This is a genomic window from Streptomyces sp. RGM 3693 (assembly GCF_050471125.1).
Taxonomy (GTDB): Bacteria; Actinomycetota; Actinomycetes; order Streptomycetales; family Streptomycetaceae; genus Streptomyces.
Genome location: NZ_JBMPPQ010000001.1, coordinates 224,126 through 451,502, shown reverse-complemented (window position 1 = coordinate 451,502; position 227,377 = coordinate 224,126). Strand labels below are relative to the sequence as shown.

Here is a 227,377-nt window from a genome sequence, read left to right as displayed (position 1 = left end):
CCGCGCCCCAGGACCCGGGCGAGCGCCTCGACCACCCGCGGCTCGTGGTCCCGGGCGGTGGCCAGCCGCAGCCGTTCCAGGGCGCGCAGCCGCCCCGCGGGCCCGGCGGCGCCCGCCACAAGGTCGTCGTAGGCGTTGACGGTGCGGACGATACGGGCGGTGACCGGCTGCTCCCGGTACGGATCGGCCTGCCGCTCGACGATCACCGCGACCTCCGGCGGGGCCCCGGTCTGCCGGGCCACGGCGCCGCCCAGCAGGGCGATCCGGCGCTGCTCGGCGGGCGGCAGCGGGGCGGTGGCGCCGTCCGGCACCGGGTCGACGAGCGACAGCTGGCCGATGTCGTGCATCAGGGCGGCGTGTTCGAGGACGTCCAAGTCCGGCCCTCCGAGGCCGAGTTCCCGCCCCACCGCGCGGCTGAGTCCGGCCACCCGGCGGGCGTGGCCGGGCGGGGTGCAGCCGGCGATCTCGGTGGCACGGGCCAGCGAGGCGATGGTCTGACGATAGGTGGCGCGGACCCCCGCGTACCGGCGGAAGGCGATCTGGGTCAGCAGCAGCGGCAGACAGAACACCGGCAGCGCCCACAGCCCGGCGACCGCGACGGCCAGCGCGATGACCACGCCGGTGGCGCAGATGGCGGTGCCGATGCCGGGCAGCGCCCGCAACTCGTCGCGCAGCAGCGGCCCGTACGGCCAGCCGGTCCGAGCCCGGGCCAGTGCGGCCGCCAGCACCGCGTCGCAGAGGGCGGTCAGCGCCAGCAGCACGGCCAGGAAGAGCGGGCGGACCGGACCGGCCGCGACCCAGGCGGGCAACGCCCCGGCGCCGTAGAGGGGTTGGCAGCAGGTGGCGGCGAACCCGACGGTCAGCACCCGGCGGGCGAACGGGTCCAGCACCGGCCCCCCGCCGCGCACCAGATAGGGGACGAGCCCCACCAGCCCGGCCGCCACCACCACCGCCACGGTCTGCGGCACCCCGTGCGCGGCCGGCCGGCCGCCCGCCTCGCCGAGCAGCGCGTAGCCGAGCGCGCCGGCCGCCCCGAGCGGGGCACCCTCCCGCAGGCCCGGCAACGCCGATGACGCCCGCGGGGACCCGCCGGACGGCGTCGGGGGACGGCGCATCGACGGGACGCGGGCCGCCCCGGAGTTGAGCGCGTGGGGAAGGCCGGACGCGGGGCCGACCGGGTGGGCGGGGACCCGGCGCACCGCCTCGCCCGCCGCGATCAGCACCCCGAAGGCCAGCGCGGTGCGCGGCGCGGTGATGCCGTGCCACAGGGTGTAGCCCAGGCCCCAGCAGGCCAGCGCGGCGGCCGGCCCGTGCACCCAGACGGCCGTGCGGCGGCTCATCGGGCGGCGCCGCGGCCAGCGCCCGGCCGGTGGGCCCGGACCGGAGGGGCCGCGCCGCGCCCCGCCGGGGCCGGGTCGGGCGCCCGCTCCTCCCCCGCGGTCACCTGCTCCGGCCGCCAGCCGTGCTTGTCGAGGGCGGCGGCCAGCGCCCGTACCATCCGCGGGTCGAACTGCGTCCCGGCGCACCGGCGGAGTTCGGCGACCGCTGCGGGGACCGGGCGGGCCCGGCGGTAGGAACGGGTGGAGGTCATCGCGTCGAAGGCGTCGGCGACCGCCACCACCCGCGCACACTCCGGAATCTGATGTTCCGTCAGCCCGTAGGGGTAGCCACTGCCGTCCACCCGCTCGTGGTGGTGCAGGATCGCCGCCCGCGCCTCGCCCAGGAAGCCGATGCCGCGGACGATCTCGTGCCCGTACTCGGGGTGTAGCTCGATGATCCGCCGCTCCTCCGGGGTCAGCGGCCCGTCCTTGCGCAACAGTCGGGTGGGGACGCCGAGTTTGCCGACGTCGTGCAGGATCCCGGCGAACCGCAGCACCTCCAACCGGTCCTCGGCCATGCCCAGCTCCCGGGCGATCAGCACCGACGCCCGCCCGACCCGCTCACTGTGCCCGCGGGTGTAGCGGTCCTTGATGTCGACGGCCTGGACCAGGGCCCGGACGGTGGCCTGGTGGGCGGCGCGTTCCCGCTGGTACTGCGCGAACGCCCAGCAGGAGAGGTGCACCGGCAGCAGCACCAGCAGCGCCGCGGGCGGCCCGTAGGCGCTGTGCCAGAGCACCGCCATCATCAGCCCGGTCAGCCCGTGGACGAGGTGCGGGACCGGCAACCGGGCCGCCGGGCCGCGCCAGGCGGTCCGCAGCGGGTGCCGCTCGGCGAGGACCAGCACCCCGCCGCCGAGCACGATGAGCACGGCGCAGAAGGTGCCGGCGGCGGCCAGCGCGGGCAGCAGCAGCTCGGGGAGGGGGGCCGCGGCCGGGGCGACGGGGCCGGCGGCCCGGAAGACGTGGGCGGCCGCCCAGGCGGCCAGGGCGAGTTCGGCGGTGTGCCAGAGGCGGCGGGCGGCCGGCCAGGGGTGCGCGGCCGGGGCGAGCAGGCCGCCGGGGACGGCGACCAGGACGGCCAGCGGCGGCGGCAGCAGGAAGGATCCGGCGAGGACGACGGGGGTGGCCCAGCCCGGAGGAAACGTTCCGGGCGAAGCGTCGGGACCGGTGGCGTGCCGCGCCGGGCCGTCGGTCAGCGGGCAGCGGCGGATCCGTTCGCACAGGCCGTATAGGGCACCGAGGGCCAGCGCGCCGGTCCATGGGGCGGCGGCGCCGAGCCGTACCGCGGGGGCCGCGCAGAGCGCCGCAGCCAGGGCGGCGCAGCCGATGTACACCCGCGCGGCCGTCGGAAGTTCCCGCATCGCGCCCTCCTCACCGTGCCCGACGCACCCCCGCCACAGCGGATGGCCATGCACCGCAGGGGTCCGGCGAGAATAGAGGGGCCGCGGCGCCCGAGGGGGCGCATCGACGGATCGGGTGGGACGGATCGTCCTGCCCCTCACTCCCAGGGGTGAAGGGGGCGCGCGCCTGTTCGGCGCGCGGGCGGGTCGGCCGGGCAGGGCGAACCGGTGCGGGACCGGGCCCGCACAGGGCGGCCTTACTCGGCGTGCGCGCCGTTACCGGCCGCGTCGGCCTTCGAGGGCGCTCCGGCGGCGCCCCGGGCGTCCGCCGCGCGCTCCCGCTCGGCCTGTTCGTGCCGGGCCTGGTCCAGGACGCTCACCTCGGGCACCGTCTCCCCGGCCCGGATCAGGTCGATCCGGCCCATGACCTTGGACCGCAGGTCCGTGGGGACGTCGTCATGCCCGCAGCAGCGCTTGACGAGCTTCTTGACGGCCTGCTCCAGACCGTACTTCTCCAGGCACGGCGAGCACTCGTCGAGATGGACCTGGAAGTCGGCGCACTCCCCGGCCGGCATCTCTCGGTCGAGATACTCGTAAAGGTGGTCAAGGACCTCTGAGCAGTCCTTCTCGTGCGGCTCTCCGCAGCTCATGATCCTGAGCCTTTCCGGTCGTGCGACTCCGGCGCCTGCGCGGACTCCGACTGGGCAGACGCGCCCGCCGGAACCAGCCCGCGCTCACGGGCGTAATCCTCCAGCATGCCGCGGAGTTGGCGCCGGCCGCGGTGGAGACGGGACATCACCGTGCCGATGGGTGTCCCCATGATGTCCGCGATCTCCTTGTACGCAAAGCCCTCGACATCCGCGAGATAGACGGCGATCCGGAATTCCTCGGGGATCGCCTGGAGCGCGGCCTTCACGTCCGAGTCGGGAAGGTGGTCGAGCGCCTGCGACTCGGCGGAGCGCAGACCCGTCGACATGTGGGACTCGGCGCGCGCGAGCTGCCAGTCCTCGATCTCGTCGGCGGCGCTGCGCTGCGGCTCACGCTGCTTCTTGCGGTAGGAGTTGATGAAGGTGTTGGTGAGGATGCGGTACAGCCACGCCTTGAGGTTGGTGCCCTCCCGGAACTGGTGGAAGGACGCGTACGCCTTGGCGTACGTCTCCTGCACCAGGTCCTCCGCGTCGGCCGGGTTGCGCGTCATGCGCAGGGCGGCGGAGTACATCTGGTCGAGGAAGACGAGGGCGTCCCGCTCGAAGCGCGCATTGCGCTCGGCGTCGCTCTCCGTCCGGCCCACGGTCTGCTCCGCAGCCGGGCCGTCGGTCCCTTCGTCGGTTCCGGTGACCGGACCCACCTCCTCCAACACCGTGGCCCTTCCCGCGGCTGCCTGCGCCACGGGCCCTCTCGATTCGGAGAATAGACGACGATCCGGTGCCGCCGCCGCTCCAGCCAGGGCTGACTGCGTCACCTGCATCTGCGGCCACTGCAGGTCGGCGGCCGGTCGAGCCGGGCAAGCGATTCCCATGCGGCGGACTCCCATTCCTCGTGTGCGCTGGCTGTGCTCCATGTCTACGCATGGCACAACAGCGGCACCGGCCCAGATCATTCCCGGCCGGACCGGCCGGTTGTTCACGCGTTCCGGCAGGTCGGGCCGGCGCCCCCCCGCGCCCGGGCCCGTCAGCCGAACATTCCGTCCAGCCACGCCACCACCGCGTCGGTGAGCGCCGCCATCGACTCCGCCTCGGTCACCCCCGCCGACTTCGGCACCGCGAAGCCGTGGTCGCCGTGGGCCACCTCGGTGAGCTCGGTGCCCGCCGGGAACTCCTCGGGGCGCCCGAACGGGTCCCGGCCCCCCTGGACCACCAGGGTCGGCACCCCGGCGCCGGTCAGCTCGTCGACCCGGGACTTCTCCGGCTTCCCCGGCGGGTGCAGGGGGAAACTCAGCGCCAGCACGGCGTGGGCGCCCAGCTCGCGCGCCGTCCGGCAGGCCACCCGGGCGCCGGCGCTCCGGCCGCCCGCGACCACCGGTAGGCCGGGCTTCTCCAACGCCGGCCAGAGCGCGGTCCATCCGACGTCCAGGGTCTTCGGCGCGGGCGCCACCTTCTTACCGGCCACCCGCCACGGCTGCTCGACCAGCGCCACGGTGTAGCCGCGGGCCGGCAGCACCGCCGCCAGGGCCGCCAGGTCGCGGGCCTCGATGCCGCCGCCCGCGCCGTGGCTCACGGCGACCACGGCCCGGGCCGGCTCGGCGTCGCGGTACCAGGAGATCCGGGCGTCGCCCGCCGGCGTCGCGACCGTCTCGCTCTCGTTCGCCCTCGTACTCATACGCCCATCCTGCCCGTGGTGTGCCGGGGAGGGCGGCGCGGCCCGCCCGGCCGGTCAGAACAGCGTGCCGACCTCGGGCCCGTCGAGTTCGGTGACCAGCTCCGGCCCGTTGTTGCGGACGTTGCTGACGTCGGTCGGGACCGGGTGGGCCCGCATCAGTCCGGACGGCGGCGGGACCAGCAGCGCGCGGAGGTCGTCGGGGTCGGTGCGGGCCGGGTCGAGCCAGGCGTCCCAACGGTCCGGCGGCAGCAGCAGCGGCATCCGCGGATGGATCTCGGCGAGCGACTGCGGGCCCTCGCCGCCACCGGCCCCGGCCAGCGGGGTGGTCTCGGCCTCGGTGGTGACGACGGTGCAGGTCACCCACCAGGCCAGCGGGTGGTCGCCGGGCAGGGTGCGGTCCCGCCAGAACTCGTAGAGCCCGGCCATCGCCATCACCGAACCGTCCGCGGGCGTCACGAAGTAGGGCTGCTTGCGGGGGCGCTTCTTCCGGCCCTGCTCCTCCAGCTGCCGCTCGGCGGAGCCGGTGACCCACTCGAAGTAGCCGTCCCCGGGGAGCAGGCAGCGGCGGGCGGCGAACGCCTGCCGGAACGACGGCTTCTCGTGCACCGTCTCGGACCGCGCGTTGATCATCCGCGCGGCGCCCTCGGGTGATTTCGCCCACGCCGGGACCAGGCCCCACTTGAGCGTCCGCAGCTGGCGGACCGGGCCGGGCGGGAAGGCTGCAGCGGCCTCGCCCTTGAGGGGACGTTCCAGTACCACCTGCACGTTGTCCGTCGGAGCGACGTTCCAGCTGGGCGCCAACGACTCCGTGGGCTCCCACTGCTGGACGCCGAAGATCCCCACCAGGTCCTCGGGCTGCCGGCTCGCTGCATACCTACCGCACATGCATGCCACACTGCCATGCCACACGAAGGGGAGACATGGACACCCACCACATCACCGACGTCTGGGACCGGGTCTTTTCGGCCCAGCCCGGCCCCTCGCTCTGGCTGGTGATAGTCACCGGCGTGCTGGCCCTGGGCGCCATCGTCCCGCGCACCGCCTGGCACCTGTCGCGGAACGCCGTCACCATCGCCCACGAGGGCGGCCACGGGCTGATCGCGCTGCTCACCGGCCGCCGCCTGGACGGGATCCGGCTGCACTCGGACACCTCGGGACTGACCGTCTCACGCGGCAAACCGCACGGTGTGGGCATGATCCTGACCGCCGCGGCCGGCTACCTCGCACCGTCGCTGCTGGGCCTTGCCGGCGCCGCGCTGCTGGCCGCCGGGCACACCACGGCCCTGTTGTGGGGGGCCACCGCACTGCTGCTGGTGATGCTGGTGATGATCCGCAACGCGTACGGCGTGCTCACCGTCGTACTGGCGGGCGGCACCTTCCTCCTGGTGTCCTGGCTGACCGCGCCCGAGGTGCAGGCGGCGTTCGCGTACGCGGTGGTGTGGTTCCTGCTGCTGGGCGGAGTGCGGCCGCCGTTCGAGCTCCAGGGGAAGCGGCGGCGCGGTGGGGCCGTGGACTCCGACCCCGACCAGTTGGCGCGGCTCACCCACGTCCCGGCCGCCGTGTGGCTCGGATTCTTCCACGTGGTGACGGTGTGCTCCCTGCTCGGCGGCGGGCGCTGGCTGCTCGGCATATGAAGGAGGAGCGGATGTCCCTACCGATGGCATCCGGTAACCCATATTCCGTATGTCGGTGTCGCCCCTGTTGCCCCGGAGAGGCCCGCTGCCTGCGGTTGCACCACGAGAGCCGTGTTTCGCACAGGTTGCGACGCTTTTGATCAAGATCGGAACCCTTGTCCAGCCATTAAAGTAAGGGCATGACCGAGAGCCCCGCCCTTCCTGCCCTGTGGCCTGCCCCCGTCGCCCCCGGGGCGGTCGATGCGACCGTCACCGTGCCCGGCTCCAAATCGGTCACGAACCGCGGCCTGGTCCTGGCCGCCCTCTCCTCCGAGCCCGGCTGGCTGCGCCGCCCGCTGCGCTCCCGCGACACCCTGCTGATGGCCGAGGCGCTGCGCGCCCTGGGCGTCGGCATCGAGGAGACCGCCTCGTCCAGCTCCGCGGGCACCTCCGGTGGCGAGGCATGGCGGATCATCCCCGCCGGCCTGCACGGCCCGGCCACCGTCGACGTCGGCAACGCCGGCACGGTGATGCGCTTCCTGCCGCCGGTCGCCGCGCTCGCCGACGGCCCCATCCGCTTCGACGGCGACCCGCGCTCCTACGAGCGCCCGCTGGGCGGCGTCATCGACGCACTGCGCGCCCTCGGCGCCCGGATCGACGACGACAACCGCGGCGCCCTCCCGATGACGGTGTTCGGCGGCGGTGCCCTGGAGGGCGGCGCGGTCGAGATCGACGCGTCCTCGTCCTCCCAGTTCGTCAGCGCCCTGCTGCTGTCCGCGCCGCGCTTCAACCAGGGCGTCGAGGTCCGGCACGTCGGCGCGGCGCTGCCCTCGATGCCGCACATCCGGATGACCGTCGACATGCTGCGCAGCGTCGGCGCCCAGGTGGACACGCCGGAGGCGGGCGGCGAGCCGAACGTCTGGCGGGTCACCCCCGGCGCCCTGCTCGGCCGCGACCTGGTCGTCGAGCCGGACCTCTCCAACGCCCAGCCGTTCCTGGCCGCGGCGCTGGTCACCGGCGGCCGGGTCACCGTCCCGGACTGGCCCGAGCACACCACCCAGCCCGGCGACGCGCTGCGCGAGATCTTCACCGCCATGGGCGGCTCCTGCGAGCTGACCGACCACGGCCTGACCTTCACCGGCAGCGGCCGGATCCACGGCATCGACGTCGATCTCAGCGAGGTCGGCGAGCTGACGCCGGGCATCGCCGCGGTCGCCGCGCTCGCCGACTCGCCCTCCACGCTGCGCGGTGTGGCGCACCTCCGGCTGCACGAGACCGACCGGCTCGCCGCGCTGACCAAGGAGCTCAACGAACTCGGCGGCGACGTCACCGAGACCGCGGACGGACTGCACATCCGCCCCCAGCCGCTGCACGGCGGGATCTTCCACACCTACGAGGACCACCGGCTGGCCACCGCCGCCGCGATCATCGGCCTGGCCGTCGAGGGCGTGGAGGTGGAGAACGTCGCCACCACCGCCAAGACCCTGCCCGACTTCCCCGGCCTGTGGACGGACATGCTCGATCCGGCGTCCACCCCCGCCCGGCGAGCTTGAGGGTCGCCACACCATGCGCCGCTACGGGAAGAACCCCGATGAGGACGACGTCCGCGTCCGCCCCAACCGCAAGGGCAACCGCCCGCGGACGAACATCCGCCCCAAGCACGAGGACGCCCGCGAGGGCTTGGTCCTGACCGTCGACCGGGGCCGACTGACCTGCCTGATCGACGACCGCAAGGTCACCGCCATGAAGGCCCGCGAACTGGGCCGCAAGAGCGCGGTGGTCGGCGACCGGGTCGCCGTGGTCGGCGATCTGAGCGGCGACAAGGACACCCTGGCCCGGATAGTGCGGGTCGAGCCGCGCAGCTCCACGCTGCGCCGCACGGCCGATGACGACGACCCGTTCGAGCGGGTGGTGGTCGCCAACGCCGACCAGCTCGCGATCGTCACCGCGCTCGCCGACCCCGAGCCCCGCCCCCGGCTGATCGACCGCTGCCTGGTCGCCGCCTACGACGCCGGGCTGGACCCGCTGCTGGTGCTGACCAAGTCCGACCTCGCCGCGCCGGACGCACTGCTGGAGTCCTACGGCGCGCTCGGCGTCCCGTACGTCGTCACCAACCGCGACGAGCTGACCGACGGCAGTGCCGCCGAGCGGATCCGGGAGCAGCTGACCGGCCGGATGACGGCCTTCGTGGGGCACTCCGGGGTGGGCAAGACGACCCTGGTCAACGCCCTGGTGCCGGCGCGCCGCCGGGCCACCGGGCACGTCAACGCGGTCACCGGCCGCGGCCGGCACACCACCACCTCGGCGCTGGCGCTGCCGCTGCCCGGCGACACCGGCTGGGTCATCGACACCCCGGGCGTCCGCTCCTTCGGGCTGGCCCACATCGACCCGTCCCGGGTCATCCACGCCTTCCCGGACCTGAAACCCGGCACCGACGGCTGCCCCCGGGCGTGCAGCCACGACGAACCGGACTGCGCGCTGGACGCGTGGGTGGCCGGGGGGCACGCCGAACCGGCCCGCCTGTATTCCCTGCGCCGGTTGCTCTCCACCCGTGAACGACGCGAGGGCGACTGATCACCGCAAACCCCTGCCACCCGTCAGCGGCACGGGCATAATCGCCCCCGTGGCAGAACCGGTCCGGTCTGGTCCCGTCCGGTCGGAAGTGGTCACCTGGCTGAAGCGGTCACCGAGCTGACGGAGGCAATGGGATATGGCGTGGCTGCTGGTCGTGGTGGCGGGGCTACTGGAGACCGGCTTCGCGGTCTGCCTCAAGCTCTCGCACGGCTTCACCCGCCTCTACCCGACCATCGCCTTCGCGGTCTTCGCACTGGGCAGCTTCGGCCTGCTGACGCTGGCACTGCGCAAACTCGACGTCGGCCCGGCGTACGCGGTCTGGACCGGCATCGGCGCGGCCGGCACCGCGATCTACGGCATGGTCTTCCTCGGCGACCTGGTCTCCACGCTGAAGATCATCTCCATCACCCTGGTCATCGCCGGGGTGATCGGCCTCCAACTGTCCGGCTCGGCGCACTGATGTCCGTAGCGGCGCCCGGATCAGCCCGCGAGCCCGGCGAACGCGCCCCGCACGAGCCGGGAAACCGCCTCGGTCTCGCCCTCGGACTCCCGCCACGTCCGCTGCCGCGGCACCGTTACGCGCACGTCCGCCGGTAACCGGACCGGGTCCGGGGCCCGTTCCGGGCCGGCCGGCGCGACCACGCAGGACAGGGTCAGCCGGGCCGCGGCCTCACAGGCGACGTCCAGGGCCGGCAGCTCCTCCCGGGGTCGGCCGGGCGCCAGCGCCGCCACCGCCCGCTCATGGAACCGGCCGACGAGCTCGGCGGGCCCGGCCTGACCGGCCGGCAGCCGGTCGCCCCAGCAACCCGTCAGTGCCGCCCTGACCAGCGGGTTCGCCCGGGCGATCCGCAGCGTCCAGGTGGCCGCCGCGGTCATCCGGGCGGCCGCGTCGTCCTCCGACCCGGCCGGGCCGGCGTCGCCCGGAGCCAGCGCCCGCTCCACGCCGGCCAGATAGGTCTCGGTCTCCCGGCGGACGAGGGCCCGGGCCAGCCCGTCCTTGCTGCCGAACTCGTTGTAGAGCGTCTGCCGGGACACCCCGGCCGCGGCCGCCACCTCCACCATCCGGACGTCCGCCCAGGCCCGGGTCAGCAGCGCCGTGTAGGCGGCGTCCAGTAGGGCTTCGCGCGCCGAGGGCATCCGCCACCTCCCTGGCTCCGCCCGAACCATGGGCCGCTCACAGAATTGACGCACCGTCAGGGACTGTCAAGACCGCCGCGGGCGCTCCCGGGGCGGGTCCGGCGGCATCCGCGGACAGACCACCCGGAGGGCCCGGCATGGCCGTGTGGCTCCCGCGTATACCAGTGGATACTGTTCGCACATGCCCGACTATCACGATGATCTTCGCCTGGCACACGTCCTGGCGGACGCCGCGGACGCCGCGACCATGGAGCGGTTCAAGGCCCTCGACCTCAAGGTGGAGACCAAACCGGATATGACTCCGGTCAGCGAGGCGGACAAATCCGCCGAGGAGCTGATCCGCGGTCAGCTCCAGCGCGCCAGGCCGCGAGACGCGGTGCTCGGTGAGGAGTTCGGCAGCGAGGGCTCGGGGCCGCGCCGCTGGATCATCGACCCGATCGACGGCACCAAGAACTACATCCGCGGGGTGCCCGTCTGGGCCACCCTGATCGCCCTGATGGAGCGCGGCGAGGGCGGCGACCGCCCGGTGGTCGGGCTCGTCTCGGCCCCGGCACTGAACCGCCGCTGGTGGGCCGCGGAGGGCCTGGGCGCCTTCACCGGCCGCAGCCTGACCTCCGCGAACCGCCTCCACGCCTCCGAGGTCGGCCGCATCCAGGACGCGTCCTTCGCGTACTCGTCACTGACCGGCTGGGAGGAGCACGACAAGCTCTCCAGCTTCCTCGACCTGACCCGGGACTGCTGGCGCACCCGGGCCTACGGCGACTTCTGGCCCTACATGATGGTCGCCGAGGGGACCGTGGACATCTGCGCGGAGCCCGAGCTGTCGCTGTGGGACATGGCGGCCTGTGCGGTGATCGTCCAGGAGGCCGGCGGGCGCTTCACCGGGCTGGACGGCCGGCCGGGTCCGCACAGCGGCAATGCGGCGGCCTCCAACGGCCTGCTCCACGAGGACCTGCTGTCGTACCTCGGCGACAGCCGGAGCTGATCCACCACCGAGCGGACTGGGCCGGATCACCCACCGGAAACCCCCGCCGACCTGCACAGGGGCAGATGTTCGGACTGACGTCCAACATCTGCCCCTTGTTGTGCGCCCGAGAGCATGTGAACATGAGAACCCCCCACTTTGTGCACTTGTGAATCGTTTCGCATATTCACATGCACCCAAGGAGGTGGCTCTTCTCCATGTCCATGCTCGTCAAAGACGCCATGAGCACGGTGGTCCTCACCATCGGGCCGGCTCACACCCTCCGCCAGGCGGCGCGACTGATGGCGGCCCGCCGCATCGGCGCGGCCGTCGTCTTCGACAAGGACACCTACGGCGTCGGCATCCTCACCGAGCGCGACATCCTCAACTCCCTCGGCGCGGGCGAGAATCCCGACCGGGAGACCGCACAGAGCCACACCACGTCCGACGTGGTCTTCGCGACTCCGGACTGGACCCTGGACGATGCAGCGGGCGCCATGGTGCGCGGCGGCTTCCGCCACCTCGTCGTCCTCGACGACCTCGAACCGGTCGGCATCGTCTCGGTCCGCGACATCATCCGCTGCTGGTCCGACGCCCCCGACCGGGCGGCCGCGGCGGCCTGAGGGGCGCCCCGCACCCCGGCGCGACACCCGTCTCCCGAGGGCGCGCGAGCGGGCGTATGCAGGCACGCATACGCACGAAGAGGCCGGAGCCCCATGGCATCCGGCCTCTTCGGCATGTACGGCAAGCGACGATCGGTCGCCCGGGCGGCCGGCCGACGCCACGGGGGCGGCCGGCCGGACCGTGCGGGACCGCTAGCCGCGCAGGGCCTGGACCGCGGCCTCCAGCCGCTTGCCGTAGTCCGCGTCCGCCTGGCGGAAGTTCTCGATCGCGCGCTGCACTATGTCATCGCGGGAAACCTTGGCGATGAAGCCCGCCAGGTTGTTGATCAGGCGCTCCTTCTCCGCCTCCGACAGCAGGCGGTAGAGGTTGCCGGCCTGGACGAAGTCGTTGTCTTCGGCGTGCGAGGGCGCCGCGGTCTCGCCGGTCCCACCCGACACCGGGAACGGCTGCCACAGTGCCCGGCCGGTCTCGGTCGGACCGCCGAAGCTGTTCGGCTCGTAGTTCTTCTGGCGGCCGTGACGGCCGTCGTAGAGCGCGCCGTCGCGGCCGTGGGTGCGCGCCTCGGTGGCGTGCGGGCGGTTCACCGGCAGGTGGTCGGCGTTGATGCCGACGCGGTAGCGGTGCGCGTCGCCGTACGCGAAGAGGCGGCCCTGGAGCATCTTGTCGGGGGACGGGCCGATGCCCGGCACGAAGTGGTGCGGGGAGAAGATCGACTGCTCGACCTCGGCGAAGATGTTCTCCGGGTTGCGGTTGAGCTCCAGCTTGCCGATCTCGATCGGCGGGTAGTCCTCGTGCGGCCAGACCTTGGTCAGGTCGAACGGGTTGAAGCGGTAGTTGGCCGCCTCTGCCGCCGGCATGATCTGCACCTGGACGGTCCAGGTCGGGAACTCACCGCGCTCGATGGACTCGCGCAGGTCGCGCTGGTGGCTGTCCGGGTCCTCGCCGGCGAGCTTGTTGGCCTCGTCCTGGGTGAGGTTCTTGATGCCCTGGTCGGTCTTGAAGTGGTACTTGACCCAGAAGACCTCGCCCGCTTCGTTGTTCCACTGGAAGGTGTGCGAGCCGTAGCCGTTGAGGTGGCGGTACGACGCGGGGATGCCGCGGTCGCCGAACAGCCAGGTCACCTGGTGGGTCGCCTCGGGCGACAGGCCCCAGAAGTCCCAGACGTTGTCCGCCTCCTGGGAGCCGGAGTACGGGTCGCGCTTCTGGGTGTGGATGAAGTCGGGGAACTTGAGGGCGTCCTTGATGAAGAACACCGGGGTGTTGTTGCCGACGAGGTCGTAGTTGCCCTCTTCGGTGTAGAACTTCAGCGCGAAGCCGCGCGGGTCACGCACGGCGTCGGCCGCGCCGAGGTTGCCGGCGACCGTCGAGAAGCGCAAGAACGTCTCGGTCTGCTTGCCGACCTCGGAGAGGAACTTCGCGCGGGTGTACTTGGTCACATCCGCGGTCACCGTGAACGTGCCGTACGCACCGGCGCCACGGGCGTGCACGATGCGCTCCGGGATCCGCTCGCGGTTGAAGTGCGCGAGCTTCTCGATCAGGAGCTGGTCCTGGATGAGACCGGGGCCGCCGACGCCCGCCGTCTCGCTGTTCTGGTTGTCCCCGACGGGAGCGCCGGACTCCGTGGTCAGCGGTCCGGTGATGGTCTCTTCCGACACGTGCGCCTCCTGATGTCTTCGTACACCTGCCCTTGGCTTGCGCCGAACCCGATCCTACATTGGACTTTGTCTAAGTCAAGAAGTACCCGAACTTCGTACCTGATCCGGTGATGGACGACCGCTGCTACCCTGGTGTCTATCTGACTGATAGGTGATTGGCATGAGTGACCTGCTGGAACGGCTCCGGGGACGCGGCTGGCGGCTGACCGCACAGCGTCGCGTCGTCGCCGAGGTCCTGGACGGGGACCACGTCCACTACACCGCCGACGAAGTGCACGCCAAGGCGTCCGAGCGCCTCCCCGAGATCTCCCGCGCCACGGTCTACAACACCCTCGGCGAGCTGGTCTCGCTCGGTGAGGTGCTCGAGGTGAGCACCGACGGCCGCGCCAAGCGCTACGACCCCAACGCCCATCACGACCACCAGCACCTCGTCTGCTCACGCTGCGGCACGATCCGCGACGTGCACCTCCACGGCGACCCGCTCTCCGCACTGCCCGAGCCGGAGCGCTACGGCTTCGAGGTCTCCGAGGTCACCGTGACCTACCGGGGCATCTGCCCCACCTGCAGCACCCAGCCCTGACCCGGGACGGCCCCTTCCGGGACGGCCCCCTCGCCGGGCCGTACCCCTGGGCCGTGCCTTCCGGGCCCCGCCTCTGGGCCACAACCCCACGGCTGCACCCGAGGCCCCCACTCCCGGGGTGCACCCGCGCGGCGACCACCTCATGGGCCGCGCCCGCCGAGCCAACCGCCGCCCGGGCCGCGCCCCCACTACGGACCGCCGCCCGGGCCGTGCGCGGCCACCCGATGCGCCGCACCCCCGCGTACCGGCCGCTCCGCCACCTCGGCGGTGTGGTGCTCGTAGCGGCCGCCCCGCGGGCCTCCGGCATCCCACGGATCCCCCACGCCGTACGGCTCACCGGCACCCCAGGGACCTCCCGCTCCCCCGCCCCTCCGGCGGTGAACGGGCCTCCAGCACCACGCCGCATACACGGCGAGGCCGGTAGGCAACGCCCGTACGCACGGCAACGCGTGCACCACCCGAGGCTTCCCCCGCCCCCTCCCCCCTCTCCCCCTTCGGGGGAGGGGGCGGGGGTGGGTTCGGGGGTGGGGGGGTGCAGCAGCACGCCACACCAACCCCCACCCCGCAAGCCCCTTGCCCGCATCTGACGGTCCGTCATATCGTCGGCGCGCCACGCTTTTCGGCCATCGGGACCGACCGCGCCCCGGCCCTCCCGGGAACGCCCGGCCGGCGCCCCGGCGCACGTTGTCCCCCTCCGCAAGGAGCACCCCGTGGGAGAGCCGTACCCGTCCCCCGCCCCGACACCCCCGCCGACCACCCCCGACGAGTCGACCCCACCGCCCGGGCCGAGCGCGCCACCGGGACCGAGCCCCCTTCCCGAGCCCACCGCGTCGAGCGCCCCCCGAACACCCTCCGCACCACACACACCGCCCGAGCCACCCATACCACCCGTACCGCCCGCACCCTCCAGATCAGCCAGACCACCCACACCCCCATCCACCCCGCCCACCCCAGCAACCCGCACTGCATCCGCCCTCCCCACCACCACCAGCCCCACCACCCCAAACCCCCACCCCCCAGCCCTCCAAGCCCGGGCGCTGGCAAGGTCATTCGGGCGGGGCGACAGGGCGTTGGCCGCGCTCGGACCGGTGGACGTGGCGATCGCGCCCGGCGAGTTCGTCTGTGTCGTGGGGCCGTCCGGGTGCGGGAAATCGACCCTGCTGCGGATCGCCGCGGGGCTACTGCGGCCCAGCGCGGGCGAGTTGGAGCTCCGGACGAGCCCCGACCGCCCGGCCGCGATGATCTTCCAGGACTACGGCATCTACGACTGGAAGACCGTCCTGGCCAACGTCCGCTTCGGGCTCGACATCCAGCGCGTGCCCCGTAAGGAGGCCGACCGGCGGGCCCGGTCCTGGCTCGCCCGGATGGGGCTCGCCGACTTCGCGGCCGCCTACCCGGCCGCCCTCTCCGGCGGCATGCGCCAGCGCGTCGCCATCGCCCGCGCGCTCGCCGTCGAGCCCGGGATCCTGCTGATGGACGAGCCGTTCGCGGCCCTGGACGCCCAGTTGCGGACCATCCTCCAGGACGAGTTGCTCGCCCTCACCCAGACCACCCGCACCACCACCCTCTTCATCACCCACAGCCTCGAAGAGGCCCTGGTCCTGGGCGACCGGGTCCTGGTGATGTCCGCCCGACCCGGCCGGATCATCGCCGAACGCCGCCCGCCGTTCGCCCGCCCGCGCACCGGAGAGGTCCGCGCCGCTCCCGAATTCGCCGCTCTGAAGGCGGAGTTGTGGGAGCTGCTGCGCGGTGAGGTCACCGGCCGGGCCACCACCGACCCCGAGGGGGCCGTACCCGCATGACCACCGCCCTCGACAACGACAGACCCGGCCCCGACCGCCTCCTGGTCCGGCGCCCTGGCCCTCAAGAGCTCCAACCGGAACGCGCCCACCGCCGCCGGCGCACCCTCGAAGTCTCCCTGGCGGTCGCCGTCCCGCTGCTGCTGGTCCTCTTGTGGCAGTTGGCCGCCACGCGGTCCTGGATAGACGCCCGGGTCTATCCCGCGCCCTCCACGATCCTGGCCGACGGCTGGCACCGCGCCCTAGCCGGCGAGCTCTGGCCGGACGTCCGGGCGACGCTCCAGCGCGTCCTGGCCGGCTACGCCGCCGGGACCGTCAGCGGCTATCTGCTGGGCCTGCTGATGGGCTCCCTGTCGCTGGTGCGGGCCGCCCTGGAGCCGCTCCTGGATGCCCTCTACGTCGTCCCCAAGCTGGCCCTGCTGCCAATCTTCCTCAACATGTTCGGGCTCGGCGAGGGCCCGCAGATCGCCCTGGTGGCGGCCACCGTCTTCTTCTTCGTCTGGATCTCCACGATGGCGGCGGTGCTCGCCGTGCCGGCAGGCCACCGGGACGCCGGCCGGGTCTTCGGCGCCAGCCGCTGGCAGATGTTCCGGCACGTCCTGTTGCCCGCGTCACTGCCCGCCGTCCTCGTAGGCGCCCGGATCGCCGCGGGTGTCGCCGTCCTGGTGATCGTCGCCTCGGAACAGATCGCCGCGGCCGACGGGCTCGGCCACCTGATCTTCGATTCCCGGGCGCTGTTCCAGAACGACGTGATGTTCGTCGGCATCGTCTGCGTGGCGGTCCTCGGCGTGCTCTTCTCCGAACTGGTGCGGCTGGCCGGGCGGTTCCTCACCCCCTGGGCACCCCGCGACCGCGGCCGCGCGCAGAACTGAACCCGGTCCGCACACCGTCCCCGCACCCACCGCCCCAGGGCACCCCCAGGCCCCCGAACCCCCGGAACACCGGCCCGTACGGAGGTCCCATGCACACCCGCCCCCGCCCCCGCGTCACCGTCGCCGTCGCCGCCCTGACCGCCGCACTCGCCCTCAGTGCGGGCTGCGCCGCCGGTCCCGACCCCGCCGCCCCCGCCAAGCCACGCACCATCAAGGCCGTACGGGGCTGCGGCGCCCACTCCTGGACCGACCCCGCCGACCTCTCCCCCGGCCGCGCCCCGGCCCGCTGCGCCAAGGGGACCCCGGCCCCCGCCCCCCTCAGCAAGCACCGCACCCTCACCGTCGCCACCGGCACACTGAGCGCCGAGTACGTCGCCCCCCTACGGGTCGCCCTGGCCAAGGGCGAGTTCCGCAAGGAGGGCCTGGACGTCCGACTGAAGGTGCTGCCGACCCCGGACGCCCTGCCGCTGCTGGCCAAGGGCGACCTGGACGCCCTCTGGGCGGCGCCGGAAGCCGCCGTGGTCAACGGCGTCAACGGCGGCTTCGACATCCGTTGGGTGGCGGGCAACTTCTTCCCCGGCCCGAAGTCCCGGAGCGGCCTGTGGGTGCGGCTCAAGAACGGGCAGAACGCCCCGTCGGTCTCCCTCAAGGGCGCGACGCTGGGCACCATGATCGGCAAGGGCTCGGTGATCATGTACTCGATGGACCGGGCGTTCGCCGCCCACGGCGCCGGCCTGGACTCCGTCACCTTCCAGCAGCTCGGCTCGGCCGACGTCCTCACCGCCCTGACCGGCGGCGGCGTGGACTCCGCCTGGCTACTGGACCCGGTGTGGCGCCAGCTGGACGGCAACCCGCAGTACGCCTTCCTCGGCGGCCAGCCACAGGGCGAGCCGCTCGGTGGCGCCCTGTACGGCCCCAACCTCCTCCAGAAGGACCCGGACGCCGGCGTCGCCTTCCTCCGCGCCTACATCCGCACCGTCAACACCTACTTCACCGGCGACTACAAGGCGGACCGGGCATTCGTCACGGAACTGGCCGGGTTGCTGAAGGTCGATCCGAAGATCCTGGAGTCGGTGCCCCCGCTGCGGATGGACTGGGAAATCAGGAAGGGCACCACCGACCGGCTCCAGCGGTCCTACCGCGACGCCGGCGTCACCAAGGGAGCGCCGCTGCCGGAGAACAAGCTCGTGGACCGCGGCCTGTACGCGGAGGCGGTCGGGCACCGCCCGTAGCCGGTGGCCTGGATACGCCGAAGGCCCGGATCCTTGAGGATCCGGGCCTTCGACTTGAGTAGCGGGGACAGGATTTGAACCTGCGACCTCTGGGTTATGAGCCCAGCGAGCTACCGAGCTGCTCCACCCCGCGCCGTTGTGGGTTTACTGTAACCCACCCCCGACGACCAGCGCAAATTCCCTCCGCCCCGCCCGGGAACAGGGCTCAGGACCCGGTCCGGCCGACCGCGCCCTGGGCACCGGAGCCACCAGCCTCGCCCGCCGGCGTCAGGCGCTCAGCTCCTCCTGGAGTGCCGTCCGCAGCCGGGCCGCCCGCTCCGCCACCTCCGGCGGCCCGAGCTCCACGGCCCGCGCGCACCAGCGCTGGGCCTCCGCGAGCGCCCCACGACGGGCGGCGATCAGCGCCAGCCGCAGCGCCGCCCGGCCGTGCCCGCTCTCGGCTGCGCGCTGCCACCACAGGGCGGCCTCGGGGAGGCTGCCCTCGCGGGCCAGCAGCAGCCCGAGGTTGAAGGCGCCGTTACGGCTGCCGGCCTCGGCCGCCTCGCGGTACCAGGCCGCCGCCTCGACGGCGTCCCCGCGAGCCGCCGCGAACATGCCAACCCGGACCTGGGCACGGCGGTGGCCCTGCCGCGCGGCCCGCTCGTACCACTGCCGGCTCTCGTCGTCCCCGGACCGCTCGTCGTCTGCCTCCGCGGACCGGCGGTCGAGGAGGTCGGCGAGCCGGAAGGCCGCCTCGGCGCTGCCGCCGCCGGCCGCGCAGCGCAGGTTCCGCTCCGCGTCCCGGAGGTCGCCGTCGCGCAGCTGCGCTATGGCGACCTGGAGCGCCGCCTCGGTGTGCCCGGCGGCCGCCGCCCGCTGATACCAGGAGCGCGCCAGCCGTTCCTCGCCGCGCCCGGCGAACAGGATGCCGAGGTTGAACGCGGCGTCCACGCTGCCGGCTTCGGCCGCCTTGGAGAACCACGGCTCGGCCCCGGAGGCGTCGCCGCGCTGGAGCAGCAGGATGGCCAGCGCGTTGGCGGCCTCGCGGTGGCCCGCGTAGGCGGCGCGGCGGTACCACTGTTCGCCCTGGCCGGGTCGACCCTGCTCGGCGCAGAGCAGGCCGAGGTTGTAGGCGCCGTTGACGTCCCCGGCGTCCAGCGCGGCGCGGTACCAGCGCTCGGCGGTCTGGAGCTCACCACGGTCGGCATGGAGGGCGCCCAGCGCGTTGGCGGCGTTGCCGTCGCCGTCCTGGGCCGCCCGCCGCCACCACTCCGCGGCACTCTCCTCGTCCCCGGCGTCGCGCAGCAGGAAGCCCAGCGCGCAGGCGGCGCGAGCCTCACCGTCCTTGGCCGCGGAGAGGTACCAGCGGCCGGCCTCCTGGATGTCGCCGCGCTCCTCCAGCAGCGCGCCGAGTTGCAGCGCGGCCCGCCGGTGGCCGCGGGCGGCGGCCTGCCGGTACCACTGCTCGGCCTCGGCCTGCTGGGTCAACTCCCCGTAGGCGGGCACCGTCCGGCGGTCGGCGTCGCGGCCGTCCTCGATGACTCGGGCGAGCCGGTAGGCGGCCTCGCGGTGGCCGCGCTCGGCGGCGGCTCGGAACCAGCGCTCGGCGCCGATGTCCCCGCGGTGCTCCAGGAGGTCGGCGAGGGCGTACGCGCCCAGGTAGTGGCCGGACTCGGCGGACTGGCGCAGCCAGTACTCGGCGGCCGGTTCGTCACCGCGCTCGCGGTAGTGGCGCCCCAGGGCGTGCGCCGCGGCAGCGGATCCGGCGACGGCGGCGATCCGCCACCAGCCGGCGGCCTCGTCGGCGTAGCCCCGCTGGTGGAGGAGGACGCCGAGGTTGTTGGCCGCGGCCCGGTCTCCGGCGGCGGCCGTGGAGCGGAGGTACGGCTCGGCTCCGTCGAGGTCGGCGCGGCGCAGCAGCATCGCACCCAGTGCGCTCATGGCGGCGGTGTCGCCCGCCTCGGCGGCGCGGCGGTACCCGGACTCGGTCACCGCGTCGGACGCCTCGGCCGTGCCGTCGGCCTCCATCGCGTCCATCGCCATCTCGGATTCGCGCCCCTCATCGGGCGCCTGCACAAACCGGTCCGTCTCCAACAACCTTGCCTTGTCCCCCATAAGAACCATCGTCGCATCACCTGTAACCCGCGTACACCTGGTATACCGCAGCCGGTGAGGTCACTTCAGCGGTTTGTCGACTTCCCGACACGGCGACATCCCAAACTCAAGCACACGACTTTCCCCCATGGGTTGTCCGACCCGCCCCGGACGAGCTTTGACCCGAACGCATGACAAAGGCCCGGATTCTCAAGGAATCCGGGCCTTGGTCTTTCAGTAGCGGGGACAGGATTTGAACCTGCGACCTCTGGGTTATGAGCCCAGCGAGCTACCGAGCTGCTCCACCCCGCGCCGTTGTGACTTCAACCTATCACGTCACGGGGGCCACCATTGACACACAGGTCCCGGTGGCCGCCGGTGCGAACCGGCGGCCACCGGACCTCGGTCCGGGGCAGCTGCTCAACTGCCGGACTTGCCGCCCTTCTCGGACGCCTTGGCCGCCCGGTCCAGCGCGGCCTTCAGCTTCTTCTGGGCCTCGCCGTACGCGCCCCAGTCGCCGGCCACCCGCGCCTTCTCGCCGTCGTCGTACGCCTTCTCGGCGTCCGTCAGGGCCTGCTGCACGGTCTGGCCGGACGGCGGTTGCTGGCCGGTCTGGCCGCCGCCGGGCGGGGTCTCCGAGCCCGTGCTCGGCGCCTTCTTGCCGAAGACGACGTCGAGCGCGTCCTTGAGGCTGTTCTCCAGGACGGGCTTGCTGTCGCCATAGCTCACCAACACCTTCTTCAGGAGCGGGTAGTTGGTGTTGGCGCCGCGCAGGTAGACCGGTTCGACGTAGAGCAGCCCGCCGTCCAGGGGGACGGTCAGCAGGTTGCCGTACTCGATCTCCGAGTCGCCGAACTTCTTGAGGATGTTCAGCTCATTGGCGATCGTCGGGTCGGAGTTGAACTTCGACTGGGCCAGCTGTGGGCCCGGCACCGGTGTCTGCGCGGGCAGTTTCAACAGTCTGATCTTGCCGTAGTCGGAGCTCGTCGCATCGGCGTCGACCGCCATGAAGGCGCCCAGGTTGTCCTTCTTGTTGGGCGTGAAGGTCGTCGTCAGCGAGAACGCCTGTTCCTTCTGGTCGGGCATCTTCATGCTGAGGTAGTACGGCGGCACCGCGTTGCCCGACTTGGTGGTCGGGTCGCTGGGGATCTGCCAGCGCTCCGAACCGGTGTAGAAGGTGCCCGGGTCGGTGACGTGGTACGCGGTCAGCAGCTGGCGCTGCACCTTGAAGAGGTCCTGCGGGTACCGCAGGTGGGCCTGCAGATCCGGGCTGATGGCGCTCTTCTTCTCGACCGTGCCGGGGAACGCCTTCATCCAGGTCTTGAGGACCGGGTCCTTGGTGTCCCACTGGTAGAGCTTGACCGTGCCGTCGTACGCGTCGACCGTCGCCTTGACGGAGTTGCGGATGTAGTTGACCTGGTTCTGCTGGGCCACCACCGCCCGCTGGCCGTCGGTGAGCGAGTCGGCGGTGCTGTCCCCGAGGGTGGTGCGCGAGGCGTACGGGTAGCCGTTGCTGGTGGTGTACGCGTCGACGATCCACTGGATCCGGCCGTCGATCACCGCCGGGTAGGCGTCGCCGTCGATGGTCAGCCAGGGGGCGACGGACTCGACGCGCTCCTTGGGCGTGCGGTTGTACAGGATCCGCGATGTGTCGCCGATGGCGCCGGAGTACAGGATCTGCGGCTCCCCGAACGCCACCGCGTACGCGGCGCGGTTGATCGGGTTGGAGAGGCTGACCCCGCTCTTGCCCTGGTAGCGGTAGCTCTTCTCACCGCTGTCGTCGGAGTAGTCCAGCTCCTGCTGCGGCCCGCCCACGATGGAGTACTGGGTGGTCTTCTCGCCGTAGTAGACGCGCTGTTCGTGCGGCGGGAGCTGGCCCGTGGACGGCAGGTCCGACTCGGTGTACTGCGGGCCGCCGCCGTCGGCGGTCTCGGTCCCCTTGGCGGTGACCGCGCCGTAGCCGTGGGTGTACTTGAAGTGGTCGTTGATCCAGTTGCGCTCGGGGATGCCGGCGATGTTCAGCTCGCGCAGGCCGATGACGGTGTCCTGCTCCTTGCCGTCCTTGTCCTTGTACCGGTCGACGTCCAGGGTGGACGGGAACTGGTAGTAGGACCGCACCTGCTGCTGTTGCTGGAAGGCCGGCGAGACCACGTTCGGGTCGAGCAGGCGCATGCTGGCGGTGGTGTCCGCCTCGTCCCGGAGCCGCTGGCTGTCCTCCTGGGTGGCCGGCTTGTTGGTGCCCTTGTAGGGCGTCTCCTTGGAGTCCTGGATGTCGTACGCGTCCCGGGTCGCCTTGATGTTCTGCTTGATGTACGGCGCTTCCTTGGCCTGCTCGTTCGGCTGGACCTGGAACTTCTGGACGATCGCCGGGTATAGCCCGCCGATCAGGACGGCGGAGAGCACCATCAGGCCAAACCCGATCACCGGCAGTTGCCAGGTGCGCCGCCAGAGGGTGGCGAAGAACAGGACCGCACAGATCGCCGCGATGAAGAACAGGATGGTCTTCGCCGGCAGATAGGCGTTGGCGTCGACGTAGCGCAGGCCGGTCCAGTTGTCGGCCGACTTCAGGCCGCTGGACTTCACCGCCAGGCCGTACCGGTCGAGCCAGTAGGCGATCGCCTTCAGGGAGACGAAGATGCCCAGCAGCACCGAGAGATGGCCGGTGGCGGCGGCGGTCGCACGCGAACCGGGGCTGGTCAGCCGCAGCCCGCCGTAGAGGTAGTGGGTGAGCGCGGCGGCCACCAAGGACAGCACCGCACAGGCGAAGCCGAAGCTCAACAGGAAGCGGTACCAGGGCAGATCGAAGGCGTAGAACGAGACGTCCTTGTGGAACTGCGGGTCCGTCGTGCCGAACGGGACGCCGTTGACCCACTGGAGCCACGTGCGCCACTCACCGGAGGCGGAGGCCCCGGCGATCAGCCCGATCACCGCGGTGACCGCGACCAGCGCCCACTTCTTGAACGGGGCGACGCCCATGCGGTAGCGGTCCAGGCTCTGCTGCTCCATGGACATCGCGCTGAGCGGCGGCCGCAGCCGGTGTGCCAGCCAGATGTTGACGCCGACGGCGACCGCCATCACGACGCCGAAGGCGAAGAACAGACCGATCTTGGTCCACAGGGTGGTGGTGAAGACCGAGGAGAAGTGGACCGACCGGTACCAGAGCCAGTCGGTCCAGAATCCCGAGAACATCACGAAGAGCATGGCCAATACGGCCAGTACGCCCAACGTCATGAGCAGGGTCCGCAGCCGTCGCGACGGTCGGCCGACTCTGATCCGTGGCCCGGTGGGGCCTCCGCCGCGGTCCGGCATCTGGAAAGCCAAGGTGCGCACCTCGAAGTTCGCTGTCGTGTGGGGCAGGCCCGGCGATAGTAGGACCCAGTGATGCAACTTACGACGGCTTTACTCGGTTCCCGATTTCCGGGGTTCACAAGGCACGATGTTGGGCATGACCAACCTCCCCGTTGACGGCACCCCCCTGGCCGCCGACCCGCTGACCCGCGCGGTACTCGAAATCGACGAGTACACCGCCGGGCTCGGCTGGGATCAGCCCGCCCGTTTGTTCGCCCTCGTCGACACCGCCAAGCTCCGTACGCAGGAGCCCTCGCTCGCCGCCCAACTGGGCATCGACGAGTCCGCCGACGCCTCCCTGACCCCCATCGAGCAGGACGAGATCCCGGCCGGCACGCCGCTGGACGAGTTCCTCGCCACCATCGCCTGGCCGGACGCCGTCGTCGGCTGTGCCTTGACCGTGGAGCGCCTGATGCTCCCGCCGTCCGCCGAGAAGGCCGAGCCGGCGGGCATGACCGAGAAGCAACTCGCCAAGTGGGTCGCCGAGCACCCCGAGCGCCAGGAGGTGCGGATGACGGTGGCCGTCCTCCGGGACGGCGCCCGCGAATCGGCGCTGCGGCTGCGCGAGAAGGACTCCACCTCCGAGGTGCTGACCGGCAAGGCACTGGTCCCCGGCCTCGCGGACGCACTGGCCGCGACCTTCGAGGAATAGCCGCACGGCGGGCCGGACGGCCCGCCGGTCAACCCCCGCTACCGGCCTGCTGGGCTACAGCTCGGCAGGCCGGCGGTGTCGTTCTTGCGGATCTTCTCCAGCGCCTGCACCGCGTCTCCTATGGTGCCGACCTTGACCAGGCGGAGCCCGCTGGGGGTGTCCTTCGCGGCGGCCGAGCAGTTCTCCTTGGGCGTCAGGAAGAACTCCGCGCCCTTGTCCCGCGCACCGATCGTCTTCATCGAGATGCCGCCGATCGGACCGACCTTGCCCTGGTCGTCGATGGTGCCCGTGCCGGCGACGAACTTGCCGCCGGTCAGATTCCCACCGGGGGTGAGCTTGTCGACGATGCCGAGCGCGAACATCAGGCCGGCGCTCGGGCCACCGACGTCAGCGAGCTTCACGTCGATGGGGAACGGGAAGATGTGGTCCACCTGGGCCTGGATGCCCACCACCGCACGGCCGCTGTCCGCCGCGGTGGTGATCGTGATCTGCTTGCCGGGGCCCTCGGGCCGCTTGCCCTGCTTCTCCGCCGCGGCCGCCTCCTTGGCGGGGATGACGGTGAAGACCACCTTCTCGCCCGGCTTGTGCTGGGTGACGAACTTGGCGACGTCGCCGGTCTGCTGGACGTTCTTGCCGTCCACCGCCTTGATCACGTCGCCGGCGTGCAGCAGCCCGTCGGCCGGCTTGTCCTTGACGACGGCGCCCACGACGGTCTGACTGGCGACCGGGATGTGCAGCTGCTGGAGCGCGGCTACCTTGGCGCTCTCCTGGGACTGGGTGAACTCCTCGGCGTTCTGCTGATCGGCCTGCTCGGCCGTCTGGCCCTCCGGGTAGAGCGTCTTGTGCGGCACCACCGCACTGCTCGGGTCCAGCCAGCCGTAGACCGCCTCGAAGAGGTTCATGTTGTAGTCCGGCCCGGTGACCCGGACCGTGGTCATGTTGAGGTTGCCGGTCGTCGGATACGTCTTCCGGCCGGTGATCTGGAGCACCGGCTCACCGTTGTGATCACCGAGGGTGTTGACCGTCGGCCCCGGCGACATCTCGGAATACGGAACGGGAATCAGCACCCCGGCACAGAGCAGCGCGATCAGCATCAGGGTCGAGGCGAGCAGCGTCGCGGTGCGGCGTGGCATGGAACGACAGTACGGGACGGGTATGACAACCGGCCCGCGGGGCCGTCCGGACGGGGCACCGGAGGCGTCAGGCCGGTTCCGAGGCGTGCTCGGGGGCGGTCGTGGCGGAGGCGGGGGCGGCGTGCTCCTTCTCCATCGCGGCGCGGAACCGGGCGTAGCCCGCCAGCTCGGCGATGTCCCCGGTCCGGCGGTTGCGCATGGCCCAGCTGCTCCAGAGTGCAGCGATCAGCCCGGCCAGCACCGGAATCAGCAGCCAGAGCAGCGCTCCCATGGCAACCTCCCTACCCCTTGCGCGCCCGCGATCGACAAATAAGCAGATTAACCATCTGCCAGGTCAACGCTGGTGCCGGGGAGCCGGTTACGCAACCGGAACCCGGGATTCCGGTTCGGCTTCGGAAGGCCCGCCCGTCGCCCGACCTCCACCCCCAGAAGACGGCGCTACGCGCCGACCCATTCCTCTGTCCCGTCCGAGAACGTCTGGTGCTTCCAGATGGGGACCTCGTGCTTGAGGTCGTCGATCAGCTTGCGGCAGGCGGCGAACGCCTCGGCGCGGTGGGGGCAGGAGACCGCGACGACCACGGCCAGATCGCCGATGGCCAGATCGCCCACCCGGTGGACGGCGGCCAGCGCGCGGACCGGATAGTCGGCGACGACCTTCTCGGCCACCCGGCGCAGCTCCTCCCCGGCGGTCGGGTGCGCGGAGTAGCCCAGTCCGTCGACGTCCGAGCCGCCGTCGTGCGAGCGGACGGTGCCGACGAAGAGTGCGGTGCCGCCCGCCGCCTGGTCCCCGACGGCCGCGAAGACCTCGTCCACGGACAGCGCGCCGGCGCGGATCTCCAGGAGCCGGATGGGGTCTGCGGCGCCCTGCTCACCAGGGTGGTCGCGGCCGGTGGACGGGCGGGTGTGCGTACCAGACATGGTCCCATCGTGCCGTACCGGGTGCGCCCCGGGGAATGGCCGTTTCCACTGGGCGGCCGGGGCCCCGTATGGAGGCTCGTACAGTCCACGGCCCTGGTGCGCCGACCCCACCCGGCCTACGGGACGGTCTGCGGGCGGCGGCCCCGGTGGCGTCAGATGCGGCGGCGGGCCTTGCGGGCGCGGCGGACCAGGGCCGCGGTACCCAGGAGGGCGACGGTGGCACCGGCCGCGCCGGCGGCGGTGGCGTCCTTGCGGCCGAGCCGGCGGCCGGCGACCGTGTGCCGTCCGGCGACCTCCTCCAGCAGCTCGGCGAGGACCTCCTCGTTGGTCCACCGGGGCCGCCAGCCCGCGTCGTGCAGTCGACTGCCGCTGACCACCCAGGGGTGCATGGTGTAGGCGAGGTCCCCGGCGGGCGACGGCGTCAGGCCGATCCGGTGCAGCCGGGCGGCGGCGCCCAGCGCCACTGAGGACGGCAGCTCCATGCGCCGGATACCGGAGAGCTCCTCGACCTCCTCCTGTTCCAGCCAGCCGTCGCAGCCCACCGCCAGCTCGCCCTCGACCTTCTCCAGGGCGGCGTGCTCCAGGGCGCTGACCAGGTCCTCCACGTGGCAGAACTGCCAGGCCGGGCGGGACCCGGCGACGACCAGGAGGCGCGGCGACTCGAAGTAGCGGGTCAGCGCGGTGTCGGTGCCGCCGACCAGGATGGCGGGGCGCAGCACGGTGACGTTGAGGCCCGGGTGGGCGCGCGGGGCGCGGCGCGCCAGGTGCTCGATCTCCAGGAGGTCGCCGACCCCGGTGGCGTCCGCCGTGGCGCGCAGTTCGGCGTCCTCGGCGAGCGGGACGTCGTTGTCGGGCAGCGCCCCGTAGACCATCGCGGAGGTGCACAGCACCACCCGGTGGACGCCGGCGGCCGCGGCGGCGGTCAGCACCGTCTGGGTGCCGCGCACGTTGTAGGCGGTGCGGGCCGTGGCGTCGGTCTCCAGGTCGAGATCGAGGGCGAGATGGACGACGACGTCCGTTCCGCGAAGTTTGTCGGCGATGGCGGGGTCGCGGACGTCCAGCACGTGCCACTGCGCCTCGGGGACGTCGCCGGGCCGTTCGTCGATGGCCACCACCTGCTTGACCTCGTCGGAGGCGACCAGGGCACGGGTGAGCAGCGCGCCGACCCCGGAGGCGGCTCCGGTGACGGCGACGACGGGGCGGCGCAGCGGCCGGTCGGCGTCGACCGGGGTGCGGTCTGCCTGTTCGGCTGTGGCGGCAGCGTTTCGCGCTGCGCGAACGGTCGGATCTGGGGAACTCACCGGGCGTCTCCAGCGGTTGTCTTCAGTACGGGCGCGTCGGACGCGTCCGTACCAGGTGGCATCCATCCTGCCGCAGCCACCGGGACAGCGAAGCACCGAGCCCCAGGGCGGGGCGAGTGTCTACGCTGGAGGTGATGTCGGGCAGCCGCCGTCGGCGTAGGGCCGGCGGCCCTACGAGCCGAGGAAACCCGTGAGTGACACCCCATTTGGATTCGGCCTTCCGCCGGAGGAGCCGGAGGACGGCGACAACGGCAAGCAGAAGGGCGGCCAGGGAGGTAGCCAGGGCCCCGCGAACCCCTTCGGGTTCGGCGGCGGGAGCGGCGACGCGGACAATCCGTTCGCGGCGCTCTTCGGCGGCATGGGGGGACCCGGCGGCCAGATGAACCCTGGTGACCTCGGCGCCGCCTTCCAGCGACTCGGCCAGATGCTCTCCTACGAGGGCGGCCCGGTGAACTGGGAGATGGCCAAGGACATTGCGCGGCAGACCGTCGCGCAGGGCGCCGAGGACGGCAGCAAGGACGCCAGCGTCTCCCCCGGTGAGCGGAGCGCGGTCCAGGACGCCGTGCGGCTCGCGGACCTGTGGCTGGACGGGGTGACGTCGCTCCCGTCGGGCGCCAGCACCGTGGTGGCCTGGAGCCGCGCCGAGTGGGTCGAGGAGACCCTGCCGGTATGGAAGGACCTGGTCGACCCGCTCGCCGAGCGGGTCGGGGCGGCGATGGGTGATGTGCTGCCCGAGGAGATGCAGGCCATGGCGGGCCCGCTGCTCGGGATGATGCGCTCCATGGGCGGCGCGATGTTCGGCACCCAGATCGGGCAGGCGCTGGGCGTGCTGGCCTCCGAGGTCGTCGGTTCGACCGACGTCGGACTGCCGCTGGGCCCGGCCGGGAAGGCCGCGCTGCTGCCGGCGAACGTCAAGGCGTTCGGCGACGGACTGGGCGTCCCGGAGGAGGAGGTGCGGCTCTATCTGGCCCTGCGCGAGGCCGCCCACCAGCGGCTCTTCGCCCATGTGCCGTGGCTGCGCTCGCATCTGTTCGGTGCCGTCGAGGGCTACGCCCGTGGCATCAAGGTCGATACCTCCAAGCTGGAGGACGTGGTCGGCCAGATCGACCCGCAGCACCCCGAGGAGCTACAGAACGCCCTGCAAGGGGGCATGTTCCAGCCCGAGGACACACCGGAGCAGAAGGCCGCGCTGGCCCGTCTGGAGACCGCGCTGGCGCTCGTCGAGGGCTGGGTGGACGCGGTGGTGCACGCCGCCGCCAAACCGCATCTGCCGTCCGCCGACAAGCTCCGCGAGACGCTGCGGCGACGCCGGGCCACCGGCGGCCCGGCCGAGCAGACGTTCTCCACGCTGATCGGTCTCCAACTGCGTCCGCGGCGCCTGCGGGACGCCTCGCGGCTGTGGGCCTCCCTGACGGACGCGCGGGGCCTGGACGGCCGTGACGGCCTGTGGGAACACCCGGACATGCTGCCGACGGCGGCCGACCTGGACGACCCGGACGGCTTCGTGCACCACGAGCACGCGGACTTCTCCGAGCTCGACAAGATGCTGGGCGAGGCGGCGAGCGGCAGCGGCCCGGACCTGACCAAGCGGGCCAAGGACGGCGCCGCCGAGGACTCCGGGGACGGCCCGGCCGAGGGCGACCCGCGCGGCCCCGAGGACGAGGGCAAGGGCGACGACACCAAGTGAGTCTGCATGCGGAAGCGGCGCGGGTGCTCAAGGAATGGCCCGCGCCGTCGGCTGATCAGGAGCGGTTGCGGCTGGCCTATCTGGACCACCTCGTGGCCCATCAGGACGGCATGTGGAAGCCGTGCAAGGACGGGCACATCACGGCCAGTGCGCTGGTGATCGACCCGGCCGGCGGGCGGGTGCTGCTCACCCTGCACCGCAAGCTGGAGATGTGGCTCCAGATGGGTGGCCACTGCGAGCCCGAGGACGCCTCGTTGGCCGATGCGGCGCTGCGCGAGGCGCGTGAGGAGTCCGGGATCGCGCACGGGCTGACGCTGCTGGGCTCCGCGCCGGTGCGGCTGGACCGGCACCAGACGCCCTGCGCGGTGCATCTGGACGTGCAGTACGCCGCGCTGGCGCCCGCGAACGCGGTGGCGGCGATCAGTGACGAGTCGCTGGACCTGCGGTGGTTCCGCTACGACGAGGTGCCCGCGGTCGCCGACGCGTCGGTGGTGCGCCTGGTGGCGGACACCCGCGCGCTGCTGTCCACGAATTCCTGACGCATCATCACGCCCGGCGCCCGTCCCTCCTCGGGGCGGGCGCCGGACGCATGTGTACAGCGGGGTGACGCGGCGGTCGGCCGCGGCCGCACCCGTCAGCGGCCTCGGTGCGGGTCGCCCTGTGGTCCGCCGGGGGCTCCCGGGTCCTCGGGGCGGTGCCACGGGCCCGTACCGCCGTCCTCGGGGAGGGGCGCGCCCTGCCCCGGATACGGGGCGTACGGGGCTCCCGGGTGCTGCTGACCCGGCTGACCGTATGCGCCGGGCGGCGGGGGCGGCGCGGGCTGGCCTTGGGGCGCGCCGTATCCACCGGGCGGCGGGGGCTGTTGGCCGTACTGCGGCAGCGGCGGGGGCTGCTGACCGTAGGGGGGCGGCGGAGGCGGCTGCTGCCCGTACTGCGGAGGCGGCTGCTGCCCGTACTGCGGGGGCGGGGGCGGCTGCTGCCCGTATTGCGGGGGCGGGGGCGGTTGCTGGCCTGCCGGGTAGCCGCCGGGCGCCTGGCCGTACGGGGGCGGGGGCGGCGGAGGCGGTGGTCCCTGCGGGCCCAGGGACGGCGGCGGGGGCGGGGGCGGCGGCCCCTGCATTCCCGGGAGCGGGGGTGGCGGCGGGGGCGGCCCCTGGGCACCCGGGGGTGACACCGGGCCACCGGGCGGGAACATCGGCGCAATGACCGTCGGCGCACTGTGGATCTGCGCGGCGGCGGGCTGCGGGGGCTGCGCAACGGCCGGCAGCGGGGGCGGGGCCGACTGCGGGTGCGGCGCGGGCTCGCGCGGATCCGGGGCGAAGGGCACCGGCGGGGCCGGGACGGGCGCGGCGGAGGCGGGCGGCACCGAGGCCGCGGCGGGCCCGGGAGCCGGCGGCGGCAGCGTGAAATCGGGCACGCCCTGCGCGGTGGCCGGCGGAGCCGGTGCCTCCCCGGCGGCGTCCTCCTCCAGGACCTCGCCGCCGAAGTTCGTCAGCAGCGCCTCCAGCCCGCCGTCGAAACCCTGGCCGACCGCGGCGAACCGCCAGACGTCCTTGACGTAGAGGTCACCGAGCATCACGGCGCGCTCGGTGCTGAACTCGCCGCCGGTGAAGGGGTACCGGGCCACCTCCTGGCCGCCGGCCACGATGCGGAGGCACCCGGGGCCGATCTGCGCCATCTGCCCCTCGCCGTCGAGGGCGGCGGTGAAGGTCAGCTTCCGGATGGACGGCGGAAGGCGGTCGAGGGCGACGCGGAAGGACTCGGTGTCGCCGGCCTGCGGGCCGAGCAGTCGGACCGCTCCCTCGGGGGCCTCGGGCTGGTTGAAGAAGACGAAGTACCGGTCGTCGGAGAGCCGCTCGTCGGCGTCCAGACCGAAGCAGCTGATGTCGAAGGTCAAGCCGGGACCGGCGATCTGCACCCCGACATACAGGTCCCGTTCCGCCGTCAGATCGACCAGCCTGGCCTTGTGGCCTCGCTGGAATTCCCTGGCCATGGGCAACGCCCCTCCCCCGCTCTCGCCTTGAATCCCTACCCACGCCAGGCTAACGGCTGGCGCTGACGGTCCGCGGCGGCGGGGCGCGTCGGGGGACAGCCGGCGCGGTCAGCGGCGGCGGGCCGCGGGCAGATGCGGCAGCCGGTCGGCGGCCACCACGCCTTCGAGGTAGCCGCGGGCCCGCTCCGTGCGCGGATAGGGCTCCAGCAGCCGCCAGAACTCCGGTCCGTGGCCGGGGACGAGGAGGTGCGCCAGTTCGTGCAGCAGGACGTAGTCGATGACGTACTCCGGCATGCCCTGGAGGCGGTGCGACAGCCGGATGCTGCCCTCGGCGGGGGTGCACGATCCCCAGCGGGTGTTCTGGTTGGTGACCCAACGGACCGATGCCGGCCGGGCCCGTCCGTCGAGGTACTGCTCGGAGAGCCGCTCGGCGCGTTCGGCCAGGTCGCCGTCGCCGAGCATCCGCTTGCTCTCCTGGGCGGCGAGCTTGTCCAGCATGACCGACACCCAGCGCTGCTCCTCGGCCTGCGACATCCGGGCCGGGATCAGGACGATCGTGCGGTCGCCCTCGCGGTACGCGGAGACCGTCCGGCGCCGCCGGGCACTGCGGCGCACCTCGACCGGGCGGGCCGGCGGGCTCGGTTCGGCCCGCCGCGGGCCGTCGGCGGCACGGCGCAGGGGCGTCTCCCCGGAACCGCGCGGGGAAGGGTCGGCGGGCACGCGCCCGACGTTACCCGCTGGCACTGGGGGAAGTCCCGACCCACGGACAGTTCGCCACCTGAACGCCCCCGGCGTGCACCGCTTGTACGACTCTCGGCCGGTGCCTGTGGATAACTTCCGGGTCCGACGCCCGGCCGGCGCATGCTGGAGGCCGGACGAGACGGAACGGGGGGCGGATGACATGCATCCGATGCTCAAGCCCGCGCTGCGGCGCGGCTGGCGGGACCGGGAGACGGTGCGGTTCGGCGTGGCACCGGCCCATGCCCGGGTGGTCGGCCCGGTCGACCTCGCGACCGGCTGCTTCATCGAGCTGATCGACGGCACCCGCTCACTGCCGCAACTGGTCGACGCGGCCGCGACGCTGGACGTCGCGCCGGAGCGGGCACGCGGGGTGGTGGAGCGGCTCGGCGCGGCCGGCCTGTTGGAGGCAGCGGCGACGGACGGGCCGGCGGACGGCGCCGTGCAGGCGGACGGACCGGCCGTCGAGCGGCTGCGGGCGGATCTGGCCGCGCTGTCCGTGCGGCAGCACCCGGCAGCGGCGGGACCGCTCGCGCAGTTGGGGGCGCGCCGCTCGGTCCGGGTGAAGGTGAAGGGGGCAGGGCGGGTGGGCGCCCAGATCGCGGCGCTCCTGGCGGCCTCGGGGATCGGCCGGGTGGATGTGGTGGACGGCGGCACGGTCGCGCCGTGGGACGTGGTTCCGGGCGGGCCCACGGCCGGTCAGATCGGCGAACGGCGGGGCGAGGCCGCGCGCCGACTGGTCCGGGAGTCCTCCCCGTGGAGCCGCCGGCCCCGGTCCGGCGGCCCGGTCACCGAGGCCGGCGAACCCGGCATCTCCCTCCTGGTGCTCGCCCCGCGCGACGGCCTCGGTGCCTACGCCCCCGACCCGGTGCTCGCCGCTCCCCTGCTCACCGCCGGCATCCCGCACCTCTACGCGGGTGTGCTGGAGGGCACGGGAGTGGTGGGCCCACTGGTGGTGCCCGGCGTCTCGGCCTGTGCCGGCTGCGACGAACTCCGCCGTACGGACGCGGAGCCGGCCTGGCCGCGGCTGCTCGCACAGTGGCGTTCGGGGCGCGGTACGCCGGCGGTGCCGGCCTGCGACGCCGCACTGGCGACAGCGGTCGCGGGGCTTGCCGCAGCCCAGGCACTGACGTTCCTCGACGGCGAGCCGCCGCCGTGCACCGGGGCGCGGATGGAGCTCCCGCTGCCGTGTGCGAGCGTTCGGACGGTGCGGATCGCCCCGCATCCCGACTGCGGCTGCGGTGCCGCTGCGATACGGGACGCGGCGGACACCTCGGATCCTCGGCCGCGACACGCAACAATGGCGGGATAACCCCGGTAGGGGACGGTGTGAGTTGGAGGGGCGCATGTCTGATCTTCCCCGCAAGGCGGTCACCCGCACCGCCAAGCTGGCCGCGCTGCCACTGGGGTTCGCCGGCCGCGCCACCTGGGGCCTGGGCAAACGGCTCGGCGGCAGGTCCGCCGAGATCGTCGGTCGGGAGCTCCAACAGCGCACCGCGGAGCAGCTCTTCAAGGTGCTCGGCGAGCTGAAGGGCGGTGCGATGAAGTTCGGGCAGGCACTGTCCGTCTTCGAGTCGGCGCTGCCCGAGGAGGTCGCCGGTCCCTACCGCGCGGCCCTGACGAAGCTTCAGGAAGCGGCCCCGCCACTGCCGACCAGCACCGTGCACGCCGTGCTGACCGAGCGGCTCGGCGCGGACTGGCGGGAATTGTTCGAGGAGTTCGAGGACAAGCCGGCCGCCGCAGCGTCGATCGGGCAGGTGCACCGGGCGGTGTGGCACGACGGCCGCGAGGTGGCCGTCAAGGTGCAGTATCCGGGGGCGGGCCCGGCACTGCTGTCGGATCTGACGCAGCTCAGCCGGTTCGCGCGGCTGCTCGGGCCGCTGATCCCGGGCATGGACATCAAGCCACTCATCACCGAGCTGCGCGACCGGGTCTCGGAGGAGTTGGACTACGCCCTGGAGGCCGAGGCCCAGCGGGCGCACGCCGCGGAGTTCGCCGGCGACTCGGACGTGGTGGTGCCGGCCGTGGTGCACCAGAGCGACCAGGTGCTGGTGACGGAGTGGCTGGAGGGGGTGCCGCTGTCCGAGGTGATCGCCCACGGCACCGAGGAGGAGCGCGACCGCGCCGGGCAGTTGCTGGCGCACTTCCTCTTCTCCGGTCCGGCGCGTACGGGCCTGCTGCACGCCGACCCGCATCCGGGCAACTTCCGGCTGCTGCCCGGCCGGTCGCCGGACGGGCCGGTGGCCGAGTGGCGGCTGGGCGTGCTGGACTTCGGCACGGTCGACCGGCTGCCCGACGGGCTGCCGCCGACGATCGGCACCTCGCTGCGGATGGCGCTGGACGGCGAGGCGGACGCGGTCTACCGCATGCTGTGCGAGGAGGGCTTCGTCAAGGAGTCCATCGAGCTGGATCCGGACGCGATGCTGGATTACCTGCTGCCGATCATCGAGCCCGCACAGGTGGACGCGTTCACCTTCACTCGGGGCTGGATGCGGCGGCAGGCGGCCCGGATCGGCGATCCGCGCTCCCCCGCGCACCAGTTGGGCAAGCAGCTCAATCTGCCGCCCGCCTACCTCCTGATACACCGTGTGACGTTGAGCACCATCGGGGTGCTGTGTCAGCTGGGGGCCACGGTGCGGCTGCGCGACGAGCTGGAGGCGTGGATGCCGGGGTTCCTGCCCGCCGAAGCCGACGAGGCCACAGCAGAAGAGGACGCGGTAGAAGAGGGGGTAACCGACACGGCCGGGGAGGAGACGGGCACGGGGAGCTCCGCCGGCAGCCCGGCGGAGAGCCCGGCCTGACACTCACCACCAGCTGGAGTCCAGTCGGCCCTCGATGGCACGGATGTTGTCCCGGGCGCAGCGGTCGCAGAAGTACCGGCGCTCGCCGTTCTCGACCGAGCAGATCCACGTCGGCGGGGCGCCCTCGGCCACCGCGCCGCAGCGCGCGCACACCGTGGCGTCGGAGGCCAACTCCGCCTGTTGATGCGTCTTCTGGTCCACCATCCGACGATATCCCCACGGGAACTGCGAAACGGGACGCAACGCACCACGGGGCCCGTCCTGTGGGACGGACCCCGTGGTGACGATGGATCAGTGTGCGGTGCGGGGGTACCCGGTCACTGCATCACGGCCATGGCCAACGCCCGGCGGGCACGCAGCGACGCGCGCTCGGCGCGCCGCTGCATCCGCCGCGCGGCGGCGAGCCGATGTCCTCTGCGTTCGGACTCGGCTTCTGACAGGCGTTGTTCCACATGGGCCCTGGCCAGGGCTTCTGGCATGAGTTGCATGGCGAGGTTCCTGTTCTGACGCGACTCGATCGCGCCGAAGTTCGCGGGGGCGGTGGTCTCGGTGAAAGTCGGGTTCATCGTGGGGTCCTGCTTCTGGGGATCCCGTGTGACGGGACGGTCGATCGTTCCTGTGCGCGCGGTGTTCATGCCATGACCGGGTTCTTGCGCGGACGGCCCCGCGGACGCTTCCGCGGCACAACGACGCCCTGGACGAAGAGCTCACCGCCCCAGACACCCCACGGCTCGCGGCGGTCCTTGGCGCCGGCCAGGCAGGCCTCGCGCACCGGACAGGTCTGGCACAGCGTCTTGGCGTACTCGACGTCGGCCGGGGACTCCGCGAAGAAGACCTCGGGGTCGTAGGTACGGCAGGGGACGGCGGTGCCGAGGCGGTCGATCTCGTCGTCGAGCTCGGTGAGGGGCAGCAAGGGGTTCTCCTGGGGGTCAGGCGGAGGGATCAGGTCGGTGGCGGACGGGGTGTGCGTCTGGAGTTGCACTGTGGTGTGTTCCTCGTCTGTTCCGGCCCGGCTGGTGGCGGGCACATTGGGCAAAACAAAAGGACCGCGGATCCCGGTGTGGGTTCCGCGGCCCTGGAAGGTGCCGACCTGATTCGCCGATCAGGCTGGATCTCTCCAGGATTCGAGGCCGCGGTAGGCCCACATGTCATGCTGCGACTGGTACTTCCGGGATTCGGCACCGTTGGCCGGCGTCGCGAAGACGGAGGCATTCGCCGTTGCCTTCACTGCCGCTGCCGCGGGTGCCTCGGTCGGTCGCACGATGCGCTCGCTCACCGTCAGGACGGCGAGGGCGTCGGGACGCGCGACCTCGGTACCGGAAGGACGGCCGGAGCCGGACAGACCGGTGCCCAGGAGCGAGAAGCCGAGTGCGCAGGGGGCGACGACCGAGAGATCGGTCATTTTGTTGGTCTCCATGAAGCTGATCACTGGGCTCGCCTCCTCTCGGCGTCTAGGGGATCGGGAAAACCCGATCCGGGGTGTTCAAGTACAGCACGGAATCATCGGATCCCGGAAGTTCCGTTGTTTCCGCTGCTCCCGAAGGCTATGGGGATGCGCTCCGCGCACGCAAACTATTTTTCCGACGAGTTTTCCGCGGCGTCCCCGGACCCGTCCGCGACGTCCCCGCCGGGCTCCGCACCAGGCTCCTCACCGGCACAGATCGCGAGCACGTCGGTGCCGAAGCGGTCGAGCTTGCGGCGACCCACGCCGGGGATGACGGCCAACTCCTCGGCGGCCGCCGGGACGACCTCGGCGATGGCCATCAGGGTCTTGTCGGTGAAGACGCAGTAGGCCGGCTGGCGGGTCTGCGCGGCCTGCTCGGCGCGCCAGTCCCGCAGCCGCTCGTAGAGCGCCTCGTCGAGCTCCGAGGGGCAGCCCTCGCAGCGCATCAGCTTCATCTCGCCGGGGTCGGTCAGCGTGCGGTTGCAGACCCGGCAGCGGGCCGGGCTACGGTGCGTGTGGCGTGGTCGGCCGGGGGCCGCCGGGGCACTGCCGCCGCGCTCGACGCCGCCGGTGAGCAGGCCCGACGTGCGGCGGCGGGCCGCCCCGCCGGAGCCCGGCCGGAGGCCGTCGAGGAAACGGCTGGCGCTGCGCACGGGCCGTCCGCCGGGCGAGCGGGCCAGCGACCAGGACATCGCCAGGTGGCGCCGGGCGCGGGTGATGCCGACGTAGAGCAGCCGGCGCTCCTCCTCGACCTGCTCGTCGGTGCGGGCGTGGTGGATCGGCAGCATGCCCTCGGTGAGGCCGACCAGGAACACCGCGTCCCACTCCAGGCCCTTGGCGGCGTGCAGCGAGGCGAGGGTGACGCCCTCGACGGTGGGGGCGTGCTGGGCGGCGGCCCGCTCGTCCAGCTCGGCGACGAGGTCGGCGAGGGTGGCGGTGGGGCGGGCCCGGACGAAGTCCTCGGCGAGCCGGACCAGGGCGGCGAGCGACTCCCAACGGTCGCGCGCCGCGCCGGAGCCGGCCGGCGGCCGGTCGGTCCAGCCCATGTCGCTGAGCACCGCGCGCACCTCGGACGGCAGGCCGGCCGCGCCGGCGAGCAGGGTGTCGTTGCCGCCGAAGCGGGCCGCGCCGCGCAGTTTGACGCCGGCCTCGCGCACCTCGGGCCGCTCGAAGAACCGCTCGGCGCCGCGCAGCTGGTACGGCACGTCGACGTCGGCGAGGGCCTGCTCGTAGACCTCGGACTGGGCGTTGATGCGGAAGAGGACCGCGATCTCGCTGGCCGGGACGCCGGCGGCGATCAGGTCGCGGATCCGGCGGGCGGTGCCCTCGGCCTCGGCGGGCTCGTCGGCGTACTCGGTGAAGACCGGCTCGGTGTCCGGCTCGCGCTGCGAGACCAGCTCCAGGCGGTGCTCGGCGGCGCGGCCCCGGGCCCGGGAGAGCAGGCCGTTGGCGAGGTGGACGACCTGGGGGGTGGAGCGGTAGTCGCGGACGAGCTTGACGACCGTGGCGTGCGGATGGCGGCTGCGGAAGTCAAGGAGGTGGTCGGGGGTGGCGCCGGTGAAGCTGTAGATCGTCTGGCTGGCGTCGCCGACCACGCACAGGGTGTCGCGGTCACCCAGCCACAGCTCCAGCAGCCGCTGCTGGAGCGGGCTGACGTCCTGGTACTCGTCGACGACGAAGTGCTGGTACTGGGTCCGGACCTGCTCGGCGATGTCGTGCCGGTCCTGCAGCACGCCGACCGTGAGCAACAGCACGTCCTCGAAGTCGATGGTGCCGCGGTCCCGCTTGAGCTGCTCATACGTGGCGTATATCTGACCGATCTCGGCGGGGTCGCGGGGCGCCTCGCGGCCGGCCTTGGCGACCGCGGCCGGATAGTCGGCGGGCACCGTCTGGGTGACCTTGGACCACTCGACCTCGCCGGTGACGTCGCGCAGCTCGTTGCGGTCGAGGCGGAGGCGGCAGCGGGCGGCGGCCTCGGCGACCAGCGGGCCCTTGCGGTCCAGCAGCCTCGGCAGCTCGCCGCCGACCGCCCGGGGCCAGAAGAACTGGAGCTGGCGCAGGGCCGCGGAGTGGAACGTGCGGGCCTGGACGCCGGCCGCGCCGAGCTGCCGGAGCCGGCCGCGCATCTCGCCGGCGGCGCGGGCGGTAAAGGTGACCGCGAGCACACTGGCGGGCTGCAGGATCCCGGCCTGGACGCCGTAGGCGATGCGGTGGGTGATCGCGCGGGTCTTGCCGGTGCCGGCGCCGGCCAGGACGCACACCGGCCCGTGCAGGGCCGTGGCGACCTCGCGCTGCTCGGGGTCGAGCCCTTCGAGCACCGCATCGGCCCCGCTCGGCGGAATCGCGTGGGGAGAGCCGCCCGGAACCTGCGGGAAGAGAGTGGCGTCCGTTGCTGCTGTCACCCCGCCATGCTGCCAGGTCCGCCGGGGCACCCGGGAAAACCGTCCACACCGCAGGGGGCCGGTCGTACTGGTGGGCCCCGGCTGGGGACGGTGGCGGGGTGCCGGCGAGTGGCCGGGAACACGTCTGGGGTGGCCGGGAATGGTCCGGGCCCGGTGGACGTTGTTCAGGTCGGTGCCACGGCGTCGGAGCGACGCGCGTGGCACATGATCACGATCAAGACCGAGCTAAGGAGCGCGGGACGCATGGCGGGCACTGTGACGATGTACAGCACGACCTGGTGCGGTTACTGCCGTCGGCTGAAGGGCCAGATGGACCGCGAGGGCATTGCCTACACCGAGATCAACATCGAGCAGGACCCGGAGTCCGCGGCGTTCGTGGAGAAGGCCAACGGCGGCAACCAGACGGTGCCGACCGTGCTCTTCGCCGACGGCACGACGCTGACCAACCCGTCCCTGGCGCAGGTCAAGGAGAAGGTGGCCGCGGCCTGAGGGCCGGGCGCACCGCCGAAGCGGGGCCGTCGACCGGTCCGTGAGGGAGCCGGTCGACGGCCCGTGCTGTGCGCGGCCCGGGCCACGGTGTCGTCCGTGGTCCGGGCCTCAGTGCTGTCCGCGGCGCCGGCCTCAACGCATCCCCGCAGCGCCGGCCGCGGGGATATGCGGCCCGGGCCGAGGCGGTCACGGCCCGGGCCGTTGACATCACGGCTTGGGCAGCGGCTTGCCGTACCAGCGCTCGATGAGCCGCGCCGCGATGGAGATGCCGTAGGGCGGGAGGACCTCGCCGGAGGCGAAGGCGGCGCAGAGGTCGTCCCGGGAGAACCACCGGGCCTCCTCGATCTCCTCGCCGTCCACCTGGATCTCGGAGGAGGTGGCGCGGGCCATGAAGCCCAGCATCAGGCTGGAGGGGAAGGGCCAGGGCTGGCTGGCGACGTACTCCACGTCACCGACGACGACCCCGGCCTCCTCGTAGACCTCCCGGGCGACCGACTGCTCGATGGACTCGCCCGGCTCGACGAACCCGGCGAGGGTGGAGAAGCGTCCCTCGGGCCAGTGGACCTGGCGGCCGAGGAGGGCGCGGTCCTGGTCGTCGGTGACGAGCATGATCACGGCCGGGTCGGTGCGCGGGTAGTGCTCGGCACCGCAGGCCGGGCAGCGGCGGATGTGGCCGGCCGCCGCGATGACCGTCCGCTCGCCGCAGCGGGAGCAGAAGCGGTGCATCCGCTGCCAGTTCTCCAGGGCCACGGCGTGGACGAGGAGGCCGGCGTCCCGGGGGGAGAGCAGCAGGCCGGCCTCGCGGAGTCCGGCGGCGCGGGCGGACTGGTCCAGCCGGCCGGGCAGCGCGTCCTTCTGGAGGGCGAAGTAGCTGACGCCGTCCTCGTCGGTGCCGAGGTAGTAGCGGTGGGCCTCGGTCAGCGGCGCCTCGAAGGAAGGCGTCATGATCAGTTCGGTGCGGCCGTCGGGGGTGTCGTCGATCAGCGCCTGGCCCCCGGACACGACGAAGACGCGCGTCGTCGGGTGGCTCCAGGCCGCCGCCAGCCATGCCTCGTCCTGACGGTGGTGGGCGGAGCGGTCAATTCCGCTCGGCGCGCTGAAGGTGATCGGCCGGTCGGCCGTGCGGTCGGTCCAGATGGTCACTACTGTTTCCAACTCCCCCTGTGGCGTGGGTGATTGCTGCGTGCGGGCGCGGAGCGGTACGGCGGTGGACGCGGATCAGGCCGGGCGCCAGGCGTCCGCCAGGTCGCCCCAGAGGTAGGCGGCGGTCTCGACGCCCTTCATCAGCAGGTCGAGTTCGACCTTCTCGTTCGGCGCGTGCCAGCCGTCGGAGGGCACCGAGATGCCCAGGAAGAGGACCGGGACGCCGAGGACGTCCTGGAGGTCGGCCGCCGGACCCGAACCACCCTCGCGGGTGAAGCGGATCTCCGTCTCGAAGGCCCGGCTCATGGCGCGGGCTACGGACTGGAGCGCGGGGTGGTCGAGCGGGGTGAGGCAGGGGCGGGTGGCGCCCCACCAGGTGATCTCGTGGCGGATACCGGCCGGGAGCTGGGCGGCGACCCAGGCCCGGACCGCCTGCTGGACGGCCTCGGCGTCCTGGCCGGCGACCAGCCGGAAGGAGAGCTTCAGCTGGGCGGCGGCCGGGACGATGGTCTTGCCGCCAGGGCCTTGGTAGCCGCCGCCGATGCCGTTGACCTCGGCGGTGGGGCGGGCCCAGATGCGCTCCAGGGTGGTGGCGTCCCGCTCGCCGAGGGTGGCGTGCGAGTGCGCGGTGCGCAGCCAGCGCTCCTCGTCGAAGGGCAGCTGGGCGAAGAGCTCCCGCTCGCGGTCGGTGAGTTCGACCACGCCGTCGTAGAAACCGGGGATCGCGACCCGGCGGTCGGCGTCGTGTAGCGCGGCGGCGAGTCGGGCCGCCTCGGTGGCCGGGTTGGGCACCGCGCCGCCGAACGAGCCGGAGTGGATGTCCTGGTCGGGACCGTACAGATCGATCTGACAGTCCGTCAGCCCACGCATGCCGGTGCAGACGGTGGGAGTGTCCTCGGCCCACATGCCGGTGTCGGAGACGACCACCGCATCGCAGGCCAGGCGGTCCGCACGCGCCGTGATCAGGGCCGGGAAGTTCGGGGAGCCGGACTCCTCCTCGCCCTCGATGAGCAGCTTGAGGTTGACGGCGGGGGCGGTGCGGCCGGTCGCGGCGAGGTGGGCGCGGACGCCCAGGGTGTGGAAGAAGACCTGGCCCTTGTCGTCGGCAGCGCCGCGCGCATAGAGCCGGCCGTCGACGGTCACCGGCTCGAACGGGTCGGTGTGCCAGCCGTCCTCGCGGGCGGCGGGCTGGACGTCGTGGTGGCCGTAGACGAGCACCGTCGGGGCGGTCGGGTCCCCGGAGGGCCACTCGGCGAACACCGCGGGCAGCCCCTCGGTCTCCCACACCTCGGTCACCGGGAAGCCGGTCTCCGCGAGCTTGGCGGCGAGCCAGTCGGCGCTGCGGCGCACGTCGGCGGCGCGGCCGGGATCGGCCGAGACGGAGGGGATGCGCAGCCACTCGGCGAGGTCGTCGAGGAAGGCGTCGCGGTGGCCGGTGAGATACGCGCGGACGGCGTTGTCCGGGGTGGTGCTCATACGCCCGAGCCTATCGGCCTTCTGGGGGATACCGGCCGGGGGTCTCGCCCAGCAGGATCCGTTCGAGTCCGGCCCGGCCCGGCAGGCGGGCGGGTCTGACCACTTCTCCGGTGCGGACGAAGAGGAACGCGGCGCCGACCTCGGAGGGCGCCAGGCCGTACCGCTCGGCCCAGGCCAGGCGGTAGACGGCCAACTGGAGGGGGTCCGCGCCGCCGGCACCAAAGGGGAGGTTCCGGCCGGTCTTCCAGTCGACGATCTCGAAGCGGTCTCCGTCCGGGCCGGGCTCCTTGTAGACCGCGTCGATGCGGCCACGGACCACCCGCCCGGCGAGCGTCATCCGGAACGGGACCTCCACCCGGAACGGGGTCCGGTGCGCGTACGGGGTCCGGGCGAACGCCTCCTTCAGGGCCGCCAGGTCCTGCTCGTCGGCGATCTCCGCGGCCTCGCCGGGCTCGGCGCCGGGCAGCTCCTCCGGGCCGAGCAGCGGCAGCGGCAGCTCCTCGAAACGGGACTGGACCCAGGCGTGGAAGCGGGTGCCGCGGCGGGCCGCGGGCTGCGGCGGACGCGGCATCGGACGGGCCAGCTCGCGGGCGAAGCCGTCCGGGTCGGCGGCGACCTGGAGCAGCTGGGTGGCGGTCAGCGAAGCCGGCAGCGGGACGTCGCGGACCCGGGCGCGGGAGCTGCGCAGCTCGGTGGCGAGCGCCTCCAGATCGCGGTCCCAGGACGCCACGGTGCGGCGCTCCTCGGGGATCAGCGCCGGGGACTGCCGGCCCGCGGGGCCTTCGGGGCCGGGGCCGCCGGTGAGGGTGGCCGGGTCGGGCTCGGCGGAGCGCTGCGCGATGAGACGGGGGCGCGGGGCCGGGGCGCCGGCGTCGGCTCCGGATCCAGCTCCGGCCCCGGCCTGGGATGCGGTGGCGTCCCCGGCCGCGGGCTCGTGGAACAGGGCATGATCGTCAAACGGGACGTGATCATCGGGCGCCTCGTCATACACGTCGCGGTACGCGTCGTCGTACGGGGCGTCCTCGTACGGGGCATCGCCATACGGGGCGTCGCCATACGGGGCGTCCTCGTACGGCGGGTACGCCGCGTCCTCGTAGGTCGCCGCCCATTCCTCGTCGTCCGGTGGGGGCGGCCACTCCGGGTCGTACGCGGGGGCCTGGGCCGGCGCCGCGGAGTCCGGGGCGGTGTCCGGCGCGTAGCGGGTGAGGTGGTCGAGGACGGTGGTGGCGGCCGCGCGGCGGCGGGCCGTGGCCGTCGGGTCCAGCGGCAGCGGCCAGGGCCGGTCGGCGGCGGCCTCGGCGAGGGCCGGGTTCTCGGCGTCCTCCTCCGGCGGGTCGGCCCAGACCTCGATCTCGCCGTGGCCGGCCTCGCAGTGCTCGCGCAGCGCCGTGAGGAAGGCGGACGGACCACGGGGACGCTTCTGGCTGGGGCCCCACCAGTGGCCGGAGCCGAGGAGGAGGGAGCGGGGGCGGGTGAAGGTGACGTAGCCCAGGCGGAGCTCCTCGGTCTCCTGGTGGTGCCGCATCGCCTCCTTGAAGTCCTTGACGCCGCGGGCGGTCCACTCCGCCACGTCGGGCAGGGTCGCGGCGTCGCCGCGGAGGGCGTGCGGCAGGACCTTGGCGCGGCTGATCCAGGACTCGCGGGCCTGCTCGCTGGGGAACTGCTTGGTCACCAGGCCGGGCACCGCGACCACGTCCCACTCCAGGCCCTTGGACTTGTGGGCGGTGAGCACCTTGACGGTGTTCTCGCCGCCGGGGAGCGAGCTGTCCAGGCCCTTCTCGTACTGGACGGCGGTGCGCAGGAAGCCGAGGAAGGCCAGCAGGGTCGCCTCGCCGTCGAGGGCGGCGCCGCCCTCCTTGGCGGCGAAACCGGCGGCGATGTCGAGGAAGGTGCCCAGGGTCTCCCGGCGGCGGGCGGCGAGGGCGTGCGGCGAGGCGGACAGCTCGACCTCCAGGCCGGTGACGGCGAGGATCCGGTGGAGCACATCCATCAACGGGTCGGCGAGCGAGCGCCGCAGATCGCGGAGTTCGGCGGCCAGGCGGGCGAAGCGGACCGTGGCCTCCGGGGAGAACGGCAGGCCGTCGTCGAGCCCGCCGGACTCCAGGAAGGTGTCCAGCGCGTCCGCGAGCGAGACCGTCTCGGCCGGGTCGACGCCCTCGACGGCCGCGGCGAGACGCTGCTCGGGGTCGTCGGCGGGGGAACCGTGGGAGGAGGGGTGGGCCAGGACGCGGGCCCGGCGGCCCAGCAGGGCCAGGTCGCGGGGGCCGATCCGCCAACGGGGGCCGATCAGCAGGCGGACCAGGGAGGCGTTGGCCGTCGGGTCCTGGAGGACCTCGCAGACCGCGACCAGGTCGGCGATCTCGGGGAGGTGGAGCAGCCCGGAGAGGCCGACGACCTCCACCGGGACGTCCCGGGCGACCAACTCGCCCTGGATACCGGCGAAGTCGGCGGCGGTGCGGCACAGCACCGCGATCCCGCCGGGCGGGGTGCCGGTGCGGACCAGGTGGGCGAGGGAGTCGGCGAGCCAGGTCAGCTCTTCGCCGTGGGTGGGCAGCAGGGCGCAGCGGACCACGCCGTCCTGTTCGGCGCCGGGGGCCGGACGCAGCGCTTCCACGCCGGCGTGCATCGCGCGCAGCGGGGCGGCGAGGCGGTTGGCGAGGTCCAGGAGGCGGCCGCCGCTGCGGCGGTTCTCGCTGAGGGCGAAGCGGCGGGCCGGGGTGCCGTCGGCGAACGGGAAGTGGGCGGGGAAGTCGTCGAGGTTGGCGACGGAGGCGCCGCGCCAGCCGTAGATCGCCTGGCAGGGGTCGCCGACGGCGGTGACCGCATGCCCGGTGGCGGTCCCCGGGCCCGTCCCGGTGGCGGTCCCATTGGCGGTCCCGTTGGCGGTCCCGTTGGCGGTCCCGGTGCCGGCGCCGAAGAGGCCGGAGAGCAGCAGCCGCTGGGCGACGGAGGTGTCCTGGTACTCGTCGAGGAGGACGACCCGGAACTCGTCGCGGAGCAGCGCGCCGACCTCCGGGCGGGTGGTGGCCAGGGTGGCCGCGAGGGCGATCTGGTCGCCGAAGTCCAGCAGATCGCGGCGGCGCTTCTCGCGGCGGTAGGCGCCGACCAGGTCGAGGAGCTCCAGCCGGCCGCGGGCGGCCTCGGGGACCTTGCGCAGATCGGCGTTGCTGAGCTTGGCGCCCTCCAGGACGGCGAGCAGGGCGGTGTCGTGGGCGAGCAGGGCGGCCGGCTCCACCAGGTGCTCGGCCAGCTCGCCGTCGAGGGCGAGGAGGTCCTCCACCAGGGTGGGCAACGAGGTGGTGAGCGACGGGTACGGACCGGGGGCGGCGCGCAGGGTGCGGGCGGCGAGCTGGAAGCGGGTGGCGTCGGCGAGCAGCCGGGCGCTGGGCTCCAGGCCGATGCGCAGGCCGTGGTCCTTGAGGAGCTGGCCGGCGAAGGCGTGGTAGGTGGAGATCCGCGGCTCCCCGGAGGGCGTCTCGGCGCCCGGGGCGCCCTCGGCGGGGCCGTGCGCAGCGCTTCCGGCCGGGGCGGTGGCCGGGTGAGGGGCGGGCGCTTCGGGGTCGGTGACGCCGGCCGCCAGGAGGGCCGCGCGGACGCGCTCGGCCAGCTCCCCCGCCGCCTTGTTGGTGAACGTCAGCCCGAGGACCTGCTCGGGGGCGACCTGGCCGGTGCCGACCAGCCACACCACCCGCGCGGCCATCACCGTGGTCTTGCCCGAACCGGCTCCGGCCACGATGACCTGCGGCGCGGGCGGGGCCGTGATGCACGCCGTCTGCTCCGGGGTGAACGGGATGCCGAGCAGCTCCTTGAGCTGCTCGGGGTCGGTGAGGCGGGCTGACACGGTTGACACATCGGACACCGTAACGGCCGCCACCGACAATCCCGCCCCGACCGGTGTCCGTGCAGGTCAGCGCGGTGCACGGAGTGCCGGTCGGCTTACTCCACGATCTGCCGGCCCTCCGGCAGCGCGCTGCACGAGGCCCGGAAGGCACAGTGCGTGCAGTGCGCGCCGGTGGTGGGCGTGAAGCGCTCCTCCAGGACGCGGCCGGCGGCGGTGGCGAGCAGATCGCCGACCCAGTCGCCCTCCAGCGGTGGCTGCGCCTGGACGGCGGGCAGCGCGTCGCCGCCCTCCTTGCGGGGTGCGCCCAGCCGGAGGTGGACGAGTTCGGCGCCGCCCGGTTCCGGCCGGCTCCCGTCGAAGGCGTCGTCGAGGGCGCCCTCGCGGACCGCGAGCTGGTAGACGGCTAGCTGCGGGTGGCGGGCGACCTCGGGGCCGGTCGGCTTCTGCTTGCCGGTCTTGAAGTCGACGACGTAGGCGCGGCCCTGGGCGTCCCGCGCGACGTGGTCCATGCTGCCGCGGATGCGGACCTCGTAGGCGCCGGCGTCGAGGGTGACGTCGAAGCCGTGCTCGGTGGCGACGGTGTCCCGGCCGAGGGTCTCGCGCTCCATGACGTGCCAGCGCAGGAAGCGCTCCAGGGCGGCGCGGGCGCTGTCCTTCTCCTGGCGGGACTTCCAGGGGGCGTCGAAGGCGAGCGCGTCCCATACCGAGTCCAGCCGCGCCATCAGGACGGACAGGTCGGCTGGGGTGCGGCCGGAGGCGACCTCGTCGGCGAGCACGTGGACGACGTTGCCGAAGCCCTGGGCGGCGGTGGCCGGGGCGTCGGCCTTCACCTCGCGCCCCAGGAACCACTGGAGGGCGCAGGTGTTCGCCAGTTGGTCGAGGGCGCTGCCGGAGAGCACCACGGGCCGGTCGCGGTCGCGCAACGGGACGGTGTTGTGGGTGGGCTCGTACAGGCCCCACCAGCTGTCCGGGTGCGCGGACGGCACCAGCGGGTACCCGTCGTCGTCGCGCAGCGCGGCCAGCCTGGCCAGCCGCTGGGCGGCGGCCTCGCGCAGCGCCGGCCCGGCCTCCGGGTCGACGGTGGTGGCGCGCAGCTCGGCGACGAGGGCGGCCACCGTCAACGGGCGACGGGGGCGCCCGGGGACGTCCTGGGGGGTGACGCCCAACTCGCTCAGGAACCGGGACGGTTGGTCGCCGTCCTCGGCCGCGGCCTTCACGGCGGTGACCACCAGGCGCTCCCGGGCCCGGGTCGCGGCCACGTAGAACAGCCGGCGCTCCTCGGCCAGCAAGGCACCCGGTGTGAGCGGTTCGGCCAGACCGTCCCGGCCGATCCGGTCCGCCTCCAGGAGCGAGCCGCGCCGGCGCAGGTCGGGCCAGAGGCCCTCCTGGACCCCGGCGACCACCACGAACCGCCATTCCAGGCCCTTGGCGCGGTGCGCGGTCATCAGGCGTACGGCGTCGGGGCGGACCGTACGGCGGGTGAGGGTGTCCGCGGCGATGTCCTGGGCGTCCAGCTCCTCCAGGAAGTTCCGGGCGCCGCGGCCGCCGGTGCGTTCCTCGGCGCGGGCCGCGGTCTCGAACAGGGCGACCACCGCGTCCAGGTCCCGGTCGGCGTTGCGGCCGGCGGCCCCGCCGCGCCGGGCGGCCCGCTCCAGCCGCCCCGGCCACGGGGTGCCGTCCCACAGCTCCCACAGCGCTTCCTCGGCCGTTCCGCCGCCGGCGAGGAGTTCCCGGGCCTTGCGCAGCAGCAGGCCGAGCCGCTGGGCGCCGCGGGCGTAGCCGGGGTCGTGCGCCACCAGGCGCTCGGGCTCGGCCAGCGCGCGGGCGATCAGCTCGTCGGACGGGGGCGGCAGCGGCTGGCCGGCCGCCCGCTCCTCCTCGCGGAGCGCCCGGCCCAGCCGCCGCAGATCGGCGGCGTCCATGCCGCCCAGGGGGGAGGTCAGCAGGTCGATGGCGGTCTCGGGGTCGATCCAGAGGACGGTCGTACGGTCCGGCGCGTCGTCGAGGGGTGCCGGTGCAGGAGCGTCGTCATGGGACGCGGAGGCATCGTCATGGGACGCGGAGGCATCGTCATGGGACGCGGAGGCATCGTCATGGGCTACGGAAGCGTCGTCCTGGGCTACGAACGCGGCCGTTCCGTCCGGAGCTGCGTCGGGGGCATCGGGGGTCTCGGGCGCATCGGGGGAATCGGGGGAATCGGCGGTCTCGGGGAAATCAGTGTTCTCACCAGCCTCGGCGACCTCGGCGACCTCTCCGACCTCTCCGACCTCTCCGACCTCTCCGACCTCTCCGACCTCTCCAGACTCAGTGACCTCGGTGACCTCGGTGACGGCAACCGCACCGCTGCGGCCGTCGGTGGCGGGCCCGGCCGGTGCCGGTGCCCCCGCGGCCACCCGCAGGGCGGTCAGCAGCGGGCCGACCGCCGGTTCGTGGCGGAGCGGCAGGTCGTCGCCGTCGATGTCGAGCGGGACCCCGGCGGCGGTGAGCGCACGGCGCACGGCGGGGATCGAACGCCCCCCGGCGCGTACCAGTACGGCCATCTCACGCCAGGGCACCCCCTCCTCCAGGTGGGCACGGCGCAGCAGGTCGGCGATGTTGTCCAGCTCGGCGCCGGAGGTCGGGTACGTGTACGCCTCGGCCCGGCCGCCGTCCCGTACGGGCGCCGGTTCGCGGTGGGCGCGGACGGCGTCGGCCGGGAGGCGGGTGAGCGGCATCCGGCGGGTGATCAGGCGGGTGGCGGCCAGCAGGGCGGCGCCGGAGCGGCGCGAGGTGCGCAGGACGGCCACCGGGGCGGGGGTGCCGTCGGCACGCCGGAAGGTCTCGGGGAAGTCGAGGATGCCGTTGACGTCGGCGCCCCGGAAGGCGTAGATCGACTGGTCGGGGTCGCCGAAGGCGAGCAGCGTGCGGCCCGGGGAGCCGGCTGCGGCCGGCGCGCCCTGATGGCCGGCGAGCGCCTGCAGCAGCCTTACCTGGGCAGCGTCGGTGTCCTGGTACTCGTCGACGTAGACCGCGTCGTAGGCGCCGGCCAGTTGGGCGGCGCCCTCCGGGCCCTCGGCCAGCAGCACCGCGCGGTGCACCAGCTCGGCGTAGTCCAGCACCCCTTGGGCGTCTAGGACGTCGAGGTACTCGGCGAGGAAGGCGGCCGCGGCCCGCCAGTCGGGGCGCCCGGTGCGGCGGGCGAAGGCGCCCAGCGCGTCCGGGCCCAGGCCCAGCTCGCGGCTGCGGGCCAGCACCGCACGGACCTCGTCGGCGAACCCACGGGTGGTCAGGCAGGCCCGCAGCTCGTCCGGCCAGCTCACCCGGGCCCGGCCGGCGCCGGCCAGCTCCGCCTGGCCTTCCAGCAGCTCGCGGACGACCAGGTCCTGTTCGGGGCCGGACAGCAGCCGCAGCGGGTCGGCGAAGAGGTCGGCGTCCTGGTGGGCGCGGACCAGGGCGTAGCAGAAGGAGTGGAAGGTGGTGGCCTGGGGGACGCCCGGCCGGTGCCCTCCTGGATGCCCCGCCGGCGGTCCGTCCGGGTCGGCCAGGCGGGCGGCCAGCCGGTCGCGCAGGGCGACCGCGGCCTTCCGGCTGAAGGTCAGGACGAGGATCCGCTCGGGGTCTCCCCCCTCCCTGATGCGGCGCACCACGGATTCCACCAGGGTCGTGGTCTTGCCCGTCCCCGGGCCGGCGAGGACCAGCAGCGGCCCGTTCCGGTGCGCCACCACCGTGCGCTGGGCGGCGTCCAGGACGGGTGGCGCGGTCCGCTCCGGCGGGGTGCGCACCAGCCGGTACGCGCCGGGGGCGCTCCGCCGCGCCGCCTCGCGGGGCTGCGCCGGCGGAACGGCCGGAAGGGAGGAACTCACGTGGATCGCCGGTCCTGGGAGGGAGGTGCTGGTCGTGGTGCGGAGGGTGCCGGACGGTGCCGGCAGTGCCACCGGCCGTCCGGGCCGTCGTCGGTGCCCGCGGCGGGCCGCGTCCGGAACGGCAGTCTTCGACCGTACCGGGTCGAGCGGCCAACCCTAGGTCCTGTCCGGCCCTGTCCGGCCCTGATCGGCCGGGCGGGCCCTTGGGGCCGGTCCGGTGGATCACGCCGCGGACCCGGCCCTGATCGGCCGGACCGGCCCTAGGCCCCGCCGCCGCCGTCCCACCGCGCCCGGCGCATATCGATCCGCGGTATGTGGCCCTCGGACGCCGCCGAGGCTCCCTTCAGGGGCGTGCCCTCGTCCCGGTAGTGGGCCAGGGCGCGCAGTTCGTTCCCGGGGAGCAGGGCGCCGTCCGCGCGCACCACCCGCCACCAGGGCACCGCGCCGCCGTAGAGGGCCATCACCCGCCCCACCTGCCGGGGGCCACCCGGCGCCGGCCCGTGCGGGTGCTCCTCGTCCTTGAGCCACTCGGCGACGTCGCCGTACGTCATGACCTTGCCGGGTGGGATCAGCTCGGCGACGCCGAGGACCCGCTCCGCGTAGTCGGGCAGCTCGACGACGGCGTCCGGTGCGTCGTCCGGCGCGGCCCGGTCACCGGTGGCGTCGGCGCCGTCCGAGCTGTCCGTGCTGTCCGTGCTGTCCGTGGGTCCGGTCCCCTTCATTCAGCCCATCCTGCCGCACAGCACCGACAATGGGCTTGGACGTCCGGTCCCCCGCCGGCCGGGAAAGGCCCGGAACGCGGCGGAGACCTTGTGCGGTGGCTGTGGTTCCACTTCCTGTGGCCCCCAAATGCACCCTGATGCCTCCCCGGATCGGACGGCCGTGCCACCATCTTCCGGACGGTGACTGGTGATACGAGATCAAGAAGAGACGGCCGAGCAGCAGGGTGCGGCGCCTCCCCGGGAGGCGGGCGCCCCTGACGTGCTGGTCACCGGCACCACCCCGGAACCGACCGCAGGGACCGCGCAGCCGCGGGCGGCCGAAGAGGGGAAGCATCAACGGGAGCCGACCACGGCCCCCGCTACCGAAAAGGCGAGCACGATCGAGAAGGCCGAACGACCCCAGGCGTCCGCGAGGCCGGGACGGCCCGCGGCGCCCGAGCCACCCGAGCGGCACCAGCCCGTCCGGCGGACGAAGGAGAGCGACCAGGGCGAGGGGCAGCCGGACGAACGGCTGGAGCACCACAAGACCGCCGACGACGCGCCCCGCACGGGCACGCACCGCCCCGAGGACGGCTCCCTGGGCAGCGGCGAGTTCCACGTCGACCGGCTCGCGGTCGACGAGCCGCTGCTGCCCGCGCGGGTGCACCGCCCCGCCGACCTGCTGCGGCTGCTGCTCGGCATCGCCGGGATCGCGCTGGTGCTGGCGCTGGCGACCTTCGCGCACGGCACCACCCAGGGCCTGAAGAACGACATCGGGCAGGGCGCCGGGGCGGCCCCGCCGCTGCTGATCAACCTGGCGGGGCTGGCGTCCAGCGTCCTGGTGCTGATCGTGCCGGTGGCGTTCGCCGTGGAACGCCTGGTCAAGCGGGACGGGTTGCGGATCGCGGACGGCGTGCTGGCCGCCGTACTGGCGCACGGGGTGTCACTCGCCACCGACCTGTGGGTGGCCGAGGCCGCCCCCGCCTCGATCCGCAGCGCGCTCACCCAGCCGCTGGCCAACGGGGCACTCTCCGCGCCGGTGCACAGCTACCTGGCCCCGGTGATCGCCTACATGACGGCGGTGGGGATGTCCCGGCGCCCCCGCTGGCGGGTGGCGATGTGGTGCGTCCTGCTGCTGGACGCCTTCGCGGTGCTGATCGGGCGGTACACCACCCCGTTCGCGATCGTGGTGACCGTGCTGATCGGCTGGACCGTCGCCTTCGGCACCCTCTACGCCGTCGGCTCGCCCAACGTCCGCCCCACCGGCCAGAACCTCCTCGCGGGGCTGCGCCGGGTCGGCTTCCGGCCGGTCAGCGCGATGCGCGCGGAGGACGTCGCCAACCCGGACCACCCCGAGCACGCCGACCGGGGCCGCCGCTACCTCGTCAGCCTGGAGGACGGCCCGCCGATCGACGTCACCGTCGTCGACCGCGAGCAGCAGGCGCAGGGTTTCTTCTACCGGGTGTGGCGACGGCTGTCGCTGCGCGGGATCAACCAGCGCCGCAGCCTCCAGTCCCTGCGCCAGGCCCTGGAGCAGGAGGCGCTGCTGGCGTACGCGGCGATCGCGGCCGGGGCCAATGCGCCCAAGCTGATCGCCACCTCCGAACTGGGCCCGGACGCCGTGATGCTGGTCTACGAGCACATCGGCGGCCGCAGCTTCGACGCACTGGCCGACGAGGAGATCACCGACGAGCTGATGCACAGCGCCTGGCGGCAGGTGGCCGCGCTGCAATCGCGGCGGATCGCGCACCGGCGGCTGGTCGGGGACGCCCTGCTGGTGGATCGTTCCGGCAACATCGTGCTGACCGATCTGCGGGGCGGCGAGATCGCCGCCGGCGACGTGGTGCTGCGGATGGACATCGCCCAGCTGCTGGCCACCTGCGGACTGCGGGTCGGCGCCGAACGGGCGGTCGCCGCGGCCGTCGAGGTGCTCGGCCCGGACGCGGTCGCCGACAGCCTGCCGCTGCTCCAGCCGATCGCGCTCAGCCGCACCACCCGGGCCACCCTGCGCCAGCTGGCCCGGGAGCGGTCCAAGCGGGAGCGGGAGGCGGTACTGGCCGCCTCGCAGGCCGCGAAGGAGGCGCGGGAGGCCCGGGACTCCCACGGCCCCCAGGACCGCAAGGCGCAACGGGCGCTGCGGAACGCGGAGAAGACCGCCGAGAAGCGGGCCCTGGAAGAGGCGTCGGAGGAGGCCCTGGAGGAGGATCTGCTCGCCCAGATCCGCCGGCAGGTCCTGCTGATCCGGCCGACCGCGGTGATCGAGCCGGCGAAGCTGGAGCGGCTGAGCCCGCGCATCCTGATCAGCTGGATCGCCGGTGCGTTCGCGGCGTACGTGCTGCTGTCACAGCTCACCAACTTCAACCTCGGCGATGTGATCAACCAGGCCCGGTGGGTGTGGGTGCTGGTGGCGGCGTTCTTCTCGGCGCTGACGTACGTCGCGGCGGCGATGAGCCTGCTGGGGTTCGTCACCGAGAAGGTCTCGTTCGTACGGACGCTGCTCGCGCAGGTCGCGGGCGACTTCGTGAAGCTGGTGGCGCCCACGGCGATCGGTGGGGTGGCGCTGAACACCCGCTTCCTCCAGCGGGCCGGGGTGCGGCCCGGCCTGGCGGTGGCGAGCGTCGGCGCGTCCCAGCTGTTCGGGCTGGGCAGCCACATCGTGCTGCTGCTGGCGTTCGGCTATCTGACCGGCACCGAGCACGCGCCGCAGATCTCGCCGTCCCGGACGGTCATCGCCGGTCTGCTGACGGTGGCGGTGCTGGTCCTGGTCGTCACGGCGGTCCCGGTGCTGCGCAAGTTCGTGGCGACCCGGCTGCGGTCGCTGTTCGCCGGGGTGGTGCCGCGGATGCTGGACATCCTCCAGCGGCCGCGGAAGCTGGTCACCGGCATCGGCGGGATGCTGCTGCTGACGGTGGCGAACGTGATGTGCCTGGACGCCTCGATCCGGGCGTTCGGCGGCGCCGACCAGATCAGCTACGCCGGTATCGCGGTGGCCTTCCTGGCGGGTAACGCGCTGGGCTCGGCGGCACCGACACCGGGCGGGGTGGGCGCCGTGGAAGCCGCGCTGATCGGTGCGCTGACCTTCGGCGGGCTGCCGGCCGAGACGGCACTCCCGGCGGTGCTGCTCTTCCGGCTGATGGTCTTCTGGCTGCCGGTGCTGCCGGGCTGGCTGGCCTTCACCTTCCTCAGCCGCAAGGGCGAGATCTGAGGCGACCCGCACCGGCATGCGCCAAGACACCCACGCCGGTACGCACGAAGACACGCACGCGCCGGCACGCACGAAGGCACACGCGCCGACACGCACGAAGGCGCCGGTCCGTATCGCACGGACCGGCGCCTTTACGCGTCACGGGGCGGAGCAGCCGCCCCGTGGAGGGGTCAGTAGACGGGCTTCTCCGGCTCGACGGTGTTGACCCAGCCGATGACGCCGCCGCCGACGTGCACCGCGTCGGCGAAGCCCGCGGACTTCAGGACCGCGAGGACCTCGGCGGAGCGGACGCCGGTCTTGCAGTGCAGGACGATCTTCTTGTCCTGGGGGAGGTCCTGGAGGGCGGTGCCCATCAGGAACTCGTTCTTCGGGATCAGTCGGGCGCCGGGGATCGAGACGATCTCGTACTCGTTGGGCTCCCGGACGTCGATGATGTCGATCTTCTCGTCGGCGTCGATCCACTCCTTGAGCTGCCGCGGAGTGATCGTCGAACCGGCCGCCGCCTCCTGGGCCTCCTCGGAGACCACACCGCAGAACGCCTCGTAGTCGATCAGCTCGGTGACGGTCGGGTTCTCGCCGCAGACCGCGCAGTTGGGGTCCTTGCGGACCTTGACCTGACGGTACGTCATCTCCAGCGCGTCGTAGATCATCAGGCGGCCGACCAGTGGGTCACCGATGCCGGCGAGCAGCTTGATGGCCTCGTTGACCTGGATCGAGCCGATGGAGGCGCAGAGCACGCCGAGCACGCCGCCCTCGGCGCAGGACGGCACCATGCCGGGCGGCGGGGGCTCCGGGTACAGGCAGCGGTAGCAGGGGCCGTGCTCGCTCCAGAACACCGACGCCTGGCCGTCGAAGCGGTAGATGGAACCCCAGACGTACGGCTTGTTCAGCAGCACGCAGGCGTCGTTGACCAGATAGCGGGTGGCGAAGTTGTCCGTGCCGTCGACGATCAGGTCGTACTGGGCGAAGAGCTCCATGACATTGGTGGAGTCCAGGCGCTCTTCGTGGAGGTTGACCGTGACGTACGGGTTGATGCCGACCACCGTGTCCTTGGCGGAGGCGGCCTTGGAACGGCCGATGTCCGCCTGGCTGTGGATGATCTGGCGCTGCAAGTTCGACTCGTCGACCTCGTCGAACTCGACGATGCCCAGGGTGCCGACGCCGGCCGCGGCCAGGTACATCAGCGCGGGCGAACCCAGGCCGCCGGCGCCGACACACAGCACCTTGGCGTTCTTCAGCCGCTTCTGCCCGTCCATCCCGACATCGGGGATGATCAGGTGGCGGGAGTACCTGCGGACCTCGTCGACGGTGAGCTCAGGAGCGGGCTCGACCAGGGGTGGCAGCGACACGGGGACTCCGTTGGTCGGTCTCGATGGGCTTCCCCCGCCCCGGCCGGAGCCGGGAACGGTGGAGGTGGTTCTTCCCGTAACACTGCCACGCCCTTCTTCATTCCGAGACACCTGGTCCGATGCGCGAGACGAATCCGTCCCAGTAGCCGGGCAGCGACTCCCGGGCGTCACCGCCGGCCGCGGTCGTCCTGTCGGCTCGGCGCGCGATGACGTCCGCCCCATGGGCCGGCGGTCCAGCCAGAAGCCGTCGACCTCCTACCGTTCCGGCCCGTGGTGGGCGGCGGAGCCCTGCCCGACTAAGAGGCCGTCGAGGGGGCGGGCACCCCGCCCCCTGTCCAGGTGTCCCAACAGGCGGACATCCATCTCACAGATCCGTGCGGCGACCGGGAGGCCGGGACGGGTCGGGCCGGGCCCCGCTGTCCGGAGGAGTGCTCAGATACGACATGCGGCCTCCATCCAGATGTCGGCGAGGGACTCCTCCAGGACGATCCGCGGGCGCCAACCGAGCCGGTCGCGGGCGGTGCGCACATCGGCCTGCTGCCAGGTGCCGCAGCCGTCCGGATACGGGTAGGCGGTGAGCGGCGCGCCGGCCGCGTGCCCCTCGGCGGCCGGGGCCGGGATCACCAACCGGGCCGGCGGCGAGTCGAGTTCGTGCAGCGAGCCGCCGAACCCGGCGACCCGGGCGAGCACCGCGGCGGCCTCCCGCAGCCGCACCGCGCGCCCGGTCCCGATGTTGACCACGCCCTGCGCGGCGGAGAGCGAGGCGGCGTGCACCGCCCGGGCCACGTCCCGGACGTCGACGAAGTCCCGCTGCACGCCCAGGCCGCCCAGCTTGAGCTCACTGTCCCCGGACTGCATGGCGCGCCGCATCGCCTCGGCGAGCCGACCCAGCGGCGACCCGGCCGGGGTACCCGGGCCGACCGGCGAGAAGACCCGCAGCACCACGGCGTCGAGCCCGGAGCCCAGCACCAGTTCGGTGGCGGCCAGCTTGCTGACCCCGTACGGGCCGCCGGGGCGCGGCACCGCGTCCTCGGCGGTGGACGAGCCGGGCTGCGAGGGCCCGTACTCGGAGGCGCATCCCAGGTGGACCAGGCGGGCGCCGCAGCCGCTGCGGCGCAGCGACTCGCAGATGGTGGCGACCGCGACGGTGTTGTGCCGGGTCAGCTCCCGGGCGCCACCACGCGTGGTGCCGGCGCAGTTCACGACCACGCCGGGGTGCACCGCGTCGAGGAAACGGGTGAGCGCCCCGGGGCTGCCGGTGGCGAGGTCGAAGCGGACGTCGGCGTCGTCTCCCCGGCCGAGGGCGGTGAGCTGGACGGCGGGGTCGGCGAGCAGGCGGTCGGCGACATAGCGGCCGAGGTACCCGTTGGCGCCGATGAGCAGCACCCTCATCGTGCGGCCCCCCTGCGCGCGTGCCGTGTGGTCGGGTGGACGTTCATGTGTCGGCTCCTCATGCGGATCGAGGGAAGCGGGCCAATGCCTCCGGCTCCGGCCGCGGATTCGGCGTCCGCCCCTGAGGGCGGGGGCCCGGTGGGGAATGGGGTCCTCGGCGCGGTGGCCGGGGCGGGCGGGGCGACGGCATCAGGGCGCCGCGCCGCGGGGAATGCGGGGTTCGGGGGCCCGTACGGGCCGGTGGGGCAGCTCATGACCGGCGGGCCTCCACCAGGTCGGTGGTGGGGGTACCCCCGTGCCGGTCCGGCGTGGCGGCGGGCGGGTGCGCGCAGGCGCCGGTGAGCGCCCGCAGGCCGTGGACGAAGAGGCCCAGCGCGGCGAGGGTGCCGGCGACGGCGGGGACCGCGGCCGGCCCGGCGGCGCGGACCAGGGCCTCCACCGGGGCGCCGAGCGGCGCCAGACGGGGGAGCCGGGCGGCCAGGACGAGGGCCAGGGCCGTCGCTTCCAGGGCGGCGGCGGTGCCGAGGCCGGCCGCGGCGGCCGTCGGGAAGCCGTGCACCGCGAGCAGTCGGGCGAGGAAGAGCAGCACCGTCAGCGCGCAGACCGCCGGGACGGCCGACCGGCCGCCGGGGCTCCCCGCACCGGCGAGGAGCAGGTGGGCGCCGAGCGTCAGCGCCACCGTGGCGACGAGGAAGAGCAGGGTGGCGCCGGCCAGCAACGGGCGTACACGGGAGGCGAGTTCGGCCAGCGCGCGACTGGTGGCCAGTCCGCGTCGGGCGCGGACCGCGAACCAGTGGGCGCACCCGGCGGCCGGGGCGAGCGCGCAGGCCAGCGCCACGGCGGCGGCGACGGCCGCCCGGGGGTGCGGGCCGGGCACGTCGGGTCCGCCGGAGCGCAGCTGCGCCAGCAGCCAGTCGCCGTAGACCGCGTATCCGACCGTCCAGGCGGCCCACAGCACCGCCGCCCGGGATCCGGGGCCGCGCCGCAGCCGTAGCGGTCCGTGCCGCAGCGCCAGCCGCAGTGCGAGGACGGTGAACAGCAGACCGGCCGCGTCAACTGCCGGCAGAAGAGGCACGGATGAGGGTTTGACGGAGGCGTGGGCGGCGACCGTGGCGAGGCCGATCGCGCCGGGCAGCAGTTGCACCGCGGCGCGGGCGACCCGGGAGGGGGGAGCGGGTGCGGGGACCGGCGGGGCCGGGTCCGGGTCCGACTCGTCCTCCGGCTCCCCCACGGCCCCCTGTTCCGGTTCGTCGGCGCGCGGGACGCGGGCGTAGAGCTCCTCGGCCAGCGAGAAGACGTCGCGGTGCCGGAAGCGGGCGGCGGCGCGGTCGGTGACCCCGTGCGCCTCCAGGCCGGCGGCGATCTCCAACGGGTCAACGGCCCGTGCACACAAGGTGCGGTGACGGTGCATCAGGATCTTGACGGGGTCGGCGGGGCCGTGTCGCGGGGCCGGCCGGGGGGCGGGCGGCGCCGCGGTGCCGCTCTCCGGGACGGTCATGCGCCGTCTCCTCTCCCCCGGTCCCGGTCCCGGGAACAGGGGTCGTCGGTGTGGACACCGCGGGCGGGCAGCCAGAGCCCGGCGCGCCGGCCACGCCCGGCGGGCGGCCGACCCCGCCTCCGGACGCCGACCCGACTCCCCTCGTGCGCCACGTCCGCCATCCCCGTCACCAGGGCCGTGCCCACCACGCCCACCGCGCAGAGCACGTCCAGTACGACTGTCACCACTGCCGTCTCCCTCACCCTCACCACCGCTGCCCGGCGGCCGGTTCGCCGGCCGCCCCGTACCGCGTGCGCCGGGCCCGTCCGCCCGCCCGGTCGGCCCGTGCCCAGGTCGGCGTGCGGGCGGCGCCGGTCGGCAACGACCCGCCGGGCACCCGGGACTCCGCGGGACGGGCGAAGGGTCGCGGGACGCCGTCCCCGGCCGTGGTGTCGCACCCGGCCGAACCGCCCGGGGCGTGCGCGATCAGCTCCAGATAGATGCCACGAAATGCCGCGATGTTCTGCTCGAAGGTGAAGAGTTCGAGGGCCCGGGCGCGGGCCGCGGCGCCCAGCCGGGCGCGCCGCTCCGGGTCGACGAGCAGTGCCCGGCAGGCGTCGGCCAGCGCGCGGGGGTTGCGCGGCGGGACCACCAGACCGGTGCCGCCGATCACCTCGCAGACCGCGCCGGTGTCGGTGGACACCGTGGCGCGGCCGCAGAACATCGCCTCCACCAGGGAGCGCGGGAACCCCTCGACGGCGCTGGAGAGCACCACCACCGTCGCCGAGGCGTAGGCGTCCGCCGGGGTGGGTGCGGTGGGACCGCCGAACTCCTCGAAGCTGACCGGGTTCTCCCCGGCGGACCGGGCGTCGGCGGCCTCGTCGGGGAAGAGTTGGGCGGCCAGCGCCCGGCACTGGGCGCGGTATCCGGCGGCCTCCGGGTCGGCGCCGAGGCCGCCGATGATCCTCAGGGTGGCGGCAGGGACGGCCTTACGGAGTTCGGCGAAGGCGTGCAGCAGTCCGATCAGGTCCTTGTCCGGGGCGATGGCGCCGGTCCACACCAGGGTCGCGGAATCGTCCGCTGCGGCGTCCGGGACCGCCGCGAAGGGGCCGGCGTCCCTGCCCGGGTAGACCGTGCGCAGCCGGGCCGGGTCCGCCCCGCAGCGCTCCTGCCAGCGGCGGGCCCGGGTGCCACCGGGGGTGATCAGCGCGGCCTGGGCGTAGGTCTCGGTGGCGAGGGCGCGCCGGAAGGCGGCGAGCAGCGCGCGGACCGGTGCGGTGCGCGGTGCGGCGGGGTGCGCGAGGTAGTGCTCGCGCAGCCGCACGCCGTGCTCGGTGACCAGGAGCGGGGTCTCGAAGAAGCGTTTGGCCAGCAGTCCCGGGAGCGCGGCGGCACCGGCCGAGGTGGCGTGGCAGAGGTCGACCCCGGCGAGTCCGGCGTCGCCGTACCAGTCCAGGGCGAGCGGGCGGAGCGCCGATTCCAGCTCAGCGGCGACCGCCAACAGGTCGGTGACCTGGGCACTTTGGAGGACGGGCGACGCACCGGGCCCGTGGCAGATGGCCTCCAGGACGCGGACGGCGCCCTCGGAGCGGAGCAGGGCGGGCAGCGCGGCACCGGCGCGGGCGAGGTCGGCGAGCCCGTAGAGGCCACTGGCGAAACGGTCCGCCTGGCGGTCCGCGGCACCGTCCGCGCCGGTGGCCCGCTCCCCCGCCGTCAGCACCGCGCAGGCCGCCACCAGGTCGCCGAAGTGCTCCGCGAAGCGGCGCCGGGCGCGGCGGCCGGCGGTCCGGCGGCGCGCCGGGACGTCGCCCCACAGCGGCGCCTGCCCCGTCAGCCGGGCGTTGGCCGGCAGTTCGACGGGGCCCTGGGCCTCCTGTCGAGGGTGCGTGGTCAGCGCGTAGAGCGCGAAGTCATGGCCGGCGAGCCCGCGGACGAGCCGCTCGCACCATCCGTGCGCCTCACCGGACGCATAGGGATAGCCACCCTCGGTGAGCAGTCCAATGCGCACGACGGCACCCCCGTCCTCCCATATCGGCGTCCTGGCGCGGCACGACCCCCGCCACCTGCAGGAAGAAGCTACGCAAAGGGGCCGGTGGCGCGATGGACGGTTGTCCATCGCGCCACCGGAAGGGGTGAACACGCGTGACTTTCCACCCCTCGGGGCGTTTCGCCGCGCTATGGGGGCGTTGGGTGGGGAGGACCGGCCCTAGGCGACCGCCCGCACCGTCCGCTTCCCGGCCGCGACCTGCGGAACCAGTACCGGGACGGCCGCCAGCAGCCCCTGGGTGCAGGGGTGTTGCGGGCTGCCGTACACCTGGCCGACTGGCCCCTCCTCGACGATCCGGCCGGCCCGCATCACCGCCACCCGGTCACCGGCCGCCCGGACCACCGCCAGGTCGCGGGCGATGAAGACCAGCGCGAGGCCCAACTCCCGTCGGAGTTCGGCGAGTAGGGCCATGATCTGCGCCTGGGTGGTGACGTCGAGCGCGGAGACCGGTGCGTCGCAGACCGGCAGCCGGGGCGTGGGTGCCAGGGCCCGGGCGATGCCTGACGACGAAGTGCCACACGCCTGACCGACGAGGCGCCTCACGCCTGGCCGACGAAGCGCTCCACGCCCGCCGGGTGCGGCTCACTGTCCGGTCGGGTACGGCCAGGAGTTGGGCCGGCAGGTCGCCCCGTCCGTGGTCAGGAACTTGGTCTGCTGCATCATCACCGGGGCGAGCGCGCCCGGCCGCGAGCAGACCTCGTGGTTGTGCCCGAGCCGGTGCCCGACCTCGTGATTGATCAGCATCTGCCGGTAGGCCAGCATCTTGTCCGGGCCGTAGGTCTTGGCGCCCTGCGCCCATCGGTAGGCGTTGATCATCACGCGCTGGGTGGCCGCCGAGTCGCAGGAAACGTTGTCCTCGGTGGTGTCCAGACCGGACTTGGCGCACCACTTCCCGGTCGTCCCGGGGCTCGCCAACGAGATCACGAAGTCCGCGTCGCCGGACCCCACCCGCTGGAAGGTCCGCTGTCCGCCGTGCGCCCAACTCCGGTCGTCGTTGAGGGTCTTGTGCACCGCCTCGGCGAACAGCTCGCCGTCCAGCGGCAGTCCCTCCTCGACGTCCACGCGGTAACGCAGCACCTTGCCGTGGCCGGGCGCCCTGGCGTCGCCGCCGACCGGCCGGAACCGGCCGCTGGCGGTCAACTTCGGGTCCAGCGGGAAGACCTGCGCCATCTGGGTGGCGTAGTCGGCGGGCTTGGCGTCCTGGCCGGCCCGCACCTCGGAGGGCGGCGCCTGGTCGGTGCCGCCGTCGGTCCGGTCGTCACCGCTGCGGGCCTGCGCCCCACCGTCGTCCCGGTGTTGGTCGGCGACCTGGCCCGCGATGACGACGGCGAGTGCGGTGGTCACCGCCGCGGCCGCCGCACCGGTGAACGTCCGCGCCTTGGTGCCCTTCCGGGCCACCCGCACCGCGTCCCCGGGGCCGGCGTCGCCCCCGGCCGCTTCCTCGCCCTCGACCGTGACCGCGTCGCCACCACCCCGACCAGCCGCCGGAACGGCGAACACCGCGCCGGACGTGCCGCCGGAAGCCCCGTCCAGGAAGGCCACGGCCCCCTCGCGAGGGAAGCCCGCCGGGAAGTCGGCGGGCTCGGGGCCCCGCGCGACCGGCCGGCCCGACCCGCCGAACGCCTCCAGATACTCCCGCCGCGGCCCCGGCCCACCACCCGGCGACACCACCGGCGCACCGCACCCGGGCGTACCGGCCGCGGGCGTGCCGAAGGGCGGCGTACCGGAACGGGGCCCGTCGGGCTCGGCGGCCCGCGGCCGGGGGATCCTGGGCGCGGGCGCAGCACCCGGTGCGTACGCGGTGGCGCCGTGGATGGTCGGCTCAGGGACCGCGCCCCAGCCTCCGCCCGGCTCGCGCTGCTCGGGATGGCCACCGCGGACCGTCCCGCAGCCCTCCGGCGGCCCGGTCACCCGGCGGCGGCGCCCCGTCCCCGGGGCGGGCGGCGTACCGCCGGCGGTCTCGGCTGCGTCACCGGACGGGCGTTGCCGCCCGCCCCGGCGGCTGTGTCGTCCCATGGGGCCCGTCAACTCCCGCCCACAGCAGGCTGCGCGGCATCGGACACGCGGGCGGAGCCGGTGTCCGCACCGGGGGCTCCGGACCGGTCCGCGGCGGAGTCGACCAGGTCGCGGACGGCCCGCGCCACCGCCTCGGGGTACTCCATCATCGCCACGTGTCCCGCCTCCGGAAGTGTCAGCAGCCGTGAGCCGCGGAACGCCGCGGCCGCCCGCCGCGCCATCCGGATGGAGACCAGGCGGTCGCGTCCACCGTAGACGAGGAGGGTGGGCGCCAGGACCCGTTCGGCCTGACGCCACAGACCGTGCTGGCCGCCGAGCGTGTAGGCGTTGACCACACCGCGCGCCGAACGCTCCATCACCTCCCAGAAATACGGGAGTTCGAGCCGTCGGGCGTACTCCTCGACCGCCGAGCCGAAGCCCTCGGGGGTGATCCGGGCCGGATCGCCGTAGCAGAGCGCCAGCACCTCGCGGGTGCGCTGCTCCGGCGTCCAGGCGCGGGTGAGCCGGCCGAACAGCCGGGCCACGCCGGGGACCGCGAGCAGCGCGGTGGGCACCGCCGTCCGCTGCGGCCGGAGTTCGGGCAGCGCGGGCGAGATCAGGGTGAGGGTGCGCACCAGATCGGGGCGCATCGCCGCGACCCGGGTCGTCGCCGCGCCGCCCATGGAGTTGCCGATGAGGTGGACGGGGCCGCGCTCGGCCGCGTCGAGGTGGCGGATGACCGCGCGGGCCTGTGCGGAGACCGAGTAGTTGCCGTCGTCCGGCGGCGGTGACTCGCCGAAGCCGGGGAGGTCGATCGCCTCGCCGGCCAGCCGGTCGGCGAGCAGCGGCATCAGGGCCGACCAGTTCCGGGACGAGCCGCCCAGGCCGTGGACGTAGAGGGCGGGTTCGCGGTCCCGGCCGGCGGTGTCGGCCGGCTCGCCCGGGGTCCGGACGGCCATCGTCAGCCGTGGCGGCGACGCCAGCGACACCCACTCGACCGCCTCGTCCGCGGCGCCGGGTCCGGCCGGCGGCACCGGGAAGGCGGCCGCTGTCGCGGTGTCCGGCGACTCGGTCGAAGACATGCTGTCGATGTTACGAGACGATCACGCCCCCGATTGTGTGTTCGCGGTCACACACCGCATCGCGCTGGCGCAACCGCTCTCCTAGGCTCGTAGCTAGGGCGGCCACCCGCGGACCAAGGCGCCCGCACGCACCGGACAAGGGAGCCACCATGCACGTCGACCCGACAGACCCTGACACCTTCGAGGACGCGGCGAACGGCCCGGCCCCCACCCAGATCGACGTGGAGGCGCCGGAGGCCGACGCCGCCGAGCAGCACGCCGAACTCGCACCGCAGCGCGACGAGACCGTGACCGGCAGCGAATTCTCCGCGAACGAGGCGGACCGCGCCGAACAGGCTCGGGTCGTCGAGCTCAACGAAGACGAATACCGATGACCTGGGGCGTTATGTCGGCTTCGGGGAGTGGAGCCGGGCAGAATTTCTCCCCCCGGACCGCACACAGCCCCGTTACCCAAAAGTACGATGACGGCCGCGGTGCACCACCTTGTACGGACCGCAATCGCAACGATTTCTGGGAGGCAGCGTGAGCGCCATCGAGCAGACCGAGGCGGCGCGCCCGCGGGGCACACGCCTGCCACGCCGAGCACGGCGGAACCAGCTCCTGGGCGCGGCCCAGGAAGTGTTCGTCGCGCAGGGCTACCACGCGGCCGCGATGGACGACATCGCCGAGCGGGCCGGCGTCAGCAAGCCGGTGCTCTACCAACACTTCCCCGGCAAGCTGGAGCTCTACCTGGCGCTGCTGGACCAGCACTGCGAGGCACTGCTGCACTCGGTGCGCACGGCCCTGGCGTCGACCAACGACAACAAGCAGCGCGTGGCCGCCACGATGGACGCCTACTTCGCGTACGTGGAGGACCCGGGCGGCGCGTTCCGGCTGGTCTTCGAGTCGGACCTGACCAACGAGCCGGCCGTGCGCGAGCGGGTGGACAAGGTGTCCCTGGAGTGCGCCGAGGCGATCAGCGCGGTGATCGCCGAGGACACCGGGCTGTCGCGGGACGAGTCGATGCTGCTGGCCGTGGGCCTGGGCGGGGTCTCCCAGGTCGTAGCGCGGTACTGGCTGTCCTCGGAGAGCCAGGTGCCGCGGGAAACCGCGGTGCAGCTGCTGACCTCGCTCGCCTGGAAGGGCATCGCAGGATTCCCGCTGCACGGCAGCGACACACACTGACCGTGTTCGCTGCTGGCGTGGCCGGCGACGTCCTGTCCGTCCCCGTACCGGGCTAATGTGTGCTGCGTACCGCGCGGCTGGCCGCGCACCCTCCCCCGGCTGACGCTCGGGGGACCCCCAGACCGTCGGAGGGACAGTAGCCGTGGAGGTCAAGATCGGCGTGCAGCACGCGCCGCGCGAGATCGTTCTGGAGAGCGGGCAGTCTGCCGAGGAGGTCGAGCGCGCGGTGAGCGACGCCCTGACCGGCAAGGCGGAGCTGCTGAGCCTGGTGGACGATCACGGTCGCCGGGTCTTCGTCGCGGCGGACCGGGTGGCCTACGTGGAGCTTGGCGAGCCGACCGCCCGCAAGGTCGGCTTCGGCGCGCCCTGAGCGGCGGCAGCACACCGGCGCTGAGGCGCCGTCACTGACACAGGGCGGCGGCCCGGAGAGCCTGAACTCTCCGGGCCGCCGCCCTGTGTCGTCCCCCTGTCCGGCGCGGCCCCGGAAACCGCCTGCCGAAATCCCTTGCCCGATGGCCGGACGGAGGCGCACGCTGACCGGACAAGCGGGCCCCCGCCGGAGGGTTGTTGCCGGCGGCCCCTGGGTACGACCGCCTACGACCGATTTGTTCGTCCGATCGGCCTCGTCACGCGGGAGGGAACAGCATGATCTGGGAAGCGCTCGGCGCCGTGATCGTCGGATTCGCCATCGCCCTGTCCGCGCGGCGCTGGCTTCCCGAGCGGTTCCCCGCCCCCGCCCTGACGCTGGCCACCGGCCCGGTCGCGGCGCTGCTCGGCGCGCTGCTGACCCGGTCGATCCTGGGGCCCGGCCACCCGGTCCAGGTGATGGTCGCCGCGCTCGCCGTGGGCTCCGCGCTGCTGTCGGTCCTGGTGCGCCCGCCGCGCCGCCGGACCCGCCGCCCGGCCGCCCCGCTGAAGGGCCACCGGACGGCCTGCTGACCGTCCGGTGCCCCGTTCGAGGCCAGTGCGGAATGCCGCGCCGGCCCCGTCAGGCCGCGAGGCCCAGCGCGGCCATCCGCTTGGTGTGCGCCTCGGTGATCCGGGAGAACATCCGGCCGACCTCGGCCAGGTCGAAGCCGTCGGCCAGCCCGCCGACCAGCATGGTGGAGAGCGCGTCGCGGTCCGCGACCACCCGCTGGGCCTGCGAGAGCGCCTCGCCCATCAGCCGGCGGGCCCACAGCGCCAGCCGGCCGCCGACCCGCGGCTCGACCTCGATGGCGGCCCGGACCTTCTCCACCGCGAAGGTGGCGTGCCCGGTGTCGTCCAGCACCGCGAGCACCAGGTCGCGGGTGTCGGAGTCCAGCCGGACCGCGACCTCGCGGTAGAAGTCACTGGCGATCGAGTCGCCGACGTACGCCTTGACCAGGCCCTCCAGCCAGTCCGACGGCGCGGTCTGGCGGTGGAACTCGTCCAGGGCCGCGGCGAACGGTTCCATCGCCTCGTTCGGCTCCGCCTCGATCTCGGCGAGCCGGTCGCGGAGCCGCTCGAAGTGGTGGAATTCCGCCGAGGCCATCTTGGCCAGTTCGGCCTTGTCGTCCATCGTCGGGGCGAGTTTGGCGTCCTCCGCCAGGCGCTCGAAGGCGGACAGTTCGCCGTACGCGAGGGCGCCGAGCAGATCGATCACAGCGGCCCGGTACTGCGGGTCAGCGGATGCCTGGGCCCAGTCCTGGGCGGCGATTCCGGTGTGTTCTTGCGCGTCAGCAGCGGCGTTGTCAGGCGTCTCCATGACCGGCACAATAGCCCGCCCGAAGGGCTACGGAAGGCCCTGGTCAGCCACGGCTCGACCACCCGTTCGCGTGATCGCCGCGACCGGTACGGCGCGCCGTGATGAATTCCTCAGTCATACACGCCTTCGGATTCACACGCGATATCCGGGGTACAGTGCTAAAGGACCCGCCGAGTATCGGTGGGTCGTTCCACGAAAGCGGATGCCCGGTCGGTGGCCCGATCGGCTCCACCCGACCGCCCTCCCCCGCGGCGCGTACGAGACGTGCGCACAGCAGGAGGGATACCGCTCGCGGCAGGAGTGCCTGAGCGATGGCAGTGGTCCCGCGCCGTCCGGCCTGTCAGGCCGGCGCCGTACGAACCCGTACGACGGTGCGGTACGACCCCCTTCGCCGCCTCTCGCCGCGTCTCACAGAAGAGGCAAGACTCTGTCTACGACGTTCCGTGATCTCGGGATTTTCCCCGAGACCGCCGAGGCCCTGGAAGCCGTCGGCATCGTTTCCCCCTTTCCCATCCAGGAGCTGACGCTCCCCGTCGCCCTCTCCGGCAACGACGTCATCGGCCAGGCCAAGACCGGCACCGGCAAGACGCTCGGCTTCGGCCTGCCGCTGCTGGAGCGGGTCACCGTCCCCGTCGACGTCGAGGTCGGCCGGGCCACGCCCGAGCAGCTGACCGAGGAGCCGCAGGCCCTCGTGGTCGTGCCCACTCGCGAGCTGTGTCAGCAGGTCACCAATGACCTGCTGACCGCCGGCAAGGTGCGTAACGTCCGGGTCCTGGCGATCTACGGCGGCCGGGCGTACGAGCCGCAGGTCGAGGCGCTGAAGAAGGGCGTCGACGTGGTCGTCGGCACGCCCGGCCGGCTGCTGGACCTGGCAGGCCAGAAGAAGCTCGACCTGTCGCAGGTGCGCACCCTCGTCCTGGACGAGGCCGACGAGATGCTCGACCTGGGCTTCCTGCCCGACGTCGAGAGGATCCTCCAGCTGCTGCCGGCCAAGCGGCAGACCATGCTGTTCTCGGCGACCATGCCCGGCCAGGTCATCTCGCTGGCCCGCCGCTACATGTCGCAGCCCACGCACATCCGCGCCACCGCCCCGGACGACCAGGGCGCGACGGTCGCCAACATCACCCAGCACGTCTTCCGGGCGCACTCGATGGACAAGCCGGAGCTGGTCTCCCGCATCCTCCAGGCGGAGGGCCGCGGGCTGGCGATGGTGTTCTGCCGCACGAAGCGGACCGCCGCCGACATCGCCGACCAGCTCGCCCGCCGCGGCTTCGCGTCCGGCGCGGTCCACGGCGACCTCGGCCAGGGCGCCCGCGAGCAGGCGCTGCGCGCCTTCCGTAACGGCAAGGTCGACGTCCTGGTCTGCACCGACGTCGCCGCCCGCGGCATCGACGTCGAGGGCGTGACGCACGTCATCAACTACCAGTCGCCCGAGGACGAGAAGACCTACCTGCACCGCATCGGCCGCACCGGCCGGGCCGGCGCCAAGGGCACCGCGGTCACCCTCGTCGACTGGGACGACATCCCGCGCTGGAAGCTGATCAACAAGGCGCTGGACCTGTCGTTCGACGAGCCGGAGGAGACCTACTCCACCTCGCCGCACCTCTACGAGCAGCTCGACATCCCGGCGGGCACCAAGGGCGTGCTGCCGCGCGCCGAGCGCACCCGGGCCGGGCTGGCCGCCGAGGAGGTCGAGGACCTCGGCGAGACCGGGGGCCGCGGGCGCGGCCGGCGGTCCGAGGCGCGGGCCGAGAAGGACACCCAGGAAGAGCCCCGGCGCACCCGCACGCCGCGCCAGCGGCGCCGCACGCGGGGCGGGACTCCGCTGGACGAGTCGGCCGCCGCCGCGGGCACGCCGGAGACGGCGGACGCCGCGGTGCGCACCGCCGAGGACACCGAGGCCGCCGCGGCACCGCGGACGCCCCGGCGTCGGCGCCGCACCCGGGGAGCGGTGGCAGCCACCGCCTCCGCGGCCGCCGTGGCCGAGGTCCGCGAGGCCGCGACCGCTGTGGTCGCCGAGGCCACCACGGTGCCGGCCCCCGCGGCCGGCCCGGACGCCGAAGCGGACCGGGAGCTGGCCGCCAAGCCGCGCCGGCGCCGTACCCGCAGTGCCGCCAAGGCCGCAGCGGAGAGCACGACCTCAGCCGCTCCGGTGGAGCCGGTGAGCGAGGCGGCGGAGGCGACCGCTCCGGCCGTGGCCGAGGCCGTAGCCGTCGTGGCGACGGCCGAGGGCGTCGAGGCCGCTCCGGAGAAGCCCAAGCGCACCCGCAAGCGGGCTGCGGCCAAGAAGGCGGCACCCGCCGAGGCCGCGGAAGCCGCCGTGGACACGGCGGAGGCCACCGCGGTGACCGCCGCCGTCGCGGAGACCGAGGCGCCGGCCAAGCCCAAGCGGACCCGGACCCGGAAGACCGCCGCCGCGCAGCCCGCGGCGGAGGCCGAAGCCGTCGTGGCGACGGCCGAGGGCGTCGAGGCCGCTCCGGAGAAGCCCAAGCGCGCCCGGAAGACGGCCGCGGCCAAGACCACTGCCACCAAGGCCGCCAAGGCCAAGCCCGCCGCCGCGGCCGAGGCCACCGACGGGGAGGCGCCGGCCAAGCCCAAGCGGACGCGGAAGACCGCCGCCGCCAAGGCCGCCGAGGCCGCCCCCGAGGCCGCTGCCGCGGAGGCGGTGGACGGCGCGGAGGCCAAGCCCAAGCGCACCCGCAAGCGGGTCGCCACCAAGAAGGCGCAGCCCTCGGAGGCACCGGCCGAGAGCTGATCCCGCCCGGCCCGACGGCACCTGACGACCCGGCCCCGCCTCGTGCGGGCGCCGGGTCGCCGGCGTTCCGGGCCCCGGCAACGCCGGCGACCCGGGCGGGTTTTCCCCGGCCGTCCCGATAACCTCAGCCCATGAGCAGGCCGCCCACCCTCACACTGCCGCCGTGCGCCCGCGCGTACCGGCTCGACACCGAACGCGGCGCGTTCGCCGCGCACGACGCCCGTCCCGACGGCGCCCCGATCGGCACCGCCCTCCTCGTCCCCGGCTTCACCGGCAGCAAGGAGGACTTCATCGCGCTGCTGGCACCGCTCGCCGCCGCCGGGTTCCGGGCGGTCGCGGTGGACGGCCGCGGACAGCACGAGTCCCTCGGACCGCGCGATCAACGGGCGTACGACCAGCGGGAGTTGGCACTCGACGTGCGAGCCCAGGCGCTGGCCCTGGGCGAGCCCGGCGGCGGCCCGCTGCACCTGCTGGGGCACTCCCTCGGCGGACTGATCACCCGGGCCGCGGTGGTGCACGACCCGGCGCCGTTCCGTTCTCTGACCGTGCTCAGTTCCGGGCCGGCCGCCATCGACCCGGCCCAGCGGACCCGGGTGCGGATGCTGATCGAGGCGCTCGGCACGATGGGCATGGAGCAGGTGTGGGAGGCGATGCAGGCGTTGGACGCTCCCCCGACCGGCGCTGGGGGGACCCCCACTGCGGCCGCGCACGACGCACTGCCGCCGGAGATTGCCGCGTTCCTGCGGCAGCGTTGGCTGAACACCGTCCCCGAGCAACTGATGGCGACCGGGCGGCAGATGCTGACGGAGCCCGACCGGGTCGCCGAACTGGCCCGTACCGGGCTGCCGGTCCACGTCGTCTCGGGAACCGTCGACTACGCCTGGCCGGTGCCGCTGATGGACGCGATGGCCCGCCGCCTCTCCGCCCGGCGCACGATCATCGAAGGCGCCGAGCACTCCCCCAACGCCGAACGCCCGGAAAAGACCGCCGGGGCGCTGGCGGGTTTCTGGAGTGACGTCGACTGACCCTCGCCGCCGGGGCGCTGGCGGGCTTCTGGAGTGACGTCAGCTGACCCTCCATCACCGAGGCGGCGGCCCTAGAAGCGTCCCTGGACGTGGTCCCAGAACCCGTCGCGCAGCACCCGCCGCAGATCGGCGTGACCGCGCAGGGAGTGCCTCAGCAGCGCCTCGGCGGCGGTGAGCAGCTCCTGGTCGACGGTGCCGGGCAGGTACGGGTGGCCGGGCAGCAGTTCGGCCACCCACGCCGGACCGCGCTCCGACAGCCACTGGGCGGCGACCCGCGCCCCCACGAACCGGACCTCCTCGCGGGTCGGCGCCGGCCCCTCGCCGGCCCCCGGCTCGGGGCACTCGCCGGCCGTCCGCCGGGTGACGTACGGCTTGCAGAAGTCCAGGTCGAAGGTGCGCGCGCTGTCCACCTCCCACATCAGCGGCTCGGCCTGGTTGCGGCCGCCCGGTGCCTCGATGCCCCACAGGTGGACCCGGGCGCCGTAGCCCTGGGCCGCCTCGACGGCGGAGACCAGGTCCTCGTCGCCGCCGATCAGGACGGCGTCGGTGATCGCCCGGTGCCGGGCCAACGACTCCAGGTCGGTGCGGATCAGCGAGTCGACGCCCTTCTGCTGGTTGTGGGCGTTGAGGTTGCCGAGCCGGACCTTGACGTCGGGGAGCTCGGCGATCCGCTGCTGCTCCTGGGTGTGGATCCGGCGGCGGGCGCCGTCGTACCAGTAGACCCGCAGCAGCCGACTGTCCGGGAAGATCATCCGAGCCTTGTCGATGAACGCCTCGATGATCCCCTCGGCGTCCAGCTCGAACGCCTTGCGGTCCTCCGTGCCGGCGACCAGCCGCCCGGTGGCGGCGTAGACGTAGCCCGCATCGGCGAAGACCGCGTGGGTGGACGGGGTGGTGGCGACCTCAGCGAGGACCCGGGTGAGCAGCTCGTTGGTGCGCTCGATGCCGGCGGCGAGCGTCGTGAGGTCGGTGGTGCCCGTGGGCTGGGGGTTGCTCATTGCGGGATCCATTGTCCTGGCGTGCGCTCGGCGGGCACAACCACACTCGTTCCCGCACACGCATTCCTTAGACCATGAAAACTTTTCGTTAGCGTAGGGAATCATTTCAGCTGTAGGCTCGTTGTACCCATACGGAACGCCCGGCAACGAAGCCGGGCAAGTCCTGTCAAAGAGTTCTCCGCAGGAGGATCGGACGAAGGGAGAAGCCATATGCGCTTCGAGATCATGCGCCTGGACGACGTCGACGGCGCCGCCGTGGACAGCACCGTCGTGGACGCCGCCTCCGTCAACCAGATCGTGCAGCAGGCCGCCGCCATAGGGCAGCGCATCTACATCCGCCCGGCCGACACCGTTGCCGTCCACTGAGCGTCGACACGACCGACCCGCGCGCTGACGACGACGTAACGAAGACACACGAACGCCCCCGTACGGACACGCCGTACGGGGGCGCCGTCGTATCCGGAGCCGCTCAGGACGCCTGGATCACCTGCGTCACACCGTTGATGATCTGCTGCACGGCGAGCGCGGAGAGCATCATCCCGGCCAGCCGGGTCACCAGCACCACCCCGCCGTCCTTGATCACCCGGATGATCACCAGCGAGAACCGCATCACCACGTAGAGCACCACGTGGATGGCGGCGATCGCCGCCCAGACCGCGACCTGGGACGCGACGCCGTCGGCGTGCTGCACCGCGAGGATCACCGAGACGATCGCCCCCGGCCCGGCCAGCAGCGGCATCCCCAGCGGCACCAGCGCCACATTGACGTCCTTGGTCTGGGTCGGCTCCTCGGACTTGCCGGTCAGCAGGTCCAGCGCCACCAGCAGGAGCAGCAGCCCGCCGGCGATCATCAGCGCGGGCGTGGAGATGTGCAGGCGCCCGAGGATCTGCTTGCCGAAGAGCCCGAAGACGGCGATCACGCAGAACGCGACGGTGGCCGCCTGCCAGGCCATCCGGCGCTGCACCTTGGCCGGGCGGCCGGAGGTCAGGGCGAGGAAGATCGGGGTGATACCCGGGGGGTCCATGATCACAAAAAGCGTGACAAAGAGGGTACTGAAGACGGCGACGTCGAACACGGTGCTGGCCTTGCGATGGTACGGACGAGGGGAGGGAAGACGCACGGGACCGGACGCGGCACGACCGGGTACGGCCCGTGGGAAGGAGGGTGGGTGCGCAGACGCGCCCCACTGAAGGGGGCGTGCGGTGCGGCGGCCGGCCGGTGCCCGCGGGCTCAGCCGCCCGTGCCGGGGACGGGGAAGGCGCCGGTGGCCCGGCGCACGATCTCCCCGTAGATCTCGGGATCGGTGGTGCAGTCGCCGAGGCGACAGGTCTTGCGGCTGCCGTGGTAGTCGCTGGAGCCGGTGGTCAGCAGTCCGAGGTCGGCGGCGAGGGAGCGCAGCCGGGCGCGGGTCGGTTCGTCGTGGTCCATGTGGTCGACCTCGATGCCGTCCAGGCCGGCCGTGGCCAGTTCGGCGATCGCGCTCTCCGGGACGCAGCTGCCGCGCTTGACGGCGAGCGGGTGCGCGAAGACCGTGACCCCGCCGGCCGCCTTGACCAGCCGGATCGCGTCGAACGGGTCGAGCTCGTGCTTCTCCACGTAGGCCCGGCCGTCGTTGGCCAGCCACTCGGAGGTGAAGGCGTCGGAGACCGAGCCGACCACGCCCAGCTCGACCAGGGCGGTGGCGATGTGCGGCCGCCCCACGGCGCCGTCGCCGGCGATCCGCGCCACCTGCTCCCAGATGACCGGAACGCCCAACTCGCGCAGCTTGCCGACCATGGCCCGGGCGCGCGGCACCCGGTCGTCCCGGACCAGCTCCCGCTCGCGGGCGAGCTCCGGCTCGTCGGGGTCGAAGAGGTAGGCGAGCATGTGCAGGCTGACCCCGTCGAGCCGGCAGGACAGCTCGGCGCCGGTGACCAGCGTCAGCCCCTCGGGCAGCGCGGCGCGCGCCTCGGCGTACCCACCGACGGTGTCGTGATCGGTCAGCGCGACGACGTCCAGACCGGCGGCCGCGGCATTGCGCACCAGTTCCGCGGGGGTGTCCGTGCCGTCGGAGGCCGTGGAGTGGGTGTGCAGATCGATACGCACGGCACGGGCTCCAGACTGCTGCGGGACGGACACGGCGGTGGACCCGGAATTCGGGCACCGCACCGCGGAGCACCGTAAGGACTACAGGGCACTACCACGGACTACAGGAAGGATACCGGGCGCCCGAACTTGCGCCCGCCAGCCGGACCTCACCCCAAACCGAGGAACCGAAGGCGCGGCGCCCTTGTCAGCTCAGAATCCTCGGCGACAGCGCCCCACAGGGCAGCAGATCCACCTCGGCCCCGGCTTCGCGCAGATCCGTCAGCACCAGCTCGTCGTACATCAGCAGCCCGGACTGCTCGGGCCAGGCGATCGCCCACAGCCACAGTCCGCGGGCCTCGCCCGCGAAGACCGCACGGTCCGCGGGGGCGCCATGGACCTGCCACATCGGGGTGGGGCGGCCGGCGGCCAGCACCTTGGCGTTCGGCGGCTTGCCGACACTCAGGCGGGGCCCGGGGTCGGGGCCGTCGATACCGGCATAACGGGAACCGAGCCCGACGCCCAGCTCCTCGGCGATCAGCAGGAGTTCACCGGGGCCACCGAGCGGGCCGGGACCGGAGCAGGCGACGGCGGTCGCCCGGCCGCCGCTACGGTCGTCGCCGGCGCACGCCACACCGGTGAACAGCCAGCCGACCGGCAGCGGCCAGGGCATCCACACGGGCACCTGGGCCCGGTGCACGACAACGCCGAGCGCCTCGACGCTCGGCGGGACGACCGGCTGGAGCGGATGCACGGTGCCGTGGGCGGCGCACTGCCAGCTATCGGAAAAGAGACCGGGCGCCCGCACCCGGCCTCCGCACTTTGGGCAACTGGGTTCGCCCCTCATAACGACCAACGGTCCTCCTGGGCCGCCGTCCCGTCAAGGACGATCACCCGACCGGTGTGCCCCTAATCACGTACCGGACCGCACACTTGGCCGGTTCCCGCCATCGCACCAAACCCCCCGAATATTTAGTTGCACCTTGCACCATTTAGCGCACCCAACTTATTACATGCAAACGGCAACGATCTTCGGTTCGCGCACCGGAACAGGACGGGGAACCCCGGCATGCACAGCAGCAGCCACGGCGGTGGCACCTACGACGATCCCTGGGCGGCAGCGCCGTGGCGATCCTGCGCTACGAATCCGCGCTCGGGCTCGGCATGGCCTGCGGCCCTCTCCTGGGCGCGGTCCTGGGCGACATGAAGGTGGCGCTACCCCTTCTTCGGCACCGCAGTCCTGATGGCCATCGGGTTCCTCGCCCTCACCGTCCTCCCCAAGGAGCAGCCCCGGCCGGCCCGCAAGACCTCACCGCTGGACCCGATCCGGGCGCTCAGCCACGGTGGACCGGCCTCCGCCGCCGCCTCCGCGTTCTTCTACAACTACGCGCGCCCCGGCTCCAGGAGTTTTCACCAACTAGCGAGCGTCACAACGGAACTGGCGCCCCGTCAGCGTGCCGCGCGGGCGGGGCGCCGGGCCGTTGCCCGCGGTCCGGTCAGTCCAGCGCGACGCCCGTGCGCAGCGGATCGCGCAGATCGGTCCCGCGCTCCAACCAGCGCGCCTGGAGCGCCTCGGCGCCGTGCACCCGCTTCCAGGCGGCCTCGTTCGGCGTCATCGGCAGCAGCGGCAGGAATCTCACCGGTTCCCTCGGCTCGTCCAGCTCCAGGTCCTCGACGAGGCCGCCGGACGCCCCCACCAGCACCGAGGTGAACGGCGCCCCGGGCCACAGCGGATCGCCCACGTCCAGCGACGCCCCGGAGGCCACGATCACGCCCTCGACCTGCGGTGACGCGGCGAGAACGGCGAGCGGCCTGAGCACCTTGTCGGTCTCCGCGCGGCCGGCCCGAACGGAGAGCAGGAGCTCGGCCCGCGGCCCGCGGAGGGGGTCGGCGACCACCGCGGTGGGGTCGGCCATGGGCTGGGCGGACATCCCGAGGGTGGCGTAGCGGAGCACGTCCCCGTCGACGAAGCGCAGCACCTCGATGCGGTCGGTGCCGAGGAAGGTGACGGCGGCACGCGCGTCCGGTTCGCCCAGCGCCGTGCGCAACCGGGCCTCGACCAGCTCAAGAACGTCAGACATGGGCCGAGCATAGGTGCCGGCCCCGCACCCGAACGCCGCCCCCTACGGAGCCCGTGAGCAGCGGCTTCGCACGGCGTTTCGTATGGAACGTGCAAAGCCGCGCCTCAGCGCTTCGGACGGCTGATAGCCTTGCCGTCTGCTCAGGGAATGACGTCGTCCCCCAACGGGGACCGGCCGGAGGAGGTGGGGCTGCGGTGGATCCGAGTCGACCGTGCAGTACCGATAGTTCTCCCGTCATCCTGTTCCCGCAGCGAACCTTCTGATCCGAGAGCTTCCGTACCCCGCCGCACCGCGGCGAAACCTGTGAAGTTCCCCTGCTCCGGACGCAGATGACGGAAGAGCGCCTTCGACTCTTACTTCCGTGATGTCAGCGAACTGCCGTCAGTAGCCCCCGCACCGAGCGCCGCCCGCTTTGCGGACGTACGGCCAATGTCGCCTCGTACGTCCCCGTTCCGGGCAGCGTTGCGCCCGCGCCACGGTACTGACGGCCGGCCCGAAGGAGCCTGCTATGTCGATGATCCGCGACCTGCGCGCCGCCGTCCGCCCTGCCCGGCGCCGCGACGATTCCCCCTACCGCACCGCGTCCTCCGCCCCGGCCTGCACCAACAGCGCCGTGGTCGACTGCGGTGTCTACCGCGACGGCCACCGGCTGCCCGGCCACCTCACTCCGGCCGAGGCGATCGCCGGCGTCCGGGACGAGGGCGGCTTCGTCTGGATCGGCCTGCACGAGCCGACCGAGGCCGAATTCGCCGGCATCGCCCAGGAGTTCGGGCTGCACCCGCTCGCCGTGGAGGACGCCGTCCACGCCCACCAGCGGCCCAAGCTGGAGCGGTACGACGACACCCTGTTCACCGTCTTCAAGACCGTGCACTACGTCGAGCACGCCGAGCTGACCTCGACCAGCGAGGTGGTGGAGACCGGCGAGGTGATGTGCTTCACCGGCCCGAACTTCATCGTCACCGTCCGGCACGGCGGCCAGGGCTCGCTGCGCGCGCTGCGGCACCGCCTCCAGGAAGACCAGGAGCGGCTGGCCAAGGGCCCGTCCGCGGTGCTGCACGCCATCGCCGACCAGGTCGTGGACGGCTACATGGCGGTGGCCGGGGCGGTCCAGGACGACATCGACGAGGTGGAGATCGACGTCTTCAGCTCCGGCACCAACGGCAAGGCCGCCGGCGGCAAAGGGGCCGCCGGCCAGGGAACGGCCAAGAGCGGCGACGCCGGGCGGATCTACCAACTCAAGCGCGAGGTGCTGGAGTTCAAGCGCGCGGTGTCCCCGCTGCTGCGGCCGATGCAGTTGTTGAGCGAGCGCCCGATGCGGCTGGTGGACGCCGACATCCAGAAGTACTTCCGGGACGTCGCCGACCACCTGGCGCGGGTCAACGAGCAGGTGCTGTCCTTCGACGACCTGCTGAACTCCATCCTCCAGGCCAACCTCGCGCAGGCCGCCGTCGCGCAGAACGAGGACATGCGCAAGATCACCGCCTGGGCGGCGATCTTCGCCGTCCCGACGATGATCGCCGGCATCTACGGCATGAACTTCCAGTACATGCCGGAGCTGCACTGGAAGTACGGCTACCCGGCGATGATGCTGGTCACCGTCTCCATCTGCCTGGGGATCCACCGCGGCTTCAAGCGCAACGGCTGGCTGTGACCCGGCCCCTCGGGGACGCGCCGGCCGTGCGGTGTCTCACCGCCTGGGCGCCCCCGGACCCCCACCACCGGGCCGATTAGGCTGAGGGCCATGACGGAGGAGACCGTGTCGCAGGCCCTGCTGGATCAGGCGCTCATCGAAGAGGCCACGAAGAAGTCCGGCCTGATCTGGGTCCGCGGGGCGACCGGCCCGGCGCGGGCGCTGTGGCACGTCTGGCACGACGGGGCGGTCTGCCTGGTCGGGGACGCCGCCGCCGAAGACCCAAAGCGGCGCGGAGCCGGAGCGGAGCGCAGCGGCAGCGGTGAGCAGCCGCTGGCCGCGCTGGGGCTCACCGACGGCGGCACCGCGACGGTCACCGTCCGCAGCAAGGACAAGGGCGGCCGGCTCATCGCCTGGCCGGCCGAGGTCCGCGAACTCGCGCCCGGCAGCGAGGAGTGGCAGGCCACCGTCGAGGAGCTGAAGGGCAAGCGGCTCAACGCACCCGACGCGGACACCATCGCCGAGCGCTGGGCCCGGGAGTGCCGGGTGCTGCGGCTGACGCCGGCCGGCGAGACGGTGCAACGCCCCGGCCGGATGCCGGACGAGTCGCACGCCGTACCGCCGCTGGCCTCGCCCGCGATCACCCGCCGGCCGGCCCCCGCCGCGCTGCCCAAGCTGCTGCGCCGGGGCCGCAAGGGCTGACCCGCCCGTCCGGGGCCGCGTTCGTCAGCCGGTGCCGGTCCGCGAGATCTGCTTGCCGTAGTCGACGACCTGGTCCTGGTCGGGGGCCTTGAGGTCCACGGGCTTGCCCCAGTCGGCGAGCTTCAGTTCGCCCGCGCCGCCCGCGCGCTGGAGTCGCAGCGGGTACGGCGTGCCCTCCAGGGAGACGTCGAGGGTACCGCCGGATCCGGCGCCGGCGGCCACCTGGACGGTGCGGACCCCGCCGACCGTCGTGTGGTTCCCGACCGTCAACTCGCCGTGCAGGCCGAGCAGTCCGGCCAGCAGGGTGCCCTTGTCGGTGAAGCCGCTGAAGCGTTGGTAGACCGGGTCGGCGGCGGGCACCTTGACGTACTTGTTGCCGAGTTTGGCGGCGGTGGTGTCGGGGCCGGCGCCCGCACCGGCCTTCTCCCCGGCCCAGAAGGACGCGTCCGCCTTCAGGTAGAGCGCCTCGCCAACCCGCAGCAGTTGGAAGGAGGCCGCCTTGGTGGACAGCTGGCCGCGGGCGCCGTCCTTGGCCAGCCGCATGTCCAGGGTGTAGGTGCTGCCCTGGCTGACGATCTTTCCGGCGAGCCGGACGGTGTCGGCGCTGGTGGCGGCGGCCCGCGCCTTGGCCTCGATCTGCTGGGCGGGGAGCTTGCCGACCCCGTTGGTGCCGGCGTCCGGATCGTCCGCGGCGCAGCCCGTCACCGTCGCGGCCAGTGCCGCACACACCGCCGCCACCAGCGCCGCCCGCCCGGTGGGTCGGGTCGCGGCCAGCGGTCGGCGGGTGGTGTCCGGGGGGATGGCGCTCACGTCGGCTCTGCCTCCTGATGCGGGTGACCTCGACAGCTCACGGCAGCGTACCCGGGGTGCGGCGGACGGTCGGCCGGAGTCCGGGCGGCCACCGGACGGCCGCTCCCACCGGGGCGCGGCCCACCCCGACGGGTTAGCCTGAACCCGATCCAATGCTTTGTTTTCGGGTCAATAGTGGAGTAATCCGGACGGAAAGGGAGAAGGGCGGCGCTGTCCATGGCGGTGGTCACTCCCCGGATCTTCGTCTCCCACCTCTCCGGCATCGCCGTGTTCGACCCGAACGGCGACCAGGTCGGGCGGCTGCGGGACCTGGTCGCGCTGCTCCGGGTCGGCGACCGCCCGCCGCGGCTGCTGGGGCTGGTCGTCGAGGTGATCAGCCGGCGCCGGATCTTCGTGCCGATGACCCGGGTGACCGGCGTGGAGTCCGGCCAGATCGTCACCACCGGGGTCGTCAACATGCGGCGCTTCGAGCAGCGGGCCTCCGAGACGCTGGTCTTCGGCGAACTGCTGGACCGGCGGGTGCGGCTGGTCGAGACCGGCGAGGAGGTCACCGTGCTCGACATCGGCATCATCCAGCTGCCGGCCCGCCGTGACTGGGAGATCGACAAGGTCTTCGTCCGCCGCGGCAAGGGCGGAGCGCTGCGCCGCAAGGGGGAGACGCTGACGGTCGAGTGGTCGGCGGTGAGCGGCCTCTCCCTGGAGGAGCACGGGCAGGGCGCGGAGAGCCTGCTCGCCACCTTCGAGCAGCTGCGCCCGGCCGACCTGGCCGGCGTACTGCACCACCTCTCCCCCAAGCGGCGCGCCGAGGTCGCCGCGGCCCTCGACGACGACCGGCTGGCCGACGTCATGGAGGAGCTGCCGGAGGACGACCAGGTCGAGATCATCGGCAAGCTGAAGGACGAACGAGCCGCCGACGTCCTGGAGGCGATGGACCCGGACGACGCCGCCGACCTGCTGTCCGAGCTCCCCGAGGAGGAGAAGGAGCGCCTGCTGACCCTGATGCGCCCGGAGGAGGCGGCGGACGTCCGCCGGCTGATGTCCTACGAGGAGCGCACCGCCGGCGGCCTGATGACCACCGAACCGATCGTGCTGCGCCCGGACGCCACCGTCGCGGACGCGCTGGCCCGGGTGCGCGACCCGGACCTGTCCCCCGCGCTCGCCGCCCAGGTGTACGTCTGCCGGCCGCCGGACGAGACGCCGACCGGCAAGTACCTCGGCCTGGTGCACTTCCAACGGCTGCTGCGCGACCCGCCGTTCACCCTCGTCAGCTTCATCGTGGACAGCGATCTGCCCGCCCTGCCGCCGGACACCCCGCTGCCGGAGGTGACCAGCTACCTGGCCGCGTACAACATGGTCGCGGCGCCGGTGGTGGATGAGGGCGGGGCGCTGCTCGGCGCGGTCACCGTCGACGACGTGCTGGACCACCTGCTGCCGGACGACTGGCGGGAGGCCGGCCTGCACGGCCGCCCGAACGCCGGCGGCACCGCCGGGCCGCAGGGGGAGACCGCCGATGGGCGCTGAGGACCGGGAGAACCCCAGGGAGCGGCGGCCGCACGGCGCCTCGGCACTGCGCCGCGGCGGCGCCGGGGAGCGGCACCGGGGATCCGAGCCGCGACCGCGGGTGCGGCTGGACCTGCCGCGGGTGCCGCGCCGGACGTTCTTCCCGGAGTACGACCCGGAGGCGTTCGGGCGGATGTCCGAGAAGATCGCCCGCTTCCTGGGGACCGGCCGCTTCATCGTCTGGATGACGGTCACCATCATCCTGTGGATCGGCTGGAACGTCACCGTGCCCGGCAACCTGCGGTTCGACAACTACCCGTTCATCTTCCTGACCCTGGCCCTCTCGCTCCAGGCGTCGTACGCGGCGCCGCTGATCCTGTTGGCGCAGAACCGCCAGGACAACCGCGACCGGATCACCCACGAGCAGGACCGCAAGCAGAACGAGCGCTCCATCGCCGACACCGAATACCTGACCCGGGAGATCGCGGCGCTGCGGATGGGCCTGGGCGAGGTCGCCACCCGCGACTGGATCCGCTCCGAACTCGAAGATCTGCTGCGGGAGCTGGAACTACGCCAGACTCCCGACGGCGAGCACCCGGAGCGTGACGAACGCGACCGCTGAGGACCTTTCCGGAGGCGCCCTTCGCCGCCGTACCATCGGGTCATGGCAACAGACACGCCCCAGCCCAACGGCTCCGCGCCGAGCGAGGACGCGATCCGCGAAGCGCTCGCGACGGTCAACGACCCCGAGATCCACCGCCCCATCACCGAATTGGGGATGGTCAAATCGGTGGAGGTCGCCGCGGACGGCTCGGTGGCGGTCGTGGTGTACCTCACGGTGTCGGGCTGCCCGATGCGAGAAACGATCACCAACAGCGTCCGCGAGGCCGTCGAGCGGGTCCCCGGCGTCACCCGCGCCGGGGTCGAGCTGGAGGTCATGAGCGACGAGCAGCGGCGGGAGCTGACGACGGCGCTGCGCGGCGGCACCGCCGAACGGGAGGTGCCCTTCGCCAAGCCCGGTTCGCTGACCCGGGTCTACGCGGTGGCCTCCGGCAAGGGCGGCGTCGGCAAGTCCTCGGTCACCGTCAACCTCGCCGCCGCGATGGCCGCCGACGGCCTCAAGGTGGGCGTGGTGGACGCGGACATCTACGGCCACTCGGTGCCGCGGATGCTCGGCGCGGACGGGCGGCCCACCCAGGTCGAGAACATGATCATGCCCCCGTCGGCGAACGGCGTGAAGGTCATCTCGATCGGCATGTTCACGCCGGGCAACGCCCCGGTCGTCTGGCGCGGCCCGATGCTGCACCGCGCCCTCCAGCAGTTCCTCGCCGATGTCTACTGGGGCGACCTGGACGTCCTCCTGCTGGACCTGCCCCCGGGCACCGGCGACATCGCCATCTCGGTGGCCCAGCTGGTGCCGAACGCCGAGATCCTGGTGGTCACCACCCCGCAGCAGGCCGCCGCCGAGGTCGCCGAGCGGGCCGGTTCGATCGCCGTGCAGACCCACCAGAAGATCGTCGGCGTGGTCGAGAACATGTCCGGACTGCCCTGCCCACACTGCGACGAGATGGTCGACGTCTTCGGCACCGGCGGTGGCGAGCGGGTCGCCGAGGGCCTGACGAAGACCACCGGTACGCAGGTCCCGGTGCTCGGCTCCATCCCCATCGACGTCCGGCTGCGCGAGGGCGGCGACGAGGGCAAGCCGGTGGTGCTGACCGACCCGGACTCCCCCGCCGGTGCGGCGATCCGCGCCATCGCGGGCAAGCTGGGCGGCCGTCAGCGCGGTCTGTCGGGCATGTCGCTGGGGATCACCCCGCGCAACAAGTTCTGACGCGTACGGGCCGGCCCCGGCCTCGTACGCCACCGGAAAGGGCGGATCCATGGCGGTCCGCCCTTTCGCGCACGGCGCGTGCGCCGCCCACAGGGGCGCATGCCATCCCGTACGCGCCCCCCAGATGGCGGCGGGCGCTCAGCCCCCGTAGGCGCTCAGGTCCTTGATCACCGAGAAGCCCAGGCCGTAGGCGCTCATCCCGCGCCCGTAGGCGCCGAGGTGGACCCCTTCCGGCGCGCCTTCGCCGGCGGACCCGGCGAGCACCCAGCCGTACTCGGACTCCCGGTAGCAAAACGGCGTCGGCACCCCGTCCACCGGGAGCATCAGCTCGCTCCAGCTCTCCCCACCGAGGTCGTCGGCCAACTCCCAGGCCAGCATCGTCTGCTGGTCCAGCCAGTCCTGGCGCAGCGTCCGGTCCATCTGGGTCGGCCAGGTGTGGGCGAGCAGGCCGGATCCGGCGAGCCAGGCGGCGGTCGAGATCGAGGTGGCCTCCAGGACGCCGGTGCCGTCCGCGCTGCGTCGTACGGGACGGCTGGCGACCGTCACCACCACCGCGAACCGCTCGTCCTCCGGGTTCTCCACCTTTATGGTGGGCTCCACGCCGTGGCCGGTCGCGCCGTGCTCGACAGTGCCGTCCGCGGCCGAGCCCACCTGCATCAGCCAGCGCGGTCCGGTGAACGCCTCATCGAGGCCGTACCACGGGAACTCGGCCAGCAGATAGCCGTCGACCTTTCGGCCGGTACCGGCGGCCACCTGGTCGGTGACTGTCCGACTCGTCGTCTCCATCTGCGCGGAGCCTCCTCGTTGCCCTGCGTCGTGGGCGGCCCGCCCCCCTCAGGCGACCTCACCCCGGACACCGGGAGCATAGCCAGTCGGGTCAACACAGCCGGGCATACTAGATTCTCAGGTCGCGTCGGCGTCGAAGGGCGGCGGCTCACGGCGGGACGCGTCCGTGGCCTTGGTGAACATGTCCGGACGGCCGGCGGAAGCGGCCGGGGACTCCTTGGACAGACTCAAGGGGGCGCCGCCGGCGGACGCGGCGGGAGTGGCGGACGCGGAGTTCGGCGCGGTGGAATCCCGCACCGCCTCGGTGACGTCGGCCATCTCCTTCTTCAGGTCGAAGCCGTCGCGGATCTCGGCGAGCTCCCGCAGGCCATACTCGTCCTTCTCCAGGACGTGCTTGCGGACGAAGTTCCGCGGCTTGAGGTCCTCGAACTCGAAGTCCTTGAACTCCGGGCCGAGCTCGCTGCGGATGTCTTCCTTGGCGCTGTCCGAGAACGCCCGGACCTTGCGGATGAAGCCGGTGACGTCCTGGATGACCTTGGGGAGCTTGTCCGGTCCGAAGATGAGCACCGCGAGGACCACGATCGCAACCAGCTCTAGGGGTCCTATATCGAAGAACACCTTGCAGCTCCTTGGGGTATCCGCGGCCTTCGGGGGCCTTTGGGCCAAGGCCACCTCTCACGGTACCTGGCCACGGGCGTCGGGCGGGAGTCGCCCGTGCCAACACCGTGAAAACGATCAGCTCCGACCGGAGGAACCCAGTGTCAACCGGACGGACCGCTCCGCGCCGCCCCGCTGGACTGTCAGTGTGAGCGTGTCACCCGGCCGGTGGCTGCGGACCTTGATGATCAGCTCCTCGCCGCTGTGCACGGGCGCGCCGTCCACCTGGGTGATCACGTCGCCCGGCCGGAGGCCCGCCTTGGCACCGGGCCCGCCCGGGGTGACCGGTGGTGCGCCGGCCTTGCCGCCCGCGGTGACCCGGGCGCCGTCGCCGGCGTACTCCATCTCCAACGTGACCCCGATGACCGGGTGGGTGGCCCGACCGGTGTTGATCAGTTCCTCGGCCACCCGCTTGGCCTGATTGATCGGTATGGCGAAGCCCAGCCCGATGCTGCCGCCCTGCTCACTGCCGCCGTCCACCCCACCGCTGCCGCTGCTGTCGGCCGCCCGGATCGCACTGTTGATGCCGATCACCCGGGCCTTGGCGTCCACCAACGGTCCCCCCGAATTGCCCGGGTTGATGGGTGCGTCGGTCTGGAGCGCGTCGACGTACGACACATCGCTGCCGTCGCCCTTCTTGCCGCCCGCGGTGATCGGCCGCTGCTTGGCGCTGATGATCCCGGACGTGACGGTGTTGGCCAGGTCGAAGGGCGCGCCGATCGCCACCACCGGGTCGCCGACCTGCGCCGCGTCCGAGTCGCCGAGGGTGAGCGGGTGCAGCCCGGTGACGCCCTCGACCTGCACCACCGCGAGGTCGTAGCCGCCGTCCTTCCCGATGACCTTCGCCCGGGCGGTCTGCCCGCCGCTGAACGTCACCGATATCTCGCCACCGGTCCCGGCCGGTTCGACGACGTGGTTGTTGGTGAGGATGTGGCCCTGTCGGTCGAGCACGAAGCCGGTGCCGGTGCCCTGCTCGGCGTTGCCCCGGACGTGCAGGGTCACCACACCGGGCAGCGCCGCCCGGGCGATCCCGGCGACGCTCTCCGGGCTGCGGCTCCCCTCTCCCCCGGCCACCTGCGGCAACTTGATGTCGTCGATGCCGCCGTACCGCTCGATGTACGCACCGGCCACCCCACCGGCGCCGCCCGCGAGCAACGCCAGCACCACGGCACCGGCCACCAGCGCGGGGCGCCGGCCACGCCGCCGGGGCGCGGGCATGCCGACCGGTCCGGTGTGCAGGGGCGCGCTCCAGGGGTCGTACTGCCGCCAGGCGGCGGACACAGTGCGGGGGCCGCCGTCGCCGGGGTGCGGGATGAAGCCGCCCTCGGCGGGCTCGGGGGCGGCCGGCTGCGGTCCGGCGGCGGGCCCGACCGGGGCGTCCGGGGCCGTGAAGTGGCCGGCCGGGGTGGGCGGACCGGCGGGTCGCCGTTCGGCGTCCTGCGGGGCGGTGGGGGCCGGGACCGCCCCACCGGGCGCCGCGGCAACCGGGGCAGGCGCGGCAACCGGGGCGGGCGGCAACACGGTGCCGTGGGCCGGGGTGGCCATCGGTCGCTGGACGAGCGGGGCGGGCGCCCACGGGCCGGGACCGCCGTACGGGGGCGTGCCGTACGGGTCCTCGGGGTGCCGCGGCTGCTGCCGGGGCGCGGCGGGGGAACCGGCCGGCGGTTCGGTGCGCGGGTCGGGCCGGGTGCCGCCGGTCGCGGGCTCGGCATCCGGACCGGGCTGCCGCTGCGCGCGGGCGTCGGCGGGCACCTGACCGAGCGTCATGGTCGCGGCGGGGCGCTTCGGTGCGGTGGACGCGATGGGCGCGGTGGGCGCGGTGGGCGCGTCCTCGGCCGGGTGCACGCCGGCGGCCTCCGGTGCCGGCGCGGGCTCCGCCGGCACGGCCGACGCCGCGGTCTCCGGTGCGGGCGCCGCCCCGGATATGTCCGCCCGCGCGACGGCCAACTCCCGGTCAGCACCTGCCGCTTGGGCATCGGCGACCGTTCCGGCGTCGGCGGCGTCAGCGGCGGATCGGGGGTCGCCGGCGGTTCGGGGGACTCCGGCGGGCGGGACCGTACCGGCCGCGGGCTGCGGCGGGCGGACGACCCAGTCGCCGGACGCCTCCGCGCCGGAGGCGGCGGACGCGGCGTCCTCCGGTCCCCCGGCCGCTGTCCGGGCGGGCCGCTCGGACCCCGGAGCCTGCTCCGGGCGGCTCCACCACTTCAGCTTGGGCCCGGCGGCCTTCGCGTCGTCCATGCTCTCCCCAACAATTCGCCCGCGGCCCTGCGCGGGCCGCCACCACCTGGGGCCTGTCCGGCGACAGACCCGTGCGGTACGCGCCCCGGGCAGGGGCGCGCCGCCCGAGAAGGGATTCAACCAGTTCCGGGCGGGGACGCGCAGAGCCCGGTCAGTGCGGGCCGGCGGCGGACTGACCGGTGGGGGCCGGTGAGCCCATCAGCGGCCGCATCGGCTCCAGCGGCGGCAGCGGGGGCGGGGTGTGCCGGACCGGGGCGTTGCCGCTGGTGGCGGCGAGCGGGGCGAAGCGGAACTCCGCCGCCGGGCCGGTGGCGGCTATCAGCGGCGAGAGGCCGAAACGTCCGGGCGCCGGGCTGAACGCCGGTACCACGCCCGACGGCCGGCTCTCGTCCGGCACCAGCAGCGACATCGGGCTGGGTGCGGGGGCCCCGGTCGGATTGCTGGCGGAGGGCCAGGCGTCGGGACGCGGGTCATGCGTGGCCCAGAACCCCCGGTTGTGGGAGAGCGCGAGGGAACCGGCCGCCGGATCGGCACCGAGCGGGGTGACGGCGGTGCCGCTGCCCTCGGCGCGGGGACCGGGAGCGTCGACGGCCGCCTCCAGCGGGAGGGCGCCGCCCAGCGCGAACGCCGCCAACGAGACCGCCCCGGCCGCCGCGAACGCGAACCGGCGCCGCTGCGGCGCACCGCGCTCCGTCACCTGCACCCGGAATCCGCGGGCCCGCGGCTGGGTGGGGACGGCCGCCATGGCGCCGCCGAGGTGGTTCTCCGACGGGACGTAGCCGAACGCGCCGTCGCCGCCGGCGAACGCGCCGCGGCCGAAGGTGCCGGTGCCGAGCCGGCTGCCGGGCCCCTCGGAGTCACCGCCGGGCAACTGCTGAAGACGCGCCAGCAGCCCCTCGGACGGCCCGGGGGACAGCGCCTGCGCGAACACGCTTTTCAGCCGACGCTGCGCGTCGGCCTCCGCCTTGCACCTCCCGCACGTCGCGAGGTGCGCCAGCACCCGCTCCCGTGCGTCGTGCCCTAGTTCACCGTCGACCAGGGCTGCGAGGCGGTCGCCGAGATGGTGCTCGGCGGGGGACGGACCGCCACTGCCGCTCACGCGATTCCGACCTCCCTACTGGGCACCACGGCCAAGCTCCGCTGCTGCTGCCGCTGCTCCTGCCGCTCCTCGGCCCGGGCCTCGGGGGAGCGGTGCTTGAGCGCCTTGCGCAGGTGCGAGCGGCCCCGGTGGATCCGGCTGCGGACCGTGCCGAGCTTGACGCCGAGGGTCGCGGCGATCTCCTCGTACGACAGGCCCTCGATGTCGCAGAGCACCACGGCGGCACGGAACTCGGGCGCGAGGGTGTCCAGCGCGTGCTGCACGTCCGCGTCGAAGTGGGTGTCGTCGAACTGCTGCTGCGGCGCGGGCTCCCGGCTGGGCAGCTTCTCGGCGGCGTCGTCACCGAGCGCGTCGAAGCGGATGCGCTGGCGGCGGCGGACCATGTCCAGGAAGAGATTGGTCGTGATGCGGTGCAGCCAGCCCTCGAAGGTGCCGGGGGTGTACGTCGACAGCGAGCGGAAGACGCGGACGAACACCTCCTGCGTGAGGTCCTCGGCGTCGTGCTGATTGCCGGTGAGGCGGTAGGCGAGGCGGTAGACCCGGGCACTGTGCGTGCTGACGATCTCCTCCCAGGTGGGCGGAGTCCACGCCTGCACGTCCGCGTCGGCGGCGAAGGTCGCGGTGGGCGCGTCGGCGATGGGGCCCCCTCCCCTGGCCTTGGGGCTGTGAGAGCGGAAACGGTCAGCGGTGTTGGTCACGGATTTCGGCCCGGCGAACGACCGTCGCAAGCGCCTGAGGCGCACCCTTCGGTCACCCGTCGCAGCCGCACCTCCCCTGGTGGCTCTGGTGGTGTCCAGTAGAGCCCCTACCATATCCACCTCGCCCGTTAGCTCCGGATAAGCAGTTTTGACCAGCATTTGGTGCGGCTTCTCGTCCTGCCGCGGCTCTCGCCCGGCCTCTTGCGCGGTATCCACCGGTGCGTCCCCCCGTCTCTCCCCCTTGCCACTCCTAACGCCCGGTCCCATCTGCGGGTTCCCGCGCGCAGCGGATACAGTCACGGTTGCGTCAACTACGGGGACAGGAGAGGGCCATTACCGGCAACCGGCAGACGAGCTTGGCATTCGCCGAGGCGTACGGCGCCGGGACCATCGACGACGCCGCCCACGCCGCCCTGCTCTGGTGCCGCGACCGTGCCCGCGAGGTCGGCGTCCGCACGGTGACCGCCGGCGCCGGCGCGGCCCTGCGGCTGCTCGCCGCCACCGCGGACGCCAAGGCGGTCGCCGAGATCGGCACCGGCACGGGAGTGTCGGGCATCTACCTCCTGCACGGCATGCGCCCGGACGGCGTGCTGACCACCGTGGACCTCGAACCCGAGCGGCAGACCTTCGCCAAGCAGGCGTTCCGCGCCGCGGGCTTCGCCGGCAACCGCGCCCGCTTCATCCCCGGCCGGGCCCTGGACGTCCTGCCGCGCCTGGCGGACGGTGGCTACGACCTCGTCTTCTGCGACGGCGACCTCCTGGAGTACCTGGAGTACCTCGCTGAATCGTTGCGGCTGCTGCGCCCCGGCGGCCTGGTCTGCTTCCAGGGCGTCTTCGCCGACGGCCGGACGGTCGACTCCGCGGAGCAGCCGGCGGAGGTGCTCCGGGTCCGCGAGCTCCTGCGGGCGATACGGGAGAGCAAGGCGCTGGTGCCGGCCCTGCTGCCGGTCGGCGACGGACTGCTCTGCGCGGTCAAGCGCGGCTGAGCCGGCCGTACCCCGTGCCGGGGCCGGGGTATCCGGCTGGAGGTACCCGGGGTGGAATCCCCGAAAGACCGCAGCGGTTTCTCCGCCCTCGTCAGACGGTGACCTTCTCCAGGGCCTCACCCAGGGCCTTGGCTTCGTCGGGGGTCAGCTCGACGACGAGCCGCCCGCCGCCTTCGAGCGGAACGCGCATGACGATGCCCCGCCCCTCCTTGGTCACCTCGAGCGGGCCGTCGCCCGTCCGCGGCTTCATGGCCGCCATGCTCGTTCCCCTTCCTGAAACCAGCTCATCTCAGCCGACGGCCTTGATAGGCGCGTGTCACCGGCGTCGAACACATTGCTTCCAGGCCATTATCCCGCATCGAACGACCCGATGACCAACATCAGGGGGCATCCCTTTGGCAACGCGCTCCCGCAAACCCACCCAATTCGGGGAGCGGGCTGCGATACTTCGCCGCTCTCCACCACCCGGCACGCCCGCAATCTTTGATGTACGTCACATGCCGACCGCGGATGATCTCCGGCATCCTGAGCGCTGGCTGCCGATACCGGGCAGCCCAGAGCCGCGACGGAGGGGACTCCACTATGGCCGACACCGTGCTCTACGACGTGACCGACGGACTGGCGACGGTCACGCTCAACCGCCCCGACGCAATGAACGCGATGAACACGGAGGCGAAGGTCGCACTCCGGGACATCCTCCAGGAGGCCGCCGCCGACCCGGCCGTGCGCGCGGTGCTGCTGACCGCCACCGGGCGCGCCTTCTGCGTCGGGCAGGACCTCAAGGAACACATCGGGCTGCTGGCCGAGGACCGGGAGACCGGCGCCGGGCGCACCATGAACACCGTGCGGGAGCACTACAACCCCATCGTCACGGCGCTGGCCGGGATGCCCAAGCCGGTGGTGGCGGGGGTCAACGGGGTCGCCGCGGGCGCCGGCGCGGGCTTCGCACTGGCCGCCGACTATCGCGTGGTCGCCGACACCGCCTCCTTCAACACCTCGTTCGCGGGCGTCGCACTGACCGCGGACTCCGGGATGTCCTGGACGCTGCCGCGGCTGATCGGCCACGGCCGCGCCGCCGACCTGCTGCTCTTCCCGCGCTCCATCGGCGCCCAGGAGGCCCACGAGCTGGGCATCGCCAACCAGGTCGTCCCGGCCGACGAGCTGGCCGACGCGGCCGCCGCGGTGGCCCGCCGGCTGGCCGCGGGGCCGACCGCCGCCTACGCCGCGATCAAGGAGTCGCTGGCCTACGGCGCCGGGCACGCGCTCGCCGAGACCCTGGAGAAGGAGGACGAGCTCCAGGTCCGGGCCGGCGCATCGGAGGACCACCATCGCGCGGTGGAGGCGTTCGTCAAGAAGGAGAAGCCGGTCTACCTGGGGCGGTGACGCCGGCGAACGGCGGCCCCGGCTGGGGGCGCCTCCTAGCGTGAGCTGGGGGAAGTCAGCCGGCCGCCGCCTCCACCGCCGCGCGCGCATGGCAGGTCGCGAGGTGGTCGTTGACCAGGCCGCAGGCCTGCATCATGGCGTATGCGGTGGTGGGGCCGACGAACCTGAAGCCGCGCTTCTTGAGGTCCTTGGCGAGGGCGGTGGACTCCGCGGTCACCGGCTGCACGTCGCCGGTGGTGCGCGGCACCGGGCGGCCGGTGCGGGCCGGGGCGTAGGACCAGATCAGGGCGTCGAGCTCGCCGGGGGCCAGCGCGGCGGCGAGCTTGGCATTGCCGATCGTCGCGGTGATCTTGGCGCGGTTGCGGATGATGGCCTGGTCGGTGAGGAGCCGCGCGGCGTCCTCGTCGGTGAACCGGGCCACCTCGGCGATCCGGAAGCCGGCGAACGCGGCGCGGAAGCCCTCCCGGCGCCGCAGGATGGTGATCCAGGACAGCCCGGACTGGAACGCCTCCAGGCTCATCCGCTCGAAGAGCGCGTCATCGCCGTGGACCGGCCGGCCCCACTCGGTGTCGTGGTAGGCGCGGTAGTCCGCCATCTGCTCCGACTCCATCCCCCACGGACAGCGCGGGACCCCGTCGGGAGCCGTCACCACTCCGGTCATGACCGGCCCTCCCCTTCTCCTGATGTCGCGTCGTCGTCTCCGTGCTTCGGCGCTTCCGGGCCACCGGGCCGCACGCTGCCGTCCTGCGGAACCTGCGGGTCCTGCGGACCCAAGGCGCCCGTTGCATCCGGTCCATCCGGTGCGTCTGACACGCCCGGTGCGCCGGGCCGGCCGGGCCCCCCGGCCGGGTCGGAACCGGGCGGAAGGTCCGCCACCAGCCCCGCCCCGCCCATGGCCGAGGCGTGGACGCCGGCCAGCGCCGCCTCCAGCTCGGCGATCCGAGCGTCCCGCTCGGCCAACTCGGCGCCGAGGCGGTCCAGCACGTCGTCGACGTCGTCCATGCGGTAGCCGCGGACGGTCACCGGCAGCCGGACGGCCTCCACGTCGGCCCGGGCCAGCGGGCGGTCCTGCGGCAGCGGGTCGTGGAGCCCCGCGGGCTCGGCGTCGCGCAGTCCGCCGCCCTCCCCGCCGGCGTCACCCCCGCCGACGACGACCAGCGTGACCGCGGCCACCACCACGACCATCGCGATCAGCATGAACCAGAACACGACCAACTCCCCGGACTTCAAGTGCCTGCACCGATCGTGCCATGCGGGTCTGACAGTTAGGGTCGCTGCCGGACCACGGAGAGGGAGTCAAGGAAATGCTGCGGCTGGGAAAACGCGAGTTCGGGGCGCATGAGCCAGTGATCATGGCGATCGTCAACAGGACGCCGGACTCCTTCTACGACCAGGGCGCAACGTTCCGCGACGAACCCGCGCTGCACCGCGTGGAGCAGGCGATCGCCGAGGGCGCCGCGATCATCGACATCGGCGGCGTCAAGGCCGGCCCGGGCGAGGAGGTGAGCGCCGAGGAGGAGGCCCGCCGCACGGTCGGGTTCGTGGCCGAAGTACGGCGCCGCCACCCCGACGTGGTGATCAGCGTCGACACCTGGCGGCACGAGGTCGCCGAGGCGGTGTGCGAGGCCGGCGCGGACCTGCTCAACGACGCCTGGGGCGGGGTCGATCCCCGGCTCGCCGAGGTCGCCGCGCGGTACGACGTGGGCCTGGTGTGCACCCACGCGGGCGGCGTCGAACCGCGTACCCGGCCGCACCGGGTGGTGTACGAGGACGTGATGGCCGACATCCTGCGGGTGACGCTCGGACTGGCCGAGCGGGCCGCCGCGTTGGGCGTCCGGCGGGACGGGATCCTGATCGATCCGGGGCACGACTTCGGGAAGAACACCCGGCACAGCCTGGAGGCCACCCGGCGGCTGGGCGAGATGACGGAGACCCGATGGCCGGTGCTGGTCTCGCTGTCCAACAAGGACTTCGTCGGCGAGACGCTGGACAAGCCGGTCAAGGAGCGGGTGCTGGGCACCCTGGCGACCACCGCGGTCTCGGCCTGGCTCGGCGCCCAGGTCTACCGCGTCCACGAGGTCGCCGAGACCCGCCAGGTGCTGGACATGGTGGCCTCGATCGCCGGCCACCGGCCGCCGGCGGTCGCCCGCCGCGGCCTGGTGTGACCCGGACGGGGTGCCCAGGGCCGGTACCACCCCGGGCACCCCGAGCTCAGATCCCGACCTCCTTGGTCACCAGCGCGATGGCCTCGTCCACGTCGTCGCTGAGGTGGAACAGCTCCAGGTCCTGCGGCGACGCCTTCCCCTGGGCGACCACGGTCTCGCGCAGCCAGGAGACCAGCCCGCTCCAGTAGTCCGAGCCGAAGAGCACGATCGGGAAGCGGGTGACCTTGCGGGTCTGGACGAGGGTCAGCGCCTCGAAGAGCTCGTCGAGGGTGCCGAGTCCGCCGGGGAGGACGACGAACCCGCGCGCGTACTTCACGAAGCAGGTCTTCCGGACGAAGAAGTAGCGGAAGTCGACCCCGAGGTTCACGTACGCGTTCATGCCCTGCTCGAAGGGCAGCTCGATGCCGAGCCCGACGGAGGTGCCGCCGGCCTCGAAGGCGCCCTTGTTGGCGGCCTCCATGGCCCCCGGGCCGCCGCCGGTGATCACCGAGAAGCCGGCCTTCACCAGCGCCGCGCCGATCCGCACCGCGGCGTCGTACTCCGCCGTGCCGCGCGGGGTGCGGGCCGAACCGAAGACGCTGACGGCCGGGCCCAGCTCGGCCAGCGCGCCAAAGCCCTCGACGAACTCCGACTGAATGCGCATCACGCGCCAGGGATCGGTGTGCACCCACTCGGAGGGTCCTTCGGAGTCCAGCAGCCGCTGGTCCGTCGTCGTGCCGGTCTGCACCTGGTCGTGGCGGCGCAGTACGGGGCCCAGCCGCTGCTCCTCAGGGACGTACGCTCCCTCGGGGTTGGCCATGACGTGCTCCCTCCGCTGACAGATCGTTTGCCACTTCAGCGTAGATCCGCCGGTGTGACGCGGAGGGGAATTCGATCGGTATGCAGGCGGACGCCGGCGGGACCGTCCGGCCCCGGACCGTCCTGCCGGCTGGGCGCCGCGCGGCCGTCAGGTGGCCGGGCCGGCCGTCAGCCAGGCGCGCAGCCGCTCCTCGCAGTGCAGGATGCGGTCGACCGCGACCCGCTCGTCCTTCTTGTGGGCGAGCAGGGCTTCGCCGGGCCCGTAGTTGACGGCCGGGACGCCGAGGGCGCTGAAGCGGGAGACGTCGGTCCAGCCGAACTTGGGCATCGCGCTGCCGCCGACGGCCTCCATGAACGCCTTGGCGGCCGGGTGGGACAGCCCCGGCAGCGCCCCCGGGGAGTGGTCGTCGATGACGAACTCGTCCACGGGGCAGTCCGCGAAGACCTCGCGGACGTGGGCCACCGCCTCTTCAGGGGTGCGGTCCGGTGCGTAGCGGAAGTTGACGGTGACGGTGCACGCGTCCGGGATGACGTTGCCCGCCACGCCGCCCTCGACGCGGACCGCGTTGAGGCCCTCGCGGTACTCCAGGCCGTCGATGACCGGGCGGCGCGGCTCGTAGGCGGCGAGCTTCGCCAGGATGGGGGCGGCGGCGTGGATCGCGTTGGCGCCCATCCAGCTGCGTGCGGAGTGCGCGCGCTCCCCACTGGTGCGCAGCAGCACCCGCAGGGTGCCCTGGCAGCCGCCCTCCACCTGGCCGTCGGAGGGCTCCAGGAGAACGGCGAAGTCGGCCGCGAGCCAGTCGGGGTGGGCGTCGGTGACGTGGCCGAGGCCGTTGAGGTGCGCGGCGACCTCTTCGTTGTCGTAGAAGACGAAGGTCAGGTCCCGGTTGGGGGCGGGGACGGTGGCGGCCATCCGGAGCTGGACGGCGACCCCGGACTTCATGTCGCAGGTGCCGCAGCCCCACAGGACGCCGTGCTCGTCGAGCCGGGAGGGGACGTTGTCCACGATCGGCACGGTGTCGAGGTGTCCGGCGAGCACCACCCGCTCGGCGCGCCCCAGGTGCGTGCGGGCGACGACGTTGTTGCCGTACCGGTCGACGGTCAGGTGCGGCAGGGCGCGCAGGGCGTCCTCGACGGCGTCGGCGAGGTCCTTCTCGTTGCCGCTCTCGGAGGGGAAATCGACGAGCTGTGCGGTCAGCGCGGCGGCGTCCAGCGACAGGTCAAGGCCGGGGTGAGTGGAGCGCTCCATGGGGCCGACCCTATCGGCAGCCCTCGGGTACGTTGTGCTGCGTGTCCGCCCAGCCCGTGTCCCGTATCCGCCGCGCCCGCCTGTGGCGTACTGCCGCGGCGTTCGCCGTCCTCCTCGGGGTGGTTGCGTACCTTTTGGTGCAGTACGTCACCAGCGGCCCCGGGGCGCCCCGCTGCGCGGTGCGCGTACAGGGCGGCGGGGATCCGTACGAGCTCAGTCCCGAGCAGGCCGCGAACGCCGCGACGATCTCCGCGGTGGCGACCTCGCGCGGGCTGCCGGAGCGGGCGGTGACGATCGCGCTGGCGACCGCCATGCAGGAGTCCGGGCTGCGCAACATCAATTTCGGCGACCGGGATTCGGTGGGGCTTTTCCAGCAACGGCCGTCGCAGGACTGGGGCACCGTGAAACAGATCATGGACCCGGTCTATTCATCCGGGGAGTTCTACCGCCATCTGGTGAAAGTTCCCGGCTATTCCCGACTGCCGCTGACCGTTGCCGCACAGAAGGTGCAGCGCAGCGGCTATCCGCAGGCGTACGCCAAGCACGAGGCGAATGCCGCGCTGCTCACCGGGGCGCTGACCGGCCGGAACGGGGACGTGTTGAGCTGCACCGTGAGCCACCCCGTGGACAGCGCCGGGCCGGACGGCGCGGCGAAGGTGCGGGAGAAGCTGGTGCGGGAGTTCGGTTCCGAGGTGCTGCCGCGGACGGAGGGCAGCAGCGGGCGCACCGCGGCGGCCGGCCGCAGCCTGACGGTGCCGGTGCAGCCTGACGGGTACGCCGCGGCGACCGGCGATGCCGCGCAGCGCGGCTGGCGGCTGGCGAACTGGGCGCTGGCGCACGCCGCCGACCTGCACGTCGAGCGGATCTCCTACGCCGGGCGGACCTGGACGGCGGCCGATTCGGACAAGGGCTGGCAGGGCGCGACGGTGCCCGGGGACGCCGCGGGCGAGGTACGGATCGTCACCGCGCAGTAGCGCGCCGACCCACTGGAATCCGGCCGGTTGGACCGCGTCGGGCGACAATCCCCTTTCCCAGTGCGGGTTTTCACCTGGTTGAAACCGTATCCTCGGCCAATTCCCGTGCGTTTAAAGGTCTGTGACGTTTCCGCATGGCTTCGGGGCGTGCACATATTGCTCATCTTTATCCAGGGCAGATTATGTGACACGTTGCCAATTCTTTACCGGAGTTCACCGCAACCTTCGGACTCCTGACGCGGTAATCAGGGCGTCCGTCCGCCCGGCGGACATGGCACATCTGTCAGAAGTACGAGTCCTTCTCCGTAAAAGGAGCACCATGTCCCTCCCCGTTACGCGTCGGATCGCCCGAGCCGCCCTGCTGGTCGCAGCGGGCGCAGCTCCCGTGGTCGCTGCGGCCGGATCCGCGAGCGCCGTGAACCTGCCTCCGTCGGGCCGCGAAGTGGGCGGACTGACCACCCTGGACTCCGCGAACACCAGCAAGGCCCTGGACAACACCGCCCGGACCGGCCTCTCGCTCGCCAACAAGACCGGTGCCGAGGCCGCGCAGACCCTCGCGCCCGCCCTGGTGCGGACCCTCGCCCCGGTCGTCGAGGAGGCCGCACCGCTCACCCAGGACACCGCCCGCAAGGCGGAGGGCGTGGCCCGCCCGGTGGCGAAGAAGGGGGTCTCGACCAACTCCCTGGCCACCGACACGGTCAAGAGCCTGTTCGGTGCACCCCAGGGAGCGCAGACGCCGGTCCACGGCCTGATCGGCGGGATGCCGATCGGCCGCTGAGCCGCCGCACGCCGCGCACGTCTGCGGTTCAGCGGTTCAATCGGCCAGGCGGCGCACCGCGGCCGCCACCCGCTCGTCGGTGGCGGTGAAGGCGATCCGGACGAACCGTTCCCCCGCGGCGCCGTAGAACTCGCCGGGGGCGACCAGGATGCCGCGCTTGGCGAGGTCACCGACGGTGTCCCAGCAGGGCTCGTCGCGGGTCGCCCAGAGGTAGAGCGACGCCTCGCTGTGCTCGATGCGGAAGCCCGCGGCCTCGAAGGCGGTGCGCAGCGCCGCGCGCCGGCGGGCGTAACGGTCGCGCTGCTCGGCGACGTGCGCGGTGTCGCCCAGCGCCGCGACGGTGGCGGCCTGGACCGGCGCGGCCACCATCATCCCGCCGTGCTTGCGGATCTGTAGCAGCTCACCGAGGACCGCGGCGTCGCCCAGCAGGAATGCGGAGCGGTAGCCGGCGAGGTTGGAGCGCTTGGACAGCGAGTGGACGGCGACGATGCCCTCGTAGGAGCCGCCGCAGACGTCCGGGTGCAGGACGGAGACCGGCTCGGCCTCCCAGCCCAGTTCGAGGTAGCACTCGTCGCTGAAGATCAGGACGCCGTGCTCGCGGGCCCAGGCGACGGTGCGGCGCAGTTCGTCGAGGGTGAGCACCCGGCCGGTGGGGTTGGACGGGGAGTTGAGCCAGAGCAACTTCAGGCCGGCCGGGTCGAGCGCGGTGGGCTCGTCGTAGACGACCGGCTCGGCGCCGGCCAGGCGGGCGCCGACCTCGTAGGTGGGGTAGGCCAGTCGCGGGTAGGCCACCTTGTCGCCGGCGCCGAGGCCCAGCTGGGTCGGCAGCCAGGCGACCAGTTCCTTGGAGCCGACGACCGGCAGCACGTTGGTGTGCTCCAGGCCGGGGGCGCCGAGGCGGTCGGCGGCCCATCCGGTGAGCGCGTCCCGCAGTGCCGCGGTGCCCCACACCGTGGGATAGCCCGGGCTGTCCGCCGCGTCGGTGAGTGCCTGCCGGACCAGCGCGGGCACCGGGTCCACCGGGGTGCCGACGGACAGGTCGACGATGCCGTCGGCGTGCGCCGCGGCGGTCGCCTTGTACGGCTCCAGGCGGTCCCAGGGGAAGACGGGCAGGCGGTCGCGGGGCGACGTGCCGGACGGGTGACGGGAGGAGACTGCGCCCACGGTGCTCTCTTTCTCGTACGGAGTGGCGCGGGGGACGTCGGCGCGCGAAAACGCCTCGGTCCCGTACGGCGGGTGGGCCGTACGGGACCGGGCGGTGCCGTGCGGCCTTCCCCAGCTCATGCCGGGGCTACCCCCGGCAGCCTCGGAGGCACGGGGGAGCGGGCCGGCTCCCCTCCGTCCCTCCGGAGGGTGATCAGTGGTCCTGGTTCTGCGGCGGCAGCGCGGCGATGAACGGGTGGTCGCGCTCGATCAGACCGAGCTTGCTGGCACCACCCGGGGAACCGAGCTCGTCGAAGAACTCCACGTTCGCCTTGTAGTAGTCCTTCCACTCCTCCGGGGTGTCGTCCTCGTAGAAGATCGCCTCCACCGGGCAGACCGGCTCACAGGCACCACAGTCGACGCATTCGTCCGGGTGGATGTACAAGGACCGGGAGCCCTCGTAGATGCAGTCGACGGGGCACTCCTCGATGCATGCCTTGTCCTTGACGTCGACACAAGGCTGCGCGATGACGTAGGTCACGCTGTCGTTCCTCCTCGGTAGGGCCGGCGGACCGATGGGCGGTTCCGCCGCTGGGCGCGCGGGAGCGCGGCGTCGTCGATGCCCGCCACCTAGTATCTCCGTTCCCGGGCACGAGACGAACAAGAGGGGCGGTTGGAGAGCGATGGAATTCCTCGCCGGCGGACGCGCGGAGGTCCGGATCACCCATGCTGACGTGGGCAAAAGGGTATCCGTCCGGCGCTTGACCGGGGCTCGGGCCGGAGAGCCGGCGTTCACGGACGCGGTCGGGATTCTCACATCGTGGAACAACGGTGTGCTGAGCATCACACGACGCAGCGGCGAAAGCGTACGGATCGAGGAATCCTCGCTGGTAGCGGCCAAGGTCGTCCCGGCGGCACCGGCCCGCCGGAAGGTCCCGGCGGCCACTGTGCGCGAGCTCCAGAGGGTCGCGGCCCGTGGTTGGCCGGCCATCGAGACCGAACGTCTCGGAGAGTGGACACTGCGGGCGGCGATTCAGGAGGTGCCGCGCGAGGGGGATCCCTCCGGACGGAATCTGGGGGAGCGTCCTGGCGGGGCGGTGGCCGGGCGACGGGTGGGCTTCACCCGACGGGCCAACTCTGTGCTGCCGCTCGGCGACCCCGGTGTCCCGTTGGACGAGGCGCTGGCCCGGGCCACCCGGTGGTACGCCGACCGCGGGCTGCCCACCTTGGTCACCGTCGCGACCGGGCGGGCCGACACCGACGAGCGGCTGGCCGCGGAACTGGCCGCCCGCGGCTGGCCCGACGAGGCGCACACCTCCGTGCGGATCGCGGCCCTGGCACCGCTCGCGGACACCGAAGCGGACACCTCGGGCGTGTGCCTCTCCCGGCAGCCGGACGCCGACTGGCTGACCCTCTACAACCGGGCCGGCACGCCCACGGCGGAGGCCCGGGCGGTGCTGACCGGGGGCCCCTCGGTGTGGTTCGCGCGGGTGCCGGCGCCGGACGGCGGGACCGCGGCGATCGGGCGGCTGGTCGTCGACGGGCGCTGGGCGGGCTTCGCGGCGGTGGAGACCGCTCCCGGGCAGCGGCGCCGGGGACTGGCGACACTGGTGATGGCGGCGCTCGCCGAGCGGGCCCTTAAGGAGGGTGCCTCGGCGGCGTACCTCCAGGTCGAGACGGACAATGCGGGCGCCCTGGCGCTGTACGACGGGCTGGGGTTCGTCGAGCACCACGGCTATCACTATCGCCGCGGCCCGGCGGGTGGCGCGGCCGGGTCCTGAGGGGGTATCCGTCCGATATGGGCGAGCGAGCGGAGCGCGGGGAGCCGGAGCGGGATGCGGCGCGCGACGAGCGGCGGCGGCAGTTCGCGGCGGCGGCCCGCGAGGAGCGGCCGGACCTCGCGCTGCTGTGCCTGCTGATCGGCGCCGAGGCGGATCCGGCCCTGGACGAGGCCGGTATCGACGCGGCACAGATCGAACTGGACCGGCTGGCCGGCCTGCTGCCCTACTCCCCCGCCGGCGGCCCGGGCGCGTGGGCCCGGAACCTCGCCGAGCTGCTGGGCACCCGGCAGGGCTTCGGCGGCTCGCCCGGCGACTACCGCAGGCTGGAGTCGTCGCTGCTGCACGAGGTGCTGCGGCGGCGCCGCGGGCTGCCGATCCTGCTGTCGGTGGTCTGGACGGAGGTCGCCCGGCGGGCCGGGGCGCCGGTGTACGGGGTGGCGCTGCCGGGTCACTTCGTCATCGGCCTGGGCGATCCGGCCGGGCGGCACGTGCTGGCCGATCCGTTCGAGGGCGGGCGGCTGCTCACCGACCAGGACGCGGCGATGATCGTCGCGGGCGCGACCGGTGAGGCGCTGTCCCCGGGGATGCTGGCCCCGGCCGGCCCGTTGGAGATCGTCCAGCGGATCCTCAACAACATCCGGGCCTGGGCCCAGGCCCGCCCCGAACACAGCGCGGTGCAGCTGTGGGCGCTGGACCTGTCCTTGCTGCTGCCCAGCCATCCGGCGCGGCTGCGCCACGAGCGCGCGCAACTCCTCGTCCAGCGTGGCGAGTTCCTGGCAGGGGCGGCCGAGCTGGAGGAGTATGCGCAGGTGCTGGAGCCGGTCCAGCCGGCCGCCGCGACCGCGGTGCGCCGGGAGGCCGCAGCGGCCCGGGCCCGGCTGAACTGAGCGGGTGGGCCCGTCCCGGTCCGCCCCGGTCTGTTCCGGTCTGCCCTGGTCAAGCCGCTACGGATCGGGCCGGTGCGGGCTCGGCCTCGTTGACCGGTGTGCGGCGGACCACCAGCAGCGTGGCGTCGTCCTTCAGGTCGCCGCCGGTGAAGTGCTCCAGGTCGGCGCGGAGGGTGCGGGCCAGGTCGGCGGGTTCCAGGTCGATCCAGGCGGCGATCCGCTCGGCCAGCGGATAGAAGCGGCCGTCGCCGCCGCGGGCCTCGGTGACGCCGTCCGTGCACAGCACCGCCCAGTCGCTCGGTTCCGGCTGGATGCGGACGCTCCGGCGGGGCTCGCGGCTGAGCCCGCCGAGTCCCAGCGGGAGCCCGCCCTCGCCGTCGGAGCGCTCGTGGACGAGGCCGTCCCGCACCAGGTAGTACGGAATGTGTCCGCAGGACAGGAGCCGGGCCCGGCCCGGGCCGCGGACCTCCAGCAGCAGCGCGGTGACGAAGCGCTCGTCGGTGCCCTCCTTGGCGGAGCGGGCGTTGTAGCGGGTCAGGGCCTGCTCCATCCGGCCGGCCACCCCCTCCAGCGACTCCTGGTACTGGGCCGCCTCCCGGAACGACGCCAGTACCTCCAGGCCCGCGCCGATCGCCGGCATGCCCTTGCCCTGGACGTCGCCGATCATCAGCCGCAGCCCGTGCGGGGTGTCGACGGCCTCGTAGATGTCGCCGCCGACCCGGGCGCCCTCCTGGGCGGACACGTAGAAGCCGTACGCCTCCAGGTGGCCGGCCCGGAGCGGCAGCTCGCGCAGCATCGCCCGCTGCACGGTGTCGGCGACCAAGGTGGTGCGGGCGTGCAGCGCCTCGCGTTGGAGCCGGGTGCGGCACAGCACCAGGGAGAAGACGCCCACCAGGAACGCCCCGAAGACGCCGACGACCCGGCTGGCGGGGGCCCAGTCGGGCACCGTCAGCAGATCGACGTAGGTGAGGGAGACGACGTAGACGACGGCCACCAGCAGCGTGCGGTGGTAGGAGCAGCGCAGCGCGGCGACCAGCGGGGCGATCCCCATGAACGCGGAGATGTGCAGCTCGGGGCCGGTCGTGGCATCCACCGTCGCGACGACCAGGATGGCGAGGCTCAGCAGCACGGGGGCGAGGAGGCTGCCCTCGGCGGGGCGATGGGCTGGCATGACACTTCAAGCCTGCGGGACGTTCCGCGAGCGCGCACAGGGGCGAAGGTCCGCCCGCCCCCTGGCGAAGGTCCCGGAAGCGGCGCCGGTGGCGCGGACCGGGCGGGGTGGGGCGGCTTGGGGGGGGCGGCCCAGGGCAGGGGCTGGTCTCCTCCGGTACTGGTCCGCCGGGCAGGCCCTTTAGAGCCAGCCCTTGTCGCGGGCGGTGCGGACCGCCTCGGCGCGGTTGCGGGCGCCGGTCTTCTGGATGGCGAGCGAGAGGTAGTTGCGGACCGTGCCCTGGGAGAGGTGCAGTGTGGCGGCGATCTCGGCGTTGGTGGAGCCGTCGGCGGCGGCGTGCAGCACCTCGCGCTCGCGCTCGGTCAGCGGGCTGGCGCCGTCGGCCAGCGCGGCCACCGCCAGCGCCGGGTCGATGACCCGCTCGCCGCGCAGCACCCGGCGCACGGCGTCCGCCAGCTCGGCCGCCGGGGCGTCCTTGACCAAGAAGGCATCCGCGCCCGCCTCCATGGCCCGGCGCAGATAGCCGGGGCGGCCGAAGGTGGTGAGGATGACGACCTTCACGTCGGGCAGCTCGGCGCGCAGCCGGGCCGCGGCGTCCAGACCGCTCAGGCCCGGCATCTCGATGTCCAGCAGCGCGATGTCGACCTCGTGGGCCCGCGCCTGGGCGAGGACCTCGTCGCCGCGTGCCGCCTGGGCGACGACGTCGAGGTCGTCCTCCAGGGACAGCAGCGCCGCCAGCGCCTCCCGGACCATCGACTGGTCCTCCGCCAGCAGCAGTCTGATCATGCCGGCCAGCTTACGACCCGACCCGGCCGCGGCGGCCGGGGGCCCGCGCGACCGCTGCCCGGGGCGATCCCGGCGGAACGGCGGCTCCAGGTCCTGTCGTCACGCTCCTGGTTGCGGGTCAACGCCCGGCCTACCGAGAGCACCACGGACCGACGCCCCGAGAGCACGGCCGAACGCCGCCCGGCGCGCCCTTCGCGCAGACGACGGGAGCCGACGGAAGCCGACGGGAGGGCTCAGACCGGCCTAGTACTGCAACGGTGGTACTAGACCGGGCCGGTCACCGGCGGCCCGGGCACCGGCTCCGGGGAGATGTCCGGCACGGGTATCGGATCCTCCGGGGACGCGGTCGGGGTGGTCCTGGGAACGTATGCGCGCAGGGCGAAGCCCCGGGACCCGGGGCCCTGGCCGGTCTCCAGGTGGCCGTCGGTGAGGGCCAGCCGCTCGCGGAGGCCGGTGAGGCCGTTGCCGTCGTGCCTGCTGCGGAGCGGGCCGTTGCCGTCGTCGTTCACCGTGAGGCAGACGTAGTGCCGGTCGTCGGCCTCCCACTCCTCGGTGAGCAGCAGTTCGCAGCGGTGGGCGCCGCTGTGCCGGACGACATTGGTGACCGCCTCGCGCAGCGCCCAGGCCAGGGCGCCCTCGGTGTCGGCGGTCAGCCCGCGGGGCTCGCCCTCCAGGGCCGGGTCGGCGGTGAGCGCGATGCCGGCGGTGCGCAGTGCGGCGCGGGCGCCGGCCAGCTCGACGGCCAGGCGGGGGCGGCGGTAGCCGGTGACCGCCTCGCGGACGTCGACCAGGGCCTGGCGGCTGACCTGCTCGATGTCGGCGACCTGTTTGGCGGCGTCCTCGGGGCGGTCGGGCAGCATCCGCCCGGCCAGCTCGCTCTTGAGCGTGATCAGGGAGAGCGAGTGGCCCAGGAGGTCGTGCAGATCGCGGGCGAGCCGCAGCCGCTCCTCGTTGGCGGCGAGGCGGGCGACCTCCTCTCGGGCGACGCGGAGTTCCTGGGTGGTGCGGACCAGGTTCTGCACGCCGATCATGATGAAGCCGCTGCCGAGGGCGGGTAGGGCGTAGGCGAAGAGGTAGTAGTTGCGGATCTCCGGGTAGCGTGCGCCGACCGCTATCACCACCACGGTGATGAGCGGGATGACCCAGCGGGAGCGCTGCCAGGGCAGCACCACGGCGGAGGCCACGCTGGTGAAGGTGAACAGCACCATCCAGGAGAAGCTCAGCGTCCACGTCAGGGCGACGGACAGCGCCAGCATCACGGCCAGCGGGGTGTACCGCAGGGAGACGGGCGGCTTGTGCCACATGTGGCGGACGATCAGGACGAGGTAGGCGAGGACGAAGAGCGTGAGGCCCACGATGCCCCAGATCCGCTCAGCGATGGTGAATCTGCGACCGATCAGCTCCCCCACCGGGCCGGCGAGGTAGAACAGCCAGATGCCGATCCACATCGACTTGCTGACGGCCTGGCGGCGGCTGCGTGGGCGCTGCCCGATCAGGACCGGGTTCCGTTCGTCGGGTCCGCTCTTCGTCTCCACCGGTCTCATGCCTTCCGAGTGTCCTTGCGGTACAGCCAGGCCGCACCCCCCACGAAGAGGACGAGGTAGCCCAGCAGGATCGCCATGTCCTTGACGTGCGGCGCACCGCCGGCCTCGACGGCGGTGCCCAGCGCCGCGTACGCGTGCGTCGGCAACCACTCGGAGATGTTCTGCACCCACTGCGGCAGCAGCGTCATCGGCATCCACAGGCCGCCGAGGAAGGCCAGCGCGAAGAAGCAGAGCATGGAGACCGGGCGGACCGCGTCGCCGCTGGCCAGATAGCCGATGGCGACGCCCAGGGCGGCGAAGACGAAGCTGCCGAGCCAAGTGCCGACGGCGATGGCGAGCCACTGCCAGGCTTCGAGGCGGACCCCCTTGACCGCGGCGGCGGCGATCATGACCAGCAGGATCGACGGCAGGCTGACCGTGGCCGCGGCGGCTATCTTGGCGGCGACGTAGCCGCGGCCGGGCAGTGCGGTCAGCCGCAGCTGGCGCACCCAGCCCTGCTCGCGCTCCTTGGCGATGCGCTCGCTGTTGCCCAGCAGGACGGCGGTCATGGCGCCGAACGCGGCCATCGAGACCATGTAGTACAGCCCCATGTTGAGGCTGGTTCCGGGGATCGGCTTGTTGTCCGCGCCGCCCGCGATGATCAGGTAGAGGGCCGGCGGGTAGATCACCGAGAAGAACATGAACTTCTTGTTGCGCAGCGCGCGGAGGATCTCAAGCTTGATCAGGGTGGTCATCGGGCCGCCTCCTCGGCGGTGGTGATGGCGATGAACGCCTGCTCCAGGCCGAGGCCGGAGACTTCGAGGTTGCGCGGGTAGAGGCCGAGACCGTAGAGGGCGTGCACGGTGGCGTCGGCGTCCTGGGACTGGATGCGGACGGTGTGCCCGGAGCCCGCGGCGGAGCCGCCGTTGGACACGGTCAGGGAGGTGAGGTGCGGCAGCGCCTCCAGGGCGCCGCGGTCGGCCAGCTCGTCCAGGTCGAAGGTGATCCGGCGGGCGCCGGCCCGGGCCTTGATCTCGGCGGAGGTGCCGTCGGCCAGCACCCGGCCGCGGTGCAGCACGATCACCCGGTCGGCGATCTCGTCGGCCTCTTCGAGGTAGTGCGTGGCGAAGAGGACCGTGCGGCCCTCCTGGGCCTGGCGGCGCATGGCGCCCCAGAAGGTCTGCCGGGACGAGACGTCCATGCCGGTGGTGGGCTCGTCCAGCACGATGAGGTCGTTGGCGCCGGCGGTGGCGAGGGCGAACCGCACCCGCTGCTCCTGGCCGCCGGAGAGCTTGCCGACCACCCGGTCGGCGATGTCCGTGATGCCGGCGGAGGCCAGGATCTGGTCCACCGGATAGCCGTGCGGGTGCAGATCGCGGGCGAGCTGGACCAGTTCCCGGACCTTGACGCCCTCCATCAGGCCGCCGCTCTGGAGCATCGCGCCGACCCGGCCCAGCTGGATGGCGCGCTGCGGGGTGGTGCCGAAGAGGGACACCGACCCGGTGTCGGGGGTGCGCAGACCGAGGAGCAGGTCGAGGGTGGAGGACTTGCCGGCGCCGTTGGGGCCGAGGAGGGCGACGGTCTCGCCGGGGTGCAGCTCCAGGTGTAGGTCGGCCACCGCGCGCACCGCGCCGTAACTCTTACTGACCCCCTGGAAGCTGACCACCGGGGCCCGTCCCGCGTCCTGCGCGGTGGTGGCTGTGGTGGTAGCTGTCGTCGTCATGGCATTCAGCTTCCTGGATCGTCACGCCGTTCGGCAGTGTCAGGTGTCCGCAAGGTGGCATGACAGATGTCATGGGTGAAGCCCCCTAGGGGAATCCCGGAGGACTCGCCCTAGAGGGCCTCTGACCTGTGCTTTCCGCAGTGTACGGCGGCGGGGAGCTGTGCGTGTCAGCTGCCGTTGACCGCGATGGTCTGGACGCGCTCGGCGGGGGTCGTGCCGACCAGCGCCTTGCCCACCGCGCTGGCCACCTCCTCGACGCTGACCGGGTGCTTGCTGCCGTCGCCCTTGGTCACCATGACGCCGTCGAAGGTGGTGCCGTAGAGCTCCTTGAGGGCCGGCCGGTCGTAGTAGGGCACCAGCTCGCCGTCGATGACCTTGAAGGACAGGAACTTCGGGATGGACTTCTGCGGGCTGAAGGAGACCGCGTGCTGGGCGTCCGTCCGGATCGTGACCAGCCCGGACATCGCCGGCTCGGCGAACTGCTTGAGCGCCTTGTCCACCGCGGCCTTGCTGACCTTGGGCTGCTGGGTGGTGGCAGCGAGCACCACGGGGGTGTCGCCGCCGGTGCTGACGCGGTTGAGGTACGCCTCGGCGATCTTGCTCTCGGAGGCGGCGACGTCGATCGCCTTGTGGGGCGCACCGTAGTGCGGCACGGCCTTGCCGTTCTCGAACGTGATCCCGCCGTCCGCCGCGGCGTCCGCAGGCCCGGTCACGCCCTGCAGCGCGACCCCCAGCTTCTCCTTGTCGGTGATCACCGCCGGCTGGGCGGTGCGCTTGACGCCGAAGAGCGAGCCGATGACGGAGATCGGGTTGTAGTCCCGACCGGCCGCGTTGCGGACCGTCGCCTGGAGGTCGACGTCCAGCCCCGCCCGGGCGGGCAGCAGGGTCTCGGGCTTCCCGTCGACCGTGATCTTGAGCGGTGCGGTGCGGCGGTCCTTGAGACCGGCCTCCAGCTTCTTGACCGCCTCGTCCTTGGAACTGCCGCCGATCTCCACACCGAGCGCGGTGGTGTTGTTGGGGACGTCGGCGTGGTCGAGCAGCAGCCCGGCACCGTAGGCGACGCCCGCCAGCACGACGACCGCGACGCCGGCGAGCACCAGCTTGCTGCGGCCCTTCTTGGGCGGGTTGATCGGCTCGGGGATCTTGGGCCGCGGCTTGGCGGCCGCGCCCTCCTCGTCACCACTGGACGCCCCGGTGAACGGGGTGGCGGCCGTCGGGCCGCCCTTCCCGGGCACCTTGGGGATCCCGCTGACGAGGGTGTCGCCGGACATCCGGCCGCCCGGGCCGCCGCTCTTCGGGCCGGACCCGGCACCCTTGCCCTTCCGGCCACCGGTCAGGCCGCCCGGAATGCCGCCGGTGACGCCGAGGCCACCACCGGGCCCGGCGGGCGGTGCCGGGGGCTGCGGGGTGAGCTCGGCGGTGTCGTCGCTCAGCCGGCCCGCGGCGCTCTTGCCGGCACTCGGGTCGCTGAAGCCGGGCGGGAGGTCGAAAGCCGAATCACCGCGCGCCGGGCCGGTCGTCGGGCCGCTGGGGCCCGTGCCGCCTGCCGGGGCGTCGAACGGGTTGCGGTCGCGGTCGGGCTTCGCCGGCGCGTCGAATGGCGAACCGCCGCGCGAGCCACCGTCGAACGGGGACGCCGCACCGCGCGGACCACCGTCGAACGGGGAGGGACCGGTCAACGGGTCGCCGCCGAGGGGGTCGACACCCAAGGGGTCGCCGCCGAGCGGGTCACTGCCCAAGGGGTCGCCGCCCAGGGGGTCACTACCCAGGGACTTGCCGCCCAGCGAATCGCTACCCAGCGGGTCGCCACCCAGCGGACCACCGTCGAGCGGGTTGCCGCCCAGCGGGTCGCTGTCGTAGGGCGAAACGCTCCGCCCGCGGCCGCCGTCGAAGGGCGCGCCGCCGCTCTGCGGGGCCGGCCCGGAGGCTGCCGGGGCGGCGTCCGAGAAGTACGGGAGGTCCGGGCGCTGCGGGGCCGTGCCGCCCGTCGCACCGGGCTCCGCCGGCGCCGGGGAGGTGTCGGCGGCCGGCGGATTCCCGCCGGTCTGGGCCTGCGGCTTGCGCGGCGCGAACCAGTCGCTGGTCGTCTTCTCCTTCGGGATGGCGGGCGCCTCGCCCGCCATCGCCTCCGGCCGCGGCGTCTCCGCCGTGCGTTCGACGGCCCGCTCGCCGCCGAAGGCCGGACCGGGCGTCCCCATGGAGCCGGACGAGCCGGCGGAACCGCCGGGTGCAGCCGATGCGTTCATGCCGGACTCCTCACCGACGGGCTTGCGCACGACGACCGGCGGGATGGGGCGGGACCCCGGAATGTTGATCTTGATCCGCGTCGTCAGCGTGGTCTCGGTTTTGGGCTCCTCCGGCCGGTCCGCGGCTCCGGTTCCCGGCGCCTCGCCGGCCTCTCCCCTGGGCGAACCGTAGGGCGGTGTCCCCGACGGGTACACGGCTCCGCCACGGCCCCGGGGGCCGGAGGACGAACTGTCAGATTCACGACTCAAAGCAGGTTCTCCCGGTTGGCTCCGCCGCTCGTCAGAGATATTCCCCGGCCTCAGGCCGGCAGGTGCCCCCAGGGCGGCGCGGCGGCGCGCACCACCATACTGGCCGCCGCCGGCCGACACCCTGGGTGCGCGGGAACACCGCCCCGCCGGCCGTAGCTCCGCCATCACGGCCGGCACCCCGGGAACCCGCGGCATCCGTCCCGGTATGAGCCACGTCATCCGCCAACTCGGCCCCGGGGCACGCCGGCAGCGCGCAGCTGGTTCCCGGTGGCACAGATCACAGCGATCACGATGCCGCCCAGCAGGAAGGCGTACGAGCCGAGCCCCGGCCCGAACAGGAAGTCGCCTTCCGGTCGGACGTCGCTGAGCAGCAGGAACACCGTCACCAACCAAGCGGCGCCGGGCACCAGAACCCCGCCCGCGGTGCCGGTGGCCCGGGCGCCCCCGTAGAACAGACCGCCGAGACCGGCCAGGGCCAGCAGCAACCCGCCCGGGAACCACGCCGCTTGGAGGAGCGTTCCGGCCAACGCGACCAGAACGGCCACGACCAACAGCAGGACGTACAGGCCCACCCGGCCCGGCGTCAGCGGTGCGCCCGGTGCAGGCCGGCCCGCCGGCGGCGCGGAGTTGCCGCCGGCCGCCGCGGCCTGGCCGCCGCCGGACGCCCGGGTCCGCCGGTTCCGGTCCGCATCGGCGCCGCCGTTCCGGGCGCCGCCCTTGCCCTTGGCCCCGCCGCCCTTGGGCGTGGCCGCACCACCGTTGGACGTCGTCATTCCGCCGCCTCCTGCCTGCGGGCACGTTCCTCCGTGCCCGTCGAACCGGCCGACTCCCCGACGCCGGCGAAGAGATCGTCCTCACGTTGCCCGTCGGCCGCGCCGGGCGTCCCGTGCACCAGCTGGTAGTGCTCGGTGCCAAACAGCGGCTGCCCCAGGTCATTGGAGAGCGCGAAGAACGCCCCGTCGACCACGATCTGGGTCACATGTGCGCGCATCGCCGCGGTCTTCGCGTCCGCGTACCCGCCCGCACCGGCGATCGTCGTGGTGACCGTGTCGTCCGGAACCACGCCCGGGACGTCGTCCACCGCCGCCACCCCGGAGAAGCCGTGACCGGCCGCGCGCACCGCGGCGAGGCCCGCCTCGACCTCCGAGCGGGGGTTGCAGTTCCAGTAAATCTTTTCGATCGCATACGCGCCGCCGAGATCCGGGCGGAAGTCCGCCCGCGCGGCCAGCTCCGCGGCCCGCACGGCAACGCGGTGGGCCTGGATGTGATCGGGGTGGCCGTATCCGCCATTCGGGTCATAGGTGACCAGGACCTGGGGGCGGACCTCGCGGATGACGGCCACCAGGTGGGCCGCCGCCTCGTCGACGGGGGCCTGCCAGAAGGAGCCCGACCGGTCGTTCTGGGGCGCGCCCATCATCCCGGAGTCCCGGTAGCGGCCGGGGCCGCCGAGGAAGCGGTGGTCGGTGATTCCGAGGGCGGCCATCGCCGCGGCCAGCTCATGGACGCGGTACGGCCCCAGGGTGTCGTCACGGTCCGGCGTCAGGTGGGCGAGCGCGGGCGGGATGACCTCGCCCTCCTCGCCTCGGGTGCAGGTCACCAGCGTGACCAGCGCGCCTTCGGCCGCGTACTTCGCCATGGTGGCGCCGTTGTTGATCGACTCGTCGTCCGGGTGCGCGTGCACCAGGAGGAGACGGCGGGCGGGGAGGTCACGGCGCCGCGCTGGGGGTCCCCCCGGACGAAGCCTGGGGGAGTCTTCGCCCGCGGCGGCCGGGGCAGGGTGGGACGTCATGCAGACAGCCTACGAGCCGCCCCTCGCGCCCTCCGCAGCCGATCGGGGCGGCCGCCCGGGCACTGCGCGAGAGGGCGGTGCGGGGGCGGCTCCGGCCGACCGGGGTGCGATCAGAACTTGATGCCGCCGAGCATCCCCGCGACATTGGTCGTCAGGGTCTTGATCGTCGGAGCGATGGACGAGCTGGCCAGATAGAAGCCCAGCAGCATGCAGACGAATGCATGTACCGCCTTCAGTCCGGACTTCTTGATCAGCAAGAAGACGATGATCGCCAGCAGCACAACCGCCGAAATCGAGAGTGCCACGGCGGCTCACCTCCAAGTAGTCACGGTCCGGACAGAGTTGACGGTACGTGAGCCGACGGGGCGACGCCACGTACCCGGGTATGCCAAGGGCTCTTTACCCCGTACCCGCCACGCGCAAGGGATCATAACTTTCCGTCCTTGCGCATAAGTCGGTGCACCGGAGCACGGCGGGGGCGCACGCCGTTTTCCACAGTCCCGCGCCGACGCGCGGCTCCCGCCGTAGGCTCGGCGGCATGACCGGACAGCTGCCCTTTCCCCGGCAATACGCGCGCACCCAGCGCTTCACGCTCGGCACCCCGCGCGACTTCGCCCTCGCCCCCGACGGCACCCGCGCCGTCTTCCTCCGATCCCGTACCGGCACCGACCGCAGCCAGCAGCTCTGGGTCCTCGACCTGGACGGTGGACGAGAGTTCACCGCCGCGGATCCGCACGCCCTGTTGGCCGGCGCGGACGAGGAGCTCCCCCCGGAGGAGCGGGCGCGTCGCGAGCGCAGCCGGGAGGGGTCGGCGGGCATCGTCGGCTACGCGGTGGACGCCGCCGTGGAGTTGGCCGCCTTCGCGCTGTCGGGGCGGTTGTTCGTCTCGGAGCTGCGTGCCGGCACCACCCGTGAACTCCCCGCGGCGGGTCCGGTGGTGGACCCGCGTCCGGCCCCGGACGGGCGCCATGTGGCGTATGTGGCCAACGGTGCGCTGCGGGTCGTCGCGGCGGACGGCGGCGGGAGCGGAGGTGCCGCGGGCGCGGACCGGGTGCTGGCGGAGCCCGACGGCCCCGATGTCACCTGGGGGCTGGCCGAGTTCATCGCGGCCGAGGAGATGGACCGCCACCGGGGCTACTGGTGGTCACCGGAGAGCGACCGGGTGCTGGCCGCGCGGGTCGACGACGCGCCGGTGACCCGCTGGTGGATCGCCGACCCGGCGCACCCGGACCGGGAGCCCGCGCGGGTGCCGTATCCGGTGGCCGGCAGCGCCAACGCCGAGGTCACGCTGGCGCTGTTCGGCCTGGACGGCTCCCGGACGGACGTCCGATGGGACACCGAGCGCTACCCCTATCTGGCCCGCGTCCACTGGTCGGCGGCCGGCCCGCCGCTCCTCCTGGTCCAGACCCGGGACCAGCGCGCCCAGCGCTATCTGAAGGTCGACACGGAGACCGGCGCGACCGCGCTGGTGCACGAGGACCAGGACGACGTGTGGGTCGAGCCGTTCCCGGGGGCGCCGGCCTGGACGCCGGACGGACGGCTGGTGCGGATCGCCGACGAGGGCGGCGCCCGGAAGCTGTTCGTCGGCGACCGGCCGCTGACCGGGGAGCCGCTGCACGTGCGGGCCGTGTTGGACATCGGCGAGGACGACGTCCTGTTCTCGGCGAGCGGCACGGACATGCACGACATCGGGGTCTACCGGGCGTGGTTCCGCGGCAGCGGCGACCAGGGCGGTTGGGAGCGGGTCGGCGAACGGCCGTACCCGACGGTCTCCTCGGCGGTGCGCGGCGGGGCGCTGACGGTCCTGACCCAGGCGTCGCTGGAGCAGCCGGGCGCCCGGTCGGAGGTGGTGCGGCTGGATCCGGACGGCGGCGAGAAGGTGCTGGCGGTCATCGGCTCGCATGCCGAGACGCCGGGTCTCACCGCCCGCCCGCAGCTGGTGCTCGCCGGCGAGCGCCGGATCCCGTGCGCGGTGCTGCTGCCCACCGACTACCAGGAGGGCGACGGTCCGCTGCCGGTACTGCTCGACCCCTACGGCGGTCCGCACGGCCAGCGGGTGGTCGCCGCGCACAACGCCCATCTGACCTCCCAGTGGTTCGCCGACCAGGGCTTCGCGGTGATCGTGGCGGACGGCCGGGGCACCCCGGGCCGGTCCCCCGCATGGGAGAAGGCGGTCTCCCGGCAGATCGGGCCGATGGCCCTGGAGGACCAGGTGCACGCCCTGGAGGCGCTGGCCGATTCCTTCCCCTTGGACCTGGGACGGGTGGCGATCCGCGGATGGTCGTTCGGCGGCTATCTGGCGGGACTGGCCGCCCTGCGCCGGCCGGACGTCTTCCACGCCGCGGTGGTGGGGGCGCCGGTGACCGATCTGCGGCTGTACGACACCCACTATCAGGAGCGGTATCTCGGCCACCCCGACGAGGAACCAGCGGTCTACGCCATTAATTCCCTGGTGACGGACGAGGGGCTGTCGGGGGCAGTCGCACCGCACCGCCCGATGTTGATCGTGCACGGCCTGGCCGACGACAACGTGGTGGTGGCGCACTCCCTGCGGCTCTCCTCGGCGCTGCTGGCCGCGGGGCGGCCGCACGAGGTGCTGCCACTGTCGGGGGTGACGCACATGGCGTCCCAGGAGCAGGTGGCGGAGAACCTCCTGCTGCTCCAGGTGGACTTCCTCAAGCGGTCGTTGGGGATCGGCTGAGGGCCGGGCGCCGTCCGCCGGCTCACCAGCCGGGGGGCGCCGAGGGCGGCGGCGGGGCGTGCCGTGGGCGCGCCGCGTCCGGCCCGTTGCCGTACGCCACGGGCCGGCGTTCGCCAGCGGGGGCGTCCGGTGCGCCGGGCAGGGCCGCGGCGAGCAGGCCGCCGAGACCGGCTAGGGCCACCAACGTCGCGGCCACGAGAGGGAGTTGAGCGGCGCCCCGGAGCCCGATCAGGTGCCCGAACGCGCCGCTGCGGCCGGCGACGGCGAGCCGGGCGCCGCCATGGCCGAGCAGCGGGTGGCCTGCGCACCGGCCGTGAGCGTCCCGTCCGGTCCCGGCGGCCGGTCCGCGGTCCACAGGAGCGGCAGCCGCAGCAGTGCGGTGGCGGCCGCCAGGGACAGCAGTGCGCCCAGTGCCGGCGCGCCCCCGCGCCGGACGGCCAGGGCGGCCGCGAGCCCACCCACGGCCAACACCGGGTCGTATACGGAGGCCGCGCGACGCGCCGTCACCCCGGGTGCCGCCCCGAGCGACCCCGTCCGCACCTCGACCGGTCGCCCGAGGACGACCAGGTCCCGGACGAGCCAGGCCGCGCCGGTCGCAGCGAGCAGCAGGCAGGCCGTGAGGGCGGCGCGGCGTGCACCGCTGGTGAGATGGCGCGACCGCACTGTGGACACGAGCCGTCCCCCGTCCGTCTCGGTGCCCCACGGCGTACACAGCACCCCCGCATTCGTGAAGGCGCTACCGAAGGTCTACTCCAATCTCGGCCCGCGGACAACAGACACGGAGGGACCGGGGCGCGAAACACCCACAAAACGGCGGTCGGTCGGGGCGCCACCGGCGTCCCCGACCGACCTACGGCACCCGCACGGCCGTACGGTGTTCATCATGGCGCGTCCGTATATCGGTGATGCGACAGTCAAGTTGCCTTCACGTTAAAGCGTTTAGAGGCGATATGTCCTTCATGTCGTACACGACAACACGGTGTCAAGCACGCCTTGGCGACGATCTGCGCAATCTTCGCTCAAGAAGCGGACGACCTGTGCACGAGCACACCGTATGCCCTTGACTCCGCCGTAAATCACTTGCGAAAGTCGCGCTCATCCAGCGGTGCGACCGGTGCCGCTTCACGTTCCAAGAGAACTCGGCGCGGGGGCACTTCGCGATGACTAGTCCATCCCAGACCGCGGCAGGCAAGTCCGATACCCCGGGACTTGCATCCAAGGGTCTGAAGAAGGAAAAGAAGGGCAAGGGCGGTGAGCTCGTCGGCCGTTCCCCCGGGCAGTTGATGTGGGCGCGCTTCAAGCGCGACCGCAGCGGCGTGATCTGCGCGATCGTCGTGCTCGCCTTCTTCCTCATCGCGGCACTGGCCCCGGTGATCGCCTCGATCTACGGTAAGAATCCGTACACGCTGTACGGCAGCGATAACCCCAATCTGCTGGACGAGTTCAGCTACCCGGCAGGGCCCAACGGCGGGATTTCCGGCGACTTCTGGTTCGGCATCGAGCCGGGCCTCGGCCGCGATCTGTTCACCAACCTGCTGTACGGCATGCGGACCTCGCTCGGCATCTCGCTCGCGGTCACCATCCTGGTGGTCATCACCGGCACCATCATCGGTATTACGGCGGGCTACCTGGGCGGCAGGACCGACTACTGGGTCGGCCGTCTGATCGACTTCCTGCTCGCCTTCCCCAGCCAGCTGACGTTCGTGGCGTTCATGCCCGCGGTGATCGCGGTCTTCGTGGCGCCGGGTGACGAGACCCCCACCTACATCCGCGTGATCGCGCTGGTCCTCGTGCAGTGGGCGCTGGGTTGGATGGGTCTGGCCCGTCTGCTGCGCGGACAGGTGATGTCCCTACGGGAGAGGGACTTCGTCGAGGCCGCAAGGATCACCGGCGCCTCCCCCTGGCGGATCATCACCAAGGAGCTGCTGCCCAACGTGGTGACCCCGATCCTCGTGCAAAGCACCTACATGCTCCCGCTGTTCGTGACGGCGGAGGCCGGCCTGTCCTTCATGGGCGTCGGCATCGTGGACCCGACCCCCGACTGGGGCCGACTGTTCAAGACGGCCGGACAGATCTACGAGAACGACCCGACCTTCCTTCTCTTCCCCGGCGCCGCGATGGTGATCTTCGTGCTCTGCTTCAACCTGCTCGGGGACTCGGTGCGGGATGCCTTCGACCCCAAGTCCGGGCGCTGATCGCCCTCTTGACGGGGGCAGCTGTCACCCCCGCGCCGGTGGCGCACCGGATGCGTCAGACAGCACATCGGGACAACGACTGACAGGCAGGTGCTTGGATCCTCATGAAGACACTCTCCACGCGTAGAACTCGCGCGGTGATCGTGGCCCTGGCGGCCGGTTCGCTCGCGCTCACCGGTTGCAGCGGCGGCGGCCGCACGGGTAAGGACAACGCGCAGACCGACAAGGACGCGGCCACCCAGTCCAAGGTGGTACCGCTCGGCACCGCGGCGCAGTCCAACGGCCCCGCGGCCGCGGTTGCGGGCGCGCAGAACGGTGGCACCATCACCGTCTACCAGCGGGACAGCTACAACCACCTGGACCCGGCCCAGATGTACGTCAGCGACGTGGGCGACCTGGCCAAGTTGATCTTCCGTGGCCTGACCACGTACACGCAGGACGACAAGGGCAACAAGACTCTCGTCGGTGACCTCGCCACCGACGCGGGCAAGATGTCCGACGGCGGCAAGACCTGGACGTACACGCTCAAGGACGGCGTCAAGTTCGAGGACGGCAACCCGATCACCTCGAAGGACATCCGGCACTCCATCGAGCGGATGTACGCGCCGTTCATCACCGAGGGTCCGACCTACATCCAGCAGTGGTTGTCGGGCGACGGCACGACCTACCGCAAGGCGCTGCCGGACGGTCCGTACAAGGGCGACCACCTGCCCAAGTCCGTCCTGGACACGCCGGACGACAAGACCATCGTCTTCCACTTCAAGGCGCCGCAGACGCAGCTTCCCTACGCGCTGGCGATGGCGGGCTACAGCGTCGTCCCGGACAGTGCCAAGGACACCAAGGACAGCTACGACATCGCGCCGGTCACCAGCGGTCCGTACAAGATCGCGTCGTTCAAGTCCGGCAAGTCCATGGCCCTGGTGAAGAACCCCAACTGGGACGGCAAGACCGACCCGGCGCGCCACCAGTACGTCGACGGCTACAACATCTCCTTCAACCACCAGTTCTCCGACTCCACCAAGCGGCTGATGGCCGACCAGGGCGCCGACAAGACCGCCATCAGCTTCACCAACGCCGTGGAGCCGACGCTCACGAAGCAGGTGCTGAGCGACGCCAGCGCCAGCAAGCGCCTGGTGCAGGGCTACCAGCCCTACGTCTGGCAGCTGAACATGAACATGGACCGCATCAAGGACAAGCGGATCCGTGACGCGATCACCTACGCGATGCCGAGCCAGCAGGTCGTCCGGATCGAGGGCGGCAGCTACGGCGGTGAGGTCGCCGGCGGTCTGCTCTCCCCGACCGTCGCGGGCTACGAGAAGGGCTACGACCCCTACGGCAAGCTGAAGAAGCCCAACGGCGACCCGGAGAAGGCCAAGCAGCTCCTGAAGGAAGCCGGCAAGGTGGGCATGAAGCTCGTCTACGCCTACGCCAACACCGAGATCCGGCAGAAGGAGTCGGTCGCCATCGCCGACGGCCTGACCAAGGCCGGCTTCAACGTGCAGAAGAAGGAGGTCGACTCCTCCTCCTGGTACCAGCAGATGGGCAAGGTCGACAACGGCTTCGACGTCTACCTGACCGGCTGGGGCCAGGACTGGCCGGACGCCTCCACAGTGATCCCGCCGTCCTACGACGGCCGCATCATCGCGGACGGCGCCTCCAACTACTCGCACGTCCGTGACCCGAAGATCAGCCAGGAGATCGACCGCATCAGGCAGATCCCGGACGTGCAGAAGCAGACCGCGGAGTGGCAGAAGCTCCACCACTACATCGTGGAGAAGGTCAACCCGGCCGCCCCGGTCTTCTTCGTCAAGTCGCTCCAGCTGTACGGCTCGAAGATCGGCGGTATCCGGTACAACTCGGACACCAACTACCTCGACGTGAACACGCTGTTCATCAAGAAGTAGGCAGTACACAGCCGAAGGCATTCCGGAGTGCGCGCGCAAGGCGGGGCGCGCACTCCGGGGCCTTCCCGCCACCCCTCACCCCACTGCAGCCGCCGTCCTGAGAGCAGCGAACTGTCATGTTTCCCTTCCTCCTTCGCCGGACGATCGGCGCGGTCGTCATCCTCGTTCTGCTAAGCGCCTTCACCTTCTTCGTCTTCTTCTCCGTGGGCGATCCCGCGCTGATGGCCTGCGGCAAGAACTGCACGGCCGACAACGTCGCGCTGATCCACAAGAACCTGGGGCTGGACCAGCCCGTGCCGGTCCAGTACTGGCACTTCCTCGTCGGGATCTTCGCCGGCCGGGACTTCACCCTCGGCCGCTGCGACGCCCCCTGCTTCGGCTACTCCTTCGCCACCAAGCAGGACGTCTGGTCCACGATGATGGACCGGCTGCCGCTCACCGCGTCGCTGGCCTTCGGCGGTGCCGTGGCCTTCCTGGTGATCGGCCTGGGCGCCGGCCTGCTCGCGGCCTGGAAGCGCGGCACGCTGCTGGACAAGGCAGTCACCGGTGTTTCGATGGTCCTCAGCTCGGTGCAGATCTACATCCTCGGCCCGGTCGTGCTGGGTATCTTCGTCTACAGCGGCATCATGGCCGCGCCCGCGTACGTGAACCTCACCAGCGATCCGGTCGGCTGGTTCATGGGCCTGCTGATCCCGTGGCTGGTGATGGCGACGATCTTCACCGCGCAGTACACCCGTATGGCGCGCTCGACGATGATCGAGCAGCTCCAGGAGGAGCACGTCCGGACCGCCAAGGCCAAGGGCATGCCGGCGCGTTACGTCTTCCTGCGGTACGCCTGGCGCGGTTCGCTGATCCCGATCGTGACCATCCTCGGCGTGGACCTGGGATCGCTGTTCGGCGGCGCGATGATCACCGAGTTCACCTTCCAGCTGGCGGGACTCGGCCGGCTCGCGGTCGACTCGGTCACCACCCTGGACCTGCCCATGGTGATGGGCGTGATGATCTTCAGCGCCGCCCTGATCCTGGTCTTCAACATCATCGTGGATGCGGCGTACGCGTTCATCGACCCGCGCGTGCGCCTGTCCTAGGAGAACCTGACGTGACCACACCCACCAAGACCGAGGAGACACCGGTCCCGAACGGATCCGGTACCGATTCCTTCCTCTCCGTCCGCGACCTGCATGTCCGGTTCTCCACCGAGGACGGCATCGTCAAGGCGGTCGACGGCCTCTCCTTCGACCTGGAGCGCGGCCAGACCCTGGGCATCGTCGGTGAGTCGGGCTCCGGCAAGTCCGTCACCAACCTCGCCGTGCTGGGGCTGCACAACCCCAAGTCCACCGAGATCACCGGTGAGATCCACCTGGAGGGCCAGGAGCTCACCGGCGCCAAGGAGAAGACCCTGGAGAAGCTCCGGGGCAACAAGATGGCGATGATCTTCCAGGACGCGCTGACCGCCCTGTCGCCGTACTACACCGTCGGCCGGCAGATCGCCGAGCCGTTCATCAAGCACACCGGCGCCAGCAAGCGCGAGGGCCGGCAGCGCGCGATCGAGATGCTCACCAAGGTCGGCATCCCGCAGCCCAACCTTCGGGTGGATGACTACCCGCACCAGTTCTCCGGCGGTATGCGGCAGCGCGCCATGATCGCCATGGCGCTGGTCTGCAACCCGCAGCTGCTGATCGCCGACGAGCCGACCACCGCCCTGGACGTCACCGTCCAGGCGCAGATCCTGGACCTCCTCAAGGACCTCCAGCAGGAGTTCGGCTCCGCCATCATCCTGATCACCCACGACCTCGGCGTGGTCGCCAACACCGCCGACGACCTGCTGGTGATGTACGCCGGCCGGGCGGTGGAGCGCGGCTCGGTCAAGGAGATCCTCACCGAGCCCCGGCACCCGTACACCTGGGGCCTGCTCAGCTCGATGCCGCGGCTCTCCTCGGACGTCAACGAGGAGCTGCACCCGATCCCGGGCTCCCCGCCGAGCCTGCTCAACCCGCCGTCGGGCTGCGCCTTCAACCCGCGCTGCGTCTTCACCGCGGAGGTCGACGGCGGCCGTTGCACCGCCGAGCGCCCGCCGTTGGCGCTGGGCCGGGCCGCCGCCTGTCACCTCACCGCCGAGCAGAAGCAGACCTTCTTCACCGAGCAGATCAAGCCCCGGCTGGGCTAGGGAGCTACCACCATGGCCAAGAACGACACCCTGCCCACGCCCGGAGCCACCGCGGCGACCCGGGGCGAGCCCCTGCTCACCGCTGAGGGACTGACCAAGCACTTCCCGATCTACGGCGGCTTCCCGTTCAAGCGGAAGGTCGGCGCCGTCCAGGCGGTCGACGGGGTGGACCTGACCGTCCACGCCGGCGAGAGCTTCGGTCTGGTCGGCGAGTCCGGTTGCGGAAAGTCGACCACCGGCCGGCTGCTGACCCGGCTGATGGAGCCGACCGCCGGCAAGGTCACCTACGCGGGTCAGGACATCACGCACGCCAACCGCAAGCAGTTGGCGCCGTTCCGCTCCGAGATCCAGATGATCTTCCAGGACCCGTACGCCTCGCTGAACCCGCGGCAGACGGTCGGCACGATCATCGGCGGCCCGATGGAGATCAACGGGATCAACCCGCCGGGCGGCCGGGAGAAGAAGATCCGGGAGCTCCTGGAGACCGTGGGGCTCAACCCCGAGCACTACAACCGCTTCCCGCACGAGTTCTCCGGCGGCCAGCGGCAGCGCATCGGCGTGGCCCGCGCGCTCGCCCTGAACCCGAAGCTGATCATCGCGGACGAACCAGTCTCCGCCCTGGACGTCTCCATCCAGGCGCAGGTGGTCAACCTGCTTCAGGAACTCCAGCGCGAGATGGGTATCGCGTTCGTCTTCATCGCCCACGACCTGGCGGTCGTCCGGCACTTCAGCGAGCGGGTCGCGGTGATGTACCTCGGCAAGATCGTCGAGGTGGGTACCCGCGACGAGATCTACAACCGGCCGCGCCACCCGTACACCCACGCCCTGCTCTCGGCCGTACCGGAGCCGAAGCTGCTGGAGGAGGGCGAGGAGGAGCGCGAGCGGATCAGGCTCGCCGGTGACGTCCCCTCCCCCGTCAACCCGCCGTCCGGCTGCCGCTTCCGCACCCGCTGCTGGAAGGCGCAGGAGAAGTGCGCGACGGAGGAGCCGCCGCTGGTGCAGCTCGGCGGCAGCGAAGCCGGACATCTGACGGCCTGCCACTTCCCGGAGGAGCCGACGACCGCGTCCCGCGGTGAGGACATCATCCTGGACCCGGCACTGGCGGCGATCGAGGAGACTGCCGGCGACCAGGGCGACAGAGCAGGGCGGACAGAGAGCTGATCCGGATCCGGCCCGCTGAACTGCACGCGTACCGCAGGTCAGCGGGCTACCCTTTAGGGCACTCCTCGTCAATGTGACAACCCGTAGACGAAGATGGACGACACGGACGAGCACATCGCGAATCGAACATGTCGCGCGCGGACGCCGCAAGAGCACTGCCTCAATAAGCCGGGGCCCACCTTCATGGAAGGTGGGCCCCGGCTTATTGCATCGCGAACGGGTCCCGACTAGCCGTAGACGGCCATCCACCAACTCTGGCTATTGCGGCCTGGAGTGCAGACCACGCCGCCCCCCGAAATCTTCAGGTAGCAGCCGGCAGTTATGTTTCCGTACATGGCCTTCTCCCTGTCATGGAGGGAGCTCACAGACCAGCTCGAAGACCATCCGGGGAAGTCCGAGACATTAACGTAGACGTCCCCGCCGCCTCCCTTCTTAGCCAGCAAGGAGGGGCCCATCGACGCGCTACCAGCCGCAGAAATAATCTGGTTGTTGTAATTCGCCCAGCGCTGCTGCGGAACTTCGATGTTACAAGCCGCAGCGGTCACAGGGTGGCCAACTCCATTGAAGACGAGACATTTTCCAGTCGCGACATTCTTGATGTTGAACCCCCGGACAGGCTCGGCAGATGCCGACGTCGTACCGAGGATCGCCACCCCTGCCACAGCCAGCCCGGCAACGGTCATTCCGAATTTACGCTTCACACTTCCCCCTCACTTTACTTTCCTGATTGACACCGACAGGCCAGCTCGTCCGCAACCCACCGCGATGGACGACCGGTACCCTGCCCCTTTGAAGCGGTCACTCTCATAGGGAGTGTCACGCCGATCGCTTTCCCGTAGCGGCCGACTCGACCATTAAACACCAACTCGATCTCTCGCACCCATGAACTTAACGCCTGTTTATCGCTCAACTTCCGAGAATCCGCGTATCACATCGGCCTTACACCGATAGCGTGTGATATCCGAAATCGATGCAATTACCCCTAACGCCCTAACAGCGTAAATAGCAGCTCCGACCACGGCTACAGTCTCGTGTCGTGAAGTCAGTACGAGCCTGTTCCCGAGCCAGGCTCGGGCCGCGCCCTACTCGCTCGGCACCACCCGTCGCTCCTCCGCGAAGTGACAGGCCGAGGCGTGCCGCGCCGGGCCCTCGGTGTCCTGGAACGCCGCCGGGACCGCCAGTGGGGGCTCGACCCGCGCGCACAGCTCCTGCGCCTTCCAGCAGCGGGTGCGGAAGTGGCACCCGGACGGCGGGTCGGCCGGGGACGGGACGTCACCGCTCAGCAGGATGCGTTCGCGGTGCGCCCGGGCGTCGGGGTCGGGCACCGGGACGGCGGAGAGCAGCGCCTGGGTGTACGGGTGGGTGGGGTGGTCGTAGATCTGCTCGCCGGTGCCGAGTTCGGCGATCCTGCCGAGGTACATCACCGCGACCCGGTCGGAGAGGTGGCGGACGACGGACAGGTCGTGCGCGATGAAGACGTAGGAGAGCCCGAAGTCGTCCTGGAGTTGGGCCAGCAGGTTGACGACCTGGGCCTGGACGGAGACGTCGAGGGCGGAGACCGGCTCGTCCGCGACGATGATCTCCGGGCGGAGGGCCAGGCCGCGGGCGATCCCGATGCGCTGGCGCTGGCCGCCGGAGAACTGGTGCGGATAGCGGTTGATGAACTCGGGGTTGAGCCCGACGACTTCCAGGAGCTCCTGGACCCGGCGCCGGCGGTCCCCCTTGGGCGCCACCTCGGGGTGGATCTCGTAGGGCTCGCCGATGATGTCGCCGACCGTCATCCGGGGGTTCAGCGAGGTGTAGGGGTCCTGGAACACCATCTGGATGTTGCGGCGGACGGCCTTCATGGCGCGCCCGGACAGGTGGGTGATGTCCTCGCCGCGGTACCGGATGTGCCCGGCCGTCGGCCGCTCCAGCCCGACCAGCATTCTGGCGACGGTCGACTTGCCGCAGCCGGACTCCCCCACGATGCCGAGGGTTTCGCCCTGCCGCAGCTCGAAGGAGACCCCGTCGACCGCCTTGACCGCGCCCACCTGCTTCTTGACCAGCACGCCCCGGGTGAGCGGGAAGTGCTTGACCAGGTCGCGGACTTCGAGGAGCGGTTCACCGGGCGCCATTGAGGGTCTCCTTCCAGAAGTGGCAGGCGCTGGCCCGGCCCGGTCCGGCGTCGTAGAGCGGCGGGCGGTCGGTGCGGCAGATGTCGCGGGCCAGTGGGCAGCGGGGGTGGAAGGCGCAGCCCGGCGGGACGGCGGTGAGGTTCGGCGGCAGGCCCTTGATCGCGTGGAGCTCCTGACCCTTGTGTCCCAGGCGGGGCACGGACTCCAGCAGGCCGCGGGTGTACGGGTGCGCGGGCGCCTTGTAGAGCTGGTGGACGGAGGCGGTCTCGACGACCCGGCCCGCGTACATCACCGCGATGGTGTCGGCGACGTCGGCGACCACACCCAGGTCGTGGGTGATCAGGATCAGGCCCATCCGGTACTCCCGGCGCAGCTCCGCCAGGAGGTCCATGACCTGGGCCTGGACCGTGACGTCCAGGGCGGTGGTCGGTTCGTCCGCGATGATCAGGTCCGGCTCCAGGGCGAGCGCCATGGCGATCATGATGCGTTGGCGCATCCCGCCGGAGAACTGGTGCGGGTAGTCCCCGACCCGCGCCCGGGCCGCCGGGATGCCGACCCGTTCCATCAGTGCCACGGCCTTGGCGCGGGCGTCCTTGCGGGACGCCCCGGTGTGCACCCGGAACATCTCGCCGAGTTGGGCGCCGACGCTGAGTACCGGGTTCAGGGCGGAGAGCGCGTCCTGGAAGATCATCGCCATCTTGGTGCCGCGGATCTTCCGGCGCTCCTCCTTGCCCAGGGTGAGCAGATCGCGTCCCTGGAAGAGGATCCGGCCGCCGGTGACGTAGCCCGGCGGGGTGTCGAGGATGCCCATTACGGCCTGGGCGGTGACGGACTTGCCGGAGCCGGATTCGCCGAGCACCGCCAGCGTCTGGCCGGCCGCCACGGTGTAGCTGACGCCGTTGACGGCCTTGGCCACCCCGTCCCGGGTGCGGAACTCCACCCGGAGGTCCTGGACGTCGAGCAGCGGCTCGGCCGGGGGTGCGTCGTCGTTGGTCATCTGACGCCTCCTCAGCGCAGCTTGGGGTCGAGGGCGTCGCGCACCGCGTCGCCGAGCATGATGAACGCCAGCACCGTGATGCTGAGCGCGCCCGCGGGCCAGAGCAGCATGTGGGGCGCGTTGCGGATGTGGGTGGAGGCGGCGGAGATGTCGATGCCCCAGGAGACGGTGGGTGGTTTGAGGCCCGCGCCGAGGTAGGACAGGGTGGCCTCCAGGGCGATGTAGGTGCCCAGGGCGATGGTGGCCACGACGATGACGGGGGCGATGGCGTTGGGCGCGATGTGCCGTAGCAGCATCCGCCCGTTGCCGGCGCCCAGCGCGCGGGCGGCCTGGACGTAGTCGTTCTGTTTGGCGGTGACGACCGAGCCGCGGGCGATCCGGGAGATCTGCGGCCAGCCGAGCAGCACGATGAAGCCGACCACCGGCCAGACGGTGGTGCTGGTGACCACGGACAGGAAGACCAGCCCGCCGAGCAGCACCGGGATGCCGAAGAAGATGTCGGCGAGCCGGGAGAGCAGGGTGTCCCACCAGCCGCCGAAGAAGCCGGCCAGGCCGCCGAGCAGGCTGCCCAGGAGGGCGGCGCCGGCGGTGGCGCAGGTGCCGACGGTGATGGAGGCGCGGGCGCCGTAGACGACCCGGGTGTAGACGTCCCGGCCCTGGGTGTCGTAGCCGAAGGGGTGGCCGGGCGCGGCGCCCTGTTGGGCCTTGGCCAGGTCGGCGCGGTACGGGTTGCCGGTGGCGATCAGTTGCGGCCACAGGGCGATGACCACCAGGAAGACGATGACCAGCGCGGAGACCACGAAGACCGGGTTGCGGCGCAGGTCGTGCCAGGCGTCGCTCCACAGGCTGCGGGGCTTGCCGGTGGGTTCGCCGCCCGGGGGCGGGGGTCCGGCGCCGGGGGCGCGGGCCAGGGATTCGGCCTCGCCGATGGCGAGCGCGGCGGTGCCGCCGTCGCCGTGGCCGATGGCTTCCTGGGGGACGTGCGGCTCACTCATAGCGGATCCTCGGGTCGAGGACGGCGTACAGCAGGTCGACCAGCAGGTTGGCGATCAGGAAGACCAGCACCAGGATCGTCACGAAGCCCACCACGGTCGGCGAGTTCTGCCGGAGGATGCCCTGGTAGAGCTGGTATCCGACGCCGTGGATGTTGAAGATCCGCTCGGTGACGATGGCGCCGCCCATCAGTGCGCCGATGTCGGTGCCGATGAAGGTGACCACCGGGATCAGGGAGTTGCGCAGCAGGTGGCGGGTGATGACCCGGTGGCGGGGCAGCCCCTTGGCGATGGCGGTGCGGACGTAGTCGGCGCGGGCGTTCTCGGCGATCGAGGTCCGGGTCAGCCGGGTGACGTAGGCGAGCGAGACCAGCGCCAACACCAGTCCGGGCAGCAGTAGTTGACCTAGTGGCGCCTCGATGGCGACGGTCGGCGCGGCCCATTCCCACTTCACGCCGAAGACGAACTGGAGCAGGTAGCCGCTGACGAAGGTCGGTACGGAGACCACGACGAGGGTCAGGACCAGCACGGTGGTGTCGATGCCCCGGCCGCGCCGCAGTCCGCTGAACACCCCCAGTGCGACGCCCACCACCATCTCGATGACGATCGCGACCACGGTGAGCCGGAGGGTGACGGGGAAGGCCGAGCCCATCAGTGCGGTGACCGGCTGGCCGTTGAAGGCGGTGCCGAAGTTCCCCTGGAAGATCTGGCCCATGTAGTGCGGGTACTGCTTCCACAGCGGTTGGTCGAGGTAGAGGTCGTGGCGGATCTGCGCCGCGGTGGCGGGGTCCGGCGCCCGGTCGCCGAACATCGCGGCGACCGGATCGCCCAGTGCGTAGACCATGAGGAAGATCAGAAAGGTGCTGCCGATGAACACCGGGATCATCTGGAGCAGCCGCCGGATCACATAACGTCCCATGAGCGCGCCTGCCTCCGCGGTCAGCCGACCGTGATCTTGTTGTAGACCGGAACGCTGAACGGATTGAGCCGCACATTGCTGATCCGGTCCGAATAGCCGCCGCTGCCGTTCTGGTACCACAGCGGAATGGACGGCATCTCACGGGCGAGGATCCGCTCCGCGTCCTGGAATTTCGCCACCGCCTGCCGGGTGTCCGGGGCGGCGTTCGCCTGGTTGACGAGTTTGTCGAATTCGGGGTTGCTGAATTTTCCGTCGTTGGAGGAGGCGTTGGTGTAGTACAGCGGCTGGAGGAAGTTCTGGATCAGCGGGTAGTCCATCTGCCAGCCGGCCCGGAACGGCCCGGTCAGCTGCTTGGCGCTGATCTTGTTGCGGAAATCCGCGAAGGTGCCGACGGGATTCCCCACGCACGCCTTGTCGTTCCCCAGCGTCTTGTTGATGCTGTTGCAGATCGCGTCGACCCAGTCCTTGTGCGAGCCGGTGTCGGCGTTGTACGTGATCGTCATCCGGCCGCCGGGGATTCCGCCGCCGTCCTTGATGAGCTGCCGGGCCTTGGCCGGGTCGAAGACGCAGGCGTCGCCGCAGACCCCCGCCTGGTAGCCGCCCTTGACCCCCAGGACCGGTGAGGTCCAGTCGGTGGCCGGGGTGCGGGTGTTCTGGAAGATCTCCTTGGTGATCTGGTGCCGGTCGATCGCCATCGACAGGCCGCGCCGCACCCGCTCCGTCCCGGGCTTTCCCCAGTGCGGGTCGTACATGGGGAAGGTGAGGGTCTGGATGATGCCGGCCGGCTGGTTGAGGTAGCGGTTGCCGAGGTCGGAGCGGACGTTCTTCAGCTGGGCGGCCGGAATGTCGTCCACCAGGTCCAGGTTCCCGGCCTGGAGGTCGGTGTAGGCGGTGTCGTTGTCGGTGTACACCCGCAGGTCGATCCCGCCGTTCTGCGCCCCGTCGGAACCCGGGTACCTCTTCCACTTCCGCATCTTCAGCACGCTGCCCTTGGTGTACGAATCCACCAGGTACGGGCCGTTGCCGATCGGCCTCTTCAGCCAGCCGGCGTGGTCGCGGAAGAACGTCTGGGGCAGCGGCATGAACGCCGAATAACCCAGGGTGTCCGGCCAGCTGGCGAATTTCTGGTTCAGCGTGACGGTGAAGGTGTGGTCGTCCTTCACCTGGAGTCCGGAGAGGGTTTTCGCGGTGGGTGAGCCCTGGTCCGGGTGCACCTTGTCGAAGCCGTCGATGTATTGGAAGAAGGGCGCGTTCTTCTGCTTGTTGTCCAGCAGTGCGCCGTAATTCCAGGCGTCCACGAAGGACTTGGCGGTGACCCTCTCGCCGTTGCTGAAGGTCCAGCCGCGCTTGAGGGTCACGGTGTAGTGCCGCGCGTCCGTGGACTCGATCTTCTCGGCCAGGACGTTCTCCGCGGCGCCCGTCCCGGGGTTGTAGCGCTTGAGGCCGCGCAGCAGCATCTCCAGGACCTTGCCGCCCTGCACCTCGTTGGTGTTGGCCGGCTCCAGCGGATTCTGCGGGTCTCCCCAGGAGGCGCTGACCACGGCGGAGCCGCCCGGCCCGGCGGTGCCGCCCCCGCATCCGGTGGCCCCGAGGGCCGCGGCCCCCAGGCAGCCGGCCCACTTCGCGCGCACGGCTCCGCGCATGGCGCCTCCTTTAGGGTCCGGACTCCGGGTCACGCGCAGTCACAGGGACCACGCGTAGCCCACATCAGAGCCCAAACCGGGGCATAGCGCATCCCGGCACCGGCCGCCACTGCTCCGAACCCCCGGGAAACCCCTCGGATGACCGACGCCGTACGGGCATACGGCGGCGCCCCGCCGGACCGTGTCCGACGGGGCGCCAGGAAGAGCCGTGGTGGCGTCAGCCGTGCTTGGCGCGCGAGGCGCTGCGGCCGCGCTCCTTCTGGTCCAGGACGACCTTGCGGATGCGGACGGCCTCCGGGGTGACCTCGACGCACTCGTCGTCGCGGCAGAACTCCAGCGACTGCTCCAGGGAGAGCTTGCGCGGCGGCACGATCGCCTCGAAGGAGTCGGCCGAGGAGGAGCGCATGTTGGTGAGCTTCTTCTCCTTGGTGATGTTCACGTCCATGTCGTCGGAGCGCGAGTTCTCGCCGACGATCATGCCCTCGTACACCTCGGTGCCGGGGTCGGTGAACAGCACACCGCGCTCCTGGAGGTTGGTCATCGCGAAGGCGGTGACCGCGCCCGAGCGGTCGGCGACCAGCGAGCCGTTGTTACGGGTCGTCAGGGTGCCGAACCACGGCTCGTGGCCCTCGTGGATGGAGTGCGCGATACCGGTGCCGCGGGTGTTGGTCAGGAACTCCGTGCGGAAGCCGATCAGACCGCGGGAGGGGACGACGAACTCCATGCGGACCCAGCCCGAGCCGTGGTTGGACATGTTGTCCATACGGCCCTTGCGGACACCCATGAGCTGGGTGACGGCGCCCATGTGCTCCTCGGGCACGTCGATGGTCATGCGCTCGACGGGCTCGTAGGTCTTGCCGTCGACCTCCTTGGTGACGACCTGCGGCTTGCCGATCGTCATCTCGAAGCCCTCACGGCGCATCTGCTCGACCAGGATGGCCAGCGCCAGCTCACCGCGGCCCTGCACCTCCCAGGCGTCGGGGCGCTCGGTGTCCAGGACGCGCAGCGAGACGTTACCGATCAGCTCGCGGTCCAGGCGGTCCTTGACCTGGCGGGCGGTGACCTTGCGGTCCTTGACCGCGGCCTTGGCGCTCGCGCCCTTGCCCGTGCCACCACGGCCGACCAGCGGCGAGGTGTTGGTACCGATGGTCATGGAGATCGCCGGCTCGTCGACCGTGATCAGCGGCAGCGCGATCGGGTTCTCCGGGTCGGCCAGCGTCTCGCCGATCATGATGTCGGGGATACCGGCGACCGCACAGATGTCACCCGGGCCGGCCTTCTCGGCGGGCTTGCGGGTGAGCGCCTCGGTCATCATCAGCTCGGTGATGCGGACGTTGGCGATGCTGCCGTCACGCTTGATCCACGCGACGGTCTGGCCCTTGCGCAGCTCGCCCTGCTCGACGCGGAGCAGCGCGATACGGCCGAGGAAGTTGTCGGCGTCGAGGTTGGTGACGTGCGCCTGGAGCGGCGCCTCCTCCTCGTACGTCGGGGCCGGGACGTGCGCCAGGATGGTGGAGAAGAACGGCTCTAGGTTGGTGCTGTCCGCCGGGACGGTGCCGTCCTCCGGCTTGGTCAGCGAGGCGATGCCGTCACGGCCGCAGGCGTAGACGATCGGGAACTCGATCTGGTCCTCGTCCGCGTCCAGGTCGAGGAACAGGTCGTAGGTCTCGTTGACGACCTCGTCGATCCGGGAGTCCGGGCGGTCGGTCTTGTTGATGCACAGGATGACCGGCATCCGGGCCTGGAGGGCCTTGCGGAGCACGAAGCGGGTCTGCGGCAGCGGGCCCTCGGAGGCGTCGACCAGCAGTACGACGGCGTCCACCATCGACAGACCGCGCTCGACCTCGCCACCGAAGTCGGCGTGGCCGGGGGTGTCGATGATGTTGATCGTGATGGGCTCCCCGCCGTCCTTGGGGTGATACTTCACCGCCGTGTTCTTGGCGAGGATCGTGATGCCCTTCTCACGCTCCAGATCGTTCGAGTCCATCATGCGGTCGTCGAGGGACTCGGCGGCGTGCGCGGCGAACGCGCCCGCCTGCTTGAGCATGGCGTCGACGATGGTCGTCTTGCCGTGGTCGACGTGGGCGACGATGGCGACGTTGCGGATGTCGTGACGTGTGGCGGACACGGCCATAGTGCGGCGCTTCTCCCGGAATCGTGGATGGCGGCGCGTACGGTCCGGTACGCGCGCCCGCCGGGCACAACTACGCCACGGCCTCACCCCATGGTACGGGGCTGCGGCGACAACGGCCGCCTCAGCCCGTACGCAGCACCTCTGACCTGCGGTTTCTTACCGAAGATTAGCTCTGGCGTGGCCTTTACTTCGTGTAACCGATGTCTTGGAAGCGGGGAGTGGCGAAGCCGAACGCGCCGATGTTGGCGAGCGTCTTCCGGGTGGCCACCAGTTCCGGCCGCTGGTACAGCGGGATCGACCCGGCGGCCGCCCAGATGCGGGCGTCGGCCTGCTCGACCAGGGTGTACGCGGCGTCCCCGTCCAGCTCCGAGGCGGCCTGGTCGAAGAGCTGGTCGATGTGGTCGGTGCCGACCCGGGTGTAGTTCTGCTCGACGGTCAGCGAGCCGTCCGGGGCCGGCTGCGGCTTGGCGAAGATCGGGCGGGCGTCGGTCGCCGGGAAGGCGGTGCCGGGCCAGGAGTACAGCGCCAGGTCGAAGTCTCCGGAGGCGATGTGGTCCTGGAAGTAGCTGGCGTCCGGGACCCGCTGGACGGTGGTCTGCACCCCGATCCGGTTCAGCATCCCGGCGATCCGCCGGCCCACGGTGCGCAGCTGCTCCGAGCCGGGCCCGTCGGGGAGGACGAAGCGCAGCGCCAGCGGCCGACCGTCCTTCTTCATCACCGGTGCCCGGCCGGGCGCCCGGCCGGCGGCCGCCGCCGGGGAGTGCCCGGTGCCGGCCGGCAGGGCGGGGAAGCGGCCGGCGCCGGCCCGCAGGGCGGCGTGACCGGCCGCGGCCCCCGGCAGGTGCGGGGCCTGCCCGGTCTCGATCCGCTCGGCGGCACCCAGCGCCTGCGCGGCCCGTTTCTTGTACCGCCGGTACTTCGCGTACGCCGAGGACCCGGTGTCCCCGGCGGCCGCCGCCTTCTGCTCGGCGGCCTCGGACTTGTAGAGCGCCGCGCTCTGCCGCAGCAGGGCGGCCTGCTGGACCTCGGAGCCGACCGCGCCGGCGAAGGACAGCGGCGCCTCGGCGGCGGCCGGGCGGGCGTCGTCCCGGTCCGCGGCCGCGCCGGGCCGGTGCAGGTTGCGGCCGTCGGCCCCGGCGTCGCCGGACCGGCCGACGGAGGTGCCGTCGCCGGGCCCGTCCGCGCCGGGGTCCGCGGCGTACCCGTCGCCGTCGTCGGCCCGGTCCGGCGTGACCGCGCGGCCGGCGCCGGCCTGCTCCTCCTCCGCCGGCTGCGGCACGGCCGGGCCGGCCAGCTTCCAGCCGGCGTCGGCGAGCAGCTTCTTGGCCGCCCCCGAGTCCGTGTCGCCGAGCGCGTCGCTGTGGTCCTCGTAGCCGTGCTGCCCGGCCATCAGCAGGTGGTTGCCGAGCGGTTTGGCGGGCAGGTCCAGCGGCTTGAGGACGGTGTCGGCCAGCGCCTGCCGGTCGATGGCGCGGGCCACCGCGCGGCGCACCCGCTGGTCGGCGAGCGGCCCGGCGCTGCCGTTGAGGGCGAGCTGGGTGTAGGCGGGCTCCAGGGCCTTGCGGAGGACGTAGCCGCGCAGCGCGGACTTCCGGGCGGCGGCGCCCTTGGCGGGCGCGCCCTCGGCCTTGGCGTCCACGCCCTTGGCGGTGGCCGGCGCGGCGGCCTGGGCGACCTGCTTGGCGGCGCCCTGGTCGACCGCGGCGACGTCGACCGATCCGGCGGCCAGCGCCGCGGACCGCTTGTCCCGGGGCAGCGCGGTCAGCACCAGCCGGTCGAGCTTGGCCCGGTCGCCCCACCAGGTGGGGTTGCGGACGAGGGTGACGGTGCCGCGGTCGGCGTCCCGCTTCTGCACCAGGAACGGGCCCGCCCCGACCGGGAGTTTCTCCCGCGCCGCGTCGTTGAAGGCGTTGGCCTCCCCCATCACGCTCTTGGGGTAGAGCGGGGTGAAGAGCGACTGCCAGTCGGCGTACGGGCGGGCGAAGGTGACCTTGACCTGGTGCGGTTTGGCGCCCGCCTCGACCTTGGCGATCCGGTCGTAGCCGGCGTTGCGGGCCGTCCAGTACGCGTTGTCCTTGCCGCGCAGCGCGTTCCACTGGGCGAGGAAGTCCGCGGCGGTGATCGACCGGCCGTCGCTCCAGCGCGCCTTGGGGTTGAGCTGGTAGGTGACGACCTGTCGGGGCTCGCGGGCGCTGACGTCGGCGGCGGCGAGGTAGTCGGCGTTGCGCTGCGGCCGGCCGCTCGCGTCGAGGGTGAACAGGCTGGGCAGGACGGCTCCGGTGACCCGGGTGGTGGCCGCGTCGGCGTCGCTCTGGAAGGCGTTGAAGGTCCTGGGCAGCGTGTCGGTCGCCCAGCGGACCGTGCCACCGTCCCTGACCGCCCCGCGCGGGGCCGGCGCGATGTCCTGGGACTGGGCGACGGAGGGCGCGGTGTCACCCTGGCTACAACCGGCCAGGACCGGCAGCGGAAGCAGCACCCCCACCGCGACGAGCGCGGCACAGCGGCGCCTCCGGCACACCGCGCCGCCCGAGCTGACGTGGTCGGTCATGACTGTTCCCTCCGGCTCGCCCGCGCCGCGCCGAGCCGCAGTAACACGTCCGGCCGACTTTGCGGCTCATCACATCTATGCACTCCCTACTGAAGGTGACCGTCCGCTTCGGGGTGGCCCGACACGTCGGGGACCCGTCGAAGGCCACCCACCCGGCTCAATCCCGGCCCCACAGGCTGACGGACCAAGGGGCGCGTCGACCGCTTCGCACGCCCCCGTATCGGCTTCGCTCGCACCCGAGTTCGACGCTCCGTGGGGTGAACCGGGTCCGGAACGCACCGGTTCGAGTCGTACTCGTGCCTGCCCCCTTCCCAAGCCCTACTGTGACGCGCGACACTCTCGGGCGCATGAGATCGCCCACCACACGTCACGAAGTGAGGGCATGTGATGTCCGTACAGGACGACTTGACGGCGGTTGAACGCAGCCTGGACGCCCTCGTCCAGGCAGTCGGAAAACTGCAGACGCGGATCGGCGGCGGGCTGGACGTCCGTCGGGTCCGCAGCGACACGGACCACCTGCGGGAGAGCCTGGCGCTGCTCAAGCAGAGCCAGGCCGGCGCCCCGCCCGGCCGGCCCGCCAAGACCGAGGACGAGATGGTGCCGGTCCCCGACACCCCCTACAACTCCGCGCTGTGGACGGACGCCGAGGACGAGGGCCTGGGCGCCAAGGACCGGCACGCGCCGTAAGGACGGAGACGTAACGTTGGCCACTGGCATCGAACCCGCACCGCAATCGGGCGCAACCGGCGTGCACGATGCCTCGCGCGCCGCCATCCCCGCCCGCCATCTGCGCACCGACCGCTGGTGGCTGGCGCCGGCCGGCACCGCCGCCGGACTGCTCGCGTTCGTCGTCTACTCGACCTGGCGGGCGTTCGCGAACGCCGACTACTACCACGCCCCCTACGTCTCGCCGTTCTACTCGCCGTGCCTGGCGGAGAACTGCCACACCATGCGCGGCGGCCCCAACTGGGACCTCTTCGGGAGCTGGTGGGGCCTGTCCCCCGCCCTGCTCATCCTGATCTTCCCGCTGGGCTTCCGGCTGACCTGCTACTACTACCGCAAGGCGTACTACCGCGGCTTCTGGGCCTCCCCGCCGGCCTGCGCGGTCGCCGAGCCGCACCAGAAGTACACCGGCGAGACCCGCTTCCCGCTCATCCTCCAAAACGTCCACCGCTACTTCTTCTACTTCGCGGTGCTGGTCGCCGGCGTCCTCACCTACGACACCGTGCTGACCTTCCGCGACGCGCAGTACCGCTGGGGCCACATGGGCCTGGGCTCACTGCTCTTCCTCGCCAACATCGCGCTGATCTGGGCCTACACCCTCTCCTGCCACTCCTGCCGACACATCGTCGGCGGCCGGCTGCGGCACTTCTCCAAGCACCCGGTGCGCTACCGGATGTGGGGCTGGGTCAGCAAGCTCAACGCCCGCCACATGCTGCTCGCCTGGTCCTCGCTGATCAGCGTGGCACTGGCGGACTTCTACGTCTTCCTACTGGCCAGCGGCGCGTTCGAGGACCCGCGCTTCTTCTGACGGACGACAGCCGAGGGCGGCCGAGGACAGCCGACACAGCCCGAGAAAGCCCGAGGAAAACCGAAGAAACCCGAGGGAAGGTGTGCCGCTGATGGCGCATGTGGACCGGCAGACCTGGGACGTGGTCGTGGTGGGCGCGGGCGGCGCAGGGCTGCGCGCCGCCATCGAGGCCCGCGAGGCGGGCATGCGAACGGCGGTGATCTGCAAGTCCCTGTTCGGCAAGGCCCATACGGTGATGGCCGAGGGCGGCATCGCGGCCAGCATGGGCAACGCCAACGAGCACGACAACTGGCAGGTGCACTTCCGGGACACCATGCGCGGCGGGAAGTTCCTCAACCAGTGGCGGATGGCCGAGCTGCACGCCCGCGAGGCCCCGGACCGGGTCTGGGAGTTGGAGACCTGGGGCGCGCTCTTCGACCGCACCCCGGACGGCCGGATCTCCCAGCGCAACTTCGGCGGCCACGAGTACCCGCGACTGGCGCACGTCGGCGACCGAACCGGCCTGGAGCTGATCCGCACCCTCCAGCAGAAGATCGTCTCGCTCCAGCAGGAGGACGAGCGGGTCTCCGGCTCCTACGAGGAGGGGCTGAAGGTCTTCCAGGAGTGCACCGTCACCCGCGTTCTGAAGACGGACGGCAAGGTCACCGGCGTCTTCTGCTACGACCGGGAGTCGGGCCGCTTCTTCGTGCTGGAGGCGCCGGCCGTGGTGCTGGCCACCGGCGGCATCGGCAAGTCCTTCAAGGTGACCTCGAACTCCTGGGAGTACACCGGCGACGGGCACGCCCTGGCCCTGCTGGCCGGCGCGCCGCTGATCAACATGGAGTTCGTCCAGTTCCACCCGACCGGGATGGTCTGGCCGCCGTCGGTCAAGGGCATCCTCGTCACCGAGTCGGTGCGTGGCGACGGCGGGGTGTTGCGCAACAGCGACGGCAAGCGGTTCATGTTCGACTACATCCCGGACGTCTTCAAGGAGAAGTACGCGGAGACCGAGGCCGAGGGCGACCGCTGGTACGAGGACCCCGACCACAACCGCCGACCGCCCGAGCTGCTGCCCCGCGACGAGGTGGCGCGGGCCATCAACGCCGAGGTCAAGGCCGGCCGCGGCTCCCCGCACGGCGGGGTCTTCCTGGACGTGTCGACGCGCATGCCGGCCGAGGTGATCACCCGCCGACTGCCGTCCATGCACCACCAGTTCAAGGAGCTGGCGGACGTGGACATCACCGCCGAGCCGATGGAGGTCGGCCCGACCTGCCACTACGTGATGGGCGGGGTGGAGGTGGACCCGGACACCGCGGCGGCGACCGGGGTGCCGGGGCTGTTCGCCGCCGGCGAGGTGGCCGGCGGCATGCACGGCTCCAACCGGCTGGGCGGCAACTCCCTCTCGGACCTGCTGGTCTTCGGCCGCCGCGCCGGGCTGTACGCGGCCGAGTACGTCAGCGAACTGCGCGCCCGGCCGGCCCCCGAACCGCACGAGATCGACGCCGCCGAAGCGGAGGCGCTGCGCCCGTTCAGCGCCGAGGACGGCCGCGGCCCGGCGGAGAACCCGTACACCCTGCACCAGGAGCTCCAGCAGTCGATGAACGACCTGGTCGGCATCATCCGCCGGGAGGGCGAGATGGCCGAGGCGCTGGACCGGCTGGCGAAGCTGCGGGCGCGGGCCCGACGGGCCGGCGTGGAGGGCCACCGGCAGTACAACCCCGGCTGGCACCTCTCCCTCGACCTGCGGAACATGCTGCTGGTCAGCGAGTGCGTGGCGCGGGCGGCCCTGGAGCGCACCGAGAGCCGCGGGGGGCACACCCGGGACGACCATCCGGAGATGGACCGGCGCTGGCGCAACGTCAATCTGGTCTGCCGACTCGCCGACGCCCAGGCCGAGTCGGGCGATCCGGACCCGGCGCTGGGGCAGATCCGGCTCTCTCGCCGCGAGACCCCGCCGATCCGCCGCGATCTCCTCGAACTCTTCGACAAGGACGAGCTGGTGAAGTATCTGACGGACGAGGAGCTGAGCCAGTGAGCGAACGGCAGGCGGAGCAACGGTCCGGCGCCTACCAGGCGCGTTTTCGGGTGTGGCGGGGCGACGCGGACGGCGGCGCGCTGCGGGACTTCGAGGTGGAGGTGCACGAGGGCGAGGTGGTGTTGGACATCATCCACCGCCTCCAGGCGACCCAGGCGCCGGACCTCGCGGTCCGCTGGAACTGCAAGGCCGGCAAGTGCGGTTCGTGCAGCGCGGAGATCAACGGACGGCCGCGGCTGATGTGCATGACCCGGATGTCGGTCTTCGGGCGCACCGAGACCATCACCGTCACCCCGATGCGGACCTTTCCCGTCCTGCGTGACCTGGTCACCGACGTCTCCTTCAACTACACCAAGGCGCGTCAGGTCCCGTCGTTCGTCCCGCCCGCCGAGCTGGGGCCGGGCGAGTACCGGATGAAGCAGGAGGACGTGAACCGGTCACAGGAGTTCCGCAAGTGCATCGAGTGCTTCCTGTGCCAGAACACCTGCCATGTCGTCCGGGACCACGAGGAGAACAAAACGGCCTTCGCCGGCCCGCGGTTCCTGATGCGGATCGCCGAGCTGGACATGCACCCGCTGGACGCCGCGCCGGCCCGCGGGCTGGACCGCAAGCGCACCGCGCAGGACGAGCACGGGCTCGGCTACTGCAACATCACCAAGTGCTGCACGGAGGTCTGCCCCGAGAACATCAAGATCACCGACAATGCGCTGATCCCGCTGAAGGAGCGCGCCGCGGACCGGAAATACGACCCCCTGGTGTGGCTCGGGAGCAAGATCCGGCGCCGGACGGAATGACCCATATGACGCCCAAGTAGCCTTACTTGCAGCATTTCTGACGCAACATCACATGGCCGAAAACATCCTTACGACGGATTCGAACAGCCGCGGTATAAGAACGGAATGAATCTTCCAAAATTAAACCGGCGACGGGTCCTGGCCGGCCTGAGCACGGTCCCCCTGGCCGCCGCGGCCGGCTTCCCCGAACTCGCCCGGGACCGCCCCGACCGCCCGACGGAGGCACCCGGCCGCCGTCGGACCACCCTGCTGCGCGGCGCCGACCTGGTCCTCACCATGGACCCCCACGTAGGTGCGGGCCCGCTCGGCCAACTGGAGAACGGCGTCGATGTGCTGCTCCGGGACGGCACCGTCGCCGCCGTCGGCCGCGCCCTGACCGCCCCGGACGGCGCCCGCGTACTGAACGCCCGCGGCAAGATCGTGCTGCCGGGCTTCGTCGACCTGCACAACCACCTGTGGCAGTCCAGCATCCGCGGCGGCTGTTCGAACGAGGACCTCTACGGCTGGCTGGGCGACTGCAACCGCGCCATGCTCCCCAAGATCGGCCCCCAGGACATGTACCGCTTCGTCCACCTGGCCGCGCTCGACGCCCTCCAGGCGGGCGTCACCACCCTCGTCGACTGGGTGCACCCCATCCCGTATGACACCAGCGAGCGCTACATCAAGGCGCTGGACGACTCCGGTCTGCGCTTCGTCTACGCCTCGGCCCAGAGCGCCACCGACGCCCACCTCATCCCCAAGATCAAGAAGGACTTCCTGGACCCGCTGCCGCTGGCCTCCGTCCAGGTCTCCGCACACGCCGGGATGGGCCAGATCAAGGAACTGCGCGCGCTCTACGCCGTCGCCCGCGACCTGGGCGTGATGTTCAACTCGCACGTCCTGGAGAACCACGGCGACCGCAAGGACGACCCGATCCGCTCGCTGCGCGAGATCGACGCGTTCGGCCCGAACCTGCTGATGAACCACGCGATCCACCTCACCGACGAGGAGATCGCGCTGACCGGCGAGCACGACGTGCGGATCGCGCACTGCCCGCTGAGCAACATGCGACTGGCGTCCGGCATCTGCCCGCTGCCGGCGTTCCACCAGCACGGCGTCAAGGCCGGGCTCGGCCACGACGGCGGGACCAACGACACCTCGGACATGTTCAACGTGATGAAGGCGGCGGTCGGCCTCCAGCGGGCCCGCCACGAGGACGCCGGGATCCACCCGACCATCCCGGCGGTGCTGCGGATGGCGACCCTGGGCGGTGCGGAGGCCATCGGGATGGCGGACCGGGTCGGTTCGCTGACCCCCGGCAAGCGCGCCGACGTCGTCGTCCTCGACCCCGGCACGCTCAACTTCGCCCCGCGCTTCGACTGGACCAGTCAGATCGTCCTCAACGGCCAGCCGCCGAACGTCAGCGAGGTCTTCGTCGACGGCTACCTGCGCAAGTCACAGGGCGCACTGCTGCACGTCGACACCGAACGCGTCGTCCGCGAGGCCGAACTGGCCGCCACCCACCTCCGCAACGCCTGACCCGCCCCACCGCACCCGGGTCCGTCCGCCCGGGTCCCCCGGGGCCCCAGCCCCTCAGAACAGGCTCAGCAACGCCTCCGCCGGATCCATCGGCGTCGCGTCGCCGTCCGGCAGGGCGAGTTCGAACCAGACGGTCTTGCCGCGCGGCGTACGCCGGCTGCCCCAGCGCTCGCTCAGCAGGCCGACGAGTTGCAGACCGCGGCCGCCCTCGTCGGTGTCCCGAGCCCGTCGCCGCCGCGGCTGGGCGAGATCGGCGTCCCAGACCTCGCAGACCAGCGTCCGGTCCAGCAGCAGCCGCAGCCGGATCTCCCCGTGCCCGTGCCGCAGGGCGTTCGTCACCAGCTCGCTGACCAGCAGCTCCGTGGTGTCGACCAGCGCCTGCAACCCCCAGTCGGTGAGTTGGTCGCGGGCGAGTTCACGGGCCCGGGCGACCGAACGCGGCTCCGGCGCCAGGCTCCAGTCGCCCACCGCGTCCTTGGGCAGCCCGTGCACCCGGGCCATCAGCAGCGCGATGTCGTCCTCGCCGTGCGAGGTGTCCAGGGCGCTGAGGACGTGGTCGCAGACGTCCTCCAGCGGCCGACCGGCGTCCGAGAGAGCGCGGCGGAACGCCTGGAGCCCCTCGTCCAGCGGATGGTGCCGGGACTCCACCAGACCGTCGGTGTACAGCGCCAGCAGCGCGCCGTCCGGCACCTCGACCTCGATCTCCTCGAACGGCTCCCCGCCGACGCCCAGCGGCATCCCCGGCGGGACGTCCAGCAGCAGCGCCTCCTCGCCCTCCTCGACCAACACCGGCGGCAGGTGCCCGGCGTTGGCGAAGGTGCACACCCGGGTGATCGGGTCGTACACGGCGTAGACGCAGGTGGCGAGGTAGACCTCGGAGAGGTCGGCGGTCCGGGCCGAGCGGCCCTGGGCGGGCCCGCCGGCCGGCGCCCCCGAGCGGCTGCGCGCGGACCGCGCCATGGCCCCCCGGTCACCGCTGTCGCCCAGCCCCCGCGCGATCTCGTCCAGCGCCCCCAGGACTTCGGCCGGCTCCAGGTCCAACAGCGCCAACGTACGGACCGCGGTGCGGAGTTCACCCATCGCGACCGCGGCCCGCAGGCCCCGGCCCATGACGTCGCCGACGACCAACGCGGTGCGGTGCCCGGGGAGTTCGATGACGTCGAACCAGTCGCCGCCGACCTCGGTGGCGGTGGTGCCGGGCAGGTAACGGCAGGCGATGTCCAGGCCGGCCGCCTCCGGGTCGCCGGGCGGCAGCAGGCTGCGCTGCAGTATCAGGGCCCGCTCGTGCTCCCGGCGGTAGAGGCGCGCGTTGTCGATACAGACCGCGGCCCGGGCCGCGAGCTCGACCGCCAGCGCGGTGTCCCGCTCACCGAACGGTTCGCTGCCCTTCGTACGGGAGAACTGCACCAGGCCGACGACGGTGTCCCGGGCGACCATCGGCACCGCGAGCGTGGAGTGCACCACCGCGCCCAGCTCCGGCCCCTCGTCGCTCTCCCGGCCGGGGATGATCTGCGCCTGGGCGGTCCGCAGGGCGGCCGCACACGGGGAGTTGAAGGGGTAGCGGTGGACGGCGCCGACCGCGACCGGCGTCTCCTCGGGCGCCCCACCGGAGAGTGGGACGTCGGAGACCGCACTGGCGAAGGCGACCCGGCGCAGCTCCGCGCTGCCGTCGCTCATCCCGGGCTGCGCCTCGTCGCCGGCCAGCAGCCCCTGGTAGAGGTCGACCGACGCCAGGTCGCAGAACTGCGGTACGGCGACGTCGAGCAGGGTGCGTGCGGTGGTCTCCAGGTCGAGGGAGTTGCCTATCCGGGCGCCGGCTTCGTTGAGCAGTGCGAGGTTGCGGCGGGCGTTGGCGGCCTCGCGTTCGGCGCGGCGGCGGCCGGTGACGTCGGAGGCGAGCGCGGCGACGCCGATCGGGCGGCCGCTGGCGCCGTGCAGCCGGTAGAGCGAGATCGACCAGCGGCGGCGGTCGTCCTCGCCGGGGACGTGGCCGACCAGTTGCATCTCGGTGACCGGTTCGCCGGTCTCCAGGACGCGGCGCAGGGCGACGGTCATCCGCTCGGCCTCGGGGCGGGGCAGGAAGTCGTGCGGGGTGCCGCCCCGGTACTTGCCGGCCGGGCCGCCGAAGACGGTGGCGAAGCGTTCGTTGACCCGCAGCAGCTTCAGATCGGTGCCGAACAGGGTGAAGCCCATGGGAGATTGACCGAAAACGGCCTGCGCGGCGGCGAGGTCGGTCTCGATGCCGCGGAGCGCCCGCACGTCGACGACCAGACAGACCGCGCCGCGTTCGCCGTCCTCGTTCTCGGCCGGCATGACGTAGATCTCGGCGAGCCCGTCCACCGCGCCGTCGGCCTCCCGGCGGTAGGGCACCAGGCCGGTCCACTCCCGGCCGTCGAGGATCTCGGACACCTTGCGGCGCCCGGTCTCGCGGAACTCGCTGGGGACGAAGGCTTCGACGGGATCCTTGCCGAGGGCGGAGCGGGCGGGGATGCCGAGCATCTGCGCGGCGCGCTCGCTCCACTGGTCGATGCGTCCGTCGGGGCCGAGCGAGAACGAGGCGACCTTGATGTAGTCGTAGATCGATCCGGGCCGACTGCTCTGCCATACGGGCGCGCCCTGCGGCTCGCGGGCATGGCGATGTCCGCCTGGGTCCACCGGGCCGTACGTACCGTCCCGGCCACCGTTCTGCGCAGGTACCACCCCGCCAGATGACTTCTCGCTCACGAGCCCCGTCCCCTCCAGCTCATCGTGCCCGGACCGGACCTGCCGAGTATTCCAGCACCTCGGCTATCCGGAACACGGTCTTCACGATCACAGCACAGTCTCGATCGCAGGCCATCTACAAAATGTCGATGAAATGGCAACGATCGGGACTCCCCATGAGTCCTAACCAGCCACAGACAGCTCGAACCACACTGTTTTGCCACTCTTTCCCTGCCGGGTGCCCCAGCGCCGCGAGGTGTGCGCGACGAGTTGGAGTCCGCGTCCCCCCTCGTCATCGGGGGTGGCGGTGCGGGACCGCGGTGGGTCGGGCAGCGGATCGGAGACCTCGACGAGCAGCGCCCCGGCGCCGAGCAGCACCATGCGCACGCCGATGGGACCGCTGGCGTACCGCAGCGAGTTGGTGACCAGTTCGCTGACCAGGAGCACCGCGACGTCGGCGGCGCCGTTCAGCCCCCAGTCGTTGAGCACCTGACGGACCATGGTGCGGGCGGTACGCACCGCGCCGGGGTCCGCCGGAAAGCTCCATTCGGCGCTCGGCGCACCGGACGCCCTGCCGCGCTTGCGGACTTCGGGAGGACCGGGTTCCGGGACCTCTGCCGCTGCGCTGTCGCTCACGCCGATCACTTCCCAGGCCGAGGAGTCCCCCGTCGTACCCGACCCTCATCGAATGGGGCCAATCAGGACATACCCGGTATCGAGCGGCAAGTACCGCCTTCAATCGTGCACTGTGGCACAAATGGCGCATCTCGCAGCAATCCCGGGCACGGTGGCACACCCGACGAGCAGGCGAACATCGGCGACCGGCCCGACCGGCCGCGCGACCCGCGCCCACCGGGGGCGCGCGCCCACTGTCGGGCCCCGGCCCTACAGTCGCGCGCCCGGGATCCCCACCGCGGGCTTGGAGCCCAACCGACGCATCACCTCGGCGACCGCCGGACGGTCCTGGTCGAGCCAGTCGACCTCGCGCTCCTCGCCGGGCCGCAGCCAGCGCAGCTCGTCGTGGTCCTGGAGCGGCTCCGGCCGGCCGGAGACCAGCCGGGCGGTCCACACCTGGAGCACGTAGCCGGGCCGCAGCACCCACTCGCCCGGGATCCGCTCCACGGGCACGGCATCCACGCCCAGCTCCTCGTGCAGCTCGCGGACCAACGCCTGCTCCGGCGTCTCACCGTCCTCCACCTTGCCGCCGGGCAGCTCCCAGCGGCCAGCCAGCGCGGGCGGCGCGCTCCGTCGGGCGGCCAGCAGCCGCCCCCGGTCGCACACCGCACCGCCCACCACTACGCGCACCGTCGTCATGCGCGGCAGCCTACGTCCCCCGCCCGCCTCCCGCTCCCCGCTCCGCTCCCCTCACCCGTCTCCCTACGAGGCCCCCTGACTGACCCGCTCCACCGCGTAAAGCCGCTGATTGCCACGGGTGTCGAGGCGTTCGGCGACCCGCTCCGCCTCCGCCCGGGTGGCATACCGGCCGACGCGATAGCGGTTACCGCCTTCGTCCTGGCGGATGACGAGCCAGGGCAGCGCGGTCTCGTTCTCGGTCATTGCGCCCCTCCGTCCGCCGCGCAGCGCGCCGCTGCGCGCCCCTCCTGTGCTGATGCCGAAATCGCATTCCGCATATGCCCGACCCTACGCCCGACCTTTACGCACCGGATATGGATTTACACAAAGAGAGACCGAACCGGCCACCCGCGGGACCTGGAACACCAGGATCGACCCGCGAGTGGCCGGTGGAAGCCCGGGAGACCCGGGCGGTTGTACGTGGGCGGGAACGCGCCGCGAACGGCCGCTCAGGCGCCGGTCGGAGCCTTCTCGCCGGCCGCCTCGGCGGCGCTCTCCTCCGCCGCGAGCTCGGCCTCGACCTTGGCCAGCGAGGGGTTGCGCCAGGCGCTGCGCACGCCCCAGAAGTAGAAGGCCAGCGCGATCACCGCGACCACCGCGAGGTCGAGGCCCGGCGGCAGGTAGCCCTTGCCGCCGAACTCCTTGCCGCCCAGGTAGGAAACGGCCGCCATGACCAGCAGGTAGACCACCATCCACGCACCCGCCTTCAGGTGCGGCACCAGCTCGCGCAGGTGGTTGCGGCCCTGCCTCCACGGCCGGACGATCTCGTACCAGACCCAGACCGGGAGCCCGACGGCCATGATGAAGATGACCTTGCCGGTGAGCGGCCACTTGCCCCAGTACAGGACCAGCGACCCGAAGATCATCGCGATCGGGGCGATGACCGGCATGGCGCGCAGCTTCACCGGCCGCTTCATGTGCGGCGACAGCCGCCGCAGACCCATCACGGCAACCGGTCCGGTGATGTACGAGATGACGGTCGCGACCGAGACGACCTCGGCGAGCGAACCCCAACCGCGGAAGACCGCGAGGAACAGGAACGCGACACCGAGGTTGAGCACCAGCGCCGGACGCGGAATGCCGGTCTTGGGGTCCACCTTGCCGAAGATGCCCGGCAGGTGCCCGTTCTCCTGGACGCCCTGGATCATGCGCGAGGTGGTGGCGGCGTAGATCATGCCCGTGCCGGACGGCGAGACGAACGCGTCCGCGTACAGCAGCAGCGCCAGCCAGTTCAGGCCCCAGGCGAGCCCCAGCTCGGCGAGCGGGGAGTGGTAGGAGAGGCCGCCCCAGCCCTTGCTCAGGTCCCCGGCGGGCACCGCGAAGAGGAAGGCGACCTGCAGCGCGAGGTAGATGACCAGCGCGATGACGATCGAGAAGGCGACGGCCTTGGGCAGCGAACGGCCCGGGTTGCGCGCCTCGCCGGCGAGGTTCAGCGGCGACTGGAAGCCGTTGTAGGCCCACACGATGCCGGAGAGCGCCACACAGCTGAGGACCGCGCTCCAGCCGTTCGGGGCGAAGCCGCCGCCGCGCTCGATGTTGCCGGTGTCGAAGTGGGACAGGATCAGGGCGCCCGCGGTGAGGATCGGCACCACGACCTTGAAGACCGTGATCGCGGTGTTCGTCTTGGCGAACATCGAGACCGCGAACCAGTTCATGAAGAAGTAGAAGACCAGCAGGACGCTGGCCACCGCGACGCCGGAGCCGGTGAGCTCCGTACCGTCGAAGAGCGCCTTGGCCCAGCTGAAGTCCCAGCTGCTCATGTACTGGACGGAGGCGGTGGCCTCACCCGGGATCACCGAGACGATGGCGATCCAGTTGGCCCAGGCCGCCAGGTACCCGGCGAGCGAGCCGTGCGAGTACTGGCCGTAGCGGACCATGCCGCCCGCCTTGGGGAACATCGAGCCGAGCTCGGTGTAGGTCAGCGCGATGGTCAGGGCAACGACCGCGCCGATGACCCAGGCGAGGATCGCGGCCGGACCGGCGATGGCGGCCGCCCGCTCGGCCCCGAACAGCCAGCCGGAACCGATGATGGACCCGAGACCAGTGGCGGTCAGGGCGATGGTCCCGAGGGACCGACGGTAGTTCGAGTGCGAACCCTGCTCCGCACTCGCTGTCTTCGTCGTGCTCACGTGCTGGTCTCCTGGTCTTCCCCCGTGCCGTGCACAAACTTCGCCATCGTATGAGCGAATCCGAAGATCCGGTTCCCACACCGGCTAAAAAAACCCGCCCAGTTGAGCCTCTGTGAGGTTTCCAACACCGATATCCGGATGACATTTCTCGAAAAAGTACCCCAAACCGGACACATATCTCAGCCGGATTTTCTTGCCACCGAACGCTACGAATCCCGCAGGATCCCCATACGGGGCGTCGACTTGGCAACCACGGGGAGTTCGGTCGCCCCTACTTCACCGGCAGGTGGTAGGCGACCCGGTGGCGCGCCGCGAGCGCGATCACGTCCGCCGTCTCGACCGGGCGGCCGCCCGCGAAGTACGTCCGCGAGATGACCAGCACCGCATGACCGGGCACCCCGCCCAACGCCATCGCCTCCTCCGCCAGCCCCGGCCGCGCCCCGACCTCCTCGACGACGTTGTCCACCACCACGTCGATGGCGGCCATCCGCTCGACCACCCCGCGCCCGGCCAGCGGGCCCTCCTCGGGCAGCATCACCGGCGTCCGCCCAGTGATCTCCAGCGGCTCCCAGGAGGTGGAGAGCATCGACGGCTCGCCTTCCGCACGGAAGACGTAGCGCGTCCGCATCACCCTGCCACCCACCGGGATCCGCAGTCGGGCCGCCACCGCCGAACCGGCCGCCTCCTGCTCACTGTTGGACTCCCAGGTGCCCCGCACCCGTTCGTCCGTCTGCTCCTGGCGGAACGGCGTGCAGCCCCGACTGTGGAACCCGCCGCGAGCGATCCGGCGCGGCACCGGCTGCTCCCGCACATACGTCCCCGACCCGGACCGGCCCTCCACCAGGCCCTCGGCCATCAGGACCTTCCGCGCCTCCAGCGCGACGGTGTCCGAGACGCCGTACTCCTCTCGGATGCGCGCCTGGGAGGGGAGTCGGGTGTGCGGGGCCAGCACCCCGTCGACGATCTTCTGGCGCAGGTCGCCGGCGACGCGGAGGTACGCGGGCTGCTCACCGAAAGGCACGTGCCCTCCCAACAGCTTGACAGTCAGCAACAGCGTGACAACCGCGTGTTGCCGATCGCAAGCCCAGGCCAGATATTCACTCAAAGTAATGAACGCAGCTCAGCCACCGCCCACGCCAAACCCCCGGTCCCACCGAAACACCCGTTCCACCACGTTCCGTGTCCGACCGTGTCACGATCGTCACCGAGCAGAAAGGGGCCGCCATGCCGACCGAGAACGCCGCCGTCAGCTCCCTGCACCCGATGCCCGACGACTGGCAGCGCGCGCTGGCCATCGTGGCCCACCCCGACGACCTCGAATACGGCGCCGCGGCCGCCATCGCCGAATGGACCGACGCCGGCCGGGAGATCCGCTACCTCCTGGTCACCCGCGGCGAGGCCGGCATCGACGGTCTCTCGCCCCCCGCCTGCGCCGCGGTCCGCGAGGCCGAACAGCGCGCCGCCGCGGCCCACGTCGGCGTCCGCACCGTCGAGTTCCTCGACGGCTACCGGGACGGTGTCATCGAGGCCGGCCTGCCGCTCCGCCGCGACCTGGCCGCCGCGGTCCGCCGGCACCGCCCCGAGCTGCTGATCACCCTCAACCACCGCGACACCTGGTTCGGCACCCAATGGAACACCCCCGACCACCGGGCGGTGGGCCGCACCGTCCTGGACACCGCGGCCGACGCCGCCAACCGCTGGATCTTCCCCGAACTCGCCGACACCGAGGGCCTGCCCCCCTGGTCCGGCGTCCGCTGGACCGCCGTGGCCGGCTCGCCCCGCCCCACCCACGCCGCCGAGGTGGGCCCCGGCATCCCCCGCGCCGTCGCCTCCCTGGCCGCCCACACCACCTACATCAAGGCCCTCACCGCCCCCGACCAGGACCCGCACGCCTACGCCCGCGCCTTCCTCGACCGCGCCCTCCGCACCGGCGCCACCCACCACCGCGGCCGCCCGGCCGTCCTGTTCGAGGTGTTTCCGCAGTAGCCACAGCCCCTCCCCCGGGCCGAGGCCCACCGTCCAGATCGGGTCCCACCGAGGCGCGAGCACGCCATGACGTAGCATCAACACCCTTTCCCTGACGGTCACTTACTTCAGTGAGGCAACTCCCATGGCAGAAAGCGGGACACCACCCGCGTCGCCGTCACCCACGCCCCCGTCGGGGAACGGCGGCCAGGCCGGCACTCCTGATGACGACGAGGCGTCGGCAAGAAGGGAGCAGCACCGCCCGCCCACCCCCTCACTCCTGGACGACGTGATCGACGGCGTCATGCCGGACGCCGCGGACCCGAACCGTCGCCGACGGAATCGCAAGATCCTCATCAGGCTGTGCTGGACGGTCCTCGCCGCGCTCATCGCATTCCTCGTGACGAAAGGCACCGACTGGTTGACCTCGGAGCATGACGCGCAGGTCGCCAATGAGGCCGACGACAAAGCCGATCGCGCCGGCCCTGCATTCTCGGCGTCCGTACGCCTGGACGCCCAGTACTCCGAGGCCCAGATCTTCGATTCGCCGTTCTCGCCGCAGGACAAGAAAACCCTCCTCGGAATGGAACCCAAGGGCGATCCGCTCACCCCCTTCTACGCGGCTCACCACGGACGAGGCGTCTCTTTCTCCGATGTCCGGCACCCTGCCATGAAGGTCAAATCGCCCGGATACTCGGAGGAGTGGCTCATGGACATCCTCAGCGACCGGAAAGCAAGCCTCGTCATCACCGGTATGCGCATCAAAGGGCTCCAGTGCACGCCCGCCAAGGCCGCCACGGTCATCTCGGTGCGAGGACAGGCCGGCGGCAGCTACGAGGGCATGTTCTTCGACCTGGCGCGTTCCACCACCACCCCGCTCATCACCGGGGACGAGGAGGAGCACTACGGAGAGCCGTTCTTCAAATACAAGAAGATCGACCTCGGAAACGGCGCGGCCCCCGAAGGACTACGCGTACAAGTCACCTCAGGCACGCAGGACTGCTCCTGGAAAGCATTCGAAGCCAGCTACGTCGATTCAGACGGAGAACACACCAAAGACATCACGAACAACGGCAAGGATTTCGTCGTTCACGGCTTTGCCGGACGCCCTCAGCAAGTTTTCGAGGTCCGCTCGCACGGACCGTTCGTCACGGAATGCAAGATCCTCGACGGCAGGCGCTACACGTGCTGAGAACGGGGGTCACCCTCTGGAGGAGTCGCCCCCTTCTGCCCCACATGTCTGCGACGCCCGCGACACGGTGACCTCCTGGGCACAGCCCGGCTCACAGATGGTGCGCGTCCATCAGGCGCAGCAAGTTCCGCTTGCGTTTTTGGGCGGTACGCAGGGCGGTGACGTACTCGATGAACTCCTCGGGCGATCCCAGCAGACGGTGGCAGTCCCGGATGCTCAGCAGCAGACTGACGAGTTGCTCGTAGACCGCGTTGCCGGTCTGTTCGGTCAGCGGCTCCGCTAGGCGTAGATAGACGCCGAGCGCGTCGGCGGGGCGAGTGGCTCGGGCGTGGTCGGCAAGGGCGAGCCACTGCCGGTCATGGGCACCGGTCTGAGTGGCCGCCTGCCAGGCGGTGTCGACGTCCTTGTCGTCGAGCAAGGCGTCGACCAGGACGGGGCTGCCGTACCTGCCCTGTTGCCGCTGCTCCGCGTCGGCACGTAGCAGGGCCAGCGCACCCTCGCGCTCGGCCGGCCAGCAGTCCGCGCCCCGGGCAGCGGCACGCAGCTGCTGGTACGTGAGCAGGGTGCGGCGGGCGCCGAAGTGGTCACGGCGCAGGGCGACGGCGTCGGCGGGCCGGTCCGTCTGCGCGTAGCGTTCGCAGAGGTGGTCGACGAGGGCGGTGTCGACGGCGGCGAGGTCTCGGGCTTCCCGGACGCCGCGTTCCGCCCAGTGCAGGGCTTCGCCGGGGCGCCGGGCGGTGTCCAGCTCGCGGGCGATGACCAGGTGCGTGTGGCCGTTCGGCGCGAGGTCGGCCGCATGCACGGCGATGACCGCGTCGACGTCGCCTCCCGCCTTGGCTAGACGCTCCATCAGGTACTTCTCGGCCCAGCCGCGGCGGTTGGCCTGCCACGCCTCGACCGCCAGCTTCCGCAGGACGGCCATTCCCGCTGCGCCCAGAACGTCCTCGTAGTCGAGCGGATCGATGTCGGTGAGGCCGTCGTCCAACTCGCCGAGCGCATGGCCGATCAGCCAGCGTGCGAGCTCCTCCGGGTCGGGGCGCGCCGCCCGGCATGCGTCGAGGTGGGCGTCGGCGAGGCCGGCGCCCACCTGGCCGAGCCATCCGTCGGAGTCATCGACGCACTCCACCGCCTGGGCCAGCAGCTTCATCGCTTCCCGCGCCAGGGTGATCCCGTCGGCTGCCCGTCCGGAGCCGGTGAGCGCCCCGATCGCCGACACCGCGTGCCCGGCCTGGTCCGCGTAGGCACGGGCATCGGCGTACTCGACGTATCCGTGCCGTGCGAACGGGCCGATGTCGAGCAGTTCACGGATACGGGCCCGGACCGCGCTGAGATCCCCGCGGGCGCTCGCGGCCCGCAGCTCCAGGCGGCGCCGCAACTGCCGGTCCTCGCCGACCTGTTCCCGCACCAGGGCGAGCAACTCGTCCTTGGACAGGGCGGACAGCCACCCGTCGAGGCCCGCTGCCCGTCCCCGCGCCGCCTTCCGCTGCCGCGGCAGGCTCTCCGCCCGGGCGAGCACCGTCAGGCCGAGGGCAACCAGGTGCTTGCAGAAGTTCCCCTCAAGGCCGTACGGGCAGTCGCACTCGCCGGACAGCCCGCCGGGCCCGTCCAGGGACAGCTCCACCTCGTACCGTTCCGTCCCGTGGACGCTCGCGGTGACCCATCCGTCGCCGACCTCGACCCCGGACACCGCATCCAGGTACCCGCGCCCGCGCTCGAAGGAACGGGCACCGGCCAACATCTTGAGGTCCGCCTCGGTGAGGCCACTCACGGTCTCCTCCACCCTGCCCCTGCCCCTGGTCCTGCCCCCGGTCTTGTGCGTCACGGCCGCCAGCCTATGACTGCCAGTCAGCCCGATCCGGCGATCCGGCGAAAAGTCCGCCCCACCACGATCCGTACCGCGCACTGCACCCCGGGCAAGAACGGTCTGCCCCCTGGCGCCTCAGAATCCCCGCAGGACACCGGAGGCACTGAACCAGCTCTGGCCCGCAACGCAAATCGCGCACAAACCCCGCAACCGGCACGCCAACGGGGCCGCCCCCAAATCGAGCCAACCCCGTTCGACCTACATGTTTACTGAATCGCCAGGTCGATGCTTCGGCGGGCGTCACACGTTGAAGCGGAACTCCACCACATCCCCGTCCTGCATCACGTAGTCCTTGCCCTCCATGCGGGCCTTGCCGGCGGAGCGGGCCTCAGCGACGGAGCCGGTGTCGACCAGGTCGGCGAAGGAGATGACCTCGGCCTTGATGAAGCCCTTCTGGAAGTCGGTGTGGATGACACCGGCGGCCTCGGGGGCGGTGGCGCCCTTCTTGATCGTCCAGGCCCTGGTCTCCTTGGGGCCGGCGGTCAGGTAGGTCTGCAGGCCGAGGGTGTCGAAGCCGACGTGGGCGAGGGTCGCCAGGCCCGGCTCCTCCTGGCCGACGGACTGGAGGAGCTCCAGGGCCTCCTCGTCGTCCAGCTCGGCGAGGTCGGCCTCCAGCTTGGCGTTGAGGAAGATCGCCTCGGCGGGGGCGACCAGGGCGCGCTGCTCGTTCTTGAAGTCGTCGTCGGTGAGCTCTTCCTCGTCGACGTTGAACACGTAGAGGAACGGCTTCGTGGTGAGGAGGTGCAGGTCGTGCAGCAGCTCGGTCTTGTCCGTGCCCTGGATGAAGCCGGCGGCGAAGAGCGTGCGGCCCTCCTCCAGGATGGCCTTGGCCTCCTCGACGGCCTTGACCTTCGGGGCCACGTCCTTCTTGATCCGTGACTCCTTCTGAAGGCGCGGCAGCACCTTCTCGATGGTCTGGAGGTCGGCGAGGATCAGCTCGGTGTTGATGGTCTCGATGTCGCTCTTGGGCGAGACCTTGCCGTCGACGTGGACGACGTTCTCGTCCTTGAAGGCGCGGATGACCTGGCAGATCGCGTCGGACTCGCGGATGTTGGCGAGGAACTTGTTGCCCAGGCCCTCGCCCTCGGAGGCGCCCCGGACGATGCCGGCGATGTCGACGAAGTCGACGGTGGCGGGCAGCACCCGTGCGGAGCCGAAGATCCCGGCGAGCTTGGCGAGGCGGGGGTCGGGGACGCCGACCACGCCGACGTTCGGCTCGATGGTGGCGAACGGGTAGTTGGCCGCCAGCACGTCGTTCTTGGTCAGGGCGTTGAACAGGGTCGACTTGCCGACATTGGGCAGACCGACGATTCCGATCGTGAGCGACACGGTGGCGACTTCCCGGAGCTGGAGGTGGGCGAAGGGCGGGCCGCTTCCCGGGGCCGGCCGGTGGGACCGGGCCGGCCGGGTACGGCCGATCCACCAGTCTACTGGGCGGGTCCCACCGCGCCGGGCGGACCGGCCCCTGCCCCGGGGACGGCGCCCGGCGCCCCGCGCGCTCCCGTAGCGTGCGCCGGGCCGCCTAACGGAGCCCCCAAGGTAGGTCAAAGTGCGTGTCCCATGACCAATTAATCCCACTTAGCGGCCTACCGTTGCCGAGTGGAGCAACACGTGGAGGAACACGAAGCGCGCACGTCCCCGCACGGCCGGCCGCACGGCGGCGGCCCGGACGCGGGGCAGGATGCCCGGCTCCCGCGCCCCGCGGAGGCCGTCGCCCCCGAACCCGACGACGCCTTTCTGTCCGCGATGCGGGCATCCGGCTACGCCTCCGTCCCGGCGGGCACCGAGGTCACCGCCCGCGGCTACGCGCCCGCGCCGGGCGAGTTCCGGGCGCCGGTCCGGCCGCCGGTCGTGGGGGCGGGCGGGCGGATGCGGCGACCGGCCGTGGGACTGCCGGCCGAGGGCGAGGAGGTCGCGGCCGTCTACCGGGCGGGCCCGCGGCGCCCGCCGGCGCCCGCCCCCGTGGCCGGTCTGGTCCGCCGTCTGCCGGCCGCCAAGCTCACCGGCCTGGGCTGCGGGCTGCTGGCCACCGCCGCGCTGCTGGCCTTCGGCTTCCTGGACCGCTGGTTGTTCGGCGGGGCGCAGACCGCGTACGGCGTCTTCTTCCTGCTGGTGAGCGTGGCGGCCGGGGCGTGGGTGCGGCCCTACGACCTGATCGCGGCGCCGGTCGCACTGCCGATCGCGTTCGCCGTCGGCACGGTGCCGGTGCAGCACGGTCCGGCGGGCTTCACCGGGCTGTTGATCGGCGTGTTCACCGTGCTCGCGCTGAACGCCGGCTGGCTCTACGGGGGCACGCTGGTCTGCGGGCTGCTGGTGCTGGTCCGTAAGGCGCTGCTCATCGCCCGGCGTCGGGCCAGCCGACCTGTGAGTCGACAACGGCGTTCGGGGCCCGGTCCGCGGGCGACGGCCCTTCGGCCGGAGGAGTCCGCGACCCCGACGCCGAGCCACTCCCGGCCGGGGAACCGTCCGCGGCAGGTGGCCCGCCAGTAGGGGGCGCGCCGGCAGGACGCGCGGCGCCGGGCGATTCGGTGGGGCCGGTGGGGCCGGTGTGCGCGCCGGAGACTTGTGTGGCCATCGCAGCCCCCACGATCCCCGCGTTGTTCTGAAGCCGCGCCGGCACGATCTCGGCCCTGATCCCCTCGATCAGCGGCAGGAACTTCTCCGCCTTGCGGCTCACCCCGCCGCCGATCACGAACAGTGCGGGCGAGAAGAGCATCTCCACGTGGGCGAGGTACTTCTGGACCCGGTGCGCCCACTGCTGCCAGTTCAGCTCCTCGTCCTCCTTGGCCTTGGTGGAGGCACGTTTCTCGGCGTCGTGGCCGTGCAGTTCCAGGTGGCCCAGCTCGGTGTTGGGGATCAGCTGGCCGTCGGTGAAGACGGCGCTGCCAATGCCGGTGCCGAAGGTGAGGACGATGACCGTGCCGGTGCGGCCCTGGCCGGCGCCGAACCGCATCTCGGCCAGGCCCGCGGCGTCAGCGTCGTTGAGCAGGGTGACCGGGCTGCCGCCGGCGCCGCCGCTGACCCGGTCGGTGAGCAGCGCGGCGGCGTCCGTGCCGATCCAGCGCTTGTCGACGTTGGCGGCCGTGCGGGTGATCCCGCTGGTGACCACGCCGGGGAAGGTCGCGCCGACCGGGCCGGTCCACTCGAAGTGGTCCACGACCTCCTTGACGCAGTCGGCGACCGCCTCGGGGGTGGCTGGATGCGGGGTCAGTACCTTGTAACGCTCCTCGGGCAGTTCGCCGCGCTCCAGATCCACCGGGGCGCCTTTGATGCCCGATCCGCCGATGTCCACACCGAAGACCCTCATAGGAAAAGGCTAGGCGTGGACTCCGCCCGCCGCCCCCGGTATGGCGGAGTCGGCGGGCGGCGGAGGAAAGGTCAGTCCTCGACGGCGGCCTTGGCCTCGGCGCGCAGATCGCGGCGGAGCTCCTTGGGGAGCGAGAAGATGATGGATTCCTCGGCGGCGGTGATGGTCTCGACGTCGTCGTAGCCGCGGGCGGCGAGCCATTCCAGGACGCCGTCGACCAGGATCTCGGGGACGGAGGCGCCGGAGGTGACGCCGACGGTGGTCACGCCGTCGAGCCACGCCTCGTCGATCTCGTCGGCGTAGTCGACCAGGTAGGACGCCGTGGCGCCGGCGCCGAGGGCGACCTCGACCAGGCGCTTGGAGTTCGAGGAGTTCCTCGAACCGACGACGATGACGAGGTCGGCGTGGGCGCCCATCTGCTTGACCGCGATCTGGCGGTTCTGGGTGGCGTAGCAGATGTCGTCGCTGGGCGGCGAGAGGAGGTTGGGGAAGCGGTCCTTGAGGGCGTCGACGGTCTCCATGGTCTCGTCCACGGAGAGCGTGGTCTGGGAGAGCCAGACGACCTTGTCCGGGTCGCGGACCTCGACGCCCGCGACGTCCTTGGGGCCGTCGACGAGCTGGATGTGCTCGGGGGCCTCGCCGCTCGTGCCGATGACCTCTTCGTGGCCCTCGTGGCCGATCAGGAGGATGTCGTAGTCCTCGTTGGCGAAACGGACGGCTTCCTTGTGGACCTTGGTGACCAGGGGGCAGGTCGCGTCGATGGTGGCGAGCTTGCCGCGCTGGGCCTCGTCGTGGACGACGGGGGCGACGCCGTGTGCGGAGAAGATGACGATGTTGCCCTCGGGCACCTCTTCGGTCTCCTCGACGAAGATCGCGCCCTTCTTCTCCAGGGTCTTCACCACGTACTTGTTGTGGACGATCTCGTGGCGCACGTAGACCGGGGCGCCGTACTGCTCAAGGGCTTTCTCGACGGCGATCACGGCGCGGTCCACGCCCGCGCAGTAGCCGCGGGGGGCGGCGAGGAGGACCTTGCGGCTGGGCTGCGGACCGGGAGTAGCAGACATAGGTCCCATCGTAAGGCCGTGCCCCGGCGGGGCGTGATCGCGGCGGTGGCCCAGACTGGTGGGGAGTACGGGCGAGGAGGCGGGATGCCGGGCACGGACGGCGCGACCGTGGGTGAGGGGGCTCACGGCGACACCGGAGCGCTGCACCGGACGCTGTCGTTCCGGGACCTGGTCGTCTACGGGCTGCTGTTCATCGCCCCGATGGCGCCGGTGGGGATCTTCGGCACCCTCCAGGCCACGTCGCACGGCGCGGTCACGGCGGTCTACCTGGTCGCCACGGTGGCCATGGCGTTCACGGCGTACTCGTACGCCCAGATGGTGCGGGTCGCGCCAAAGGCCGGGTCGGTCTACGCGTACGCGCGGGTCGGCCTGGGTGAGGGCGCGGGGTTCGTCGCCGGCTGGATGGCGATGCTGGACTACCTGCTGATCCCGGCGGTGGCGTACCTGTTCTCCGGGATCGCGCTGCACGCCCTGGTGCCGCAGGTGCACCAGTGGGTGTGGACGGCGGTCGCGGTGGTGGTCACCACACTGTTGAACCTGTGGGGGGTGCGGACCGCGGCGGTGGTCGGGTTCGCGGTGCTGGCGCTGGAGATCGCGGTGCTGGTGGTGTTCGTGGTCGCGGCGGTGTGGGCGCTGGCGGCGCACGGGGCGCAGCGCGGCTGGGCGGTGCCGCTGACCGGGGAGGGCGGCTTCTCGCTCGACGCGGTGCTGGCCGCGGTGTCGGTGGCGGTGCTGTCGTACCTGGGCTTCGATGCGATCGCGTCGTTCGCGGAGGAGGCAGCAGATGCGCCGCGCGATGGGGGTCCCCCCGGACGGAGTCCGGGGGAGCGTCCTGGGAAGGGTGGTGGCGGGCGACGGGCGGGCAGTTCGCGGCGGGTGGCGCGGGCCGTGGTGACGTGCCTGGTGGTGGCCGGCGTGCTGTTCGCCGTGCAGACGTATCTGGCGGCGCTGCTGGCCCCGATGAGCGCCGCGGAACTGGCCGCGAAGCCGGGCGGGCAGGGGGCCGCCTTCTACGTGACGGTGGACTCCGCGGTGGGCGGCTGGCTGCACGACCTGGTGGCGGTGAGCAAGGCGGTCGGGGCGGCGTTCGCGGCGCTGGCCGGGCAGGCCGCGGCCGGCCGGCTGCTGTTCGCGATGGCCCGGGACCGGCGGCTGCCGGGGGCGATGGCGAAGGTGGACGCGGGCAGCGGGGTGCCGCGCCGGGCGCTGCTGGGGGCGGCGCTGGTGACGCTGGTGGCGGCGGTCTGGGCGGCCACCCGGGACGATGGTCTGGACCAGCTGTCGTCGATCGTGAACGTCGGCGCGCTGACCGCGTTCGCGCTGTTGCACGCCTCGGTGATCGGGTGGTTCCGGATCCGCCGGCGGGCGGAGGTGCCGAGCGTGCTGCGGCACGTGGTGGTGCCGCTGGTGGGGCTGGCGGTGGTGGTCGCGGTGATCGTCGAGGCGTCGCCGACCGCGCAGGTCGTGGGCGGGGCCTGGCTGCTGGTGGGGCTGGTGGTGCTGGCGGTGCAGTACGCGAAGGGTGGTTCCCGCGTCGGTTCCCGCGCTCGTTCGCGCGCCGGTTCCGGCCCGTCCGACGATTGAGGACGGGGCGCCGGGGGCTCGGGCGGCACCTCCGCACCACGGCGCCGCACCCGGGCGGCGTACGGAACCGACGGTGCGACCCCCGGCACTGTCAGTGGCCGCCGCTACTCTCGCTCGTATGGCTGTCTCTACGTCTCCGGAAGCGCCGATCCCGGTCGGCGAGGTGTCCCGACTCATCGGGGGGTGGATCGACCGGCTCGGCGCGGTGTGGGTCGAGGGGCAGATCACCCAGCTCTCGCGGCGGCCCGGCGCGGGTGTGGTGTTCCTGACGCTGCGCGATCCGTCGTACGACATCTCGGTGAGCGTGACGTGCTACCGCCAGGTCTTCGACAAGGTCTCCGAGGTGGTGAGCGAGGGCGCCCGGGTGGTGGTGCACGCCAAGCCGGAGTGGTACGCCCCGCGCGGTCAGCTGTCGCTGCGGGCCGCCGAGATCCGCCCGGTCGGGGTGGGCGAACTCCTCGCCCGGCTGGAGCAGTTGAAGCGGACGCTGACCGCGGAGGGGTTGTTCGCGGCGGAGCGCAAGCGGACGCTGCCGTTCCTGCCGCAGCTGATCGGGCTGGTCTGCGGCCGGGCCAGCGCCGCCGAGCGCGACGTGCTGGAGAACGCCCGGCACCGCTGGCCGGCGGTCCGCTTCGAGGTGCGCAACGTGCCGGTGCAGGGGGTGCACGCGGTGCCGCAGGTGATCGCGGCGGTGCAGGAGCTGGACGCGCTGCCCGAGGTGGACGTGATCATCGTGGCGCGCGGCGGCGGCAGCGTGGAGGATCTACTGCCGTTCTCCGACGAGCAGTTGGTCCGGGCGGTGGCCGAGGTGCGCACGCCGGTGGTCTCGGCGATCGGCCATGAGCCGGACAGCCCGCTGTTGGACCTGGTGGCCGATCTGCGCGCCTCGACGCCGACCGACGCGGCGAAGAAGGTGGTGCCGGACGTGGGCGAGGAGCTGGCCCGGGTGCACCAGCTGCGGGAGCGGGCCCGGCGCGCGCTGGGCGGCTTCCTGGACCGCGAGGAGCGGGGCCTGGCCGCGGCGCTGCACCGCCCGTCGATGCAGCATCCGCAGCGGATGGTTCAGGAGCGCGAGGAGCAGGTCACCGCGCTGCTGGAGCGCGGCCGGCGGACGCTGGGGCACCTGCTGGACCGGGCCGATTCGGAGTTGGCGCACACCCTGGCGCGGGTGGTCGCGCTCTCCCCCAAGGCGACGCTGGAGCGCGGCTATGCGGTGCTCCAGAAGCCGGACGGGGCGGCGGTGCGCGCGCCGTCCGAGGTGGCGGTGGACGAGGAGTTGCGGGCCAGGGTGGCCGACGGCGAGTTCCGGGTGCGGGTGGCCGCGGTCCCGGACGCCGATTCCGGGCGGACGATGCCGCCCAAGACGGACTCATAGGGTGGGAGACATGGCGAAGACGGATGACGTGGTGGACGAGGCGGCCGAGGTGGCGCCGGTGGATTCCACCCTCGGTTACGAGCAGGCGCGGGACGAGCTGATCGAGGTCGTCCGCCGTCTGGAGGCGGGCGGTACGACGCTGGAGGAGTCGCTGGCCCTGTGGGAGCGCGGCGAGGAGCTGGCGAAGGTGTGCCGCCGCTGGCTGGACGGGGCCCGGGCGCGGCTGGACGCGGCGCTGGCAGAAGGGTCGGCACAGGACGCGGCGGAGCAGGGGTAGCGGCGCGCGGCGCCGCCCCGTTCCCCGTCGAGCGGCCTTCCGGATCCCGAAAGGCCGCTACCAGCTCGTGAAACCCCTCACACTTCCCACCCGTTAGTTGAACTTTAATCTATCGGGGCTACAGTGGTTCTCGTAGACAGCGAAGTCTTCGAAGATCCGTAACCCACCTGATGCCCCGAGGTGCCCCTGATGTCTCTCGCCCTTGACGCCGCCGCTCAGGACCTCCTGTTCCGCGAGGCCCAGACCGCCAACACGTTCACGGACGAGCCGGTGACGGACGAGCAGGTCCAGGCCATCTACGACCTGGTGAAGTACGCCCCCACCGCCTTCAACCAGTCGCCGCTGCGGATCACCCTGGTCCGTTCCGAGGACGCCCGTAAGCGCCTGGTCGCGCACGCCATGGGCGCCAACGGCCCCAAGACCCTGGCCGCGCCGCTGACCGTCATCCTCTCCGTCGACCTGGACTTCCACGAGAAGCTGCCGCAGCTCTTCCCGCACGCCCCGGGCGTCAAGGACAGCTTCTTCTCGGAGGCCACGGTCCGCGAGGCCGCCGGCACCCAGAACGCCACCCTCCAGGCCGGCTACTTCATCCTCGGCATCCGCGCCGCCGGCCTGGCCGCCGGCCCGATGACCGGCTTCGACTTCACCGGCGTCGACAAGGAGTTCTTCGGCGACGGCAAGCGGAAGTCCTTCCTGGTCATCAACCTCGGCAAGCCGGGCCCGGACGCCTTCTTCCCGCGTTCGCCGCGCCTGTCCTTCGACGAGGCCGCCGCCACCGTCTGAGCCGCCCCCGGCCTGACGTACGACGAGGCCGCCGCACCCGGGTGGGTGCGGCGGCCTCGTCGTGCCTTTGGTGAACGGGACGGGCCGACCGCTCGGCCCTCGTACCGCTGCTCGTCAGCCCTTCTTCGCCACCAGGGCCGCGGCCAGCTCCGCGAGCCGCCCGTACGGCGCGGTGCCGGTGACGACCGTGGTCACGCCGGGCTCCTCGTGGACCAGTGCCTTGTAGGTGTTGCCCTGGTAGCGGTCCCACTTCTTGCTGCCGACGGCCTGCTGGCCCGCGACCTTGTCGGCGCCCAGCGTGACGTCCTGGATGAACTGCTTGGCCGGTGCGTCGCTCTGCTCGATGGCCGCGTACTCCTGCTCCGGGTCGAGCATTCCCAGGTGCCAGGCGCCGCCCTTGCCGTCATCGCTGGCCTTGTAGGAGACGGAGGTGGGCCGCCAGGTCTTGGGCAGACCCTCGGGGGCGGCGACCGGATAAGGGGCGGCGCGGCGGGCGGTGATGATCTCGACGCGGGTTTCGACGGTCTGGACCGCGTCCTTCTCCGCGGTCGCACTGTCGTCGTGCGGGATGAAGAAGTAGATCGCCCCGACCAGGACGCCGATCACCGCCAGCGACAGAACCATGTCCGTCACTCTTTGCCTGCCTCGCATACCAGCCACGTCCCTATGGTCCCCTATGCCCGCGGGCGCCCGGACGCGCCCCCCTCGGACACCACTCACCTGGGCAAACGGTTCTGCGGTCGGTGACCGCCCGGCGCGGGCGTTACCCAGCCACCTGCTTGCTCATGCGAAGGCCCCCCTGCTCATTTTCGCGACCTACCGATAAAGTCATGAGCACCCTCATCAATCCGGCCGTCGCCGTACAGAAAGGTGCGCTCGATGTCCGAGCATCATCTGCCGTCCCAACTAGAGGTCAGCCCGGAGGCCCCCGACCGTAACCTCGCCCTGGAGTTGGTCCGGGTGACCGAGGCCGGCGCCATGGCATCGGGCCGCTGGGTCGGCCGTGGCGACAAGAACGGCGCGGACGGTGCGGCGGTCAAGGCCATGCGCGCCCTGATCCACACCGTCTCGATGAACGGCGTCGTGGTCATCGGGGAGGGCGAGAAGGACAACGCCCCGATGCTCTACAACGGCGAGCGGGTCGGCGACGGCACCGGCCCGGAGTGCGACGTGGCCGTGGACCCGGTGGACGGCACCACGCTGACCGCCAAGGGCATGGCCAACGCGGTCTCCGTGATGGCGGTCGCCGAACGCGGCTCGATGTTCGACCCGTCCGCGGTCTTCTACATGGACAAGCTCGCCACCGGCCCGGAGGCGGCGGACTTCGTCGACATCACCGCCCCGGTGGCGGTGAACATCAAGCGGATCGCCAAGGCGAAGAAGTCCGCCGTCGAGGACGTCACCGTCGTCATCCTGGACCGGCCGCGCCACGAGGGCCTGGTCAAGGAGGTCCGGGAGGCCGGCGCGCGGATCAAGTTCATCTCCGACGGCGATGTCGCCGGCGCGATCATGGCGGCCCGCGAGGGCACCGGCGTGGACCTGCTGCTGGGCATCGGCGGCACGCCCGAGGGCATCATCGCGGCCTGTGCGCTGAAGTGCATGGGCGGCACCTTCCAGGGGAAGCTGTGGCCCAAGGACGACGACGAGCGGCAGCGCGCCATCGACGCCGGCCACGACCTGGACAAGGTCCTGCAGATCGAGGACCTGGTCCGCGGTGACAACGTCTTCTTCGTCGCCACCGGCATCACCGACGGCGAGCTGCTGCGCGGGGTCCGCTACCGCGCGGAGACCGCCTACACCCAGTCCCTGGTGATGCGCTCCAAGTCCGGCACCATCCGCCAGATCGACTCCGAGCACCGCCTCTCCAAGCTGCGGGCCTACAGCTCGATCGACTTCGAGCGCCCTAGCTGATCCGGTCCGGCCGGACCGGACCCCGCACGCATCTCGCCCCCGTCGGAAGCAACTTCCGGCGGGGGCGAGATGCGTACGGATGCGGCGGCGTCCGTACGGGCCCGTGCGGGGTCAGCCGGCCGCGGGCATCGCGGCGGCCCGCTGCAACTCGCTCTCCCGGCGCCGGCGGCGGGTCAGCACCACCCGCCGCTCGGCGGCGGTCAGCCCGCCCCAGACGCCGTACGGCTCCGGCTGGAGCAGGGCGTGCTCCCGGCACTCGACCATCACCGGACAGCGGGCACAGACCCGCTTCGCGGCTTCCTCCCTGGCCAGCCGTGCGGCGGTGGGCTCCTTGGAGGGGGCGAAGAACAACCCGGCCTCATCCCGGCGGCACACCGCCTCCGAATGCCAGGGGCCGGCCTCATCGCGAGCGTGCCCGCGCTGGGACGGAACAACAGCGGCATCCTGCAGGGGCTGATGCGGTAGCAGCACGGTCTACTCCTGACGACGGCTTCGGCGAGAGAAATCACCCTTGCCCGTCTCGCTGCGCACGGCCTTTTCGCACCCCGCAGCCGTACGAGAGACGATGCACCAGCCCTACCCGCTGTACGCGCGCTTATGCACACCGTGGCGATCGAGGAACGTGATGGCAGGGGCCGAGGCGGCTCCTGCGGCTACGACCGGGCCGCCACGGCCGGTCCGCCCCCGATCCGTCAGAAGCGCCCTAGCCGAAGCGGCGGCGCCCCCGGCGCTCCCCCCGACGCTCGTGGCGCTCCGCCCGGAACTGGTCCATCCGCTCCCGGCGTTCGGCCCGGAGCTCGTCCATCCACTCGTGCCGCTCGGCCCGGAGCTCGTCCATCCGCTCCCGCCGATCACCGCGCAACCGGTCCCGCAGATCACGGATCCAGGCGCCGCGCTTGGGCTTGGCCTCCACGCTGCCCAGCAGCGCGAAGCCGTTCACGTCCACCTCGGGTGCGTTGCCGTCCGCCGCCTCGTGCGTCTCGACCTCGAAGCTGCCCAGGATGCCGGAGCCGCTGCTGCGCAACGTGATGTTCTCCGGCACCCGGATCTCGACGCTGCCCAAGACGGAGGTGACGTTGATCTGCACCCGTTGCTGCGGGAAGACCGCCTCGGTCAGGTCGATCTCCACGCTGCCGAAGATCGCGACCGCGTTGATCCGCGGCGGGACCCGCCAGCGGCCCTTGCGGTTGGCCGCGCTGAAGATCGCGACGAGATTCTGGTCGGCGACCGCGGCGCCCGGGCCGTACGCGTGGGGCGCCGGGTCCGGCTGCGGTCGGCCGCCGACGGCCGGGAGGTCCCGGACGACGGGCTCCAGCTCGCCCATGGTCTTGGCGCGGTAGACCACGTCGATCCGCTCGGCGTGCTCCTCGGCGTCCAGCCGGCCCTCGGCCAGTGCCTCCCGCAGGATCTCCGCGATCCGGTCGCGGTCCGCGTCCGAGGCCCGCATGCCTCCCCCCGCGGTCGCCGGCGGTTCCGCCACCTCCGTCACCGGCTCGGCCTGCGGTTTCGCCTCGCTCTTGGTCAGTTTCACCGCCTGCTGGTCGCGCTGCTCGGCAAGCGGTCCGGGCGGGGTCTCGGGGCCCGGTCGTCCCCCGTTTCCTGAAGCGTCCACGGCCCCAGGGTACCGAAACGCGATAGATCGCGACTAGGGGATCAGCGGCACGTCTCCTGCGGACTGAGCCTTACCTCACAGCAGCGGCCCGGCACGGGGGTTCTACGCTGGTCAGGCGCTGCCGTAGAAGCCAGCCCACACCCCTCCGAGTTAGGAATTAGCCCCCATGCCGGAATTCGCCTACACCGACCTGCTTCCCACCGGCGAGGACAACACCCCCTACCGCCTGGTGACTTCGGAGGGCGTCAGCACCTTCGAAGCCGACGGCCGGACGTTCCTCAAGGTCGAGCCGGAGGCGCTGCGCAAGCTCGCCGCCGAGGCGATGCACGACATTGCGCACTACCTGCGCCCGACCCACCTCGCGCAGCTGCGCAAGATCCTTGATGACCCGGAGGCCAGCGCCAACGACCGCTTCGTCGCGCTGGACCTGCTCAAGAACGCCAACATCGCCGCCGCCGGTGTGCTGCCGATGTGCCAGGACACCGGAACCGCGATCGTCATGGGCAAGCGCGGCCAGAGCGTGCTGACCGAGGGCGGCGACGAGGAAGCCCTCTCCCGCGGCATCTACGACGCCTACACCCAGCTCAATCTGCGGTACTCGCAGATGGCGCCGCTGACCATGTGGGACGAGAAGAACACCGGCTCCAACCTCCCGGCCCAGATCGAGCTGTACGCGACCGACGGCGGCGCCTACAAGTTCCTGTTCATGGCCAAGGGCGGCGGCTCGGCCAACAAGTCCTTCCTCTTCCAGGAGACCAAGGCCGTCCTCAACGAGGCGTCCATGATGAAGTTCCTGGAGCAGAAGATCCGCTCGCTCGGTACGGCCGCCTGCCCGCCGTACCACCTCGCCATCGTCGTCGGCGGCACGTCGGCCGAGTACGCCCTGAAGACCGCCAAGTACGCCTCCGCGCACTACCTGGACGAGCTGCCCGCCGCCGGCTCGCCGACCGGCCACGGCTTCCGCGACAAGGAGCTGGAGGAGAAGGTCTTCGAGCTGACGCAGAAGATCGGCATCGGCGCCCAGTTCGGCGGCAAGTACTTCTGCCACGACGTCCGCGTCGTCCGCCTGCCCCGGCACGGCGCGTCCTGCCCGGTCGCCATCGCCGTCTCCTGCTCCGCCGACCGCCAGGCCGTCGCCAAGATCACCGCCGAGGGCGTCTTCCTGGAGCAGTTGGAGACCGACCCGGCGCGCTTCCTCCCGGACACCACCGACGAGGAGCTGACCAAGGGCGCCGGCGCCGACCTCGACGCGGTCGCCATCGACCTCAACCGCCCCATGGACGAGGTCCTCGCCGAGCTGACCCAGCACCCGGTCAAGACCCGGCTCTCGCTCACCGGCACGCTGGTCGTCGCCCGCGACATCGCCCACGCCAAGATCAAGGAACGGCTGGACGCGGGCGAGGAGATGCCGCAGTACCTCAAGGACCACCCGGTCTACTACGCCGGCCCGGCCAAGACCCCCGAGGGCTACGCCTCCGGTTCCTTCGGTCCGACCACCGCGGGCCGGATGGACGCCTACGTCGAGCAGTTCCAGGCCGCCGGCGGCTCCAAGATCATGCTCGCCAAGGGCAACCGCTCCCAGCAGGTCACCGACGCCTGCGGCACGCACGGCGGCTTCTACCTGGGCTCCATCGGCGGCCCGGCGGCCCGCCTCGCCCAGGACTGCATCAAGAAGGTCGAGGTCCTCGAATACGAGGAACTCGGCATGGAGGCCGTCTGGAAGATCGAGGTCGAGGACTTCCCCGCCTTCATCGTCGTCGACGACAAGGGCAACGACTTCTTCCAGGACCCGGCCCCGACGACGCCGACGTTCACGTCGATCCCGGTCCGTTCAAGCTGAGCGGCCGTCTGCGGACGACCGCGGATTGCAACTCGTCCCCCGTACGCTCCTCCTGACTTCCGGCAGCCGCCCACAGACAGCTCGGGATGCAACACGAGAAATCCGGTGCGGCAGGGGCGTGAGGCACCGGCATAAACGTCCGGACGGTACGGTTCACGGCCGTCACCCGCAGCGCGCGGGTGGCGGCCGTTAACATTTCGTCAATTCTCCGGCCGAGAAAGCATTTTGGGTCAGAATTGACCTCGACAAACACCCGACCGGCAGCCACGACAATGCGCTTGACCAGTGGAAATACATGCGTGTTAGCCTCGTCGGCCGAACGGATGAGGACGTCACGTCAGAGGGGGCAGCGGGCCAGTGTCCAGCGCGGGGGAATTCACGGTCGATGTTGCGGAGTTGGGCTCGCTGGCGACACGTCTGGAACGCTGCACGGAGTCGATGAAGTACGCGAGCGGCGATCTGCGGAGCGCGACCACCGGAGATCTCGGCAACGACCAAATCGACAAGGCCGGGGCGGAGTTCAAAAGCTCCTGGGAATACGGCATCGACCAGATCACCCGGCTGACCGACGCCATCAAGCAGGGCTTGGAGGCCACGGCACGGGCGTACAACGAGACGGACAGCGCCGTACAGCAGGCATTCGCGAAGGGAACCCGCCAGGGCGGCGGGGGCGCGGCCACCAGTCCGTTCGGCTGAGCGGCCGGTCGCAGTGCACGGCTTGGATGTCAACCAAAGACATGGGGGAACCAGAAGTGTCGCTCGGTGAGCAGTTATGGGGGTACGGGGGCGGCGACCCGTACGAGGACAACGGCAACTTTTCCGGATTGCAGTTCAATCCGGCACCCGGGGTCCCGCAAGCGGTAAGTGACCTGGTCGAGGACCTGCACCGGGCACAGAAGAACATCACGAGTGCGTCGGAGACGCTGCACAACATCAGCGACGGCGACTGGACCGGCGCCGCCGCAGACGCGTTCCGCGCCAAGACCCAGGCGCTTCCCAAACTCCTCGACGACGCCGGCAAGAGCTTCGAGCTGGCTCACGGCGTGCTGCAGCAATGGCAGAACCAGCTGGGTGCGATGCAGTCCAAGGCGCATTCGTACGAGGCCGAGGCCAAGAACGCCCGCAAGCGCGCCGAACGAGCCGAGGGCAACGAGGACCTGCAGATCTTCCGCGACGGCGGCATCGGCATGACCGACGCCGAGGCGGAAGAGGCCAACAAGCGCTACACCGCGGCGATCAACGAGCTGGGGGCGGCACGCGAGGAACTGGCGGGCATCATCTCCTCCGCCCAGAGCATCCGCAGCCAGCACGAGGAACTGGCGGGAACGGTCGCCACGGTGCTGAAGGTCGCGGGCGAAGAGGCCCCGAAGGAACCGGGCTTCTTCGACGACCTGCTAAGCGGTCTGCAGAAGCTGGTCAAGGCCCGCGAGCTCATCCTCAACGAGCTCGGCCGTTGGGTCAAGGAGCATGCCAATGCCATCGCTGCAATCGGCGATGTGCTGTCAACCATCAGCACGGTGACCGGCGTGATCGGTTTGGTGCTCGATGGAGCCTTCCCGCCGGCGGGAGCCGCTATGGGACTGGTGTCCGGGATTACGTCGGGAGCCGCCCTGGGGCTGCACAGCATTGCGCGAGCCAATGGTGCAGACGTCAGCGACCGAACCCTTGCCGAGGATGGCCTCGGCCTGGTCTCGTTCGGTGTGGGGAAAGCCGGGGAAAAATTGGAGAAACTGTCGGACGGGGAATCCGCCGGCAAGATGGTGCAAAATGTCGGAAAAATAATTGGAATCGGTTCGAGCACCATGACGGGCGAAGACTGGCTAAAGGACCCGTCGGGACTTGGCATATTCCTGCCGCAGAACGTTGAGGAAGGTGTGGCCCTGGGGGGAACGATGCTGCTGGGCGGTCCTCTCGGGCCGGCGACGGGCCTGGGTATGGCCTTTACGCACGCCTGGGAAGCCGGCAGCAAGAAAGACGCCGAAGCGCACAAGGCGCCTCACTAAGGGGGAATTTTGGATCTCGCCACCACCGGAGCCATATCCTTTACACTCCTTTTCCTCGTCGCCGCTCCGCTCTACCTCTGGCACGACCATGTCGGCTCTTCGACCACACAACACCGCCGCCGACAGGAGATGCTCAAATCCTTTGATGGGCGTCCGGAGGTCGTCGTGCGGCTCACTGGAACCGGAATGTCTCGCGAGGAGACGATCTGGCTGGCCAGACAGCACGGATACGAAATCTGGAAGTGGGAAACTTACAACCGGACCGGGTTCCACATGCGGATGCGTCGCGTGCAGCCTCCCTCCCCTCCGGCGGGGCCGGTCGCCGCGTGGCAGACAGTCTATCCGCACACCCCGAACAATCCTTATCAGCAGCCTGGCTTTCAAGGAATCCCAGACTTTCAGGGGAACCCCGGGAACACGTACTTTTCCGCGCCCACTCCGAGTGAACTTCAGACCATTCGGAGGGAACTCTACCGGACACGCAGTCCATGGAACTGGTACCAACTGCTCCCCATACTGGGAGGCATCACCGCCGTGGTCGGCACCGAAACCGTCAGGGACCTGATCTCTGGTCGTCCTTATTTCGTGGAAGCCGGGATCAGTGCGGCCTGCCTGGCCGGCGCGGCCGCGGCCTTCGCAGCGGGGCGGGCCGCTGCGCGCCGTAAGGCCGGCGCCCTCCAGGACGCCGCACAGCGAACCGTCCCGCCTGCCCAAGGAACCGAAACGCGATGAACATAGCATTTGAACTGTCCTCCGCATTCAAAGAGATCAAGGCGGGACTGAGTCGCGAAGAGGCACGGCAGGAAGTCGTATCGCGAGCCGCGGCGAAAGGAATAGATCGCCCGGCAGGCGAGATTGACGAAGTCACGGACCTGTACGAGAGGGCATCAGCCATGCTCTTGGCGGACGGGGTCGTTTACGCCGCCTCCTGCCATGGGGAATTTGACGATGAACGGTCTACCGGCACCTTGACCATAGGACTCAGCCCTCTCGCCTACGCCGACGCATCCGTTGCCGTCGAAGGCATTCGCGAGGTGATGGCCAAAAAGCGTGCAAACTTTTCCGAGGTCAGCCTTCTGGAACTTCCGTGCGGAAATGCCGTCGTGGCGATCCAGCAGACACCGGCACTCCGTATCCCCGGTGAATTCACCACCACAGGTCAAGACATACCTATAGATGTCGCTCAGCTTCAGGCGTTCATTCCGGTGCCTCAGGAGGCCGTACCGGAAGAACAGGCCCTGGTCACGATCACGTTCAGCACGCCGAGTGTCGACCACTGGCCCGAATACAGCGAGATCGTGGCCGAGTTTCTTCGCACTCTGCGCTTCCTACCCGATGCGCATGACGAGGACATGGATGTGCCCCCGTCATCGCCTGCCGCAACTGAAGAGGCAGAACGGCCGCGGAATCCTATCCCGGCAGTACCGGCCGACCGGGCCGACATGTCGGCATTCGGATAGGAAGCGCCTGAAGGAACCGTCGGCCCGGACCACTGGACGGACAACTGGTGTCGGTGTCCCATGAACGAAGAAGCGACGGCAGCGACTTTCGACGGGCGGCCGTCCGTCGAGCTCGTCCTCACCGGCCTGGAGGCGCACCGGGCGGACCACATCACCTGGATCGCCACGGAACTGGGCTATGCACTCAGCGGGCACGAACCGTACGGGCGCGGACAGCACCGACTGCGGTACACCCGCGACGACAGCCCGGCGGCCCGGCAACGCGCCCAGGTCGGACTGAATCGGGTACGGGCCGCGGGTAGTTGGGGTGCGGTGACCTCCCAGCCCTGGCCGACTGCGTACGCCCTGGATCCTTCTCTCGTCACGCCCTTGCGGGCGGCACGGGCGGCCCGGTTTCCGGTGCCCCCGCCGGTTCGGCCGCCCCGCCTCTAGTGGCCCTTGTGGCGGGGACAGGTGCACGGTGGCCACGCCTGGGAGAGGCCGTAGAGGTCGAAGCGGTCGCCGGCTACGACGTGGATCTGGGCGCGTTCCTGGATGACGCTGCCGTCGCGGGTCGTGGTGTAGACGCGCAGGGTCATCAGTGATTGCCGGGACCGCGGGCTCGGTGAGGTGTGGCCGGTGCTCGTGGCCATGGTGACGCTCCTGTTCGGTGGGGGGTGTTGACGCTGTCCCGTTAGGGGCGAGGGCGGGTGCCGGGTTTCGTCGTGGGATGCCCCTAACCTTCAGCGGGGTCGTTACTTTCCGTGTTCCCATCGTTGCTCTGCGGCGTAACCTTGAGAAGGGAGTGAGAGCTGATTCCTCCAGACGTAAGAATGGGAAGTGAGGTCGTGGCCAAGGAAATTGATCCGGCGTCATCGATGGCGGCGCTGTTCGGCACACGGCTGCGGAAACTCCGGCTCGCCGCCGGGCTGACGCAGGACGCGCTGGGGCAGCGCGTACGGACGCACAGCACCCGCATCAACCAGGTCGAGCGGTGCACGGGCGCCAAGCCGACGCTGGAGCTGGCCCGGGCGTTGGACGAGGCGGTGGGGGCGGACGGTTTGCTCGTCGACCTGTGGCCGTACGTCTACCGCGAGACGTTCCCGGACTGGTCGCGGAAGTTCATGGCGCTGTCGGAACGGGCGTTGATCATTCGTGAGTACGCGGCTGCCGTGATCCCCGGCCTGCTGCAGACCGAGGAGTACGCACGGGACTTGCTGAGCCTTGACCACACGCTGCTCTCGGCGGAGCAGTTGGAGGAGAGGGTGGCCGCGCGACTGGGAAGGCAGGCCCGTTTGGAAGGGCGCGACTGTCCTGAGCTGTCGGTCGTTCTCGACGAGGCCGTACTGGTGCGTCCCGTCAGCAAACCCGCCGCGATGCGGGCGCAGTTCGCACGGCTGCTGGAGGCTGCGGACAATCCGCGCATCACGGTGCAGGTCCTGCCGTTCAGCAGCGGCAAACACGAGGCGATGGGTGGGTCGCTCACCGTGCTGACCATGCCGGACGGCTGCGATGCGGCCTATCTCGAAGGCGCAGACTACGGCCAACTCGTTGAGGAACCCGATGAAGTGAAGACGTACCGTGTGGCCTACGAGCGGCTCGGGCTGCTGGCCCTGCCGCCGAATATGTCGCTCGACATGATCCGATCCGCGATGGAGGGAACCTACCGTGGTGAGCGCGTCCCGTCCCGATCTGAGCGCCGCCGTGTGGCGCAAGTCCAGCTACAGCAACCAGGCGGGTGGCAACTGCGTGGAGGTGGCCGACGGTCGCCCCGGCGTCGTCCCCGTTCGGGACAGTAAGGATCCGGGAAGGCCGGGCCTGGTGTTTTCCGCCAGCGCCTGGGACGCCTTCATAGGCGTGCTCAAGGGCTGACGAGCGGGGCCGGCGTCCGCCTGGGGCGCAGGCAGGTGACATCCGTCGCGGGGCCGGGAACAGATCCCGCTTCGCGGGCACTGTCATAGGCATGAGTGAAAACAGCGCATTCAGGATCGAGCACGACTCGATGGGCGAGGTGCGGGTGCCCGCGCACGCCAAGTGGCGGGCCCAGACCCAGCGGGCGGTGGAGAACTTCCCGATCTCCGGGCAGCGGCTGGAACGGGCGCACATCGAGGCGCTGGCGCGGATCAAGGGAGCGGCCGCCAAGGTCAACGCCGAGTTGGGGGTGCTGGGCAAGGACGTTGCGGAGGCCATCGCGGAGGCGGCGGCCGAGGTGGCCGAGGGGCGGTGGGACGAGGACTTCCCGGTCGATGTGTTCCAGACGGGGTCCGGGACGTCGTCGAACATGAACGCCAATGAGGTGATCGCGACCCTCGCCAGCGAGCGGCTGGGGCGGGATGTGCACCCCAATGACCACGTCAATGCGAGTCAGTCGTCGAACGACGTGTTCCCGTCGTCCATTCACATCGCGGCGACGTCCGCGGTCCGGGGCGACCTGATTCCGGCGCTGGAGCACCTGGCGGCGGCGCTGGAGCGGAAGGCGGCGGAATTCGCCGCGGTGGTGAAGTCGGGGCGGACGCATCTGATGGATGCGACCCCGGTGACACTGGGGCAGGAGTTCGGGGGGTACGCCGCGCAGGTGCGGTACGGCATCGAGCGGTTGCGGGCGTCGCTGCCGCGGCTGGCCGAACTCCCGCTGGGGGGCACGGCGGTGGGGACGGGGATCAACACTCCGCCGGGGTTCTCGGCGGCGGTGATCGCGGAGGTGGCGCGGGCGACGGGGCTGCCGCTGACGGAGGCGCGCAATCACTTCGAGGCGCAGGGGGCACGGGACGGCATCGTCGAGACGAGCGGGCAGCTGCGGACCCTCGCGGTCGGGCTGACGAAGATTGCGAACGATCTGCGGTGGATGGCGTCGGGGCCGCGGACCGGGCTCGCGGAGATCAATTTGCCGGATCTCCAGCCGGGTTCGTCGATCATGCCGGGGAAGGTCAATCCCGTTATTCCGGAGGCGGTGCTGATGGTCGCCGCGCAGGTCATCGGAAATGACGCGACGGTGGCGACGGCCGGCGCGGCCGGCAATTTCGAACTGAACGTCATGCTGCCGGTGATCGCGCGGAATGTGCTGGAGTCGGTGCGGCTGCTGGCCAATGTGTCGCGGCTGCTGGCCGACCGCACGGTGGACGGTATTACCGCGAATGTGGCGCGGGCCCGCGAATACGCCGAATCCTCGCCTTCGGTGGTGACGCCGCTGAACAAGTACCTCGGTTACGAGGAGGCGGCGAAGGTCGCCAAGCAGTCGCTCGCGGAGCAGAAGACCATCCGGGAGGTGGTGATCGAGGGCGGTTACGTCGAGCGCGGTCTGCTGACGGAGGAACAGCTCGACGAGGCACTGGACGTGTTGCGCATGACCCGTCCGTAACGAGCGGTGCGGCACATGTCACCGCACGCGTAACGCGACGCCCCTAAGATCTGCGCATGACAGCGGACATGGTGGAGACGACGGAAGGCGAGACGGCCGGCGAGCACGCACCGGTGGCCGGGGCGGGGCGTACGGCGGCGGAGCAGGGGCGTTGGGCGCCCGGGGACCACGTCCTGTGGCGCTACCGCGACAACGCCGATCCCCGCCGGTTCCACATCTGTCGTCCGATGACCGTTGTCCAGGACACCGAGGAACTGCTCGCGGTGTGGATGGCGCCGGGCACCCCGTGCATCAAGCCGGTGCTCGCCGACGGCACGCCGGTGCACCGCGAGCCGCTCGCCACCCGCTACACCAAACCGCGGCGGACCCTGCGTGACCAGTGGTTCGGCCACGGTGTGCTGAAGCTGGCCCGGCCGGGAGATCCGTGGTCGGTCTGGCTGTTCTGGGAGAGCGGCTGGCACTTCAAGAATTGGTACGTCAATCTGGAGGAGCCGCGCCGCCGTTGGTCGGGCGGAATCGACTCACTCGATCATTTCCTCGACATCTGTGTCTATCCGGACCGGCGCTGGGAGTGGCGGGACGAGGACGAGTTCGCGCAGGCCCGGCGGGACGGGCTGGTGACGGACGCCGAGGCGGACGACGTCAGATCCGCCGGACGCGCCGCGGTCGCACAGATCGCGGCGTGGGAAGGGCCGTTCGCCGACGGCTGGGAGGACTGGCGGCCCGATCCCGCCTGGGACGTTCCCGCGCTTCCGGAGAACTGGGACCACCTGCCTGATCGTTTGCTGTAGTGAGGCGGCAAACGCGAAAAGAAGAGAATGAAGAGAGTGAAGGGGGCGAACGGTGGAAAGGTGCGCCTATGGGCAAAGCTGTTTCCGGCCGGGTTCCCCTGGGGTTCCCGCCGGGCGAGAAGCGGTACCCAGCCCCCTTGCTGCACCCTGGGCCTTCAAACGTAGGATCGTCCTCCGCAAGACTGCACAGGCGCAACTCCAGAACGAGAAAACGAACTTGACAGCGGTCGCAGGAGGGGCGAAGTCGTGAGCGCGAGAAGCTACGACGCGTACGAGGGCCTGAACCGGTTAGCACTCGACCGGGCCGGACAGGCCGAAGCGTTCGACGCGATCGGTGACCAGTACGAAACGGCTTTTCCGCATAAGGACGGCCAGATCGCCTCGGGCGCATGGCTGAGCGGGGAACTGCCGACCGAGGCGCGGATCCTCGACGCCGGGTGCGGCACCGGACTGCCGACCGCCCGTCAACTGTCCGACGCCGGCCACCGGGTCGTGGGAATCGACCTCTCCCCCGGGATGGTCAAAATCGCCCAGGGCAACGTCCCGGGCGGCGAATTCCACCGGCTGGACATCGCCGATCTGCGCGGTGGTCGCCTGGGCGGTCCCGGTTCCTTCGACGGAATCACCGCCTATTTCTCCCTGTTGATGATGCCCCGTGCGGAAATCCCGTGCGCCCTGGGCATGCTGCACGACCTCCTGCGACCCGGCGGGTTGATGGCCCTGGCAATGGTCGAGGGCGATATTGACGACTTCCCCATTCCGTTCCTCGGCAGCACGATCCGGGTATCGGGATATCTGCGGGACGACCTGCGCCGGGTCGTGCGCGACGCGGGTTTCGACATCGTCGGGGAGGACTCGTATGCGTATGCCCCGTCGAGTACGGACGTACCACCCGAAATCCAGCTCTTTCTGCACCTGCGACGCGCTTGAGACGCACCGCGTCAGGCGCGTCCGCTCGGGCGACGCGCACCGAACGCGGCGCGCCTGCGCCAGCCCCGGACGGATGGAACCCCACGCGTGACGGAGCATCCCACCTCCCACGAAACGCGGCAGTCGGCCCCGACCGCCGCGTCCTCGGCATCCCCTGCTGCCGGGACGGCCGGGACGGCGCCGCTCGGCGGCGTCCCCGACCCGCGCAGCGCCCTCCAGCAGCCCGCCGGCACCGGTCACGAGCCGGCGCCGGGGACGGGGTTCGCGGTGCGCGGGGGTGACGACATCGGCCTCGGCGGCGAGGTGGTCGAGCCCGCCGCCGCGGCCTGCGCGGGACCGCCGGCCGGGCAGGGGGACGCCGAGCCGGCCGCCGATCACGGCCCGGCCGGTGACGGCGCACGGGCGTACGGTGCCGCCCGCGCGTCCCGCGACAGTTCCTACGGCGGATACGCCGGGTCGTACGAGGGCTCGTACGACCCGTACGGGGAGGTGGCCATGCCCGCGGAGAGGCGGCCGGACGCGGAGCCGGGCGCGGAGCGCGCGGCGGTCCGCACGGGCCGGCCGGTGGCGCAGGGCGCGGTGGACCGCGCCGGCGCGCCGGAGCCGGGTGAGGAGCCGGGGCATGCACAGCCGCGGCCCGGCAGCGAGGGCATCGGGCGGCCGCGGGAAGGCGGCCCGTCGTCCTGGACGCACGGTGGAGAGGCGGGCCCGGGCGGGCTGCCGCCGGGGCCGCCGCCGGGCGTACGGGGCGGCGGACCGTCCGGTGCGGAGCTGCCGCCTCCGGCGGGGCCGCCGCAGCCGCCCGCGGTGCCGCCCGCCCGGTCGGCGCATCCGGGCGAGAGCGGTGAGAGCCGGGAGACGGCCGCGGCCCGGCAGGCCAGCGGTGACCGGTTGCGGTTCATCGGGGCGGCGACCCGGCGGATCGCCCGCGGGATAGACCTGGACGAGATCGTGCTGGGGCTGTGCCGGGCGACGGTGCCGACCTTCGCCGACGCGATCCTGGTCTATCTGCGCGATCCGCTGCCGGTGGGCGACGAGCGGCCGACCGGCCCGGTGGTGCTGCGGCTGCGCCGCACCGACCGGATCCCGGAGGAGCCGGACACCAACGGGCTGCGGCTGCCGGTGCTGCCCGCGCAGCCGGATCTGGGGCCGGCGATGGGCGGCAGCGCCGCGGAGCTGTCGGAGGTCCGCCCGGGCGGGCCGCTGGCGGAGGTGCTGCGCGGGGTGCGGCCGCTGTTCGGTGAGGCGCAGGCGGCGCGGACCGCGCTGCCGGAGTTGCTGGGGCCGGACACCCGGCTGCCGGGCGGCCACCGGGTGATCCTGGCGCCGTTGCGCGGGCGCCGGCGGGTGATCGGTGCGGCGGTGTTCCTGCGCCGCCCGGACCGGCCGGCGTTCGAGCCGGACGATCTGCTGGTGGCGGCCCAGTTGGCGACGCACACCGCGCTGGGCGTGGACAAGGCGGTGCTCTACGGCCGCGAGGCGTACATCGCCGATGCGCTCCAGCGCACCATGCTGCCGGACTCGTTGCCGCAGCCGACCGGTGTGCGGCTGGCCAGCCGCTACCTGCCGGCGGCGGAGACCGCCCGGGTGGGCGGCGACTGGTACGACGCGATCCCGCTGCCGGGCAGCCGGGTGGCGCTGGTCGTCGGCGACGTGATGGGCCACTCGATGACCTCGGCGGCGATCATGGGACAGCTGCGGACCACCGCGCAGACCCTGGCGGGGCTGGACCTCCCGCCGCAGGAGGTGCTGCACCACCTCGACGAGCAGGCCCAGCGGCTGGGCTCGGACCGGATGGCGACCTGCCTGTACGCGGTCTACGACCCGGTGGCGCACCGGATCATCGTGGCCAACGCCGGTCATCCGCCGCCGGTGATGCTGCACCGCGGTGGGCGCGCGGAGGTGCTGCGGGTGCCGCCGGGTGCGCCGATCGGTGTCGGCGGGGTGGACTTCGAGGCGGTGGAGCTGGACGCCCCGGCGGGCGCCACGCTGGTGCTGTACACCGACGGCCTGGTGGAGTCGCGGATCCGGGACGTGTGGACCGGCATCGAGCAGCTGCGCGAGCGGCTGGCCGAGACGGCCCGGTTGACCGGGCCCAATCCGCCGCCGCTGGAGCCGCTGTGCGACGAGGTGCTGGACATGCTGGGGCCGGGCGACCGCGATGACGACATCGCGCTGCTGGCGGCCCGGTTCGACGGGATCGCGCCGAGCGACGTCGCGTACTGGTACCTCGATCCGAAGGCGCAGACCGCGGGGCAGGCCCGCCGGCTGGCCCGGCGGGCGCTCGCCCGTTGGGGCCTGGAGGAGCTGTCGGACCAGCTGGAGTTGCTGGTCAGCGAGGTGGTGACCAATGCGGTGCGGTACGCCGAGCGGCCGGTGACGCTGCGCCTGCTGCGGACCGACGTGCTGCGCTGCGAGGTCGGGGACGATGTGCCGCAGCTGCCGCGGCTGCGGCAGGCCCGGCCGTCCGACGAGGGCGGGCGGGGGCTGTACCTGGTCAACCGGATGGCCCGGCGGTGGGGTGCGACCCGGTTGAGCATGGGCAAGGTCGTCTGGTTCGAGCTGTCGATGCCGCCGGGGACGCGTAGCTGAGGGCGCGTGCGAAGGGGACCCCGTCCGGACACCGGGCGGGGTCCCCTTCGCACGTGGGGGGACTCGTCCGGACGCCCGGGTCCCCTTGCCGACATGCCACCGGCCACGTTGACTGCTTGGGTGGGACGAAAGGGACTTAAGGGACCAGCTGCCCCCGGAAGGGACTGACGGCCCCCTGCCCACCCCACCGCCAGTCATCGAACGGGAGACATTCCTCCATTGACTCTCCCCCTCGTTAACGAGGGGGATTCTCACGGCTTGCGCCGTGATGCTTTCTGTTTCGTCGCCGACTGCCCGCCCGGAGTTCTCCGTTGAGGTCTTACACCAGCTCCACAGACAGACACCGAAAGTCCTTCGGCCAGAATGTTGCGTGCCGCGTTCACGTCCCGGTCGTGGGTCGTGCCGCAGTCGCACGTCCAGGTGCGGACGTTGAGCGGCATCTTCGATGCGAGGGTGCCGCAGACGGAGCACAGCCTGGAGGAGGGGAAGAAACGGTCGACCGCGATCACCTCGCGGCCGTACCAAGCGGCCTTGTACTCCAGCAGGCTCCGGAACTCCGACCACGCCGCATCACTGATGGCGCGGGCCAGAGTGTGGTTCTTGACCATGTTGCGCACAGTCAGATCCTCGATCACGATCGTTTGGTTCTCACGAACGAGTCGAGTGGTGAGCTTGTGGAGCCGGTCACGACGGGAGTCCGCGATCCGCGCGTGGATCTTCGCGACCCTTTGCCGGGCCTTGGCCCGGTTGTTCGACCCCTTGTCCTTCTTCGCGAGAGCGCGTTGGGCCTTCGCGAGCCGGGCACGGTGCTTACGCTCATGCTTCGGGTTGGTGATCTTCTCGCCGGTCGAGAGGGTCAGCAGACGGTCCAGACCGGCATCGATCCCGACGGTCGTGTCGGTGGCGGGGAGCGGCTTCACGCTGGGGTCGTCGCACAGGATCGAGACGAACCAGCGTCCGGCCGCGTCCTTGGAAACGGTCACCGTGGACGGCTTCGTGTCCTTGGGGAGCGGTCGGGACCACACGATCGCCAGCGGCTCCGTCATCTTCGCCAGGGTGAGCCGGCCGTCCCGGAAGCGAAACGCCGAGCTGGTGTACTCCGCACTGGCGCGGGCCTGCTTCTTGGACTTAAAGCGCGGAAATCTGGCGCGCTTGGCGAAGAAGTTGGTGAACGCGGCTTGCAGGTGCCGAAGGCACTGCTGGAGTGGAACCGAGGAGACCTCGTTGAGGAACGCCAGTTCCTCGGTTTTCTTCCACACGGTCAGCATCGCGGAGGTGGCGTTGTAGTTGACCCGCTCCTGACGCAGCGTCCATGCCTCTGTGCGGGCCTGGAGCGCCATGTTGTAGACCTTGCGCACGCATCCAAAGGTGCGCGACAGCTCCGCTGCCTGCGCATCCGTCGGAGAGAAGCGGTACTTAAACGCCCGCTTCACGCAAGTGGACATAGCTCACACGCTAACACGACAACTAGTGACCTACTGGGGGCTGTTGGTGGTGAACAACGAATCACCCGACGGCGATTCGTCTCCCCTTGCCCTGCTCCGCAGGGGCTCCGCTTCCTCCCCCACGCAAACGTGGGGGTATCCACGAAGGAGACAGGATGACCAGCACCGCGCAGAACGTCCCGCGCACGACGACCAACACCGGTGTCCCGGTGGAGAGCGACGAGCATTCGCTCACCGTGAGTCCGGACGGCCCCATCCTGCTTCACGACCACTACCTGATCGAGAAGATGGCCCAGTTCAACCGCGAACGGGTCCCCGAGCGGGTGGTGCACGCCAAGGGCAGCGGCGCGTACGGCTTCTTCAAGGTCACCAATGACGTCAGCCAGTTCACCAAGGCGGACCTCTTCCAGCCCGGCAAGAACACCGAGATGCTGGCCCGCTTCTCCACCGTCGCCGGCGAGCAGGGCTCCCCGGACACCTGGCGCGACCCGCGTGGCTTCGCCCTCAAGTTCTATACCGAGCAGGGCAATTACGACTTGGTGGGCAACAACACGCCGGTCTTCTTCGTACGGGACACGATCAAGTTCCAGGACTTCATCCGTTCGCAGAAGCGCCGTCCCGACAACGGGCTGCGCGACAACGACATGCAGTGGGACTTCTGGACGCTCTCGCCGGAGTCGGCCCACCAGGTCACCTGGCTGATGGGCGACCGCGGCATCCCCAAGACGTACCGACACATGAACGGGTACGGCTCGCACACCTACATGTGGGTCAATGCGGGCGGCGAGAAGTTCTGGGTCAAGTACCACTTCAAGACCGACCAGGGCATCGACTTCCTCACCCAGGCCGACGCCGACCGGCTGGCCGGCGAGGACACCGACTGCCACCGCCGTGACCTCTACGAGGCCATCGAGAGCGGCAACGCCCCGTCGTGGACGCTGTACGTGCAGGTCATGCCGTTCGAGGACGCCCCGGACTACCGCTTCAACCCGTTCGACCTGACCAAGGTGTGGCCGCACGGCGACTACCCGCTGATCGAGGTCGGTCGGATGACGCTCAACCGGAACCCGGATGACTACTTCATCCACATCGAGCAGGCCGCGTTCGAGCCGTCCAACATGGTGCCGGGCATCGGCCCGTCCCCGGACAAGATGCTGCTCGGCCGGCTGTTCTCGTACCCGGACACCCACCGGTACCGGATCGGCCCGAACTACGCGCAGCTGCCGCCCAACCGGCCGCACATCCCGGCCCACTCGTACGCCAAGGACGGCCCGATGCGGTTCGACCCGGCGCGCACCGCCCGGCCGTACGCCCCGAACTCCTACGGCGGTCCGGCGGCCGACACCGTGCAGTACGGGGAGCCGGCGGGCTGGGAGAGCAGCGGCGAGATGGTGCGCGCGGCGTACACGCTGCGCCGGGACGACGACGACTTCGGACAGCCGGGCACGATGGTCCGCGAGGTGCTGGACGACGCGGCCCGCGACCGTCTGGTCGGCAACGTCTCCGGGCACCTGCTGAACGGGGTGAGCCGGCCGGTACTGGACCGGGCGCTCCAGTACTGGCGGAACATCGACAAGAAGCTCGGTGACCGGATCGCCAAGAAGGTCAACGGCGGCTGATCCGGGCAGGGAGCACAGCGGCCCGCACCCCTGGGGGGGTGCGGGCCGTGGTGGTGCCGGGTGGCCGGGCGGGTCAGCCGCCGAAGTTCGGCAGGTTGTTGCCGCCGTTGGCGTTGGTGCCGCCCGGGTTGCCGCCGGTGCCGCCGGTGCTGGTGCCGCCGTTACCCGTGGTGCCACCGGTGCCGGTGGCACCGCCGGTACCCGTGGTGCCACCGTCCGGCGGGGTGGAGCCGCCGCCGGTCGGCGTGGGACGGCCGGACGGCCGGCCGGAGTTGCTGTCCGACGGGGTGGTGCTCGGCGTCGGGGTGACCGGCACGGAGGGCGTCGGGGTCGGCGTCGGGGTGACCGGCGCGGACTGGGTCGGCGTCGGGGGGGCGGGCGGCGGGACCGCGGCGCCCATGTCGGTCTCCAGGTCGAAGTCGCCGCCGGTGCTGTCGCCGAGCGCGGTCTGGGTGTAGTCGGCCCAGACCCGCGCCGGGTAGCCGCCGCCGTTGACCCGGCCGCCGCCGCCGGCGCCCTTGAGGGTGACCTGTTTACCGCCGCTGGGCGACTCGCCGAACATGCCGACCGCGGTGACCAGGTTGGGCGTGTAGCCCACGAACCAGGCCGACTTGTTGTCGTCGGAGGTACCGGTCTTGCCGGCCGCCTTGTAGGCGGTGTTCTTGACCGCGTCCGAGGCGGTGCCGTCGTTGACCACGCCGGTCAGGACCGAGGTGATGGTGTCGGCCGTGCGGCGGGAGAGCACCTGGTCGCCGATCGGGTCCTTGAGCGGGACCTCCTTGTCGGTGCCGTCCTTGCTCTGGACGGCCTTGACCACCAGGGTCGGGGTGACCTTGACGCCGTGGTTGTCGAACGTGGCGTACGCCCCGGCCATCTGGAGCGGGCTGGCGCCCATGGTGCCCAGGGTCATGGCCGGCTGGACGTCCATCTTGGAACCGTCCATGCCCAGGCCGACCGCGGTCTTCTTGACCTGGTCCAGGCCGACGTCGGCGCCCATCTGCGCGAAGACCGCGTTGACGGAGTTGTTGGTCGCCGTCTGGACGGTGATCTTCCCGTAGGTGTGCTCGTCCTCGTTCGGCGGCGCGAAGGGCGTGGTGCCGCCGACGACCGGACGGCGGTTGCGGCCCTCGTAGATCGCGTTGGGGGTGATCGGGACGCCGCCCCGGGTCATCGCGTGGTTCTCCATGGCCGAGGCCAGGATCAGCGGCTTGAAGGTGGAGGCCGGCTGGTAGTCGGAGCGGGTCGCGTTGTTGGTGTAGTGCTGCGGGTAACCCGCGCCGCCGTACAGCGCCACGACGTGGCCGGTCTTGGGGTCCACCGAGGTGGCGCCGAGCTGGACGTCGCGGTCGACCGAGCGCCGGTCGGGCGAGAGGCCGTCGGTGAGCTTCTGCTTGACCGCCCCTTCCAGCGCCTTCTGCCGGTTCTTCTCGATGCCGAGGGTGACGGTCCAGCCGCCGGCCTCGAATTCGCTCTCGTCGACGCCCTGGGCGAAGAGTTCCTTCTTGGCCGCGGTGATGATGTAGCTGGCCTGGCCGGTCAGACCGGGCAGCGGCTTGGGCGGCTTGGGCACCGGGAACTTCTGCTTGGCGCGCTCCTCGGGCGTGAGCCACTTCATCTCGACCATGTTGTTGAGCGTGTACGCCCAACGTTCCTGGACCAGCTGCTTGCCGGCGTCGGAGGCGATGGCCCAGTCGTACTGGTTGGGCGCCTGGAGCAGCGAGGCGAGGTAGGCGCCCTGCGCGACGGTGAGCTTGTCGGAGTCCACGCCGTAGTACGCCTGCGCGGCGGCCTGGATGCCGTAGGCGCCGCGGCCGTAGAAGCTGGTGTTGATGTAGCCGGCGAGGATCTCGTCCTTGGTGAACTTCTGGTCCACCTTGAGGGAGATGACGATCTCCTGGAGCTTGCGGGAGACCGTCTGCTCCTGGCTCAGGTAGTAGTTCTTGACGTACTGCTGGGTGATCGTCGAGCCGCCCTGCTTGCCCTTGCCGCTCAGGGTGTTGATGACGCCGCGCAGGGTGCCCTTCAGGTCGACGCCGGAGTCGTCGTAGAACGTCTTGTTCTCGGCGGCGACGAAGGTGTGCTGGACGGCCTTGGGTATCCGGCTGAGCGGGACGGTCTCGCGGTTGACCTGGCCGACCCGCGCCATGACCGAGCCGTCCGCGTACTTGAAGACGTTGCTCTGGAGCTTGGCTTCCTTGTTGCCGGCCGGGACGTCCACGTAGAGGTAGAGCCCGACGCAGCCGAGGATCCCCAGGAGGCATACGCCGAGGAAGGTCCCGACGATCTTCTTCCAGGTGAAGAAGCGGCGTATGCCGGACTTCTTCTCGTTCTTTCCGGCCCGGCGGGCGCTGTCCTGCCGCGCCCGCCTCGCGTCCGCTCGGCCCATCGCTCGTGCAACTCCAGTCGTTCCGCCCCCGGCATAACTCAGCTGTTGAAGCTAACACCGCATCTGTCAACAAATACTCATCGATCAAGGCTTTTCCCGACGTGACAAACAGCACGGGAAAAGCGGGCAACCGTCCCGGTACCGGGCCGCCCCCCTCTGGACCGCAGCAGGCCAGCCCGTTAAAGTGATATCACTTTGCTAGACCAGCGAAAGCACGCACTGCGGTGCACATCACGCACCGCGCCACGCGTCATCCACGCGTCATCCACGAAACGGGGACCCCATGACCGATCCGACACCCACCGCCGTCGACTCCGTGGACGCCCCGGAGATGCCCGCGCCACAGGTCCGCGAGCGGGCCGCGCACAGCATCCCGGGCGGGCTGGCCCTGCTGCTGACCGTCCTGGGCGTCGCCCTGGGCATCGCCATGATCATCATCGGCGGAGTCGCGGGCAACGCCGGCCGCAACGCGGTCGCCGTACCCCTGGTGATCGCCGCGATCCTGCTCCTGGCGGCCTCGGTCTTCTGCATGACCGGCGTGAAGATGGTCGCGCCCGGCGAGGCCCGGGTAATCCAACTCTTCGGGCGGTACGTCGGCACCATCCGCACCGACGGCCTGCGCTGGGTCAACCCGCTCACCACGGCCCGCAAGATCTCCACCCGGGTCCGCAACCACGAGACCGCGGTCCTCAAGGTCAACGACGCCTACGGCAACCCGATCGAGCTGGCCTCGATCGTCGTCTGGAAGGTCGAGGACACCGCCCAGGCGCTCTTCGAGGTCGACGACTTCCTGGAGTTCGTCGCCACCCAGACCGAGGCGGCCGTCCGGCACATCGCCATCGAGTACCCCTACGACGCCCACGACGAGAACGGCCTCTCGCTGCGCGGCAACGCCGAGGAGATCACCGAGAAGCTCGCCGTGGAGCTGACCGCCCGGGTCCAGGCCGCCGGCGTGCAGATCATCGAGACCCGCTTCAGCCACCTCGCCTACGCCCCGGAGATCGCCTCCGCGATGCTCCAGCGGCAGCAGGCCGGTGCGGTCGTCGCGGCCCGCCAGCAGATCGTCGAGGGCGCGGTGGGCATGGTCGAGTCGGCCCTGGAGCGGATCAACGAGCAGGGCATCGTCGAGCTGGACGAGGAGCGCAAGGCCGCCATGGTCAGCAATCTGATGGTGGTGCTGTGCGGCGACCGGGCCGCCCAGCCGGTCCTGAACACGGGCTCGCTCTACCAGTGAGTGCGGACGCCCCCCAAGGGTCAGGCGCGGACCGTGAACGGTCCGCCGGCCGCCGGCCGCAGCAGCGCAAGCAGGTGCTGCTGCGGCTGGACCCGCTCATCCACGACGCCCTCAGCCGTTGGGCCAACGACGAGCTGCGCAGCGCCAACGCACAGATCGAGTTCCTGCTCCGCAAGGCACTGACCGATGCGGGGCGCCTGCCACGGGGAGCGGGCGCCCCGCCGCGACGGGGGCGACCGCCCAAGCGACGGGAGCCGGCGGAGGGGTCGACGGAGGGGACAGCGGAGAGGTCTGCGGAGAGAGGCGACGGGGCGCCGGACGACGCGTGACACCGGGCGACGCGTGACGCCACGCCATGCCTGTCACGCCCCGCCCCGCCCCGCCACCCCACTAGAAACCCCGTCTATACATCATGCGTATACACCTCATGTAGAGTGCGGTTCATGTCCCTGGGCCGGCGCTGCCCTTCGCGCGCCCGACCTTCGCCATGCCCTGCCCGCACTCCCGGAGGCCCCGTATGACCCCGGCCGGTTCCCTGCTCGAAGCCCGCGCACTGCACAAGGCGTACGGCCCCACGCCCGCGCTCGACGGCGCGGACTTCGCCCTCCACGCCGGTGAAGTGGTCGCCGTGATGGGCCCCTCCGGGTCCGGCAAGTCGACGCTGCTGCACTGCCTCGCCGGGATCATCCGCCCCGATGCCGGCACCGTCCGCTACGGGACGCACACCCTGACCGAGCTCAGCGACGCGCGGCGCAGCGCACTACGCCGCACCGACTTCGGCTTCGTCTTCCAATTCGGCCAACTCGTACCGGAGTTGACCTGCCTGGAGAACGTCGCCCTACCGCTGCGACTGAACGGCACCAAGCGCAAGGAGGCCGAACGGCAGTCCCGCGACTGGCTGGAACGGCTGGAGGTGGACACCGTCGCGGCCCAGCAGCCCGGGGAGGTCTCCGGCGGCCAGGGCCAGCGGGTCGCGATCGCCCGCGCGCTGGCCGCCCGACCGCGGGTGATCTTCGCCGACGAGCCCACCGGCGCGCTGGATTCCCTCAACGGCGAGCGGGTGATGGGCCTGCTGACCGACGCCGCGCGGGACACCCACGCGGCCGTCGTGCTGGTCACCCACGAGGTGCGGGTCGCCGCGTACGCCGACCGCGAGGTCGTGGTGCGGGACGGCATCGCCCGGGAGATGGTGGGCACGGCATGAGCGCCGGCACCACGACGACCACCGGGGGTGGGCCGCGCGGCTGGGCCCGGGACCTGGGCATGGGGGTGCGGTTCGCGGTCGGCGGCGGCCGCGAAGGAGCGATCCGCACCCTGCTCACCGCGCTGGGCGTGGGACTGGGCGTGGCGCTGCTGCTCACCGCGTCGTCCCTCCCGGCCATCCAGGCGCACCGGGCGGAACGCCGGCTGGCCGCGCAGCCGACGGACACCGACCGGGCGCTGCCGCCGACGGCGTCGACGCTGGTCGCGGCCGACCTGCACACCCTCTTTCGGGGCCGGCCCGTCACCGGCGCGATGCTGCGTCCGGACGGCCCCGAGGCGGCAGCCCCGCCCGGGGTGGACGCCCTGCCGAAGCCGGGCGAAATGGTGCTCTCCCCCGCGCTGCGGGAACTCCTCGCCGAGCCGGGGAACGCACTCCTGCGGGAGCGGCTGCCGTACAAGGACGCCGGCACGATCGGGCCGGCCGGTCTGGTCGGTCCCGCCGACCTGACGTACTACCTCGGCAGCGCCACGCTGAGCCCGGACACCGGCGGCCGGCGGGTCTCCGGGTTCGGCGTCTCCCGGCAGAGCGATCCGTTGGACCCCCAGCTGCTGGCGCTGATCATCGTGGCGTGTGTGGTGCTGCTGATGCCGGTGGCCCTCTTCATCGCGACCGCGGTCCGGTTCGGCGGGGAGCGCCGGGACCGCCGGCTGGCCGCGCTGCGGCTGATCGGCGCCGATGCCCGGATGACGCGGCGGACGGCGGCCGGTGAGGCGCTGTTCGGGGCGCTGTGCGGGCTGCTGGTGGGCGGGGCGCTGTTCCTGGCGGGCCGGCAGCTGGCCGGCGGGATCACCCTCTGGGACGTGAACGCCTTCCCGTCCGACGTGGTCCCGCATCCGTTGCTGGCGGCGCTGGTGGTGCTCGTCGTGCCGCTCTCCGCCGTCGTCGTCACGCTCCTGGCGCTGCGTCGGGTCAGCATCGAACCGCTGGGCGTCGCGCGCAACAACGCGGGCCGCCGGCGTCGCCTGTGGTGGCGGCTGCCGTTCCCGCTGGTCGGGCTGGCGCTGCTGTTCGCCAACGGCCGGATCGACAGCCGCCCTAGCGTCAACCCGTACCTCGTCGCCGGCGGTGCCACGCTGTTCCTGCTCGGGGTGACCCTGCTGCTGCCGTGGGCGGTGGACGCGGTGGTGGCGCGCTTCCGCGGCGGGTCGGTGCCCTGGCAGCTGGCCGTGCGGCGGCTCCAGCTCAGCGGGGGCGCCGCCTCCCGCGCGGTCAGCGGGATCACCGTCGCGGTGGCCGGGGCGATCGCGCTCCAGCTGCTGTTCTCCGCGATCCAGGGCGACTTCATGAAGGTCACCGGGCAGGACGCCAAGCGGGCGCAGCTGGAGGCGTCGGTGCCGTCCCACGACATCGACACCATCCGCACGATGATCAGCGAGTTCCAGCAGGCCCGGGGCGTCCGTCGGGTCATCGCCTCCGTCGACGGCAGCGCGACCCGCCCCGGGCCGATCCGCGAGGGCGAGGCGTTCGCGCCGAGCACGCGGGTCACCGTCGGCGACTGCCCCAGCCTGGGCGAGCTGGCGCACACCGGCCCGTGCAAGGACGGTGACGTCTTCCTCGTCCGGGACCACACCGGCCAGGTCGACGACGCCTACATCAAGAAGACCGCGCGGCCCGGCGCCACGGTGGACTTCGCCCGGACCGACGGGCCGAAACTGCCGCACCACCCGCGGCTGTGGACCATCCCGAAGACGGCCCGCACCGTCGAGTCCCGCCCCGACCCCATGGGGATGCCGTCCTTCGGCATCCTCGCCACCCCGGGCGCCCTGGACGCGAAGCTGCTGGACGACCCGCAGGCCCGCGCCATGATCAAGATCGACCCGGACGTCCCCGACGCCGTCGAGCACGTCCGCAACACCGCGGCCCGGGTCAACCCGCTGACCACGGTGAACGCCCTGCAGAACCTCGAACGGGACACCCAGTACACCAGCGTGCGGACCGGACTGCTGGTCGCCGCCACCGCGACCCTGGCGCTGATCGCCGCCAGCATGCTGGTGACGATGCTGGAGCAGTTGCGCGAGCGCCGCCGACTGCTGTCCGTCCTGGTCGCCTTCGGCACCCGGCGGGCCACGCTGGCCTGGTCGGTCCTGTGGCAGACCGCCGTCCTGGTGGCCCTGGGGCTGGCCCTGGCGGTGGCCGCCGGTATCGGGCTGGGTCTGGCGCTGCTGTGGATGGCCAACAAGACCAGCATCGACTGGTCGGTGGTCTGGCCGCTGGTCGGCGCCGGGGGCGCCCTGGTCGTGGTGGTGACGCTGCTCAGCCTGCCGCCGCTGTGGCGGATGATGCGACCGGACGGGCTGCGCGCGGAGTGAGCGCACGCGGTGCGGACACGAGGCCCGGGACGGGACGCGGGGCCGGGCGAGGGGCCGGAATGCGACTCCGGCGCCCGCCCGCACCACTTCCGACCAGGCCGTTCCCGCACCACCCCGCACACGTATACAACGTGCGTATACACCAGCAATACACCCCCGAGTAAGGTGGTCGGCATGTCAATCGGTCATACGCTGCTGGGCCTCTTGGAGTCCGGCCCCCGCCATGGCTACGACCTCAAGCGGGCCTTCGACGAGCACTTCGGACAGGACCGGCCGCTGCATTACGGGCAGGTCTACTCCACGATGTCCCGGCTGTTGAAGAACGGCCTGGTCGAGGTGGACGGCGTGGAGGCCGGGGCGGGCCCGGAGCGTAAGCGGTACGCCATCACGGACGCCGGGGTCACTGACGTCGCCCAGTGGCTGGCCCGGCCGGAGAAGCCCGAGCCCTACCTCCAGTCCACGCTCTACACCAAGGTCGTACTGGCCCTGCTGACCGACCGGAACGCCGCCGAACTCCTCGACACCCAGCGCACCGAGCACCTGCGTCTGATGCGCGGCCTGACCGAGCGCAAGCGCACCGGGGACCTGGCCGACCAGTTGATCTGCGATCACGCGCTGTTCCACCTGGAGGCCGACCTGCGCTGGCTGGAGCTGACCGCCGCCCGGCTGGACAAGCTGGCGGAGGCGGTCGGCGGATGACCCCCGAGGGATCCCTGCTCGCCGCGGAGGGTCTGCGCAAGGCGTACGGGCCCACGCCCGCCCTGGACGGCGCGGACTTCTCCATCCACCCCGGCGAAGTGGTCGCCGTCATGGGCCCCTCCGGGTCCGGCAAGTCGACGCTGCTGCACTGCCTCGCCGGGATCATCCGCCCCGACTCCGGCACCGTCCGCTACGGGACGCACACCCTGACCGAACTGGGCGACGCCCAGCGCAGCGCACTGCGCCGCACCGACTTCGGCTTCGTCTTCCAATTCGGCCAACTCGTACCGGAGTTGACCTGCCTGGAGAACGTCGCCCTACCGCTGCGACTGAACGGCACCAAGCGCAAGGCAGCCGAGCGCCAGGCCCGCGACTGGCTGGAGCGGCTGGAGGTCGAGGGCGTGGACAAGCAGCGCCCCGGTGAGATCTCCGGCGGCCAGGGCCAGCGGGTCGCGGTCGCCCGCGCCCTGGCCACCGAGCCCCGGATGGTCTTCGCCGACGAACCCACCGGCGCCCTGGACTCCCTCAACGGCGAGCGGGTGCTGACCCTCCTGACCAACGCCGCCCGGGACACCAATGCCGCCGTCGTGCTGGTCACCCACGAGGCCCGGGTCGCCGCCTACTCCGACCGGGAGATCGTCGTCCGGGACGGCCGGGTGAAGGACATGGCGGGCTGGATATGACCATGCTCCGCTCGCAGCCCGAGGGCGAGCGGGACACCGCCGCACCCGCACCGCCGCCCGTGACCCCGCGCACCGGGCCGCTCGCCTGGGCCCGCGACCTCGCCATGGGCATGCGGTTCGCGGCCGGCGGCGGTCGGGAGGGCTGGATCCGCACCACCCTGACCGCCGCCGGGGTCGCCCTCGGCGTGGCGGTCCTGCTGCTCGGCGCCTCCGTACCGACCCTGATGAACGCCTGGCACGGCCGGGAGAAGGCCCGCGAGAACCTCGGCCAGGCGCACCCGCCGCCGCGCACCGACCGCACCCTCCTCTACACCTCGGTGGACACCACCTTCCGTGGCACCAGCATCCGCGGCCGGCTGGTCGATCCGGACGGCGCGCATCCGCCGGTGCCGCCCGGCGTGCGGCACCTGCCCGGCCCGGGCGAGATGGTGGTCTCGCCGGCCCTGAAGGAGCTGCTGGCCGCCCCCGACAACGCACTGCTGCGCGAGCGGCTGAGCAGTTACCGGATCGTCGGAGTGATCGACGATCAGGGCCTGCTGGGCCCCAAGGAACTCACCTACCTCGCGCGCACTGACTCCCTCGGCGGACGCGGCGGCTACCGCATCGACCACTTCGGCAAGAACTGGGACCCACAGCCCCTGAGCACGCCCGCCCTGGTCCTGGTGACCATGACGTGCGTGGCGCTGATGACGCCGGTGATGGTCTTCATCGGCACCTCCGTGCGCTTCGGCAACGAACGTCGGGAACTCCGGCTGGCCGCCCTGCGCCTGGTCGGCGCCGACGTCCGCACCACCCGGCGGATCGCCTCCGGCGAGGCGCTGTTCGGCTCGCTGCTCGGACTGTTGGGCGGCGGGGTGCTGTTCCTGCTCGGCCGCCTGCTGGCCCCGTCCATCACGCTGTGGGACATCAACGTCTTCTCCTCCGACGTCAGCCCCAGCCCGCTCGCCGCGCTGCTGATCGCCGTCCTCGTCCCAACCGCCGCGGTCCTGGTCACCCTGGTCGCCCAGCGCGGCATCACCATCGAACCGCTCGGCATCGTCCGCAAGCGCACCCCGGTCCGCCGCCGGCTGTGGTGGCGGATCGCGCTGCCGGTCGTCGGCGCGGGCCTGCTGGTGCCGATGGCCATCCGAGCGCGCCCGACCGACAACCCACTCGACGCCACCCGGCTCGCGGTCGGTTCGACGCTGCTGCTGTTCGGCGTCACGGCACTGCTGCCGTGGCTGGTCGAGCGGGTCGTGGGCCGGCTGCGCGGCGGCCCGGTCCCCTGGCAGCTGGCGGTCCGCCGACTCCAGCTGAGCAGCGGCCCGGCGACCCGCGCGGTCAGCGGCATCACCGTCGCGGTGGCCGGCGCCATCGCCATCCACATGCTGATGACCGGCTCGCAGGCCGGCTTCGCCGCTGCGTACGCCAAGTCCGGGCGGGTGCCGCAGATCAGTTTCTGGGGCCATGCGACCGGCTGGCAGCAGACCGAACGGGCGCTGGACGCGCTGCGCGCCACCCCCGGGGTCACCACCGCCCGCGGCCTGACCAGCGCCAACTCCGGCCGGATGCCCGCCCCGGGCCTCGACACCAGCCGCGTTTTCCCCGGCATCATCGCCGTCGGCCCCTGCGCCGAGCTGCGCAAGGTGGCCGACCTGCCGTCCTGCCGGGACGGCGATGCCTTCGTCACCGACGCCCGCGCCGCGGGCGTCAGGACCATCGCCCCCGGCGCCACCATCGACCTCAACCCGGCGGAGGGCTACGGCGAGCCCAGCACCACCCCCCACCCCTGGACGGTCCCGCCGTCCGCCCGCGCCGCCCACCTCATCCCGGTCGAGGACGGCCACCGCATCTACTACGACCTGCTGCTGACCCCCTCGGTCCTCGACACGTCCCGGCTCAGCAAGCCCGACATGGAGATCCTGGTCCGTTTCGACCGCGACGCCCCCGACGCCGTCGAGCGCATCCGCAACACCGCGGCCCGGATCGACCCGACGATGTACGAGGGCTCGTCCATCGACAACCCGCACGACCGGCAGTACACCGGCGTCCGCAACGCGCTCTTCATCGGCGCGGTGATCACCCTGCTGCTGATCGGCGCGGGCCTGATCATCTCCACCGTCGAGCAGCTCTACGAACGCCGCCGACTGCTCTCCACCCTCGACGCGTACGGCACCCGCCGCGCCACCCTCGGCTGGTCCGTCCTGTGGCAGACCGCCCTGCCGGTCGCTCTCGGGCTGGGCCTGGCGCTGGCCTGCGGCCTGACCCTGGGGTCGCTGCTGCTCGCCGTCATCGGCAGCGGGGTGACCGTCGACTGGCCGGTGGTCGCCGGCATGACCGCCATCGGCGCCGCCGTGATCCTCTTCGTCACCGCCCTGAGCCTGCCGCCCCTGTGGCGCATGATGCGCCCGGACGGCCTGCGGACGGAGTGAGGCACCCCCGCCCCGGCCGTGGAACTGGTCGCCACCGACCCCGTCGCAACCGTCCGCGCGCTCAAGCAGGAACCCGGCAAGGACATCTGGCTCCTCGGCGGCGGCGAACTGGCCGGCGCCCTCTACCCCGAGATCGACCAACTCCTGCTCAAGGTCGGCCCGTTGACCCTCGGCACCGGCATCCCCCTCTTCGGCCGGTACACCCCCTTCGACGTCCGCAGCTGGCAGCTGACCGACCACACGGTCCTCAAGAGCGGATCGGCGTTCCTGACGTACGACCGGGCGTGACACGGGAAACCTCAGGGACCGCCCACGAACGGGTGGCCGCCGGCCCCTTGAAGTTCCTCACGCCTGCGCGATCCGCACCGGCAACCCCCGCAACGCCCCCCGCAACGCCGCCGCGAACTCCTCGAACTCGTGCTGCCGCGCCGAGCCGGCCCGCATGGCCAGCGCGATCCGCCGGGACGGAGCCGGGTCGGCGAAATAGCCCGTGGCCAGCTGATCGTTACGAGCCGTCTCCACCCGCAGTGCGGTACGCGGCAGCAGCGTCACGCCCAGCCCGCCGGCGACCAGTTGGACGAGCGTGGAGAGTCCCGCCGCGCTGGTCGTGACCGGTGTGCCCTCCTCCCGGCCCGCCTCGCGACAGATGTCCAGGGCCTGGTCCCGTAGGCAGTGGCCTTCGTCCAGGAGCAGCAGGTCGAGTTCCTTCAGGGCGGCGCGGGGGATGTCGCCGCGGCCGCCGAGCCAGTGCTCCTTCGGGGCGACCAGCACGAAGTCCTCGTCGAACAGCGGGATTTCGGTGACCTGCGGGGCGCCGAGCGGCACCGCGAGCAGCAGCAGGTCCAGCCGGCCGTGCGCCAGACCGTCCAACAGGGAGGCGGTCTGCTCCTCGTGGACCTGGAGGTCCAGTTGCGGGTAGGTGTCGTGGACCAGGCGCAGCACGGCGGGCAGCAGATACGGGGCGACGGTCGGGATGACGCCGAGGCGGAGCACGCCGGTGAAGGGCGCGCGGGCCGCCTCCGCCTCCTCCATCAGCGCGCCGACCGCGTCCAGGACCACACGGGCCCGAGCCGCCACCCGCTCCCCCGCCGGCGAGAGCAGCACCTTGCGGGTCGTACGCTCCAGGAGCTGGACGCCCAGGGTTTCCTCCAGTGCGGAGACCGCGCCGGAGAGTGCCGGTTGGCTCATGCCGATCTCGGCCGCCGCCTCGCGGAAGTGCAGGTACTCGGCGACCGCGGCGAACGCCCGCAGCTGGGCCAGGCTGGGCTGGCGGGGCCGCCCGCCGGAGCTCACAGGTGAAGCCACTGATAACCACCTCCGATCAACATCCACAAGTCTAGCTATTTCCCTGATCAATGCCTCCTGTGGCACCGTGTTACCCGTCCAAGCCTCAAGGAAAGACCAGAAAGACCCCGTAAGGGACTTTCTTGCAACAAGGAGAGCGCGTGCTCACTGTCGGTGACAAGTTCCCCGAGTTCGACCTGACCGCCTGCGTCTCGCTGGAGAAGGGCAAGGAGTTCGAGCAGATCAACCACAAGACCTACGAAGGTAAGTGGAAGATCGTCTTCGCCTGGCCCAAGGACTTCACCTTCGTGTGCCCGACCGAGATCGCCGCGTTCGGCAAGCTGAACGAGGAGTTCGCCGACCGTGACGCCCAGGTCCTCGGCTTCTCCGGCGACTCCGAGTTCGTGCACCACGCCTGGCGCAAGGACCACCCGGACCTGACCGACCTGCCCTTCCCGATGCTCGCGGACTCCAAGCACGAGCTCATGCGCGACCTGGGCATCGAGGGCGAGGACGGCTTCGCGCAGCGCGCCGTCTTCATCGTCGACCAGAACAACGAGATCCAGTTCACCATGGTGACCGCCGGCTCCGTCGGCCGTAACCCCAAGGAGGTCCTCCGGGTCCTCGACGCGCTCCAGACCGACGAGCTGTGCCCCTGCAACTGGAGCAAGGGCGAGAACACCCTGGACCCGGTCGCCCTGCTGGCTGGTGAGTGACACCCATGGCTCTCGATGACCTCAAGTCCGCGGTTCCGGACTACGCCAAGGACCTGAAGCTGAACCTCGGTTCGGTGATCGGCAACTCCGACCTGCCGCAGCAGCAGCTGTGGGGCACGGTGCTGGCCTGCGCCATCGCCTCGCGCTCCCCCAAGGTGCTGCGCGAGCTGGAGCCCGAGGCGAAGGCGAACCTCTCCGCCGAGGCGTACACCGCCGCCAAGTCGGCCGCCGCCATCATGGCGATGAACAACGTCTTCTACCGGACGCGCCACCTGCTCTCCGACCCGGAGTACGGCACCCTGCGCGCCGGTCTGCGGATGAACGTCATCGGCAACCCGGGCGTGGACAAGGTCGACTTCGAGCTGTGGTCGCTCGCCGTCTCCGCCATCAACGGCTGCGGCATGTGCCTGGACTCGCACGAGCAGGTGCTGCGCAAGGCCGGTGTCGAGCGCGAGACGATCCAGGAGGCCGTCAAGATCGCGTCCGTCCTCCAGGCCGTCGGCGCCACCCTCGACGCCGAGGCCGCCCTCGCCGAGTAAGGCGCGGCGGAGCGGGTGGCGTTCGCCCCCGCACCATGCCCCATGCAAAACCCCCGCGGACCTCGTGTCCGCGGGGGTTTTGTGCGTGGGGCCCTGTGCGAGGGCGGGCGGCTCCGGCGGCCATCCGCCGCCGGGCCGCCGGCCGTCACTCCTGCGCCCGGGATTCGCCGCGCCGTGGCGGTGGGGTCGGGGCCACCGCGAGCGCGGTCGCACCGCGCGGCGGCACCGTCATCCGCAGCGCCTGTTCCCGGGAGTACGAGCGGAGGTAGCCGACGACGGTGTTGGTGACGGCCACCAGCGGGACCGCCACCACCGCACCGCCGATGCCGGCGATCAGGCTGCCCGCGGCGACCGAGAGGATCACCGCCAGCGGATGCACCCGGACCGCCCGGCCCAGGATGAACGGCTGGAGCACATGGCTCTCGATCTGGTTCACCGCCAGCACCACCGCCAGCACCAGCAACGCCGTGAACACGCCCTGGGTGACCAGCGCGACCACGCACGCCAGCGCGCCCGAGACCACCGCCCCGATCAGCGGGACGAAGGCGAACAGGAAGATGAAGACGGCGAGCGGGACGGCCAGCGGCACATCGAGGAAGTAGAGCCCGGTGCCGATGAAGAAGGCGTCGATCAGCGCCACCAGGACCGTGCCGCGGATGTAGGCGGTCAGCGTCCGCCAGGCGCGCGGGCCGGCGCCCGCCACCCCTTCACGGGCCGGGCCCGGAACGAGCTTGAGCGTCCACTCCCAGATCCGCCGGCCGTCGTAGAGCAGGAACAGCGTGGTGAACATCGCCAGCAGGATGCCGGTGAACATCTCCAGGACGACCGTGACGCCCTCCAGTCCGACCGAGGTGATCGCCTCGGTGTTGGCGCCGACCGCGTCCTGGAGGTTCTTGGCGATGTGGTTGATCTGGCTCTCGGTCACGTGGAACGGACTCTTGAGCAGCCAGCCCCTCAGCTCGGTGATGCCCTCCTGGATACGGCTGGACACCGAGTCGATGTTGTCCTGGACCTGCCACACGACGAACCAGCCGACCAGGCCCATCACCACGAAGCCACCGATGAAGGTCAGCGCGGTGGCCGGCCCGCGCGGCACGTTGCGCTGGCGCAGCCACGCCACCGTGGGCTGGAGCAGCGCCGTGATCAGCAGCGCCGCGACGAAGGCCAGCACCACCAACGAGATCGTGGTGATCACCTTCGCCAGCACCCACAACGTCCCGGCCAGCACCAGCAGCCGCCAGCCGGCCTCGGCCGCGACCCGGACGCCCCAGGGCACCGCCGCCACCGGATCCGGTGGAGCCGCGACGGCCGGGGCGTAGGTCGGCGGCGCGGGCACCGAATCGGGCGACCGAACGGCGGCCGGGGCCGGGTCCGACTCCTCCGCCACCGCCGGCTCCCGGGGAGCCCGCGGCTCCTCCGCCACCACCGGCCGGTGCCGCGGCGCCCCCTTCATGACGTCGGCGGCGGCCATGGTGTCGACGGCGTCCACAGCCGCCGCGGCATCCGCGGCGGCCATGGCGTCCGGCCCCCAGGTGGCCGTCGCGGTGCGGCCGGCCGACACGCTCTCCGTCGGTGCCCCGTTCACCGGGGCCCGCAGGCCGTACCCGTCCAGGCCGGACGCGCGCCCGGCGCGCCCCGCCGCTTCCCGGTCGGCTGCCTCCGCCGCGGCCTCCGCGCGGCGGCGCTGATCCTCCAGCCGCTGCGAGAGCCGCGTCAGACCGGCGCCTAGGCCACCGACCCACTGAGGCAATCTGGACATGTTGCTTCCTCTTCCCCGCCCTTACAGCCATCTGACGCCCCGACGTTACCCGTGCCGGATGCGCGAAACCCCCGAACGCGACGCGTTCGGGGGTTTCGGAGCACGGTGGCGCGGCCACTGGGGCCTCGCAACGGCCTAGTACCAGCTGTTCGCCTGCCAGAACGACCAGGCACCGCAGGGGCTGCCGTACCGGCTGTTCATGTAGTTCAGGCCCCACTTGATCTGGGTGGCCGGGTTGGTCTGCCAGTCGGAGCCCGCGGAGGACATCTTGGAGCCGGGCAGCGCCTGCACGAGACCGTAGGCGCCCGAGGAGGCGTTGGTCGCCTGGTAGTTCCAGCCGGACTCGTGGTCCACGATGTTGCTGAAGCACTGGAACTGGTCGGACGCGATCATCTGGCGGGCCATCGCCTGCGTCTCGGCAATGGAGTAGGAAGCCTTGGCGACGAAGTCGCTGGCGTCGCGGACGGCCGAGCGGGAGGCGGCCAGCGCCTTCTCGCGGTCCTTCGCGTCCTTCTCCGCCTTCGCCTTGTCCGCAGCGTCCTTCTTGCTCTGCGCGGTCTCAGCGGCTGCCTTACGGGCCGACTCCTGCGCGGACTTCAGCGCAGCCGTGTCCGCCTGGGTGGACGCCGAGTCTGCCTGCTGCGTCAACGAGGCAGTCTGCACCTGGGCCTGCTGGCCTGCGGGGATGTCAGCAATCGTCGCGTCGGCCGCGGTGGCCTCGGTGTTGCTCACCGATGCCTGGCTGCCCGATGCGACGCCGACGACGGCGCCGACGGTGGTGACCGCGGTGGCGGAGGCCACTGCGAATCCCCGGACCGAGATCCGGCTCACACGTTTTCCTTCCAGCATCGCCCGCTTAGGTGACCTCGCGGACGCAATCGTGCCCCTGACGCTGGCCTCCCCTTGTTCCGGCGCCTGTTGAACGGTGGGCGCCGACTGGTCACGGGAGGCACTGGCCCGGTACGTCCCCCTCGGGGGTCCGCGTGGTGCTCGGGCGGCATACGGCAACTCGCTATGAAGTTCGGGTCGTCCATACACCCTGGAGGGTGCGTCTGGGCCGTATGCGGGGCCTGACAGGACCCAGACTCTGCCCGAACGGGCTACAGGGAAGCAATTCTCTGCCGGGTGTGAAAGCTCACACCTCGTTTACCCCCCAGAATTTCCGGATATCCGAGCGCATGCCAGCGCCGCCCGGCTAGGCTCCTTCGCCTCTCCGGGCGGCGCATCATTTCACAACCGGTCAGATCCTGCCGTCCTCCAGCATTTCGGTCACCAGAGCGGCGATCGGCGACCGCTCCGAGCGGTTCAGCGTGACGTGCGCGAAGAGCGGATGCCCCTTCAGTTTCTCGACGACGGCGACCACTCCGTCGTACCGCCCGACCCGGAGGTTGTCGCGCTGGGCGACGTCATGGGTCAACACGACCCGGGAATTGGCCCCGATCCGGGACAGAACGGTCAACAGGACGTTCCGTTCCAGCGACTGGGCCTCATCCACGATCACGAACGCGTCGTGCAGCGACCGGCCACGGATGTGGGTCAGCGGCAGTACCTCCAGCATCCCGCGGGCGACCACCTCTTCGATGACGTCCTTGCTGGTCACCGCGGACAGCGTGTCGAAGACGGCCTGCGCCCAGGGGCTCATCTTCTCCGCCTCGGTGCCCGGCAGATAGCCCAGTTCCTGGCCGCCGACCGCGTACAGCGGCCGGAACACCATCACCTTGCTGTGCTGACGGCGCTCCAGCACCGACTCCAGCCCGGCACACAGCGCCAGCGCCGACTTGCCCGTACCGGCCCGGCCGCCCAGCGACACGATGCCGACCTCCGGGTCGAGCAGCAGGTCCAGTGCGATCCGCTGCTCGGCGCTACGGCCGTGGATCCCGAACGCCTCCCGGTCGCCGCGCACCAGCCGGACCGCGCCCTCCGGGGTGACCCGACCGAGGGCCTTGCCGCGCTCGGACTGGAGGACCAGCCCGGTGTGCACCGGGAGTTCCTCCGCGCCCGGGACGGGGGCGGTCTCGGCGGCGAACAAGTCGTCCACCTGCTCGGCGGAGAGGGCGAGTTCGGCCATGCCGGTCCAACCGGAGTCGGTGATCGCCAGCTCGGCGCGGTACTCCTCGGCCAACAGCCCCACCGAGGACGCCTTGATGCGCATCGGCAGGTCCTTGGAGACGACGGTGACGTCGAACCCCTCGGCCTGGAGGTTGCGGGCGACCGCGAGGATCCGCGAGTCGTTGTCGCCCAGGCGGCTGTGGCCGTTGAGGAAGGCGGCGGGCAGGAGTCCGGGGTCGGAGTGGTTGAGTTCGACCCGGAGCGTCCCGCCGAGCTCCCCAATGGGGATGGGGGCGTCCAGTCGCCCGTACTGCACCCGGTACTCGTCCAGCCGGCGCAGCGCCTGCCGTGCGAAGTACCCGAGTTCGGGATGGTGCCGCTTGGCCTCCAACTCCGTGATCACGACGACCGGCAGTACCACCTCGTGTTCGTCGAAGCGGGACATGGCGGCCGGATCCGCCAGCAGGACGCTGGTGTCGAGGACATAGGTGCGCCGGTCGCTCTCACGGCGCTTCTTGCTGTTCACCACGGGTGGACGAACCCCCTCGGATGAGGTCGGGGTGCGACGACGTCGCCGGGGACAGGACCGGGTTCTGGCCGCGCTGCGCGGGCCGAACGCCGGCCCTCCGCGTCGTCCGTGCGGTACGCACGATCGTCCGTGATGCGCAAAGGGCCTCCCGGGCGGACGGCCCCATGCCGTCCGCTGAGATCCGGTGCCCACTGGCTTGTTTGTTCCGGGCACCGACCTGCCAGGGATATTCCCTTCAACCCCCGCGCCCATGCCACGGCATATGACACACGCTCGATGAACCTTTGGTTACAGGTGCCCGCTGACCGGCGGAAAGAAGGGCGAAGCACCCACGAGGCGCAGGCGGGGCGCCTGGAAGCGCCCCCGGCGGAGGGGCGCCGGAGGGGGCGTCAGGGGAAGCACCGTCAGCCCGCGGAGGACGCGCGCCCCAGGGCGCGAACCCCGGTGGCGCCCGGGTCCACACGGCGCGCCGTGACCGGAACGCACCCCCGAAAAATGGCCGGATCGTTCCCCATTACCTGGCCGAAACTCGCCCTGCCGGACGACCGAACCGCCCGTCGGAAGGCCGGCCCACGGCCCTGGGGCCGGTCCGGTCCTGCTCCACCGGACAGGCTCTAGAACCCGAAGCGCCGGTGTCGGGCCGCGTAGTCGCGCAGTGCCCGCAGGAAGTCGACCTTCCGGAACGCCGGCCAGAAGACCTCGCAGAAGTAGTACTCCGAATGAGCGCTCTGCCAGAGCATGAAGCCCGACAGCCGCTGCTCGCCGCTGGTGCGGATCACCAGGTCCGGGTCCGGCTGGCCACGGGTGTAGAGGTGCTCCGAGATCAGGTCGATGTCGACGATCTCGGCCAGCTCCTCGAAGGAGGTGCCGCGCTCGGCGTGCTCCAGCAGCAGCGAACGCACCGCGTCCGCGATCTCCTGGCGGCCGCCGTAGCCGACGGCGACGTTCACCAGGACGCCCTTGTTGTCGAGGGTGTCCTGCTCGGCCTTCTTGAGCACCCGCTGGGTCTCGTCGGGCAGCAGGTCGCGGTTGCCGACGTGGTGGACCCGCCAGCGGCCGTCCGCGGCCAGGTTGCGCACGGTGTTCTCGATGATCCCCAGCAGCGGGGTCAGCTCGGACGCCGGCCGGTCGAGGTTGTCGGTCGACAGCAGCCAGAGCGTGACGACCTCCACATCGGTCTCCGCGCACCAGCCCAGCAGCTCGTCGATCTTGGCCGCACCCGCCAGGTGGCCCTGCTCGGTCGACAGCCCGTCGGCCCGCGCCCAGCGCCGGTTGCCGTCCAGGATGACGCCGATGTGCTTGGGCACCTGGGTGTGGTCCAGACGGCCCTCCACCCGGCGGGCGTACAGCCGGTAGACAAGATCGCGCAGTGCAGGCGGATACGGGATGCGCATCCCGGAAGATCGCAGCATGTGTGGTCCAGCCCCTCCGTACCGATGGCCATCGCCCCGTCGCATAAGGGGGCAACTTTACTTCTCGGCTGTCTCAACAGCCCAATCAGGTAGGTCACAAGTCCGTGATAGGGAGAGGACCATGACCACTGGCACTGACTACCGCGCCGCGGATTCACGGTATGCCTCCATGGAGTACCGGCGCACCGGCCGCAGCGGCCTCAAACTCCCCACTATCTCCCTCGGACTCTGGCACAACTTCGGGGACGATCGCACCCTCAGCTCCCAGCGGGCCATCCTGCGTCGCGCCTTCGACCTGGGCATCACCCACTTCGACCTGGCCAACAACTACGGTCCGCCGCCCGGGTCCGCCGAGCTGAACTTCGGAAAGATCTTCGCCCAGGACTTCCGCGGCTACCGCGACGAGCTCATTCTCTCGACAAAAGCCGGATATCTGATGCACCCCGGCCCTTACGGCGAATGGGGCTCCCGGAAATACCTGCTCTCCTCGCTGGATGCCTCACTGAAGCGGATGGGTGTCGATTACGTCGATATCTTCTACTCGCACCGCTTCGATCCGGACACCCCGCTGGAGGAGACGATGGGCGCGCTGGCGTCCGCCGTCCAGCAGGGCAAGGCCCTGTATGTCGGGATCTCCTCCTACCACGCGGAACAGACCGCCGAGGCGGTCCGCATCCTGCGCGAGATGGGCGTGCGCCCGCTGATCCACCAGCCCTCGTACTCGATGATCAACCGCTGGATCGAGGACGACGGCCTGCTGGACGTGCTGGACGAGGCCGGGATGGGCTGTATCGCCTTCGCGCCGCTGGCCCAGGGCATGCTCACCGACAAGTACCTCAACGGCGTCCCCGAGGGCTCGCGCGCCGCGCAGGGCAAGTCCCTGGACCCGGGTCTGCTCACCGACGAGGTCGTCCGCCGCCTCCGCGGGCTCAACGAGATCGCGGCCCGCCGCGGCCAGTCGCTGGCCCAGCTCGCCCTGAACTGGGTCCTGCGGGACACCCGGATGACCTCCGCCCTGATCGGCGCCAGCAGCGTCGCCCAGCTGGAGGCCAATGTCGCGGCCCTGGGCGCCCCCGCGATCACCGATGCGGAATTGGCCGAGATCGACGAGTTCGCCCGGACCACGGAGGGCGTCAACATCTGGGCCCGCCGCTGAGTCGAGGGGCTTCCCCCGTGGTGGGGGGCGCCGGGGTTCGCCCTACGGCCTCGGTCCACCGCCTCGGGCCGGGGCCCCGCGGTACGGGGGCTGCGCCGGGGCCGACGGGGTGCGGCGACGCCTGCGACGAGGCGGGACGGCGCCGCGCAAAGAAAAGCGGGCCGGTCCGTGGGGGGGATACGGACCGGCCCGAGGGGGGGGCTTCCACCATAACCCCGCGGGAGGGATGCTCCGTGCATCGCGGGGTGGCCGGCGTGGCTCGGGCTTCCGCGGGCGGTGTCAGCGGGCCGCGGCGGCGCCCAGCAGCAGACCACAGAAGGCCCCGATGATCATGAAAGGGCCCAGCGGCATGGTCTCCTTGCGGCCCGTGCGGCGGGCCACCAGGAGGAACGTCGCGTAGAGCGCGCCGATCAGGATCCCCGCCGCGCCCCCGGTGAGCAGCGTGGACCAGCCGTACCACCCAAGGGCGACCCCCAGCCCGAGCGCCAGCTTGACGTCGCCGAGGCCGAGGCCCGAGGGGTTGACGAGGAAGAGCAGGAGATAGCACGCGGCGAGGGCCAGGCCGCCGAGGAGGGCGCGCAGTGCGGTGTCCGGCTCGCCGGTGAGCCAGCCGACGGCGCCGAGGGCGGTGGCCGTGGCCCCGGCCAGGGGCAGGGTCAGGGCGTCGGGGAGGCGCTGTACCCGTCGGTCGACGAGCGCCAGGAGTACCGCGACCGGCGCCATCAGGAGCCAGACGGCGAGTTCCGGGCGGGCGCCCGTGGCCGCGGCCAGTGCCGCGCAGACCAGTGTGGTGGCCGTTGCGGTCGGCACCGTGGCCGGCCCGTACGGCGCCCGGCAGTCCGGGCAGCGGCCGCGGCCCAGCCAGCCCGACGCCGGTCCGGTGAGCGCATGGCCGTCGGGGCAGTGCGTGCGCCAGTCCTCCTCGGCTGGCACGGAGAACCGGTGCGCGGGCCGCGGTATGAGGAGGCCGGCGGCCGCCCCGTAGGCGGCGGCGAGCGTGATCAGCGTGACGGACACGGATCGACCCTAGAGCGCGGTGGTTGATACAACGGCGGGCATGGGGAGTTGGGTGGATGGTCGGGGTGTTCTGGAGGGCGCGGACGCCGAGGTTCCGGTGGAGGTCGCGGCGTCCTATCGGGCGCGGACCCGGGGGCTGTTGGGGCGGGACGGGATCGTGGGGGCGTTGTTGCTGACCCCGGCGAGCGGGGTGCACACGTTCGGGATGCGCTTCGCGATCGATGTCGCCTATCTCAGCCGGGACTTCACGGTGCTCGACGTCCGCACCATGCGGCCCGGGCGGCTAGGTCGTCCGCGGCTGCGGACCCGGCACGTACTGGAGGCGCAGGCCGGGGAGATGGCCCGGTGGGGGGTGCGCCGGGGGGTGCGGGTCCGCGTGCGCGTGCGGTAGCAGAGGCCCTCGGTGAGGGGGAGTCAGCCGTCTGCCGGGGTGCCGGCGCTCACCGGGATGCGTGGCGGGACGGTGGCGGGCGTGGCGGCGGGGCGGCTGCGGCGTTGGAGGGCGGCGGCCCAGGCCGTGGCGGCGAGGCCGAGGAGGCCGGTGGCGGCGCCGACCCAGGCGACGGAGGGGAAGCCGAGGCCGGCGTCGATGGTGAGGCCGCCGAGCAGGGGGGTGAGGGTGATGCCGACGTTGAAGGCCGAGGTGTTGACGGCGGGGACCAGGGTGGGGGCGTCGGGGGCGAGGCGGAAGACCCGGGACTGGACGACCGGGTTGATGACGTAGGACGTGAAGCCGAGGACGAGGACCAGGACGAGGGTGGTGGGGAGGTTGGTGGCGGTGCAGGCCAGGGCGGCGGAGGCGAGGGTGAGGGCGGCGACGCCGAGGGCGAGGGTGCGCAGGGGTGCGGTGTCGGCGAAGCGGCCGCCGACGGTGACGCCGATCAGGCCGCCGACGCCGTAGAGCGAGAGCACGGCGGGGACCCAGCCCGCGGGGAGGCCGGTCACCTCGGTCAGGAGGGGGGCGAGGTAGCTGAAGGTGACCACGGCGGCGCCGAAGGTCAGTGTGGTGATGAGGTAGGAGAGCCAGAGCTGGGGGCGGGCCAGACCGGTCAACTCACGGCGTACGGAGGGGGTTTGCGGGGCGGCGGGGGTGGCATCGGGGGCGCTGCGGCGGGTGCCGGGCAGGACGGCGAGGAGGGAGAGGGCACTGAGGACGGTGAGGCCGGCCACCGCCCAGAACGCCGCGCGCCAGCCGGCGTGCTGGCTGAGGATCGTTCCGGCGGGCACGCCCACGACGGTGGCGAGGGTGAGCCCTATGCCGACCGCGGCCAGCGCCTTGCCCTTCACCTGGGGCGGCACCAGGCTCACCGCGGTCGCGGCGGCCACCGCCCAGAAGCCCGAGTAGGCGACGGCGCTGAGGATGCGGGTGGCGAAGAGGACGCCGTAGCCGGGGGCCAGCGCGCCGATCACGTGACCGGCGACGAAGACCAGCTGGAAGGCGATGAGTGCGGTGCGGCGCGGGACCCGGAGGGTGGCGACGGCCAGTACGGGGGCGCCGAGGACCATGCCGATGGCGAAGGCGGAGATCAGGAGGCCGGCGTCGGGGATGGAGACGCCGAGGTCGGCGGCGATGTTGGGGAGGAGGCCGGAGAGCATGAACTCGGAGGTTCCCTGGACGAAGATCGCCAGGCCGAGGAGGTGGACAGCGACGGGCATGGGGTCCTTCTTGGGTCGGAGTGTCGGGGTGCGGTGGTGTCGGGGTGCGGTGGTGCTGGGGTGTCGGGGTGCCGCGTGGGCACGTTTTGGATCGGTCGGTTCAAAATGTGGGCAGGATGGGGTCAGGGGTGACCGTGATCGAGGGAGGAATGGGGGGTGCCCCGCGGGCTCCGCAAGGGAGCAGGGTGGGGGCGGGGCGATGCTAGAAGGCCGCCAGGGTGGCGTCCGCCACGTTTTCCAGGGGCGCCCGGCCGACGCCGGCGCGGGCCGAGACGCGGATGCCGCCGATCGAGGCGATGAGGAGGTGGGCGAGGGTGCGGGCGTCCTTGTCGGGGGCGATGTCGCCGTCGCGCTGACCGGACTCGATCACGCCGCGGATCATCTCCAGGCGCACGCCGTAGTCCCGTTCCAAAGTGGTGGCCACCGCGGGGTCGTGGGACGAAACCTCGACGGCGGTGTTGACGACGAGACAGCCGCGGCCGTCGGGGTGGTGGGTGAACTCCTCGTCGATGACGCGCTGGAGGACGGCACGGAGCTTCTGACGGGCGGTGCGGGTGCCAGTTTCGGCGCCGGCGCCAGCGCCTGCGTCACTACCGCTGCCACTGTCACTGCCGCCATCGAGGAGTTCGGCGAGCTCGCCGTTCTTGTGCTCCATGTAGCGGGCCAGGGCGCGCTCGAAGAGGTCGTGCTTGCTCTTGAAGGTGTTGTAGATGCTGCTGCGACCCAGGCCGGTGGCGTCGCACAGGTCCTGGGTGGACGTGGCTTCGTAGCCGGCGGCCCAGAACGCCTCCATCGCGGCGTCGACCGCCCGCTCCTCGTCGAACTTCCTGGGTCGGGCCATACGGGAACGCTAACACTTATTGGACCATGCAGTCCAATACAAGAACCGGGCCACTATCCGCCGTTGCGCGGGAAGCTGACCTCGACCCGGCGGTTCTTCCGGCGGCCGGCCTCGGTGCTGTTGTCGGCGATCGGGTACTGCTCGCCGTAGCCGCGGATCTGGAAGCTGACCGAGGAGCCCAGGTCGACGGCGAGTTCGCGTTGGACGGCGTTGGCGCGCTGCTTGGAGAGGACCAGGCCGTGCGCGGCGGAGCCAAGGTTGTCGGTGAAGCCGAAGACCCGCAGGTCGGTGGCGTGCTGCTTCCTGACCTCGTCGGCGATGGCGCTGATCCGGGCCAGGGCGTCGGTCGACAGTTCGGCACTGTCCTTGCTGAAGAGGACCTCGGCCTGGAGCGCGAAGGTGATGTTGTCGTTGGTGTCCTGCCGGCGCTCGGAGCCGTCGTCGGTCTCCACGATGGACTTGATGTTGAGGACCTTGGGCGGGGCGAGCTTGGCGCCCTGGACCATCCGCAGGTTGGGGTTGGTGGGGTCGATGCGGACCGGCGCGGTGGTGTCCTCGGTGATGCCCGGCGGGTCGGCGTGGGCGGCGGGGGCGGTGAGGGCGACGGTCAACAGGAGCGCGGCGGTGGCCGTGAGGGCCGTACGGGAGGCGGTCATCGTGGGCGGCTCAGTCGGTGATCCGGACGGTGGCCGGCGGCATCGTCGGCAGTTGGAAGTCCACCTCGGTCACCTTGGCGGGCGGGGCCGGGAACTGCGCGAAGATGGGCCGGCTCTGGCCCGGGAGCAGTCCGCTCAGGCCCGTCGTACACAGGCATTCGCCGTTGGTGTCGCGCAGGACCAAGTACCGCTTCTTACCCGCCTTGTCGACCAGGGTGGCGCCGGAGATGGACGAACGCGACTTCAGTTCGGTCTCGTTGGAGCGCCAGTCGATGGCGTTGAAGGCGCGGGTGCCCCGGTTGGTGACGGTGCCTTCGACGGTGACGAAGCCGCCGGAGTCGCGAACCGCGGACTGCAGGGTGACCTCGATGCCGTCCGGGCCCTTCATCTCGCCGATGACCTTGTTGGCGTCGGCCGCGGGGGAGCCTGCGCCGCCGTCGTCGGGGGTGGCGCTGTGGGCGGCCGGTTTCCTGCCGTCCGGGGTCTGCCCGCCGTCGTCGCCGCCACCACCGCAGCCGGCCACGAGGAGGGCCAGGCCGAGCGCGCTCGCCGTGGCGACCGCTCCCCTGGCGGCCTTCGTGGTGCGCCGAATGCTCATGGATGCGTTCCTTCGCTGAGTGCGGTCGGGAGGTCGGTGGGGGTCATGGGGCGGCGGGGTCGAGGGGTGGGGCGGCGCTCACCGGGCCAGGCGCACGGAGAACAGGTCGGCGGCCGTGGGGAGGTCCTGGGGCCGGTCGGGGTCGAGGGTCCAGCCCTTGCCGTCGCAGATCAGCGAGCGGGGGGCGGGCTTGGGGGCCGGGCCACCGTCCTTGCCGCCGCCGGGCGTGGGGGTGGGGGTGGGGGTGGGGCCGGCGGTGGGGCCGGCGGTGGGTCCGCCGGCGGGCGGGGCGAAGGTGCAGCGGGGGGCGACGACCGCCTTCGCCCCGGCCGCGGCATGGGTGCTCCCGGTGCTCGGGATGACCGAATCGCCCACCGTGTGGCGGGTCCTGACGGTGACGGCGAACGACGTCGGCCAGGAGTCCGGGGTGCAGGACGAGACCGTGGCGTCGTTGCGGCCGGCGAACCAGCCGGCGTTCTCGCAGGCCGCGTCGGAGGGGACGCCGCGGCCGTTGAGGAGCTCTTCCCAGGCTGCCGGGTCGGTGGTGCTGGTGCCGTCCTGGAGCCCGGCGAGGAAGCCCTTGCGGAGCTCGTCGCGGTACTTCTGGCCGGCGGCGAGGGCGGCGGCGTCCGCGGCGGTCTGGGCGCCGTTGCGGGTGGCCGCCGCCTGGCCCACGGCGAAGAAGGCGAGCGCGAGGAAGAGCAGGCCCCCGATCGCGACGAGGTAGATCGGCAGGGTCTGCCCCGCGTCGCGCCGGCGGCGGCGGCGCGTGAGGGTGGTGGCCGGCACGGGTGGGGTGGCGGGATCTAGATCCCGACGACGTCGGAAATCTTGTTGGCGATGGCGTTGGCGATCTGACTGCCGAAGTCGGTGGTCGACAGGACCAGGACGATCGCCACGACCACCGCGATGATGCCGAGGTACTCGATCGAGGTCTGTCCCCGGTCGTTTCTCACGATCCGCTTCGCCATCGTCTTCCCCTCCATGGGCGGCCGTCCCGCTCTGGTGCGGCCGGGGTGTCCCCGTGGTGCGCTCGTCCGCGCTCGTGCCACGAGAAAAGTACGCCGGAACGGCATTCCCGGAACAGAGGTTCCGAACCTCGCCCTCGTCCGAAACCACCAACGAGGGATCGGGCGACACGTTTCGGCCACCGCGCGCCACCTCAGCCACCCCCGCTCCCCCTCCGGAATCCCCCGAAGTGCCGCCTGTTGTCGCGTTCTTGCTGCCCATGCGGGCCGGTCGCTGCCCGCACCGTGGTGTGCGGCGGTCGGCCGGCGCCACCACTGTGGCACAACTCGTTGCGCCTGCGAAGACTTTGACGGGAACGCGGACCGTGGACCGGCCTCATCCGGCCGACTGCCAGAGCCCGACCACCGACGCCGCACCCGAGCAGTCGTCACCGCCGGAGGGATCGGGCGCGTAGAGCGTCCAGACCCCGAACGCCTCCAGCAGCAAAGGGAGTATGCCCAGGATCAGGACGGCCAGGGCGAGTCCGGAGGTGCGGGTGGCGCCGTGGTCCCAGCCTCGCCGGGCCGCGCAGCGGACCAGGGCCGCATAGAGCACCGGCGCGGCGAGTCCGCAGGCCAGACCGGCCCATGCGGTGATGTGCATCCGCAAGGACGGGCCGAAGTAGTGGCAGTCGTGGAAGGTGTCGTGGGCGAAGGCGGTGCCCTGGAGGAGGGCGAGGGCGGTACCCAGGACGACGAGGCCGGGCACGCCGAGGGCGGTCCAGCGGCGCCAGGCCGCCGGGGGCCGGACCGGGGCGGGTGGGGACGGTGCGGACGGTGCGGTGCGGGTCATGCTCACTTGTCCATCAGGGAGCCGAAGTCGGTGCCGGAGCCGAGGAAGAAACCGGCGATGAGCAGGATCATCGTGGCCGGGACCATGAACGTGGTGACGACCATGGTGGCCTTGGGGACCGCGCGGGCGGCCCGCCGGCGGGCGTTCTGGGCGTCCGTGCGGCGCATGTCGTTGGCGATCTGGATGAGCGTCTCGACGATCGGCGAACCCAGTTCCTCGCCCTGTTGAAGGGCGGTGACGAACTGCGCGACCTGTTCAGAGTCGTTGCGTTTCCGCAGCTCCTCGAAGGCGGCGCGGCGGCTGACGCCCATGTCCATCTGGCGCAGGGTGATGCGGAGTTCGTCGGCCCAGGGTCCCTCGTACTTCTCGGCGACCCGGTCCAGCGCCTGGCGGAAGCTCAGGCCGGCGCTCACCACGACGGCCAGCACGTCGAGAAAGTCCGGAAGCGTGCGCTCGATGGTGTCCTTGCGCTGGCGGACGGCCGCCCAGATGCCCACCTCGGTCCAGAAGAGTCCGAACAGCACCATCAGGACGCCCAGTACGGGCTGCCCTTTCAGGAACATCACCAGTGCGCCGAAGAAGCCCAGGCCGCCGTAGACCGCGCGGCGGGCGGCGTAGCGGTCGACGGTGAGTCCCCCGGGGTTGCCCGCCAGGTCGATCCGGCGGCGGACCCGCGCCACCCGCTTCTCGCCCATCAGCCGGAGGACGAGCGGGGCGTAGCGCATACCGGTGCGGTCCACGGCCGAGCCGACGGCGGTGGTCCGGGTCGCGCCGACCTCCAGGGACAGTGCGAGGTCGGGCGGGAGTCGGGCCTCGCGGCGGTAGAGCGCGATCCCGCAGCAGATGCCGGCGACCGACAGGGCGAGGGCCAGGGCCAGCACGATTCCGATTGCCATCAGTCCTTCTTTGGGCAGCTGACGGACGCCTAGACGTCGATCTTGGAGAGCCGGCGGATGAGGAAGAAGCCGAGCGCGTAGAGGGCAAAGGCCACCACGACCGCGAGCTGGCCGAGGAAGGACGACGTCATCCGGTCGATGGCGCCCGGGGCGATGCGGTTCATCAGCAGCAGGGTGCCGATGCCGAGCAGCGGGACGACGTAGGCGGTGACCAGGACCTGGGAGAGCTGGGTGCGGACCTCGCGGCGGGTCTCCTTGCGCTCCTCCAGGGTCTTGGTGAGGTTGCGCAGCGAGCCGACGACGGTGCCGCCGGCGCGGTTGGCGAGGACCAGGGTGCTGACCAGGACGACCAGTTCGCGGGAGGGCAGGCGGGCGGCGAGTTCGCCGAGGGCGTCGTCGATGGAGTGGCCGACGGCGAGTTTGTCGGACACCTTCGCCAGTTCCTCGCCGGCCGGGGCCTCCAGTTCCTCGGCGGCCATCGCCAGGGCGGTGCGCAGGGCGAGGCCGGCCTGGGTGGCGTTGGCGAGGATCCGGGAGAGTTCGGGGAGTTGGTTGATGAACCGCTCGATGCGCTTCTGCCGCTGCCAGTTGAGGAAGGCGAACGCCGCCCAGACCGCGATCACCGCGGCGATCGGCCCGAAGAACGGGGCGAGGACGGCCTGCGCGGCCACCCACAGTCCGATCACCGTGGCGACCATGTAGACGAAGAACTCGCCGGGGGTGAGGTCCAGTCCGGTGGCGGCCAGGCGCAGTTCCAGGCCGCGGCCGAAGCGGGTGCCGCGCAGGGTGCGGTCGATGGACGGGAAGCGGCGGCGGCGACCGACCACCGGTAGTCCGCGGGCGTCGTCGAGCCGGTCGACGATGGCCTGTCGCTGGGCGCGCCCGGAGGCGTAGGTACGGACCCCGGCGACGGCGAGCGCGCCGCAGAGCACGGTGGCGCCGAGGGCGAGCAGGGCGAGGGTGCTCCCGCCGGTCATGACGTGGCCTTCCGGGTGGCGAGTTGGTCGTCGGTGGCCGCCACGCCGAAGGCGGGCGGGGTGGGTTCGCCGGCCATGAAGAGGCGTTCGGCGACCTTGCGGGGCAGCGGGAAGTAGTGGAAGGCGCCGTGCACCACGCGGTCGGCGCCCATCGGTTCGGCCTCGAAGCGGCAGACCGTCACGATCCGGTAGTCCTCGTGGCCGCGGGAGTCCAGCAGGGCGATCTCGCTGATCCGGCGGGTGCCGTCGGCGTGCCGGGTGAGTTGGACCAGGCAGTCGACGGCGCTGTTGATCTGGTCCCGCAGCGCCTCGAAGGGGATGGTGACGTCCGACATGGCGGCGAGGGTCTGGAGCCGCATCAGGGCGTCCTCGGCGCTGTTGGCGTGGACGGTGGCGAGCGAGCCGTCGTGGCCGGTGGACATCGCCTGGAGCATGTCGAGGGTTTCGCCGCCGCGGACCTCGCCGACGATGATCCGGTCGGGGCGCATCCGCAGGGAGTTGCGGACCAGGTCGCGGATGGTGATCCGGCCCTTGCCCTCGACGTTGGGCGGGCGGGATTCGAGCCGGATGACGTGGGTCTGTTGGAGCTGGAGTTCGGCGGCGTCCTCAACCGTGATGATCCGTTCGCCGTCCGGGATGAGTCCGGAGAGGGCGTTGAGGAGGGTGGTCTTGCCGGCTCCGGTGGCGCCGGAGACCACCACGTTGAACTTGGCGCGCACCAGTCCCGCCAGCAGCATCAGCATCTGTTCGTCGAGCGTGCCGATGCCGATGAGTTCGGCGAGGGTGTAGGCGCGGGGGAAGCGGCGGATGGTGAGGGTGGCGCCGTTGAGGGCCAGCGGCGGGATGATCACGTTGACCCGTTCGCCGGTGGGCAGGCGGGCGTCGACCATCGGGTTGGACTCGTCCACCCGGCGGTTGACGGTGGAGACGATCCGCTCGATGGTCTGCATGAGTTGTTCGTGGGAGGCGAAGCGGACGGGCACCAGCTCGACCCGGCCGTGCCGTTCGACGTAGACCTGGTCGGGGCCGTTGACCATGATCTCGGTGACCGAGGCGTCCTCCAGGAGCGGTTCGAGCACGCCGAGGCCGAGCGCCTCGTCGACCACCCGGCGGATGAGTTGGGCGCGTTCGGCGGTGGACAGGACCGGGCCCTCGCGGCTGATGATGTGTCCCAGGACGCGTTCCAGCCGGGAGCGGCGCTCGGCGGCGGACAGCGAGGACATCTCGGCGAGGTCGATCTCCTCCAGCAGCTTGGCGCGGTAGACGGCGACCAGGTGGCTGTCCTGGCGGGCTTCGCCGGCTGGTTCGGGTGCGACGATCCTGGCTTTGAGGCTCATCGCGGGGGCGCTCCTGTCGTTGTTCGTGGGGATTGCGCCGGCGCTCCGGGCGCTCCTTCGGGGCGGGGCATGGTGGCGCTGCGGCGCGCGGAGCCGAAGTCCGCGCCGGGGACGATCGAGGGGATCCGCACGGTCGCGGTGGCGCTGACGCTGTCGCCGGAGCCGCCGACGGTGATCGAGGCGTGGTCGGCGACCCAGCCGCTGATCGCGGCCCGGCCGGCGGTCTGCGGGTCGGTCTCCTGGTCGGCGCGGTCCATCGAGGCGGTGCGGGCCGCGGCCCGGGCGGCGGTGCCGGCCTGTTGGACGGCGTAGGCGGCGAGGCCCAGTTGGACGGCGGCGAGGGCGACGACCAGCAGGACGGGGAGGATGCCGAGGAACTCCAGGGAGGCGGAGCCGCGGTCGGAGTCCCGGGCGCGCCGGCGGGTCCGGGCGGGGGTGGGGGGCCGGTGGGTCATTGGTCGGGTGCCTCCTTGGCGGCGCCGGCGGTGCCGGTGACCGTCCACGGGAAGTCGCCGGCGCCGGGGAAGAGCACCGGGACCTTGATCCGGACCGTGGCCTTCCACAGTCCCGCCCCGGTGGTGCAGGCGGTGGTGGAGCCGCTCCGCCAGGCGCGGGGGAGTTGGTCGGCGGCGGCGGTGCGGCAGGCGCCGGCGCCGCCGTCCTCGGTGGCGGTGGCGGCCCGCGCGCCCCGGTCGGCGGCGTGCGCGGCCAGTGCGTAGGTGTAGCCGGTCAGCGCGCACTGCCAGAGCAGGGCGAGGACGACGAGGATCAACGGGAGGAGTCCGAGGAACTCGACCGAGACCTGGCCGCGGTCGCGGTCGCCCGGTGCCCGGCCGGGCCCTGCGGGACGCCGCATCGCTCAGCCCTCCTCGTAGGGGCCGGCCGGGTCGAACGGGCCGGTGCCGCCGGAGCCGGTCGGGGTGCCGCGCCGGGCGCCGAACCGGCCGCCGGCGCCGGTGGCGGGCCCCGGTGCCGCCCCTGGGCCCGCCCCCTGGCCCGTCCCGGGGACAGGTGCCGCCCCGGTGGTGAGGGCCTTGCGCTTGCGCCCGGTGAGCATGGGACGGTTGCGGTGGCCGCCGCGGCCCGGGCGGGCGGCCGGTTCGCCGGCCAGGCCCAGTTCGCCGGCGAGTTCCCACAGGGCCGCGCGGACCGTGGAGCGGGCATCGAGGTCCTGCATCCGGCCCGCGTCGACGCAGGGCTGGAGTTCCTTGAACGCGGCCGGGACCGGGGTCCGGGCGACGTAGGTGCCGGTGGCCTTGGCGACCAGCGACGGTTGGATCTCGGTGTGGCGGGTGAGGCGGTTGACGACGGTGGTGGTGTCCTCGGCCTTGCGGATCCGGAGCCGGTCCCACAGCCGCACCTGGCGTTTGGCGGCGCGGACGCAGATCACGTCCGGGGTGGTCACCAGCAGGGCCACGTCGGCGAGTTCGACGGCGGCGGCGTTGGCGGACTGCATCTGGGAGCCGCAGTCCACGATCACCACGTCGTAGCGGGAGCGCAGGGCGGTGACGATCTGGCGGGCCGCGCGGTCGTCGACCTCCTCGCCGCGTTCGCCCTCCTCGGGTGCCAACAGCAGTCCGAGGCCGGTGTGGTGGGCGTGCACCGCGTCCTGGAGGACCCGGGCGGAGATGTCCTGGATCCCGGCGAGGTCCACGACCGAGCGGCGGAACTGGACGTCCAGGTAGGAGGCGATGTCGCCGGACTGGAGGTCGAGGTCGACCAGCGCGACCCGGCGGCCGGCGGCCCGGGCGGCGAGCGCCAGTTGGACGGCGGTGACGGTGGTGCCGACGCCGCCCTTGGCGCCGGTGACGGTGACCAGGGTGCCGGTCGGCGCGGGCAGCGCGTCCTGGTTCCCCCCTAGGTGGACGCGTACCCCGGCCGCCCACTGGGCCGCGGCCTGCACCCGGGCGGCCAATTCGTCGTAGCCCAAGGGCAGGGCGACGATGCCCCGGGCGCCGGCGTCCATCGCGGCCGAGAAGAGGGCGGGGCCGGCGTCGGCGGTGATCAGGACGACGCCGACGGCGGGGAAGCGGAGCGCCACTTCGCGGATCAGTTCCAGTGCCGGGACCGGGCCGATCCCTTCGTGGACGAGGACGACCTCGGGGAGCGCCTGGACGGCGGCGGCCGGGGTGCCGGCCGCGGGTCCGGCGGCTGCCGGCGGTGTCGCGCCGGGCTGCCCGGCGGCGCCGGCGAGGGCGTTGAGCAGCGCGGTGGCGTCGGCGACGGCGGGCGCCGGTTCGGTGTCCGGCATCTGGTCGAGGAGTGCGGCCAGGGCCCGGGCGGTGTCCGGGTCGCCGACTGCCGGGAGGATGCGGATGGTCACCTGGGCCTCCGGGTCACTTGTCGCCGTCGAGGGTGTACGTGCGCTCGCCGGGCGGGATGGTGGCCTGGGTGCCGGGGGCGAGCAGGGCGAGCCGTACGTGGGAGGCGAACGACTCGGCGTAGGCGACCCGTTGGGCGTCCTGGGTGTCCAGGGCGAAGGTGATCGGGACGGCCTGGCCGGGCTGGCGGCTGGTGGCGCCGGTGCTGCCGGGGTCCTTGGCCCCCAGGGGGGACAGCTTGCCGACGTCGATGACCTGGGCGCCGGCGACGATGACCTTGGACACCGGCTTGTCCTCGGGGCGGCGGCCGTCGAAGGTGGCGAAGATGTTGACCCGGGAACCGGGGTTGATCTTGCCGGCGACTCCGGTGGCGGCGTCGATCATGATGGCGATCTCCTGCTGTCCGGGCTGGAGCGCCGGCCGGTCGACGACCATGTCGTCCTGGAGCAGCGAGCCCTTCCTCAGCGGGGTCACCGCGATCTTGCCGCTGACCTTGTCCAGGTCGGTCACGGCGGTGGGCGGCAGCCAGCGCTCCGGGATCCTCACCTCTTCGAACTGCCCGGGATCCAGCGTTTTATAGGCCGCGACATCCGTTTTGAGGCGGTAGGCGGTCCGTTCCGGTCCGACCTTGGACTCGACGTTCCGGATCACCGACAGCACGCCGATGAAGGCGCCGACCGCACACAGGACGGACAGGAGCAGCAGGATCACTCCGCGGCGCTGGCGTGAGTTCATGGGCGGGGGACCTCGATCGGGACGGGGGCGGGGCGGTCAGGGCCGGCGGTGGACGCGAACGGGCTGCGGTGCACGGGCGGTTCAGCGCACGTGGGCCACCGCCCGCGCGGCGCCGGGGAGGGTGCGGAGGTCGGGGTAGTCCGGGTGGCCGGGCAGCCCGGGCAGGCCGCGCGGACCGGGTGGCGGCTGGGGGCCGACCGGCCGCTGGACCGCGCCGGTCATGGCGTCCGGTCCGCGGACGTCGAGTTGGCCAGGCCCGCCGCGGACCCCGGTAAGGCCGGTGAGGCACGTGACACCGGGGACACCGGGGACACCGGGGACGTGGGGCGCGCCCGCGCCGTGGGGTGCTCCGGAGCCGTACGGGCCGCCGGGGACGTGTGGCGCTCCGGTGCCGTAGGGCGCTCCGGCGGCGGGCGGCGTGCCCGTGCCCTGAGGGGTGCCCGTGACGTGCGGTGGGCCCGTGACACAGGGTGCGTCGGCCGGGTCCGGCACCGGTACGCCGGTGATGCCGACCACCCCGGGGACACCGGAGGGCGCCACGGGTGACAGGCCGCGCTGCCGCAGCGGTGAGCCGGCCGGGTCGGGCGCGGCGGGGGTGGTGGACGGGTCCGCGGCGGGGGCGGGCGCCGGCGCCGTGGCCGCGGTCGGCGCCCCGGCTATGGCGGCGGGTTCCCGCCCGGCGGAGCCGCCGCCCGCCCGGTCCCGGGCCAGCGGTGCCGCGCAGAACGCGCAACGGTCGCCGATCACTTCCTGGCCGCACCAGCCGCACTCCTCGCGCCGTACGGACGCCACGAGGCGGCTGAGCAGTGCCGGATCGGGGATGGCGGCGGCGAATTCGATCAGCTTCTGGGTGCCCCACCAGCGGGCGGAGTCGGTGGGCAGGCGCGCCTCGTAGACGCCCTGCACCTGCCAGGCCGGGGCCAGGGCTGCGGTCACCCAGTCGGCGGTGAGCTGGCCGCGGGCGACCGCGAGTTGGGTGGCGAAGCCGGGCGGGCGGAGTCCGGCATGGGTGCTGTGCCGGTCGAGGTGGAGCAGTTGCGGCTGCGGGGTGGCGAGGACCGCGAAGTGCGCGCCGGGCAGCCAGGACTTCATGTGGGAGCGCAGGTCCACCTCGACCCGGTCCAGCCCGCTGACGCTGCCCAGCAGGGCGCCAGCATGGACGTAGTGCGCCAGCAGCCGGGCGGCGCAGGCCAGCACGCCGGGGCTGAAGCCGCACACCGACAACTGGCGGAGCTGGCGGGCGAGTACGGCGACCCCGAGCGGCGGCAGGGCACTGGGCAGGATCGCCATCCGCTCGCTCTCCAGGACGGCGCGCAGGGTGTGCAGCCGGCGGACGTGCTCCGGTGGGCAGGCGGTGGAGTACAGGACGATGAGGTGGCCGTGGTGTTCCAGGACCGCGCTGAGCTCCGTCAGGGCCTCGTCCAACGGCTGGAGGTGGGGGGCGCGGAGGACTACCGCGGCGGGCGTCTGCCGATCGGTCGCGGGCAGCGCGAGGTCCGGACTGGTGACTGCAATCGCGGTCGGCACGTCGCTCCCCCACTCCTTCCGGCCTCCGGGGCTCCCGGGACCGCGGATCGGCACAGCTCTGCGCCATCGGCGCCATACGCTCAGCACTTTATCCACAGAGATACGTCCCGGAGAACACGTTCTGGGCTACTCGTCTTGCCCGCTGGTCCACAGGGAAACCCCGCATACCGCCCAAGCGGCGACCATCGGAACACCCGCTTCCGACCGGACCCTTGACACCGTTTATTGGTCTGGACCACCTTGTACGGCAAGCCCAGGGGCCCCTGAGCGCACACGGCACCACTCCCCCAACCACCCCCCACACGGAGGCAGTCGTGGTTCGCGCACGCAGAGGAACAGGTACGGCAAGGACGAGCGGTACGGCAAGGACGGCGGGTACGACGAGGGCGGGAGGCGCCCGTGGACGGCTGCTGGCGGGGGTGGCCGCCGCCGCGCTGGCCTCTGCCGGGCTGGTCGCCGCCGGTCCCGCCGGCACCGCCGGAGCGGCCGGATCGACCGGCCCGGCGGCCCGCACCGCGGCCGTCCCCAAGCACGCCCTCACCGGCTACTGGCAGAACTTCAACAACGGTGCGACGGTGCAGAAGTTGAAGGACGTCGACGACGCCTACGACATCATCGCGGTGGCCTTCGCCGACGCGACCGGGCAGCCGGGCGCCGTCACCTTCAACCTCGACCCGGCGGTCGGCTACGGGTCGGCCGCCGACTTCACGGCGGACATCAAGGCCAAACAGGCGGCCGGCAAGTCGGTGGTGCTCTCGGTCGGCGGCGAGAAGGGCGCGGTGGCCGTCAACGACGACGCCTCCGCGCGGAACTTCGCCGACTCGATCAACGGCCTGATGGACGAGTACGGCTTCAACGGCGTCGACATCGACCTGGAGAACGGCCTCAACTCCACGTACATGACGCAGGCGCTGAAGGCCGTCCACGCCAAGCACCCCGACGTCGTGGTGACGATGGCCCCGCAGACCATCGACATGCTGTCGCCGCAGAACGAGTACTTCAAGACGGCACTGGCCATCAAGGACTTCCTGACCGTCGTCAACACGCAGTTCTACAACAGCGGTTCGATGAACGGCTGCGACGGCAAGGTGTACGCCCAGGGCTCGGTGGACTTCCTGACCGCGCTCGCCTGTACCCAGTTGGCGGGTGGGCTGGACCCGTCGCAGGTCGGCCTGGGCGTGCCGGCGTCGCCCAGCGCGGCGGGCGGCGGCTATGTCGCCCCGTCCGTGGTCAACGCGGCGCTGGACTGCCTGACCACGGGCAACAACTGCGGCTCGTTCAAGCCGTCCCGGACGTATCCGGGGCTGCGGGGCGCGATGACCTGGTCGACGAACTGGGACGCCTCGAACGGCGGCGCCTTCGCGAGCCAGGTGGGCGGCCACGTCCACGGGCTGCCGTAGCCGGCGCCCTCCCCTTGACGCCACCCCCCGAAAAAAGGCCAGGTCCCGTGCACGTGGTGCACGGGACCTGGTTCCTTACGGCGCGCGTCAGCGGTGTACCGGTCGGCGGTGTCCGGTCAGCACCTCAAGGTCAGCGGCTCGCAGTCAGCGGCTTGCGGCTTACGGTCAGTGGCGGACGCCCGACGGCTTGGGCAGGGTGCAGCCCGCGGCGTTCAGGTCGAGCTTGTTGCCGGCGCCGAAGCACTTGGGAATCGAGTAGGTCTCCTCGGCGTAGTTGATGCCCTTGTGGACCGTGACGTTGCCGTTCTCGTCCACCTCGCACGGGTTGTTCTCGGTGCAGCGCTCACCGTTCTCGTTACCCGTGTTGTTGATGGCGGTGACCTTGCCGGTGGCGTTGTCGATCACCGGTGACCCGGAGGTGCCGCCGATCGTCTTGCACTCCGGGGTGTAGCGGACGGAGTCCTTCCAGGTCCAGCCGCCCTCCTTGAGGGTGGGCACGAACCCGTCGATGCTGCAGGTGTAGGTCTTCTTCCAGTAGCCGGAGACGACCGTGATCCCGGCACCCTTGGTGGGGTGGTCGGTGGACAGCTCCAGCGGCTTGATGCCGTACTTCTGCTCGATCTCCGCGTACGTCGAGCCGGTCTCGTACAGCGTCACGTCGGTGTCGGTCATCGTCGCGTAGGTGACCTTGGTGGCCTGGATCGTGCCCAGGTCGCCGGCGGACTTGTCCAGGACGGTGAAGCTGCGACTGGAGGGCTGGTCGACTATGACCTTGCCCGGGGAAGGCATCCCGCTCTCCAGACAGTGCCCGTTGGTCATCACCAGCGCCGGGTCGTTCGGCTGCGAGGTGGGCATCTTGACGATCGATCCGGAACAGTCGTCCAACGCCACCGTGCCGGCGAAGTCAACGGCCTTGGTCTGCGGGGGCTTCGGCTTGTGGTGCGCGGCGGCACCGGCCGGGGCGGCGCCCGCCGGGGTGGCGGCGGTCACCAAGGCGGCGGCTCCCAGTACGGCGGTGGCCAGGGTGCCGACGAGAGGTCGATACATGTGGGGGTCCTCTCAGCTCTGTGTCCGGAGTTGCGCGGCGTCAGTTCTCCTCTGCCGCTCCGGATTTGTCATGCGCATTGTTCGCTGGCGTCGACCGCGCGGCAAGGAATTTCCGGAAATCGGTGACGAGTGGACGCCGCGCCCACGACCGAACACCGGGGTTCCCTACCCCATAACGCCCCTTCGGCCACCTCGACTTGACCTCACCTGGACCGGCATGGGGCTGCCGCGGCGGCTCGTTAGGCGCCCACCTGCCGGGCAATGCGACGGTGTCCCGGAACACCACCTCGTGTTCCGGGACACCGCCGCCGGTGAAGCACACCGCGCCTTCCTAGACGAACAGGCTCACCACCGCCGCCATCGCGAACCCGGCGAGCGAGAGCACCGATTCCAGGACCGTCCAGGACTTCAGCGTGTCGCGCTCGGAGATCCCGAAGTACTTGCTGACCATCCAGAATCCGCCGTCGTTCACATGCGAGGCGAAGATCGAACCGGCCGAGATCGCCATGATGACCAGCGCCAGATGGGCCTGGGAGAGCCCCTGCGCCTCGACCAGCGGCAGCACGATCCCGGCGGTGGTCACGATCGCCACCGTCGCCGAACCCTGGGCCACCCGCAGGACCAGCGAGAGCAGGTAGGCCAGCACGATCACCGGCAGCCCGACGTGGTGGAAGGTGTCCGACAGCGCGGTCGCCACCCCGCTGCCCTTGAGGACCGCACCGAAGATCCCGCCCGCGCCGACGACCAGCAGGATGTTGCCGACCGGCTTGAGGGACGAGGTGGAGACCAGCTCCAGGGACTTGCGGGACCAGCCGCGCCGCACGCCCAACAGGTAGTACGCCAGCAGCAGGGCGAGGGTCAGGGCGACGAACGGGTGGCCGAAGAACTCGATGACCGAACGGCCGGTGGCGAGTCCCCCGTGGCCGGAGCTTGTCGGAGAGCTCGGGGCAGGGGCCAGCGCGACGGAGGAGAAGGTCGCCAAAAGGATCAGCACCAACGGGGTGCCGATGATGGCCAGGACGGTGCCCAGCGCGACCGGCCGCTCCCGCGGACCGTCTCCCCCGAGCTCCGATCCGGGGGAACCCCCATCCGCTACCTGCTCGGCGGCGACCGCGGCCCGGGCCTCCTCCGCGGCCTCCGCCATGTCCTGCGGGACGGGCACGAACAGCCGCTTGCCGATCCAGGCGGCGTAACCCCAGGCCGCCAGCACCGCGGGCACCCCGCACACCACGCCCATCAGGATGATCCAGCCCAGGTCGACCTTGAACAGGCCGGCCGCGGCCACCGGTCCGGGGTGCGGCGGCAGGAAGGCGTGCGTCATCGACAGACCGGCCAGCAGCGGCATGGCGTACAGCACGATCGACTTGCCACTCTTCTTGGCGGCGGCGTAGACGAGCGGCGCCAGGACGAAGATGCCGACGTCGAAGAAGACCGGGATGCCGAAGATCAGGCCGGTCAGGCCCATCGCCAGCGGGGCGCGCCGCTCACCGAAGAGGGCCAGCAGCCGGGCGCTCAACACCGCGGCGCCGCCGGAGACTTCGAGGATCGCGCCGAGCATGGTGCCCAGGCCAATGATGATCGCGACGTGGCCGAGGATCCCGCCCATGCCGGTCTCGATCATGGAGACCGCGTCGGACTTCTGGACCGTGCCGAAGAGTTCGGTGACGGAGAGGCCGGCGGCCAGGCCGACCACGATGGAGACGCCGAGCAGGGCGACGAAGGGCTGCAACCTGACCTTCATGATCAGGAAGAGCAGCAGGGCGATGCCGAGGACGGCGACGGTCAGGAGGCCGGGCGTGCCCGGTATCAGGGCCAGCAGTCCACCGGTGTGCGGTGGTGGCGGGGCAGGGGTCGCGGCAGCGAGGACCATGGGTGACTCCGTTGTCAGGCCGGGTGTGTCCAGGCAGGGGGGACCGCGGCACGGCACCCCGGTCGTACGGGGTGCCGTGCCGTGCGGCGGACGGTGCGCGCGGCGGTGCGCTAACGGCGGGCGGTGCAAGGGGTGTGGTGCCTCAGCTCAGGACGGCGAGCGCGTCGATCTCGATGAGCAGGCCCTTGGGCAGGCCCACGTAGACGGTGGTCCGGGCGGCCGGGGCGGCCTTGAGGCCCTGCTCCTCGAAGTAGGCGTTGTAGATCTCGTTCATCTCGGCGAAGTGGTCCACGTCCGTGAGGTAGACGCGCATCATCATCACGTCGTCCCAGGTCGCGCCGCCCTCTTCGAGGATGGCCCGGACGTTGGCGAAGGTCTGGAGGGTCTGCTCGCGCAGCGTCGGGCCGGCCGGCGTCGGGGCCTGGCCCTCGACGGCCGGCAGGAAGCCGACCTGGCCGGCGACCTGGAGGATGTTGCCCTTCTTGACGCCGTGCGAGAACTTCGCGGGCGGGGTGGTGTGGGTGGCCGGGGTGAGGGCGATCTTCTCGCTCATGTGTGTCCTTCAGACGTGCTTCACGGGGCCGGCTTGTGGCCAGGGCTTGTGGTGCCGGAGTACTCCCGGCTGATGGCGTCGGCGGTGCGGCGCACCAGCGGGAGCAGGGTGAGGAGATCCTCGGCGCTGACGACGACGTTCGGTGCCGAGACCGACATGGCGGCCGCCACCCGTCCGTCCGCGCCGCGGACGGGGGCGCCGATGCAGTTGATGGACTCCTCGTGGCCACCGAGGTCGGCGGCCCACCCCTGTTCGCGCACCTTTGCCAGCTCGGCCAGGAAGGCCGCGGCGTCGGGCGTCGAACGGGACGTGTAGCGGGGGTAGTCGAGCTTGTCCGCGAGGGCGCGGCGCTCGGCCTCGGGCAGGTCGGCCAGGAGCAGCTTGGCGACCGCGGCGACGGTGATCGCCACCGGCTTGCCGATCCGGGAGTACATCCGGACCGGATAGCGGCTCTCGACCTTGTCGATGTAGAGGACCTCGTTCTCCTCGTAGACGGCGAGGTGGACGGTGTGGCCGCACTTCTCGTTGAGTTCGACGAGGTGGGGGTGGGCGATCTCGCGGACGTCGAGGTTTTCCACGGCTTCCTGGGCGAGGGCAAAGAGCCGGGCGCCGAGGCGGTAGCGCTGGTCGGGCTGGCGGTAGACGAGGCCGTGCTCGTGGAGGGTGCGCAGCAGCCGCAGCGCGGTGGACTTGTGCACGCCGAGCCGGTCGGCGACCTGTCCCAGGTCGGCGGGTCCCTCGGCGAGCAACGGCAGGATGCTCAGCGCCCGGTCGACGGTCTGGCTCATGCGCGTGCCCCGCTCCGCTCGGCCCGGCCTTCGCCAGGGGCGCACCTGTCGATGGTCTTCTCGCTGCGCTCGTTCACTGCGTGCGTACCTCCTGGTCCGGGGCCTGGCTGGCGTCCGTCCAGCCGGGGCCGAGGTGCAGTTTCCCCCAGGCGTCGTCGTCGAGCGCGGCAAGGCGGTCGGCCAGGGCCCGGCCGGGTGGCGCGGCGAGGTCGCCGGGGACGGTGAGGGCGGCGGCGGCCCACAGGTGGCCGTGCCGGACCCGGGTGCGCAGCGGCAGGGCGCGCAGGGCGGCGGAGAGGAATCCGGCGGCGAAGGCGTCGCCGGCGCCGACCGCGGCGACCACGTCGACGGTGGGGGCGGGTACGTGGATGCCGGCGGGCTCCTCGTCGCGGCCGGGGGTGCCCGGGGCGTGTCGGAAGACCAGCGCCCCGGCCTCGCCGAGCTTGACGACCAGGGTCTCCGGCTCGGGCAGCGCCGCGCGGACCGCCCGGGGGTCGGGCAGGCCCCAGGCGGCCAGGGCCTCGTCAGCGCCTACGAACACCACGTCGGCGGTGCGAGCCAGGTCGAGGAGGATCTGCGGGCCCTGCGCGCCGGACCAGAGGTGCGGCCGGTAGTTGACGTCGAAGGAGATCAGCGGGCGGGCAGGGGCGGCCGGGGTGTCGCGGTCGACTGCCGGACGAGCTCCGTCGGCGCGCAGCGCCGGCCATGAGGGGTGGCGGTCGGGCGACGGGCGGGACATGAGGGTGCGCAGCAGGCCGAGGCAGTCCGCGGAGAGCGCGGCGGTGATGCCGGTGAGGTGGAGCACTCGGCCGGTGCGGAGGGCGGCCGGGTCCATGGTGGCCGCGGCCATCGCGGAGGCGGCCGAGCCGGCGCGGTAGTAGGCCACTTCGTGGGCGTCGGTGGCCCGGTCGCCCGCGGTGCGGAAGTAGATGCCGGTGGGGCGGGAGGGGTCTCGGTGGACCGCGCGGGTATCGACGCCGTACCCGGCGATCTCCCGGACGAGGTGGTCGCCGAAGCCGTCGGCGCCGACCCGGGAGATCCAGCGGGTGGGGTGGCCGGCGCGGGCGAGGGCGCAGGCGACGTTGGACTCCGCGCCGCCGATGGCGCGCTCGAAGGCCGGAACGTCGGCGAGCGGCCCGGGCGCGGTGGGAAGGAAGGTGACCATGGACTCGCCGAGGCAGACGACATCGACGTCCGGGGCGGCGCCGGCCGCCGGGACGGGGGTGTCGCTGACGTTCGAGGACCTGGTCACGATCGGTTGCGCTCCTTCGCTGTGCCGCCGATGGGGGTTCCCTGCTCGGAGCGCTCCGGAGAGCTCGGGGCGGGGTTCGCCATGCCGCGGGGTTCGGGCCGTTTCCCGGTCGGTGCGAGGCCGGATCTTCCGTCCGCCCGCGGCGTGCTGCGCACGGTCGGTCCCTACGTTTGCCCACCATTGACCGGGCGATGGCTCGGATGTTAGACAGCTGTCAGCGATATGCGCAATGGGTGTTGCAGAGGGTGCAACACACTCTTCGAGGAGGCTCCATGGCCGGCGAGCGGCTCGCGCAGGAACTCAAGAACCTCGCGGACGACAAGGTCGATCACCGCTTCAAGGCGCTCCCCCCGGACGCCGCCGGACTCACCGTCGGGGAGCTGGCCGCCGAGCGCCGCAACCTCTTCACCGACGGCTTCACCACCCCCGTCCTGGCCCTCTCCGCCGAGTCGGTCGAGCACAACCTCGCCCTCCTGGAGACCTACGCCGCCCGGCACGGCCTGGCCTTCGCCCCGCACGGCAAGACCTCCATGGCCCCGCAGCTCTTCGCCCGCCAGCTGGCGCACGGCGCCTGGGGAATCACCGCGGCCGTCCCCCACCAGGCCCGCGTCTACCGCGACTTCGGCATCCAGCGGATCTTCCTGGCCAACGAGGTCGTCGACGCCGCCGCGCTGCACTGGCTGGCCGGCGAACTCGCCGCCGACCCGGACTTCCGCTTCGTCTGCTACGTCGACTCGGTGCGCGGCATCGAGCTGATGGACGCCGCCCTGCGCGCCGCCGAGGCCACCCGCCCGGTGGACGTCGTGATCGAACTGGGTGCCGGCGAAGGGGCCCGGACCGGGGCCCGCACCGAGGCCGAGTGCCGCGAACTGGCCGATGTGATCGCAGGCGTGGACACCCTCCGCCTGGTCGGCGTGGCCGGCTACGAGGGCGAGGTACCCGACGCCGACCACGAGCGGGTCACCGCGTGGCTGCGCCGGCTGGTCGCGCTGGCCGCCGACCTCGACGCCGCCGGCCGCTTCGCCGACCTCGACGAGATCGTGGTCAGCGCCGGCGGCAGCGCGTGGTTCGACGCGGTCGCCGAGGTCTTCGCGGCGCTCCCCGAGCTCTCCGCGCCGGTCCTGAAACTGCTGCGCTCGGGCGCGTACGTCTCGCACGACGACGGGCACTACCGCCATCTCACCCCCTTCAACCGCGTACCGGACGAGGGGGCGCTGGAGCCGGCCTTCCGGCTCTGGGCGCAGGTCGTCTCCCGGCCCACCCCCGAGCAGGCGTTCCTCAACGCCGGCAAGCGGGACGCCGCCTACGACCTCGACCTGCCGCAGGCGCAGGCCGTGCGCTCCGGCCGGGACGGCACCCTGCGCCCGGCGGCCGACCTCACCGTCACCGGCCTGTCCGACCAGCACGCCTGGGTCCGGACCGAGCACGCCGGGGACCTGGAGGTCGGCGACTGGGTCGCCCTGGGTCTGTCGCACCCCTGCACCTCCTTCGACAAGTGGCAGTTGATCCCGCTGGTCGAGCGGGACGGCACGGTCGTCGATTTCATCCGCACGTTCTTCTGATACCCGCCGGGGGTGCGCCGACCGCCTCGGAGCACCCCCGACAACCCCCTGATCCGACCCTGACCCGACCCTGACCCGACACCCCGATCGACCGACCCCGATCGACCGGCCCCGGAAGGCCCGAGAACGCCCGAGCGGACCCGAGCCAAGCCCGCCAACGCCCGCAAAGGCCCGCGAACGCCCGAGAAAGGCAGCCCGCCCATGGACACCGTGCTCCGCGACGTACGCGTCATCGACGGGTCCGGCGGCCCCTCCTACCGCGCTGACGTCGCCCTGGCCGGCGGCCGGATCGCCACCGTCCACCGGGAGTCGGCCGGCGGCCCCCGCCCGTCCGCCGCCCGCACCGTGGACGCCGCCGGCCTCGCCCTCGCCCCCGGCTTCATCGACATGCACGCGCACAGCGACCTGGCGCTGCTACGGGACCCCGCGCACACCGCGAAAGCCGCCCAGGGCGTCACCCTCGAAGTCCTCGGCCAGGACGGCCTGTCCTACGCCCCGGTCGACGACCGCACGCTCACCGCGGTCCGTGCCCAGATCACCGGCTGGAACGGCGGTGGCCCCGACGACTCCTCCCTCACCTTCACCTGGCGCACCGTCGGCGAGTACCTCGACCGCCTGGACCACGGCTTCGACGGCGAGGGCATCGCGGTCAACGCCGCCTACCTCATCCCCCAGGGCACCGTCCGGATGCTCGCCGTCGGCTGGGACGACCGCCGGGCCACCGACGCCGAACTGGACCGGATGCGGCAGCTGGTCGCCGCCGGTCTGGAGCAGGGCGCGGTCGGCCTCTCCTCCGGCCTCACCTACACCCCGGGCATGTACGCCTCCGACGCCGAACTGACCGAACTGTGCCGGGTGGTGGCCCGCTACGACGGCTACTACTGCCCGCACCACCGCTCCTACGGCGCCGGCGCCCTGGCCGCCTACGAGGAGATGATCGCCCTCACCCGCGAGGCCGGCTGCGCCCTGCACCTCGCCCACGCCACCATGAACTTCGGCGTCAACGAGGGCCGAGCGCCCGAACTCCTGGCCCTCCTGGACAAGGCCCTGGACAGCGGCGCCGACCTCACCCTGGACACCTATCCGTACACCCCCGGCTGCACCACGCTCGTGGCGATGCTGCCCAGTTGGGCCAGCGAGGGCGGCCCGGAGGCGATCCTGGCGCGGCTGGCCGACGACACTGCCGCCGCGGCGATCCGGCACGACCTGGAGGTCGAGGGGTCGGACGGCTGCCACGGCGTCCCCATCGACTGGGACACCATCGAGATCTCCGGCGTCACCGACCCCGAACTGGCCGGCTGGGTCGGCTCGACCCTCGCCCGCAGCGCCGCCGAGCGCGGCGTGGAACCTTGGGACGCCGCCCGCCACCTGCTGCGCGCCGACCGGCTGGGCCCGACGATCCTCCAGCACGTCGGACACGAGGACAACGTCCGGCAGATCATGCGGCACCGGGTCCACACCGGCGGCAGCGACGGCATCCTCCAGGGCGCCAAGCCGCATCCGCGGGCGTACGGCACCTTCCCCCAGTACCTCGGCAGGTACGTCCGCGAGCTGGGCGTGCTGTCCCTGGAGGAGTGCGTGGCGCACCTGACGTCGCGCCCGGCCGCCCGGCTGCGGCTGCCCGACCGCGGCCTGGTCCGCGAGGGGTACCGCGCCGACCTGGTCCTCTTCGACCCGGAGACGGTCGCCGCCGGCTCCACCTTCGACACCCCGCGCACCCTGCCCACCGGCATCCCGCACGTCCTGATCGACGGCCGCTTCGTCATCGAGGACGGCCGCCGCACCGACGCCCTGGCGGGCCGCGCGATCCGGCGCACCCCGGGCCGGCACGGCTAGCCCCCGGCATACCGGCCCGAACGGGACCGCCGGCGTCCCCGCCACGAAATCAGCACCCGTCATACCGGTCACACCGCGTGAACGTTTCCGCGCCATCCGCCGACTACGTGGCGAAAACCACCCGGCAGGCAGCGCTACGCGCCCGTAGAGTGGCCGTCATGCAGGTGATCCAGTCAACGAAGCTCGCCAACGTCTGCTACGAAATCCGCGGCCCGGTACTTGAGGAGGCCATGCGGCTGGAGACGGAGGGTCACCGCATCCTGAAGCTGAACACCGGGAATCCGGCGGCGTTCGGCTTCGACTGCCCGCCCGAGATCCTGGAGGACGTCCTCCGCTCGATCGGCACCGCGCACGGCTACGGCGATGCCAAGGGCCTGCTCTCGGCCCGCCGCGCGGTGGTGCAGCACTACGAGACCAAGGGCATCGAGCTCTCCGTCGACGACGTCTACCTGGGCAACGGCGTCTCCGAGCTGATCCAGATGTCGATGCAGGCGCTGCTGGACGACGGCGACGAGGTGCTGGTACCGGCCCCGGACTACCCGCTGTGGACGGCGTCGGTCTCGCTCTCCGGCGGCACCGCGGTCCACTACCGCTGCGACGAGCAGGCCGACTGGATGCCGGACCTCGCCGACATCGAGCGCAAGATCACCGACCGCACCAAGGCCATCGTCGTCATCAACCCCAACAACCCCACGGGCGCGGTCTACGACGACGAACTGCTGCGCGGGATCGCCGAGCTCGCCCGCCGGCACAACCTGATCGTCTGCGCCGACGAGATCTACGACAAGATCCTCTACGACGGCGTCACCCACACCCCGTTCGCCGCGCTCGCCCCGGACCTGCTGACGCTGACCTTCAACGGCCTGTCCAAGGCGTACCGGGTCGCTGGCTACCGCAGCGGCTGGCTGGCGGTCTGCGGCCCGAAGGCGCACGCCAGCTCGTACATCGAGGGCCTGACGATCCTGGCGAACATGCGGCTGTGCGCCAACATGCCGGCGCAGCACGCGGTCGCCACCGCCCTCGGCGGCCGGCAGTCGATCAACGACCTGGTGCTGCCCGGCGGTCGACTGCTGGAGCAGCGCGACACCGCCTACGAGCTGCTGACCCGGATACCGGGCGTCAGCTGCGTCAAGCCGAAGGGCGCGCTCTACGCCTTCCCGCGGCTGGACCCCAAGGTGTACAAGATCAAGGACGACCGGCAGATGGTGCTGGAGCTGCTGCGCGCCGAGAAGATCATGATCGTCCACGGCACCGGCTTCAACTGGCCCGAGCCGGATCACTTCCGCCTGGTCACGCTGCCGGACAAGGACACCCTGACGGACGCCGTCACCCGAATCGGCGCCTTCCTCGACGGTTACGGACAGTACTGAGCCAAAGCGACCTCTATACGGATCATAACTTTAGACAGAGTCTAAGCTAGGATGGCCTCCTAGACGTTTTCAGGAGGCCGTCCCATGTACGAACCGATCCGCACCAAGTCGGTCCACAGCATGGCCGTCGCCCCGGGGATCCCGCACCGCTCCCGCGAGGAGGAGCTGGACATCCGGCTCGCCGGGCAGCTGACCGCCCTGCTCACCGTCACCGACGAGCTGCACGCCCTGACCGAGTGCGGCGCCGAGCGCGCGGCGCTGGCCTCGGCGGCCGACCGCATCGCCACCGAGGTCGCCCGACTCAGCGGCCACCACCCGCTGCGCGCCGAACCCACCGACGGCGGCGACCCGGCCCGGATACCAGCCCTCCAGCAGCGCGCCCACACCCTCGCCGGGAACGCCCTGGCCGTCGCCACCTCGCGGGACGACGCCGGCGCCATCGCACTGGCCGAGGAGCGACTGGCCGCCCACGACGCCAACGGCATGGACCTCGCCACCGCCTGACCGACCCCAGCCCGGCGCCCCCTACCCGGCGCTCGCGCCCCGGTGGCGACCGCCCGACACCTCCGACAACGCCGACAACGCACCGCACGACGCCCGCCCGGGGCCCCGCACGCAAGTGGTGCGGAGCCCCGGGCGGGCGTGACACAGGCCGGGCGGTGCGCCTCGCGCCGCCCGGCGAGCGAGGACTAGCCGAGCCGCTGCACCAGCGCGCGGTACTCGTCCCACAGCTCCTTCGGCGTGTGGTCGCCGAAGGTGTTCAGGTGCTCGGGGACCAGCGCCGCCTCCTCGCGCCAGACCTCCTTGTCGACGGTGAGCAGGAAGTCCAGGTCCTTCTCGGAGAGTTCGAGGCCCTCGGTGTCCAGCGCACCCTTGGTGGGCAGCACGCCGATCGGGGTCTCGACGCCCTCGGCCGTGCCCGCCAGCCGCTCGACGATCCACTTGAGCACCCGGCTGTTCTCGCCGAAGCCCGGCCACACGAAGCGGCCCGCGTCGTCCTTGCGGAACCAGTTGACGTAGTAGATCTTCGGCAGCTTCGCCTGGTCCTTGTCGGCACCGACCTTGATCCAGTGCGCCATGTAGTCGCCCATGTTGTAGCCGCAGAACGGCAGCATGGCGAACGGGTCGCGGCGCAGCTCACCGACCTTGCCCTCGGCGGCGGCGGTCTTCTCCGACGCCACGTTGGCGCCGAGGAAGACACCGTGCTGCCAGCTCAGCGACTCGGTGACCAGCGGCACCGCGCTGGCCCGGCGACCGCCGAAGAGGATGGCCGAGATCGGCACGCCCTTGGGGTCCTCCCACTCGGGCGCGATGGTCGGGCACTGGGCGGCGGGCACGGTGAAGCGGGCGTTGGGGTGCGCGGCCGGGACACCGGACGCGGGCGTCCAGTCGTTGCCCTTCCAGTCCGTCAGGTGGGCCGGGGTCTCCTCGGTCATGCCCTCCCACCACACGTCGCCGTCGTCGGTGAGGGCGACGTTGGTGAAGACGGAGTTGCCCCAGAGGGTCTTCATGGCGTTGGCGTTGGTGTGCTCACCGGTGCCGGGCGCGACGCCGAAGAATCCGGCCTCGGGGTTGATCGCGTAGAGCTGGCCGTCCTCGCCGAACCGCATCCAGGCGATGTCGTCACCGATGGTCTCGACGGTCCAGCCCGGGATCGTCGGCTCCAGCATGGCCAGGTTGGTCTTGCCGCAGGCGCTCGGGAACGCCGCGGCGACGTACTTGGCCTCGCCCTGCGGCGGGGTCAGCTTGAGGACGAGCATGTGCTCGGCCAGCCAGCCCTCGTCGCGGGCCATGACGGAGGCGATCCGCAGCGCGTAGCACTTCTTGCCGAGCAGGGCGTTGCCGCCGTAGCCCGAGCCGTACGACCAGATCTCGCGGGACTCCGGGAAGTGCGAGATGTACTTGGTGGAGTTGCACGGCCACGGCACGTCCTGCTCGCCCTCGGCCAGCGGCGCGCCGAGGGTGTGCACGGCCCTGACGAAGAAGCCGTCCGTGCCGAGCTCGTCGAGGACCGCCTGGCCCATCCGCGTCATGGTGCGCATCGACACGGCGACGTAGGCGGAGTCGGTGATCTCCACACCGATCGCGGAGAGGGGGGAGCCGAGCGGCCCCATGCAGAACGGGACGACGTACATCGTCCGGCCCTTCATCGCGCCGCGGAAGACGCCCTTCTCACCAGCGAAGATCTCCCGCATCTCGGCGGGGTCCTTCCAGTGGTTGGTCGGGCCGGCGTCCTCTTCCTTCTCCGAACAGATGAAGGTGCGGTCCTCGACACGCGCCACGTCCGTCGGGTCGGACGCGGCGTAGTACGAGTTGGGGCGCTTGATCGGGTCGAGCTTCTTGAACGTGCCCTTCTCGACGAGCTCTTCGGACAGCCGCTCGTACTCCGCCTCCGAGCCGTCGCACCAGACGACCCGGTCGGGCTGGGTGATCGCCGCTATCTCGTCGACCCAGTCGAGCAGGGCCTGGTGCCGGGTCGGGGTGGGAGCCGCGTTGTCGCGCGCCACGATCGCTCCTAGATGAGGGGTTTTGTCGGCTTCCCGCACATAAGTCAAGGAAACCGCTGCTTTTACTTATCCGCCCCTTGGGGGCTGCGACCCGGATGCTTCGTGACCGCTCATCCGGTGCCGACCGCACTCATTTGATCATCCGACCCTGATTCGGTTCTGTCCAGGGGGCACCGTGGTGACCGTCACCACTTCCGGACGAATCCGTAACTTACGGTTGCGTAGGTAGCATTGCGCCATGACTTCCGCGCCTGACGCCGCCGAGAGCCGCCCCCCTGCCGCGCCGTCCAGGACCGATACCGGGTCCACGGTCGACGCGGTCGCGCCAGCCGCCGCGGCCGTGCCACTCAAGCCGAAACTGCGTGGCTGGCTGCACGCCGGAATGTTCCCCGCCGTCCTGCTCTCCGGCATCGTGCTGACCGCGCTCGCTGACAGCCCCCGCGGCCGCCTGGCCTGCGCGATCTACACGGTCAGCGCCTGCCTGCTGTTCGGCGTCAGCGCCCTCTACCACCGCGGCAATTGGAGCCCGCGGATGGACGGAGTGCTGCGCCGGCTCGACCACGCCAACATCTTCCTGATCATCGCCGGCACCTACACCCCGCTGACGCTGCTGCTGGTGCCGGGCACCCATGGGCAGGTGCTGCTCTGGGCGGTCTGGGTCGCCGCACTGGCGGGCATCGCCTTCCGGGTCTTCTGGGTCGGCGCCCCACGCTGGCTCTACACCCCCTGCTACATCGCGATGGGCTGGGCCGCCGTCTTCTTCCTGCCCGACTTCCTGCGCACCGGCGGCATCGCCGTCCTCGTCCTCGTCATCGTCGGCGGGCTGCTCTACAGCGCGGGCGGCGTGATCTACGGCATCAAGCGCCCCAACCCGTCACCGCGGTGGTTCGGCTTCCACGAGGTCTTCCACTCCTTCACCCTGGCGGCCTTCGTCGTGCACTACGTGGGCATCTCGCTCGTCGCGTATACGCATCCCTGAGGCGGGTCGGACCCGGGCGACCGGCCCGCCGGGTCTCCCGGCCGGTCTCCCGGCCGTCGCCGCACGCCACCGCGGTCGTGGCCGCGAGGTCGCGGCCACGTGCCACGCCAGGGCCGCCAGGCCGGCCAGCACCAGGGCCGTCACCAGCAGGCCACCACCCAGCAGGAAGCCGCCCACACACAGCGCGGCAGCGAGCGCGGCATACATATGAATCGCAGGTCGCATCACGAGCCCCCTCTCCGAGCGTCACTGACAGTAATCATGCCCGCTTCGCAGCGTGACACACCCCACCGACAATCAGAGCTCCGTCAAGGCGTCATGCGTCGGCCACCCGCGGGACGGGGACAATGAGCCGCATGGCCTCCGCACCCACCTCCGCCACCGCGTCACCCGGTCAGTCGAAGCCCGGGCTGCGCGAACGGAAGAAGATCAAGACCCGGCAGACGATCCGCCGGGCCGCCTTCCGACTCTTCGCGGCGCAGGGTTACGACGCGACCCCGACCGAGCGGATCGCCGAGGCCGCGGAGGTCTCCCCCAGCACGGTCTTCCGCTACTTCCCCGCCAAGGAAGACATCGTGCTCACCGACGAGTACAACGCCCTGCTGGCGGACGGGATCCGGGCCCGTCCGGCCGGCGAGCCGTTCGCCGAGACCCTGCGGCACGTCACGGTCGGGATCATGCGCGACATCAGCGCGACCGACCGCGACGAACTCGTCCAGCGCATCCGGCTGATCCGCGACGTGCCCGCCGTCCGGGGCCGCACCGCGGAGCTCACCGCCCGGCACATCGACACCATCAGCACCGCACTGGCCGAGCGCACCGGCCGCCCGGCGGACGACCTGGGGATCCGGGTGATCAGCGCGGCGGCCCTGGCCGCCCTCCAGGAGGCGATGCTGCGTTGGGCCGAGGAGGGCCGGGCGGCGAGCCCGGAAGAATTGATCCACCGGTCGATGGACGTCCTGGCCGGCGGGCTCACGCTCTGAGCGGGCGACCCTCCGCATCCGGACCGCTTCGCCCCGGACCGCCCGGCCGGCCACCGGGCTCCCCCAGGCGCGCGGCCAGGCGCGCCCGCAGTCGGGACAACCGCGCGATGTGACCGTCCAGTTCGGCCAGCCGGCGCCGGGCCACCGCCTCCGCGGCCCCGCAGCGCTCCGAGCCCGGATCCGTCCCGATCAGGTCCGGTACACCCGCCGGCGGCAGGGTGTGCAGGAGGTGCGCGAAGGCCCGGACGTCGCCGACGGTCAGCCCCGCCTCGCGCAGTTCACGGACGGCCCGCAGCCGGCGGACGTCCTCCGCGTCGTACTCCCGGTGGCCCGACGGCATCCGCCGGGCCGTCACCAGCCCTTGCTGCTCGTAGTAGCGCAGCGCCCGCGGCGTCAGCCCGGCTGCCGCCGCCGCATCCCCGATACGCATCCGCTGCCCCCTCAGTCCCCCGTGATGGCGCGCTGGGCCGACCGGGCCCGGCGCCCGCCCGTCGGTCCGCCGGACGCCCCGGCCGTCCCGTTCAGCACGCGCTCGATGTCGACCGCCCAGGCCAGCAGTTCCTCGTCGGCGCCGGACCGGCCCACCAACTGGAGGCCCAGCGGCAACCCGTTGGCGGCCCGGCCGGCGGGCAGGCTCAGCGACGGCAGCCCGGCGTTGCTCCATGGCAGGCACATGATCGAACTGCCCGTGGTGGTGAGGTCGGCGGGCGCCGGCCCGGTGGCCGCCGGGGCGATCCACAGGTCGATCCCGGCGTCCGCCCCGTCCGCCGCGAGCCGTCCGCATAAGGCGGTACGGCGCTCCCGGGCGGCCTGGTAGGCGGCGTCCCCGATCGGCTGACCCTCGCGGATGGCGGCCGTGGTCTGCTCCCGGTAGAGGGCGGAGTGACGCGCGAACCACTCGGTGTGGGCGCGTGCGACCTCGTAGCGGTTCATGGTGAAGAGCTGCTCGACGATCTGCGCGAAGTCGGCCATCACGGGCACCTCGCGGACCTCGTAGCCGGCCGCCGCCAGCGCCTCCCGCTGGGCCGCGAAGGCACACAGCGCCTCCTCGTCGGCCCGCTCCAGATAGGGGCCGGCCGGTACGCCCAGCACCGGCGGCCGGCCCGGCCCGTCGCCGTCCGCGGTCCGCCATCCGTCGCAGAGCACCGGCGCGGCCAGCGCGATCCCCGCCAGCTCCGTCGCGTAGCACCCCAGGGTGTCGAAGCTGCTCGCGTTCGGGATCACCCCGTCGAGCGGGATCCGCCCGTAGGTCGGCTTGAAACCGGCCACTCCGCAGTAGGCGGCGGGCCGGATCATCGAGCCGACGGTCTGCGTCCCGATGGCCAGCGGGACCATCCCGGCGGCGACCGCGGCCGCCGAACCGCTGCTCGAACCCCCGGGCGAATGCGCCGGGTTGTGCGGGTTACGGGTCGGCCCCGGGGCCGTCACCGCGAACTCCGCGGTCACCGTCTTGCCCGCGATCAACGCCCCCGCGGCGCGCAGCCGGTCCACGACGGCCGCCTGCGCGCCGGCCAGCTCCTCGGGCGGCAGTGCCGAACCCGCCCTGGTGGGCAGCCCGTTGACGTGCACGATGTCCTTGATCCCGACCGGGATGCCGTACAGCGCGGGGCGCCCGGCGGGGCCCGGTGGGCCGGCCGCGGCCAGCTCCCGGGCCGCCGTCGACAACCGGTCACGGCGCCCCGGCTCCGGTACGAAGGCTTGGATCTGGGGGTCCACGGCGTCGATGCGGTCACAGGTGCGGCGCACCGCGTCGAGGGGGTCGTCCACACCGGACCGCAGCGCCGCGGCCTCCTGGACGAGCGAGCGGTACCCAAGCAAGGTCGTCACCCTTGCAGGCTACCTCCGGATCGAAATCCACCCGGAGGGGTGACGTCATCCGGCACCCCCCCGGCAACAGCCCCTCGCCCGTAGGCCGCGCCTTACAACTCCACCAGTACGGAGCCGAGATGCTTGCCG

General features: G+C 71.9%; 201 protein-coding genes, 2 tRNA genes and 5 pseudogenes (2 of these 208 cut by a window edge). 88 read left to right on the top strand and 120 right to left on the bottom strand.

Features of this window, described 5'->3' with window-relative positions; translation table 11 throughout:
- From ACO0M4_RS02075 to ACO0M4_RS02050, 6 genes are all read right to left on the bottom strand, one after another.
- On the bottom strand, positions 1–1,340 hold the 5' portion of the coding sequence (locus ACO0M4_RS02075) for an HD-GYP domain-containing protein (RefSeq protein WP_430367783.1). The gene continues 16 nt to the left of window position 1, outside the view; 1,340 of the gene's 1,356 nt are visible here — the first part of the coding sequence; it begins with the start codon at positions 1,338–1,340; the stop codon falls past the left edge of the window.
- Entirely contained in the window at positions 1,337–2,740 is a 1,404-nt protein-coding gene (locus tag ACO0M4_RS02070) for an HD-GYP domain-containing protein (protein ID WP_430367782.1), read from the bottom strand. The genes ACO0M4_RS02075 and ACO0M4_RS02070 overlap by 4 nt, the downstream gene beginning before the upstream one ends.
- A gap of 236 nt (positions 2,741–2,976) precedes the next feature.
- Positions 2,977–3,369 carry a mycothiol system anti-sigma-R factor gene (gene rsrA, locus ACO0M4_RS02065; RefSeq protein ID WP_430367781.1) on the bottom strand — a complete coding sequence of 131 codons (393 nt, stop codon included), beginning with the start codon at positions 3,367–3,369 and terminating at the stop codon, positions 2,977–2,979.
- Positions 3,366–4,067, bottom strand: coding sequence for a sigma-70 family RNA polymerase sigma factor (locus ACO0M4_RS02060; RefSeq protein WP_430371192.1), 702 nt, complete (start codon positions 4,065–4,067; stop codon positions 3,366–3,368). Before ACO0M4_RS02060 ends, rsrA begins: the two co-directional genes overlap by 4 nt.
- Before the next feature lie 323 nt (positions 4,068–4,390).
- Positions 4,391–5,038 (bottom strand): alpha/beta hydrolase family protein, encoded by a 648-nt coding sequence (locus ACO0M4_RS02055; RefSeq protein ID WP_430367780.1) that lies wholly within the window; start codon positions 5,036–5,038, stop codon positions 4,391–4,393.
- Positions 5,039–5,092: 54 nt separating this feature from the next.
- Positions 5,093–5,923, bottom strand: coding sequence for an SOS response-associated peptidase (locus tag ACO0M4_RS02050; RefSeq protein ID WP_430367779.1), 831 nt, complete (start codon positions 5,921–5,923; stop codon positions 5,093–5,095).
- Positions 5,924–5,958: 35 nt separating this feature from the next.
- Between ACO0M4_RS02050 and ACO0M4_RS02045 the strand changes: the two genes are divergently transcribed.
- From ACO0M4_RS02045 to ACO0M4_RS02030, 4 genes are all read left to right on the top strand, one after another.
- Positions 5,959–6,672, top strand: coding sequence for a M50 family metallopeptidase (locus tag ACO0M4_RS02045; RefSeq protein WP_430367778.1), 714 nt, complete (start codon positions 5,959–5,961; stop codon positions 6,670–6,672).
- A 179-nt stretch (positions 6,673–6,851) separates the two neighbouring features.
- Complete coding sequence (gene aroA / locus ACO0M4_RS02040) at positions 6,852–8,204, top strand: 3-phosphoshikimate 1-carboxyvinyltransferase (RefSeq protein ID WP_430367777.1); 1,353 nt, start codon at positions 6,852–6,854, stop codon at positions 8,202–8,204.
- 13 nt (positions 8,205–8,217) lie between these two features.
- Positions 8,218–9,225, top strand: coding sequence for a ribosome small subunit-dependent GTPase A (gene rsgA, locus ACO0M4_RS02035; protein ID WP_430367776.1), 1,008 nt, complete (start codon positions 8,218–8,220; stop codon positions 9,223–9,225).
- Positions 9,226–9,361: 136 nt separating this feature from the next.
- Positions 9,362–9,685, top strand: coding sequence for a DMT family transporter (locus ACO0M4_RS02030; RefSeq protein WP_390014517.1), 324 nt, complete (start codon positions 9,362–9,364; stop codon positions 9,683–9,685).
- A gap of 20 nt (positions 9,686–9,705) precedes the next feature.
- On the opposite strand, the gene ACO0M4_RS02025 is transcribed toward ACO0M4_RS02030, so the two are convergent.
- Entirely contained in the window at positions 9,706–10,362 is a 657-nt protein-coding gene (locus ACO0M4_RS02025; protein WP_430367775.1) for a TetR/AcrR family transcriptional regulator, read from the bottom strand.
- A gap of 181 nt (positions 10,363–10,543) precedes the next feature.
- Between ACO0M4_RS02025 and hisN the strand changes: the two genes are divergently transcribed.
- Both hisN and ACO0M4_RS02015 read left to right on the top strand, forming a co-directional pair.
- On the top strand, positions 10,544–11,347 hold the full coding sequence (hisN, locus tag ACO0M4_RS02020; RefSeq protein ID WP_390014513.1) for a histidinol-phosphatase: 804 nt from the start codon (positions 10,544–10,546) through the stop codon (positions 11,345–11,347).
- Positions 11,348–11,550: 203 nt separating this feature from the next.
- Positions 11,551–11,949 carry a CBS domain-containing protein gene (locus tag ACO0M4_RS02015; RefSeq protein WP_430371190.1) on the top strand — a complete coding sequence of 133 codons (399 nt, stop codon included), beginning with the start codon at positions 11,551–11,553 and terminating at the stop codon, positions 11,947–11,949.
- 192 nt (positions 11,950–12,141) lie between these two features.
- On the opposite strand, the gene ACO0M4_RS02010 is transcribed toward ACO0M4_RS02015, so the two are convergent.
- Positions 12,142–13,605 (bottom strand): catalase, encoded by a 1,464-nt coding sequence (locus ACO0M4_RS02010; protein ID WP_430367774.1) that lies wholly within the window; start codon positions 13,603–13,605, stop codon positions 12,142–12,144.
- Positions 13,606–13,765: 160 nt separating this feature from the next.
- Between ACO0M4_RS02010 and ACO0M4_RS02005 the strand changes: the two genes are divergently transcribed.
- The 4 genes from ACO0M4_RS02005 to ACO0M4_RS01990 all read left to right on the top strand — a co-directional run bounded on the left by ACO0M4_RS02005 (position 13,766) and on the right by ACO0M4_RS01990 (position 18,088).
- Positions 13,766–14,185, top strand: a complete 420-nt coding sequence (locus ACO0M4_RS02005) for a Fur family transcriptional regulator (RefSeq protein ID WP_390014507.1) — start codon at positions 13,766–13,768, stop codon at positions 14,183–14,185.
- Positions 14,186–15,222: 1,037 nt separating this feature from the next.
- On the top strand, positions 15,223–15,987 hold the full coding sequence (locus ACO0M4_RS02000; protein ID WP_430371188.1) for an ABC transporter ATP-binding protein: 765 nt from the start codon (positions 15,223–15,225) through the stop codon (positions 15,985–15,987).
- Positions 15,984–16,856, top strand: coding sequence for an ABC transporter permease (locus tag ACO0M4_RS01995; protein WP_430367773.1), 873 nt, complete (start codon positions 15,984–15,986; stop codon positions 16,854–16,856). The genes ACO0M4_RS02000 and ACO0M4_RS01995 overlap by 4 nt, the downstream gene beginning before the upstream one ends.
- Before the next feature lie 89 nt (positions 16,857–16,945).
- Positions 16,946–18,088 carry an ABC transporter substrate-binding protein gene (locus ACO0M4_RS01990; protein ID WP_430367772.1) on the top strand — a complete coding sequence of 381 codons (1,143 nt, stop codon included), beginning with the start codon at positions 16,946–16,948 and terminating at the stop codon, positions 18,086–18,088.
- Positions 18,089–18,147: 59 nt separating this feature from the next.
- Here the strand turns inward: ACO0M4_RS01990 and ACO0M4_RS01985 are convergent.
- The 4 genes from ACO0M4_RS01985 to ACO0M4_RS01970 form a co-directional block, all read right to left on the bottom strand.
- Positions 18,148–18,221, bottom strand: a tRNA-Met gene (locus ACO0M4_RS01985).
- A gap of 134 nt (positions 18,222–18,355) precedes the next feature.
- Complete coding sequence (locus ACO0M4_RS01980) at positions 18,356–20,191, bottom strand: sel1 repeat family protein (protein WP_430367771.1); 1,836 nt, start codon at positions 20,189–20,191, stop codon at positions 18,356–18,358.
- 208 nt (positions 20,192–20,399) lie between these two features.
- Positions 20,400–20,473: transfer RNA gene (locus ACO0M4_RS01975), tRNA-Met, on the bottom strand.
- A 108-nt stretch (positions 20,474–20,581) separates the two neighbouring features.
- Positions 20,582–23,392, bottom strand: a complete 2,811-nt coding sequence (locus ACO0M4_RS01970; protein WP_430367770.1) for a UPF0182 family protein — start codon at positions 23,390–23,392, stop codon at positions 20,582–20,584.
- A 214-nt stretch (positions 23,393–23,606) separates the two neighbouring features.
- On the opposite strand from ACO0M4_RS01970, the gene ACO0M4_RS01965 reads away from it, so the two are divergent.
- Positions 23,607–24,161 (top strand): PPA1309 family protein, encoded by a 555-nt coding sequence (locus ACO0M4_RS01965; protein ID WP_430367769.1) that lies wholly within the window; start codon positions 23,607–23,609, stop codon positions 24,159–24,161.
- Between the two features lie 38 nt (positions 24,162–24,199).
- Here ACO0M4_RS01965 and ACO0M4_RS01960 read toward each other — a convergent pair whose 3' ends face one another.
- From ACO0M4_RS01960 to ACO0M4_RS01945, 4 genes are all read right to left on the bottom strand, one after another.
- Complete coding sequence (locus ACO0M4_RS01960; RefSeq protein WP_430367768.1) at positions 24,200–25,294, bottom strand: YlbL family protein; 1,095 nt, start codon at positions 25,292–25,294, stop codon at positions 24,200–24,202.
- A gap of 67 nt (positions 25,295–25,361) precedes the next feature.
- The gene (locus tag ACO0M4_RS01955; protein WP_430367767.1) at positions 25,362–25,565 is read right to left on the bottom strand and encodes a hypothetical protein; all 204 of its coding nucleotides are present in this window, start codon (positions 25,563–25,565) and stop codon (positions 25,362–25,364) included.
- 167 nt (positions 25,566–25,732) lie between these two features.
- On the bottom strand, positions 25,733–26,212 hold the full coding sequence (locus tag ACO0M4_RS01950) for a molybdenum cofactor biosynthesis protein MoaE (RefSeq protein WP_430367766.1): 480 nt from the start codon (positions 26,210–26,212) through the stop codon (positions 25,733–25,735).
- A 152-nt stretch (positions 26,213–26,364) separates the two neighbouring features.
- Positions 26,365–27,513 (bottom strand): SDR family oxidoreductase, encoded by a 1,149-nt coding sequence (locus ACO0M4_RS01945; protein ID WP_430367765.1) that lies wholly within the window; start codon positions 27,511–27,513, stop codon positions 26,365–26,367.
- Between the two features lie 190 nt (positions 27,514–27,703).
- On the opposite strand from ACO0M4_RS01945, the gene ACO0M4_RS01940 reads away from it, so the two are divergent.
- A complete protein-coding gene (locus ACO0M4_RS01940; protein ID WP_430367764.1) occupies positions 27,704–29,200 on the top strand; it encodes a zinc-dependent metalloprotease in 1,497 nt (498 codons plus the stop codon).
- A complete protein-coding gene (locus tag ACO0M4_RS01935) occupies positions 29,197–29,739 on the top strand; it encodes an NUDIX hydrolase (RefSeq protein ID WP_430367763.1) in 543 nt (180 codons plus the stop codon). Before ACO0M4_RS01940 ends, ACO0M4_RS01935 begins: the two co-directional genes overlap by 4 nt.
- A gap of 257 nt (positions 29,740–29,996) precedes the next feature.
- Here ACO0M4_RS01935 and ACO0M4_RS01930 read toward each other — a convergent pair.
- Together ACO0M4_RS01930 and ACO0M4_RS01925 are read right to left on the bottom strand one after the other, a co-directional pair.
- Positions 29,997–31,193, bottom strand: a pseudogene (locus ACO0M4_RS01930) (TerD family protein); the annotation flags it as partial.
- Positions 31,194–31,301: 108 nt separating this feature from the next.
- Entirely contained in the window at positions 31,302–31,913 is a 612-nt protein-coding gene (locus tag ACO0M4_RS01925; protein WP_430367762.1) for a M48 metallopeptidase family protein, read from the bottom strand.
- A gap of 190 nt (positions 31,914–32,103) precedes the next feature.
- On the opposite strand from ACO0M4_RS01925, the gene ACO0M4_RS01920 reads away from it, so the two are divergent.
- A complete protein-coding gene (locus tag ACO0M4_RS01920; RefSeq protein ID WP_430371186.1) occupies positions 32,104–33,243 on the top strand; it encodes a TOMM precursor leader peptide-binding protein in 1,140 nt (379 codons plus the stop codon).
- 34 nt (positions 33,244–33,277) lie between these two features.
- Positions 33,278–34,732: an ABC1 kinase family protein gene (locus ACO0M4_RS01915; RefSeq protein WP_430367761.1), complete on the top strand. Its 1,455-nt coding sequence runs from the start codon at positions 33,278–33,280 to the stop codon at positions 34,730–34,732.
- A gap of 3 nt (positions 34,733–34,735) precedes the next feature.
- On the opposite strand, the gene ACO0M4_RS01910 is transcribed toward ACO0M4_RS01915, so the two are convergent.
- From ACO0M4_RS01910 to ACO0M4_RS01890, 5 genes are all read right to left on the bottom strand, one after another.
- Positions 34,736–34,936, bottom strand: a complete 201-nt coding sequence (locus tag ACO0M4_RS01910) for a hypothetical protein (protein WP_430367760.1) — start codon at positions 34,934–34,936, stop codon at positions 34,736–34,738.
- Positions 34,937–35,049: 113 nt separating this feature from the next.
- Positions 35,050–35,367, bottom strand: coding sequence for a hypothetical protein (locus ACO0M4_RS01905; protein WP_430367759.1), 318 nt, complete (start codon positions 35,365–35,367; stop codon positions 35,050–35,052).
- Positions 35,364–35,714 (bottom strand): WhiB family transcriptional regulator, encoded by a 351-nt coding sequence (locus ACO0M4_RS01900; protein ID WP_430371184.1) that lies wholly within the window; start codon positions 35,712–35,714, stop codon positions 35,364–35,366. Before ACO0M4_RS01900 ends, ACO0M4_RS01905 begins: the two co-directional genes overlap by 4 nt.
- A 120-nt stretch (positions 35,715–35,834) precedes the next feature.
- Positions 35,835–36,161, bottom strand: a complete 327-nt coding sequence (locus tag ACO0M4_RS01895) for a hypothetical protein (protein WP_430367758.1) — start codon at positions 36,159–36,161, stop codon at positions 35,835–35,837.
- Between the two features lie 143 nt (positions 36,162–36,304).
- Positions 36,305–38,578 carry an ATP-dependent DNA helicase UvrD2 gene (locus ACO0M4_RS01890; RefSeq protein ID WP_430367757.1) on the bottom strand — a complete coding sequence of 758 codons (2,274 nt, stop codon included), beginning with the start codon at positions 38,576–38,578 and terminating at the stop codon, positions 36,305–36,307.
- 243 nt (positions 38,579–38,821) lie between these two features.
- On the opposite strand from ACO0M4_RS01890, the gene ACO0M4_RS01885 reads away from it, so the two are divergent.
- Positions 38,822–39,067, top strand: a complete 246-nt coding sequence (locus ACO0M4_RS01885) for a mycoredoxin (protein WP_039632983.1) — start codon at positions 38,822–38,824, stop codon at positions 39,065–39,067.
- A gap of 207 nt (positions 39,068–39,274) precedes the next feature.
- Here the strand turns inward: ACO0M4_RS01885 and nudC are convergent, their stop codons facing one another.
- The 5 genes from nudC to ACO0M4_RS01860 all read right to left on the bottom strand — a co-directional run bounded on the left by nudC (position 39,275) and on the right by ACO0M4_RS01860 (position 50,091).
- The gene (gene nudC / locus ACO0M4_RS01880) at positions 39,275–40,210 is read right to left on the bottom strand and encodes an NAD(+) diphosphatase (protein WP_430367756.1); all 936 of its coding nucleotides are present in this window, start codon (positions 40,208–40,210) and stop codon (positions 39,275–39,277) included.
- Between the two features lie 75 nt (positions 40,211–40,285).
- Entirely contained in the window at positions 40,286–41,686 is a 1,401-nt protein-coding gene (locus ACO0M4_RS01875) for a dipeptidase (protein WP_430367755.1), read from the bottom strand.
- Between the two features lie 10 nt (positions 41,687–41,696).
- Positions 41,697–45,527, bottom strand: a complete 3,831-nt coding sequence (locus ACO0M4_RS01870; RefSeq protein ID WP_430371183.1) for a UvrD-helicase domain-containing protein — start codon at positions 45,525–45,527, stop codon at positions 41,697–41,699.
- A gap of 95 nt (positions 45,528–45,622) precedes the next feature.
- Complete coding sequence (locus tag ACO0M4_RS01865; RefSeq protein WP_430367754.1) at positions 45,623–49,369, bottom strand: ATP-dependent helicase; 3,747 nt, start codon at positions 49,367–49,369, stop codon at positions 45,623–45,625.
- 260 nt (positions 49,370–49,629) lie between these two features.
- Positions 49,630–50,091, bottom strand: a complete 462-nt coding sequence (locus tag ACO0M4_RS01860; protein WP_430367753.1) for an MGMT family protein — start codon at positions 50,089–50,091, stop codon at positions 49,630–49,632.
- 187 nt (positions 50,092–50,278) lie between these two features.
- On the opposite strand from ACO0M4_RS01860, the gene ACO0M4_RS01855 reads away from it, so the two are divergent.
- Entirely contained in the window at positions 50,279–53,275 is a 2,997-nt protein-coding gene (locus ACO0M4_RS01855; protein ID WP_430367752.1) for a lysylphosphatidylglycerol synthase domain-containing protein, read from the top strand.
- A 170-nt stretch (positions 53,276–53,445) separates the two neighbouring features.
- Here ACO0M4_RS01855 and moeZ read toward each other — a convergent pair whose 3' ends face one another.
- The 8 genes and pseudogenes from moeZ to ACO0M4_RS01815 all read right to left on the bottom strand — a co-directional run bounded on the left by moeZ (position 53,446) and on the right by ACO0M4_RS01815 (position 62,617).
- Entirely contained in the window at positions 53,446–54,624 is a 1,179-nt protein-coding gene (gene moeZ, locus ACO0M4_RS01850) for an adenylyltransferase/sulfurtransferase MoeZ (protein ID WP_430367751.1), read from the bottom strand.
- A 432-nt stretch (positions 54,625–55,056) separates the two neighbouring features.
- On the bottom strand, positions 55,057–56,016 hold the full coding sequence (locus ACO0M4_RS01845; protein ID WP_390024920.1) for an NAD-dependent epimerase/dehydratase family protein: 960 nt from the start codon (positions 56,014–56,016) through the stop codon (positions 55,057–55,059).
- A 250-nt stretch (positions 56,017–56,266) separates the two neighbouring features.
- Positions 56,267–57,514 carry a hypothetical protein gene (locus ACO0M4_RS01840; protein WP_430367750.1) on the bottom strand — a complete coding sequence of 416 codons (1,248 nt, stop codon included), beginning with the start codon at positions 57,512–57,514 and terminating at the stop codon, positions 56,267–56,269.
- A complete protein-coding gene (locus ACO0M4_RS01835) occupies positions 57,511–57,741 on the bottom strand; it encodes a hypothetical protein (RefSeq protein ID WP_430367749.1) in 231 nt (76 codons plus the stop codon). The genes ACO0M4_RS01840 and ACO0M4_RS01835 overlap by 4 nt, the downstream gene beginning before the upstream one ends.
- A gap of 17 nt (positions 57,742–57,758) precedes the next feature.
- Positions 57,759–59,501 carry a DUF3492 domain-containing protein gene (locus tag ACO0M4_RS01830; RefSeq protein ID WP_430367748.1) on the bottom strand — a complete coding sequence of 581 codons (1,743 nt, stop codon included), beginning with the start codon at positions 59,499–59,501 and terminating at the stop codon, positions 57,759–57,761.
- 198 nt (positions 59,502–59,699) lie between these two features.
- A pseudogene (locus ACO0M4_RS01825) lies at positions 59,700–60,041 on the bottom strand (ABC transporter ATP-binding protein); the annotation flags it as partial.
- An 81-nt stretch (positions 60,042–60,122) separates the two neighbouring features.
- Entirely contained in the window at positions 60,123–61,556 is a 1,434-nt protein-coding gene (locus ACO0M4_RS01820) for a DUF3152 domain-containing protein (protein WP_430367747.1), read from the bottom strand.
- Between the two features lie 8 nt (positions 61,557–61,564).
- Positions 61,565–62,617, bottom strand: a complete 1,053-nt coding sequence (locus ACO0M4_RS01815) for an alpha/beta fold hydrolase (protein WP_430367746.1) — start codon at positions 62,615–62,617, stop codon at positions 61,565–61,567.
- Positions 62,618–62,766: 149 nt separating this feature from the next.
- Between ACO0M4_RS01815 and ACO0M4_RS01810 the strand changes: the two genes are divergently transcribed.
- The 4 genes from ACO0M4_RS01810 to ACO0M4_RS01795 all read left to right on the top strand — a co-directional run bounded on the left by ACO0M4_RS01810 (position 62,767) and on the right by ACO0M4_RS01795 (position 64,720).
- Positions 62,767–62,991 (top strand): hypothetical protein, encoded by a 225-nt coding sequence (locus ACO0M4_RS01810; RefSeq protein WP_430367745.1) that lies wholly within the window; start codon positions 62,767–62,769, stop codon positions 62,989–62,991.
- Between the two features lie 148 nt (positions 62,992–63,139).
- Positions 63,140–63,781: a TetR/AcrR family transcriptional regulator gene (locus ACO0M4_RS01805; RefSeq protein WP_430367744.1), complete on the top strand. Its 642-nt coding sequence runs from the start codon at positions 63,140–63,142 to the stop codon at positions 63,779–63,781.
- A gap of 142 nt (positions 63,782–63,923) precedes the next feature.
- Positions 63,924–64,151 (top strand): DUF3107 domain-containing protein, encoded by a 228-nt coding sequence (locus tag ACO0M4_RS01800; protein WP_390024946.1) that lies wholly within the window; start codon positions 63,924–63,926, stop codon positions 64,149–64,151.
- A gap of 275 nt (positions 64,152–64,426) precedes the next feature.
- Positions 64,427–64,720: a hypothetical protein gene (locus ACO0M4_RS01795; protein WP_430367743.1), complete on the top strand. Its 294-nt coding sequence runs from the start codon at positions 64,427–64,429 to the stop codon at positions 64,718–64,720.
- Between the two features lie 49 nt (positions 64,721–64,769).
- Here the strand turns inward: ACO0M4_RS01795 and ACO0M4_RS01790 are convergent, their stop codons facing one another.
- A complete protein-coding gene (locus ACO0M4_RS01790; RefSeq protein ID WP_430367742.1) occupies positions 64,770–65,507 on the bottom strand; it encodes a ferritin-like fold-containing protein in 738 nt (245 codons plus the stop codon).
- Positions 65,508–65,709: 202 nt separating this feature from the next.
- Here ACO0M4_RS01790 and ACO0M4_RS01785 point away from each other — a divergent pair, with 202 nt between their 5' ends.
- Positions 65,710–68,262: a DEAD/DEAH box helicase gene (locus tag ACO0M4_RS01785; RefSeq protein ID WP_430367741.1), complete on the top strand. Its 2,553-nt coding sequence runs from the start codon at positions 65,710–65,712 to the stop codon at positions 68,260–68,262.
- A 131-nt stretch (positions 68,263–68,393) separates the two neighbouring features.
- Positions 68,394–69,287, top strand: a complete 894-nt coding sequence (locus tag ACO0M4_RS01780; protein ID WP_430367740.1) for an alpha/beta fold hydrolase — start codon at positions 68,394–68,396, stop codon at positions 69,285–69,287.
- 71 nt (positions 69,288–69,358) lie between these two features.
- Here the strand turns inward: ACO0M4_RS01780 and ACO0M4_RS01775 are convergent, their stop codons facing one another.
- On the bottom strand, positions 69,359–70,285 hold the full coding sequence (locus ACO0M4_RS01775; protein ID WP_430367739.1) for an NYN domain-containing protein: 927 nt from the start codon (positions 70,283–70,285) through the stop codon (positions 69,359–69,361).
- 210 nt (positions 70,286–70,495) lie between these two features.
- On the opposite strand from ACO0M4_RS01775, the gene ACO0M4_RS01770 reads away from it, so the two are divergent.
- Positions 70,496–70,651: a hypothetical protein gene (locus tag ACO0M4_RS01770; RefSeq protein ID WP_430367738.1), complete on the top strand. Its 156-nt coding sequence runs from the start codon at positions 70,496–70,498 to the stop codon at positions 70,649–70,651.
- A 103-nt stretch (positions 70,652–70,754) separates the two neighbouring features.
- On the opposite strand, the gene ACO0M4_RS01765 is transcribed toward ACO0M4_RS01770, so the two are convergent.
- The 3 genes from ACO0M4_RS01765 to ACO0M4_RS01755 all read right to left on the bottom strand — a co-directional run bounded on the left by ACO0M4_RS01765 (position 70,755) and on the right by ACO0M4_RS01755 (position 73,196).
- Positions 70,755–71,360: a MarC family protein gene (locus ACO0M4_RS01765; protein WP_430367737.1), complete on the bottom strand. Its 606-nt coding sequence runs from the start codon at positions 71,358–71,360 to the stop codon at positions 70,755–70,757.
- A 155-nt stretch (positions 71,361–71,515) separates the two neighbouring features.
- Positions 71,516–72,370 carry a PHP domain-containing protein gene (locus ACO0M4_RS01760; RefSeq protein WP_430367736.1) on the bottom strand — a complete coding sequence of 285 codons (855 nt, stop codon included), beginning with the start codon at positions 72,368–72,370 and terminating at the stop codon, positions 71,516–71,518.
- 187 nt (positions 72,371–72,557) lie between these two features.
- Positions 72,558–73,196, bottom strand: a complete 639-nt coding sequence (locus ACO0M4_RS01755) for a DUF6758 family protein (protein WP_100599928.1) — start codon at positions 73,194–73,196, stop codon at positions 72,558–72,560.
- A gap of 181 nt (positions 73,197–73,377) precedes the next feature.
- Between ACO0M4_RS01755 and ACO0M4_RS01750 the strand changes: the two are divergent.
- Positions 73,378–73,736, top strand: a pseudogene (locus tag ACO0M4_RS01750) (MFS transporter); the annotation flags it as partial.
- Between the two features lie 109 nt (positions 73,737–73,845).
- Here the strand turns inward: ACO0M4_RS01750 and ACO0M4_RS01745 are convergent.
- On the bottom strand, positions 73,846–74,430 hold the full coding sequence (locus ACO0M4_RS01745) for a suppressor of fused domain protein (RefSeq protein WP_430367735.1): 585 nt from the start codon (positions 74,428–74,430) through the stop codon (positions 73,846–73,848).
- Positions 74,431–74,938: 508 nt separating this feature from the next.
- On the opposite strand from ACO0M4_RS01745, the gene ACO0M4_RS01740 reads away from it, so the two are divergent.
- Both ACO0M4_RS01740 and ACO0M4_RS01735 read left to right on the top strand, forming a co-directional pair.
- Complete coding sequence (locus tag ACO0M4_RS01740; RefSeq protein WP_430367734.1) at positions 74,939–76,081, top strand: magnesium and cobalt transport protein CorA; 1,143 nt, start codon at positions 74,939–74,941, stop codon at positions 76,079–76,081.
- Positions 76,082–76,171: 90 nt separating this feature from the next.
- Complete coding sequence (locus ACO0M4_RS01735; protein WP_430367733.1) at positions 76,172–76,762, top strand: hypothetical protein; 591 nt, start codon at positions 76,172–76,174, stop codon at positions 76,760–76,762.
- A gap of 24 nt (positions 76,763–76,786) precedes the next feature.
- Here the strand turns inward: ACO0M4_RS01735 and ACO0M4_RS01730 are convergent, their stop codons facing one another.
- On the bottom strand, positions 76,787–77,572 hold the full coding sequence (locus ACO0M4_RS01730; protein WP_430367732.1) for a hypothetical protein: 786 nt from the start codon (positions 77,570–77,572) through the stop codon (positions 76,787–76,789).
- A 216-nt stretch (positions 77,573–77,788) separates the two neighbouring features.
- Between ACO0M4_RS01730 and ACO0M4_RS01725 the strand changes: the two genes are divergently transcribed.
- From ACO0M4_RS01725 to ACO0M4_RS01715, 3 genes are read left to right on the top strand one after another with little or no spacing between them, the layout of a single operon-like run.
- Positions 77,789–79,093 carry a magnesium transporter MgtE N-terminal domain-containing protein gene (locus tag ACO0M4_RS01725; RefSeq protein WP_430367731.1) on the top strand — a complete coding sequence of 435 codons (1,305 nt, stop codon included), beginning with the start codon at positions 77,789–77,791 and terminating at the stop codon, positions 79,091–79,093.
- A complete protein-coding gene (locus ACO0M4_RS01720) occupies positions 79,083–79,694 on the top strand; it encodes a DUF1003 domain-containing protein (protein ID WP_430367730.1) in 612 nt (203 codons plus the stop codon). The genes ACO0M4_RS01725 and ACO0M4_RS01720 overlap by 11 nt, the downstream gene beginning before the upstream one ends.
- 42 nt (positions 79,695–79,736) lie before the next feature.
- A complete protein-coding gene (locus ACO0M4_RS01715; protein WP_430367729.1) occupies positions 79,737–80,903 on the top strand; it encodes an Mrp/NBP35 family ATP-binding protein in 1,167 nt (388 codons plus the stop codon).
- A gap of 138 nt (positions 80,904–81,041) precedes the next feature.
- On the opposite strand, the gene ACO0M4_RS01710 is transcribed toward ACO0M4_RS01715, so the two are convergent.
- The 5 genes from ACO0M4_RS01710 to sigE all read right to left on the bottom strand — a co-directional run bounded on the left by ACO0M4_RS01710 (position 81,042) and on the right by sigE (position 86,381).
- On the bottom strand, positions 81,042–81,689 hold the full coding sequence (locus tag ACO0M4_RS01710) for a hypothetical protein (protein WP_430367728.1): 648 nt from the start codon (positions 81,687–81,689) through the stop codon (positions 81,042–81,044).
- Positions 81,690–81,806: 117 nt separating this feature from the next.
- Entirely contained in the window at positions 81,807–82,307 is a 501-nt protein-coding gene (locus ACO0M4_RS01705; RefSeq protein ID WP_430367727.1) for a sec-independent translocase, read from the bottom strand.
- 117 nt (positions 82,308–82,424) lie between these two features.
- On the bottom strand, positions 82,425–84,584 hold the full coding sequence (locus tag ACO0M4_RS01700; RefSeq protein WP_430367726.1) for a trypsin-like peptidase domain-containing protein: 2,160 nt from the start codon (positions 84,582–84,584) through the stop codon (positions 82,425–82,427).
- A gap of 151 nt (positions 84,585–84,735) precedes the next feature.
- Positions 84,736–85,683, bottom strand: coding sequence for a zf-HC2 domain-containing protein (locus ACO0M4_RS01695; protein WP_430367725.1), 948 nt, complete (start codon positions 85,681–85,683; stop codon positions 84,736–84,738).
- Positions 85,680–86,381, bottom strand: coding sequence for an RNA polymerase sigma factor SigE (gene sigE, locus ACO0M4_RS01690; RefSeq protein ID WP_430367724.1), 702 nt, complete (start codon positions 86,379–86,381; stop codon positions 85,680–85,682). The genes ACO0M4_RS01695 and sigE overlap by 4 nt, the downstream gene beginning before the upstream one ends.
- Before the next feature lie 302 nt (positions 86,382–86,683).
- Here sigE and ACO0M4_RS01685 point away from each other — a divergent pair, with 302 nt between their 5' ends.
- Complete coding sequence (locus ACO0M4_RS01685; RefSeq protein WP_430367723.1) at positions 86,684–87,367, top strand: O-methyltransferase; 684 nt, start codon at positions 86,684–86,686, stop codon at positions 87,365–87,367.
- 91 nt (positions 87,368–87,458) lie between these two features.
- On the opposite strand, the gene ACO0M4_RS01680 is transcribed toward ACO0M4_RS01685, so the two are convergent.
- The gene (locus tag ACO0M4_RS01680) at positions 87,459–87,626 is read right to left on the bottom strand and encodes a DUF3117 domain-containing protein (protein ID WP_003985072.1); all 168 of its coding nucleotides are present in this window, start codon (positions 87,624–87,626) and stop codon (positions 87,459–87,461) included.
- 323 nt (positions 87,627–87,949) lie between these two features.
- Here ACO0M4_RS01680 and ACO0M4_RS01675 point away from each other — a divergent pair, with 323 nt between their 5' ends.
- Complete coding sequence (locus ACO0M4_RS01675; RefSeq protein WP_430367722.1) at positions 87,950–88,750, top strand: enoyl-CoA hydratase/isomerase family protein; 801 nt, start codon at positions 87,950–87,952, stop codon at positions 88,748–88,750.
- Between the two features lie 55 nt (positions 88,751–88,805).
- Here the strand turns inward: ACO0M4_RS01675 and ACO0M4_RS01670 are convergent, their stop codons facing one another.
- Positions 88,806–89,411 (bottom strand): DNA-3-methyladenine glycosylase I, encoded by a 606-nt coding sequence (locus ACO0M4_RS01670; RefSeq protein WP_430367721.1) that lies wholly within the window; start codon positions 89,409–89,411, stop codon positions 88,806–88,808.
- Complete coding sequence (locus ACO0M4_RS01665) at positions 89,408–89,959, bottom strand: DivIVA domain-containing protein (RefSeq protein ID WP_430367720.1); 552 nt, start codon at positions 89,957–89,959, stop codon at positions 89,408–89,410. Before ACO0M4_RS01665 ends, ACO0M4_RS01670 begins: the two co-directional genes overlap by 4 nt.
- A gap of 95 nt (positions 89,960–90,054) precedes the next feature.
- Here ACO0M4_RS01665 and folP point away from each other — a divergent pair, with 95 nt between their 5' ends.
- Positions 90,055–90,915, top strand: a complete 861-nt coding sequence (folP, locus tag ACO0M4_RS01660) for a dihydropteroate synthase (RefSeq protein WP_430367719.1) — start codon at positions 90,055–90,057, stop codon at positions 90,913–90,915.
- Between the two features lie 46 nt (positions 90,916–90,961).
- Here folP and ACO0M4_RS01655 read toward each other — a convergent pair whose 3' ends face one another.
- The gene (locus ACO0M4_RS01655) at positions 90,962–91,714 is read right to left on the bottom strand and encodes a TIGR00730 family Rossman fold protein (protein ID WP_430367718.1); all 753 of its coding nucleotides are present in this window, start codon (positions 91,712–91,714) and stop codon (positions 90,962–90,964) included.
- A 147-nt stretch (positions 91,715–91,861) separates the two neighbouring features.
- The gene (gene dapE / locus ACO0M4_RS01650) at positions 91,862–92,962 is read right to left on the bottom strand and encodes a succinyl-diaminopimelate desuccinylase (protein ID WP_430367717.1); all 1,101 of its coding nucleotides are present in this window, start codon (positions 92,960–92,962) and stop codon (positions 91,862–91,864) included.
- Between the two features lie 41 nt (positions 92,963–93,003).
- Here dapE and ACO0M4_RS01645 point away from each other — a divergent pair, with 41 nt between their 5' ends.
- Both ACO0M4_RS01645 and ACO0M4_RS01640 read left to right on the top strand, forming a co-directional pair.
- Positions 93,004–93,936, top strand: coding sequence for a heavy metal transporter (locus tag ACO0M4_RS01645; protein WP_430367716.1), 933 nt, complete (start codon positions 93,004–93,006; stop codon positions 93,934–93,936).
- A gap of 319 nt (positions 93,937–94,255) precedes the next feature.
- The gene (locus ACO0M4_RS01640) at positions 94,256–94,714 is read left to right on the top strand and encodes an ATP-binding protein (RefSeq protein WP_430367715.1); all 459 of its coding nucleotides are present in this window, start codon (positions 94,256–94,258) and stop codon (positions 94,712–94,714) included.
- A 36-nt stretch (positions 94,715–94,750) separates the two neighbouring features.
- Here the strand turns inward: ACO0M4_RS01640 and dapC are convergent, their stop codons facing one another.
- Positions 94,751–95,878, bottom strand: coding sequence for a succinyldiaminopimelate transaminase (gene dapC / locus ACO0M4_RS01635; protein ID WP_430371181.1), 1,128 nt, complete (start codon positions 95,876–95,878; stop codon positions 94,751–94,753).
- Positions 95,879–96,071: 193 nt separating this feature from the next.
- A complete protein-coding gene (gene fdxA / locus ACO0M4_RS01630; RefSeq protein WP_016573354.1) occupies positions 96,072–96,398 on the bottom strand; it encodes a ferredoxin in 327 nt (108 codons plus the stop codon).
- Between the two features lie 142 nt (positions 96,399–96,540).
- Here fdxA and ACO0M4_RS01625 point away from each other — a divergent pair, with 142 nt between their 5' ends.
- Both ACO0M4_RS01625 and ACO0M4_RS01620 read left to right on the top strand, forming a co-directional pair.
- Complete coding sequence (locus tag ACO0M4_RS01625; protein WP_430367714.1) at positions 96,541–97,638, top strand: GNAT family N-acetyltransferase; 1,098 nt, start codon at positions 96,541–96,543, stop codon at positions 97,636–97,638.
- Between the two features lie 17 nt (positions 97,639–97,655).
- Positions 97,656–98,525, top strand: a complete 870-nt coding sequence (locus ACO0M4_RS01620) for a tetratricopeptide repeat protein (protein ID WP_430367713.1) — start codon at positions 97,656–97,658, stop codon at positions 98,523–98,525.
- 49 nt (positions 98,526–98,574) lie between these two features.
- Here the strand turns inward: ACO0M4_RS01620 and ACO0M4_RS01615 are convergent, their stop codons facing one another.
- The 9 genes from ACO0M4_RS01615 to ACO0M4_RS01575 form a co-directional block, all read right to left on the bottom strand.
- Positions 98,575–99,696 (bottom strand): PP2C family protein-serine/threonine phosphatase, encoded by a 1,122-nt coding sequence (locus ACO0M4_RS01615; protein ID WP_430367712.1) that lies wholly within the window; start codon positions 99,694–99,696, stop codon positions 98,575–98,577.
- A gap of 180 nt (positions 99,697–99,876) precedes the next feature.
- Complete coding sequence (locus tag ACO0M4_RS01610) at positions 99,877–100,482, bottom strand: response regulator (protein WP_430367711.1); 606 nt, start codon at positions 100,480–100,482, stop codon at positions 99,877–99,879.
- Positions 100,483–100,745: 263 nt separating this feature from the next.
- The gene (locus tag ACO0M4_RS01605; RefSeq protein WP_430367710.1) at positions 100,746–102,026 is read right to left on the bottom strand and encodes a sensor histidine kinase; all 1,281 of its coding nucleotides are present in this window, start codon (positions 102,024–102,026) and stop codon (positions 100,746–100,748) included.
- The gene (locus ACO0M4_RS01600) at positions 102,023–102,760 is read right to left on the bottom strand and encodes an ABC transporter permease (RefSeq protein ID WP_430367709.1); all 738 of its coding nucleotides are present in this window, start codon (positions 102,758–102,760) and stop codon (positions 102,023–102,025) included. Before ACO0M4_RS01600 ends, ACO0M4_RS01605 begins: the two co-directional genes overlap by 4 nt.
- On the bottom strand, positions 102,757–103,728 hold the full coding sequence (locus ACO0M4_RS01595; RefSeq protein ID WP_430367708.1) for an ABC transporter ATP-binding protein: 972 nt from the start codon (positions 103,726–103,728) through the stop codon (positions 102,757–102,759). Before ACO0M4_RS01595 ends, ACO0M4_RS01600 begins: the two co-directional genes overlap by 4 nt.
- A 167-nt stretch (positions 103,729–103,895) precedes the next feature.
- Positions 103,896–106,223, bottom strand: coding sequence for a hypothetical protein (locus ACO0M4_RS01590; protein ID WP_430367707.1), 2,328 nt, complete (start codon positions 106,221–106,223; stop codon positions 103,896–103,898).
- 215 nt (positions 106,224–106,438) lie between these two features.
- Positions 106,439–106,996 carry a DUF6113 family protein gene (locus ACO0M4_RS01585; RefSeq protein WP_430367706.1) on the bottom strand — a complete coding sequence of 186 codons (558 nt, stop codon included), beginning with the start codon at positions 106,994–106,996 and terminating at the stop codon, positions 106,439–106,441.
- Positions 106,993–108,012: an N-acetyl-1-D-myo-inositol-2-amino-2-deoxy-alpha-D-glucopyranoside deacetylase gene (mshB, locus tag ACO0M4_RS01580; protein ID WP_430367705.1), complete on the bottom strand. Its 1,020-nt coding sequence runs from the start codon at positions 108,010–108,012 to the stop codon at positions 106,993–106,995. Before mshB ends, ACO0M4_RS01585 begins: the two co-directional genes overlap by 4 nt.
- A 110-nt stretch (positions 108,013–108,122) precedes the next feature.
- A complete protein-coding gene (locus ACO0M4_RS01575; protein WP_016572735.1) occupies positions 108,123–108,317 on the bottom strand; it encodes a hypothetical protein in 195 nt (64 codons plus the stop codon).
- Between the two features lie 233 nt (positions 108,318–108,550).
- Here ACO0M4_RS01575 and ACO0M4_RS01570 point away from each other — a divergent pair, with 233 nt between their 5' ends.
- Positions 108,551–110,713 carry a prolyl oligopeptidase family serine peptidase gene (locus tag ACO0M4_RS01570; protein ID WP_430367704.1) on the top strand — a complete coding sequence of 721 codons (2,163 nt, stop codon included), beginning with the start codon at positions 108,551–108,553 and terminating at the stop codon, positions 110,711–110,713.
- A gap of 22 nt (positions 110,714–110,735) precedes the next feature.
- On the opposite strand, the gene ACO0M4_RS01565 is transcribed toward ACO0M4_RS01570, so the two are convergent.
- Both ACO0M4_RS01565 and ACO0M4_RS01560 read right to left on the bottom strand, forming a co-directional pair.
- Positions 110,736–110,909 (bottom strand): hypothetical protein, encoded by a 174-nt coding sequence (locus tag ACO0M4_RS01565; protein WP_430367703.1) that lies wholly within the window; start codon positions 110,907–110,909, stop codon positions 110,736–110,738.
- 32 nt (positions 110,910–110,941) lie between these two features.
- On the bottom strand, positions 110,942–111,385 hold the full coding sequence (locus ACO0M4_RS01560; protein ID WP_430367702.1) for a hypothetical protein: 444 nt from the start codon (positions 111,383–111,385) through the stop codon (positions 110,942–110,944).
- A gap of 488 nt (positions 111,386–111,873) precedes the next feature.
- Between ACO0M4_RS01560 and ACO0M4_RS01555 the strand changes: the two genes are divergently transcribed.
- The 5 genes from ACO0M4_RS01555 to ACO0M4_RS01535 all read left to right on the top strand — a co-directional run bounded on the left by ACO0M4_RS01555 (position 111,874) and on the right by ACO0M4_RS01535 (position 118,140).
- Positions 111,874–112,908: an ABC transporter permease gene (locus tag ACO0M4_RS01555; protein WP_430367701.1), complete on the top strand. Its 1,035-nt coding sequence runs from the start codon at positions 111,874–111,876 to the stop codon at positions 112,906–112,908.
- Positions 112,909–113,012: 104 nt separating this feature from the next.
- Positions 113,013–114,812: an ABC transporter substrate-binding protein gene (locus tag ACO0M4_RS01550; protein ID WP_430367700.1), complete on the top strand. Its 1,800-nt coding sequence runs from the start codon at positions 113,013–113,015 to the stop codon at positions 114,810–114,812.
- Positions 114,813–114,928: 116 nt separating this feature from the next.
- Positions 114,929–115,900, top strand: a complete 972-nt coding sequence (locus ACO0M4_RS01545; protein WP_430367699.1) for an ABC transporter permease — start codon at positions 114,929–114,931, stop codon at positions 115,898–115,900.
- Positions 115,901–115,911: 11 nt separating this feature from the next.
- A complete protein-coding gene (locus ACO0M4_RS01540) occupies positions 115,912–116,979 on the top strand; it encodes an ABC transporter ATP-binding protein (RefSeq protein ID WP_430367698.1) in 1,068 nt (355 codons plus the stop codon).
- A gap of 12 nt (positions 116,980–116,991) precedes the next feature.
- A complete protein-coding gene (locus ACO0M4_RS01535; protein WP_430367697.1) occupies positions 116,992–118,140 on the top strand; it encodes an ABC transporter ATP-binding protein in 1,149 nt (382 codons plus the stop codon).
- Positions 118,141–118,367: 227 nt separating this feature from the next.
- Here ACO0M4_RS01535 and ACO0M4_RS01530 read toward each other — a convergent pair whose 3' ends face one another.
- The 8 genes from ACO0M4_RS01530 to ACO0M4_RS01495 form a co-directional block, all read right to left on the bottom strand.
- The gene (locus ACO0M4_RS01530; protein ID WP_430367696.1) at positions 118,368–118,841 is read right to left on the bottom strand and encodes a hypothetical protein; all 474 of its coding nucleotides are present in this window, start codon (positions 118,839–118,841) and stop codon (positions 118,368–118,370) included.
- 381 nt (positions 118,842–119,222) lie between these two features.
- Positions 119,223–120,257 (bottom strand): ABC transporter ATP-binding protein, encoded by a 1,035-nt coding sequence (locus ACO0M4_RS01525; RefSeq protein WP_430367695.1) that lies wholly within the window; start codon positions 120,255–120,257, stop codon positions 119,223–119,225.
- A complete protein-coding gene (locus ACO0M4_RS01520; protein WP_430367694.1) occupies positions 120,244–121,254 on the bottom strand; it encodes an ABC transporter ATP-binding protein in 1,011 nt (336 codons plus the stop codon). The genes ACO0M4_RS01525 and ACO0M4_RS01520 overlap by 14 nt, the downstream gene beginning before the upstream one ends.
- 11 nt (positions 121,255–121,265) lie before the next feature.
- The gene (locus tag ACO0M4_RS01515; protein ID WP_430367693.1) at positions 121,266–122,249 is read right to left on the bottom strand and encodes an ABC transporter permease; all 984 of its coding nucleotides are present in this window, start codon (positions 122,247–122,249) and stop codon (positions 121,266–121,268) included.
- On the bottom strand, positions 122,242–123,165 hold the full coding sequence (locus ACO0M4_RS01510; RefSeq protein ID WP_430367692.1) for an ABC transporter permease: 924 nt from the start codon (positions 123,163–123,165) through the stop codon (positions 122,242–122,244). The genes ACO0M4_RS01515 and ACO0M4_RS01510 overlap by 8 nt, the downstream gene beginning before the upstream one ends.
- A gap of 20 nt (positions 123,166–123,185) precedes the next feature.
- Positions 123,186–124,808 (bottom strand): peptide ABC transporter substrate-binding protein, encoded by a 1,623-nt coding sequence (locus ACO0M4_RS01505; protein WP_430367691.1) that lies wholly within the window; start codon positions 124,806–124,808, stop codon positions 123,186–123,188.
- A 217-nt stretch (positions 124,809–125,025) separates the two neighbouring features.
- Positions 125,026–126,942 (bottom strand): translational GTPase TypA, encoded by a 1,917-nt coding sequence (gene typA / locus ACO0M4_RS01500; RefSeq protein ID WP_430367690.1) that lies wholly within the window; start codon positions 126,940–126,942, stop codon positions 125,026–125,028.
- 184 nt (positions 126,943–127,126) lie between these two features.
- Positions 127,127–129,490, bottom strand: a complete 2,364-nt coding sequence (locus tag ACO0M4_RS01495; RefSeq protein WP_430367689.1) for an ABC transporter family substrate-binding protein — start codon at positions 129,488–129,490, stop codon at positions 127,127–127,129.
- 387 nt (positions 129,491–129,877) lie between these two features.
- On the opposite strand from ACO0M4_RS01495, the gene ACO0M4_RS01490 reads away from it, so the two are divergent.
- The 5 genes from ACO0M4_RS01490 to ACO0M4_RS01470 all read left to right on the top strand — a co-directional run bounded on the left by ACO0M4_RS01490 (position 129,878) and on the right by ACO0M4_RS01470 (position 135,347).
- Positions 129,878–130,177, top strand: coding sequence for a hypothetical protein (locus ACO0M4_RS01490; RefSeq protein ID WP_430367688.1), 300 nt, complete (start codon positions 129,878–129,880; stop codon positions 130,175–130,177).
- A 16-nt stretch (positions 130,178–130,193) separates the two neighbouring features.
- Positions 130,194–131,021: a hypothetical protein gene (locus tag ACO0M4_RS01485; protein ID WP_430367687.1), complete on the top strand. Its 828-nt coding sequence runs from the start codon at positions 130,194–130,196 to the stop codon at positions 131,019–131,021.
- 91 nt (positions 131,022–131,112) lie between these two features.
- Positions 131,113–133,035, top strand: a complete 1,923-nt coding sequence (locus ACO0M4_RS01480; protein ID WP_430367686.1) for a fumarate reductase/succinate dehydrogenase flavoprotein subunit — start codon at positions 131,113–131,115, stop codon at positions 133,033–133,035.
- Entirely contained in the window at positions 133,032–133,829 is a 798-nt protein-coding gene (locus ACO0M4_RS01475; RefSeq protein WP_430367685.1) for a succinate dehydrogenase/fumarate reductase iron-sulfur subunit, read from the top strand. Before ACO0M4_RS01480 ends, ACO0M4_RS01475 begins: the two co-directional genes overlap by 4 nt.
- A 105-nt stretch (positions 133,830–133,934) precedes the next feature.
- Entirely contained in the window at positions 133,935–135,347 is a 1,413-nt protein-coding gene (locus ACO0M4_RS01470) for an amidohydrolase family protein (protein WP_430367684.1), read from the top strand.
- A gap of 54 nt (positions 135,348–135,401) precedes the next feature.
- Here ACO0M4_RS01470 and ACO0M4_RS01465 read toward each other — a convergent pair whose 3' ends face one another.
- The 6 genes from ACO0M4_RS01465 to ACO0M4_RS01440 form a co-directional block, all read right to left on the bottom strand.
- Complete coding sequence (locus tag ACO0M4_RS01465; RefSeq protein WP_430367683.1) at positions 135,402–138,071, bottom strand: SpoIIE family protein phosphatase; 2,670 nt, start codon at positions 138,069–138,071, stop codon at positions 135,402–135,404.
- A 162-nt stretch (positions 138,072–138,233) separates the two neighbouring features.
- The gene (locus ACO0M4_RS01460; protein ID WP_430367682.1) at positions 138,234–138,695 is read right to left on the bottom strand and encodes an ATP-binding protein; all 462 of its coding nucleotides are present in this window, start codon (positions 138,693–138,695) and stop codon (positions 138,234–138,236) included.
- A 240-nt stretch (positions 138,696–138,935) separates the two neighbouring features.
- Positions 138,936–139,364, bottom strand: coding sequence for a (deoxy)nucleoside triphosphate pyrophosphohydrolase (locus ACO0M4_RS01455; RefSeq protein ID WP_430367681.1), 429 nt, complete (start codon positions 139,362–139,364; stop codon positions 138,936–138,938).
- A gap of 63 nt (positions 139,365–139,427) precedes the next feature.
- Positions 139,428–139,607: an SPOR domain-containing protein gene (locus ACO0M4_RS01450; RefSeq protein ID WP_430367680.1), complete on the bottom strand. Its 180-nt coding sequence runs from the start codon at positions 139,605–139,607 to the stop codon at positions 139,428–139,430.
- Positions 139,608–139,852: 245 nt separating this feature from the next.
- Positions 139,853–141,532 (bottom strand): APC family permease, encoded by a 1,680-nt coding sequence (locus ACO0M4_RS01445; RefSeq protein ID WP_430367679.1) that lies wholly within the window; start codon positions 141,530–141,532, stop codon positions 139,853–139,855.
- 271 nt (positions 141,533–141,803) lie between these two features.
- Entirely contained in the window at positions 141,804–142,553 is a 750-nt protein-coding gene (locus ACO0M4_RS01440; RefSeq protein ID WP_430367678.1) for a GntR family transcriptional regulator, read from the bottom strand.
- Positions 142,554–142,756: 203 nt separating this feature from the next.
- Between ACO0M4_RS01440 and ACO0M4_RS01435 the strand changes: the two genes are divergently transcribed.
- Both ACO0M4_RS01435 and ACO0M4_RS01430 read left to right on the top strand, forming a co-directional pair.
- A complete protein-coding gene (locus tag ACO0M4_RS01435) occupies positions 142,757–143,518 on the top strand; it encodes a PIG-L deacetylase family protein (RefSeq protein ID WP_430367677.1) in 762 nt (253 codons plus the stop codon).
- A gap of 124 nt (positions 143,519–143,642) precedes the next feature.
- Positions 143,643–144,689 carry a hypothetical protein gene (locus ACO0M4_RS01430; RefSeq protein WP_430367676.1) on the top strand — a complete coding sequence of 349 codons (1,047 nt, stop codon included), beginning with the start codon at positions 143,643–143,645 and terminating at the stop codon, positions 144,687–144,689.
- A 91-nt stretch (positions 144,690–144,780) separates the two neighbouring features.
- Here the strand turns inward: ACO0M4_RS01430 and ACO0M4_RS01425 are convergent, their stop codons facing one another.
- Positions 144,781–146,457 carry an SWIM zinc finger family protein gene (locus ACO0M4_RS01425; RefSeq protein ID WP_430367675.1) on the bottom strand — a complete coding sequence of 559 codons (1,677 nt, stop codon included), beginning with the start codon at positions 146,455–146,457 and terminating at the stop codon, positions 144,781–144,783.
- A 336-nt stretch (positions 146,458–146,793) separates the two neighbouring features.
- A complete protein-coding gene (gene ychF / locus ACO0M4_RS01420; protein WP_430367674.1) occupies positions 146,794–147,882 on the bottom strand; it encodes a redox-regulated ATPase YchF in 1,089 nt (362 codons plus the stop codon).
- Between the two features lie 270 nt (positions 147,883–148,152).
- On the opposite strand from ychF, the gene ACO0M4_RS01415 reads away from it, so the two are divergent.
- The gene (locus ACO0M4_RS01415; RefSeq protein WP_430367673.1) at positions 148,153–149,043 is read left to right on the top strand and encodes a DUF6542 domain-containing protein; all 891 of its coding nucleotides are present in this window, start codon (positions 148,153–148,155) and stop codon (positions 149,041–149,043) included.
- 79 nt (positions 149,044–149,122) lie between these two features.
- Here ACO0M4_RS01415 and ppgK read toward each other — a convergent pair.
- Both ppgK and ACO0M4_RS01405 read right to left on the bottom strand, forming a co-directional pair.
- Positions 149,123–149,860: pseudogene (ppgK, locus tag ACO0M4_RS01410) on the bottom strand (polyphosphate--glucose phosphotransferase); the annotation flags it as partial.
- Positions 149,861–149,931: 71 nt separating this feature from the next.
- Positions 149,932–150,933: a 4-hydroxy-3-methylbut-2-enyl diphosphate reductase gene (locus ACO0M4_RS01405; RefSeq protein WP_430367672.1), complete on the bottom strand. Its 1,002-nt coding sequence runs from the start codon at positions 150,931–150,933 to the stop codon at positions 149,932–149,934.
- A gap of 75 nt (positions 150,934–151,008) precedes the next feature.
- Here ACO0M4_RS01405 and ACO0M4_RS01400 point away from each other — a divergent pair, with 75 nt between their 5' ends.
- The 4 genes from ACO0M4_RS01400 to ACO0M4_RS01385 all read left to right on the top strand — a co-directional run bounded on the left by ACO0M4_RS01400 (position 151,009) and on the right by ACO0M4_RS01385 (position 154,943).
- Positions 151,009–152,508, top strand: a complete 1,500-nt coding sequence (locus ACO0M4_RS01400) for an APC family permease (protein ID WP_430367671.1) — start codon at positions 151,009–151,011, stop codon at positions 152,506–152,508.
- Positions 152,509–152,626: 118 nt separating this feature from the next.
- A complete protein-coding gene (gene xseA, locus ACO0M4_RS01395) occupies positions 152,627–153,883 on the top strand; it encodes an exodeoxyribonuclease VII large subunit (RefSeq protein ID WP_430367670.1) in 1,257 nt (418 codons plus the stop codon).
- 10 nt (positions 153,884–153,893) lie between these two features.
- Complete coding sequence (locus tag ACO0M4_RS01390) at positions 153,894–154,160, top strand: exodeoxyribonuclease VII small subunit (protein WP_430367669.1); 267 nt, start codon at positions 153,894–153,896, stop codon at positions 154,158–154,160.
- A gap of 189 nt (positions 154,161–154,349) precedes the next feature.
- Positions 154,350–154,943 (top strand): malonic semialdehyde reductase, encoded by a 594-nt coding sequence (locus ACO0M4_RS01385; RefSeq protein WP_430367668.1) that lies wholly within the window; start codon positions 154,350–154,352, stop codon positions 154,941–154,943.
- Between the two features lie 114 nt (positions 154,944–155,057).
- Here ACO0M4_RS01385 and ACO0M4_RS01380 read toward each other — a convergent pair whose 3' ends face one another.
- Positions 155,058–155,594, bottom strand: coding sequence for a DUF4245 domain-containing protein (locus ACO0M4_RS01380; protein WP_430371179.1), 537 nt, complete (start codon positions 155,592–155,594; stop codon positions 155,058–155,060).
- A 228-nt stretch (positions 155,595–155,822) separates the two neighbouring features.
- Here ACO0M4_RS01380 and glpX point away from each other — a divergent pair, with 228 nt between their 5' ends.
- Positions 155,823–156,854, top strand: coding sequence for a class II fructose-bisphosphatase (glpX, locus tag ACO0M4_RS01375; protein WP_430367667.1), 1,032 nt, complete (start codon positions 155,823–155,825; stop codon positions 156,852–156,854).
- 111 nt (positions 156,855–156,965) lie between these two features.
- Here glpX and ACO0M4_RS01370 read toward each other — a convergent pair whose 3' ends face one another.
- Together ACO0M4_RS01370 and ACO0M4_RS01365 are read right to left on the bottom strand one after the other, a co-directional pair.
- On the bottom strand, positions 156,966–157,325 hold the full coding sequence (locus ACO0M4_RS01370; RefSeq protein WP_100599999.1) for a WhiB family transcriptional regulator: 360 nt from the start codon (positions 157,323–157,325) through the stop codon (positions 156,966–156,968).
- A 232-nt stretch (positions 157,326–157,557) separates the two neighbouring features.
- The gene (locus tag ACO0M4_RS01365; RefSeq protein WP_430371177.1) at positions 157,558–158,385 is read right to left on the bottom strand and encodes a DUF1707 SHOCT-like domain-containing protein; all 828 of its coding nucleotides are present in this window, start codon (positions 158,383–158,385) and stop codon (positions 157,558–157,560) included.
- 247 nt (positions 158,386–158,632) lie between these two features.
- Here ACO0M4_RS01365 and ACO0M4_RS01360 point away from each other — a divergent pair, with 247 nt between their 5' ends.
- From ACO0M4_RS01360 to ACO0M4_RS01335, 6 genes are all read left to right on the top strand, one after another.
- Positions 158,633–160,306, top strand: coding sequence for a fumarate hydratase (locus ACO0M4_RS01360; protein ID WP_430367666.1), 1,674 nt, complete (start codon positions 158,633–158,635; stop codon positions 160,304–160,306).
- A 357-nt stretch (positions 160,307–160,663) separates the two neighbouring features.
- The gene (locus ACO0M4_RS01355) at positions 160,664–161,002 is read left to right on the top strand and encodes a hypothetical protein (protein ID WP_430367665.1); all 339 of its coding nucleotides are present in this window, start codon (positions 160,664–160,666) and stop codon (positions 161,000–161,002) included.
- A 26-nt stretch (positions 161,003–161,028) separates the two neighbouring features.
- The gene (locus ACO0M4_RS01350) at positions 161,029–162,309 is read left to right on the top strand and encodes a putative T7SS-secreted protein (protein ID WP_430367664.1); all 1,281 of its coding nucleotides are present in this window, start codon (positions 161,029–161,031) and stop codon (positions 162,307–162,309) included.
- A 9-nt stretch (positions 162,310–162,318) separates the two neighbouring features.
- Entirely contained in the window at positions 162,319–163,041 is a 723-nt protein-coding gene (locus ACO0M4_RS01345; RefSeq protein ID WP_430367663.1) for a hypothetical protein, read from the top strand.
- Positions 163,038–163,769, top strand: coding sequence for a hypothetical protein (locus ACO0M4_RS01340; protein WP_430367662.1), 732 nt, complete (start codon positions 163,038–163,040; stop codon positions 163,767–163,769). Before ACO0M4_RS01345 ends, ACO0M4_RS01340 begins: the two co-directional genes overlap by 4 nt.
- A 60-nt stretch (positions 163,770–163,829) precedes the next feature.
- Entirely contained in the window at positions 163,830–164,201 is a 372-nt protein-coding gene (locus tag ACO0M4_RS01335; RefSeq protein WP_430367661.1) for a hypothetical protein, read from the top strand.
- Here ACO0M4_RS01335 and ACO0M4_RS01330 read toward each other — a convergent pair.
- Entirely contained in the window at positions 164,198–164,401 is a 204-nt protein-coding gene (locus ACO0M4_RS01330) for a hypothetical protein (protein WP_430367660.1), read from the bottom strand. The two genes, ACO0M4_RS01335 and ACO0M4_RS01330, sit on opposite strands and share 4 nt — an antisense overlap.
- 225 nt (positions 164,402–164,626) lie before the next feature.
- Between ACO0M4_RS01330 and ACO0M4_RS01325 the strand changes: the two genes are divergently transcribed.
- The 6 genes from ACO0M4_RS01325 (at position 164,627) to ACO0M4_RS01300 (ending at position 171,419) form a co-directional block, all read left to right on the top strand.
- Positions 164,627–165,547, top strand: a complete 921-nt coding sequence (locus tag ACO0M4_RS01325) for a helix-turn-helix domain-containing protein (protein ID WP_430367659.1) — start codon at positions 164,627–164,629, stop codon at positions 165,545–165,547.
- Entirely contained in the window at positions 165,498–165,620 is a 123-nt protein-coding gene (locus ACO0M4_RS01320) for a DUF397 domain-containing protein (protein WP_430367658.1), read from the top strand. Before ACO0M4_RS01325 ends, ACO0M4_RS01320 begins: the two co-directional genes overlap by 50 nt.
- 91 nt (positions 165,621–165,711) lie before the next feature.
- The gene (locus tag ACO0M4_RS01315) at positions 165,712–167,106 is read left to right on the top strand and encodes a class II fumarate hydratase (protein ID WP_430367657.1); all 1,395 of its coding nucleotides are present in this window, start codon (positions 165,712–165,714) and stop codon (positions 167,104–167,106) included.
- Positions 167,107–167,162: 56 nt separating this feature from the next.
- Positions 167,163–167,897 carry a cytidylyl-2-hydroxypropylphosphonate hydrolase gene (gene fomD / locus ACO0M4_RS01310; protein WP_430367656.1) on the top strand — a complete coding sequence of 245 codons (735 nt, stop codon included), beginning with the start codon at positions 167,163–167,165 and terminating at the stop codon, positions 167,895–167,897.
- A gap of 246 nt (positions 167,898–168,143) precedes the next feature.
- Complete coding sequence (locus tag ACO0M4_RS01305; protein ID WP_430367655.1) at positions 168,144–168,827, top strand: class I SAM-dependent DNA methyltransferase; 684 nt, start codon at positions 168,144–168,146, stop codon at positions 168,825–168,827.
- 87 nt (positions 168,828–168,914) lie between these two features.
- Positions 168,915–171,419: a SpoIIE family protein phosphatase gene (locus tag ACO0M4_RS01300; RefSeq protein ID WP_430367654.1), complete on the top strand. Its 2,505-nt coding sequence runs from the start codon at positions 168,915–168,917 to the stop codon at positions 171,417–171,419.
- A 251-nt stretch (positions 171,420–171,670) separates the two neighbouring features.
- Here the strand turns inward: ACO0M4_RS01300 and ACO0M4_RS01295 are convergent, their stop codons facing one another.
- Positions 171,671–172,864 carry an RNA-guided endonuclease InsQ/TnpB family protein gene (locus ACO0M4_RS01295; protein ID WP_430367653.1) on the bottom strand — a complete coding sequence of 398 codons (1,194 nt, stop codon included), beginning with the start codon at positions 172,862–172,864 and terminating at the stop codon, positions 171,671–171,673.
- Between the two features lie 155 nt (positions 172,865–173,019).
- On the opposite strand from ACO0M4_RS01295, the gene ACO0M4_RS01290 reads away from it, so the two are divergent.
- Positions 173,020–174,483: a catalase gene (locus ACO0M4_RS01290; RefSeq protein WP_430367652.1), complete on the top strand. Its 1,464-nt coding sequence runs from the start codon at positions 173,020–173,022 to the stop codon at positions 174,481–174,483.
- Between the two features lie 73 nt (positions 174,484–174,556).
- Here the strand turns inward: ACO0M4_RS01290 and ACO0M4_RS01285 are convergent, their stop codons facing one another.
- On the bottom strand, positions 174,557–176,869 hold the full coding sequence (locus ACO0M4_RS01285) for a transglycosylase domain-containing protein (protein ID WP_430367651.1): 2,313 nt from the start codon (positions 176,867–176,869) through the stop codon (positions 174,557–174,559).
- Positions 176,870–177,152: 283 nt separating this feature from the next.
- On the opposite strand from ACO0M4_RS01285, the gene ACO0M4_RS01280 reads away from it, so the two are divergent.
- The 8 genes and pseudogenes from ACO0M4_RS01280 to ACO0M4_RS01245 form a co-directional block, all read left to right on the top strand.
- Entirely contained in the window at positions 177,153–178,103 is a 951-nt protein-coding gene (locus ACO0M4_RS01280) for an SPFH domain-containing protein (RefSeq protein WP_430367650.1), read from the top strand.
- A complete protein-coding gene (locus ACO0M4_RS01275) occupies positions 178,100–178,432 on the top strand; it encodes a hypothetical protein (RefSeq protein ID WP_430367649.1) in 333 nt (110 codons plus the stop codon). The genes ACO0M4_RS01280 and ACO0M4_RS01275 overlap by 4 nt, the downstream gene beginning before the upstream one ends.
- 188 nt (positions 178,433–178,620) lie before the next feature.
- Entirely contained in the window at positions 178,621–179,307 is a 687-nt protein-coding gene (locus tag ACO0M4_RS01270; protein WP_430367648.1) for an ABC transporter ATP-binding protein, read from the top strand.
- Positions 179,304–181,676: an FtsX-like permease family protein gene (locus tag ACO0M4_RS01265; RefSeq protein WP_430367647.1), complete on the top strand. Its 2,373-nt coding sequence runs from the start codon at positions 179,304–179,306 to the stop codon at positions 181,674–181,676. Before ACO0M4_RS01270 ends, ACO0M4_RS01265 begins: the two co-directional genes overlap by 4 nt.
- A 174-nt stretch (positions 181,677–181,850) precedes the next feature.
- Complete coding sequence (locus tag ACO0M4_RS01260) at positions 181,851–182,375, top strand: PadR family transcriptional regulator (protein ID WP_390018425.1); 525 nt, start codon at positions 181,851–181,853, stop codon at positions 182,373–182,375.
- On the top strand, positions 182,372–183,058 hold the full coding sequence (locus tag ACO0M4_RS01255) for an ABC transporter ATP-binding protein (protein ID WP_430367646.1): 687 nt from the start codon (positions 182,372–182,374) through the stop codon (positions 183,056–183,058). The genes ACO0M4_RS01260 and ACO0M4_RS01255 overlap by 4 nt, the downstream gene beginning before the upstream one ends.
- The gene (locus ACO0M4_RS01250; protein WP_430367645.1) at positions 183,055–185,469 is read left to right on the top strand and encodes an FtsX-like permease family protein; all 2,415 of its coding nucleotides are present in this window, start codon (positions 183,055–183,057) and stop codon (positions 185,467–185,469) included. Before ACO0M4_RS01255 ends, ACO0M4_RS01250 begins: the two co-directional genes overlap by 4 nt.
- Positions 185,470–185,472: 3 nt before the next feature.
- Positions 185,473–185,757: pseudogene (locus tag ACO0M4_RS01245) on the top strand (dihydrofolate reductase family protein); the annotation flags it as partial.
- Positions 185,758–185,814: 57 nt separating this feature from the next.
- On the opposite strand, the gene ACO0M4_RS01240 reads toward ACO0M4_RS01245, so the two are convergent.
- Entirely contained in the window at positions 185,815–186,774 is a 960-nt protein-coding gene (locus tag ACO0M4_RS01240; protein WP_430367644.1) for a LysR substrate-binding domain-containing protein, read from the bottom strand.
- 140 nt (positions 186,775–186,914) lie between these two features.
- Here ACO0M4_RS01240 and ACO0M4_RS01235 point away from each other — a divergent pair, with 140 nt between their 5' ends.
- Positions 186,915–187,469, top strand: a complete 555-nt coding sequence (locus tag ACO0M4_RS01235) for a peroxiredoxin (protein WP_100600015.1) — start codon at positions 186,915–186,917, stop codon at positions 187,467–187,469.
- A 5-nt stretch (positions 187,470–187,474) separates the two neighbouring features.
- The gene (locus ACO0M4_RS01230; protein WP_265361299.1) at positions 187,475–188,008 is read left to right on the top strand and encodes an alkyl hydroperoxide reductase; all 534 of its coding nucleotides are present in this window, start codon (positions 187,475–187,477) and stop codon (positions 188,006–188,008) included.
- Positions 188,009–188,153: 145 nt separating this feature from the next.
- Here ACO0M4_RS01230 and ACO0M4_RS01225 read toward each other — a convergent pair whose 3' ends face one another.
- The 4 genes from ACO0M4_RS01225 to ACO0M4_RS01210 form a co-directional block, all read right to left on the bottom strand.
- Entirely contained in the window at positions 188,154–189,767 is a 1,614-nt protein-coding gene (locus tag ACO0M4_RS01225; protein WP_430367643.1) for an AI-2E family transporter, read from the bottom strand.
- Positions 189,768–189,902: 135 nt separating this feature from the next.
- Positions 189,903–190,598, bottom strand: coding sequence for a transglycosylase SLT domain-containing protein (locus tag ACO0M4_RS01220; RefSeq protein ID WP_430367642.1), 696 nt, complete (start codon positions 190,596–190,598; stop codon positions 189,903–189,905).
- A 409-nt stretch (positions 190,599–191,007) separates the two neighbouring features.
- On the bottom strand, positions 191,008–192,345 hold the full coding sequence (locus ACO0M4_RS01215; protein WP_430367641.1) for a PhoH family protein: 1,338 nt from the start codon (positions 192,343–192,345) through the stop codon (positions 191,008–191,010).
- Positions 192,346–192,959: 614 nt separating this feature from the next.
- The gene (locus ACO0M4_RS01210) at positions 192,960–193,739 is read right to left on the bottom strand and encodes an isoprenyl transferase (protein WP_430371175.1); all 780 of its coding nucleotides are present in this window, start codon (positions 193,737–193,739) and stop codon (positions 192,960–192,962) included.
- Between the two features lie 139 nt (positions 193,740–193,878).
- Here ACO0M4_RS01210 and mgrA point away from each other — a divergent pair, with 139 nt between their 5' ends.
- Positions 193,879–194,913: an L-glyceraldehyde 3-phosphate reductase gene (mgrA, locus tag ACO0M4_RS01205; RefSeq protein WP_430367640.1), complete on the top strand. Its 1,035-nt coding sequence runs from the start codon at positions 193,879–193,881 to the stop codon at positions 194,911–194,913.
- A 279-nt stretch (positions 194,914–195,192) separates the two neighbouring features.
- Here the strand turns inward: mgrA and ACO0M4_RS01200 are convergent, their stop codons facing one another.
- Positions 195,193–195,930 (bottom strand): prepilin peptidase, encoded by a 738-nt coding sequence (locus ACO0M4_RS01200; RefSeq protein ID WP_430367639.1) that lies wholly within the window; start codon positions 195,928–195,930, stop codon positions 195,193–195,195.
- Between the two features lie 40 nt (positions 195,931–195,970).
- Here ACO0M4_RS01200 and ACO0M4_RS01195 point away from each other — a divergent pair, with 40 nt between their 5' ends.
- On the top strand, positions 195,971–196,321 hold the full coding sequence (locus ACO0M4_RS01195) for a DUF192 domain-containing protein (RefSeq protein WP_430367638.1): 351 nt from the start codon (positions 195,971–195,973) through the stop codon (positions 196,319–196,321).
- A 23-nt stretch (positions 196,322–196,344) separates the two neighbouring features.
- Here the strand turns inward: ACO0M4_RS01195 and ACO0M4_RS01190 are convergent, their stop codons facing one another.
- The 15 genes from ACO0M4_RS01190 to ACO0M4_RS01120 form a co-directional block, all read right to left on the bottom strand.
- Positions 196,345–197,586 (bottom strand): Cmx/CmrA family chloramphenicol efflux MFS transporter, encoded by a 1,242-nt coding sequence (locus ACO0M4_RS01190; protein ID WP_430367637.1) that lies wholly within the window; start codon positions 197,584–197,586, stop codon positions 196,345–196,347.
- A gap of 202 nt (positions 197,587–197,788) precedes the next feature.
- The gene (locus tag ACO0M4_RS01185) at positions 197,789–198,427 is read right to left on the bottom strand and encodes a TetR/AcrR family transcriptional regulator (RefSeq protein WP_430367636.1); all 639 of its coding nucleotides are present in this window, start codon (positions 198,425–198,427) and stop codon (positions 197,789–197,791) included.
- Positions 198,428–198,480: 53 nt separating this feature from the next.
- Entirely contained in the window at positions 198,481–199,083 is a 603-nt protein-coding gene (locus ACO0M4_RS01180) for an OmpA family protein (protein WP_430367635.1), read from the bottom strand.
- Between the two features lie 10 nt (positions 199,084–199,093).
- The gene (locus ACO0M4_RS01175) at positions 199,094–199,681 is read right to left on the bottom strand and encodes a hypothetical protein (RefSeq protein ID WP_430367634.1); all 588 of its coding nucleotides are present in this window, start codon (positions 199,679–199,681) and stop codon (positions 199,094–199,096) included.
- Positions 199,682–199,759: 78 nt separating this feature from the next.
- Positions 199,760–200,470 carry a pilus assembly protein TadG-related protein gene (locus ACO0M4_RS01170; protein WP_430367633.1) on the bottom strand — a complete coding sequence of 237 codons (711 nt, stop codon included), beginning with the start codon at positions 200,468–200,470 and terminating at the stop codon, positions 199,760–199,762.
- A 17-nt stretch (positions 200,471–200,487) separates the two neighbouring features.
- A complete protein-coding gene (locus ACO0M4_RS01165; RefSeq protein WP_016573405.1) occupies positions 200,488–200,652 on the bottom strand; it encodes a hypothetical protein in 165 nt (54 codons plus the stop codon).
- Positions 200,653–201,025: 373 nt separating this feature from the next.
- A complete protein-coding gene (locus tag ACO0M4_RS01160; protein WP_430367632.1) occupies positions 201,026–201,481 on the bottom strand; it encodes a hypothetical protein in 456 nt (151 codons plus the stop codon).
- A 2-nt stretch (positions 201,482–201,483) separates the two neighbouring features.
- Positions 201,484–202,377 carry a DUF5936 domain-containing protein gene (locus tag ACO0M4_RS01155; RefSeq protein WP_430367631.1) on the bottom strand — a complete coding sequence of 298 codons (894 nt, stop codon included), beginning with the start codon at positions 202,375–202,377 and terminating at the stop codon, positions 201,484–201,486.
- 29 nt (positions 202,378–202,406) lie between these two features.
- Positions 202,407–203,354, bottom strand: coding sequence for a type II secretion system F family protein (locus ACO0M4_RS01150; RefSeq protein ID WP_430367630.1), 948 nt, complete (start codon positions 203,352–203,354; stop codon positions 202,407–202,409).
- Positions 203,351–204,691 carry a CpaF family protein gene (locus ACO0M4_RS01145; RefSeq protein WP_430367629.1) on the bottom strand — a complete coding sequence of 447 codons (1,341 nt, stop codon included), beginning with the start codon at positions 204,689–204,691 and terminating at the stop codon, positions 203,351–203,353. The genes ACO0M4_RS01150 and ACO0M4_RS01145 overlap by 4 nt, the downstream gene beginning before the upstream one ends.
- Positions 204,688–205,146, bottom strand: a complete 459-nt coding sequence (locus tag ACO0M4_RS01140; RefSeq protein WP_430367628.1) for a TadE/TadG family type IV pilus assembly protein — start codon at positions 205,144–205,146, stop codon at positions 204,688–204,690. The genes ACO0M4_RS01145 and ACO0M4_RS01140 overlap by 4 nt, the downstream gene beginning before the upstream one ends.
- Positions 205,143–205,547, bottom strand: a complete 405-nt coding sequence (locus ACO0M4_RS01135; protein ID WP_390018494.1) for a TadE/TadG family type IV pilus assembly protein — start codon at positions 205,545–205,547, stop codon at positions 205,143–205,145. Before ACO0M4_RS01135 ends, ACO0M4_RS01140 begins: the two co-directional genes overlap by 4 nt.
- Positions 205,548–205,550: 3 nt before the next feature.
- Positions 205,551–207,014, bottom strand: a complete 1,464-nt coding sequence (locus ACO0M4_RS01130; RefSeq protein WP_430367627.1) for an AAA family ATPase — start codon at positions 207,012–207,014, stop codon at positions 205,551–205,553.
- Positions 207,015–207,027: 13 nt separating this feature from the next.
- Complete coding sequence (gene cpaB / locus ACO0M4_RS01125) at positions 207,028–207,747, bottom strand: Flp pilus assembly protein CpaB (protein WP_430367626.1); 720 nt, start codon at positions 207,745–207,747, stop codon at positions 207,028–207,030.
- Between the two features lie 81 nt (positions 207,748–207,828).
- On the bottom strand, positions 207,829–209,274 hold the full coding sequence (locus ACO0M4_RS01120; RefSeq protein ID WP_430367625.1) for a hypothetical protein: 1,446 nt from the start codon (positions 209,272–209,274) through the stop codon (positions 207,829–207,831).
- Between the two features lie 407 nt (positions 209,275–209,681).
- Here ACO0M4_RS01120 and ACO0M4_RS01115 point away from each other — a divergent pair, with 407 nt between their 5' ends.
- The gene (locus tag ACO0M4_RS01115; protein WP_430371174.1) at positions 209,682–210,674 is read left to right on the top strand and encodes a chitinase; all 993 of its coding nucleotides are present in this window, start codon (positions 209,682–209,684) and stop codon (positions 210,672–210,674) included.
- A gap of 165 nt (positions 210,675–210,839) precedes the next feature.
- On the opposite strand, the gene ACO0M4_RS01110 is transcribed toward ACO0M4_RS01115, so the two are convergent.
- From ACO0M4_RS01110 to ACO0M4_RS01090, 5 genes are all read right to left on the bottom strand, one after another.
- On the bottom strand, positions 210,840–211,721 hold the full coding sequence (locus ACO0M4_RS01110; protein WP_430367624.1) for a S1 family peptidase: 882 nt from the start codon (positions 211,719–211,721) through the stop codon (positions 210,840–210,842).
- 331 nt (positions 211,722–212,052) lie between these two features.
- Positions 212,053–213,591 carry a GntP family permease gene (locus tag ACO0M4_RS01105; protein WP_430367623.1) on the bottom strand — a complete coding sequence of 513 codons (1,539 nt, stop codon included), beginning with the start codon at positions 213,589–213,591 and terminating at the stop codon, positions 212,053–212,055.
- Between the two features lie 142 nt (positions 213,592–213,733).
- Positions 213,734–214,144 carry a RidA family protein gene (locus ACO0M4_RS01100; protein WP_430367622.1) on the bottom strand — a complete coding sequence of 137 codons (411 nt, stop codon included), beginning with the start codon at positions 214,142–214,144 and terminating at the stop codon, positions 213,734–213,736.
- Positions 214,145–214,164: 20 nt separating this feature from the next.
- Positions 214,165–214,932 carry an IclR family transcriptional regulator gene (locus tag ACO0M4_RS01095; protein WP_430367621.1) on the bottom strand — a complete coding sequence of 256 codons (768 nt, stop codon included), beginning with the start codon at positions 214,930–214,932 and terminating at the stop codon, positions 214,165–214,167.
- 73 nt (positions 214,933–215,005) lie between these two features.
- Positions 215,006–216,184: a sugar kinase gene (locus ACO0M4_RS01090; protein WP_430367620.1), complete on the bottom strand. Its 1,179-nt coding sequence runs from the start codon at positions 216,182–216,184 to the stop codon at positions 215,006–215,008.
- A 272-nt stretch (positions 216,185–216,456) separates the two neighbouring features.
- Here ACO0M4_RS01090 and ACO0M4_RS01085 point away from each other — a divergent pair, with 272 nt between their 5' ends.
- From ACO0M4_RS01085 to ACO0M4_RS01070, 4 genes are all read left to right on the top strand, one after another.
- On the top strand, positions 216,457–217,746 hold the full coding sequence (locus ACO0M4_RS01085) for an amino acid deaminase (protein WP_430367619.1): 1,290 nt from the start codon (positions 216,457–216,459) through the stop codon (positions 217,744–217,746).
- Positions 217,747–217,947: 201 nt separating this feature from the next.
- Positions 217,948–219,582, top strand: a complete 1,635-nt coding sequence (locus ACO0M4_RS01080) for an N-acyl-D-amino-acid deacylase family protein (RefSeq protein WP_430367618.1) — start codon at positions 217,948–217,950, stop codon at positions 219,580–219,582.
- A 158-nt stretch (positions 219,583–219,740) separates the two neighbouring features.
- The gene (locus ACO0M4_RS01075) at positions 219,741–220,952 is read left to right on the top strand and encodes a pyridoxal phosphate-dependent aminotransferase (protein WP_430367617.1); all 1,212 of its coding nucleotides are present in this window, start codon (positions 219,741–219,743) and stop codon (positions 220,950–220,952) included.
- Positions 220,953–221,036: 84 nt separating this feature from the next.
- A complete protein-coding gene (locus tag ACO0M4_RS01070; RefSeq protein ID WP_430367616.1) occupies positions 221,037–221,456 on the top strand; it encodes a hypothetical protein in 420 nt (139 codons plus the stop codon).
- Between the two features lie 185 nt (positions 221,457–221,641).
- On the opposite strand, the gene ACO0M4_RS01065 is transcribed toward ACO0M4_RS01070, so the two are convergent.
- Positions 221,642–223,459 (bottom strand): phosphoenolpyruvate carboxykinase (GTP), encoded by a 1,818-nt coding sequence (locus ACO0M4_RS01065; protein ID WP_430367615.1) that lies wholly within the window; start codon positions 223,457–223,459, stop codon positions 221,642–221,644.
- Between the two features lie 238 nt (positions 223,460–223,697).
- Between ACO0M4_RS01065 and trhA the strand changes: the two genes are divergently transcribed.
- The gene (gene trhA, locus ACO0M4_RS01060) at positions 223,698–224,438 is read left to right on the top strand and encodes a PAQR family membrane homeostasis protein TrhA (RefSeq protein WP_430367614.1); all 741 of its coding nucleotides are present in this window, start codon (positions 223,698–223,700) and stop codon (positions 224,436–224,438) included.
- 356 nt (positions 224,439–224,794) lie between these two features.
- Complete coding sequence (locus tag ACO0M4_RS01055; protein WP_430367613.1) at positions 224,795–225,421, top strand: TetR/AcrR family transcriptional regulator; 627 nt, start codon at positions 224,795–224,797, stop codon at positions 225,419–225,421.
- Here ACO0M4_RS01055 and ACO0M4_RS01050 read toward each other — a convergent pair.
- The 3 genes from ACO0M4_RS01050 to ACO0M4_RS01040 form a co-directional block, all read right to left on the bottom strand.
- Positions 225,411–225,851 (bottom strand): MerR family transcriptional regulator, encoded by a 441-nt coding sequence (locus ACO0M4_RS01050; RefSeq protein ID WP_430367612.1) that lies wholly within the window; start codon positions 225,849–225,851, stop codon positions 225,411–225,413. The genes ACO0M4_RS01055 and ACO0M4_RS01050 overlap by 11 nt on opposite strands.
- A gap of 11 nt (positions 225,852–225,862) precedes the next feature.
- The gene (locus ACO0M4_RS01045) at positions 225,863–227,248 is read right to left on the bottom strand and encodes an amidase (RefSeq protein WP_430367611.1); all 1,386 of its coding nucleotides are present in this window, start codon (positions 227,246–227,248) and stop codon (positions 225,863–225,865) included.
- A gap of 92 nt (positions 227,249–227,340) precedes the next feature.
- Positions 227,341–227,377, bottom strand: the 3' end of a protein-coding gene (locus tag ACO0M4_RS01040) for a zinc-binding dehydrogenase (RefSeq protein ID WP_430367610.1). It continues 968 nt past the right edge of the window; the window shows 37 of its 1,005 coding nt (coding positions 969–1,005); its start codon lies off the right edge, out of view; its stop codon occupies positions 227,341–227,343.

Bases quoted from the DNA above. Each gene is read 5' to 3' on its own strand.
- ACO0M4_RS02070 (WP_430367782.1), bottom strand. From the start codon at position 2,740: ATGCGGGAACTTCCGACGGCCGCGCGGGTGTACATCGGCTGCGCCGCC.
- rsrA (WP_430367781.1), bottom strand. From the start codon at position 3,369: ATGAGCTGCGGAGAGCCGCACGAGAAGGACTGCTCAGAGGTCCTTGAC.
- ACO0M4_RS02055 (WP_430367780.1), bottom strand. From the start codon at position 5,038: ATGAGTACGAGGGCGAACGAGAGCGAGACGGTCGCGACGCCGGCGGGC.
- ACO0M4_RS02050 (WP_430367779.1), bottom strand. From the start codon at position 5,923: ATGTGCGGTAGGTATGCAGCGAGCCGGCAGCCCGAGGACCTGGTGGGG.
- ACO0M4_RS02045 (WP_430367778.1), top strand. From the start codon at position 5,959: ATGGACACCCACCACATCACCGACGTCTGGGACCGGGTCTTTTCGGCC.
- aroA (WP_430367777.1), top strand. From the start codon at position 6,852: ATGACCGAGAGCCCCGCCCTTCCTGCCCTGTGGCCTGCCCCCGTCGCC.
- rsgA (WP_430367776.1), top strand. From the start codon at position 8,218: ATGCGCCGCTACGGGAAGAACCCCGATGAGGACGACGTCCGCGTCCGC.
- ACO0M4_RS02030 (WP_390014517.1), top strand. From the start codon at position 9,362: ATGGCGTGGCTGCTGGTCGTGGTGGCGGGGCTACTGGAGACCGGCTTC.
- ACO0M4_RS02025 (WP_430367775.1), bottom strand. From the start codon at position 10,362: ATGCCCTCGGCGCGCGAAGCCCTACTGGACGCCGCCTACACGGCGCTG.
- hisN (WP_390014513.1), top strand. From the start codon at position 10,544: ATGCCCGACTATCACGATGATCTTCGCCTGGCACACGTCCTGGCGGAC.
- ACO0M4_RS02015 (WP_430371190.1), top strand. From the start codon at position 11,551: ATGCTCGTCAAAGACGCCATGAGCACGGTGGTCCTCACCATCGGGCCG.
- ACO0M4_RS02005 (WP_390014507.1), top strand. From the start codon at position 13,766: ATGAGTGACCTGCTGGAACGGCTCCGGGGACGCGGCTGGCGGCTGACC.
- ACO0M4_RS01995 (WP_430367773.1), top strand. From the start codon at position 15,984: ATGACCACCGCCCTCGACAACGACAGACCCGGCCCCGACCGCCTCCTG.
- ACO0M4_RS01990 (WP_430367772.1), top strand. From the start codon at position 16,946: ATGCACACCCGCCCCCGCCCCCGCGTCACCGTCGCCGTCGCCGCCCTG.
- ACO0M4_RS01980 (WP_430367771.1), bottom strand. From the start codon at position 20,191: ATGGTTCTTATGGGGGACAAGGCAAGGTTGTTGGAGACGGACCGGTTT.
- ACO0M4_RS01970 (WP_430367770.1), bottom strand. From the start codon at position 23,392: ATGACGTTGGGCGTACTGGCCGTATTGGCCATGCTCTTCGTGATGTTC.
- ACO0M4_RS01965 (WP_430367769.1), top strand. From the start codon at position 23,607: ATGACCAACCTCCCCGTTGACGGCACCCCCCTGGCCGCCGACCCGCTG.
- ACO0M4_RS01960 (WP_430367768.1), bottom strand. From the start codon at position 25,294: ATGCCACGCCGCACCGCGACGCTGCTCGCCTCGACCCTGATGCTGATC.
- ACO0M4_RS01955 (WP_430367767.1), bottom strand. From the start codon at position 25,565: ATGGGAGCGCTGCTCTGGCTGCTGATTCCGGTGCTGGCCGGGCTGATC.
- ACO0M4_RS01950 (WP_430367766.1), bottom strand. From the start codon at position 26,212: ATGTCTGGTACGCACACCCGCCCGTCCACCGGCCGCGACCACCCTGGT.
- ACO0M4_RS01920 (WP_430371186.1), top strand. From the start codon at position 32,104: ATGCTCAAGCCCGCGCTGCGGCGCGGCTGGCGGGACCGGGAGACGGTG.
- ACO0M4_RS01915 (WP_430367761.1), top strand. From the start codon at position 33,278: ATGTCTGATCTTCCCCGCAAGGCGGTCACCCGCACCGCCAAGCTGGCC.
- ACO0M4_RS01910 (WP_430367760.1), bottom strand. From the start codon at position 34,936: ATGGTGGACCAGAAGACGCATCAACAGGCGGAGTTGGCCTCCGACGCC.
- ACO0M4_RS01905 (WP_430367759.1), bottom strand. From the start codon at position 35,367: ATGAACACCGCGCGCACAGGAACGATCGACCGTCCCGTCACACGGGAT.
- ACO0M4_RS01885 (WP_039632983.1), top strand. From the start codon at position 38,822: ATGGCGGGCACTGTGACGATGTACAGCACGACCTGGTGCGGTTACTGC.
- ACO0M4_RS01875 (WP_430367755.1), bottom strand. From the start codon at position 41,686: ATGAGCACCACCCCGGACAACGCCGTCCGCGCGTATCTCACCGGCCAC.
- ACO0M4_RS01860 (WP_430367753.1), bottom strand. From the start codon at position 50,091: ATGAAGGGGACCGGACCCACGGACAGCACGGACAGCACGGACAGCTCG.
- ACO0M4_RS01845 (WP_390024920.1), bottom strand. From the start codon at position 56,016: ATGAGGGTGCTGCTCATCGGCGCCAACGGGTACCTCGGCCGCTATGTC.
- ACO0M4_RS01840 (WP_430367750.1), bottom strand. From the start codon at position 57,514: ATGACCGTCCCGGAGAGCGGCACCGCGGCGCCGCCCGCCCCCCGGCCG.
- ACO0M4_RS01820 (WP_430367747.1), bottom strand. From the start codon at position 61,556: ATGGGACGACACAGCCGCCGGGGCGGGCGGCAACGCCCGTCCGGTGAC.
- ACO0M4_RS01815 (WP_430367746.1), bottom strand. From the start codon at position 62,617: ATGTCTTCGACCGAGTCGCCGGACACCGCGACAGCGGCCGCCTTCCCG.
- ACO0M4_RS01810 (WP_430367745.1), top strand. From the start codon at position 62,767: ATGCACGTCGACCCGACAGACCCTGACACCTTCGAGGACGCGGCGAAC.
- ACO0M4_RS01795 (WP_430367743.1), top strand. From the start codon at position 64,427: ATGATCTGGGAAGCGCTCGGCGCCGTGATCGTCGGATTCGCCATCGCC.
- ACO0M4_RS01790 (WP_430367742.1), bottom strand. From the start codon at position 65,507: ATGGAGACGCCTGACAACGCCGCTGCTGACGCGCAAGAACACACCGGA.
- ACO0M4_RS01785 (WP_430367741.1), top strand. From the start codon at position 65,710: ATGCCCGGTCGGTGGCCCGATCGGCTCCACCCGACCGCCCTCCCCCGC.
- ACO0M4_RS01780 (WP_430367740.1), top strand. From the start codon at position 68,394: ATGAGCAGGCCGCCCACCCTCACACTGCCGCCGTGCGCCCGCGCGTAC.
- ACO0M4_RS01775 (WP_430367739.1), bottom strand. From the start codon at position 70,285: ATGAGCAACCCCCAGCCCACGGGCACCACCGACCTCACGACGCTCGCC.
- ACO0M4_RS01770 (WP_430367738.1), top strand. From the start codon at position 70,496: ATGCGCTTCGAGATCATGCGCCTGGACGACGTCGACGGCGCCGCCGTG.
- ACO0M4_RS01755 (WP_100599928.1), bottom strand. From the start codon at position 73,196: ATGAGGGGCGAACCCAGTTGCCCAAAGTGCGGAGGCCGGGTGCGGGCG.
- ACO0M4_RS01745 (WP_430367735.1), bottom strand. From the start codon at position 74,430: ATGTCTGACGTTCTTGAGCTGGTCGAGGCCCGGTTGCGCACGGCGCTG.
- ACO0M4_RS01740 (WP_430367734.1), top strand. From the start codon at position 74,939: ATGTCGATGATCCGCGACCTGCGCGCCGCCGTCCGCCCTGCCCGGCGC.
- ACO0M4_RS01735 (WP_430367733.1), top strand. From the start codon at position 76,172: ATGACGGAGGAGACCGTGTCGCAGGCCCTGCTGGATCAGGCGCTCATC.
- ACO0M4_RS01725 (WP_430367731.1), top strand. From the start codon at position 77,789: ATGGCGGTGGTCACTCCCCGGATCTTCGTCTCCCACCTCTCCGGCATC.
- ACO0M4_RS01720 (WP_430367730.1), top strand. From the start codon at position 79,083: ATGGGCGCTGAGGACCGGGAGAACCCCAGGGAGCGGCGGCCGCACGGC.
- ACO0M4_RS01715 (WP_430367729.1), top strand. From the start codon at position 79,737: ATGGCAACAGACACGCCCCAGCCCAACGGCTCCGCGCCGAGCGAGGAC.
- ACO0M4_RS01710 (WP_430367728.1), bottom strand. From the start codon at position 81,689: ATGGAGACGACGAGTCGGACAGTCACCGACCAGGTGGCCGCCGGTACC.
- ACO0M4_RS01700 (WP_430367726.1), bottom strand. From the start codon at position 84,584: ATGGACGACGCGAAGGCCGCCGGGCCCAAGCTGAAGTGGTGGAGCCGC.
- ACO0M4_RS01680 (WP_003985072.1), bottom strand. From the start codon at position 87,626: ATGGCGGCCATGAAGCCGCGGACGGGCGACGGCCCGCTCGAGGTGACC.
- ACO0M4_RS01675 (WP_430367722.1), top strand. From the start codon at position 87,950: ATGGCCGACACCGTGCTCTACGACGTGACCGACGGACTGGCGACGGTC.
- ACO0M4_RS01670 (WP_430367721.1), bottom strand. From the start codon at position 89,411: ATGACCGGAGTGGTGACGGCTCCCGACGGGGTCCCGCGCTGTCCGTGG.
- folP (WP_430367719.1), top strand. From the start codon at position 90,055: ATGCTGCGGCTGGGAAAACGCGAGTTCGGGGCGCATGAGCCAGTGATC.
- ACO0M4_RS01655 (WP_430367718.1), bottom strand. From the start codon at position 91,714: ATGGCCAACCCCGAGGGAGCGTACGTCCCTGAGGAGCAGCGGCTGGGC.
- dapE (WP_430367717.1), bottom strand. From the start codon at position 92,962: ATGGAGCGCTCCACTCACCCCGGCCTTGACCTGTCGCTGGACGCCGCC.
- ACO0M4_RS01640 (WP_430367715.1), top strand. From the start codon at position 94,256: ATGTCCCTCCCCGTTACGCGTCGGATCGCCCGAGCCGCCCTGCTGGTC.
- ACO0M4_RS01625 (WP_430367714.1), top strand. From the start codon at position 96,541: ATGGAATTCCTCGCCGGCGGACGCGCGGAGGTCCGGATCACCCATGCT.
- ACO0M4_RS01620 (WP_430367713.1), top strand. From the start codon at position 97,656: ATGGGCGAGCGAGCGGAGCGCGGGGAGCCGGAGCGGGATGCGGCGCGC.
- ACO0M4_RS01615 (WP_430367712.1), bottom strand. From the start codon at position 99,696: ATGCCAGCCCATCGCCCCGCCGAGGGCAGCCTCCTCGCCCCCGTGCTG.
- ACO0M4_RS01610 (WP_430367711.1), bottom strand. From the start codon at position 100,482: ATGATCAGACTGCTGCTGGCGGAGGACCAGTCGATGGTCCGGGAGGCG.
- ACO0M4_RS01605 (WP_430367710.1), bottom strand. From the start codon at position 102,026: ATGAGACCGGTGGAGACGAAGAGCGGACCCGACGAACGGAACCCGGTC.
- ACO0M4_RS01600 (WP_430367709.1), bottom strand. From the start codon at position 102,760: ATGACCACCCTGATCAAGCTTGAGATCCTCCGCGCGCTGCGCAACAAG.
- ACO0M4_RS01595 (WP_430367708.1), bottom strand. From the start codon at position 103,728: ATGACGACGACAGCTACCACCACAGCCACCACCGCGCAGGACGCGGGA.
- ACO0M4_RS01585 (WP_430367706.1), bottom strand. From the start codon at position 106,996: ATGACGACGTCCAACGGTGGTGCGGCCACGCCCAAGGGCGGCGGGGCC.
- mshB (WP_430367705.1), bottom strand. From the start codon at position 108,012: ATGACGTCCCACCCTGCCCCGGCCGCCGCGGGCGAAGACTCCCCCAGG.
- ACO0M4_RS01570 (WP_430367704.1), top strand. From the start codon at position 108,551: ATGACCGGACAGCTGCCCTTTCCCCGGCAATACGCGCGCACCCAGCGC.
- ACO0M4_RS01555 (WP_430367701.1), top strand. From the start codon at position 111,874: ATGACTAGTCCATCCCAGACCGCGGCAGGCAAGTCCGATACCCCGGGA.
- ACO0M4_RS01550 (WP_430367700.1), top strand. From the start codon at position 113,013: ATGAAGACACTCTCCACGCGTAGAACTCGCGCGGTGATCGTGGCCCTG.
- ACO0M4_RS01545 (WP_430367699.1), top strand. From the start codon at position 114,929: ATGTTTCCCTTCCTCCTTCGCCGGACGATCGGCGCGGTCGTCATCCTC.
- ACO0M4_RS01535 (WP_430367697.1), top strand. From the start codon at position 116,992: ATGGCCAAGAACGACACCCTGCCCACGCCCGGAGCCACCGCGGCGACC.
- ACO0M4_RS01525 (WP_430367695.1), bottom strand. From the start codon at position 120,257: ATGGCGCCCGGTGAACCGCTCCTCGAAGTCCGCGACCTGGTCAAGCAC.
- ACO0M4_RS01520 (WP_430367694.1), bottom strand. From the start codon at position 121,254: ATGACCAACGACGACGCACCCCCGGCCGAGCCGCTGCTCGACGTCCAG.
- ACO0M4_RS01515 (WP_430367693.1), bottom strand. From the start codon at position 122,249: ATGAGTGAGCCGCACGTCCCCCAGGAAGCCATCGGCCACGGCGACGGC.
- ACO0M4_RS01510 (WP_430367692.1), bottom strand. From the start codon at position 123,165: ATGGGACGTTATGTGATCCGGCGGCTGCTCCAGATGATCCCGGTGTTC.
- ACO0M4_RS01505 (WP_430367691.1), bottom strand. From the start codon at position 124,808: ATGCGCGGAGCCGTGCGCGCGAAGTGGGCCGGCTGCCTGGGGGCCGCG.
- typA (WP_430367690.1), bottom strand. From the start codon at position 126,942: ATGGCCGTGTCCGCCACACGTCACGACATCCGCAACGTCGCCATCGTC.
- ACO0M4_RS01495 (WP_430367689.1), bottom strand. From the start codon at position 129,490: ATGACCGACCACGTCAGCTCGGGCGGCGCGGTGTGCCGGAGGCGCCGC.
- ACO0M4_RS01490 (WP_430367688.1), top strand. From the start codon at position 129,878: ATGTCCGTACAGGACGACTTGACGGCGGTTGAACGCAGCCTGGACGCC.
- ACO0M4_RS01480 (WP_430367686.1), top strand. From the start codon at position 131,113: ATGGCGCATGTGGACCGGCAGACCTGGGACGTGGTCGTGGTGGGCGCG.
- ACO0M4_RS01470 (WP_430367684.1), top strand. From the start codon at position 133,935: ATGAATCTTCCAAAATTAAACCGGCGACGGGTCCTGGCCGGCCTGAGC.
- ACO0M4_RS01455 (WP_430367681.1), bottom strand. From the start codon at position 139,364: ATGACGACGGTGCGCGTAGTGGTGGGCGGTGCGGTGTGCGACCGGGGG.
- ACO0M4_RS01450 (WP_430367680.1), bottom strand. From the start codon at position 139,607: ATGACCGAGAACGAGACCGCGCTGCCCTGGCTCGTCATCCGCCAGGAC.
- ACO0M4_RS01435 (WP_430367677.1), top strand. From the start codon at position 142,757: ATGCCGACCGAGAACGCCGCCGTCAGCTCCCTGCACCCGATGCCCGAC.
- ACO0M4_RS01430 (WP_430367676.1), top strand. From the start codon at position 143,643: ATGGCAGAAAGCGGGACACCACCCGCGTCGCCGTCACCCACGCCCCCG.
- ACO0M4_RS01405 (WP_430367672.1), bottom strand. From the start codon at position 150,933: ATGGGACCTATGTCTGCTACTCCCGGTCCGCAGCCCAGCCGCAAGGTC.
- ACO0M4_RS01400 (WP_430367671.1), top strand. From the start codon at position 151,009: ATGCCGGGCACGGACGGCGCGACCGTGGGTGAGGGGGCTCACGGCGAC.
- xseA (WP_430367670.1), top strand. From the start codon at position 152,627: ATGGCTGTCTCTACGTCTCCGGAAGCGCCGATCCCGGTCGGCGAGGTG.
- ACO0M4_RS01390 (WP_430367669.1), top strand. From the start codon at position 153,894: ATGGCGAAGACGGATGACGTGGTGGACGAGGCGGCCGAGGTGGCGCCG.
- ACO0M4_RS01385 (WP_430367668.1), top strand. From the start codon at position 154,350: ATGTCTCTCGCCCTTGACGCCGCCGCTCAGGACCTCCTGTTCCGCGAG.
- ACO0M4_RS01380 (WP_430371179.1), bottom strand. From the start codon at position 155,594: ATGCGAGGCAGGCAAAGAGTGACGGACATGGTTCTGTCGCTGGCGGTG.
- glpX (WP_430367667.1), top strand. From the start codon at position 155,823: ATGTCCGAGCATCATCTGCCGTCCCAACTAGAGGTCAGCCCGGAGGCC.
- ACO0M4_RS01360 (WP_430367666.1), top strand. From the start codon at position 158,633: ATGCCGGAATTCGCCTACACCGACCTGCTTCCCACCGGCGAGGACAAC.
- ACO0M4_RS01350 (WP_430367664.1), top strand. From the start codon at position 161,029: ATGTCAACCAAAGACATGGGGGAACCAGAAGTGTCGCTCGGTGAGCAG.
- ACO0M4_RS01340 (WP_430367662.1), top strand. From the start codon at position 163,038: ATGAACATAGCATTTGAACTGTCCTCCGCATTCAAAGAGATCAAGGCG.
- ACO0M4_RS01335 (WP_430367661.1), top strand. From the start codon at position 163,830: ATGAACGAAGAAGCGACGGCAGCGACTTTCGACGGGCGGCCGTCCGTC.
- ACO0M4_RS01330 (WP_430367660.1), bottom strand. From the start codon at position 164,401: ATGGCCACGAGCACCGGCCACACCTCACCGAGCCCGCGGTCCCGGCAA.
- ACO0M4_RS01325 (WP_430367659.1), top strand. From the start codon at position 164,627: ATGGCGGCGCTGTTCGGCACACGGCTGCGGAAACTCCGGCTCGCCGCC.
- ACO0M4_RS01315 (WP_430367657.1), top strand. From the start codon at position 165,712: ATGAGTGAAAACAGCGCATTCAGGATCGAGCACGACTCGATGGGCGAG.
- fomD (WP_430367656.1), top strand. From the start codon at position 167,163: ATGACAGCGGACATGGTGGAGACGACGGAAGGCGAGACGGCCGGCGAG.
- ACO0M4_RS01295 (WP_430367653.1), bottom strand. From the start codon at position 172,864: ATGTCCACTTGCGTGAAGCGGGCGTTTAAGTACCGCTTCTCTCCGACG.
- ACO0M4_RS01290 (WP_430367652.1), top strand. From the start codon at position 173,020: ATGACCAGCACCGCGCAGAACGTCCCGCGCACGACGACCAACACCGGT.
- ACO0M4_RS01285 (WP_430367651.1), bottom strand. From the start codon at position 176,869: ATGGGCCGAGCGGACGCGAGGCGGGCGCGGCAGGACAGCGCCCGCCGG.
- ACO0M4_RS01280 (WP_430367650.1), top strand. From the start codon at position 177,153: ATGACCGATCCGACACCCACCGCCGTCGACTCCGTGGACGCCCCGGAG.
- ACO0M4_RS01270 (WP_430367648.1), top strand. From the start codon at position 178,621: ATGACCCCGGCCGGTTCCCTGCTCGAAGCCCGCGCACTGCACAAGGCG.
- ACO0M4_RS01265 (WP_430367647.1), top strand. From the start codon at position 179,304: ATGAGCGCCGGCACCACGACGACCACCGGGGGTGGGCCGCGCGGCTGG.
- ACO0M4_RS01260 (WP_390018425.1), top strand. From the start codon at position 181,851: ATGTCAATCGGTCATACGCTGCTGGGCCTCTTGGAGTCCGGCCCCCGC.
- ACO0M4_RS01255 (WP_430367646.1), top strand. From the start codon at position 182,372: ATGACCCCCGAGGGATCCCTGCTCGCCGCGGAGGGTCTGCGCAAGGCG.
- ACO0M4_RS01250 (WP_430367645.1), top strand. From the start codon at position 183,055: ATGACCATGCTCCGCTCGCAGCCCGAGGGCGAGCGGGACACCGCCGCA.
- ACO0M4_RS01230 (WP_265361299.1), top strand. From the start codon at position 187,475: ATGGCTCTCGATGACCTCAAGTCCGCGGTTCCGGACTACGCCAAGGAC.
- ACO0M4_RS01225 (WP_430367643.1), bottom strand. From the start codon at position 189,767: ATGTCCAGATTGCCTCAGTGGGTCGGTGGCCTAGGCGCCGGTCTGACG.
- ACO0M4_RS01210 (WP_430371175.1), bottom strand. From the start codon at position 193,739: ATGCGCATCCCGTATCCGCCTGCACTGCGCGATCTTGTCTACCGGCTG.
- mgrA (WP_430367640.1), top strand. From the start codon at position 193,879: ATGACCACTGGCACTGACTACCGCGCCGCGGATTCACGGTATGCCTCC.
- ACO0M4_RS01195 (WP_430367638.1), top strand. From the start codon at position 195,971: ATGGGGAGTTGGGTGGATGGTCGGGGTGTTCTGGAGGGCGCGGACGCC.
- ACO0M4_RS01190 (WP_430367637.1), bottom strand. From the start codon at position 197,586: ATGCCCGTCGCTGTCCACCTCCTCGGCCTGGCGATCTTCGTCCAGGGA.
- ACO0M4_RS01185 (WP_430367636.1), bottom strand. From the start codon at position 198,427: ATGGCCCGACCCAGGAAGTTCGACGAGGAGCGGGCGGTCGACGCCGCG.
- ACO0M4_RS01180 (WP_430367635.1), bottom strand. From the start codon at position 199,083: ATGACCGCCTCCCGTACGGCCCTCACGGCCACCGCCGCGCTCCTGTTG.
- ACO0M4_RS01175 (WP_430367634.1), bottom strand. From the start codon at position 199,681: ATGAGCATTCGGCGCACCACGAAGGCCGCCAGGGGAGCGGTCGCCACG.
- ACO0M4_RS01165 (WP_016573405.1), bottom strand. From the start codon at position 200,652: ATGGCGAAGCGGATCGTGAGAAACGACCGGGGACAGACCTCGATCGAG.
- ACO0M4_RS01160 (WP_430367632.1), bottom strand. From the start codon at position 201,481: ATGACCCGCACCGCACCGTCCGCACCGTCCCCACCCGCCCCGGTCCGG.
- ACO0M4_RS01155 (WP_430367631.1), bottom strand. From the start codon at position 202,377: ATGGCAATCGGAATCGTGCTGGCCCTGGCCCTCGCCCTGTCGGTCGCC.
- ACO0M4_RS01150 (WP_430367630.1), bottom strand. From the start codon at position 203,354: ATGACCGGCGGGAGCACCCTCGCCCTGCTCGCCCTCGGCGCCACCGTG.
- ACO0M4_RS01145 (WP_430367629.1), bottom strand. From the start codon at position 204,691: ATGAGCCTCAAAGCCAGGATCGTCGCACCCGAACCAGCCGGCGAAGCC.
- ACO0M4_RS01140 (WP_430367628.1), bottom strand. From the start codon at position 205,146: ATGACCCACCGGCCCCCCACCCCCGCCCGGACCCGCCGGCGCGCCCGG.
- ACO0M4_RS01135 (WP_390018494.1), bottom strand. From the start codon at position 205,547: ATGCGGCGTCCCGCAGGGCCCGGCCGGGCACCGGGCGACCGCGACCGC.
- cpaB (WP_430367626.1), bottom strand. From the start codon at position 207,747: ATGAACTCACGCCAGCGCCGCGGAGTGATCCTGCTGCTCCTGTCCGTC.
- ACO0M4_RS01110 (WP_430367624.1), bottom strand. From the start codon at position 211,721: ATGTATCGACCTCTCGTCGGCACCCTGGCCACCGCCGTACTGGGAGCC.
- ACO0M4_RS01105 (WP_430367623.1), bottom strand. From the start codon at position 213,591: ATGGTCCTCGCTGCCGCGACCCCTGCCCCGCCACCACCGCACACCGGT.
- ACO0M4_RS01100 (WP_430367622.1), bottom strand. From the start codon at position 214,144: ATGAGCGAGAAGATCGCCCTCACCCCGGCCACCCACACCACCCCGCCC.
- ACO0M4_RS01095 (WP_430367621.1), bottom strand. From the start codon at position 214,932: ATGAGCCAGACCGTCGACCGGGCGCTGAGCATCCTGCCGTTGCTCGCC.
- ACO0M4_RS01085 (WP_430367619.1), top strand. From the start codon at position 216,457: ATGGCCGGCGAGCGGCTCGCGCAGGAACTCAAGAACCTCGCGGACGAC.
- ACO0M4_RS01080 (WP_430367618.1), top strand. From the start codon at position 217,948: ATGGACACCGTGCTCCGCGACGTACGCGTCATCGACGGGTCCGGCGGC.
- ACO0M4_RS01075 (WP_430367617.1), top strand. From the start codon at position 219,741: ATGCAGGTGATCCAGTCAACGAAGCTCGCCAACGTCTGCTACGAAATC.
- ACO0M4_RS01070 (WP_430367616.1), top strand. From the start codon at position 221,037: ATGTACGAACCGATCCGCACCAAGTCGGTCCACAGCATGGCCGTCGCC.
- trhA (WP_430367614.1), top strand. From the start codon at position 223,698: ATGACTTCCGCGCCTGACGCCGCCGAGAGCCGCCCCCCTGCCGCGCCG.
- ACO0M4_RS01055 (WP_430367613.1), top strand. From the start codon at position 224,795: ATGGCCTCCGCACCCACCTCCGCCACCGCGTCACCCGGTCAGTCGAAG.
- ACO0M4_RS01050 (WP_430367612.1), bottom strand. From the start codon at position 225,851: ATGCGTATCGGGGATGCGGCGGCGGCAGCCGGGCTGACGCCGCGGGCG.